The sequence below is a fragment of the Flavobacterium sp. NRK F7 genome (assembly GCF_024054195.1).
In the GTDB taxonomy this organism is placed as follows: domain Bacteria; phylum Bacteroidota; class Bacteroidia; order Flavobacteriales; family Flavobacteriaceae; genus Flavobacterium.
In genome coordinates this window covers 2,123,085-2,353,770 of record NZ_JAMXLB010000001.1, presented here as the reverse complement: position 1 = coordinate 2,353,770, position 230,686 = coordinate 2,123,085, and the positions used below count along the sequence as shown (strand labels likewise).

Annotated in this window: 218 protein-coding genes and 4 tRNA genes (1 of these 222 running past the window's edge); 139 read left to right on the top strand and 83 right to left on the bottom strand. The window is 31.0% G+C overall.

The annotated features are described in order from the left end of the window. The 15 genes from NHF47_RS10590 to NHF47_RS10520 all read left to right on the top strand — a co-directional run. A protein-coding gene (locus NHF47_RS10590) for a superoxide dismutase family protein (protein WP_252764891.1) crosses the window boundary here: on the top strand, positions 1–109 show its end. It extends 467 nt beyond the left edge of the window; 109 of the gene's 576 nt are visible here — the last part of the coding sequence; its start codon lies off the left edge, out of view; the stop codon is at positions 107–109. Positions 110–345: 236 nt separating this feature from the next. Next, positions 346–1,407: an efflux RND transporter periplasmic adaptor subunit gene (locus NHF47_RS10585; RefSeq protein ID WP_252764890.1), complete on the top strand. Its 1,062-nt coding sequence runs from the start codon at positions 346–348 to the stop codon at positions 1,405–1,407. 2 nt (positions 1,408–1,409) lie between these two features. Beyond that, the gene (locus tag NHF47_RS10580; RefSeq protein WP_252764889.1) at positions 1,410–4,496 is read left to right on the top strand and encodes an efflux RND transporter permease subunit; all 3,087 of its coding nucleotides are present in this window, start codon (positions 1,410–1,412) and stop codon (positions 4,494–4,496) included. A 3-nt stretch (positions 4,497–4,499) separates the two neighbouring features. Continuing rightward, positions 4,500–5,804 (top strand): TolC family protein, encoded by a 1,305-nt coding sequence (locus tag NHF47_RS10575; RefSeq protein ID WP_252764888.1) that lies wholly within the window; start codon positions 4,500–4,502, stop codon positions 5,802–5,804. Between the two features lie 192 nt (positions 5,805–5,996). Beyond that, a complete protein-coding gene (locus NHF47_RS10570; protein ID WP_252764887.1) occupies positions 5,997–6,860 on the top strand; it encodes a bestrophin family protein in 864 nt (287 codons plus the stop codon). A gap of 18 nt (positions 6,861–6,878) precedes the next feature. Next, positions 6,879–7,859 carry a S41 family peptidase gene (locus NHF47_RS10565; RefSeq protein ID WP_252764886.1) on the top strand — a complete coding sequence of 327 codons (981 nt, stop codon included), beginning with the start codon at positions 6,879–6,881 and terminating at the stop codon, positions 7,857–7,859. A 12-nt stretch (positions 7,860–7,871) separates the two neighbouring features. After that, positions 7,872–8,888 carry a proline iminopeptidase-family hydrolase gene (locus tag NHF47_RS10560; protein ID WP_252764885.1) on the top strand — a complete coding sequence of 339 codons (1,017 nt, stop codon included), beginning with the start codon at positions 7,872–7,874 and terminating at the stop codon, positions 8,886–8,888. Between the two features lie 140 nt (positions 8,889–9,028). After that, on the top strand, positions 9,029–11,458 hold the full coding sequence (pheT, locus tag NHF47_RS10555; RefSeq protein WP_252764884.1) for a phenylalanine--tRNA ligase subunit beta: 2,430 nt from the start codon (positions 9,029–9,031) through the stop codon (positions 11,456–11,458). A gap of 114 nt (positions 11,459–11,572) precedes the next feature. Beyond that, the gene (locus NHF47_RS10550) at positions 11,573–12,334 is read left to right on the top strand and encodes a Rossmann-like and DUF2520 domain-containing protein (protein ID WP_252764883.1); all 762 of its coding nucleotides are present in this window, start codon (positions 11,573–11,575) and stop codon (positions 12,332–12,334) included. Further along, positions 12,315–12,845, top strand: a complete 531-nt coding sequence (locus NHF47_RS10545; RefSeq protein WP_159777301.1) for an HAD family hydrolase — start codon at positions 12,315–12,317, stop codon at positions 12,843–12,845. The genes NHF47_RS10550 and NHF47_RS10545 overlap by 20 nt, the downstream gene beginning before the upstream one ends. 67 nt (positions 12,846–12,912) lie before the next feature. Beyond that, the gene (locus NHF47_RS10540; protein WP_252764882.1) at positions 12,913–13,860 is read left to right on the top strand and encodes a geranylgeranylglycerol-phosphate geranylgeranyltransferase; all 948 of its coding nucleotides are present in this window, start codon (positions 12,913–12,915) and stop codon (positions 13,858–13,860) included. Further along, positions 13,847–14,437 (top strand): Maf-like protein, encoded by a 591-nt coding sequence (locus NHF47_RS10535; RefSeq protein ID WP_252764881.1) that lies wholly within the window; start codon positions 13,847–13,849, stop codon positions 14,435–14,437. The genes NHF47_RS10540 and NHF47_RS10535 overlap by 14 nt, the downstream gene beginning before the upstream one ends. Then, the gene (locus tag NHF47_RS10530) at positions 14,421–14,957 is read left to right on the top strand and encodes a mechanosensitive ion channel family protein (protein ID WP_308219264.1); all 537 of its coding nucleotides are present in this window, start codon (positions 14,421–14,423) and stop codon (positions 14,955–14,957) included. Before NHF47_RS10535 ends, NHF47_RS10530 begins: the two co-directional genes overlap by 17 nt. Positions 14,958–15,052: 95 nt before the next feature. Beyond that, complete coding sequence (locus NHF47_RS10525) at positions 15,053–17,497, top strand: PIG-L family deacetylase (protein WP_252764880.1); 2,445 nt, start codon at positions 15,053–15,055, stop codon at positions 17,495–17,497. 112 nt (positions 17,498–17,609) lie between these two features. Beyond that, the gene (locus tag NHF47_RS10520) at positions 17,610–19,343 is read left to right on the top strand and encodes a sodium:solute symporter (protein WP_252764879.1); all 1,734 of its coding nucleotides are present in this window, start codon (positions 17,610–17,612) and stop codon (positions 19,341–19,343) included. A 9-nt stretch (positions 19,344–19,352) separates the two neighbouring features. Here NHF47_RS10520 and NHF47_RS10515 read toward each other — a convergent pair whose 3' ends face one another. Next, positions 19,353–20,225: an AraC family transcriptional regulator gene (locus tag NHF47_RS10515; protein ID WP_252764878.1), complete on the bottom strand. Its 873-nt coding sequence runs from the start codon at positions 20,223–20,225 to the stop codon at positions 19,353–19,355. A gap of 433 nt (positions 20,226–20,658) precedes the next feature. On the opposite strand from NHF47_RS10515, the gene NHF47_RS10510 reads away from it, so the two are divergent. Next, positions 20,659–21,054, top strand: a complete 396-nt coding sequence (locus NHF47_RS10510; protein WP_252764877.1) for a T9SS type A sorting domain-containing protein — start codon at positions 20,659–20,661, stop codon at positions 21,052–21,054. Between the two features lie 117 nt (positions 21,055–21,171). On the opposite strand, the gene NHF47_RS10505 is transcribed toward NHF47_RS10510, so the two are convergent. After that, positions 21,172–22,023 carry a DUF2911 domain-containing protein gene (locus tag NHF47_RS10505; protein WP_252764876.1) on the bottom strand — a complete coding sequence of 284 codons (852 nt, stop codon included), beginning with the start codon at positions 22,021–22,023 and terminating at the stop codon, positions 21,172–21,174. A 138-nt stretch (positions 22,024–22,161) separates the two neighbouring features. Here NHF47_RS10505 and NHF47_RS10500 point away from each other — a divergent pair, with 138 nt between their 5' ends. The 3 genes from NHF47_RS10500 to NHF47_RS10490 all read left to right on the top strand — a co-directional run bounded on the left by NHF47_RS10500 (position 22,162) and on the right by NHF47_RS10490 (position 24,786). Next, complete coding sequence (locus tag NHF47_RS10500) at positions 22,162–22,629, top strand: SRPBCC family protein (protein WP_252764875.1); 468 nt, start codon at positions 22,162–22,164, stop codon at positions 22,627–22,629. Between the two features lie 55 nt (positions 22,630–22,684). Further along, positions 22,685–23,383, top strand: coding sequence for an SDR family NAD(P)-dependent oxidoreductase (locus NHF47_RS10495; protein ID WP_252764874.1), 699 nt, complete (start codon positions 22,685–22,687; stop codon positions 23,381–23,383). Between the two features lie 116 nt (positions 23,384–23,499). After that, a complete protein-coding gene (locus NHF47_RS10490; protein ID WP_252764873.1) occupies positions 23,500–24,786 on the top strand; it encodes a deoxyribodipyrimidine photo-lyase in 1,287 nt (428 codons plus the stop codon). Here the strand turns inward: NHF47_RS10490 and NHF47_RS10485 are convergent. Continuing rightward, on the bottom strand, positions 24,783–25,439 hold the full coding sequence (locus NHF47_RS10485) for an HAD family phosphatase (RefSeq protein WP_252764872.1): 657 nt from the start codon (positions 25,437–25,439) through the stop codon (positions 24,783–24,785). The two genes, NHF47_RS10490 and NHF47_RS10485, sit on opposite strands and share 4 nt — an antisense overlap. Positions 25,440–25,538: 99 nt before the next feature. Between NHF47_RS10485 and NHF47_RS10480 the strand changes: the two genes are divergently transcribed. Genes NHF47_RS10480 through NHF47_RS10465 form a run of 4 tightly spaced genes read left to right on the top strand, consistent with a single transcriptional unit; the run spans position 25,539 to position 27,421 of the window. After that, the gene (locus NHF47_RS10480) at positions 25,539–26,081 is read left to right on the top strand and encodes an RNA polymerase sigma factor (RefSeq protein ID WP_252764871.1); all 543 of its coding nucleotides are present in this window, start codon (positions 25,539–25,541) and stop codon (positions 26,079–26,081) included. Between the two features lie 30 nt (positions 26,082–26,111). After that, positions 26,112–26,516, top strand: coding sequence for a hypothetical protein (locus tag NHF47_RS10475; protein WP_140996513.1), 405 nt, complete (start codon positions 26,112–26,114; stop codon positions 26,514–26,516). Between the two features lie 2 nt (positions 26,517–26,518). Further along, on the top strand, positions 26,519–26,962 hold the full coding sequence (locus tag NHF47_RS10470; protein WP_252764870.1) for a sensor of ECF-type sigma factor: 444 nt from the start codon (positions 26,519–26,521) through the stop codon (positions 26,960–26,962). Positions 26,963–27,016: 54 nt separating this feature from the next. Beyond that, positions 27,017–27,421, top strand: a complete 405-nt coding sequence (locus NHF47_RS10465) for a hypothetical protein (protein ID WP_252764869.1) — start codon at positions 27,017–27,019, stop codon at positions 27,419–27,421. Between the two features lie 11 nt (positions 27,422–27,432). On the opposite strand, the gene NHF47_RS10460 is transcribed toward NHF47_RS10465, so the two are convergent. Then, positions 27,433–28,494 (bottom strand): oxidoreductase, encoded by a 1,062-nt coding sequence (locus NHF47_RS10460; RefSeq protein ID WP_252764868.1) that lies wholly within the window; start codon positions 28,492–28,494, stop codon positions 27,433–27,435. A gap of 313 nt (positions 28,495–28,807) precedes the next feature. Between NHF47_RS10460 and hemN the strand changes: the two genes are divergently transcribed. After that, entirely contained in the window at positions 28,808–30,166 is a 1,359-nt protein-coding gene (gene hemN, locus NHF47_RS10455) for an oxygen-independent coproporphyrinogen III oxidase (protein ID WP_252764867.1), read from the top strand. 624 nt (positions 30,167–30,790) lie between these two features. On the opposite strand, the gene NHF47_RS10450 is transcribed toward hemN, so the two are convergent. The 8 genes from NHF47_RS10450 to NHF47_RS10415 form a co-directional block, all read right to left on the bottom strand. Beyond that, the gene (locus NHF47_RS10450; RefSeq protein ID WP_252766086.1) at positions 30,791–31,492 is read right to left on the bottom strand and encodes a sulfite exporter TauE/SafE family protein; all 702 of its coding nucleotides are present in this window, start codon (positions 31,490–31,492) and stop codon (positions 30,791–30,793) included. A 277-nt stretch (positions 31,493–31,769) separates the two neighbouring features. Next, entirely contained in the window at positions 31,770–32,216 is a 447-nt protein-coding gene (locus NHF47_RS10445; RefSeq protein WP_252764866.1) for a FixH family protein, read from the bottom strand. Positions 32,217–32,380: 164 nt separating this feature from the next. After that, entirely contained in the window at positions 32,381–33,799 is a 1,419-nt protein-coding gene (ccoG, locus tag NHF47_RS10440; RefSeq protein ID WP_252764865.1) for a cytochrome c oxidase accessory protein CcoG, read from the bottom strand. Between the two features lie 50 nt (positions 33,800–33,849). Continuing rightward, positions 33,850–34,812 carry a cbb3-type cytochrome c oxidase N-terminal domain-containing protein gene (locus NHF47_RS10435; protein WP_252764864.1) on the bottom strand — a complete coding sequence of 321 codons (963 nt, stop codon included), beginning with the start codon at positions 34,810–34,812 and terminating at the stop codon, positions 33,850–33,852. Between the two features lie 34 nt (positions 34,813–34,846). After that, the gene (locus tag NHF47_RS10430; protein WP_252764863.1) at positions 34,847–35,020 is read right to left on the bottom strand and encodes a CcoQ/FixQ family Cbb3-type cytochrome c oxidase assembly chaperone; all 174 of its coding nucleotides are present in this window, start codon (positions 35,018–35,020) and stop codon (positions 34,847–34,849) included. Positions 35,021–35,025: 5 nt separating this feature from the next. Continuing rightward, positions 35,026–37,224 carry a cytochrome-c oxidase, cbb3-type subunit I gene (gene ccoN / locus NHF47_RS10425; RefSeq protein WP_252764862.1) on the bottom strand — a complete coding sequence of 733 codons (2,199 nt, stop codon included), beginning with the start codon at positions 37,222–37,224 and terminating at the stop codon, positions 35,026–35,028. Between the two features lie 2 nt (positions 37,225–37,226). Then, positions 37,227–37,418 carry a cbb3-type cytochrome oxidase assembly protein CcoS gene (gene ccoS, locus NHF47_RS10420; RefSeq protein ID WP_252764861.1) on the bottom strand — a complete coding sequence of 64 codons (192 nt, stop codon included), beginning with the start codon at positions 37,416–37,418 and terminating at the stop codon, positions 37,227–37,229. A gap of 99 nt (positions 37,419–37,517) precedes the next feature. Continuing rightward, complete coding sequence (locus NHF47_RS10415; protein WP_252764860.1) at positions 37,518–39,899, bottom strand: heavy metal translocating P-type ATPase metal-binding domain-containing protein; 2,382 nt, start codon at positions 39,897–39,899, stop codon at positions 37,518–37,520. 103 nt (positions 39,900–40,002) lie between these two features. Here NHF47_RS10415 and NHF47_RS10410 point away from each other — a divergent pair, with 103 nt between their 5' ends. The 4 genes from NHF47_RS10410 to NHF47_RS10395 all read left to right on the top strand — a co-directional run bounded on the left by NHF47_RS10410 (position 40,003) and on the right by NHF47_RS10395 (position 44,430). Beyond that, on the top strand, positions 40,003–40,680 hold the full coding sequence (locus NHF47_RS10410; protein ID WP_252764859.1) for a Crp/Fnr family transcriptional regulator: 678 nt from the start codon (positions 40,003–40,005) through the stop codon (positions 40,678–40,680). Between the two features lie 57 nt (positions 40,681–40,737). Then, complete coding sequence (locus NHF47_RS10405) at positions 40,738–42,018, top strand: hypothetical protein (protein WP_252764858.1); 1,281 nt, start codon at positions 40,738–40,740, stop codon at positions 42,016–42,018. A gap of 86 nt (positions 42,019–42,104) precedes the next feature. Continuing rightward, entirely contained in the window at positions 42,105–43,319 is a 1,215-nt protein-coding gene (locus NHF47_RS10400; RefSeq protein ID WP_252764857.1) for an RsmB/NOP family class I SAM-dependent RNA methyltransferase, read from the top strand. Positions 43,320–43,323: 4 nt separating this feature from the next. Continuing rightward, on the top strand, positions 43,324–44,430 hold the full coding sequence (locus NHF47_RS10395) for an endonuclease (protein WP_252764856.1): 1,107 nt from the start codon (positions 43,324–43,326) through the stop codon (positions 44,428–44,430). A 62-nt stretch (positions 44,431–44,492) separates the two neighbouring features. Here NHF47_RS10395 and NHF47_RS10390 read toward each other — a convergent pair whose 3' ends face one another. Then, the gene (locus NHF47_RS10390; RefSeq protein WP_252764855.1) at positions 44,493–44,786 is read right to left on the bottom strand and encodes an antibiotic biosynthesis monooxygenase; all 294 of its coding nucleotides are present in this window, start codon (positions 44,784–44,786) and stop codon (positions 44,493–44,495) included. A 216-nt stretch (positions 44,787–45,002) separates the two neighbouring features. Continuing rightward, positions 45,003–45,782, bottom strand: coding sequence for a nucleoside triphosphate pyrophosphohydrolase (gene mazG, locus NHF47_RS10385; protein ID WP_252764854.1), 780 nt, complete (start codon positions 45,780–45,782; stop codon positions 45,003–45,005). Positions 45,783–45,973: 191 nt separating this feature from the next. Here mazG and NHF47_RS10380 point away from each other — a divergent pair, with 191 nt between their 5' ends. Genes NHF47_RS10380 through NHF47_RS10370 form a run of 3 tightly spaced genes read left to right on the top strand, consistent with a single transcriptional unit; the run spans position 45,974 to position 47,127 of the window. Next, positions 45,974–46,510 (top strand): DUF2975 domain-containing protein, encoded by a 537-nt coding sequence (locus NHF47_RS10380; protein ID WP_252764853.1) that lies wholly within the window; start codon positions 45,974–45,976, stop codon positions 46,508–46,510. Positions 46,511–46,512: 2 nt separating this feature from the next. After that, positions 46,513–46,716, top strand: a complete 204-nt coding sequence (locus tag NHF47_RS10375; RefSeq protein ID WP_130736122.1) for a helix-turn-helix transcriptional regulator — start codon at positions 46,513–46,515, stop codon at positions 46,714–46,716. Between the two features lie 45 nt (positions 46,717–46,761). Next, positions 46,762–47,127, top strand: a complete 366-nt coding sequence (locus tag NHF47_RS10370) for a VOC family protein (RefSeq protein ID WP_252764852.1) — start codon at positions 46,762–46,764, stop codon at positions 47,125–47,127. A gap of 46 nt (positions 47,128–47,173) precedes the next feature. Here the strand turns inward: NHF47_RS10370 and NHF47_RS10365 are convergent, their stop codons facing one another. Together NHF47_RS10365 and def are read right to left on the bottom strand one after the other, a co-directional pair. Then, positions 47,174–47,596, bottom strand: a complete 423-nt coding sequence (locus tag NHF47_RS10365) for a DUF5606 domain-containing protein (protein ID WP_252764851.1) — start codon at positions 47,594–47,596, stop codon at positions 47,174–47,176. Between the two features lie 103 nt (positions 47,597–47,699). Beyond that, positions 47,700–48,287 carry a peptide deformylase gene (def, locus tag NHF47_RS10360; protein ID WP_252764850.1) on the bottom strand — a complete coding sequence of 196 codons (588 nt, stop codon included), beginning with the start codon at positions 48,285–48,287 and terminating at the stop codon, positions 47,700–47,702. Between the two features lie 209 nt (positions 48,288–48,496). On the opposite strand from def, the gene NHF47_RS10355 reads away from it, so the two are divergent. The 10 genes from NHF47_RS10355 (at position 48,497) to NHF47_RS10310 (ending at position 57,847) form a co-directional block, all read left to right on the top strand. Continuing rightward, positions 48,497–49,171 (top strand): GNAT family N-acetyltransferase, encoded by a 675-nt coding sequence (locus tag NHF47_RS10355; protein ID WP_252764849.1) that lies wholly within the window; start codon positions 48,497–48,499, stop codon positions 49,169–49,171. A 15-nt stretch (positions 49,172–49,186) separates the two neighbouring features. Continuing rightward, complete coding sequence (locus NHF47_RS10350) at positions 49,187–50,404, top strand: argininosuccinate synthase (RefSeq protein ID WP_252764848.1); 1,218 nt, start codon at positions 49,187–49,189, stop codon at positions 50,402–50,404. Beyond that, positions 50,394–51,365, top strand: a complete 972-nt coding sequence (gene argC / locus NHF47_RS10345) for an N-acetyl-gamma-glutamyl-phosphate reductase (RefSeq protein WP_252764847.1) — start codon at positions 50,394–50,396, stop codon at positions 51,363–51,365. Before NHF47_RS10350 ends, argC begins: the two co-directional genes overlap by 11 nt. Positions 51,366–51,378: 13 nt before the next feature. After that, complete coding sequence (locus tag NHF47_RS10340) at positions 51,379–52,542, top strand: aspartate aminotransferase family protein (protein ID WP_252764846.1); 1,164 nt, start codon at positions 51,379–51,381, stop codon at positions 52,540–52,542. Further along, complete coding sequence (locus tag NHF47_RS10335) at positions 52,520–53,473, top strand: N-acetylornithine carbamoyltransferase (RefSeq protein WP_252764845.1); 954 nt, start codon at positions 52,520–52,522, stop codon at positions 53,471–53,473. The genes NHF47_RS10340 and NHF47_RS10335 overlap by 23 nt, the downstream gene beginning before the upstream one ends. Then, entirely contained in the window at positions 53,466–54,266 is an 801-nt protein-coding gene (argB, locus tag NHF47_RS10330) for an acetylglutamate kinase (protein ID WP_252764844.1), read from the top strand. The genes NHF47_RS10335 and argB overlap by 8 nt, the downstream gene beginning before the upstream one ends. After that, positions 54,241–55,326, top strand: a complete 1,086-nt coding sequence (locus NHF47_RS10325) for a M20 family metallo-hydrolase (protein WP_252764843.1) — start codon at positions 54,241–54,243, stop codon at positions 55,324–55,326. Before argB ends, NHF47_RS10325 begins: the two co-directional genes overlap by 26 nt. A gap of 1 nt (position 55,327) precedes the next feature. Beyond that, positions 55,328–56,638, top strand: coding sequence for an argininosuccinate lyase (gene argH / locus NHF47_RS10320; RefSeq protein WP_252764842.1), 1,311 nt, complete (start codon positions 55,328–55,330; stop codon positions 56,636–56,638). Positions 56,639–56,783: 145 nt separating this feature from the next. Then, a complete protein-coding gene (locus NHF47_RS10315; RefSeq protein WP_252764841.1) occupies positions 56,784–57,029 on the top strand; it encodes a hypothetical protein in 246 nt (81 codons plus the stop codon). Between the two features lie 14 nt (positions 57,030–57,043). Beyond that, a complete protein-coding gene (locus tag NHF47_RS10310) occupies positions 57,044–57,847 on the top strand; it encodes a glycosyltransferase family 1 protein (RefSeq protein ID WP_252764840.1) in 804 nt (267 codons plus the stop codon). A gap of 8 nt (positions 57,848–57,855) precedes the next feature. On the opposite strand, the gene NHF47_RS10305 is transcribed toward NHF47_RS10310, so the two are convergent. From NHF47_RS10305 to NHF47_RS10290, 4 genes are all read right to left on the bottom strand, one after another. Next, entirely contained in the window at positions 57,856–58,332 is a 477-nt protein-coding gene (locus NHF47_RS10305; protein WP_130736134.1) for an Lrp/AsnC family transcriptional regulator, read from the bottom strand. Between the two features lie 6 nt (positions 58,333–58,338). Beyond that, positions 58,339–58,752: a Holliday junction resolvase RuvX gene (gene ruvX / locus NHF47_RS10300; protein ID WP_252764839.1), complete on the bottom strand. Its 414-nt coding sequence runs from the start codon at positions 58,750–58,752 to the stop codon at positions 58,339–58,341. A 132-nt stretch (positions 58,753–58,884) separates the two neighbouring features. Beyond that, positions 58,885–60,363 (bottom strand): malate:quinone oxidoreductase, encoded by a 1,479-nt coding sequence (locus tag NHF47_RS10295; protein WP_252764838.1) that lies wholly within the window; start codon positions 60,361–60,363, stop codon positions 58,885–58,887. A 122-nt stretch (positions 60,364–60,485) separates the two neighbouring features. Next, the gene (locus NHF47_RS10290) at positions 60,486–61,097 is read right to left on the bottom strand and encodes a PAS domain-containing protein (protein WP_252764837.1); all 612 of its coding nucleotides are present in this window, start codon (positions 61,095–61,097) and stop codon (positions 60,486–60,488) included. A gap of 241 nt (positions 61,098–61,338) precedes the next feature. Here NHF47_RS10290 and NHF47_RS10285 point away from each other — a divergent pair, with 241 nt between their 5' ends. Beyond that, on the top strand, positions 61,339–62,154 hold the full coding sequence (locus NHF47_RS10285; protein WP_252764836.1) for a 2,3,4,5-tetrahydropyridine-2,6-dicarboxylate N-succinyltransferase: 816 nt from the start codon (positions 61,339–61,341) through the stop codon (positions 62,152–62,154). A gap of 144 nt (positions 62,155–62,298) precedes the next feature. Then, positions 62,299–64,170: an LTA synthase family protein gene (locus NHF47_RS10280; RefSeq protein WP_252764835.1), complete on the top strand. Its 1,872-nt coding sequence runs from the start codon at positions 62,299–62,301 to the stop codon at positions 64,168–64,170. On the opposite strand, the gene NHF47_RS10275 is transcribed toward NHF47_RS10280, so the two are convergent. Beyond that, on the bottom strand, positions 64,167–64,919 hold the full coding sequence (locus tag NHF47_RS10275) for a glycosyltransferase family 2 protein (protein WP_252764834.1): 753 nt from the start codon (positions 64,917–64,919) through the stop codon (positions 64,167–64,169). The genes NHF47_RS10280 and NHF47_RS10275 overlap by 4 nt on opposite strands. 93 nt (positions 64,920–65,012) lie before the next feature. Here NHF47_RS10275 and NHF47_RS10270 point away from each other — a divergent pair, with 93 nt between their 5' ends. Continuing rightward, positions 65,013–66,077 (top strand): glycosyltransferase family 9 protein, encoded by a 1,065-nt coding sequence (locus NHF47_RS10270; RefSeq protein ID WP_252764833.1) that lies wholly within the window; start codon positions 65,013–65,015, stop codon positions 66,075–66,077. Here NHF47_RS10270 and NHF47_RS10265 read toward each other — a convergent pair. Both NHF47_RS10265 and NHF47_RS10260 read right to left on the bottom strand, forming a co-directional pair. Beyond that, positions 66,074–66,889 carry a glycosyltransferase family 2 protein gene (locus NHF47_RS10265; RefSeq protein WP_252764832.1) on the bottom strand — a complete coding sequence of 272 codons (816 nt, stop codon included), beginning with the start codon at positions 66,887–66,889 and terminating at the stop codon, positions 66,074–66,076. The two genes, NHF47_RS10270 and NHF47_RS10265, sit on opposite strands and share 4 nt — an antisense overlap. Before the next feature lie 24 nt (positions 66,890–66,913). Continuing rightward, a complete protein-coding gene (locus NHF47_RS10260; protein WP_252764831.1) occupies positions 66,914–67,675 on the bottom strand; it encodes a lipopolysaccharide kinase InaA family protein in 762 nt (253 codons plus the stop codon). Positions 67,676–67,756: 81 nt separating this feature from the next. On the opposite strand from NHF47_RS10260, the gene NHF47_RS10255 reads away from it, so the two are divergent. Then, the gene (locus NHF47_RS10255; RefSeq protein ID WP_252764830.1) at positions 67,757–68,557 is read left to right on the top strand and encodes a glycosyltransferase family 2 protein; all 801 of its coding nucleotides are present in this window, start codon (positions 67,757–67,759) and stop codon (positions 68,555–68,557) included. Here NHF47_RS10255 and NHF47_RS10250 read toward each other — a convergent pair. Further along, complete coding sequence (locus NHF47_RS10250; protein ID WP_252764829.1) at positions 68,554–69,663, bottom strand: glycosyltransferase family 4 protein; 1,110 nt, start codon at positions 69,661–69,663, stop codon at positions 68,554–68,556. The genes NHF47_RS10255 and NHF47_RS10250 overlap by 4 nt on opposite strands. 189 nt (positions 69,664–69,852) lie before the next feature. Here NHF47_RS10250 and NHF47_RS10245 point away from each other — a divergent pair, with 189 nt between their 5' ends. Together NHF47_RS10245 and NHF47_RS10240 are read left to right on the top strand one after the other, a co-directional pair. Further along, positions 69,853–70,773: a glycosyltransferase family 2 protein gene (locus NHF47_RS10245; protein WP_252764828.1), complete on the top strand. Its 921-nt coding sequence runs from the start codon at positions 69,853–69,855 to the stop codon at positions 70,771–70,773. After that, positions 70,770–71,948, top strand: a complete 1,179-nt coding sequence (locus NHF47_RS10240; RefSeq protein ID WP_252764827.1) for a glycosyltransferase — start codon at positions 70,770–70,772, stop codon at positions 71,946–71,948. The genes NHF47_RS10245 and NHF47_RS10240 overlap by 4 nt, the downstream gene beginning before the upstream one ends. Here the strand turns inward: NHF47_RS10240 and NHF47_RS10235 are convergent. From NHF47_RS10235 to NHF47_RS10225, 3 genes are read right to left on the bottom strand one after another with little or no spacing between them, the layout of a single operon-like run. Further along, positions 71,932–73,080 (bottom strand): glycosyltransferase, encoded by a 1,149-nt coding sequence (locus NHF47_RS10235; protein WP_252764826.1) that lies wholly within the window; start codon positions 73,078–73,080, stop codon positions 71,932–71,934. The two genes, NHF47_RS10240 and NHF47_RS10235, sit on opposite strands and share 17 nt — an antisense overlap. Before the next feature lie 3 nt (positions 73,081–73,083). Then, positions 73,084–74,337: a glycosyltransferase gene (locus NHF47_RS10230; RefSeq protein WP_252764825.1), complete on the bottom strand. Its 1,254-nt coding sequence runs from the start codon at positions 74,335–74,337 to the stop codon at positions 73,084–73,086. Further along, on the bottom strand, positions 74,334–75,389 hold the full coding sequence (locus NHF47_RS10225) for a glycosyltransferase family 2 protein (RefSeq protein ID WP_252764824.1): 1,056 nt from the start codon (positions 75,387–75,389) through the stop codon (positions 74,334–74,336). The genes NHF47_RS10230 and NHF47_RS10225 overlap by 4 nt, the downstream gene beginning before the upstream one ends. 166 nt (positions 75,390–75,555) lie before the next feature. Between NHF47_RS10225 and NHF47_RS10220 the strand changes: the two genes are divergently transcribed. From NHF47_RS10220 to NHF47_RS10205, 4 genes are all read left to right on the top strand, one after another. After that, positions 75,556–76,116 (top strand): L-threonylcarbamoyladenylate synthase, encoded by a 561-nt coding sequence (locus NHF47_RS10220; protein ID WP_252764823.1) that lies wholly within the window; start codon positions 75,556–75,558, stop codon positions 76,114–76,116. Between the two features lie 75 nt (positions 76,117–76,191). Beyond that, a complete protein-coding gene (locus NHF47_RS10215; protein WP_252764822.1) occupies positions 76,192–77,610 on the top strand; it encodes a CCA tRNA nucleotidyltransferase in 1,419 nt (472 codons plus the stop codon). 47 nt (positions 77,611–77,657) lie between these two features. Continuing rightward, a complete protein-coding gene (locus NHF47_RS10210; protein WP_252764821.1) occupies positions 77,658–78,671 on the top strand; it encodes a heme A synthase in 1,014 nt (337 codons plus the stop codon). Positions 78,672–78,723: 52 nt separating this feature from the next. Next, on the top strand, positions 78,724–80,001 hold the full coding sequence (locus NHF47_RS10205) for a hypothetical protein (protein WP_252764820.1): 1,278 nt from the start codon (positions 78,724–78,726) through the stop codon (positions 79,999–80,001). Here NHF47_RS10205 and NHF47_RS10200 read toward each other — a convergent pair. The 10 genes from NHF47_RS10200 to NHF47_RS10155 form a co-directional block, all read right to left on the bottom strand. Beyond that, positions 79,998–80,753 (bottom strand): LytTR family DNA-binding domain-containing protein, encoded by a 756-nt coding sequence (locus tag NHF47_RS10200; RefSeq protein WP_252764819.1) that lies wholly within the window; start codon positions 80,751–80,753, stop codon positions 79,998–80,000. The genes NHF47_RS10205 and NHF47_RS10200 overlap by 4 nt on opposite strands. 11 nt (positions 80,754–80,764) lie before the next feature. Beyond that, positions 80,765–82,255 carry a glycosyltransferase family 39 protein gene (locus NHF47_RS10195; RefSeq protein ID WP_252764818.1) on the bottom strand — a complete coding sequence of 497 codons (1,491 nt, stop codon included), beginning with the start codon at positions 82,253–82,255 and terminating at the stop codon, positions 80,765–80,767. A 28-nt stretch (positions 82,256–82,283) separates the two neighbouring features. Next, entirely contained in the window at positions 82,284–82,652 is a 369-nt protein-coding gene (locus NHF47_RS10190) for a 2TM domain-containing protein (protein WP_252764817.1), read from the bottom strand. Position 82,653: 1 nt separating this feature from the next. Beyond that, on the bottom strand, positions 82,654–82,959 hold the full coding sequence (locus tag NHF47_RS10185) for a 2TM domain-containing protein (protein ID WP_252764816.1): 306 nt from the start codon (positions 82,957–82,959) through the stop codon (positions 82,654–82,656). 6 nt (positions 82,960–82,965) lie between these two features. Then, positions 82,966–83,268: a 2TM domain-containing protein gene (locus NHF47_RS10180; protein ID WP_252764815.1), complete on the bottom strand. Its 303-nt coding sequence runs from the start codon at positions 83,266–83,268 to the stop codon at positions 82,966–82,968. Between the two features lie 2 nt (positions 83,269–83,270). Beyond that, on the bottom strand, positions 83,271–83,594 hold the full coding sequence (locus NHF47_RS10175; protein WP_252764814.1) for a 2TM domain-containing protein: 324 nt from the start codon (positions 83,592–83,594) through the stop codon (positions 83,271–83,273). Between the two features lie 2 nt (positions 83,595–83,596). Beyond that, complete coding sequence (locus NHF47_RS10170; protein ID WP_252764813.1) at positions 83,597–84,931, bottom strand: 2TM domain-containing protein; 1,335 nt, start codon at positions 84,929–84,931, stop codon at positions 83,597–83,599. 6 nt (positions 84,932–84,937) lie between these two features. Beyond that, a complete protein-coding gene (locus NHF47_RS10165; protein WP_252764812.1) occupies positions 84,938–85,564 on the bottom strand; it encodes a hypothetical protein in 627 nt (208 codons plus the stop codon). A 390-nt stretch (positions 85,565–85,954) separates the two neighbouring features. Beyond that, positions 85,955–86,365, bottom strand: coding sequence for a DUF2141 domain-containing protein (locus NHF47_RS10160; protein ID WP_252764811.1), 411 nt, complete (start codon positions 86,363–86,365; stop codon positions 85,955–85,957). A gap of 78 nt (positions 86,366–86,443) precedes the next feature. Continuing rightward, on the bottom strand, positions 86,444–88,597 hold the full coding sequence (locus tag NHF47_RS10155) for a TonB-dependent receptor (protein ID WP_252764810.1): 2,154 nt from the start codon (positions 88,595–88,597) through the stop codon (positions 86,444–86,446). Between the two features lie 139 nt (positions 88,598–88,736). On the opposite strand from NHF47_RS10155, the gene NHF47_RS10150 reads away from it, so the two are divergent. The 5 genes from NHF47_RS10150 (at position 88,737) to NHF47_RS10130 (ending at position 93,184) form a co-directional block, all read left to right on the top strand. Then, the gene (locus NHF47_RS10150) at positions 88,737–89,651 is read left to right on the top strand and encodes a glutaminase (RefSeq protein ID WP_252764809.1); all 915 of its coding nucleotides are present in this window, start codon (positions 88,737–88,739) and stop codon (positions 89,649–89,651) included. Positions 89,652–89,735: 84 nt separating this feature from the next. After that, the gene (locus tag NHF47_RS10145; RefSeq protein WP_252764808.1) at positions 89,736–90,266 is read left to right on the top strand and encodes a plasmid pRiA4b ORF-3 family protein; all 531 of its coding nucleotides are present in this window, start codon (positions 89,736–89,738) and stop codon (positions 90,264–90,266) included. Positions 90,267–90,439: 173 nt separating this feature from the next. After that, entirely contained in the window at positions 90,440–90,718 is a 279-nt protein-coding gene (locus NHF47_RS10140; RefSeq protein ID WP_308219273.1) for a four helix bundle protein, read from the top strand. Between the two features lie 63 nt (positions 90,719–90,781). Beyond that, positions 90,782–91,840, top strand: a complete 1,059-nt coding sequence (locus tag NHF47_RS10135; RefSeq protein ID WP_252764807.1) for a nucleoid-associated protein — start codon at positions 90,782–90,784, stop codon at positions 91,838–91,840. 258 nt (positions 91,841–92,098) lie between these two features. Continuing rightward, the gene (locus NHF47_RS10130) at positions 92,099–93,184 is read left to right on the top strand and encodes a serine hydrolase (RefSeq protein ID WP_252764806.1); all 1,086 of its coding nucleotides are present in this window, start codon (positions 92,099–92,101) and stop codon (positions 93,182–93,184) included. A gap of 63 nt (positions 93,185–93,247) precedes the next feature. Here the strand turns inward: NHF47_RS10130 and glyA are convergent, their stop codons facing one another. Then, entirely contained in the window at positions 93,248–94,522 is a 1,275-nt protein-coding gene (gene glyA, locus NHF47_RS10125) for a serine hydroxymethyltransferase (RefSeq protein ID WP_252764805.1), read from the bottom strand. Positions 94,523–94,632: 110 nt separating this feature from the next. On the opposite strand from glyA, the gene fahA reads away from it, so the two are divergent. The 3 genes from fahA to NHF47_RS10110 all read left to right on the top strand — a co-directional run bounded on the left by fahA (position 94,633) and on the right by NHF47_RS10110 (position 98,144). Further along, positions 94,633–95,916 (top strand): fumarylacetoacetase, encoded by a 1,284-nt coding sequence (fahA, locus tag NHF47_RS10120; RefSeq protein ID WP_252764804.1) that lies wholly within the window; start codon positions 94,633–94,635, stop codon positions 95,914–95,916. Between the two features lie 81 nt (positions 95,917–95,997). Beyond that, positions 95,998–96,867 (top strand): nuclear transport factor 2 family protein, encoded by an 870-nt coding sequence (locus tag NHF47_RS10115; RefSeq protein ID WP_252764803.1) that lies wholly within the window; start codon positions 95,998–96,000, stop codon positions 96,865–96,867. A gap of 95 nt (positions 96,868–96,962) precedes the next feature. Further along, a complete protein-coding gene (locus NHF47_RS10110; RefSeq protein WP_252764802.1) occupies positions 96,963–98,144 on the top strand; it encodes a hypothetical protein in 1,182 nt (393 codons plus the stop codon). Between the two features lie 7 nt (positions 98,145–98,151). On the opposite strand, the gene NHF47_RS10105 is transcribed toward NHF47_RS10110, so the two are convergent. From NHF47_RS10105 to NHF47_RS10090, 4 genes are all read right to left on the bottom strand, one after another. Next, on the bottom strand, positions 98,152–99,312 hold the full coding sequence (locus tag NHF47_RS10105; RefSeq protein WP_252764801.1) for a lactonase family protein: 1,161 nt from the start codon (positions 99,310–99,312) through the stop codon (positions 98,152–98,154). Beyond that, complete coding sequence (gene ytxJ / locus NHF47_RS10100; RefSeq protein WP_252764800.1) at positions 99,309–99,707, bottom strand: bacillithiol system redox-active protein YtxJ; 399 nt, start codon at positions 99,705–99,707, stop codon at positions 99,309–99,311. Before ytxJ ends, NHF47_RS10105 begins: the two co-directional genes overlap by 4 nt. A gap of 70 nt (positions 99,708–99,777) precedes the next feature. Continuing rightward, a complete protein-coding gene (locus NHF47_RS10095; protein ID WP_252764799.1) occupies positions 99,778–100,380 on the bottom strand; it encodes an archaemetzincin in 603 nt (200 codons plus the stop codon). Beyond that, the gene (locus tag NHF47_RS10090; protein WP_252764798.1) at positions 100,344–100,700 is read right to left on the bottom strand and encodes a hypothetical protein; all 357 of its coding nucleotides are present in this window, start codon (positions 100,698–100,700) and stop codon (positions 100,344–100,346) included. Before NHF47_RS10090 ends, NHF47_RS10095 begins: the two co-directional genes overlap by 37 nt. 170 nt (positions 100,701–100,870) lie before the next feature. Between NHF47_RS10090 and clpB the strand changes: the two genes are divergently transcribed. Continuing rightward, positions 100,871–103,459: an ATP-dependent chaperone ClpB gene (gene clpB / locus NHF47_RS10085; RefSeq protein WP_252764797.1), complete on the top strand. Its 2,589-nt coding sequence runs from the start codon at positions 100,871–100,873 to the stop codon at positions 103,457–103,459. 143 nt (positions 103,460–103,602) lie between these two features. On the opposite strand, the gene NHF47_RS10080 is transcribed toward clpB, so the two are convergent. Next, entirely contained in the window at positions 103,603–103,917 is a 315-nt protein-coding gene (locus NHF47_RS10080; protein ID WP_252764796.1) for an HPF/RaiA family ribosome-associated protein, read from the bottom strand. A 214-nt stretch (positions 103,918–104,131) separates the two neighbouring features. On the opposite strand from NHF47_RS10080, the gene NHF47_RS10075 reads away from it, so the two are divergent. From NHF47_RS10075 to NHF47_RS10065, 3 genes are all read left to right on the top strand, one after another. Further along, the gene (locus NHF47_RS10075) at positions 104,132–104,713 is read left to right on the top strand and encodes a helix-turn-helix domain-containing protein (protein WP_252764795.1); all 582 of its coding nucleotides are present in this window, start codon (positions 104,132–104,134) and stop codon (positions 104,711–104,713) included. Between the two features lie 84 nt (positions 104,714–104,797). Beyond that, complete coding sequence (locus NHF47_RS10070) at positions 104,798–105,250, top strand: response regulator (protein WP_140999066.1); 453 nt, start codon at positions 104,798–104,800, stop codon at positions 105,248–105,250. A gap of 24 nt (positions 105,251–105,274) precedes the next feature. Beyond that, entirely contained in the window at positions 105,275–107,533 is a 2,259-nt protein-coding gene (locus NHF47_RS10065) for an ATP-binding protein (protein WP_252764794.1), read from the top strand. Here the strand turns inward: NHF47_RS10065 and NHF47_RS10060 are convergent. Continuing rightward, positions 107,530–108,084, bottom strand: a complete 555-nt coding sequence (locus NHF47_RS10060) for a biliverdin-producing heme oxygenase (protein ID WP_252764793.1) — start codon at positions 108,082–108,084, stop codon at positions 107,530–107,532. The genes NHF47_RS10065 and NHF47_RS10060 overlap by 4 nt on opposite strands. A gap of 366 nt (positions 108,085–108,450) precedes the next feature. On the opposite strand from NHF47_RS10060, the gene NHF47_RS10055 reads away from it, so the two are divergent. Both NHF47_RS10055 and NHF47_RS10050 read left to right on the top strand, forming a co-directional pair. Then, the gene (locus tag NHF47_RS10055; protein WP_252764792.1) at positions 108,451–108,939 is read left to right on the top strand and encodes a T9SS type A sorting domain-containing protein; all 489 of its coding nucleotides are present in this window, start codon (positions 108,451–108,453) and stop codon (positions 108,937–108,939) included. Between the two features lie 4 nt (positions 108,940–108,943). Then, the gene (locus NHF47_RS10050; protein ID WP_252764791.1) at positions 108,944–110,299 is read left to right on the top strand and encodes a hypothetical protein; all 1,356 of its coding nucleotides are present in this window, start codon (positions 108,944–108,946) and stop codon (positions 110,297–110,299) included. A gap of 92 nt (positions 110,300–110,391) precedes the next feature. On the opposite strand, the gene rho is transcribed toward NHF47_RS10050, so the two are convergent. Then, positions 110,392–112,116: a transcription termination factor Rho gene (gene rho, locus NHF47_RS10045; protein WP_252764790.1), complete on the bottom strand. Its 1,725-nt coding sequence runs from the start codon at positions 112,114–112,116 to the stop codon at positions 110,392–110,394. Between the two features lie 185 nt (positions 112,117–112,301). Between rho and NHF47_RS10040 the strand changes: the two genes are divergently transcribed. After that, complete coding sequence (locus tag NHF47_RS10040; protein WP_252764789.1) at positions 112,302–112,715, top strand: DUF4293 domain-containing protein; 414 nt, start codon at positions 112,302–112,304, stop codon at positions 112,713–112,715. 83 nt (positions 112,716–112,798) lie between these two features. Here the strand turns inward: NHF47_RS10040 and NHF47_RS10035 are convergent, their stop codons facing one another. Continuing rightward, positions 112,799–113,263, bottom strand: coding sequence for a hypothetical protein (locus NHF47_RS10035; RefSeq protein ID WP_252764788.1), 465 nt, complete (start codon positions 113,261–113,263; stop codon positions 112,799–112,801). A 121-nt stretch (positions 113,264–113,384) separates the two neighbouring features. Further along, positions 113,385–113,879 carry a metallophosphoesterase gene (locus NHF47_RS10030; RefSeq protein WP_252764787.1) on the bottom strand — a complete coding sequence of 165 codons (495 nt, stop codon included), beginning with the start codon at positions 113,877–113,879 and terminating at the stop codon, positions 113,385–113,387. 131 nt (positions 113,880–114,010) lie between these two features. On the opposite strand from NHF47_RS10030, the gene truA reads away from it, so the two are divergent. The 3 genes from truA to lpdA all read left to right on the top strand — a co-directional run bounded on the left by truA (position 114,011) and on the right by lpdA (position 118,051). Beyond that, a complete protein-coding gene (gene truA / locus NHF47_RS10025; protein ID WP_252764786.1) occupies positions 114,011–114,763 on the top strand; it encodes a tRNA pseudouridine(38-40) synthase TruA in 753 nt (250 codons plus the stop codon). Positions 114,764–114,788: 25 nt separating this feature from the next. Beyond that, a complete protein-coding gene (locus tag NHF47_RS10020) occupies positions 114,789–116,537 on the top strand; it encodes an ABC transporter ATP-binding protein (RefSeq protein WP_252764785.1) in 1,749 nt (582 codons plus the stop codon). A 125-nt stretch (positions 116,538–116,662) separates the two neighbouring features. Continuing rightward, positions 116,663–118,051 carry a dihydrolipoyl dehydrogenase gene (lpdA, locus tag NHF47_RS10015; protein WP_140999077.1) on the top strand — a complete coding sequence of 463 codons (1,389 nt, stop codon included), beginning with the start codon at positions 116,663–116,665 and terminating at the stop codon, positions 118,049–118,051. A 302-nt stretch (positions 118,052–118,353) separates the two neighbouring features. On the opposite strand, the gene NHF47_RS10010 is transcribed toward lpdA, so the two are convergent. Further along, positions 118,354–120,108, bottom strand: a complete 1,755-nt coding sequence (locus tag NHF47_RS10010; protein WP_252764784.1) for an MFS transporter — start codon at positions 120,106–120,108, stop codon at positions 118,354–118,356. Positions 120,109–120,500: 392 nt separating this feature from the next. On the opposite strand from NHF47_RS10010, the gene NHF47_RS10005 reads away from it, so the two are divergent. Then, complete coding sequence (locus NHF47_RS10005) at positions 120,501–121,016, top strand: hypothetical protein (RefSeq protein WP_252764783.1); 516 nt, start codon at positions 120,501–120,503, stop codon at positions 121,014–121,016. On the opposite strand, the gene NHF47_RS10000 is transcribed toward NHF47_RS10005, so the two are convergent. After that, positions 121,013–121,570: a Smr/MutS family protein gene (locus NHF47_RS10000; protein ID WP_252766085.1), complete on the bottom strand. Its 558-nt coding sequence runs from the start codon at positions 121,568–121,570 to the stop codon at positions 121,013–121,015. The genes NHF47_RS10005 and NHF47_RS10000 overlap by 4 nt on opposite strands. Further along, positions 121,560–121,748: a hypothetical protein gene (locus tag NHF47_RS09995; RefSeq protein WP_252764782.1), complete on the bottom strand. Its 189-nt coding sequence runs from the start codon at positions 121,746–121,748 to the stop codon at positions 121,560–121,562. Before NHF47_RS09995 ends, NHF47_RS10000 begins: the two co-directional genes overlap by 11 nt. A 93-nt stretch (positions 121,749–121,841) precedes the next feature. Between NHF47_RS09995 and NHF47_RS09990 the strand changes: the two genes are divergently transcribed. The 3 genes from NHF47_RS09990 to NHF47_RS09980 all read left to right on the top strand — a co-directional run bounded on the left by NHF47_RS09990 (position 121,842) and on the right by NHF47_RS09980 (position 123,367). After that, the gene (locus NHF47_RS09990) at positions 121,842–122,117 is read left to right on the top strand and encodes a DUF2752 domain-containing protein (protein WP_254005717.1); all 276 of its coding nucleotides are present in this window, start codon (positions 121,842–121,844) and stop codon (positions 122,115–122,117) included. 36 nt (positions 122,118–122,153) lie between these two features. Next, positions 122,154–122,477: a CCC motif membrane protein gene (locus NHF47_RS09985; RefSeq protein WP_252764781.1), complete on the top strand. Its 324-nt coding sequence runs from the start codon at positions 122,154–122,156 to the stop codon at positions 122,475–122,477. Between the two features lie 197 nt (positions 122,478–122,674). Further along, on the top strand, positions 122,675–123,367 hold the full coding sequence (locus NHF47_RS09980; RefSeq protein WP_252764780.1) for a hypothetical protein: 693 nt from the start codon (positions 122,675–122,677) through the stop codon (positions 123,365–123,367). A gap of 78 nt (positions 123,368–123,445) precedes the next feature. Here NHF47_RS09980 and NHF47_RS09975 read toward each other — a convergent pair whose 3' ends face one another. From NHF47_RS09975 to NHF47_RS09960, 4 genes are all read right to left on the bottom strand, one after another. Next, positions 123,446–124,912 carry a lipopolysaccharide biosynthesis protein gene (locus NHF47_RS09975; protein WP_252764779.1) on the bottom strand — a complete coding sequence of 489 codons (1,467 nt, stop codon included), beginning with the start codon at positions 124,910–124,912 and terminating at the stop codon, positions 123,446–123,448. Between the two features lie 7 nt (positions 124,913–124,919). Further along, complete coding sequence (locus NHF47_RS09970) at positions 124,920–126,236, bottom strand: glycosyltransferase family 4 protein (protein ID WP_252764778.1); 1,317 nt, start codon at positions 126,234–126,236, stop codon at positions 124,920–124,922. After that, a complete protein-coding gene (locus NHF47_RS09965; protein ID WP_252764777.1) occupies positions 126,217–128,625 on the bottom strand; it encodes a YfhO family protein in 2,409 nt (802 codons plus the stop codon). The genes NHF47_RS09970 and NHF47_RS09965 overlap by 20 nt, the downstream gene beginning before the upstream one ends. Positions 128,626–128,721: 96 nt before the next feature. Further along, the gene (locus tag NHF47_RS09960; protein WP_252764776.1) at positions 128,722–129,000 is read right to left on the bottom strand and encodes a DUF4834 family protein; all 279 of its coding nucleotides are present in this window, start codon (positions 128,998–129,000) and stop codon (positions 128,722–128,724) included. Positions 129,001–129,107: 107 nt separating this feature from the next. Between NHF47_RS09960 and NHF47_RS09955 the strand changes: the two genes are divergently transcribed. Together NHF47_RS09955 and NHF47_RS09950 are read left to right on the top strand one after the other, a co-directional pair. After that, a complete protein-coding gene (locus NHF47_RS09955) occupies positions 129,108–130,076 on the top strand; it encodes a transporter (protein WP_252764775.1) in 969 nt (322 codons plus the stop codon). Position 130,077: 1 nt separating this feature from the next. Beyond that, complete coding sequence (locus NHF47_RS09950) at positions 130,078–131,196, top strand: GNAT family N-acetyltransferase (RefSeq protein WP_252764774.1); 1,119 nt, start codon at positions 130,078–130,080, stop codon at positions 131,194–131,196. A gap of 55 nt (positions 131,197–131,251) precedes the next feature. Here the strand turns inward: NHF47_RS09950 and NHF47_RS09945 are convergent, their stop codons facing one another. The 3 genes from NHF47_RS09945 to NHF47_RS09935 are packed head-to-tail and all read right to left on the bottom strand — an operon-like array spanning position 131,252 to position 132,722. Then, entirely contained in the window at positions 131,252–131,563 is a 312-nt protein-coding gene (locus NHF47_RS09945; RefSeq protein WP_252764773.1) for a rhodanese-like domain-containing protein, read from the bottom strand. Between the two features lie 24 nt (positions 131,564–131,587). Further along, a complete protein-coding gene (locus NHF47_RS09940; protein ID WP_252764772.1) occupies positions 131,588–132,202 on the bottom strand; it encodes a thioredoxin family protein in 615 nt (204 codons plus the stop codon). Between the two features lies 1 nt (position 132,203). After that, positions 132,204–132,722, bottom strand: coding sequence for a TlpA family protein disulfide reductase (locus NHF47_RS09935; protein WP_252764771.1), 519 nt, complete (start codon positions 132,720–132,722; stop codon positions 132,204–132,206). Positions 132,723–132,844: 122 nt separating this feature from the next. Here NHF47_RS09935 and NHF47_RS09930 point away from each other — a divergent pair, with 122 nt between their 5' ends. The 17 genes from NHF47_RS09930 to NHF47_RS09850 all read left to right on the top strand — a co-directional run bounded on the left by NHF47_RS09930 (position 132,845) and on the right by NHF47_RS09850 (position 148,140). Then, positions 132,845–133,300 (top strand): MarR family winged helix-turn-helix transcriptional regulator, encoded by a 456-nt coding sequence (locus tag NHF47_RS09930; protein ID WP_252764770.1) that lies wholly within the window; start codon positions 132,845–132,847, stop codon positions 133,298–133,300. 1 nt (position 133,301) lies between these two features. Beyond that, the gene (locus tag NHF47_RS09925; protein WP_252764769.1) at positions 133,302–133,934 is read left to right on the top strand and encodes an NAD(P)H-dependent oxidoreductase; all 633 of its coding nucleotides are present in this window, start codon (positions 133,302–133,304) and stop codon (positions 133,932–133,934) included. A 24-nt stretch (positions 133,935–133,958) separates the two neighbouring features. Then, a complete protein-coding gene (locus NHF47_RS09920; RefSeq protein ID WP_252764768.1) occupies positions 133,959–134,525 on the top strand; it encodes a YceI family protein in 567 nt (188 codons plus the stop codon). A gap of 102 nt (positions 134,526–134,627) precedes the next feature. After that, positions 134,628–135,494: an AraC family transcriptional regulator gene (locus NHF47_RS09915; RefSeq protein WP_252764767.1), complete on the top strand. Its 867-nt coding sequence runs from the start codon at positions 134,628–134,630 to the stop codon at positions 135,492–135,494. Positions 135,495–135,572: 78 nt separating this feature from the next. Continuing rightward, on the top strand, positions 135,573–136,112 hold the full coding sequence (locus NHF47_RS09910) for a YbhB/YbcL family Raf kinase inhibitor-like protein (RefSeq protein ID WP_252764766.1): 540 nt from the start codon (positions 135,573–135,575) through the stop codon (positions 136,110–136,112). Between the two features lie 252 nt (positions 136,113–136,364). Then, on the top strand, positions 136,365–137,765 hold the full coding sequence (locus tag NHF47_RS09905; protein ID WP_252764765.1) for an anthranilate synthase component I family protein: 1,401 nt from the start codon (positions 136,365–136,367) through the stop codon (positions 137,763–137,765). Between the two features lie 76 nt (positions 137,766–137,841). Beyond that, entirely contained in the window at positions 137,842–138,405 is a 564-nt protein-coding gene (locus NHF47_RS09900) for an aminodeoxychorismate/anthranilate synthase component II (RefSeq protein ID WP_252764764.1), read from the top strand. A gap of 117 nt (positions 138,406–138,522) precedes the next feature. After that, the gene (gene trpD / locus NHF47_RS09895; RefSeq protein ID WP_252764763.1) at positions 138,523–139,515 is read left to right on the top strand and encodes an anthranilate phosphoribosyltransferase; all 993 of its coding nucleotides are present in this window, start codon (positions 138,523–138,525) and stop codon (positions 139,513–139,515) included. Positions 139,516–139,519: 4 nt separating this feature from the next. Beyond that, positions 139,520–140,314: an indole-3-glycerol phosphate synthase TrpC gene (gene trpC, locus NHF47_RS09890; RefSeq protein WP_252764762.1), complete on the top strand. Its 795-nt coding sequence runs from the start codon at positions 139,520–139,522 to the stop codon at positions 140,312–140,314. 16 nt (positions 140,315–140,330) lie between these two features. After that, positions 140,331–140,942, top strand: coding sequence for a phosphoribosylanthranilate isomerase (locus NHF47_RS09885; RefSeq protein WP_252764761.1), 612 nt, complete (start codon positions 140,331–140,333; stop codon positions 140,940–140,942). Beyond that, on the top strand, positions 140,926–142,119 hold the full coding sequence (gene trpB, locus NHF47_RS09880; protein WP_252764760.1) for a tryptophan synthase subunit beta: 1,194 nt from the start codon (positions 140,926–140,928) through the stop codon (positions 142,117–142,119). Before NHF47_RS09885 ends, trpB begins: the two co-directional genes overlap by 17 nt. Positions 142,120–142,174: 55 nt before the next feature. After that, the gene (gene trpA / locus NHF47_RS09875; RefSeq protein ID WP_252766083.1) at positions 142,175–142,936 is read left to right on the top strand and encodes a tryptophan synthase subunit alpha; all 762 of its coding nucleotides are present in this window, start codon (positions 142,175–142,177) and stop codon (positions 142,934–142,936) included. Positions 142,937–143,063: 127 nt separating this feature from the next. Next, entirely contained in the window at positions 143,064–143,681 is a 618-nt protein-coding gene (locus tag NHF47_RS09870) for a TetR/AcrR family transcriptional regulator (RefSeq protein WP_252764759.1), read from the top strand. 2 nt (positions 143,682–143,683) lie between these two features. Continuing rightward, on the top strand, positions 143,684–144,985 hold the full coding sequence (locus NHF47_RS09865; protein ID WP_252764758.1) for a TolC family protein: 1,302 nt from the start codon (positions 143,684–143,686) through the stop codon (positions 144,983–144,985). 9 nt (positions 144,986–144,994) lie between these two features. Next, on the top strand, positions 144,995–146,071 hold the full coding sequence (locus tag NHF47_RS09860; protein ID WP_252764757.1) for an HlyD family secretion protein: 1,077 nt from the start codon (positions 144,995–144,997) through the stop codon (positions 146,069–146,071). Position 146,072: 1 nt separating this feature from the next. Next, entirely contained in the window at positions 146,073–147,662 is a 1,590-nt protein-coding gene (locus tag NHF47_RS09855; RefSeq protein ID WP_252764756.1) for an MDR family MFS transporter, read from the top strand. A gap of 100 nt (positions 147,663–147,762) precedes the next feature. Continuing rightward, positions 147,763–148,140: a DUF2809 domain-containing protein gene (locus tag NHF47_RS09850; protein WP_252764755.1), complete on the top strand. Its 378-nt coding sequence runs from the start codon at positions 147,763–147,765 to the stop codon at positions 148,138–148,140. On the opposite strand, the gene yaaA is transcribed toward NHF47_RS09850, so the two are convergent. Next, complete coding sequence (yaaA, locus tag NHF47_RS09845; protein ID WP_252764754.1) at positions 148,123–148,881, bottom strand: peroxide stress protein YaaA; 759 nt, start codon at positions 148,879–148,881, stop codon at positions 148,123–148,125. The genes NHF47_RS09850 and yaaA overlap by 18 nt on opposite strands. A 131-nt stretch (positions 148,882–149,012) precedes the next feature. Here yaaA and NHF47_RS09840 point away from each other — a divergent pair, with 131 nt between their 5' ends. Then, positions 149,013–149,453: a type II secretion system protein GspG gene (locus NHF47_RS09840; RefSeq protein ID WP_252764753.1), complete on the top strand. Its 441-nt coding sequence runs from the start codon at positions 149,013–149,015 to the stop codon at positions 149,451–149,453. A gap of 32 nt (positions 149,454–149,485) precedes the next feature. On the opposite strand, the gene NHF47_RS09835 is transcribed toward NHF47_RS09840, so the two are convergent. Continuing rightward, the gene (locus tag NHF47_RS09835) at positions 149,486–150,529 is read right to left on the bottom strand and encodes an RluA family pseudouridine synthase (protein WP_252764752.1); all 1,044 of its coding nucleotides are present in this window, start codon (positions 150,527–150,529) and stop codon (positions 149,486–149,488) included. Further along, positions 150,530–151,153, bottom strand: coding sequence for a PASTA domain-containing protein (locus NHF47_RS09830; protein ID WP_252764751.1), 624 nt, complete (start codon positions 151,151–151,153; stop codon positions 150,530–150,532). Between the two features lie 89 nt (positions 151,154–151,242). Between NHF47_RS09830 and NHF47_RS09825 the strand changes: the two genes are divergently transcribed. The 7 genes from NHF47_RS09825 to NHF47_RS09795 all read left to right on the top strand — a co-directional run bounded on the left by NHF47_RS09825 (position 151,243) and on the right by NHF47_RS09795 (position 156,889). Continuing rightward, a complete protein-coding gene (locus tag NHF47_RS09825) occupies positions 151,243–152,214 on the top strand; it encodes a D-alanine--D-alanine ligase (RefSeq protein WP_252764750.1) in 972 nt (323 codons plus the stop codon). A 21-nt stretch (positions 152,215–152,235) separates the two neighbouring features. After that, complete coding sequence (locus NHF47_RS09820; protein ID WP_252764749.1) at positions 152,236–152,844, top strand: zinc-ribbon domain-containing protein; 609 nt, start codon at positions 152,236–152,238, stop codon at positions 152,842–152,844. A gap of 7 nt (positions 152,845–152,851) precedes the next feature. Beyond that, positions 152,852–153,319, top strand: coding sequence for a hypothetical protein (locus NHF47_RS09815; RefSeq protein ID WP_252764748.1), 468 nt, complete (start codon positions 152,852–152,854; stop codon positions 153,317–153,319). Next, positions 153,319–153,777, top strand: a complete 459-nt coding sequence (gene coaD, locus NHF47_RS09810; protein WP_252764747.1) for a pantetheine-phosphate adenylyltransferase — start codon at positions 153,319–153,321, stop codon at positions 153,775–153,777. The genes NHF47_RS09815 and coaD overlap by 1 nt, the downstream gene beginning before the upstream one ends. A 383-nt stretch (positions 153,778–154,160) precedes the next feature. Then, on the top strand, positions 154,161–155,696 hold the full coding sequence (locus NHF47_RS09805; protein ID WP_252764746.1) for a SulP family inorganic anion transporter: 1,536 nt from the start codon (positions 154,161–154,163) through the stop codon (positions 155,694–155,696). A gap of 131 nt (positions 155,697–155,827) precedes the next feature. Continuing rightward, positions 155,828–156,457 (top strand): T9SS type A sorting domain-containing protein, encoded by a 630-nt coding sequence (locus tag NHF47_RS09800; protein ID WP_252764745.1) that lies wholly within the window; start codon positions 155,828–155,830, stop codon positions 156,455–156,457. Positions 156,458–156,484: 27 nt separating this feature from the next. After that, the gene (locus tag NHF47_RS09795) at positions 156,485–156,889 is read left to right on the top strand and encodes a hypothetical protein (protein WP_252764744.1); all 405 of its coding nucleotides are present in this window, start codon (positions 156,485–156,487) and stop codon (positions 156,887–156,889) included. A gap of 1 nt (position 156,890) precedes the next feature. On the opposite strand, the gene NHF47_RS09790 is transcribed toward NHF47_RS09795, so the two are convergent. Next, the gene (locus NHF47_RS09790) at positions 156,891–157,526 is read right to left on the bottom strand and encodes a class I SAM-dependent methyltransferase (RefSeq protein WP_252764743.1); all 636 of its coding nucleotides are present in this window, start codon (positions 157,524–157,526) and stop codon (positions 156,891–156,893) included. 158 nt (positions 157,527–157,684) lie between these two features. Beyond that, positions 157,685–159,025 (bottom strand): DEAD/DEAH box helicase, encoded by a 1,341-nt coding sequence (locus NHF47_RS09785; RefSeq protein ID WP_252764742.1) that lies wholly within the window; start codon positions 159,023–159,025, stop codon positions 157,685–157,687. Positions 159,026–159,124: 99 nt separating this feature from the next. On the opposite strand from NHF47_RS09785, the gene NHF47_RS09780 reads away from it, so the two are divergent. Beyond that, positions 159,125–160,831 carry a M14 family zinc carboxypeptidase gene (locus NHF47_RS09780; protein ID WP_252764741.1) on the top strand — a complete coding sequence of 569 codons (1,707 nt, stop codon included), beginning with the start codon at positions 159,125–159,127 and terminating at the stop codon, positions 160,829–160,831. A 70-nt stretch (positions 160,832–160,901) separates the two neighbouring features. Here NHF47_RS09780 and NHF47_RS09775 read toward each other — a convergent pair whose 3' ends face one another. Together NHF47_RS09775 and NHF47_RS09770 are read right to left on the bottom strand one after the other, a co-directional pair. Continuing rightward, positions 160,902–161,348: a PA2169 family four-helix-bundle protein gene (locus NHF47_RS09775; RefSeq protein WP_252764740.1), complete on the bottom strand. Its 447-nt coding sequence runs from the start codon at positions 161,346–161,348 to the stop codon at positions 160,902–160,904. A gap of 116 nt (positions 161,349–161,464) precedes the next feature. Further along, positions 161,465–162,052 carry an NUDIX hydrolase gene (locus NHF47_RS09770; protein WP_252764739.1) on the bottom strand — a complete coding sequence of 196 codons (588 nt, stop codon included), beginning with the start codon at positions 162,050–162,052 and terminating at the stop codon, positions 161,465–161,467. A 7-nt stretch (positions 162,053–162,059) separates the two neighbouring features. Between NHF47_RS09770 and pyrE the strand changes: the two genes are divergently transcribed. The 3 genes from pyrE (at position 162,060) to NHF47_RS09755 (ending at position 163,931) form a co-directional block, all read left to right on the top strand. Beyond that, positions 162,060–162,707 carry an orotate phosphoribosyltransferase gene (pyrE, locus tag NHF47_RS09765; RefSeq protein WP_252764738.1) on the top strand — a complete coding sequence of 216 codons (648 nt, stop codon included), beginning with the start codon at positions 162,060–162,062 and terminating at the stop codon, positions 162,705–162,707. A 16-nt stretch (positions 162,708–162,723) separates the two neighbouring features. Continuing rightward, a complete protein-coding gene (locus tag NHF47_RS09760; protein WP_252764737.1) occupies positions 162,724–163,116 on the top strand; it encodes an SRPBCC family protein in 393 nt (130 codons plus the stop codon). An 80-nt stretch (positions 163,117–163,196) separates the two neighbouring features. Further along, on the top strand, positions 163,197–163,931 hold the full coding sequence (locus NHF47_RS09755; RefSeq protein WP_252764736.1) for a sulfite exporter TauE/SafE family protein: 735 nt from the start codon (positions 163,197–163,199) through the stop codon (positions 163,929–163,931). A gap of 37 nt (positions 163,932–163,968) precedes the next feature. Here NHF47_RS09755 and NHF47_RS09750 read toward each other — a convergent pair. The 4 genes from NHF47_RS09750 to NHF47_RS09735 all read right to left on the bottom strand — a co-directional run bounded on the left by NHF47_RS09750 (position 163,969) and on the right by NHF47_RS09735 (position 166,419). Continuing rightward, a tRNA-His gene (locus tag NHF47_RS09750) sits at positions 163,969–164,044 on the bottom strand. Between the two features lie 120 nt (positions 164,045–164,164). Next, entirely contained in the window at positions 164,165–164,881 is a 717-nt protein-coding gene (gene bshB1 / locus NHF47_RS09745) for a bacillithiol biosynthesis deacetylase BshB1 (RefSeq protein ID WP_252764735.1), read from the bottom strand. A 69-nt stretch (positions 164,882–164,950) separates the two neighbouring features. After that, the gene (locus tag NHF47_RS09740) at positions 164,951–165,994 is read right to left on the bottom strand and encodes an isochorismate synthase (protein WP_252764734.1); all 1,044 of its coding nucleotides are present in this window, start codon (positions 165,992–165,994) and stop codon (positions 164,951–164,953) included. Continuing rightward, on the bottom strand, positions 165,994–166,419 hold the full coding sequence (locus tag NHF47_RS09735; protein WP_254005716.1) for a hotdog fold thioesterase: 426 nt from the start codon (positions 166,417–166,419) through the stop codon (positions 165,994–165,996). The genes NHF47_RS09740 and NHF47_RS09735 overlap by 1 nt, the downstream gene beginning before the upstream one ends. A gap of 129 nt (positions 166,420–166,548) precedes the next feature. Here NHF47_RS09735 and NHF47_RS09730 point away from each other — a divergent pair, with 129 nt between their 5' ends. From NHF47_RS09730 to NHF47_RS09700, 7 genes are all read left to right on the top strand, one after another. Then, a complete protein-coding gene (locus NHF47_RS09730) occupies positions 166,549–168,102 on the top strand; it encodes a hypothetical protein (protein WP_252764733.1) in 1,554 nt (517 codons plus the stop codon). 118 nt (positions 168,103–168,220) lie between these two features. After that, complete coding sequence (locus NHF47_RS09725; RefSeq protein ID WP_252764732.1) at positions 168,221–168,856, top strand: DUF1579 domain-containing protein; 636 nt, start codon at positions 168,221–168,223, stop codon at positions 168,854–168,856. A gap of 122 nt (positions 168,857–168,978) precedes the next feature. Further along, positions 168,979–170,568 carry an endonuclease gene (locus NHF47_RS09720; RefSeq protein WP_252764731.1) on the top strand — a complete coding sequence of 530 codons (1,590 nt, stop codon included), beginning with the start codon at positions 168,979–168,981 and terminating at the stop codon, positions 170,566–170,568. Between the two features lie 179 nt (positions 170,569–170,747). Next, entirely contained in the window at positions 170,748–174,395 is a 3,648-nt protein-coding gene (purL, locus tag NHF47_RS09715; RefSeq protein ID WP_252764730.1) for a phosphoribosylformylglycinamidine synthase, read from the top strand. Between the two features lie 84 nt (positions 174,396–174,479). Further along, positions 174,480–175,196 (top strand): hypothetical protein, encoded by a 717-nt coding sequence (locus NHF47_RS09710; protein WP_252764729.1) that lies wholly within the window; start codon positions 174,480–174,482, stop codon positions 175,194–175,196. A gap of 223 nt (positions 175,197–175,419) precedes the next feature. Beyond that, positions 175,420–177,687, top strand: coding sequence for a S9 family peptidase (locus tag NHF47_RS09705; protein WP_252764728.1), 2,268 nt, complete (start codon positions 175,420–175,422; stop codon positions 177,685–177,687). Positions 177,688–177,776: 89 nt separating this feature from the next. Beyond that, on the top strand, positions 177,777–178,319 hold the full coding sequence (locus NHF47_RS09700) for an STM3941 family protein (RefSeq protein ID WP_252764727.1): 543 nt from the start codon (positions 177,777–177,779) through the stop codon (positions 178,317–178,319). A gap of 72 nt (positions 178,320–178,391) precedes the next feature. Here NHF47_RS09700 and NHF47_RS09695 read toward each other — a convergent pair whose 3' ends face one another. The 5 genes from NHF47_RS09695 to NHF47_RS09675 form a co-directional block, all read right to left on the bottom strand. After that, positions 178,392–178,778: a methylglyoxal synthase gene (locus NHF47_RS09695; protein ID WP_252764726.1), complete on the bottom strand. Its 387-nt coding sequence runs from the start codon at positions 178,776–178,778 to the stop codon at positions 178,392–178,394. Positions 178,779–178,817: 39 nt separating this feature from the next. Further along, complete coding sequence (locus tag NHF47_RS09690; protein ID WP_252764725.1) at positions 178,818–179,669, bottom strand: BadF/BadG/BcrA/BcrD ATPase family protein; 852 nt, start codon at positions 179,667–179,669, stop codon at positions 178,818–178,820. Positions 179,670–179,794: 125 nt separating this feature from the next. Continuing rightward, positions 179,795–180,805, bottom strand: a complete 1,011-nt coding sequence (gene gap / locus NHF47_RS09685) for a type I glyceraldehyde-3-phosphate dehydrogenase (RefSeq protein ID WP_252764724.1) — start codon at positions 180,803–180,805, stop codon at positions 179,795–179,797. Positions 180,806–180,857: 52 nt separating this feature from the next. Then, the gene (gene pfkA, locus NHF47_RS09680; RefSeq protein WP_140999141.1) at positions 180,858–181,844 is read right to left on the bottom strand and encodes a 6-phosphofructokinase; all 987 of its coding nucleotides are present in this window, start codon (positions 181,842–181,844) and stop codon (positions 180,858–180,860) included. A 135-nt stretch (positions 181,845–181,979) separates the two neighbouring features. Further along, positions 181,980–186,398, bottom strand: a complete 4,419-nt coding sequence (locus NHF47_RS09675; RefSeq protein WP_252764723.1) for a translocation/assembly module TamB domain-containing protein — start codon at positions 186,396–186,398, stop codon at positions 181,980–181,982. Between the two features lie 192 nt (positions 186,399–186,590). On the opposite strand from NHF47_RS09675, the gene tsaD reads away from it, so the two are divergent. The 9 genes from tsaD (at position 186,591) to NHF47_RS09630 (ending at position 195,522) form a co-directional block, all read left to right on the top strand. After that, positions 186,591–187,610 (top strand): tRNA (adenosine(37)-N6)-threonylcarbamoyltransferase complex transferase subunit TsaD, encoded by a 1,020-nt coding sequence (tsaD, locus tag NHF47_RS09670; RefSeq protein WP_252764722.1) that lies wholly within the window; start codon positions 186,591–186,593, stop codon positions 187,608–187,610. Between the two features lies 1 nt (position 187,611). Continuing rightward, positions 187,612–188,316: a 16S rRNA (uracil(1498)-N(3))-methyltransferase gene (locus tag NHF47_RS09665; RefSeq protein WP_252764721.1), complete on the top strand. Its 705-nt coding sequence runs from the start codon at positions 187,612–187,614 to the stop codon at positions 188,314–188,316. A 1-nt stretch (position 188,317) separates the two neighbouring features. Next, the gene (locus NHF47_RS09660; RefSeq protein WP_252764720.1) at positions 188,318–188,956 is read left to right on the top strand and encodes a DUF4159 domain-containing protein; all 639 of its coding nucleotides are present in this window, start codon (positions 188,318–188,320) and stop codon (positions 188,954–188,956) included. A gap of 180 nt (positions 188,957–189,136) precedes the next feature. Further along, positions 189,137–190,096, top strand: coding sequence for a zinc metalloprotease (locus tag NHF47_RS09655; protein WP_252764719.1), 960 nt, complete (start codon positions 189,137–189,139; stop codon positions 190,094–190,096). 229 nt (positions 190,097–190,325) lie between these two features. Then, on the top strand, positions 190,326–191,270 hold the full coding sequence (locus tag NHF47_RS09650) for a zinc metalloprotease (RefSeq protein ID WP_252764718.1): 945 nt from the start codon (positions 190,326–190,328) through the stop codon (positions 191,268–191,270). 395 nt (positions 191,271–191,665) lie between these two features. After that, complete coding sequence (locus NHF47_RS09645) at positions 191,666–192,616, top strand: zinc metalloprotease (protein ID WP_252764717.1); 951 nt, start codon at positions 191,666–191,668, stop codon at positions 192,614–192,616. Positions 192,617–192,680: 64 nt separating this feature from the next. After that, positions 192,681–193,769: an AI-2E family transporter gene (locus tag NHF47_RS09640; protein WP_252764716.1), complete on the top strand. Its 1,089-nt coding sequence runs from the start codon at positions 192,681–192,683 to the stop codon at positions 193,767–193,769. Then, positions 193,769–194,947 carry a class I SAM-dependent methyltransferase gene (locus NHF47_RS09635; RefSeq protein WP_252764715.1) on the top strand — a complete coding sequence of 393 codons (1,179 nt, stop codon included), beginning with the start codon at positions 193,769–193,771 and terminating at the stop codon, positions 194,945–194,947. Before NHF47_RS09640 ends, NHF47_RS09635 begins: the two co-directional genes overlap by 1 nt. 5 nt (positions 194,948–194,952) lie before the next feature. Then, positions 194,953–195,522 (top strand): hypothetical protein, encoded by a 570-nt coding sequence (locus NHF47_RS09630; protein WP_252764714.1) that lies wholly within the window; start codon positions 194,953–194,955, stop codon positions 195,520–195,522. A 53-nt stretch (positions 195,523–195,575) separates the two neighbouring features. Here the strand turns inward: NHF47_RS09630 and NHF47_RS09625 are convergent. The 3 genes from NHF47_RS09625 to NHF47_RS09615 form a co-directional block, all read right to left on the bottom strand. Beyond that, a tRNA-Arg gene (locus NHF47_RS09625) sits at positions 195,576–195,649 on the bottom strand. A 13-nt stretch (positions 195,650–195,662) separates the two neighbouring features. Further along, positions 195,663–195,737 (bottom strand) — tRNA-Pro (locus NHF47_RS09620). Positions 195,738–195,750: 13 nt separating this feature from the next. Beyond that, a tRNA-Ser gene (locus NHF47_RS09615) sits at positions 195,751–195,834 on the bottom strand. A gap of 264 nt (positions 195,835–196,098) precedes the next feature. Here NHF47_RS09615 and NHF47_RS09610 point away from each other — a divergent pair. Together NHF47_RS09610 and NHF47_RS09605 are read left to right on the top strand one after the other, a co-directional pair. Further along, entirely contained in the window at positions 196,099–197,277 is a 1,179-nt protein-coding gene (locus NHF47_RS09610; RefSeq protein ID WP_252766081.1) for an acetyl-CoA C-acyltransferase, read from the top strand. A 76-nt stretch (positions 197,278–197,353) separates the two neighbouring features. Next, on the top strand, positions 197,354–198,115 hold the full coding sequence (locus tag NHF47_RS09605) for a C40 family peptidase (protein ID WP_252764713.1): 762 nt from the start codon (positions 197,354–197,356) through the stop codon (positions 198,113–198,115). A 53-nt stretch (positions 198,116–198,168) separates the two neighbouring features. Here the strand turns inward: NHF47_RS09605 and NHF47_RS09600 are convergent, their stop codons facing one another. Together NHF47_RS09600 and gyrA are read right to left on the bottom strand one after the other, a co-directional pair. Beyond that, positions 198,169–199,275, bottom strand: coding sequence for a hypothetical protein (locus NHF47_RS09600; protein WP_252764712.1), 1,107 nt, complete (start codon positions 199,273–199,275; stop codon positions 198,169–198,171). Positions 199,276–199,342: 67 nt separating this feature from the next. After that, positions 199,343–201,886, bottom strand: coding sequence for a DNA gyrase subunit A (gene gyrA / locus NHF47_RS09595; RefSeq protein WP_252764711.1), 2,544 nt, complete (start codon positions 201,884–201,886; stop codon positions 199,343–199,345). A 250-nt stretch (positions 201,887–202,136) separates the two neighbouring features. Here gyrA and NHF47_RS09590 point away from each other — a divergent pair, with 250 nt between their 5' ends. The 4 genes from NHF47_RS09590 to NHF47_RS09575 all read left to right on the top strand — a co-directional run bounded on the left by NHF47_RS09590 (position 202,137) and on the right by NHF47_RS09575 (position 207,318). Next, positions 202,137–204,683: an ATP-dependent Clp protease ATP-binding subunit gene (locus NHF47_RS09590; RefSeq protein ID WP_252764710.1), complete on the top strand. Its 2,547-nt coding sequence runs from the start codon at positions 202,137–202,139 to the stop codon at positions 204,681–204,683. 71 nt (positions 204,684–204,754) lie between these two features. Next, positions 204,755–206,122, top strand: a complete 1,368-nt coding sequence (rimK, locus tag NHF47_RS09585; RefSeq protein ID WP_252764709.1) for a 30S ribosomal protein S6--L-glutamate ligase — start codon at positions 204,755–204,757, stop codon at positions 206,120–206,122. Between the two features lie 244 nt (positions 206,123–206,366). Continuing rightward, the gene (locus NHF47_RS09580; protein ID WP_252764708.1) at positions 206,367–206,942 is read left to right on the top strand and encodes a TMEM175 family protein; all 576 of its coding nucleotides are present in this window, start codon (positions 206,367–206,369) and stop codon (positions 206,940–206,942) included. A 10-nt stretch (positions 206,943–206,952) separates the two neighbouring features. Continuing rightward, positions 206,953–207,318, top strand: a complete 366-nt coding sequence (locus tag NHF47_RS09575) for a DUF1304 domain-containing protein (protein WP_252764707.1) — start codon at positions 206,953–206,955, stop codon at positions 207,316–207,318. 62 nt (positions 207,319–207,380) lie between these two features. On the opposite strand, the gene hutH is transcribed toward NHF47_RS09575, so the two are convergent. Then, the gene (hutH, locus tag NHF47_RS09570) at positions 207,381–208,886 is read right to left on the bottom strand and encodes a histidine ammonia-lyase (RefSeq protein ID WP_252764706.1); all 1,506 of its coding nucleotides are present in this window, start codon (positions 208,884–208,886) and stop codon (positions 207,381–207,383) included. Between the two features lie 380 nt (positions 208,887–209,266). On the opposite strand from hutH, the gene thrA reads away from it, so the two are divergent. The 6 genes from thrA to NHF47_RS09540 all read left to right on the top strand — a co-directional run bounded on the left by thrA (position 209,267) and on the right by NHF47_RS09540 (position 218,199). Continuing rightward, a complete protein-coding gene (thrA, locus tag NHF47_RS09565; protein ID WP_252764705.1) occupies positions 209,267–211,720 on the top strand; it encodes a bifunctional aspartate kinase/homoserine dehydrogenase I in 2,454 nt (817 codons plus the stop codon). Between the two features lie 10 nt (positions 211,721–211,730). After that, complete coding sequence (locus tag NHF47_RS09560) at positions 211,731–212,648, top strand: homoserine kinase (RefSeq protein WP_252764704.1); 918 nt, start codon at positions 211,731–211,733, stop codon at positions 212,646–212,648. Between the two features lie 25 nt (positions 212,649–212,673). After that, positions 212,674–213,963, top strand: a complete 1,290-nt coding sequence (gene thrC, locus NHF47_RS09555) for a threonine synthase (RefSeq protein ID WP_252764703.1) — start codon at positions 212,674–212,676, stop codon at positions 213,961–213,963. A gap of 137 nt (positions 213,964–214,100) precedes the next feature. Continuing rightward, complete coding sequence (locus NHF47_RS09550; RefSeq protein WP_252764702.1) at positions 214,101–214,961, top strand: L,D-transpeptidase; 861 nt, start codon at positions 214,101–214,103, stop codon at positions 214,959–214,961. Between the two features lie 120 nt (positions 214,962–215,081). Then, complete coding sequence (gcvT, locus tag NHF47_RS09545) at positions 215,082–216,164, top strand: glycine cleavage system aminomethyltransferase GcvT (RefSeq protein WP_252764701.1); 1,083 nt, start codon at positions 215,082–215,084, stop codon at positions 216,162–216,164. A gap of 1 nt (position 216,165) precedes the next feature. Further along, positions 216,166–218,199 (top strand): S41 family peptidase, encoded by a 2,034-nt coding sequence (locus tag NHF47_RS09540; protein WP_252764700.1) that lies wholly within the window; start codon positions 216,166–216,168, stop codon positions 218,197–218,199. Between the two features lie 16 nt (positions 218,200–218,215). Here the strand turns inward: NHF47_RS09540 and NHF47_RS09535 are convergent, their stop codons facing one another. Next, complete coding sequence (locus NHF47_RS09535; RefSeq protein ID WP_252764699.1) at positions 218,216–218,608, bottom strand: response regulator; 393 nt, start codon at positions 218,606–218,608, stop codon at positions 218,216–218,218. Beyond that, positions 218,605–221,445, bottom strand: coding sequence for a PAS domain S-box protein (locus tag NHF47_RS09530; RefSeq protein ID WP_252764698.1), 2,841 nt, complete (start codon positions 221,443–221,445; stop codon positions 218,605–218,607). Before NHF47_RS09530 ends, NHF47_RS09535 begins: the two co-directional genes overlap by 4 nt. A 201-nt stretch (positions 221,446–221,646) precedes the next feature. Here NHF47_RS09530 and NHF47_RS09525 point away from each other — a divergent pair, with 201 nt between their 5' ends. From NHF47_RS09525 to NHF47_RS09505, 5 genes are all read left to right on the top strand, one after another. Further along, complete coding sequence (locus NHF47_RS09525) at positions 221,647–222,366, top strand: YebC/PmpR family DNA-binding transcriptional regulator (RefSeq protein WP_252764697.1); 720 nt, start codon at positions 221,647–221,649, stop codon at positions 222,364–222,366. 135 nt (positions 222,367–222,501) lie between these two features. Beyond that, entirely contained in the window at positions 222,502–223,155 is a 654-nt protein-coding gene (locus tag NHF47_RS09520) for a TetR family transcriptional regulator C-terminal domain-containing protein (RefSeq protein ID WP_252764696.1), read from the top strand. 58 nt (positions 223,156–223,213) lie between these two features. Beyond that, positions 223,214–224,530, top strand: a complete 1,317-nt coding sequence (locus NHF47_RS09515) for an AarF/ABC1/UbiB kinase family protein (protein ID WP_252764695.1) — start codon at positions 223,214–223,216, stop codon at positions 224,528–224,530. Then, positions 224,520–224,954, top strand: a complete 435-nt coding sequence (locus NHF47_RS09510) for a hypothetical protein (protein ID WP_252764694.1) — start codon at positions 224,520–224,522, stop codon at positions 224,952–224,954. The genes NHF47_RS09515 and NHF47_RS09510 overlap by 11 nt, the downstream gene beginning before the upstream one ends. After that, positions 224,932–225,210, top strand: a complete 279-nt coding sequence (locus NHF47_RS09505; protein WP_252764693.1) for a TIGR03643 family protein — start codon at positions 224,932–224,934, stop codon at positions 225,208–225,210. The genes NHF47_RS09510 and NHF47_RS09505 overlap by 23 nt, the downstream gene beginning before the upstream one ends. On the opposite strand, the gene NHF47_RS09500 is transcribed toward NHF47_RS09505, so the two are convergent. Together NHF47_RS09500 and NHF47_RS09495 are read right to left on the bottom strand one after the other, a co-directional pair. After that, positions 225,211–225,783, bottom strand: a complete 573-nt coding sequence (locus tag NHF47_RS09500; RefSeq protein WP_252764692.1) for a dual specificity protein phosphatase family protein — start codon at positions 225,781–225,783, stop codon at positions 225,211–225,213. Position 225,784: 1 nt separating this feature from the next. Further along, complete coding sequence (locus NHF47_RS09495) at positions 225,785–227,725, bottom strand: LTA synthase family protein (RefSeq protein ID WP_252764691.1); 1,941 nt, start codon at positions 227,723–227,725, stop codon at positions 225,785–225,787. Between the two features lie 334 nt (positions 227,726–228,059). Between NHF47_RS09495 and NHF47_RS09490 the strand changes: the two genes are divergently transcribed. Both NHF47_RS09490 and NHF47_RS09485 read left to right on the top strand, forming a co-directional pair. Continuing rightward, positions 228,060–229,835 carry a long-chain fatty acid--CoA ligase gene (locus NHF47_RS09490; protein WP_252764690.1) on the top strand — a complete coding sequence of 592 codons (1,776 nt, stop codon included), beginning with the start codon at positions 228,060–228,062 and terminating at the stop codon, positions 229,833–229,835. 109 nt (positions 229,836–229,944) lie between these two features. Continuing rightward, on the top strand, positions 229,945–230,686 hold a 742-nt coding region (locus tag NHF47_RS09485), incomplete at its 3' end, for a DUF4382 domain-containing protein (RefSeq protein WP_252764689.1).

Here is a 230,686-nt window from a genome sequence, read left to right as displayed (position 1 = left end):
TGGTAAAGCCATTATTGTACATAAAGATGCAGACGATTTAAAATCACAACCAAGTGGAGCAGCTGGTGATCGTGTAGGATGTGGAGAAATTGTTTTAGAAAAAGAATAAGAAAGTTCCAGTTATAGTATTCTTTTAAACTATAACGTCTATATATATCCAAAACCTGTTCCAAAGCGAACAGGTTTTTTTTATTACTATTAACACAATTGTGAAAACCCTGTTAGAATAAAACAAAATTTCATGATTTTGTTTTATTTGTAGGTACAATTGTTAAATAAATGATAAGGATTACCAATTATAAAAAGTGAACAATTAGTTTTGTAGTTTAACATGTATTATAACTAATGAAGCTCAAAACACTACTTTTAACCTTACTTGCCTTATCCTTTGTGGGGCTTATTGCTTACCGAATTACAAGCAATGCTACAGCACAAGGAGATAAAAAACCGAATGTATCCACTAAATCTGTTCAAACTTTAAACGGATTTATAGTCCAAGAAAATGATTTTTCTAATATTATTTCCGTATCAGGTTCTATAGATGCCAACGAACAAGTGGAAATTCGTAGTGAAGTTTCAGGAATTGTGGAAAATATTTACTTTAAGGAAGGTGCTATTGTAACGAAAGGACAAACTTTATTTAAGGTAAATGACATTGAATTACGAGCACAATTGGCACAAGCCGTAACCAAAAGGAATTTAGCTGCAGAGAATGAAAGAAGAGCTAAACTACTTTTAGAAAAAGAAGCCATCAGTCAGGAAGAATATGATATTGCCAGCGCAGAGTTTAGAAGTTTGCAATCACAAACACAATTAATACAAGCTCAAATTGCAAAAACGGCTATTAAAGCCCCTTTTACAGGTAAAATAGGCTTGCGAAATATTTCACCTGGAACCTACCTCACTCCTACTACTGTAGTGACCAATTTAGTAAGTGCTAAGGAAGTAAAAATTACCTTTTCAATTCCAGAAAAATATGCTAGTGAAATTAAACTGAATCAAACCATTAATTTCACCGTTTCTGGTAACACAAAAATATATAATGCTACGGTTTATGCTATAGAACCTAGTGTAGATATAGCAACACGTACGCTTTTAGTTCGTGCCAAAGCTGATAATAAAAACAACGAACTGTTTCCAGGGACGTATGCCAATGTAAAAGTGCCACTGAATACGATTCCAAATGCGATATTAATCCCTACGGAAGCAATTATCCCAGTACAAAACGGAAAAAAAGTATTTATTAAAGAGAAAGGAAAAGCGAAAGAAGTACTTGTAGAAACAGGAACCCGTACCGAATCTTCGATTTTAGTAACTGATGGATTAAAAGCGGGTGATACGCTTATTACAAGCGGTATTATGAGTCTAAAATCAGATACACCAGTAACTATTAAAGTGACTAACTAAGTATGAGTTTATCTACCTTAAGTATAAAAAGACCCGTTCTTACTATCGTTTTAAACCTAGTAATTATCTTATTTGGTTACCTTGGCTATAAATTTTTAGGAGTAAGAGAATACCCTTCTATTGATCCTGCACAAATTTCGATTCGCACCAATTATACAGGTGCTAATGCCGATATTATTGAATCACAAATTACAGAACCTCTTGAAAAAGCAATCAATTCTATAGACGGTATTCGAAATATTACTTCTTCCAGTAATCAAGGAAGTAGTTCCATTACTATCGAATTTAACTTAGAAAAAGATTTAGAAGCAGCAGCTAACGATGTAAGAGATAAAGTATCACAAGCCATTAGAAGCTTACCCGAAGATATTGATTCCCAACCTATTGTTTCTAAAGCAGATGCCAATAGTGAAGCCATTATATCGATGACGGTTCAAAGTGAAACCCGAAATGCTTTAGAATTAAGCGATTATGCAGAGAATGTAATAAGCCAACGCTTAGAAACCATTCCTGGAGTTAGTGGGGTTCAAATTTGGGGACAAAAACGGTATGCGATGCGTTTATGGATTAATCCCTACCAATTAGCTTCGTACGGTCTTACCGTTGCAGATGTAAGAAAGGCGTTAAACGATCAAAATGTAGAATTACCTTCCGGAAAAATTACAGGAGACAATACAGAGCTTACTGTAAAAACGGTGGGTAATCTTACAACTGCTGAAGAGTTTAACAATATAATTATCAAAGCTGAGGGCGATAAAGTCATTCGATTAAGCGATATTGGTTCGGCAACATTAGGTCCAGAAAATATCGAAACCCAATTAACTCAATCTGGGAAACCTATGGTTGCCGTGGCAATTGTACCGTTACCGGGTGCCAATTATTTAGAAATTTCTGATGCTTTTTATACCGAATTCGAAAAACTAAAAAAAGATTTACCAAAAGATATTCAGTTGAATATCGCCATTGATACCACGACCTTTGTCAAACGTTCGGTTACCGAAGTCGCAGAAACCTTACTAATTTCAATTATACTCGTAATCTTAATTATCTATTTATTCTTTAGAAATTGGGCCATTGCGTTCCGACCTTTAATTGATATTCCCGTTTCTTTAATTGCTACTTTCTTCATCATGTGGCTATGTGGTTTCTCCATTAATGTTTTAACGCTTTTGGCTATTGTTTTGGCAACTGGTTTAGTAGTTGATGATGGTATCGTTGTAACCGAAAATATTTTTAAAAAAGTAGAAGAAGGTATGTCGCCTATTGAAGCGGCAATCAAAGGTTCAAATGAAATTTTCTTTGCTGTTATTTCGATTTCCATTACGTTAGCTGCTGTATTTTTACCCGTTATCTTTTTAGAAGGTTTTGTGGGACGATTGTTTCGCGAATTTGGAGTTGTAATTGGTGCAGCTGTATTAGTATCAGCCTTTGTTTCTCTGACTTTAACTCCTATGTTGAATGCGTATTTGATGAAAGGCGGCGAACAAAAAAGGACTAAATTCTATGAATTAACCGAACCATACTTTGAAAAATTAAATTCGGGCTATGCTACTTATTTAGAGCGATTTGTAAAACACAAATGGTGGAGTTTTGCTATTATAATTGTTTGTTTCGGTTTAATATTCTTATTTTTTAATATCCTACAAAAAGAAACGGCACCTTTAGATGATCGTAGTGGATTTGTCATGCGTATGTCTACTCCCGAAGGAGCAACTTATGAATATACCGATCGTTTTATGCAAGAGATGTCGCAATTAGTAGACGATTCTATTCCTGAAAAACGAGTAAGTCTAGTCATTTCTTCACCAGGTTTTGGAGGAGGTTCTGTAAATAGTGGTTTTATTCGAATATCGCTGAAAGACCCCAGTGAAAGAGACAAATCACAAATGGAAATTGCGGATGATTTAACCAAATGGACCAAACGCTACACGGATGCTCGTACTTCTGTTATTCAACAACCTACTATTTCCGTTAGTCGTAGAGGTGGTTTACCTATTCAATACATCATACAAGCGCAGAATTTCGAAAAGTTACAAGAAAAAATTCCTTTGTTTATGGAAGAAGCTGCCAAAGATGATACGTTTTCAATGGTAGATGTAAATCTGAAATTCAACAAACCAGAAATCAATGTTACCATAGATCGTGAAAAAGCCAAAAGTCTTGGAATTTCTGTCATTGATATCGCACAAACCTTACAATTATCACTTAGTGGACAACGTTTTGGTTACTTTACTAGAAATGGGAAACAATACCAAGTAATCGGACAGTTTTTACAAGAAGATAGAGCAACACCTTTAGATTTAACCTCTATTTTTATTCGAAATGATAAAGGAGAGTTAATACAAATGGATAATGTTGTTTCGGTTGAAGAACAAAGTAATCCACCACAATTGTATCATAATAACCGTTATATGTCGGCTACGGTAAGCGCTGGTTTAGCACCAGGAAAAAGTATTAATGACGGTATTGAAGCTATGGATGCGATTAAAGCGAAAGTCTTAGATGATACTTTTACCACTGATTTAGGTGGAGAATCGAGAGATTTTGTGGAAAGTAGTTCCAATACTTCTTTTGCTTTTGGATTAGCCTTATTATTGATATTCTTAATTTTAGCGGCTCAATTTGAAAGTTTTATTGATCCTTTCATTATTATTCTTACCGTACCCATGGCTATTGCAGGTGCCTTATTCTCGTTATGGTTATTTGGACAAACCTGGAATATTTTTAGTCAAATTGGAACCATTATGTTAATTGGATTGGTTACCAAAAATGGAATTTTGATTGTAGAATTTGCGAATCAATTACGTGAGCAAGGAAAATCCAAATATGATGCTATTATTGAAGCATCAGAATCTCGATTACGCCCTATTCTTATGACAAGTTTAGCCATTGCTTTAGGTGCTTTACCAATTGCCCTATCTTTAGGTGCAGCTTCTGCCAGCAGAATGGGAATGGGAGTAGTAATTGTAGGCGGAACTTTATTTTCACTGGTTCTAACATTATTTGTCATTCCAACCATTTATCTAGTATGGTCTAGACAGAAAAAACACCGTCCTGAATTTGATAATCTAGATGCTTTAGAAAAATAAATTATGCTACGAATCCCTTTCTATATCCTATTGTTTTTATTTAGTTATTCGCTTCAAGCGCAAGATATTTTAACGCTAGAAGAAGCCGTAACTTTGGCTTTAGAAAACAATTATGAAATCAAAATTGCAACAAACAATTCAAAAATTGATGTTACCAATAATAATTTAGCAAATGCTGGAATGTTACCTACATTAAGTGCGAATTTAAATAATAATAACAGTCAAACCAATACTACTCAAACGCAAGCAGATGGCTCCCAAAGAACACTTAATAATGCTAAAAATTTCAGTTTAACCTACGGTATTGGATTAGATTGGACGGTTTTTGATGGTTTGAGTATGTTTGCTAGAAAAGAACAATTAGCTACTTTAGAAGCTCAAGGAAAAGCAGAATTACAAGCTACTATCTTAAATCGAATCAGTGATGTCTATCTAACTTATTATGATTTAGTACAACAGCAACAAGTAATGGCTTCTATTGATAGTGCTATTGTCATTTCAAATGAAAGAGTGACTACCGCACAAAATCGATTTTCTATTGGTAAAGCTTCCAAATTAGAACTGTTAAATGCACAAGTTGATTTAAATACGGATAAAAGTTTGTTACTCAGTCAAAAAGAAATTTATAAAAACACTAAAATTAAATTAAACGAATTATTGGCAAGAGACTTACTAACCGATTTTCAAGTCATACAAGAAGTTAGCTTTGAAGACAATCTTACATATGATGAACTCAAAGAATTGGCAACCAAACAAAATCCGCAATTGCAAGCTCAAATTTTAAATAAAAAAGTAGCTGATTTAAACTTAAAACAAGTCAAAGGAAATCGTTATCCCACGGTTCGTATAACCTCTGGATATAATTTTACACGCTCTGAAGCTTCCTTAGGATTTATTACACAATCTTCCGGACAAGGTTTTGTGTATGGTGTTTCAGCTAGCGTACCAATTTTTAATGGCTTTTTACAAAATAAAAGAGAAAAAGTAGCGAAATATGAAGTTGAAAATGCGGCTTTTGTTTTGGACCAACAAAAATTAGCTTTAGAATCGCAAATGGCATCTTTTTATCAAAGTTATCAAACCAATTTAGAGCTTACTAAAATTGAAGAAGAAAATATAGCGATAGCGAAACAAAATTTAGAAATTACTTTAGCAAAATTTAAAATTGGAACAATCACCACGATTGAGGTTCGTACTGCCCAACAAAATTATATTGAAGCTTCGGTACGTTATGCAACAGCACAATACAATACCAAACTTTCAGAAATCAATTTAAAAGAATTAGCAGGAACTTTACCTCTGAAATGAATAACATAATCACATAAAATGGAATCGAGATGTCAGTTCGAGCACAGTCGAGAACAAAATAACAACTCAACACCAATTGGTGTTACCAAATAAATTATATCCTACACGTTATTTTTAAATAATACTTTTTAAATTGTACTAGAATTATCTATTTTTATCATTCAATTTCCAAATTTTAATTTCTAATTTCAAATGGTGCAATACAACCCGAAGGACTGGATTACTTTTATTTTTCGTTTTCATAAATCAGATACTTTTCGTCAGCTAATTCCCATGATGATTACAATAGGAATTTACTCTTATGTGGTTGCCTATTTAGAAATTGAGTATTGGCAACTTTCAGAACAAAGTCATGTTAAAAACATAACTATTATGCATGGCATGTTAGGCTTTGTGATTTCTTTATTGTTAGTTTTCAGAACCAATACCGCTTATGACCGTTGGTGGGAAGGAAGAAAACATTGGGGAGCCTTGGTTAATAATAGTAGAAATTTAGCTATAAAATTATCCGTTATTTTAAAAGAAGAACAAGACAAATCTTTTTTTAAGCGCATCATTCCAGCTTATGCTTCTGTATTGCAAAAGCATTTGTCAGATGAAGACACAGCAAAAATGTTATTTGATGGTATCGATTTAGAAATCGATCATCACAAACATCGTCCCAATCAAGTAGCCAAAATGCTATTCAGAAAAATACATGAATTGCATTTAAATGGTACAATTTCTGGTGATCAATTAATTATCATCAATAATGAAATTCAATCTTTCACTGATATTTGTGGTGCTTGTGAACGTATCAAAAACACCCCCATTCCCTACTCGTATAGTTCGTTTATTAAAAAATTCATATTCTTCTACATTATGACCTTGCCTTTTGGTTATGTATTTAATTTAGGATATTATGTAATACCGGTTGTGGTTTTTATATTTTATGTTTTGGCTAGTTTAGAACTCATCGCAGAAGAAATAGAAGATCCTTTTGGTAATGATGCAAATGATTTACCTACCGAAAAATTAGCGAGTAATATAAAAAAACATGTAGAAGAAATTTTATAGTTACATCATAAAAACTCAATGAAAAAAAAGATTCTAATAATCATAATTGTATTAACCTTTTTGTTGAGTTGCAAAAATAATGCTACGAAGAGTATTTCTCCTACAGCAAAAAAATATATTGATGAAGTAATAACTATATTAGAAAATAATTCTGTAAATAGAAATAAAACTGAATGGGAAAAATTTAAAAGAAAAATATATTCTAAAGCAAAAAATGCCATAGAAATTGAAGACACATATCCTTCTATTTTTTTGGCTATTAAAGAAATAAACGATAAACATAGTTATTTTGAGCCCATTAATAATGCTAATCGAATAGATAACGAAAAACCTTTACCTCTATTTAAAGATGAGCTTATCCCTAATGACATAGGATATATAAGAATTCCATATTGTATAGGAGACGAAAATCAAAATAAAGATTATATAGAAGCTATATTAGATAAAATTAAAAAACAAAATCATACAAATATAAAAGGTTGGATTGTCGATTTAAGAGATAATTTTGGTGGCAATATGTGGCCCATGCTATTAAGTGTCGAACCCATTCTTGGCAATGGTAAAGTTGGTTATTTTTTGAATAGTAATAGTCAGTATGAGTCATGGAAACTTTTTGAAGGCAAAGCATATCTAAATGATACTATAATAGCCACTCAAGAAAATGTATTTCAACTGAAAAATAATAATCCTTATGTAGCTGTTTTAATTAATAATCAAACAGCTAGTTCTGGTGAAGCAATTAGTATTGCTTTTAAAGGTAGGAATAAAACAAAGTTTTTTGGAGATACTACTTATGGTGTTTCAACAGGATGTAAATCCTATACTTTATCGGATGGATCAAGAATTAACTTAGCTATAAGTACTTTTATAGATCGTAATCATATTAAATATGGTAACTCAATAGCACCAGATGTAAAGTGTAAAGAAACTGAGACCGTAGAAAAGGCAATTGAATGGATTAATTTAATTAATGCAAATAACAAACAGATTATACCTTAAAAATAGATAATTATGAAAAATATAGTTGTAACTTTCATCCTAACTTTCATATTAATTGGCTGTAAAAACGAAAAAGTAGTTTTAGAAGAAGATACTGTTGTTAATTACTACCAAATCGATTCTACGGTTATTCAAGATGGTGGAATTAAAATGATTCCAATTGCAACAAAGGATACCCTTTTTCACGTTTGGACGAAACGCATTGGTAACAACCCAAAAACTAAAGTATTACTTTTAAATGGCGGTCCAGGATGTACACATGAATATTTTGAATGTTTCGAAAATTTTTTGCCTGCAGAAGGAATTGAATTTATCTATTATGATCAATTAGGCTGTGGTAATTCCGATAATCCAAAAGACACTACATTTTGGGATTTGCCAAGATATGTGGAAGAAGTGGAACAAGTTAGAAAAGCACTCAACCTAGACAAAGACAATTTTTATATTTTAGGACATTCTTGGGGAGGCATTTTAGCAATGGAATATGCATTGAAATATCAGCAAGAAATGAAAGGATTAATTATTTCCAACATGATGTCGAGTTGTCCTGAATATGGTAAGTATGCCGAAGAAGTATTGGCTTTACAAATGAAACCCGAAACACTTTATGAAATACAAAAAATTGAAGCTGAAAAAGACTTTTCCAATCCAAAATATATGGAATTATTGATTCCTAATTTTTATGAACAACACATTTTAAGATTACCTGCAAAAGATTGGCCAGAACCTGTTAATCGTTCTTTTACTAAGATGAATCAATCTTTGTATGTAACCATGCAAGGTCCAAGTGAATTTGGCATTTCAGGAAAATTAGAACGCTGGGACAGAACCAATGACTTAAAAAACATTACCATTCCAACTTTAGTAATTGGTGCTCAATTTGATACAATGGACCCAAAATTCATGCAAAAAATGGCAAATTTATTACCAAATGGAAAATACCTTTATTGTGAAAATGGAAGTCACATGGCCTTTTACGATGACCAACAAACCTATTTTAAAGGGTTGATTGCGTTTTTAAAAAAATAAAAGTAAACCTAAAATACTTTTAATCAATTTCTAAATAAAATGGATATGCTCTAATTTAAACTTTAGAATAATTAATATTCTTTTCACATTGGCACATTGACGAATTAATTTTATCTTTGCACCTTTAAAATCGATTCATAATGCGTATTTCATACAATTGGCTTAAACAATTCATAAAAATTGATTGGAAATCAGAAGAAACAGCTGCTTTACTAACTGATTTAGGATTAGAAGTAGAAGGTGTAGATAAATTTGAAAGTCTAAAAGGAGGGTTAGAAGGCATTGTCGTAGGCCATGTTCTTACTTGTGAACCACATCCAGATGCAGATAGATTAAAAGTTACAACTGTTGATTTAGGAGATGGAAATCCTCCAGTACAAATTGTTTGTGGTGCACCCAATGTTGCTGCGGGTCAAAAAGTTCCTGTGGCTACCATTGGCACAAAATTATATGATAAAGAAGGAAATGCCTTCGAAATAAAAAAAGGAAAAATTCGTGGTCAAGAAAGTCATGGAATGATTTGTGCAGAAGATGAATTAGGTTTAGGAGAAAGTCATGACGGTATTTTAATTTTAGATGCCAACTTAAAACCAGGTACTTTAGGTAAAACCGTTTTTAATATTGAAACTGATGAAGTATTTGAAATTGGGTTAACTCCTAATCGTGCCGATGCTATGAGTCATTTTGGTGTAGCTAGAGATTTGAAAGCTGGATTAGTACAAAAAGAAAAACATATTGAGTTAATTACGCCTTCCGTTAGCAATTTTAAAGTAGACAAACGTACCTTAAAAATAGACGTAACTGTTGAAAATGAAAAATTAGCACCTAGATATTGTGGCGTTACTATTTCTGGACTTAGTATTAAACCTTCTCCTGCTTGGCTTCAAAATAGATTAAAAGCGATTGGTTTAACTCCAAAAAATAATGTGGTAGATGTTACTAATTACGTGTTACATGAATTAGGTCAACCTTTACATGCTTTTGATGCCAATAAAATTAAGGGAAACAAAGTAATTGTAAAGACAGTTGCTGCTGGAACAAAATTTACTACTTTAGATGATGTTGAAAGAACTTTAGATGCGGACGATTTAATGATCTGTCATGCTGAAGGTCCGATGTGTATTGCTGGCGTTTTTGGAGGAAAAGATTCAGGAGTAACCGAAGATACTACCTCTATTTTCTTAGAAAGTGCATATTTCAATCCGGTTTCTGTTAGAAAAACAGCTAAAAGACATGCATTAAATACCGATGCTTCTTTTCGATTTGAGCGTGGTATTGATGCAACGATTACCGAATACGCTTTAAAAAGAGCTGCTTTATTAATTCAAGAAGTTGCTGGTGGAGAAATTACATCTGATATTGTGGATTTATATCCAAAGAAAATTGAAGATTTCCAAGTATTCTTAAATTTTGAAAAAGCTAAAAAAGTTATTGGTGAAGAATTATCTAAAGAAACGATAAAGAAAATTTTAGTTGCCTTAGATATTAAAATTAATAATGTTACTGAAGCAGGTATTGGTTTAGTAATTCCATCTTACAGAGTTGATGTACAAAGAGAAATTGATGTTATTGAAGAGATTTTAAGAGTATATGGTTACAACAACATCAATTTTACTGAAAAATTAAATGCTACAATTTCAAACTCTTCTCGTACGGAAGAATATAAAGTTCAAAATTTAGTAGCCAACCAGTTGTGTTCTCTTGGTTTTAACGAAATGATGGCCAATTCGTTAACTACACCCGATTATATCCAATTATCAAAAAATTTAAAAGAAGAATTTAATGTCGTGATGTTAAATCCATTGAGCAATGATTTATCAGCGATGAGACAATCCATGCTTTTTTCTGGTTTAGAAGCAATTTCTTTTAATATTAATAGAAAGAGAAGTGATTTAAAATTATATGAATTTGGTAAAACCTATCATAAATTACCTTCTGGATATGAAGAAAACAAACACTTAACCTTATTTTTAAGTGGAAATAGAGCTGAGGAAAATTGGACACAAAATCTACAAAAATCGGATTTCTTCTTATTCAAAGGCTACATCAATAGTGTGCTTTCAAGAATTGGATTAGATAGCAAAGTATCTAGTTTACCTGTAGAAAGTGATATTTTTGCTGAAGGATTAAGTTTAGCGGTTGGTAAGGAAATCATTGTAGAGTTTGGAACCATCAAAAAATCAATACTAAAACATTTTGATATCAAACAAGAAGTTTTATTTGCTGACTTTAATTGGGGTAAAATCCAAAAATACATTTCAAATAAAATTAAATTTACTGATATTCCTAAATATCCTGCTGTAAGACGTGATTTAGCCCTTTTATTGAATGAAAGCACTGCTTTTGAAGAGGTGTATAAAATTGCAAAGCAAACCGAAAAGAAATTATTAAAAGAGATTAATCTTTTCGATGTTTACCAAGGTAAAAACTTACCAGAAGGTAAAAAATCATATGCGGTTAGCTTTATTATTCAAGATGAAAGCAAAACCTTAAATGATAAAGAAATTGAAAAAATAATGAGTAAACTGCAAATGAATTTTGAAAATCAGTTAGGAGCAACACTACGCTAATATTCAATTTCATTTTTAAAATAAAAGAAACTTCAAAAGTTAATTTTGAAGTTTTTTTATTTTGCACCTATCTCTTATCCGTAATTTTTGATTTAAAAACACTAATTTAGCCTCATGTTAAAAGTAATTGTAATAGGCAGCGGTAATGTCGCACAGCACTTCATTAAAGTGTTTTTACAAACGAAAGAAGTTTCTTTGGTTCAGGCTTTTGCACGAAAAACGGAAAGTCTTTTCCATCTGTTACCAAAAGAACAAATCACAAACGATTATAAAGCTTTACTTGAAGCAGATATTTACCTAATTTCTGTTACAGATAATGCAATCTCTGAGGTTTCGAACCAACTTACTTTTACAAATAAATTGGTTGTTCATACTTCTGGAACTTCAAATATTGACGTTTTAAGTACTAAAAATCGAAAAGGTGTTTTTTATCCTTTACAAACTTTTTCCAAAGATAAAGCGGTAGACTTCTCTTCTATTCCAATTTGCCTGGAAGTTGAAAATAACCGCGATTATGAAACGTTAGAATTCCTTGCAAAAACCATTTCCAATAAGGTATATTCAATTGACTCAGTTCAACGAAGTACCTTACATGTTGCTGCCGTTTTTGTGAGTAATTTTGTGAACCATATGTATGTTATTGGAAATGATATTTGTCAGAAAAACGAAATTCCATTTGAAATTTTACAACCTCTCATTCAAGAAGTTGCAAATAAAATAACTGTTTTAGCACCTAAAGAGGCCCAAACCGGTCCTGCTTTACGAAACGATACTCAAACCATTGAAAAACATTTACAATTTTTAAAAGACTCCAATTATCAAGATATTTACCAACTTTTAACGCAATCTATACAACATGTCGCAAAAGAGCTATAAAGAATTAATGAACAACATAACCACATTCATCTTAGATGTAGATGGTGTACTTACCGATGGAACCATTCATGTAACACAAACTGGAGAAATGCTTCGCAATATGAATATTCGTGATGGATATGCTATGAAAGCTGCAGTAGAAAATGGATATACCGTTTGTATTATTTCTGGAGGAAGTAATGAAGGTGTTCGCGTTCGTTTACGAAATTTAGGCATTACCGATATTCATTTAGGGGTTTCCGATAAAGTAGAAACCTTTAAAGAGTTTATCGATATTTATAATATTCAACCCGAACAAGTATTATATATGGGTGATGATATTCCAGATTATCATGTAATGAAATTAGTGGGTTTACCTACTTGTCCTCAAAATGCAGTACCTGAAATAAAAGCTTTATCCAAATACATTTCTCATAAAGAGGGAGGAAAAGGATGCGTTCGAGATGTTATCGAACAAGTAATGAAAGTACAACATAAATGGATGGAACATTTTGATGCTAAATATGATTAATGTGTCGATTGTTTAATTTTGCTAATTCGTCAAATCACTTTTTACTTTTACTTTTTACTTAAAATAAATGAAATACCTTAAATTAATCCGTTACCAAAATTTATTGCTACTTGCCCTCATGCAAGTACTTTTTCGTTATACCTATTTAAAAGCAGCTACCTATACCAATTTAAGCCCGACGGGTAATTTTTTATCTTTAAGTCATTTGCAATTTGCCTTATTAGTTCTTTCTACAGTTTGTATTGCCGCTGCTGGTTATGTAATTAATAATATTTTAGATCAAGACAATGATGAAATTACCAAACCTCAAGATAGAATTGTAGGGAAAAGTGTATCGGAAAACTTAGCGTATAATATTTATGTGGGTTTAAACCTTATCGGTGTAGGTATTGGTTTTTATTTATCCAATGCTGTTGGTAAAAAAGGACTCTTTACCGTTTTCATTTTTATTGCGGCTTTACTCTATGTTTATTCCACCTTTTTGAAAAAAATTGTGGTGGTTAGTAATATTGTAGTCGCCTTCATTCTTTCTTTTAGTATCCTAATTTTGGGGATTTTTGATTTATTCCCTGCTACTTACGAAGGAAATTTGGTACAAATGAAAAATGCATTTGGAGTGCTGTTTGATTATGCTGTCTTTGCTTTTATTATTAATTTTATTAGAGAAATTGTAAAAGACATTGAAGACACCGATGGTGATTATGCAGTAGGAATCCAAACCATTCCTATTCTTTTAGGAAAATCAAGGACCTCAAAACTTGTTAGTATACTGATAATTGTACCCATTCTATTATTGCTTTACTATATTAACACCAACTTATTAGACTATAGTTACATACTTTTATATGGCTTACTTTTCATAGTGGGTCCACTACTCTATTGCATGATAAAATTGTGGAGTGGAAAAACAAAAGAAGAATTCAAACACATCAGTACTGTTTTAAAAATAGTTTTATTGTTTGGTATTTTGTCTATAGCTGTAATTACTTATTTTATTCAAAATGGACAAGGATAAATTACTACCTTATCATATTATTTTAGCTTCTGGTTCCCCAAGAAGACAGCAGTTTTTTAAAGACATGAATGTTCCTTTCCAAATTCAATTGAAAGAAATTGAAGAGGTGTATCCTGATACTTTAAAAGCACAAGCCATTACAAATTATCTAGCCGAATTAAAAGCAGCCGCCTTTGAAAATTTAAGTGCTAAAGATTTACTTATTACCAGTGATACGATTGTTTGGCATGAAGAAAAAGCTTTGGGAAAACCAAAAAGTGAAGAAGATGCCTTTCAAATGTTACAATCATTATCTGGAAAAACACATCAAGTAATTACTTCAGTTTGTTTTAAGACAAAAGAAAAATTAGAAACCATATATGAAGTGACTGAAGTTACCTTTAAAAATTTATCTGCAGCTGAAATTACCTATTATATCAAAAATTATAAGCCTTTTGACAAAGCGGGTTCTTATGGAATTCAAGAATGGATTGGCATTATCGGAATCACAAAAATAGAAGGGTCTTATACAAATGTGGTAGGCTTACCAGTTGAAAAAGTTTACACCAAATTATTGGAATATGCTGAAATACATTGACAATCCATATTTACACGAAGAAATACTAACTTTCATTACGATTTGTATCTTTTTTATTTTACGAATTGCTTCTTCTGAAATTGTACGAAAGTTTGCTAAAATTAATGAATCTTTAGAACACAGAACCAATCTTGTAATTAAGTACATCAACATTTTAATTGGATTATTGGCCATCATATCCATTGTGATTATTTGGGGTGTCAAACGAGAGCAAATTTTCTTATTCATTTCATCCTTATTTGCTGTTATTGGAGTTGCTTCTTTTGCGCAATGGTCCATATTAAGTAATATTTCTGCAGGAATCATCCTTTTCTTCTCTTATCCTTTTAAAATTGGTGACAAAATTAAAATACTAGATAAAGATTTTCCACTAGAAGGTGAAATTGAAGATATAAAAGCCTTTTATATTGTATTGAAGAATAATGATGACGAAAGAATTACCTATCCAAACAACCTATTAATGCAAAAAGGAATTTTATTAATTAAGCATACTTTTGAAGATCGAGAGTTTACCGACTAAATCATCTTATAAATTATTGTTAAAAAGGAAGCATTTCAATCTTCCTTTTTTAATTTTAGACTCAATTTCATTTTTGGAATAAAAAAACAAGAAAAATGACACGAAAAATTACGGTTATACTTTTATTAGTTACTTTATTGCTTCAAGCGCAAGCACCCAAAAAATTAAATTCCAACCAAATTTTTGAAGAAGTTGAAAAATTAAATTTCTTAGGAAAAGTATTATACGTTGCGGCACATCCTGATGATGAAAATACCCGTTTAATCACTTATTTTGCCAATCATTATCATGCTGAAACAGCCTATTTATCATTAACTCGTGGCGATGGTGGCCAAAATCTTATTGGACCTGAATTAAGAGAAAAACTAGGTGCTATTCGTACACAAGAATTATTAGCTGCACGAAATATCGATGGTGGCAATCAATTTTTTACACGTGCCAATGATTTTGGTTATTCTAAAGAACCAAATGAAACATTTTCCATTTGGAATAAAAAACAAGTCTTGGAAGATGTGGTTCAAGTTATGGAAACCTTTCAACCTGATATTGTTATCAATCGCTTCAATCACAGAACACCAGGTACTACTCACGGACATCATACAGCTTCAGCCATGTTAAGTTTAGAAGCGTATGATCAATTAAAAGTGAAACCTAAAAGAGTATTCTTCAATACCTCATGGTGGTTTTACGGAAGTGAAGAAGCGTTTGAAAAAGCAGACAAATCCAATTTAATAGGTTTTAATGCCAATGTGTATTATCCATTAAAAGGGAAAAGCAATCATGAAATTGCAGCTTTAAGTAGAAGTCAGCACCAATGTCAAGGTTTTGGTTCAACTGGTACAAGAGGTGATGAAACCGAATATTTAGAATTATTAAAAGGCGATTTACCAAGTAATCACAATATTTTTGCTGGAATAGATACTTCGTGGAAACGTATTAAAGGTGGTGAAGCCATAGGCAAAATCTTACTACCTATTCAAGAAAATTTCAATTTTAAAAATCCTGCCAGTCATATTCCAGACTTGGTAAAAGCGTATACTTTAATTCAAAAATTGGAAGATTCCCATTGGAAAACAGAAAAAACCAAACAAATTTTAAAAATTATTGAAGCTGCTAGTGGGTTCTATTTAGAAGCAATTACTTCAGTTGAAACCGCTACTAAAAATGAAAATATTACGATTACGATTGAAGCGATTAATCGTAGCAATGCCAATTTAAAATTAATCAGTTATAGTCTTTTAAATCAAGATAAAAAAGAGTACAAAAAAGAATTAACTAATAATGAAAAAGTCATCTTAGAAGAGAAGAATTTCACAATTCCTACTACAATAGAGTATTCCAATTTATTTTGGTTAAAAGAAAAACCAAGTGTTGGGATGTATCAAGTTAGTAATAAAGCCATTCGGATTTACCCTGAAGAAAAACTACAGTTTCCAATTGTTTTCACCGTTGAAGTAGAAGGCATTACCATTGATTTTGTGAAAAATATGGTGTATAAAATGAACGATCGCAAAAAAGGAGAAACCTATATACCTTTTACGGTTTTACCAGAAGTAACTTCAGAAATTGTAAATAAAGTTTCTATTTTTAATACCAATCAACCGAAAGAGATTGTAGTAAAATTAAAAGCCCATAAAAATAATAGTTTGGGTGTTGCTCAGCTACAAATTCCTGCAAATTGGACGGTGGAACCAAAAGAGATTCCGTTTGCAATAGCTACTAAAAATGAAGAACAAACTATTCGTTTTAAAGTGTATCCTCCAAAACAGGAAAGTAATGTTGATTTTATTGTAGGTATCAAAACAACTACAGAAAATCATCAATTCGAATGTGTTGAAATTCGTTATGACCATATTCCGAAGCAAACTATTTTACAAGCCTCTGAAGGAAAATTGGTAAAATTAGATATCGAAACCAAAGGGAAAAACATTGGTTATCTTTTAGGCGCTGGTGACGAAGTAGGTAAATATTTGGAAAACATTGGTTACAATATTACCTATATTAATCCAACCGAATTACAAGCCGCTACTTTAGCAAAATTTGATGCTGTTATTTTAGGAATTAGAGCATTTAATACCGTTGAAGACTTAAAATTTAAGCAAAAAGAATTATTTAAGTTTGTTGAAAATGGAGGTAATTTAATTGTACAATATAATACCACTAGTGGCTTACTTACCAAAGAAGTAGCACCTTATGAATTGTCTATCTCTAGAGATCGTGTAACCAATGAAAAAGCAATAGTTACTTTTTTAGATCCTAAAAACCCTATTTTAAATGTACCAAATAAAATAACGGCTAAAGATTTTGAAAATTGGGTACAAGAACAAGGTTTATACTATCCCGATAAATGGGACAAAGCTTTTACTCCTATACTTTCTTCGGCTGATGATGGAGAAGAACAAAAACAAGGTGCACTTTTAGTTGCAAAATATGGAAAAGGAAATTATATTTATACAGGCTTAAGTTTCTTTAGAGAGTTACCAGAAGGCGTTTCTGGTGCCTATCGTCTTTTGGCTAACCTAATCTCATTAGATAAATAAATCACTATGGAAAGAGAAAAAAACGAATGGAAAAGAAGTTATAATTATGTACTCATTTTAAATGCGATATATATTTTAATTTTCGTTTTAATAATGGAAATCTACTCATAATATGGAATATTTAGACTGGATTGTACTCTCTTGTACTTTATTGTTCATTGTGGTTTATGGAGCCTTAAAAACCAAAGGAAGCGCAAATGTTAAAGATTACCTATTAGACAATAACGAAACCCCTTGGTTTACAGTTGGTTTATCGGTAATGGCCACACAAGCAAGTGCTATTACCTTTTTATCTACACCAGGACAAGCCTATCATGATGGAATGGGATTTGTGCAATTTTACTTCGGACTTCCAATAGCGATGATTGTAATTGCTTACACTTTTATACCTATTTATCATAAATTAAAAGTGTATACTGCCTATGAATATTTAGAACAACGTTTTGATATCAGAACACGTACGCTAGCAGCTGTTCTGTTTTTAATTCAACGAGGTTTAGGAACGGGTATCACCATTTATGCTCCTTCTATTATTTTATCAGCTTTATTAGGGTGGAATTTAACCTTTTTAAATATTATCATTGGTGTTTTAGTGATTATTTATACCGTTACTGGCGGAACAAAAGCGGTTAACATCACCCAAAAGCAACAAATGTTTGTGATTATTTCTGGAATGTTTATTACGTTTTTTCTCATCATAAATTATTTACCTGAAGAAATTGATTTTGGAAATATTCTCCATGTGGCTGGTGCGAATGGAAAAATGGATATCCTCGATTTTTCGTACAATCCCAAAACAAGATATACTTTTTGGAGTGGTATTACAGGTGGTTTTTTCCTAATGTTATCTTACTTTGGTACAGATCAATCTCAAGTAGGACGTTATTTAACTGGAAAATCGGTGAAAGAAAGCCAAATGGGACTAATTATGAATGGTGTTTTAAAAGTACCGATGCAATTTTTTATTTTATTGACAGGTGTACTTGTTTTTGTTTTCTTCCAATTTAATGACGCTCCTTTGCATTTTAATCCCAATAATGTTACTAAAGTAAAAGCTTCTATCTATAAATCTGATTATGAAAAAATTGAAGATAAACTTCATGTGGTAAATGAAGAAAAGAAAGTTGTTAATAAAATTTATGTAGAACAATTACAACATAATGATTATGACAATCCAGCTTTAAGAAAACAAATGGTAGCACTTTCTTTGAAAGAAAAAGAACTAAGAGAAGACGCGAAAGAAATCATTAAAAAAGTGGATTCTGGTTCTGAAACGAATGATAAAGATTATGTTTTTCTTTATTTTATTTTGCATTATTTACCCAAAGGATTATTAGGGTTGTTACTAGCAGTTATTTTTAGTGCCGCTATGTCATCAAGTGCTTCTGGTTTGAATTCATTAGCAGCAACTACTGCAATAGATATTTATAAGAGAAATGTAGCCGATAAAAGTGATAAGCATTATGTAACAGCTACTCAGTATTTTACATTATTTTGGGGTGTGGTTGCTATTGGTTTTGCTTGTATTAGTTCACTATTTGAAAATTTAATTCAATTGGTAAATATAATTGGTTCCATTTTTTATGGAACCGTTTTAGGAATCTTTTTAGTAGGTTTCTACATTAAATATATTAAAGGCAATGCCATTTTTATAGGTGCCTGTTTAAGTCAAACCATCATCTTTATTATTTATTACTTTTATATTCATATACAACCAGAAGATGATAAATTAAGTTATTTGTGGCTGAATTTTATTGGAGTTGTTTTAACTCTAGTGCTATCCTACATTGCCCAGTTATTTTCTGATAAAGAAAACAAAACATTATATAAAGAAGAGCTTCAATAAAGCTCTTCTTTATTTTAATATATTTTTCAATTCGTTTCGATATTGCGAAGCACTTTTACCAGTATATTCTTTAAAAAGTTTGTTAAAGTGACTAAAATTATTAAAACCACTTTCAAAACAAATTTCGGTGATACTTATGGGTTTTTCGGCGAGTAATTTACAGGCATGAACCAGTCGATATTCATTTACAAAAGTTGTAAATGTCTTATTGGTAATCTTCTTAAAAAAACGACAAAAAGAAGGAACAGTCATACTGACTAAATCAGCTACTTGTTCTAAAGCTATAGGCTCAAAATAATGGTTTTTCACATAATTAAATACGAGATTTATTTTGTCATTATCTTGCATTTGTGTAACTATTGAAAATCCGTCAGCATTTAAAAAAATACTATCTTTTGAATGCGCTAAATCATTTAAAATTTTCAAAAAACTTAGCAATCGATCCAATGGATTCATTTTTTGCATCAATTCAATTTGGGAACCCACTCTATTTTTAGTTTCCTTCTCAAAAGCAATTCCAATTCGAGCTTGTTGCAATAAATTCTTAACCTTTTTCATTTCAACAATTCCAAAAAATCCTTCTCCTAAAAAATCAGGCTTCATTTGGATAACCGTTTCAATAGTATTTCCAGTTTCTTCATTCGTAAATCCACAATGTGGTAAATTACTTCCAATTAAGATTAAATCTCCATCCGTATAATACGAAAGATGACTTCCAATTTGCCTTTTACCAGAACCCCCATTAACATAGACCAATTCAATTTCGGGATGATAATGCCAAATATCAGATTTATTATTAGCTTTCTCTGTATAAGATGTATACGTAAAAGAACTTCCAAAAGAAGGAACAATCACTTCGAAAGATGGTGTAACGTTTTTCATAACTATAAAAGTAATTAAAAGCCGTTACTTTATATGCTAAATTATCATTTTTAACCTAAATCGTTTTCGTAAAAGAAAAAATAGTACAGTTTCAAAAAAAAGAAATCTGTATTTAAAAATTACAAATAATTTCTAAAAGAATGCTTTCTAAGCGTTTTCTAATTTTAATTATTGAAGTATTTCAAAAGTGTTATACAAACAGTAAAAATGAATACCACTAAATTTAAAACGCTCTTTTTTGGGAAACTAATAAAAAAAAGCATAAAAAATTACAGTATCAATATATACTAAATTAACTTATTAACACTAAATCGTTTTCGAAAAAGGTAATATAACATATAAATAAGAAAATACAGTAGTGTTAATAACGCAACAACTGCTCTAAATTTGCTTTATCGACAAACAAATAAGTATTAATTTAAAAACTACAATTATGAAAAGTCTTTTAAAATTATCTTTGGTATTCGCAGTAGTTTTATCTACTATGACTGTGCACGCAAATGATCTTGATTTTTTACTATATGTAAAAAATAAAAACGGGAAGCAAATTACTTTCTCTATAAATGCTATACAAGAAGCAACTATTACAATTTTAGATCAAGAAGGTCAAGAAATTTATGTTGAAAATGCAAAAGGAGAAAAAGGAATTAAAAAAACGTATAATTTAGAGCAATTCCCTGCTGGAAAATATATTCTAAAGGTAGAAAATAATCTAAAGAAAGTTTCTTATGAAATCCTAGTAACTGATGAAGATGCAACGCTATCCACTAAAGGCATTTCACAAACTTACAAAGTAACTATGAGTAGTGAGAAATTGGCTAGTAACTAATCATTAGAAATTAGTTCCATAAAAGAAAACTATATTTTGTTAAATAGTTAATTGAGATTTTAAACCAAAAAGCCGTTAGTTTCCTAACGGCTTTTTTATATTGTCTTAGGTTCTAATTTATTTAGACCATTCAGCTATACTATCTTTATTCATCTTTTCATAATCCGAATTACCTGCTTTTTTAGCTCCTTCTAAAGAGGCTTTAGCTGTAGTAATAGCACCTTTTTTATCTCCAGTTTTTGCCTGAATTAATGATTTTAATCTCAAATACCAAAATGGAGTATCTCTATCGCTTGGTGCCATCTCAATCGCTTTATTGACCCAAGTTAATGCTTTGTTCATATCGTTATTGGACTGATAATAATATTGTGCGGCAGCAAAATAATCAGCATATGAGGGTCCTGCTAAAGCTTTTTCAATACTTGCCATTGCCACTTCATTGGTAGGTACTGTAAAAGGCACAGATACGTAGGTTCTTTCCCACGCTAAATCTAAAGTAGCCGAATCATTTGTAATATTATTAATAGCTATCGTAAAAGATTCTATCGAACGCATTAATGTTTCAGGTTTTACACTTACTCGCAAAGCAACTTTTGATTCATCCCAATTTTCAGGTAATCCCCAATTATCAGTAGACGTATAAAAAATTACATCCCAACTATCAGCTTTTGGTGTGGTATATAAAGCATACTTTCCTTTCTTTAAATCTTTTCCATTTACCTTAATATCTTGATCAACTGAAAAAGTAGTATTGGCATTCGCTCCCGTTCTCCAGTTTTTTCCATAAGGAACTAAATCGCCATAAACGGTTCTCCCCTTAGCTCCTGGTCTTGAATAATCAATTTGAATATCAGCTAAACCAACCATTTGGTCTACCTTAGCAGCAGGACTCGCTTGTGGTGTTTTTACTTGTGCCTGAGTTGAAAGCATAGCCAGTGCTAACAATCCAGTAAAAAATAACTTTTTCATCTTTTATTTTATTATTTTGTGTTATAAATAAGGTTTGTACGAAATTACTAAAAATCGCAGAGCTATATGTTAAGCTATTCCTAAAATTAAAATTATTTTGTTTAATATTTTTGTATATTTGTTAAACAAAATAAATTTATGAAAATTTATACTTTACATTCTAAACAAAATTTGCCCATAACAATCGCTGAAGCATGGGAATTTCTATCTGATCCAAAAAATTTGAAAACTATAACTCCAGATTACATGGGATTTCATATCCTTTCTGGAGCGGATAAACCCATGTTTCCTGGACAAATTATCCAATATATTGTAACACCTGTACTCAACATTCCTACAAAATGGGTGACCGAAATTACGCATGTTCAAGACAAAAAATATTTTGTTGATGAACAACGTTTTGGCCCTTATTCGCTTTGGCATCATAAGCATTTTTTAAAAGAAATTCCTGGAGGTGTCGAAATGGAAGATATTATAGATTATAAAATTCCAATGGGAATCTTAGGGCAATTGCTACATCCTTTTATAGTGAAACCAAAATTAGATGAAATTTTTGAGTACCGAAGAAAGAAACTAATTGAACTTTTTGGTGATTATAAAGAATAAAAGCTTTTTTACAAAACAATTTAAACTAGTTGAAACTTTTAAAAAAAAATTTATAATGAAAAAAAATATAGTATTAATTGGAGGTTCGTATGGTATTGGTTATGCTTTATCCGAACTATTAAAAAGAGAACATAACGTTTATGTTGCTTCTCGAACAATTTCGAATTTAGATGCTTCTATCCATCATATTCCATTTGATGCGCATACACAAGAAATCAATTTAGAAATGTTACCCAATACTATTGATGGTTTTGTATTTTTACCTGGAAGTATCAATTTAAGACCTTTTAAAGGATTAAAGATAGAAACTTTTGAAGAAGATTTAAAAGTCAATTTTATCGATATGGTAAAAGTTCTTCAAAGTCTTTTACCAAAAATCACTGCTGCTCAACAGGCTAGTATCGTGCTTTTTAGTACGGTTGCAGTGGGAACTGGAATGCCATTTCACACGAGTGTAGCCGCAGCTAAAGGTGCTATTGAAGGTTTTGCTAAAGCTTTGGCTGCAGAGTATGCTCCCAAAGTAAGAGTCAATGTAATTGCGCCTTCCTTAACCGATACTCCATTAGCAGATAAATTTTTAAACAATGATGCCAAAAAGGAGAAAGCTGCGGAAAGACATCCCTTAAAAAAAATTGGTACTGCTAAAGATATTGCAGAAATGGCTGACTTTTTATTATCCGATAAAAGCAGTTGGATTACAGGACAAGTCTTTCATGTTGATGGAGGAATGTCAACCTTGTCGGTTAATGCCTAATTTAAAAAAATTAGAAATTTAATAATTTAAGGTTGTTTACTTTTGTTAGCATAATCCTTTCAAGCTCTTAATCCTTTAAACTCAAAAACTTTTTAAACCCTTAAACAAAACTTATAATGAATATATTTTGGTTCAGAAGAGATTTACGATTAAATGATAATGTAGGACTTTTTCACGCTTTACATGAAAAAGAAGAAGTACTCCCTATATTTATCTTTGATTCCACTATTCTAAACGAATTACCTAAGGAGGATGCTCGTGTGCAATTTATTCATGAACAATTAGAAAAGATCCAAAAACAATTGGAGAAAAAAGGAAAATCGCTAGCCGTTTTCTCAGGTGAACCTAAAAAAATATTTCAAAAATTAATTGAAGAAAATAAAATTAAAACTGTTTATACCAATCACGATTACGAACCTTATGCACGTAAAAGAGATAAGGAAGTATACCAACTATTTAAAGAAAATGACATCAGTTTCAAAACATCAAAAGATCAAGTTATATTTGAAAAAGAGGAAGTGGTTAAAGACGATGGCACACCTTATGTTGTGTATACACCTTATTCCAAAAAATGGAAAGAAAAACTACAAAAAACCAAACTTACACAGTATAAATCGGAAGATAAATTAGAGCAAATTGTAAAGCACAAGTATCCTTTTTTAAGTTTGGAAGACATTGGTTTTAAACCCACAAAAATTAAGCTTCCTGAGTATAATGTTTCGGAAAAATTAATGAATAATTATGAGGAAACTAGAAATTTTCCAGCTATTCATGGTACTTCTTTACTAGGTATTCATTTACGATTCGGTACTGTATCAATCAGAGAAATGGTACAAAAGGCACAAGCTGTAAAGAATGAAACTTTTTTGAAAGAGCTCATTTGGAGAGAGTTTTTCATGCAAATTTTATGGCATTTTCCCAAAACTACAACCGAAAGTTTTAAACCTAAATATGACGCTATTGAATGGAGAAATGACGAGAAACAATTCCAAAAATGGTGTGAGGGAAAAACGGGTTATCCTTTTGTTGATGCAGGTATGCGAGAATTAAACGCTACTGGCCATATGCACAATAGAGTGCGTATGATAGTCGCTAGTTTTTTATGCAAACACCTATTGATTGATTGGCGTTGGGGTGAAACCTACTTTGCCCAAAAATTATTAGATTATGAACAAGCAAGTAATATTGGCAATTGGCAATGGGCCGCTGGTTCAGGTGTAGATGCGGCACCCTATTTTCGAATTTTTAATCCTACCGAACAAATTAAGAAATTTGACAAAGACTTGAAATACATTAAAAAATGGATTCCAGAATTAGATACTTCAAAATATCCAGAACCTATCGTAGATCATAAAGAAGCACGTGAAAGATGCTTAAAAGTTTATAAAAAAGCGTTGGATTAACCTAATTTCTTAATAGTTTCAGCATTAATTTCACTAAAATCATGAATAATTTGATTGGCTAAAGACAAATCTTGATTTTTTGAATTAACACTCATATATCCTATACAATAAATACCCGCAGCATGAGAGGCTTGCACTCCATTGGTACTGTCTTCAATAACAATACAATTTTCTTTAGGATGTATAGATAAACTGGCAGCATGTTCAAAAATAGCAGGATGTGGTTTCGATTTTGGAAAATCTTCGCCCGAAACAATATGACTGAAATAAGCATGCAAGTTAAAACGATTGAAAACACGATTAATGGTACTTTTGGAAGCAGATGAAGCTACTATTAATTCAAAACCATTCGCATGTAAATCTTTTATCAAGTCTTCAACACCATCAATTAAATATAAGTCTGGTTTGGAATCAAAAGCATCATTGAAAAGATGTCTTTTTCGTAAAATTAAGTCTTCCACTTCTTGTTCTAATTGAAACAAATCTTTTACTTTTTGAAACACATTTCGAGTGGAATTCCCTGTAAAACTAGCATAAATTTCATCGGATACAGAAATATCTAACTCTTTAAAATGCTGGTGGTACGCATAATGGTGTACGGGTTCTGTGTCCACTATAACACCATCCATATCAAAAATAACCGTTTGAATCATTTCTAAAAATTTTGCACAAAAATACTATTAAAAAGATTTGTGACCAATGGATTAAACCTTTTTAATTATCTTTAGTCTTATCTACAAATAGAATAAAAATTGCAAGACGAAAAGGTATTCATTGAACGTTTATTACATCCGAAAACGCAACAAGAAGCGTTTCGGGAACTATTACAATTGTACCAAAAACCCTTGTACAATCACATTCGAAATATTGTTTTAAACCACGATGACACCGATGATGTTCTACAAAATACATTCTTAAAAATATTTCAAAACATAGCCAAATTTAAAGGGGAAAGCAAATTGTTTTCTTGGATTTATCGGATTGCTACCAATGAAGCTCTGACGCTTTTACAGCAAAAAGCAAAAAAATCGGGCATTAGTAATGAAGAAGTGCAGCAAAAAGAATTGAATAAACTCGAAAGTGATGTTTTTTTTGATGGTAATGAAATCCAACTCAAATTACAAAAAGCGATTGCACTATTACCCGAAAAACAGCAATTAGTGTTTAAAATGAAGTATTTTGAAGAATTAAAATATGAAGAAATTTCAGAAATTGTAGATACCTCTGTTGGTGCTTTAAAAGCCAGTTATCATTTAGCCGTGAAGAAAATAGAAGAATATTTAAAAACGAATTAAACCATTTAAAAAAAATAAAGTCTAATCCATATGAAAGATTTTAACTTAGATACACAACCCAAAATAAAAACGGGATTTCAAGTTCCGGAAAACTATTTTGAGCAATTTGAAGCCAAAATGATGGAACAATTGCCTCAAAAAGAAACCAAAGTAGTATCTTTATTTCATAAAAAACAAATTTGGATTTCCAGTATTGCAGCTGTCTTGTTAGTTATGATTGCGATTCCTGTTTATCAATCCATGTCAAAAGATACGACTATAGAAGCTACTACTTTAGAAAATTATTTAGTGAGTGAGTATTCTACCTATGATATTATAGATAAATTGAGTACCGAAGACATTAATGCTTTGGAAAACGATTTAACTTTAAATGAGGATGCAGTAGAATCGTATTTATTAGATACACAAAACATTGACTACTATTTAAATCAATAAGAATGAGAAAAAAATTAACCCTATTACTAATTTTAATAGTTAGTGTTTCATTTGCTCAAGGAGGAATGAAAGAGAAAAAAGAAAAAATCAAAGCTTTAAAAGTAGCTTATATTACTGAAAAGCTTGATTTAACAACCGAAGAAGCTCAAAAATTTTGGCCTGTTTATAATACTTTTGACGATAAACAATTTGAAATCAGACATAACAAAATGAAATCCATTGTCAATCAGTTTGAAAATGGAGGTTTTGAATCTTTATCCGATAAAGAAGCGTTGGATTTGATTACCAAAATGGAGGATTATGAAGATGAGATGCATGCTTTAAAGAAAAAGTATTTAAAAGACTTATTAAAAGTACTGCCTCCAAAGAAAGTTATTCGACTGAAAAAAGCGGAGGACGAATTCAATCGCAAATTATTACGAGAATTTAGAGGACGAAAAAATTAAAAAAAGCACCGAATGGTGCTTTTTTTTATCTTTATACAAAATTATTTTTTAATCTTGAAAACAAAACTAGTTCCATTTTTATTATTTATCACTTTAAGTTGCGCAAATTGCTTAGCACAAACTAAAAGTTGTGATACTATATATGATTCAAAAGAAATAAAAGCACATTATAAAAAAGGAGAATTAGAACTAAATAAATTTGTTATTAAACAGCTATTACCAATTATTGGACAATGTAAAGAAAATTCTAGTATTTCTTCTTTATTTATGTATCTAACGATAGATTCTAAAGGAAAAATTATAGACGTTAGATTTACAAGAGCTAAACTTAGCGAAACCTGTAAAGCTGAACTCAAAAAAGAACTTTTAACGATGGAAGGTTGGCAACCTGCTATACTAAATAATCAACCCGTTTGTAGTATCTATCTTTTACCAATTCATTGTTTAAAAAGACAATAAAATCGTATTTATTACTCCTTAAACTTCAATTCCACTACTCTATTTCTACCAGCTGCATAGGCTACCGAATCATTTTGAAAACGAAGGGTGTATAAATCTTTATCTTCCGCTAATTTTTTCCAAGTGGCTCCACTATCATTTGAAAAATGTACGCCTGTTCCTCCTACACAAACTAACGATTTTCCTTCACTTTTGGGTACAAATTGCACACAAGAAGCATATCCAAAACCCGTATTTTGTCCTACTAACTTCCAAGTTTTACCGCCATCTCGCGTCATCGCTTTATTGTCTACATTGGCTTCTTGTTTTTCATAATCTCCGCCTGCAATAAAACCAATTTTCTCGTCGTAAAAATCGGCTGTAAAAATACCGGTCATAGTTTTTCCTTGAACAATAGGTGTCTCATATACTTGCCAACTCATCCCTTTATCTTTACTCACAAAGCAACGGGCTTTTTTCCCTCCAGAAACAATAAATATCGAATTACCACGTAAAATAACATTGGTATTACTGGCTGCAAAAGCGGCTTCACCTTCCTCTACTTTTGGTAGTTTTTCACAAGGTACTTTTTGCCAAGAATTGCCACCATCATTCGTAATAATAATATTCAAACAATCGGAAACAGGGTCACCCATTGCAACACCAAAATGATCATCTAAAAATTGCATACTATCATAAAAAACTTTTTCATTTTTTTCTTGGTAGACCAATTTTACTATGGTTTTATCTTTATTAATTTTGTATAACAAACCAGGATTGGCAACACTCAACACAAAAACTGCTTCTTTCGTTTTAGCGATACTTCTAAATTCTGGATGCAAGGAATCTTTACTAATTCTTCCTCGAAATTTTTTATTGGTTTTCAAATCAATGGCGCCATATTTCCCATTGTTTCCTGCAAACCATAACTGATTGCTGTCTATTACGATGGCACGAATGCTAATTGAATCTTCATGAAGGGTATGAATCTCAATTTTGGAAAAAGCTGTTACTTCAAAATCTTGTTCAATCTGTTGCTGCTTACAGGATACTATCGTGATAAATAAACCGAAAAGGAGTATCGTTTTTTTCATTTTACAGTTTTAAGAACACGAATGTACAACTTATTTTTAATTATCAGAATTGTTCTTACCTTATCTGATTATGTTGGGTTGCCCTTTGTCCTGTTAGTATTATACTACCCATTCAATATGAAACTATTGGAAACTTCTCGACTCTTCCGAAACTCCAAAATATATGGACAAATAGCAAGAAATGAACTATCAATTCAACTTTAGACTTCCGACTTTTGACTTTCGACTTTTGACTTTTGACTTCCGACTTCCACATGATATTTATCATTTTTAGCCTGCATCAGTCTTTTTATTTTTGAATAAATTTTGTACCATGAGTTTGATTCAAAAATACAATGTTCCAGGACCTAGATACACCAGCTATCCTACTGTTCCTTATTGGGAAGAAAACTTATTTTCGGTTGACCAATGGAAAAAAGCATTACGGGAGTCTTTTGTACATTCGAATACTACTGAAGGAATTAGTTTATACATTCACTTACCTTTTTGTGAAAGTTTGTGTACTTTTTGTGGTTGTAACAAACGGATTACAAAAAGGCATGATGTAGAACATCCTTACATAAAAGCCGTTTTAAAAGAATGGGAATTGTATTGTGAAGTACTACCGCAACGTCCTCAAATTAAAGAGATTCACTTAGGTGGTGGAACACCTACTTTCTTCTCTCCTGAAAATCTAACTTTTTTACTTGATGGTTTATTTATTAATGCCGATAGAGCCGAAAATTATGAATTTAGCTTTGAAGGGCATCCGAATAATACTACGTATACCCATTTGCAAACTTTATATGATTTAGGCTTTAGACGTGTGAGTTTTGGAGTGCAAGATTATGCTGAAAAAGTTCAAAATGCTATTCATAGAAAACAATCTTTTCATAATGTTGCTAAAGTAACCTTTTGGGCAAGAGAAATTGGTTACACTTCCGTTGGACACGATTTGATATTTGGACTACCCTTTCAAACTTTAGACAATGTATTAGATACCATTGCGAAAACCAACTCCTTGCAACCAGACCGATTGGCTTTTTACAGTTATGCTCACGTACCTTGGATTAAAGGGAATGGTCAACGTGGTTTTAACGACCAAGACTTACCTAAAGATGACGTAAAAAGAGAATTGTATGAAAAAGGAAAATTAGAACTTTTGAGTCGCAACTATGTTGAAATAGGTATGGATCATTTTGCTTTAAAAAACGATAGTATGACCACCGCTTTTCAAAATGGAACCTTGCATCGCAATTTTATGGGATACACCGCTTCAAAGACAGAAGTTATGATTGGGCTAGGCGTTTCTTCTATTAGTGACTCCTGGAATGCTTTTGCACAAAATGAAAAAACGATAGAAACGTATTATGAAAAATTAGATAAGGACGAATTACCTGTTTTTAGAGGCCATCTTTTAAACCAAGAGGATTTAATTATTCGCAAACACATTTTAAATTTAATGTGCCAATTTCAAACGTCTTGGGAAAATAAAAAGGCATACTTTCCTGAAATTGAGCAGATTTTACCTCAACTTTCTGAAATGGAAAAGGATGGTTTACTTAATATTGATACCCAAACCCTAACGGTAACCGAAAAAGGAAAACCTTTTGTAAGGAATATTTGTATGGCATTCGACTTGCGATTGAAGCGAAAAGCACCTCAAACCCAATTGTTCTCTATGACGATTTAGATTTATTGATGATTCGATTGTTAGATAGTTCGATATTGGGAACATAGATTTAAGAAATTAAAACAATTTTAAAAAATAGTTTTATTATCTATAACTATTTATCAAACAATCTAAAAATGCAACTATCAAACCATCAAATAATCAAATAATCAAATAATCGAATCATCTAACACCTTATTCATTAGCTTAAACCCCTATTTTTAGGTCCTGAAGTGGTCGTTTTAGGTTTTTAACGCAAAATTTTACGTTGGGTAACCTAAACTTTTACGTCCAAGACCCAAAATTTTAGGTTAGGAACCTAAAATTTTACGTAGGCAGACGTAAAATTTTACCCCCATGGACGTAAAATTTTACCTCAAGAACCTAAAGTTTTATGTTTACCACCTAAAATTTTACGTAGGCAGACGTAAAATTTTAAGTTTTTAGTTTAAATACATCTTCCTAATGGTATCGTGTGAAAAGTCTTTTTAAGAAAAATAAAAACGATACTTCGTTATGAGACCCTTACAGGGTGACAAGATTGCGTGTAATTAATCACTTTTACAAAACAATCTTAAACTTTTAAACAATCTTAAACAACGTTAAACAACTTTAAACTTTTAAACAATCTTAAACCATTTCTACCTAATGACAATTGGCTTCCGCTTGTACAAAAAGACTAGTAGTACTTGGAGACACATAAGGAATATTTAAGCCTAAACCTCTTATTATAAATAAAACTCCAATACAAACTGCTAGAATTGGAATTGCTTTCTGGATGGTTTTTCTTATAGGATTTGTAATTAAATTGGAGAGCATAACCACCAAGCTCATCAAAGGAACGGTTCCTAAACCGTAGAGTACCATATAGAAAATACTATATTCTATATTAGGCATAGCCAATGCTCCAAAAAGTGCTACATATACCATTCCACAAGGTAAATATCCGTTTAGTAAACCAATCGTAAACAAAGACGAATAGGATTTCTTTTTAAACTGCTTTCCTAAGCTACTTTTTACTTTTGAAATGATCTTATAAACAGGTCTTGAAAAATTATATTGGGCTAAAGTTTTTTCTGGAAGGAGTGCAATGAAAATCATAAGTACACCTACAATAATCGATAATTGCTGTTGCATGCCTGCCAAGAAAAAACCTTTACCCAATACCCCAAAAACCAATCCTAAAGAACTATAAGCAAACAATCTGCCTAAATGATACACTAGAATTTGTATTGTTTTCTTTGCTTTATTATTACGATCTACAGGTAACATCATAGCAATAGGTCCGCACATGCCTATGCAGTGAAAACTACTGATTAAACCTAATAAGATAGCGGTGTAAAGCATTTTTTTGACTGTTTTCTGTTGTGAATTATATGTTATCTGTTTGTGTTTAAAAGTAGAAACGTGATTTTTAGCCCCGATTATAACGGCATCCTTTTCTTTTTGCTTTTCGACTGCGCTCAAAGTGACAAAAAGAAAAGATACAGTGAAAAGCGGGACGATTATTTTACCGAAGTACATTTGCTGTGCTTCTAAAAAAATAATAATGCTTTTGTATCGTTCAACTGTCAACTGTCAACTTTTGACTTTCGACTTTTGACTTTCGACTTTTGACTTTCGACTAATAATAAACCGACTGTTTGTTTCTATATAATACGCCATTGTATTCCCATTCTACTGTGATGTCCCAAAGACCGCCCACCAAATTACTTTTAGGTATGAGCAAATTTGAAGAAGACAATGAAATTTCCATTTCAGCATCTAATTTCTGGTTAGACGGTCTATATAAGGACACCTTTCCTGTAATGGCAGTGTAATCAAAATCTTTAGGAAAAGCTATTTGAATGCCTTCCGATTCTTTATCTATTCTAACTTTATCAACTAAGGCATTGGCGTTTGAAGCTCTATCAATATTACCTTGTACCTTTAATTCTTGTTGGTAATAATTTTCTGTTACCAATTCGTTATCGTATTTTGAATTGGATTGCACCTTGAACACAAAAAACAAGATGAATGTCATGAACAATCCGAAAGCAATTACAATTCCTGTTCCCCAATTTAGTTTCATATTTTTTAGTTTTAAGAGCAACGAAATAATCGTCTTCTCTATTATTATTTTATATCTGTCGTCAGTTCGAGTGGTTTTTACGTAATGAAATGGAGTAAAAAATGTATCGAGAACCCCAGTGTAAAAAACAAAACTTCTCGACTGCGCTCGAAGTGACAACTCTGTTAATTAAAAGACCTTGGTCCTAAGAAAGTAGTTGTAGTGGTTTCAATTAATTTTCCATCATTGTACACCCCAATTTTTACTTTCATTTTATCTTTTTTGACTTCACTTATAGGAATTTCTATAAACAAAGTCCCTTGAAACAAATCTTCTTTTTGAACTACGATGTGTTTGTTTCCTACCAATCGAATAACGCCTTTCGGTTTTTCTAGTTTAAATGAAACGTTGTCAAAATCTTTTACCGTTTTATTCACAATTTTATACGTAAAAACATTACTGATTACCTTACCTTTTTGTTCGTATAACTGTCCTGGTAATCGAAACACATTGGCTTCCACATCATTTCGCAAAAACAACAAACCAATTAAAATACCTATCAGAATGGTTAAAACGGCAATGTAACCTTTCATTCGGGGAGTGAGTTTGAACTTTTCCTTTTTTACAATTTCATCTTCACTTGCATAACGGATCAAACCTTTAGGTAAGCCTACTTTATCCATAATGGTATCACACTCGTCGATACAGGCCGTACAATTGATACATTCGAGTTGAGTTCCGTTACGAATATCAATCCCCGTTGGACATACTACAATACACTGTTTACAATCGATACAATCTCCTTTTCCTGAGGCAGCACGATCTTCTCTTTTATCCCATTTGGCTCTTCCTTTTTCACCTTCTCCTCTTACATGATCGTAAGCCACATTTATGGATTTGTTATCTAATAAGACACCTTGCATTCTTCCATATGGGCAAGCGATAATACACACTTGTTCTCTAAACCAGGCAAATACAAAATAAAACACGCCAGTAAAGATTAATAAAGCAATTAGAGTACTGATATTTTCTCTAGGACCTTCTTCAATGTATTCTAGTAATTTATCACTACCAATTAAATAGGCTAGAAAAACATTCGCAATAAGAAAAGAAATGATAAAGAATACCAACCATTTTGTAAGTCTTTTTCTAATTTTTTCTGCATTCCATTCTTGTTTGGCTAATCGCATTTGTGCCCCTCTATCACCATCAATCCAATATTCAATTCTTCGAAAAACCATTTCCATAAAAATGGTTTGCGGACAAAACCAACCACAAAATATGCGACCAAAAGCTACTGTAAATAAGGTTAATCCCACTACTCCAATAATCATCGATAAAACAAAAATATAGAAGTCTTGTGGCCAAAACGGAAACCCAAAAATGGAAAACTTTCGTTCTAAAACATTAAATAATAAAAACTGGTTGCCATTGATTTTTAAAAATGGTGCCGACAGTAAAAACACTAATAAAAAATAACTCAGTAATTTTCTTTTATCATAATATTTTCCAGAAGGTTTTTTAGGAAAAATAAAATTTCGTTTTCCTTCTTCGTTTATGGTAGCAATGCTATCTCTAAAACTTTCGTCTGGTAAATTAGACATAATGTTATTTATTTAGGTTAAATAGAAAATGATAATTCATTTCTAATTTACTATTCCGCCACGATAGAATCAGTAACTTTTGTTACCGCTTCAGTTAGTTCTTCCGTAGTATTTTCTACTGTATCATTAGCTGTTTTCTCTACCCAAAGCTCTCCTTCAGGTGCTTTTGCATTTACAGGATTTGAACCTTGTAGAGAAAGAATATAACTGGCTAATTTTTGAATATCGGTAGGTTTAATAACTTCTTTCCAAGGAGCCATTACACTATTTTTAGGACTTCCTTCAGAAATTACTTTAAAAATGTTTTGAATTCCTCCTCCATTAATCCAATAAGCATCGGTTAAGTTCGGACCGATATTTCCTTCTAAATTTTCTTTGTGACAAGAAGCACAATTATTATCCGTAAATATTTTCTTTCCCTCTGCAATACTCGCTGCATCTGTCATTAAAATTACATTTTCAAGATTTACTGGATCTGGAGCATTTTTCAAATATGCTTCATGTTCTTTTTGCGCTTCTAGCATCGCCATTTCATATTCTTCTTTTTGGGTATAATCGCCTACAATATGGAAACGCACTAAATATACTATGGCAAAAACAATGCAACCATAAAAAAGGTACACCCACCAAGGTGGTAATACATTATCTAGTTCTTTAATACCATCGTAATTATGATCTAACATTACGTCTGCTTCTTGCTCAATAGCTTTTGATCGCGTAAGTTTTTTCATCATATTTTTATAGAACGTACTTTCTTTAAATGGTAGGGATTGTGCTTCTTCCAATTGCTTTTTCTGTTCTTCATTTAATAATTGGTACGTCACTTTATCAACCGCACTAATTACGATTTCTATTGCTATTAAAAGAAATAGAAAAACAAATAAGAAAACAGCCACCATTGGATACTCCATAAAAGCGGGCTTTTCACCAGAATCTATAAAGTATTCCATACCTGCAAATACTGTTGCAAAGATTACTGGAACTCTAACATATGAAGGAATAATATTTTTCATAGGTATAATTTATTTATGTAATGTATCTATACTGTTATAATTTGTCCTTAAGAGGTAATTCACTCAACTCTTTGATTTTGTCTTTTTTATAGGTAAACACCCATATAAAAAGCACTAGAAAGAACGTAAAGAAAATACTTAAGGAAAGTATTGGGTAAATTTCTACACCCGCAATAGTTTCCAAATTATGCTTGATAAACTTTAACATACTTCTTATTTTTTAGGGTTATCTTCTTTTGTAATATCCGTGCCCAAGCGTTGCAAATAAGCAATCAAAGCGGTAATCTCTCTCTCTTTAACCGGTACAAAAGCAGCACCATTAGTTGCTTTTTGTTCGTCGAAGGATTTCTTGATATCTTCGTTTTTCATCAGATTTGCTTCAATTTTTGCAGCTTGTTCTTCCATAGTTTTATAAGCATTTTTCACTTCTTCATCCGTATAAGGAACTCCTAATTGTTGCATGACTTTCATTTTCTCTTGAGTTGTAGAAGTATCTAAAGTATTTCGGATTATCCATTTATAACCAGGCATAATAGAACCGGAAGAAGTACTTTGTGGATCCCATAAATGGTTAAAATGCCAATCGTCTGATCGTCCTCCGTTGTTTGGTTTACCAGAAACTCCTTCTCTTGCTAAATCTGGACCCGTACGTTTAGAACCCCATAAGAAAGGATGGTCATACACAAATTCTCCTGCTTTTGAATATTCCCCATACCGCACTACTTCAGAGCGGAAAGGTCGTACCATTTGAGAGTGACAATTATTACAGCCTTCTCTAATATAAATATCTCTACCTTCCAATTCTAAAGGAGTATAGGGTTTTACACTAGCGATAGTTGGTATATTAGATTTCACCATGATAGTAGGTACAATTTGTAAAATACCACCAATTAAAATGGCAATGGTTGCTAAAATGGTCAACTGAATGGGTTTTCTTTCTAACCAAGGGTGGAATTTCTCACCTTTTAATCTTCCAGAAGCAATTTTAGTTAAAGCTGGAGCTTCAGCTAATTCATCCTCCACTGGTTTTCCAGCCATTACAGTACGAGCTACATTATATACTAATACTAATAATCCAATTACAAATAAAGTTCCTCCAATAGCTCTCATTAAATACATGGGCATAATTTCAGTAACTGTTTCTAAGAAATTCCCATATTGTAAGGTTCCGTTTGGCTGAAACTGTTTCCACATTGAAGCTTGTGTAAAACCAGCAACATACATTGGTAATGCATATAAGATAATACCTAAAGTACCAATCCAAAAATGGAAATTAGCTAAAGTGGTAGAATATAATTTAGTTTTAGTCATTCTGGGAACCAACCAATAAATCATACCAAAAGTCATGAAACCATTCCATGCTAATGCACCTACGTGTACGTGAGCGACAATCCAATCGGTAAAGTGGGCAATGGCATTTACATTTTTAAGAGATAACATCGGTCCTTCAAAAGTTGCCATTCCATATCCTGTAATACCTACTACAAAGAATTTTAAAACAGGTTCGGTTCTTACTTTATCCCAAACTCCTCTTAAGGTTAATAAACCATTAATCATTCCTCCCCAAGAAGGAGCAATAAGCATTATAGAAAATACAACCCCTAAATTTTGTGCCCAGTCTGGTAAAGCTGTGTATAATAAATGGTGTGGACCCGCCCAGATATAAATAAAAATTAAGGACCAAAAGTGAATAATGGATAATCGATACGAATATACTGGTCTGTTGGCTGCTTTTGGTACAAAATAATACATCAATCCAAGGAAAGGTGTAGTTAAAAAGAAAGCCACTGCATTATGACCGTACCACCATTGCACTAAAGCATCTTGTACACCTGCATACACCGAATAACTTTTTAAAGCAGAAACAGGTAATTCTAGACTATTAAAGATGTGCAGTACTGCAACCGTTACAAAAGTGGCTATATAAAACCAAATCGCTACATATAAATGACGTTCTCTTCTTCTTAAAATCGTCATAATCATATTGATTCCAAAAACAACCCAAATAACAGCTATAGCAATATCTATAGGCCATTCTAATTCTGCATACTCTTTGGAAGTGGTATAACCTAAAGGTAATGTAATCGCTGCAGCAACAATAATTAACTGCCATCCCCAGAAATTAATATTACTTAATACATCGCTATACATTCTCGTTTTTAGTAAACGTTGCAACGAATAATACACTCCTGCAAAAATAGCGTTACCTACAAAGGCAAAAATAACTGCATTCGTGTGTAATGGTCTTAATCTTCCAAAACTTAACCATGAGATTCCATCGGTCATATTTGGAAAAAGAAACATAAAGGCAACTGTGAGACCAACGAGCATACCTACAACTCCAAACAAGATACTTGCATAAAGGAATTTCTTTACAATTTTGTTATCGTAATAAAATTGTTGCATTTCCATAATTAGATTGATTTTTGTTTTTCTACTTTTATTGTTTTACTTGGGCACTTTTTAATTTCATCGTCAAATAATATTCTGACTGATGGTGTATAATCGTCATCAAATTGTCCACTTTTTACGGCTCTGATAAAAGCGATTAAGAAGACAATAGCAACAACTATACTTACTGTGATTAAAATATAAATGACACTCATACCTTAAATTTATGTTAACAAAGTTAGGGGGACAGTTTTTCAAAAAATATGATATTTATCATGCTCCAGATTATTTTTGAAAGAACCAATTAAAAAGACTTATTTTCTATTTTTCCTAGCGTAATAATTACTCATTACCGTTACAAAACTGACTATCGTTATTGAGCTCAACGGCATAATAATAGCTGCAACCAAAGGAGATAAATTACCAGATATAGCAAAGGACAACCCTACTATATTATATAAAAGAGAAAGTCCAAAACTCATATAGATAGTTCGCATGGCATTCTTAGCGTATTGCAAATAATAGTGAATATTAGAAAACTCACACGCATCCATAATTGCATCACACGCTGGAGAAAATACATTTACATTTTCAGAAATGGCAATACCTATATTACTTTGTGCCAATGCGCCAGCATCATTCAAACCGTCTCCAACCATCATTACATATTTACCTTCGTTTTGAAGATTTTCTATGTATTGCAATTTTTGCTCAGGTCTCTGATTAAAAATGAGTTGGGTGTTTGCAGGTAACATTTTTTCTAAAATCGTTCTTTCCCCATCATTATCTCCTGATAAAATGGTTAACGAATAGCTTTCTGATAAGGATTCAAATAATTCTTCTAACCCTTTTCTATATTGATTATTAAATACAAAACTGCCTTTATATATACCATTAATCGCAATATGTACTTTTGTTTTCTTATGTGTATTTTCACTGATATGTTCTAAATAGTCTGAAGAGCCGAGTTTTACAATTTGATTGTTAAAAGTTGCTTCAATACCTTTACCAATTATTTCTTCAAAATGAGAAGGCACTACTTTTTCTACTTGAGGTAAAAAATCATACAACCTTCTACTTAAAGGATGATTAGAACCGCGTAATGTATTTTTTAAAAGTACAATTTCGTTTTCTTTCAAAGTATCACCTTCATACGTAATTGAAGTTTTTTTATTTGTTGTTATAGTACCTGTTTTATCAAAAACTACTGTATCTACTTTAGCCAATTGCTCTATAACAACTGCATTTTTTAAATACATTTTTTGCTTTCCCATAATTCGTAAAACATTACCCAATGTAAAGGGTGCTGTTAAAGCTAAGGCACAAGGACAAGCCACTATTAATATAGCTGTAAGTACATTAAAAGCAGTAGTAACATCAATAAATAACCAAAAAACAAAAACCGAAAAAGCAAATACTAAAAGTATAGGTGTAAAATAACGACTTACTTGATCTGTAATCGTTTTGTGTTTTTGTTGCATTCTCTTTTGGAATACATCATTACTCCACAGTTGCGTTAGATAACTTTGAGAAACCGTATACAATACTTCAATTTCGATATTATTACCATTTAACTTTCCTCCTGCAAAAACTTTATCACCCGATTTTTTTTCAATGGGTACCGCTTCACCCGTTACAAAACTATAATCGATAGCGGCTTTATCAGATATTAAAACCGCATCTACTGGTAATAATTCTTGATTTCGAATAAGTAATCGATCTCCTTTTTCAATATCATAAACTTGAATAGGTATTTCTGAACCATCTACATTAATTTTTGTAATGGCTATCGGAAAATAGGATTTATAATCACGTTCAAAAGAAAGAAAATTATACGTTTTCTGTTGAAATAATTTACCTAGCAACATAAAAAATACTAAACCTGTTAAGCTATCGAAAAAACCCTGTCCGAAATTAAAAACAATGTCAATGGTACTGCGCACAAACATGACTATAATCCCTAAAGCAATAGGAATATCGATGTTTAGTAATCTCGATTTTAAACTTTTATACGCAGAAACATAATAATCACTTGCTGAGTATAAAAAAGAAGGCAAAGAAAGAGCAAAAATCAACCAACGGAAAAAACCTCTGTATTGATTGATCCAATATTCTTCTACTTCAAAGTATTCTGGAAATGACAATAACATAATATTCCCAAAACAAAAAAAGGCAACGCCTAGTTTATATAGTAAACTTCTATCTACTTTTTTCTTGCCCAAATCAAAATTTTCTAAACTGATGTAGGGTTCGTAACCAATAGAACTTAAAAGATAGGTTATCTCTTTTAAAGAAGTTACTGATGTATCAAACGTAATGCGTACTTTTTTTTGAGGAAAATTAACTTGTGAACTCGTTATCCCTTCTTGTAGTTTTTGTAGATTTTCCAAAATCCAAATACACGAACTACAATGTATATGAGGAATGTAAAGTGAAACAATACTGGTGTTACCCTCTTGAAAGTCGAAGAGTTTACTACTAATTTTTTCATCATCTAAAAAGTCATATTTTCCTTTAATATCTTGTGGTGTTGCTCCTGGAGCCTTCTCAAAATCATAATAACAGGTCAAATCATTTTGACTGAAAATTTCGTAGACCGTTTTGCAACCATTACAACAAAATTTTTTTGCATCAAAATCAATTACTTCATTATCTACTATAGAATTACCACAATGGAAACATTTTTTTGCATCCATAATTTGCTCATTTTTACCTGTAACAAAGGTTGCAATTGGTTCTAATTTAAAATATGATATTTGTCATACTTTAAGTATATTTGAAAAAAAATTATCCCTAACTATGAGTAAGTGCGAACAATGTATCGTAAGACAATTTAGCTCTATTAAAGCACTAACAAAAGATCAGTTAGTTCAAATGGCAAATTGTAAAACTTCTTACACTATTAAAAAAGGTGAACCAATTTTCGAAGAAGGAGAAACCTTAAATGGTATATATTGTATTAAAGATGGTGTTTGTAAATTATCCAAATTAAGCTCTAATGGTAAGGATCAAATTGTGAAATTAGTTAAAGCTGGTGAACTTTTAGGACAACGCTCTATGATTAGTGAAGAATCGGCAAATCTCTCTGCTGTTGCATTAGAAGACATGGAAGTCTGTTTCGTACCAAAAACTGAAATATTGCAGTTTTTCAATCAAAATAATGATTTCTCCATGAATGTAATGAAAACTATTTGTGGCGATTTAAAAGAAGCTGATGATCACATGGTCGATATGGCTCAAAAAACCGTAAAACAACGTTTAGCAGAAACTTTGATTTATTTAGAAGATACTTTTGGTAAAAATGAAGATGGTAGCATTCGCATTCAACTTTCGAGAGAAGAATTAGCAGGAATGATTGGAACAGCTACAGAAAGTTGTATCCGATTATTATCAGAATTTAATAAAGCCAAAAGTATTGAATTACTTGGGAAAAAGATTTTTATTAAAGATAAAAAAGTACTACAAAAAATAAGCTAAATAATTTTTGGCACAATAATTGGTTTCTATTTCATGTAATATAAAACATGAATACTTATGAAAACGAATTTACTTACCGGAATATTTAGTTTTTTCTTAGCGATTGGTTCCTTTGCACAAGATAAAACAACTGTTACAGCAAACAGTAGCGATATAAGTGATAATTTAGACTTACGAGCAGTTGCAACTATATTTGGTGATGCTTCTGACTTAGAAGACTTTGAAAGAAGATTGAACGATCCAAAAGCTCAGATTTCTAACTTAGATTTAAATAATGATAATTATGTCGATTATTTACGTGTTATAGAATCTGTAGAAGGTTCGGCTCATATTATTGTCATTCAAGCCGTTTTAGATAAAGATATTTATCAAGATGTAGCCTCAATTGAAGTAGAGCGAGACAACAACAATAATGTTCAAGTACAAGTTGTAGGTGATGTGTATATGTATGGTGCAAATTATATTTACGAACCTGTTTATGTACACAGACCAATTATTTATACTACTTTTTGGGTTAGCAGTTACCGTCCTTATTGCTCAAGTTGGTATTGGAATTATTATCCTACCTACTATACCTACTGGAGACCATTCCCAATTTTTAGATATAGAAATCATATTGCTGTACACATTAATTTTGGTCACAGCTATCATTATGTAACTACTAGAAGATGTTCATATGCTTACAATGCCTATTATGGTAGAAGAGCAAATGGTTATGAAAGAAGATACCCAAACAGATCCTTCAGTCATAGAAATTCTGGATATAGCAATAGATATGAAATGGATCAAAACAGATCTATACGTACAAGAGTACCTGGTTCAAGAGAATTAGCATACAATAACAGAACGTCTAGTACAAGAGGAAACAGAACGAATTCAAGTGCTACAAGAAGTTATGATGCTACAAGAAGATCAAACGCAGAGACATCAACTAGAGGGAATGCTTCAACAAGAAATAATTCAAATGGAACTACACCTAGAAACTATTCATCAACAAGAGATAATACGCATTCTGGTAATTCTCCAAGAAGTTATTCCTCAAACAGAAGTACAAAATCAATAACCAATACTCCAAGAAATACTAATTCCTCAGTACGATCGAATTCAGGTGCAACTAGAAATTATGAACCCAATAGAAATTCAAGTTCTAGAACCAATACATCAAGAGGTGCATCTACAACTAGAAATAATGCTACTATGAATTCATCAAGAAGTTCTAATACTAACAGAGGGAATGCTACAACTAGAAGTGGTGGTAACTCTAGACAAAGTGGTAGTGCATCTGGAAGAGGAAATTCATCTGGAAGAGGAAATTCAAATCGTGGTGGTAGAGTATAACGTTTTTATATACTGTATAATAAAGCTGTCATTTATGGCAGCTTTTTTTGTTTAAATTACTATCTTTGCGGGCTGATTAAATAAAAATGAGATTACACAGAAATTTAGTTTTTACGGTTATTGATTCATTATTAGCTATTTTTAACGAAGGAGAATATGCTGATAAAGTAGTAGCTCGTGCCTTAAAAAAAGACAAACGTTGGGGAAGTAGCGATAGAAAGTTTGTAGCTGAAACCATTTATGAAATTGTTCGTTGGAAACGCTTATATGCTGAAATCGCAGAAGTGAAAGAACCTTATGATAGAGATAATGTTTGGAGAATTTTTGCTGTTTGGGCAGTATTAAGAGGAATCACACTTCCAGATTGGAAATATTTTGAAGGAACTCCTTCAAGAAAAATTAAAGGAAGATTTGATGAATTATCAAAAATCAGAAAATTCAAAGAATCTATTCCTGATTGGATGGATGAATTAGGCGTAAAAGAATTAGGCGAAGCAAAATGGTCCAAAGAATTAGAGGCTCAAAATAAACAAGCTGAAGTTATTCTTAGAGTCAATACTTTGAAGACCACCAAAGAAAAGTTAAAAGCTATCTTGATGGATTTGAACATTGAGACCTACGCTTCTAAAGATTATCCTGATGCTTTAATTTTGAAAGAAAGAGCCAATGTGTTCATGACAGATGTTTTTAAAGAAGGGTATTTTGAAGTTCAAGATGCTTCTTCTCAATTAGTGGCCTACTTTTTAGATGTTGCTCCAGGAATGCGTGTAGTAGACACCTGTGCTGGTGCTGGTGGAAAAACGTTACATTTAGCCTCTTTAATGCAAAACAAAGGTCAATTGATTGCTATGGATATTTACGAAAGTAAATTAAAACAATTAAAATTACGTGCCAAAAGAAACGGAGTACACAATGTAGAATTTCGAGTTATCGAATCTACCAAAGTGATTAAAAAACTGCATGAAAAAGCAGATCGCGTTTTAATTGATGCACCTTGTAGTGGTTTAGGCGTTTTAAAACGTAATCCTGATAGCAAATGGAAATTACAACCTGAATTTATTGATAATATTAAGCAAGTTCAAGCGGAAGTTTTACAAAACTATTCTAAAATTGTAAAACCTGGTGGAAAAATGGTATACGCTACTTGTTCTGTGTTACCATCAGAAAATGAAAAACAAGTACAACACTTTTTAACTACTGAAGCGGGTAAAGACTTTACCTTTGTAAAAGATCAAAAAGTTTTAGCTCACGAAAGTGGTTATGATGGATTTTATATGGCCCTATTAGAACGAAAACTATAAAAAAATGAAAAACAAATTAACTCTATTACTTTTACTTTTAAGTTGTGCAACATTTGCACAAGATGGTGCTCCAGCATCTCCATATTATGATAATATGGACTGGAATTTAACAGGAATGGCTTTAAAAAGTGCTCTTGCAACAAAAATTGCTACTACACACACCAATTATCTTACGTATTCTGAAGTTTGGAATGCCACTCAAGTAACGGATTTAGATCCAGCAAATTCAAATAATGTATTATTATTATATGGTTTTAGTTCAAATACTTGCCCATCTTCTCCAACTGACGATAAAGATCACCGAAGTCGTAATAAATTTTCAAATGGTGGTTCTTCATCATGCGAATGGAACAGAGAACATGTATATGCAAAATCATTAGGAACTCCTGGTTTAGATGATGGAGGAGCAAGTGATGCTGGTGAAGATGCGCATCATTTAAGAGCAAGTGATGTAGACCGAAACAATGATAGATCTAGTGAAAAATTTGCTGCAGGTTCTGGAAATTCTGGAGATATTACTGCATCAACGTGGTATCCTGGTGATGAATGGAAAGGTGATGTAGCGCGTATGATGATGTATATGTACCTGCGCTACGGTTCGCAATGTTTACCAATAAATGTAGGTGTTGGTAATCCTGTTGCAAATGATGCCGATATGATTGATCTATTTTTACAATGGAATGTAGAAGATCCTGTTTCTCAATATGAAGACAATAGAAATACCTACCATGGTAATACCGCAAACACATATGCTCAAGGGAATCGTAATCCATTTATAGATAACCCTTATTTAGCAACCGTGATTTGGGGTGGCCCAGCTGCTGAGAATAGATGGCCAACTATTTTCTTATCTTCTGAAAATTTTGATCTAGCTACTCTTGTAAATATATATCCAAACCCAACAAGCAACAACACTATTTTTGTATCCTCACCTACTTCTTTAAAAGAAATGGTGGTTTACAATATCAATGGGCAAATTGTACAAGAAATTAAAAATCCAAATACAATTTCTACTGAAACGTATCAAATAAACAATTTAAATAGTGGATTTTATATGGTAAAAGTAGCATCTGAAAATGCTACAATCACTAAAAAGATTATTGTAAATTAAATATTTCTATATAGGGCTATAAAAAGAGGTTTAATTTAAAAATTAAACCTCTTTTGTTTTTGTTAGAATCCAAAATCGTATTCTCTTTCTATTTTTGCAATTCTCACCTTGTAGTTTTTATACCATGTATTTCTCCCCTTTTCTTGAGCAACTAAATGATCGATATGGGTCTTCCAATTACGAATCGCTTCTAAACTTTCCCAATACGATACCGTTATACCAATTTCATTTCTAGCACTTTCAACACTTATAAATCCAGGCTGTAATCGCGCTAAAGTCTCCATTTTTTGAGCCATTTCAGCATAACCGTTGTCATTATCCGTTCTTATTGAAGTAAAAATTACTGCGTAATACATGGTGAAGTTAGAAGTTAGAAAATTACAAATATGTTTTAAATTATATCTCTTTTTAAAAATAAAATCAATCAAAAACTAAGTACTATAAACGCTTCGCTTCTTCCCAAAATACTAAGAGTATTTGAAAATCATAGATTTCCAATTCCTTATTTTGATAAACGCTTCGCTTCTTCCCAAAATACTAAGAGTATTTGAAAATCATAGATTTCCAATTCCTTATTTTGGTAAACGCTTCGCTTCTTCCCAAAATACATCCATTTCAGCTAAGGTCATGTCTGCTAATGATTTTCCTAATTCACCAGCTTTATTTTCTAAATATTGAAACCGTTGTATGAATTTTTTATTGGTTCGCTCCAATGCATCTTCAGGATTTACTTTTAAAAAACGAGCATAATTAATCATAGAAAATAAAACATCACCAAATTCTGCTTCTATTGTATCATGATTCCCCGATTGAATTTCATCTTGTAACTCTTGTAATTCTTCTTGTACTTTTTCCCAAACTTGATGTGGCTCTTCCCAATCAAAACCTACTCCTTTCACTTTATCTTGTATGCGACTCGCTTTTACCAATGCTGGCAAACTCTTTGGTACACCTTCTAAAACGGACTTTTTTCCTTCTTTTAATTTCAATTTTTCCCAATTGCGCTTCACTTCTTCTTCATCAGCAACAACCACTTCTCCATAAATATGCGGATGACGATCAATTAATTTATCGCAAATAGAATTGGCAACATCTGCAATATCAAAAGCATGGGTTTCACTTCCAATCTTTGCATAAAAAACAATATGCAATAATAAGTCGCCTAATTCTTTCTTTATTTCTTGTAAATCATTATCTAAAATAGCATCACCTAATTCATATGTCTCTTCTATAGTTAAATGACGTAGACTTTCTAAAGTTTGTTTTTTATCCCAAGGACATTTTTCTCTTAGATCATCCATGATATCTAATAATCTATTAAAGGCTTGTAATTGACTTTCTCTATTGTACATTGGTTTTTATTTAGAATTTCAAAATGAATACTGTAAAATTAGGTATTATTTTATGAAATGATGCTATCCTATCTCTGAATAATATTTTTTATTTGATAAATTTATTGAAAAAAATAAATTAATTATTTTTTATTGTTTTTCAATAAATTTTTATTTATTTTTGACAAATATTAATTGCTAATTAAATAATTATGTCAAAACAAAGTAACATCGTTTTTAAAATTCTGAGTATTGTTACTTGGATTATTTTTGTGGGTTTGTCTATTGAAGCAGGTGGTCTATTAGTTAATTTTTTCATCAGTATTTTCAAACCTGAGTGGATACAAAATTTATATCAAAAATTAGATTTAACGGTACTATACAACCAAAGTAAATTCTTATTTTTTGGTATCTATAGTTTTATCTTGTGTATTGCGATTCTAAAAGCTGTACTTTTTTATATGATAATTAAATTGACTTATAAAATCAATTTAGAAAAACCATTTAGCGCATTTGTTTTAAAACAAATTTCACGGATTAGTTATTACACATTTTCTATAGGTATTTTGAGTTTTATTGGACAACAAACCACTCAAAATGCAATGCATAAAGGGTTTGACATCACTCCTATCCATCCATTTTGGCCCGATAGTCAAGCATTTATTCTCATGGCAGGAATTATCTATATAATTGCGGTTATTTTTGCAAAAGGAATTGAACTACAAAATGAAAATGAATTAACTATATAAGTATGCCAATAGTTGTGAATCTTGATGTAATGATGGCAAAAAGAAAAATGTCATTGAACGAACTCTCAGAGAAAGTGGAATTAACACTCTCCAACCTTTCTATTTTAAAAACAGGTAAAGCCAAAGCCATTCGATTTAGTACTTTAGAAGCAATTTGTAAAGCTTTAGAATGTCAACCTGGTGATATTTTAGAATATATTGATTAATATTCTTTTTTAAAGTATCTTTATAATCCCTTTTAAAACATACTTATGAATCACCAAGCCAAATCCATACGCCCTTTTATTGGAGCCAAAAACTATGCTATTTCAAGACAGTTTTACTTAGATTTAGGTTTTAAAGAAAGTAGTATAGAACCAAATATGAGCTACTTCTATTCAGGTGAGTTTGGCTTTTATCTTCAAAATTACTATGCAAAAGATTGGATAGACAACACTATGGTTTTCATGGAAGTGGAAGATGTGTATGCTTTTTGGAATGAATTACAAGAACTTCGATTACCTGAAAAATATGTAGGGGTAAAAATTGTCCCCGTACGGGAACTTGCTTGGGGAAGAGAATGTTTTGTACATGACCCTTCAGGAATATTATGGCATTTTGGAAATTTTAATACCTAAAAAAGTCCTCATTTGAGGACTTTTTTAGTATGACATAATTTTAAAATTATTCTGCTTTTTCTTCTTTAGCTTCTTCTGTTAAAGCCTCAACAGAAACAAAACCTTTTGGTTGTAATATATTGTACCAATTTAAAATCTTTTTGATATCTGAAGTATACACTCTCTCTTCATCAAACTCTGGTAATACTTCACGAAAATAGGCCTTTAAAGTAGCATCGTCTTCTTTATGAGAAATAGTCGCACCATCATTTTCTTTTGTAGCAATTGCTTTAAAAACTTCTGATAAACGAACTTCTTCTGTATAGGTATACACTGCTATTTCAGATAACAAACTTACATTACTTCTCATACCAACAGTAATTCGCTTTCCGTCTAATAATGATTCAGCAACAAATCCAGTTCTTGTTTGTATTTTTAATTCGTATAAACCTGGTTTCCCAGAAATAGCTAATATTTTTTGAATACTCATGTTGTTTTAATTTTTTTAAAGATGGCAAATATATAATTTTAGTTTAAAGTTTAAAAGTTAAAAAGTCGAAAGTTACATGGGTTACCATTCGACTCTTCTCTCTTTATCTCCCTTTTACTTTGGCAAATTTCATTTTATAATCGGGTCTTGCTTTTCCTTCTAAAATATTATTTAGCTTTTTACCAATTAACTTCTTTTTTAAAGCCGATAAATGATCTGTAAATAAAATTCCTTCAATATGATCATACTCATGTTGAATAACACGTGCAATTAACCCTGAATAAACCTCTGTCTTTTTATTAAAATCTTCATCAAAATATTCAATTGTAATTGTTTCATGTCTAAAAACATCTTCTCTTACATCTGGAATACTTAAACAACCTTCATTAAATCCCCAAATATCTCCTTCTTCTTTAAGGATTTTAGCATTGATAAACGTTTTCTTAAATACTTTTAATTCTGCCGCCTCTTCTTTGGAAACCTCATCACTATCAGCAAATGGAGCTGTATCAACAATAAAAATTCGAATTGGCAAACCCACTTGTGGTGCTGCCAAACCTACTCCAGATGCATGATACATCGTTTCATACATATTACTTATTGTCTCTTTTAAATTAGGATACTCTGGTGTGATTGCCTCTCCTACTTTTCTTAAAACGGGTTCACCGTATCCGTATATTGATAATATCATTCTTTAGTACATTTTAATAAAGTGCAAAATTAAACAATTAAATTATATGTTATGCTAGATTTTTTACTACAAAAAAAGATAATTTATTTATAATAATTTATTAAAAAGATAAAATATCCAAATATAAGATTTTATAATATTATTTATCTTTATTTAACTAAATTTACAAATAATAAATCTATATTTGCCGCTTATTATTAATTTTAACTATGCAATTTACGATTGAACAAGCTTCAGAAAAGCATTTACATTATGCCGAAGCGATTTGCAATGAAATGGAAGCTTCTGCTAAAGTTAGAGGCACTGGTATTGCTAAGCGTTCACCTGAGTATCTTCAAAAAAAAATGATACAAGGCAATGCCATTATTGCTATAACAGAAACTGGCAATTGGGCTGGATTTTGTTATATAGAAGTGTGGAGTCACGAAAAATTTGTTGCTAATTCTGGTTTAATTGTCTCTCCTGAATTTCGGGAATTTGGCTTAGCCAAGAGAATAAAGCAAGCTATTTTTAAATTATCTAGAAGTAAATACCCTACTTCTAAAATCTTTGGTTTAACTACTGGTCTAGCAGTTATGAAAATTAATAGCGATTTAGGTTACGAACCAGTAACGTATTCTGAATTGACTCAAGATGAGGACTTTTGGAAAGGTTGCACTTCTTGTATCAATTATGAAATTTTAATAAGTAAAGATCGAAAAAACTGTATGTGTACAGCTATGATTTGGGATCCAGTAGAAAAAGAAAAAGACAAAAAATTAAAAATAGAACAAAAAGTTATCGCAAAAGAGCGATTAAGTAGAATGAAGAAAAAACATTCTTTACTGAAAATATTATCTATGAAATTTAAAAAAAAAAGTAAAACTTTTTTAAACCTTATTTAAAATCGAATTATAACAATGAAAAAGAAAATAGTTTTAGCATACAGTGGTGGTTTAGATACTTCTTTTTGTGCTGTTTATCTCTCTAAAAAACTAGATTATGAGGTACATGCAGTTACTGTTAATACAGGAGGGTTTTCACAAGAAGAAATCGATGCTATTGAAAAACGTGCTTATGAACTAGGTGTACATTCCTATACTTGTGTAGATGCAATGGAAGATTATTATGCAACTTGTGTAAAATATTTAATTTTTGGAAATGTACTAAAAAACAACACCTATCCTTTATCGGTTAGTGCAGAAAGAACCATTCAAGCAAAAACCATTGCAGAATATGCCATTCAACTTCAAGCAGAAGCAATAGCTCATGGAAGTACTGGTGCAGGCAATGATCAAGTTCGATTTGATGTAATTTTTAATATTCTTTGCCCTAATATTACTAGTATAACCCCAATACGCGATTTACAACTTTCTAGAGAAGCAGAAATTCAATTTTTACAAGAGAATGGTTTTGAAATTAATTTTGAAAAAGCGCTCTATTCTATTAATAAAGGTCTATGGGGAACTTCAGTTGGGGGAAAAGAAACACTTACTTCTCATGGCTATTTACCAGAACAGGCTTTCCCGTCTCAATTAAATACGGCAGTAGCTCCTTCTACAAATGTAACACTTCATTTTGAAAAGGGAGAAATAGTAGGTATTAATAATAAAGCATTTTCCAATCCTGTACAGGCCATTCAACATCTTGAAAATATTGCAGCTCCTTATGCAATTGGAAGAGATATACATGTGGGTGACACCATTGTAGGTATAAAAGGAAGAGTTGGTTTTGAAGCTGCTGCTGCCATTTTAATTTTAAAAGGACATCATCTTTTAGAAAAACACACCTTATCCAAATTTCAATTAAATCTGAAATCACAATTAGCAGACTGGTATGGAAGTTGGTTACATGAAGGTTTGTTTTTAGACCCAGCTATGAGAGATATCGAAACCTTCTTTGAAAGTACTCAAGATAAAGTAACTGGAAAAGTATTTATTACACTACTACCCTATCGCTATATTTTGAATGGAATTGAATCAGAAAATGATTTAATGAATGCTAAATTCGGTAGTTATGGTGAAATGAATTTAGGCTGGTCTGGAGAAGATGTAAAAGGGTATTCAAAAATTATAAGCAATTCTCTTTCTATTTATCATAAAGTGAATGCATCTCAAAAAAAAATCAATGCAAACTAAAATAAAAGTAGGAATTATAGGTGCTGCTGGTTATACAGGTGGCGAACTCATTCGATTATTACTCCATCATCCAAATGTACAAATTAACGCTGCTATCAGTAGAAGTAATACTGGTAAACCAGTTTATACTGTACATACGGATTTATTTGGTGAAACTGAATTATTGTTTATGAATGAATATATTAACTCAGACGTTTTATTTTTGTGCTTACCACACAAAGAAAGTAAAACTTGGCTAGAAGAACATATCGTTTCTGATACCACTAAAATCATTGATTTAGGAAACGATTTTAGATTAGATGGTAATTTCTCAAAAGGTGAATTTATTTACGGTTTATCAGAAACCAATTGGGAAAGCATACAAAAAACAAACTATGTAGCTAATCCTGGTTGTTTTGCAACAGCCATACAATTGGCATTATTACCATTGGCACAAGAAAAATTATTAAATAAAGTGTATACAACTGGTATAACGGGTGCAACGGGTGCAGGGCAACAATTACAACCTACCTCACATTTTAGTTGGAGAACCAATAATATTTCGCCTTATAAAACATTATCGCACCAACATGTACCTGAAATTTGTCAAACCTTAGAACATTTGAACCAACAAAAAGTTCATTTAGAATTTGTACCCTGGAGAGGTGATTTTACGAGAGGTATTTTCACCAGTTCTACAGTAGAAACGTATTTGTCTTTGGAATCGGTTTATGCGATTTATGAAACGTATTATAAAAACAATCCATTCGTATTTGTTTCTCGTAATACAATTGATTTAAAACAGGTCGTCAATACAAACAAATGTTTGATTCACATTGAAAAACAAGGAGAACAAGTGGTTATTCACTCTATTATAGACAATTTAATTAAAGGAGCTTCAGGTCAAGCTATTCAAAACATGAACATCATGATGGGTTGGGAACCAACTTTAGGCTTAAAACTAAAAGCATCCGCATTTTAAAAATACTCACATTATGAAACTATTTGATGTATATTCGTTATTTGATTTAAACTTCATTGAAGCTGAAGGCAGTTATTTATGGAATGATAGAAATGAAAAATATTTGGACCTATATGGTGGTCATGCTGTAATATCTATTGGTCATAGTCATCCAACCTATGTAAAAATGTTAACCCGACAATTACATAATATTGGTTTTTATTCTAATTCTGTACGCATACCTATTCAAGAAGAAGTAGCCAAACAATTAGGAAAATTAAGTGGCTATGGTGATTACGAATTTTTCATGTGCAATTCAGGAGCTGAAGCCAATGAAAATGCTTTAAAATTAGCTTCTTTTCATACTAATAAGAAAAAAGTAATTTGCTTTACAAAAGCGTTTCATGGAAGAACAGCAGCAGCTGTTGCCGCAACGGATAATAAAAAAATTATAGCTCCTATAAATGAAACGGATAATTTTATCTTTTTACCTTTTAATGAAATAGAAGTATTAGAAGATGCTTTTAAAAATAATGAGATTGCTGCTGTAATTATTGAAGGAATTCAAGGTGTGGGCGGTGTTCAAATACCTACTACTCCATTTTTACAAAAAATAAGAACGTTATGTGATCGTTATCGAGCATTACTTATTTTGGATGAAATTCAATCGGGTTATGGAAGAACGGGTAAATTCTTTGCACATCAACATGCTAATATTAAAGCAGATATCATTACGGTTGCTAAAGGTATGGGAAATGGGTTTCCTGTTGGTGGTGTAATTATTTCACCTGAAATTGAAGCCAAACATGGTTTGTTAGGAACTACTTTTGGAGGCAATTATTTAGCATGTGCAGCTTCAAAAGCCGTTTTAGAAGTGATGGAATCTGAAAAATTAATGGCAAATGCCAAGGAAATGGGCGATTATTTGTACCAACAGTTAAAAGAGGATGAAATTATCAAAGAAATCCGTTATCAAGGCCTCATGTTTGGTATTGAATTAAAAATGCCTTGTGCACCCTTTAGAAATCAATTGTTACAAGATTTTAGAATTCTAACTGGAAATGCATCTTGCCCAAACACACTTCGGATTTTACCCGCTTTGAACATTTCCAAAAAGGAATTAGATGTTTTCATCAGTGCTTTTAAAACCGTTTCTAAATTAAACATAAAAAAAAATGAACAAATTCTTTTCTGTTAACGATATAACAGATTTAAATACATTAGTAAAGGAAGCTATTGCATTAAAAAAAGCACCTTTACAAAACCAACATTTAGGAAAAGGAAAAACTATTGGTCTAGTTTTTTTAAATTCTAGTTTGCGTACGAGGTTGAGTACTCAAAAAGCGGCTCAAAATTTAGGGTTACACACCATTATATTAAACGCGAATCAAGAAGCATGGACTTGGGAATTTGAAGATGGTGCTATCATGAATGGAAATACTGTAGAACATGTTAAAGATGCAGCTAATGTATTAAGTCAATATTGCGATATTATTGGTATTCGTTGTTTTGCAGGTTTGACAAATAAAGAAGAAGATGTTTCAGAAAAAGTGTATTCCCTTTTCGAAAAATATGCTAAAGTTCCTGTAGTTTCTTTAGAGTCAGCTACTTTACACCCTTTTCAAAGTCTAGCGGATTGTATAACCATTGCGGAACATTTACCAGTAAATAAAAAGCCAAAAGTAGTATTAAGTTGGGCACCTCATATAAAACCTATTCCTCAAGCAGTTGCAAACTCTTTCTCTCAATGGATACAAGAAACTGATTATGAGTTAGTAATTACACATCCTGAAGGTTATGAATTAGATTCTCAATTTACGGATGGAGTTACTATTGAATACAATCAAGAAAAAGCACTTGAAAATGCCGATTTTGTATATGTAAAGAATTGGTCCTCTTTTAAAAACTATGGCAAGCTAATTCCTGTTGAAGAAGACTGGTTATTGACTAATGAAAAATTGAAAAGAAGCAACAATGCTAAAATAATGCATTGCTTACCTGTAAGAAGAAATGTGGAGATTAGTGATGAAGTATTGGATAGCGAAAATGCACTAATATACCAACAAGCTAATAACCGAACGTATGCGGCTCAAATTGTATTGCAAAAAATATTAGAAAATAATGAATAAAGAAAAGGTTTTAGTAATAAAAATTGGTGGTAATAGTATCGATAACCCAAAAGAATTAGTTGCTTTTTTGGAAACTATTGCTACTATTAAAACGCCTTTTATACTCGTTCATGGTGGTGGAAAACTAGCAACAGATTTAGCCGAAAAACTTAATATTTCTCAACAATTAATTGATGGAAGAAGAATTACTGATGCAGAAACCATTAAAATTGCAACTATGGTGTATGCAGGTTACATTAATAAAAATATTGTAGCAATACTGCAAAAAAACAATAAAAACAGTATTGGATTATCAGGTGCTGATGCCAATCTTATTCAAACTACAAAAAGAGTGCATCCTACCATAAATTATGGCTTCGTAGGCGATTTACATGCCACTAGTGTAAATATCGATTTTATAGAGAATCTATTGAATTTTGGTTTAACACCGGTGATAAATGCCATTACACATGATGGAAAAGGTCTGTTATTGAATACCAATGCCGATTCTATAGCCAATGCTTTAGCGGTAAGTTTAGCTAGCAAATATGAGGTTTCATTATTGTATTGTTTTGAAAAAAACGGGGTTTTATATGACCCCAGTAATGATGATTCCATTATACATGAATTGAATCATCAACAATTTGAAGAATTAAAACAGCAAGGAATTATTTCTAAAGGGATGCTACCCAAACTAGACAATTGCTTCCATGCTTTACAAAATGGAGTACAAACAATAGCCATCTTAAAAGCAACTCGTATTTTAGGCTTTTTAAACCACACAAATCATGAATACACAAGAATTATCAAATAATACCGTTACAGAATTATATGAAACAGCACTTTCATTACTGAAAAAATTAATAATCACACCTTCTTTCAGCAAAAGTGAAGATAAAACAGCTGCTATACTTGAAGATTTCTTTAAACTAAATGGAATACCAACGCAAAGAAGCATGAATAATGTTTGGGCCTTTAACAAACATTATAATCCTTCAAAACCTACTATTTTATTAAATTCTCATCATGATACAGTAAAACCTAATTCGGGTTATACCTTAAATCCTTTTGAACCTATTGAAAAAGAGGGTAAACTTTTTGGACTAGGTAGTAATGATGCTGGTGGACCTTTAGTAAGCTTAATTTGTACCTTTTTATATTTCTACGAAAAAGAAAATTTAAATTATAATTTAATTATTACTGCTACAGCGGAAGAGGAAATTTCTGGTGTAAACGGAGTCGAGTCTATTTATAAAAAATTAGGCCCTATTGATTTTGCCATTGTAGGCGAACCTACAGAAATGAATTTAGCTATAGCAGAAAAAGGATTGTTGGTTTTAGATTGCGAAGCTTCTGGAACCTCTTCTCATGCAGCACATCCAAATACGGACAATGCTATTTTAAATGCCATTCAAGATATTCATTGGTTTACCCAGTATAAATTTGATAAAATTTCTTCAATTTTGGGAGAAGTTAAAATGACACCTACTATTATTAATAGCGGTTCCCAACATAATGTGGTTCCCAATTCCTGTCATTTTACTGTAGATGTAAGAACCAACGAATGTTATTCTAATGAAGAAGTCTTTCAACTAATACAGAAAAAAGTAAAATCTAAAGTTACAGCTCGTTCTTTGCGATTGAACTCCTCTTCTATTCCATTAGAACATCCTTATGTTAAAGCAGGATTAGCTTTAGGAAGAACATATTACGGTTCGCCAACATCTTCTGATCAAGCCGTTATTCCTTGTCCGTCTTTAAAAATAGGTCCTGGTTTATCTACACGTTCTCATAGTAGTGACGAATTCATTTATTTGGATGAAATAAAAAACGCCATCCAAATTCATATTTCAATTTTAACTCAAATACTATAAGATGGCAACTAAAATTTGGCAGAAAAAAGAAACATCTAATGAACAACATGCAGCAATAGTTGAAAAATTTACGGTGGGCAAGGATGTAGTTTTTGATTATTTATTAGCGAAATATGATGTTCAAGGATCTTTAGCACATTGTGAAATGTTAAATTCAATAGGTTTATTAACCCATGAAGAATGGTTGGTTATCCAAAAAGAATTAAAAAATATTGCCATTGAAATTGAAAATGAAAATTTCGAAATAGAACCAGGAATTGAAGATGTGCATTCACAAGTGGAACATCTATTAATTCAACGAATTGGAGACATAGGTAAAAAAATACATAGCGGTCGTTCTAGAAACGATCAGGTTTTAACCGATTTAAAGCTCTATTATAAAGCAGAAATACAAGAAATTATACAACGTACTGAAGTTCTTTTTAACACCTTAATTGGATTAAGTAAACAACATAAAGATATCTTATTACCAGGATATACCCATTTGCAAATTGCGATGCCTTCTTCTTTCGGGCTTTGGTTTGGTGCTTATGCAGAAAGTTTAATTGACGATTTAGAATTGTTTTTAGCCGCCCATAACATCGTCAACAAAAACCCATTAGGTTCTGGTGCTGGATATGGTACATCCTTTCCATTAAACAGAAGCTTAACAACACAACTATTAGGCTTTAAAACCCTAAATGTTAATGCTGTATATGCACAAATGACTAGAGGAAAATCGGAGAAGGTTGTTGCAATGGCTCTCGCTGGAATGGCAAGTACAATCAGTAAATTTGCTTATGACACCTGTTTGTATTTGAATCAGAATTTTAATTTTATTTCTTTTCCAGATTCCTTAACTACTGGAAGCAGTATTATGCCTCATAAAAAAAATCCGGATGTTTTTGAAATTATGAGAGCTAAATGCAATCGTATTCAAGCAGTACCCAACGAATTAATTTTGGTTACCAATAACTTACCTTCTGGTTATCATAGAGATGTTCAGGTAACTAAAGAAATTTTGTTTCCGGCAATCTCATCCTTAAAAGAATGTTTGGAAATGTTAGACTTCATGTTGGCACATATTCAAATAAAACCCAACATTGTAGCCGATGAAAAGTACAAATACATGTTCAGTGTAGAGAATGTGAACCAACAAGTATTAGATGGTGTTCCTTTTAGAGATGCTTATAAAAACATCGGTTTAGCTATAGAAAATAATACATTTGAACCTACTTATAATGTGAAGCATTCACATGAAGGAAGTATTGGCAATTTATGCAATGAATTGATTGTGTCCCAATTTAGAGAAATACTAGGTAAGTTTAACTGATAAATAGGTAATTTCAATCTGCTAAACTTTTAAAACCTAAAAATACTTTCATAATAAAACGGTTTTGTAATTTTTGAATATCTAATGTTAGATAAATCCATCTGTTTATTCAAAAACAAATTCTATTTTTACGAAAACATTATTTATGAAAGTATTTTTAGAATCACATAATATTACTAATAAATTTGGAGGTTTTGGAACCTTTAATTATGAATTAATCCATGCACTTTCAGGTTTAGATACAACAGGTTTAGAAATTACTTTAAATTCTAAATATCCAGAACAATTAAAAAAGGAATTCAAAAATACATTCAATTATTCAAAATATAAGAGTTTTGAACGATATCCATTATTTCGAAAAAAAAGAAATATGATGTTTGGCATAGCTTGAATCAAAATACAAAAGTGGAACCATTCTTCAAACCTAAAAAATATATTTTAACCGTTCATGATGTTAATTTTATGGAAGAAATAGCAGCAGAGAATAAAAATCATGAAATAATTAAACGCTTTAAAAGTAAAATAGAAAGAGCTGATATAATTACCTATGTTTCAGAATATTCAAAAAATCAAACACACCACTATTTTAATGTAAAGAACAAACCAGAATATGTAATTTATAATGGTAATCCGTGTGAACAACTTCTCGATACCAACAATTTTTCTCCCACAAATCATCCTTTAAACCAACACTTTTTCTTTTCAATAGGTGATTTTCTAGCTCGAAAAAACTTCTTAGCATTGGTACAAATGATGGAAAAAATGGAGGATCACATCTTACTATTAGCTGGTAATGACGATAAAGTATATGGCGACAAAATAAGAGATTACATAAAAGATAAAAACTTAGAAAATAAAGTGTTTTTATTAGGGAAAATTAGTAATTCAGCAAAGCAATATTATTTAAAAAATTGTACTGCTTTTTTATTTCCTTCAATTCGAGAAGGTTTTGGATTACCACCAATAGAAGCCATGAAATTTGGCAAACCTGTTTTTTTATCAAATTTAACTTCTTTACCAGAAATTGGAGCTGACGTGGCTTTTTATTGGGAAAGTTTCAATCCTGATACGATGAAAGATTTCCTATTCTCTAAATTAGACTTGTTTTCAAAAAACCAAGCATTTTATACAGAAAAACTGAAAACAAGAGCCGATTTTTTTAGTTGGGAAAAAGCAGCAAAAGACTATTTAAGACTATATCGCGAATAAAAAACGTACTATTCTTTAATTCCAAAAGGATAAGCGGTTTCTTTTTTGCATTCGTTCATTACAATGCTGCTATGGTATTGACCAATATTAGGTATATTTGAAATAACATTCACAACAAAATCATTGTAGCTTCGAATATCATTGGCCACAATTTTTAGCATATAATCATAATTTCCTGACAAACTAATAACGTCTAAAACTTGAGGAATAGGTGTAATAATTCTTTCAAATTCGTCAAGAGCTTCTTTTGATTGTTCTTTTAAGGTAACGTTGCAATACACAACAATCTCTACTCCTATTTTAAAACGATCTAACAAAGCCACATATTTCTTGATTACGCCATTACGTTCCAAGTTCTTAATACGTTCGTAAGTAGGTGTAAACGAAAGCCCTATTTTTTCTCCAATATCTTTTACCGAAATGGTAGAATCATTCTGCAAAATTTCTAATATTAATTGGTCTTTAGCATCTAATTGGTCTCTCATTTTCAATTATCTTTTATAATGCAAATAATCTTGTAGCATAATCGTAGCTGCAATTTCATCAATTAAGGCTTTATTTTTGCGTTGGTTTTTCTTTAAACCACTATCTAACATGGTTTGAAAAGCCATTTTAGAAGTAAATCGTTCATCGACTCTATCCAAAAGCATTTGCGGAAATTCTTTTTGAAATAGAAGAATAAACTTTTCAATAATTACAGCACTTTCAGAAGGCGTTCCATCCATTTGTTTGGGTTCCCCAATAATAACTTTTTCAACTTTTTCTTTTGAAAAATAATCCTTTAAAAATACAAGTACCGTTTCTGAAGGAATGGTTGTTAACCCAGAAGCTATTAATTGCATTTCATCCGTAATGGCAATTCCTGTTCGTTTTAATCCGTAATCTATAGCAAGTATTCTAGCCATTGTTTTGTTTTAGTATACAAAGATAAGTAAAGAAGCTGTGATTTATCTTTTAAAAACGCAATAAAAAAAGGGCTTACAAGCAAAAAACTTCACTAAAAGAAGTAAATTACTAATAAGCCGTTTTTTTATATATTAGTTTACCAACTTCAATGTTGTACTTGTCATGGCTCTAATTTGAGTACACAACTCGTCATTATCATTTAACGATTCTCCAAAAGCAGGAATCATTTCTTTGAATTTATTTTGCCAATCAGCAGATTGGTATTTTTTAGCAAAGCATTTACTAATAACTTCAATCATAATAGAAACTGAAGTTGATGCACCAGGAGAAGCTCCTAATAAAACCGCTAAAGAACCATCATCATCATTTACTACTTCGGTACCAAACTCTAGTACACCTTTCCCATTTTTATCTTTCTTAATCACTTGAACTCTTTTTCCTGCCGTTTCCAAAACCCAATCTTCACTCTTTGCATTTGGAAAATAGTTTTTTAAAGCTTCCATTCGATCTTCTTGAGACTGCATAACTTGTTCAATCAAATATTTAGTCAAAGGAATATTATGAATTCCAGCAGAAAGCATGGGAACAATGTTATCCGTTTGAATGGATTTAATCAAATCGAGATACGAACCATTTTTTAAAAATTTAGTGGTAAAACCAGCATAAGGACCAAAAAGCAACTCTTGTTTGCCATCAATAATTCTGGTATCGATATGAGGTACTGACATCGGTGGCGAACCCACAGAAGCTTTTCCATATACTTTAGCTTTATGTTGTTTAATAATTTCAGGATTCATACAGCGTAACCATTGTCCGCTAATCGGAAAACCACCATAACCTTCACCTTCTTCAATATTTGCTTTTTCTAATAAGGGTAAAGAACCTCCTCCTGCACCAATGAAAACAAAAGGGGTTTTTATCTTTCTCGATTTTTTGGTATCTAAATTTCTAACCTTAATTCTCCAACTACCATCTTCTTGCTTTTTTAATTTTTCAACTTCTGTATCAAAATACAGTTCAATTCCGTCTTGATTCTTCAAATATTCAAATAATAATCGGGTCAAAGAACCAAAGTTAACATCCGTTCCTATAGGCATGTAAGTAGCGGCATGAACTTCATCTTTTGGTCTGTCGTGCATAACTAATGGCATCCATTCCTCTAAAACCTTTTCATCACTACTGAATAACATTCTTTTAAAAAGACTTTTTTGAACTAAAGCTTCATGTCTTTTTTTTAAGAAAGCTACATTTTCTTTACCCCAAACAAAGCTGATGTGTGGGATTGAATGAATAAAATCTTCAGGATTCTTAAGCACACCTTTTTGAACTAAATAACTCCAAAATTGTCTCGAAACTTCATAAGCTTCGGATATTTTTAAAGCTTTAGAAATATCAATACTTCCATCTTCTTTTTCAGGAGTATAATTCAATTCACAAAAAGCAGCATGTCCTGTTCCAGCATTATTCCAAGCATCACTACTCTCAGAGGCCGCTTCAGACAAGCGTTCGTATATTTCAATTTTACAATTAGGATCTAATTCTTTTAATAAAATCCCAAGCGTTGCGCTCATAATTCCAGCACCTATTAAAACTACATCTGGATTTTCCATCTAATTCTTCTTTATAAACTTATTCTTACCTAAAAAGCCATACAAAGATACGTAAAGTATAAAAAGGAAGAGTTAATTATAATGCAAAAATAGCGCCCTATTCTTAAGAAATACTTAATTTTTTACCTTGAAAAGAACCTACTAAAAAAGCTTTTTTCCTCTTCTGTCTTTTGATTGGAATGGTTCTCCATTTTTTCTTGATTGTATATCAACTCCAGTATGTATTGTACATAGGTTTTATTCTTTTCTTCCAAAAAACCAGTCAAATATTTTTCGCTATACTCCATACCACTTGCAGCTTCTATTTGCCATAATTTTTTATATAAAGGTTCAATGTGGTTGGTAATCACTTCTTGAGGCACTGCCCTTCTTCTAGCAAAGTAATTCACTATTTCGCCTGCTTCATTTTTAGAAATCTCAAAATCGGTAATTACCCAATAGTATCTTCCTGATTTGGCTAAATTTTTAACTATTGCATGAAAGTTTTCCCCATTTTTCAATTTTTCCCAAAGTACTTTAAAAATTACTTTTGGCATATCGGGATGTCTTATAATACTATGTGGTTGTCCCATTAATTCATAATCTTCATATCCACAGACATCCACAAAAACTTCATTGGCATATTCAATGGTTCCGAAGGCATCCGTTTTACTCATAATTACTTTGGTTTTATCCCAAGTTACTTCTTTGTCTACTAGTACAGGTTTGTTTACAATTTGATTTTGAAAATTCATATTTTATGGTTTTACAATTTATTTTTTTATTTATTCGTTAGCAAAACTAGATAAAGCTGAAGTTTAAAAAACTGATAAAAATCAGTTCCTACATTTTAAATAAGTGTATTTAATAGCCTTTACCACTTTTGGAAGAGATAAACAAAACTCACATATCGATTGAGAAACGACGAATATGTAACGGAAACAAATTATGATTTATAAAAAAACGAATTATCTTTGCCAAAAATAGATGTAAACCATGATACAATTACAAACTACCATAGAAAATGCTTGGGACAACCGTGCATTATTACAAGAAGAAAGTACACAAAAAGCCATAAGAGAAGTTATTGAATTGATAGATTCAGGTGTATTGCGTGTAGCACAACCCGTTGAAAACGGCTGGCAAGTAAATGAATGGGTTAAAAAAGCCGTAGTTTTATATTTTCCAATTCAGAAAATGGAAACTCTTGAAGCTGGAATTTTTGAATATCACGATAAAATGCCTTTAAAAAAAGGATATGCTGAAAAAGGAATTCGTGTAGTGCCTAATGCAGTTGCTCGTCATGGAGCCTATATTTCAAAAGGAGTAATATTAATGCCAAGTTATGTGAATATAGGAGCTTATGTAGATGAAGGTACTATGGTAGATACTTGGGCTACCGTAGGAAGTTGTGCCCAAATTGGTAAAGATGTACATTTGTCAGGTGGTGTGGGTATTGGTGGTGTATTAGAACCCTTACAAGCCGCTCCTGTAATTATTGAAGACGGAGCTTTTATTGGTTCTCGCTGCATCGTAGTAGAAGGGGTTCGCGTAGAAAAAGAAGCGGTTTTAGGAGCAAATGTTGTTTTAACAGCTTCCACAAAAATTATTGACGTAACTGGTTCAGAACCCAAAGAGTTTAAAGGAGTGGTTCCTGCTCGTTCAGTAGTTATTCCAGGAAGTTATACTAAAAAATTTGCTGCTGGCGACTATCAAGTTCCTTGTGCACTAATCATCGGACAAAGAAAACCATCAACCGACTTAAAAACCTCTTTAAATGAGGCTTTAAGAGAATACAATGTAGCCGTTTAAAATATAGTATACTACTCTACATATAAAAATCCAAATGTTGATTCATTTGGATTTTTTGTTATCCAAGGAAAATTTAATGTAAATACATCCTTAATAAATTGTAAATATTTATTCATTTTATAAATTTGTCGAAATTTATAAATAATGAAAAACTACTTTAAGAGTATTCTTCTCTTTTTCAAACGCTTTTTATTGGTTCTGTTTATCTATCAAATTTGTAGGTTTTTATTTTTATACTTTAATAAATCTGCTTTTAGTGGCTTACATCTGAAAGTATTTTTAGGAGGTATTCATTTTGATCTTTCTGCTATAGCTTATATTAATATCCTATTTGGTTTTTTACATCTATTTCCTGCAAAATTCATTTATAAAAAGGGATATCAAAATGGGTTAAAAATAGCTTTTTATACCGTTAACTTTATTTTTATTCTAACCAATTTTGTAGATTTTGAATACTATAAATTTACAGGAAGAAGAAGTACGTTCAGCATGATTACTGCCTCTGGTATGGAGAATGAAATTGGCGGATTAATGCTATCCTTTTTAAAAGAATTTTGGTATTTACCTCTACTGGGAGTTATTCTAGCAGTCGCATTTTGGAAAATATTACCTACTCTTACTTTTTCTACTATAAAAGAAAAAAATACTCTTGCAACTGTATTGAAACAAACTGGTCTTTTTATAATTGTTATGGGGTTATTATTGGTTTTAGGTCGAGGAGGCTTTCAACAAAAACCTTTAAAAGTAGTGGATGCCGTAAATTATGGGGCCATTAGTCATTCCGCTTTAGTTTTAAATACGCCATTTTGTATTTTAAAAACAATTGGAAAGAAAGAAACTTTAGAAGCGACTTCCTTTTATAATGATGCCGAATTACAAGCTATATTTAATCCTGTTTTAGAACTACAACCTGATGGTGAGGCCTTGAAACAAAATGTAATCATCCTTATTTTAGAAAGCTTTGGTCGCGAAAACCTACAAATTGGTCAAACTCCTTTTTTAGATTCTTTGATAACCAAATCCCTTTTCTTTGAAAATGGTTTCGCCAATGGTAAATTATCCATTGATGCTGTTCCTTCTACGTTATCTAGTATTCCAAGTTTAATGAATCATTCCTTAATTACTTCCAGTTACTCAATTAATGAAGTATACGGATTGCCAAAAATTTTAAAAGACAATAATTATTACACAGCCTTCTTTCATGGTGCATTCAACGGAAGTCAGAATTTTGATCAATATTGTAAGGTAGCAGGTTTTGATGCCTATTTCGGTAAAGATGAATACGAAGGACCTGAAGCTTTTGATGGTAACTGGGGAATTTATGACGAAGAATTTATGCAGTTTTTCTGCACTAAAATGAGTACTTTTAAAACGCCATTTTTCACTTCTCTATTTACAATTTCTTCTCACAACCCTTATAAAATACCAGAACGATATAAAGACAAATTCCCTAAAGGAAATACGAAAATTCAAGAAAGTATAGCATATACAGATTTTGCCTTAAAAAAGTTTTTTGAAAGTGCTAAAACACAACCATGGTACAAGAATACTTTATTTGTAATTACAGCTGATCATACTTCCTCTGAGCCAACAGCTGAAAAATTTAAAACGAATATTGGTAAATTTAGAATCCCAATTATGTTTTTCAATCCTGGTAATCCTAGCTTTGGAGGATTAAATTTTAGAAATTTTCAACAAATTGATATCATGCCATCGATACTTAGCTATTTAAAAATAAAGGCTAAGATGATTACCTTTGGCAAGCCATATCTGTCTGAAAAAGATTTTGTTGTTTATTATTTAGACAATATTTACCATTATTTAGATGGAGATTATTATATGGCATTTGATGGTAAAAAAGCAATTGGTTTATATAATTTTAAAGAAGATGAATTATTACAACATAATCTTTTAAATTCAAACCCAACAATTGCAACTAAAATGGAACAATTTATAAAAGCATACATTCAGGCTTTCAATCAAAGAATGATTGCAAATAAATTAACAATAAATTAATTTTTTGATTGTCGTTGTAACTTTAATAATTTAGCATATTTCATGTAGGAAAAAAAAGCTTGAATCATAGCAATAGTTAAGCCATCCAAACCATTAAATATCCCTTTCTTAAAGAAATAACAACGTATAAACGCAACTGTTCCGTTTAAAACTGGTTTCCAACTGTTAATTCTCTTTCCTTGATCAAATAATTGTTGAGCATGCCAAGTTGAATACTGGTTCTTTTTCGCTAAAATTTGATCAAATGAACTCCATCCATAATGCAAAATATGTACCGCTACTTTCTTTTCATTTGTTGCAATTATTTTTTGATGTACTTTAGCATTTGAAGGATGAGCCGTTTTTTTATTAAAAAAGCGAACTTTACTATCAGGATACCAACCCGAGAAATCAATTAATTCATTTGCTAAAAAATTTTTAACACGAAAAGAAAAAGCATCATAATCACCTGATAGATATTTTTTATCTAAAATAAACGCTTTTGCATCAGCATCTAGAAATTCATCTGCATCCAAATTTAAAATCCAATCATTTTTACAAAAAGGTAATCCATGGGTTCGTTGTGGCCCATCTCCTAAAAATGCTTGTGTAATAACCTTAGCTCCTTTAGCTTCTGCAATGGCTACGGTTTGATCAGTACTTAAGGAATCTACAATGATAACTTCATCACATACTTCAAATAGTGCATCAATACATTTACCAATGTTTTTTTCTTCATTAAAAGTAATTACTAAACCACTAATTGCCATAATTCATAAAATTTAAGCAAAAGTAACTAATTTATTTTTTCTTAGAGTTTCAAATTCTTACATAGTTATGTATTTTAGCACAAAAAATAAGCCATGAAATTTTTAATCATTCAACAAAAACGCATTGGAGATGTCTTAACTTCTTCTATTTTAGCTAATAATCTAAAAAAAGCGTATCCAAATGCTCAAGTAGATTATATGTGCTATGCTAACTGTGTTGATGTATTAAAAAATAATCCTAATATTAGCAACATCATTGTATTAGAAGAAAAAGTAAGAAAAAATTACTTTTCCTTATTTGAATTTATATTTAAAATTAGGTCTAAAAAATACGATGTAGTAATAGATGTATACAGTAAATTAGAAACCAATTTAATCACTCTTTTCTCAAAAGCGAAGAAGAAAATTTCATACAAAAAATGGTATTCTACAATCTTTTATAATTACAATATTGAAAGACAAACTCTAAAAGGAGAAAATCAATTAGGATTAGCTATAATTAATCGTATTGAATTACTAAAACCTATTATTTCAGAAGAAATAACCGACTATAAACCTAAAGTTTTTCTAACAAAAGAAGAAATAGAAAACGCTAAAAACTATATTGCTAACTTTCCTTTAAATAAAGAGCGGCCTAATTACATGATTGGAATTTTAGGAAGTGAATGGTACAAAACGTATCCTTATGAAAAAATGGCTGAATTGTTAGACTTTATTGTAGCACAAACTCAAGCTAATTTATTTTTCAATTATATTCCAAAACAAAAAGACGATGCTTTAGCAATTTATAATCTTTGTAAGGAAAACACTAGAAAAAATATCTTTTTTGATTTGTATGCCACTGATTTACGTTCTTTTCTAGGAATTTTATCACAGTGTGATGCGCTTATAGGAAATGAAGGTGGTGCTGTAAATATGTCTAAGGCATTAGAAATTCCAACTTTTTCTCTATTTTCTCCTAGTGTGAACAAAGAAGCATGGCAAATCTTTGAAGATGAAAAAAATGTTTCTATTCATTTAAAAGACTTAAAGCCAGAAATTTACGAAGAATTTGATGAGAAATATATTAAAGAAAATACGTTCAAATACTTCGAAGAATATCCAATTCAATTAATTAAAGAAAAATTAGCTCACTTTTTTAAAGCTATTGGTAATTAATAATATTGATCAATTCCTTTTTCGATTTTTATAACATTATACTTTTTATTGTAAGCTCTAATGGCATTATTGTTTTTCCAAGTTTCAGGAGATGCATAGCCTCTTTTGTGATCTAAATGAATGCAAATGGCACTATATCGAATTTGTTTGGCTAATATTCCATAATTAAAAAGACGTTCTCCTACTTCTCTATCTAAACCTCCATATAACATCTCTTCATTAAAACCATTAATAGCCAATAAATCTTCTTTAAAACAAGAAGTATTATGTCCATTAAACGTTTTTTTAGTTGGTGTAAGCCAATTCATTAATACGGCGAACCAATTCCATTTGGTTAGTTTAGATAGCTTAAAAGACTTTTTAAGTCCTTGTTTAGTAAGCCATCTAATGGAAAAAGCTTCTTGCTTCCGAATGTGAGAAGGATCAATCAATTTTGAGATTGACATGGGCAATTTGAAATAACCACCTGATAAGAAATATCCTTTTTCCTTACTTTTTAAATGTTGTGCTACAAAATCGTTTCGTGGAATACAATCTCCATCCGTAAAGATGAGATAATTCGTATGGGTTTGTAGAATGGCTTTATTCAGTATTTTACATTTTTGAAAGCCATCATCTTCATGCCAAACATGCAATATTGGATGTAAAAAAGAAGCTTTAAAAGAATCAATAACAACTTTAGTTGCTGATGAAGAACCATCATCGGCAATAATTAATTCAAAGTCTGGCTCTGTTTGAACGGAATATCCTAAAAGGACTTTTTCAAGCCATTCCTCTGAATTATAAGTAGTGATTATTACAGAAACTTTCATGAAAAGATTTATAAATTGAAAGTACTACTTTTTCCAGAATTTTAGTTTCTTTTTAATTCTTTTTTTACGATGAAAACGGTATTGAAAATCTGAGGTTAATTTCCATAAGGTTGTAAAAATCAAACTTTCATCTTCTCCTGTAATTTTAGCATACTCATTACTCATTGTAACAATCATCTCTTTTTTATGCGTAATTTTTGAAAGATTTTTCATTCTTGTTTGAAAATCGATATTTTTATGAAATTTCATACGATTTAAATCTACTAGAAAAAAAGAATAACTTCCATCCCTTTCTTTACGAATTAAAGTATTACCTGGAGAATGATCTAAAAATTCTACTCCTTCTCTGTGCATAAAAGAGGTAAAACGGATAAACTGTCTTATGATTTCTTCCCTATTTTCAAAATCTTCGTTTTGGACAATCGCCCTAAATTCAAAAACATTTTCTAGATGTTCACAAGCATAATAACTCTCCTTTAATCCTATTAAGTCAAATTTTTCATAAAAAGCAATTGGTTTTGGTGTACCAATTTGCAATTCAATTAATTTAGAAGCAAACTCATATGAACGTCTGGCTTTAGATTTTCTAAAATAACGATACGCAATTTTATTGATGAGATTCGGTTTTTTAAAAGATTTAATATTTACAACTTCAGTCTCTATTTTAAAAAGTTTAATCGTATTGCGCGAACCTGCTACAAAAATTGTTCCTTTTTTAGTGAAATTTTCAATACAATCTAGTATTTCAGAAGTATATTTTTGGTAAGCTTTAGAAATCGTTATCAAAGTTGTTATTTTTTCTCAAAAGTAGATATTGTGTTTAATAATTCCAATTAATTCAATATTTTTACCAAAAAAAAAATTGGAATGACTCCGTATCCTAAGTGTTCTTTAATAACTCCTACATACAATTGGCCCCAAGCATTAGAATTATTGCTTTTAAGCATTAAAAATCAAACCGTTTTACCAAACGAAGTTATTATTGCAGATGATGGTTCTAGGCATGAAACTACAGATCTTATTTCAAAATTTCAAAAAGACTTTCCAGTTCCTTTAATTCATATTTGGCATGAAGATAATGGCAATCAAAAGCCAAAAATTATGAATAAAGCTATTGCAAAAGCACAATATGACTATATTATTGAAATTGATGGTGATATTATAATGCATAAGGACTTTGTAAAAGATCATCTAAAAAATGCGAAAGAAGGTCAATACTTATTTGGTTCGAGAGTAAATATAAAAAAACAAATTTTAGATTCTATTTTTACTAATAAGACTATAATTTTCAACTTATTTTCTAAAGGAATTAAAAAAAGATTAAGAACACTAAGAATCCCATTTTTAATGCTTTTTGAGAAACAACATACACAAATCTCAAAAAAGTTAAGAGGCTGTAATATGTCTTTTTGGAAAAAAGATTTTATACAAATAAATGGTTTTAATGAAAGTTTGATTGGATGGGGAGTTGATGATTCAGAAATGATTCAAAGATTACATAATATTGGTATAGTTGGTAAAAGATTAAAACATTCAGGAATTGTCTTTCATATTTATCATCCTGAACAAGATAAAAGTCATATTGCTATAAATGATGCAATGGAAGATGAAGTTCGAGAGAAAAAGATAAAGTTTACAGAAAAAGGAATTAACCAATATTTAGATTAAGACACTTTTAATAGTTTTTCAAATTCAGTTTTAATTTGATTTGCAATATAAAACGCTGAAAATTTTGTTTTAACTATCTCAATATTGGTTTCTGAAAAATCTTTCTGTAATTTTTTATCATCCAATAATTCGACAATATTTTTGCCTAGCTTTTTTGCTTCTTTAATTTCAGCAGAAAAACCATTAATTCCATCCTGAATAATATCTGGAACGACTCCTACTTTTGTTGCTACTACTGGTGTACCAATTAACATGGCTTCCAAAAGCGAAGTTGGTCCACCTTCTCTTTGCGAAGTAAGTAAAAAAACATCAAATTGATTGTTCAAAGTGGAAGCGTTCTTTATTTTATTCATAAAAATAATATCTTTAAATACTTTCTTTTTAACAGCGTGTTCTTTGAGTTTATCCGTCTTTTTTGAAAACTCTCCTACTTGAACAAAAACAATATCATTTCTTTTATGAACGTGTTTAATTTCTGCTAAAACATCAATTAAAGTAAATAAATCCTTGGCATTGGTATGGTTTGCAATATTACCTACCAGTAATTTATTATCTGGAATATTGTAAAGCTTTCGTATATTAATATCACTTTTTAAATTCAAAATATCTAAAGAAACACAATCGTTAATAACAATTGTTTTTTCTTTCATTTTAGCATCAAGCGTTTTACCAAATGATTCTTCTACCATTTTAGAAACACATAAAATTGCATCAATTCTTTTACTATTGTATTTTATCTTACTCAAAAAACTACCGCTAACACCAACCCCTTTTTTTGAAAATACAAGTTTACCTTTAATTTTAAGAAAGAAATTGGTCAACAGAAAAAACATCAGTGAATCACTGGTATGCAATTGAATAATATCTGGATTTTCTTCTTTTGAAATTTTTGACAAATGCCTGTAATTACTAAAACTTTTCAACTTTTTTTCCTGAAAAGGAATAAAAGTAATCGCATTCTTTTGGCATTCTGATTCTAAAACAGAGTTTTTTAAGCCACAAACAATATTTTGAATTCCTAATGCGTTAAGCATAGGTAAAATGTATATAATTTGTTGTTCATTTCCTCCCCAGCCTTTAGCACCAGATATATGCAGTATTTTCATAAGAAGTAGTATAGAATTTAGCTCTTAATTTAACCATAAAATCAGTATTAAATTTTGAACTATATATGTATTGATAATAGCTATTCATAAAATTATTTGTTACTTTGCTAACAAATCATTTGACATTGTAAAACTAGATAAAAATATATAGAAATAAAACTATATATTTAACTTTACTTAAAAAAATAAATGTTGGATTTATCTATCATAATAATTAATTATAATACTAGTAACTACACTATTCAATGTGTAGAAAGCATTATTAAACATACTTCAACACATCTAATTTATAATATTATAATAGTTGATAACCATTCTAAATCTAATGATTACAATGCATTAAAAAACTATATAACTGAATTAAACAATCCTTCTATAAAACTTCTTAGAAACCATTTAAATACTGGTTTTGGCGGTGGAAACATGATAGGTTGCCAGTTTTCAGATGCTACCTATTATGCATTTGTAAATAATGATTCGTTATTACTAAATGATTGCTTTTCAATAATTATTGAAGCCATGAAAAGCCATGATAACTTCGGAATTTGCGGACCACAAAGTTTTAAAGAAGACGGTAGTTTGTTACCAACTCTAGATCATTTTTCATCTCCATTAAAAGAACTTTTTGGACGTTATTTCTTAGAAATTATAAATCCAAAAAAATATCCAAAAAGAAAATTAGAATATAAAACTCCTCAAAGAGGACAATTCGTATCTGGAAGTTTTATGGTTGTACGTTCTGAAGATTTCTGGAGTGTAGGTGGCTTTGATACCAATATATTTTTATATCAAGAAGAAACAGATTTATGCATTCGATTAGCAAAAATTAAAAAATATGCTTATTTAATTCCCAATGCTAAATTCATTCATTTTCATGGAGCAAGTACCCCAAAATCGATTGCGATTAAAACAGAATTAAAAATTTCACTCTTGTATGTGATTCGAAAACACTATGGTTACCTTAATTACCGAATTATATTATTATTCTTACAAATAAAATATTTTATAAAGAGTATTCGAAAACCAAAATATTGGCCTTTATTTAAAGTTCTTTTTAGAGGTGGAAGATTAAATGATTCTTTAAAACATAAACAAAACAACAAAGAATGATCTCGTTTAAACATCTTTTTTCTAAAAAAATAGATTTTGATTTAAACTCTTTAATAAATGGTGAAAGGTATGATGCATCTAAAAAAACAATTGTTTTTATATCGAATGCAATTCCTACTTATGATAAAGATTCTGGATCAAATAGACTTAAGGAAATTATTTTAGCCTATGTCCAACTTGGATATAATTGTTTTTTAACTTTTACATCATCTGAGAATGACAATAATTATATTGAGTTTTTTAAAAATGAAGAGGTAATCCTATTTTCTGAACTTAAAAATAAACAGACAACCCTTTCTTTTTTAAAAGCTATTCCAAAGGTTGATTTTATTTGGTTTTATGGACCAAACACTTTAAAAAGACATTTCCAATATGTTCATAAAACGATTCCTGAAGCAACCACCTTATATGACATGGTTGATATTCATTTTTTGCGTTACAAAAGAGCTATTGAACTAAACCCAAAAAGGATTTCCTTAAAGAAAAGATATAAAAAGTATTTCCATATTGAAACTGTAGTAGCCAAAAAAGTTGCATTAGTCATTACCATTTCTGAACAAGAAAAAGAATTTATGAGTACTTATATAGCGCCTCATAAAATGATGACAATCTCAAATATTCATTATCCAAAAATAAGTTTACATAAAACTTTACCTTTTGAAGAAAGAAAAAATATTCTCTTTATTGGTTCAACTCACACTCCCAATATTGATGCTTTATATTTTCTATTTGAAAAAATCATGCCTAAAGTATGGGAAAAATTACCTCAGATTGCAGTAGATGTAATTGGTAATTTAAATACCGAAATTAATGATATTGTGCATCCAAATTTTGTTTTTCACGGCTACATTCCTGATATAGAAACGTATTTTACATCCTCAAAATTTATGGTAGTCCCTTTACGCTATGGTGCTGGTGTAAAAGGCAAAATTGGACAGTCATTTGAATATTATCTTCCATTAATTACAACTGCAATTGGTGCTGAAGGCATGTTTTTAGAGCATGAAAAAAATGCATTAATAGCCTCTTCAGAAGAGGATTTTGCAAATGAAATCATTCGATTGTATAATGACAAAAATCTTTGGTTACAACTGCAAAGCCATTCTGAAGAAAGTTTAGCTCCATTTTCAAGAACGACTTTGCAAAAAACATTGCTATCTATTGATCAACTGTAAAGATGTGATCTAATTCTGTGTAGGTTGCTTCAATAGAATGATTGGCTATAAAAAAAGACTTTGAATCTTGTGCATGTTTCTCGTAAAAAGTCTTATCCTGAAGTAGTTGAGTTACATAGTTGGCAAATTGACTCGAATCGTTAGTCATTAAACAACCATTGTTCGTTTTGTTCAACAAACCGTCAATACCTCTTTCATTACAAACAACAGGTAAACCGTAGGAAAGCGCTTCCACCACTTTGATTTTCAGACCTGTTCCACTAAGCATGGGGCAAATAGCAATTTTCGAAACTTTATAAATACTATCTAAATCTTCAATAAATGCAATTTTAGTAATATTATCTCCGTCTGGGCAAAAAGAGACAACCCTTCCTACTACTACTATTTGTATGCTTTTATCTAATTTTGGGTACACTTCAGTAAAAAACCATTTGGCTGCTTTAATATTGTGTTCATTATTACTAGCAACATAGACGATATCATATTTCTTAGCTATTTCAGATGCATCAAAATGCGTTTTCAAGGTATGTGTTACAATTGAAACAGGTTGGTCTAAAAATTGGGAAAAAACATACTTTTCTTCATTAGAAATTACCAAGACTTCGTCGAATTTGTTTAAAAGACGCATTTCCGTTTCGAAGTATTTACCCAATTGAAAATCTTTAGTATGCTGAAATTGAGACGTTAAAAAATCATGGGTATCAATCACAAATTTTACATTTGGTTTTACTTCTTTAATATTATCTATTAAGTTAGCCCAATACGCATAGGATATCAAAATAAAATCATATTCCTTTTGCATTGCAATTTCTTCAAACAACTTTTCTTGACCAAACCTTCTTCTGTCAAACTCTTTTATTTTTTTAAAGATTTTTCGAGGTAAAGAGTACATAAAGAAATAACGCAATTGATTTTTCTTTCTAGATAGACTTTTTAATAAATACCCCTCTTTAATATATCTTTCATTTTTTAAATTAGAAATGTCTTCTTGTTGAAAGTTATCGGCATAAACCCCAACAAAATCAACTTCAATGGCACGTGATTTAAAATATTCTAAAAGCGCTAAAGCTCTCGCATTATTGCCTTGGTTTTTTAAAAGTGGGTTTTCTGGATAAAAATATAATAATCGCATAGTTTAATTTTGCTTTTCATTTAATTGAGTAATAAAGCGGAACCATTTCTCGAACACCGCTTCTTCTGTATATTTTTTTACGGATTCATGGCCCATGAATCCCATTTTTTTTCTCAATTCTGAGTTTTGAATGAGTTCTTCCAATTTGTGTTGCATTTCAGTAATATCATTGGCTAAAAAACCATTCTTTTCATTTTGAATTAATTCATTTACACCAGAACAAGATTGAAAACCAATTACTGGTAAACCAACAGCCATTGCTTCGGTTAAAGCTAAAGGAAAACCTTCATATTTACTAGGAAAAAGAAAAATGTCAGCCTCTTTTAATTTTTCTAGAGGTTCAGGAGTAAATCCTTTGAAAAAGATTCTATTTTCTAATTGCAATTGGGCGACTTGTTCTTCTAAAATTGCTAAATCGTTGCCCACACCCCAAAATTCTAAATTCCAATTAGGATATGTGGCTGCTATTTTTGAAAAAATATGAATGGCTACATCCTGCTGTTTGCAACTACTATTTAAAGAGGCTATATTAATTATTTTATAAACTTTTTTGGGTATTTCATGATGAACTATTGTATTGATATCCATTTGAATTACTGGATTTGGAATAGTCACAGCTTCACCACTAAATGTATCAGGAAGAAAAGCTTTATAACTATCAAATAAAACTTGGATGCCTGATAAATGAGCATACGCCTCTTGTAACAATCTCATTTCAATTTCAGAGCGATACCACAATAAATCCGTATAATCATAGTCGGGTCTTCCATTTACTGAATTTAGTATAGGAATTTGTATCTCATTTCCAAAAGTGATTTCTACTAGTGAACTTATAGACATGGTAATAATAACATTAGGCTTACTGTTATTTAAATAATTTTTCCAAAGTGTAGCTCTTTCTTTAAGATTATGAGTATAAATACCTTCAATGCCACCGTGTTTTTTTAATACTTTTTTATTATATATTTTATCTCGTTTCTTTTTCAGCTTGTAATACAGCCAAAAAAAAGGATTATAGCCTTTGTAATTGAAAAGAGTAATTATCTCTTCTTGAATAAATGTTGGATTAAATAGATTATCAATGGTAACTTTTGAATTTAAATAAAACATGGGTTTTCCAGAAATATTTTCGTCATTAGTAGCTACGATTACTTCGCAGTCTTTCTCAACTAAATTATTTGCTAAAAAACAAGCTATTTTTTCAGTTCCACCAGCACTATTCAAAAAATTTTTATGTTGGACAATTACAACTTTCATTTGGCAAAATTGGCATTAATTCGATTTCGTAAATACTTTCTATATTTCGAAATAGGGATGATATTAACCATTTTTAGTTGCGCTTTATAATTAAAAAAATGCAATTTCTCTTTAATTTTCAATAACAATACATGCTTTCTATAATATTTTTCAAATTTTTCAACATCATTTGCTTTCAAAAACTGAAGGAAAGGCTTACTTAGTTTTTTTATATCTGTATTTGATATAAATGGTGCTATATGAGTAATATAAAACTCTTTAATTAATACCTGTAGACTTTGTTTTTGATAGGTATCAAATGGCATCGCTAAAAACCTTAATTCAAAAGGTTCGTGTTCTAAAAATAAAGCCAGATGTAACGCTTTGGTTTGGTATAAATTGTTTTGAGTATAGAAATTTTCTAAAATTTCTAACCATTTTGGAATTTGATAGAGTACTTGCTCCTTGTTTTTGTTAATCGTAATATGGTTTTGATTTTCATGTTCTCTATAATTGTAAATACCTAAAGGATTTTTTGCAATTTTATCCGTTAAAGCTAATAATTGATGCGAAAACAAGCCATCTTCACAAGGTTGAATTTTTTCAGGGAAACGAATGGTAGGATGTTGTTTTAAAAAATCATGCTTCAAAAATTGAGCACAAGTAGGCAATGCGGAAACTTTGGTTAATTTACAATAATAGTCACCAACGATAACAATATTTGCGTCTTCGGCTTTTGCTACTTCACGAGAAGTACGAATAAATTCAGCATCAATAGTATCATCTGAATCCATAAAAAAAACATACTCTCCTACAGCAACAGAAAGTCCGTTATTTCTAGCTATTGATACTCCCGAATTTTGTTGCTCTATTAATTTTATGTTTTGATTTTGCTGTGCAAACTGTTTACAAATCGATAACGAATTATCTATAGATCCATCATCAACTAAAATAATTTCAATATCCTTATAGGTCTGATTTAATACGCTTTCAATAGCTTCAGAAATATATTTTTCAACATTATAAACAGGAATAATTACTGAAACTAAGATAGAAGGATTACTAAGATGCATTAGTTGTAAAATATTAAAGCATCAAATATAGATAAAAATTAACAATTGCTTTGCTTATAAATCTTGAATTTAAAGACCAGCTTTTACTATTAATGACACATTATAAGTATTTAATTAAATATATTTGCAAAAAAAATGATTTATATTTTCTATAAGTATCTATAAGATGAATACAGAAGTACACCAAGCATTTGAAGTTATTAAAAACGGAGGAATTATTCTCTATCCAACAGATACCGTTTGGGGAATCGGTTGTGATGCTACGAATGAAGAGGCTATCAAAAAAATATTTGCTTTAAAACAACGCGAAGAAAGCAAAAGCATGATTGTTTTAGTAAATGGTGAACGTATGATGCATCAAGTTTTTAATGAAATTCCAGAAGTAGCTTGGCAAATTTTAGACTTTTCTGAGAAACCAACCACCTTAATTCTTGATAAACCCAAAAACGTTGCTAAAAATATAGTTGCTGAAGACAATTCATTAGCTGTACGAATGGTTACCGAACCTTTTTGCTATAAATTAATGGAACGAATGAAAAAACCTTTGGTTTCTACTTCTGCCAATATATCTGGAATGCCAACACCACAATCTTTTAAAGAAATTTCTCCTGAAATTTTAAAAGGTGTCGACTATGTAGTAAATTTGCATCACGATAAAATTTGCAAGACTCCTTCGACCATTATAAAACTAGGTTTAGATAGCCAAGTTAAAATTATTAGGAAATAAATTAATATGCCAATTTATAATTAGTCAATGTGTCACTATAAATTGACTAATTTAAATATTGACTAATTTAAAAAAATGAATTACAAACAACATCTCGATCATAAAATATTTGAAATCGTTTCTAAAGCTGCGGCTGAACTCCAATTAGATTGTTATGTAATTGGCGGTTATGTAAGAGACATTTTATTAGAGCGAAATCATAAAAAAGATATTGATATTGTTGCTGTAGGCAGTGGTATTGATTTAGCATTGAAAGTATCCGAATTACTTCCAAACAATCCCAAAGTACAAGTTTTTAAAAACTATGGAACAGCCATGTTACGTTATAAAGATATGGATATTGAATTTGTAGGCGCTCGAAAAGAGTCCTATAACAGAGACAGTAGAAAACCAATAGTTGAGAACGGATCTTTAAAAGACGACCAAGAAAGACGAGATTTTACTATAAATGCACTAGCTTTTTCCTTAAATAAAACTAATTTTGGAGAATTATTGGATCCGTTTAATGGTGTGGCTGATTTAAAAAATAAAATTATTCGCACGCCTTTAGATTCTGATATTACCTATTCTGATGATCCCTTACGAATGCTAAGAGCCATTCGTTTCGCTACTCAGTTAGACTTTGAAATTGAGAAGGAATCCTTAGATGCAATTTCTCGTAATAAGGAACGTATAAAAATTATTTCTGGAGAACGTATTGTAGAAGAGTTCAATAAAATTCTTTCCACTGAAAAACCATCTATCGGATTTTTATTATTACATCAAACTGGGTTATTAGACATTATTTTACCAGAGTTGACGGCTTTAAATAGCGTTGAAGAAGTAGAAGGTCATACTCATAAAAACAATTTTTACCATACCTTAGAAGTAGTTGATAATATTTGTCCCAATACCGATGATGTATGGTTGCGATGGGCAGCTTTATTACACGATATAGGCAAAGCACCTACGAAAAGGTTCAATAAAAAACAAGGTTGGACCTTTCATGGTCATGAATTTTTAGGAGGAAAAATGGTAAAACGTATTTTTGAACGTTTACACATGCCTTTGAATCAAAAATTAAAATTTGTGCAAAAAATGGTTACTATGAGTTCAAGACCTATAGTATTAGCTCAAGATATAGTTACGGATTCGGCAGTGAGAAGATTGGTCTTTGATGCAGGTGAGGATGTAGAAAATCTAATGACCTTATGTGAAGCTGATATTACTACGAAAAATCCTAAAAAATTTAGCAAATATCATAACAATTTCAAGATTGTGCGTCAGAAAATCGTAGAAGTTGAAGAAAGAGATCACGTACGTAATTTTCAACCACCTATAACGGGTGAGGAAATCATGAGTTTGTTTGGTTTAAAGCCAGGAAGAGAAATTGGAACACTTAAAGAAGCTGTAAAAGAAGCCATTTTAGAGGGAGAAATTCCAAATGAATATGAAGAAGCTTTGGCATTTGTAATTCAAAAAGCAGAAAGAATGGGGTTGCAGAAAGTAGATTAAATGTAACTTAACTTATATTTTCATTCAAAACTGAATGTAATTAATTTATGAAAAAATATTTTTTACCAATAACTAAAATTGCGTTAGTACTTGTATATCTGGTAATTGTTGCAGGTGCTTTGGTACGTATGACAGGTTCTGGAATGGGTTGCCCTGATTGGCCAAAATGTTTTGGTTATTATATTCCACCCACAGAAGAGAGTGAATTATTGTTTACTCCTAACAGAGTTTACAAAAAGGGAATGGTAATTATAAAAGATGAAACACTTTTGGTTGCCAAAACAGATTTTACCACTACAGCAACTTTTTCAAATGACGATTGGGAAAAATATACCAAACATAATTATGCTATTTTTAACCCTTCACATACTTGGGTAGAATACATCAATCGCTTGTTTGGTGCTTTAGCAGGAATTGCTTGTTTTGCAAGCTTTATTGTTTCTTTTTGGTTTTGGAAAACTAATAAAAAATTAATACTCTATACTTTTACAATTTGCATTTTAATGGGATTTCAGGCTTGGCTGGGAAAAACAGTGGTAGATTCGGTCTTAAATCCAGTAAAAATTACAACACATATGTTGGTCGCATTTTTAATTGTCGGACTTCAATTGTATTTAATTTTTTATTTTCAGAAAAGTAAATCGAGGGCAGTAACATTCCATTCTAAATTTAAAAGGGCTTTAGTAATTACATTGGTTTTAACCATAATTCAAGTGGTTTTAGGAACCGCTGTTAGAGAACATATAGATACCCTTTCAGAAACTGGTTTACCAAAAGAAACTTGGTTACAAAGTCCTACTCTATCGTTCTATATTCACAGGAGTTTTTCTATTTTGGTTACTCTTGCTATTGCCTATTTAGTGTATTTAAATTCCAAATTAAAATTGGGTTATACTAAAATAAAATTTGTAATAGGTATTGTTCTATTTGAAATTTTATCAGGTATTGCGATGTATTATTTCCATTTCCCTTTCGGGTCACAAACCTTACATATAGTATTATCCTCCTTATTGTTTGGTTTTTTATTCTATTTGGTTTTAGAGAGTACTCAAAGAAAATAAATTTTGTAACTTTTTGTACATTGAATCGTTTTAAATGATAAACCGATTCCGTATGAAAAAGTACCAACTAACATTTATATTTCTTTTATTTATTCATATTCTACGTCCTTGTAGTATGTATAAAGTGACAAAGAATGGTGTCACAATTGTGGGTTGCAATGAAGATGCTTGGAGAATTACTCCGCACATTTGGTTTGAAATAGGGACAAATACTACTTTGGGTGCGGCATTTACAGGTTCCCGATACGATGGACAAAATGGATATGCTCCACAATCTGGAATGAATGAATATGGATTAGTTTTTTCACGACTAGCTTCTTACCATCCTAAAATTCAAACCTCAATATTCGATTCAAAATTACAAATTACTAATCCCACACAATATTTGAAAAATATTTTACATACGTGTAAAACAGTGGACGAAGTAAAAAATTACATTCAAAAATATGACCAAAGTTTTTTTTTAGAGGATGTATTCATTTACATTGAAAAATCAGGTAAATATATAATTGTGGAACCTTATACAATAATTACGGGTAACGATTGTCAATATGTGTTGTCCAACTTTTGTCCCTCAATTACATCTTCTGAAAAAGCTGAAAAATTAGAACGTTATAGAAATGGAGTTCATTTTTTAAAAAACAAATTAGAAACTGATTTGGATTTTTGCAAAAAAGTTTCCGATACTATGCATGTTTGTAGAGATAAAATTGGTGATGGAACTTTACTAACTTCCATTTGGAATACAAACGAAGGTATTGTCAACTTATATTTTTATCACAATTATAGTACAACCGTTCAATTTAATTTACAAGAAGAACTTTCAAAAGGAAATCATTCGTATCAAATCAATCAATTATTTCCAAAAAACAAAGAATTTGAAAGCTTAGAAGGATACAAAATTCCCCACAATACTAATAGCATTCGATTTATTCTACTTTCTTTTGGATTATTTTTTATTTGTAGTAGTTTTTATTTTTTATTCAGTTATTTTAAAAGAAGAAATCAAGTTGAATATAATTTTATAAAATTGATACTGTTCTTTTTTGGACTATTTTTATTTTATTATATGTATGTTTTAAACACTACAATCTCCATTTTTTACTTTCCTTCACCCTATCACCATAGTTCGAATACTTTTATTACAATGTCTTCCTATATTCCATATGTATTAGCTATAAGTATTCTCCCTTTTCTTTATATAAATTATAAATTAGCATTAAAAAAATCGTGGAATGTATTTACCTTTTCACTTTTTAGTTTGAACAATCTTATTTATCTCTTTTTAATTGCTTTTTTTACCTATTGGATGTTTTACTTTACCTATTAATTAATCCAAGTTTTAAAATCATTGACACGTTCTCGGGCTACAATAACCTCATCTTCTTTATAAGAAGGAAGTATGATTTTTAGTCGAGAATTGGTATGCATTTGAATTTCTTTAATTCCCTTTAAGGGTAAAATGAATTTTCTATTAATGCGAAAAAAATCTTTGGGATTTAAATCATTTTCTAATTGCTCCATAGTAGTGTCTAGTAGATAATCTCTATTGTCAAATGTATGTAAGTAAGTTCCTTTATTTTCGCTAAAAAAACATTCTACTTCTTGAATTGGAATTACTTTTATTTGTTGGCCAATTTTCACAGAAAAGCGCGATTTATAGTCTCTCTCCACTGGATTGACTAACATTCTCTTAATAGCTTCAAAGTCTAAACTCACGGCAGTATTGGTAGTTGATCTTGCTTTAAATTTGGTTACAGCCGTTTCTAAATCGTCTTCATCTATTGGTTTTAATAGATAATCAATACTATTTAATTTAAAAGCACGTAACGCATATTCATCGTAAGCAGTGGTAAAAATAACAGCACTTTTAATGTCTATTTGTTCAAAAATTTCAAAAGACAAACCATCTGATAATTGAATATCTAAGAAAATTAAATCGGGATGTGCGTTATTTTGGAACCAGTTAATAGATTCTTCCACAGAATGCAACATTTGATTGACTTCTAATCCTAGTTTTTCTACTTTACGCTGCAACAATCTTGCTGCTGGTTTTTCATCTTCTATTATAATAATGTTCATTTGCTCTTTTTTTAATCAAATACATGGCTTTCTAAGGTAGGCCAAATTTCTTTTATTGTTATTTTTGGTTGCTTACAAAGATACACCGGAATATTATTTTCCTCGTCTATCGCATATTGATGTTGAATTGTTTTTTGAAGTTGGTACGCTCCAAAAACTTTTTCAATTACTGGTTTTTCAATACCTAATGTTATTACAATTTCACCCGATGTTTTTCCAGGTCCCCATAACCAAAAACTACCATGACTACAAACGGGTTCGGGTAAATTATATTTTTCTCCTAAAATAGACAAAGCGCCAGCTTCTCCATAATTTTCAGCTAAAAGAATACACTTTTGTTTTTCTTCTTCAGATAATGAATGATACATAGAAGCAATGCATTTAACTTGCTCTTCCCAACCAAACATATCGGCATAATCACTTGTTAAAATATACCTTCCACTTTCTTGTGGTTCTAATTTTTCATAGGTTATATACTCTTGAATAGGTAAAATAGGTATCGATTTTGGAATAAAATAAAAGGACAATAATGAAATACAACCCACAATACTATACAAAATTATGTTCCTATTTACCGTTAACTTTTCTAATTTATAGGCTCCAAAAGCAAATACTACTGGATAGGCAGCATAAAAATAATATCCTTTAGATTTTAAAACCCACATTAGTAAAAATACGAGTATAAAAGTAAAACCAATAGTTTTGTAGTGTTGAATTGATTTATCAAAAAACAAAGCCCAAAGACCAATGAGAGCAAGAAGTAGCGTAAAGGGTGCGTGCAATTGATTTTTTACAAAATCAAATGTATCCAATTGCTCTAATTGTATTTCGTTTAACTTTTGAAAATGCTTTAGAATAGGAAAGTCATGCGATATTTGCCAAATGATATTAGGCAAAACAATTACCAAAGCAAGTAAGCCCGTTAGATAGAACCATTTATTTTGTATGATTTTTTTCCCTTGCGTAAGTAGTATGCTAACTAGAATACTTGCTAATAAAATAAGTATTGTGTATTTGTTCATAAAACCAATAGCTAACGCTAAACCTGTATAAAACAAATATTGATTTTGCTGTGTTTTTAAAAAACGAACTAAGAAATAAAAACTGATTGTCCAAAATAATTGATCAAAAGCAACCGGTTGAAACAACATATGATTTCTATAGAAAGCAATAAAAATTACTATTGAAAGTCCAGATAAAAAGACGGCTTTTTTCTTACCTCCTATTTCAATAGCTATCATACAGCATAAGACTAAAATACCAATTCCTGCTACTGTTGGGAATAATCGTGTTCCAAATAAAGAATACCCAAACAAAAAATGAGACAATTTACCTACAAGTGCTATAAAAGGAGGAAATTCCAAATACCCCCAATCAAGATGTTTACTCACTGAAAGATGTAGTAATTCATCTCTGTGGAATCCATAGTTTTGATTACCAAAACAATGAATTAGTAATTTAAAAAGGGACAATCCCAGAATAATGGGCCAATATTTTTTCATCCTTTATGGCGTTGTTTCAAATGCATACTTATTCCCATCTTTCGTCTTTCTCTTTTTCCATTAATTCTTTAATCTTTTTGGATTCCCAATCATTCCCCAGAATAAAATTAGGTAAAAAAACAGATAAAAAATGGGCTAACAAACCAATTCCCCAAAAGATTGCTGTAAAAAAATTGTGCCATTGAAAATAGCTTTCTCCTTCTTTTAAATTTTGAATGTTAACAATAACTATCATAATATTAATTACTACATACACTAGAGCATGAGTATAAAAACTCTTAATTCTTTTTACACGTCGTAATGCTTCCTGATATTTAATTTCTTCTGGAGTCGTTGGGTAAAAATCAATTTCTCCACTTCTATCCATTCTTCTTTGTATTCTATCTTGTAAGCTCATTTTATTCCAATTTATTGTTTTGTTCTTCTTCTTCTTGCATAAACTGCTGTATTTTTCTCTCTTCCCACGCTTTACCAAAAACCGGTAACGAATAAAAAACAACGATTCCATGAATCGCTAGACCAATACCCCAAATTAAAAGTTGCCAGTAAAACCAATAATCAAACCAAAAATCATTGGGATAAGTTATGATATTGATGATATATAAGGCTAAATTGATGATTACAAATGAAATTGCATGACCAAAAAATCCTTTTATATGCTCTACTCTTTTTTTGGCTTTATAATAGTGTATATCTTCTCTCATTTCCATTTATTGATATTTCGTATTTTCCTTTTTTTCTTCTTCCATAAACTGTTTGATCTTCTTTTCTTCCCATTCTTTATTAAAAAATGGAAAAAAATCAAAAGCTTTCATAGCTTGAAAAAAGACTCCTAATCCCCAACCTAGCATTGGATATAAAAACCATAAATGTTGAGGTGAATATCTTAAGTTAATAAAAGCTAGAACAGAAATAACCAAAATATAACTGATTAAATTTCCGTAAAAACCTTTAATTTCTTTTACCTTTTTTTGTGCTTTTTGATAGCGTTCAAATTCATTATTCTGTTGCATAACTACTTCCAATTTTGTTTTTTATTTTTTTCTTCTTCCATAAGTTGTTTTACCTTTTCCTCTTCCCATTGGGTTCCTAAAAAGCGTTCTCCTAAAAACAAACGAATCCCTTGTACTGCAATAACAAATGTCCAGCACCACATAAAAAACTCGTTAATGAATCGGATAGGAAAAAAATTAATGGGCACTCCAAAATACGTTTTCAAAACATAAACGATTACTCCAATGCAATAGATAAATAAATGGATATAAAAGTTTTTTATTTTTTGAACTTTTTCTCTAGCTATAGTTTCTAAAATTATTTTTGCGTCTTTTTCTCTTTCCATGATTATTTCCATTTTGCTTGTTCGTTCTCTTCTTTTTCTAAAATCTCACGAATTTTTTTCTCTTCCCAAGATTTGCCATAACCAAAGGTTTCCAACGCATGAAAAGTTACTCCCAATCCCCAACCTAGCATTGGGAACCAAAACCATTGAAAACCACTGGTTTTATAATTTATGAAAATTAAAACTGGAATAACACAGCAATACGAAATTAAATTGCCATAAAATCCTTTTAATTTTTCAACACGTTCTTTTGCTCTGGCATACGCCATTTTTTCAGAATATATATTTTTTGATTCCATAATGGTAACTTGTTTGGTTAAAATAGGTAAGAAAACTTTAAAATGAATGTCATTTTCTTCCACTAATACGTTTCTTTTGGTTAAAATAGCATATCGGTTCACAATGTTTTGTAGTCCAACACCTTTTCGGTCTTGTAAGACTTCTTTCTTTTGAATGTTATTACTAATGGTTAATTGGTTGTCTTCAATGGCAATGGTGATATGCAAAGGTTTTGATTCACTAACTACATTGTGTTTGATACAATTTTCTAATAATAACTGAAGTGATAACGGTACAACTTTAGCGTCTTCATTATTCAATTTATCAGGTAATTCATAAGTAATACTATTTTCAAATCGCATTTTTAACAGATTCATGTAGGTTTTGGCAAACTGTAACTCTTCATCTACCGAAACCAATTCTTTATCTCTTTGTTCTAAAACATAACGGTAAATTTTAGATAAGGAAGTGGTGAAGCGTTGTGCATTATCTGGATTTTCTTCTATCAACGAACTTAAAACATTCAAACTATTAAATAAAAAATGAGGATCTAACTGGTTTTTCAAACTCTCAAATTTTGCAGAAGCTGTGCCAGCAATGATTTTTTGCTCTTTTAATTTGTTTTCCTGATACGCCTTATAGAAATAAACCAAATGCACTATCAAGGTGACAAACACTGTTACAATCATAGCTACCAAATAATTGGAAGGCTTTTCTGTTTTAAAAAATTCATCAATTGTTTTATTTTCAAACCCTACCTCTTCTAACATTCGAAGTAAAAAAATGATGAATCCAGAAATAGCAAAAGATGCTAAAAAACCTACTACCAATCTTTTTAACTGAAATCTGTTTTTTTCAAAATGCTTATCTAATTGAATAAATACAAGAGCATTTGCAGTATATAAAACTACTGTATAAAGCATTGTAAAGATAAAATTCCACTTCAAGTTTTCTAATCCTGGTAATTTTTGATTGATTACAAAATTTATAATTTGCAACCCTAAAAAAATCACAACACCTAGTACAAATGCTTTTTTTATTTCTTTTAGATAAGTCATTTTCTATTATTTCTTACATTTAGCTAATTCTTCTTGCGCTCTATCTAATCCCCAAGTTGGATGAAATGGCGTTTCCGGTTTAAAGTTAGCAAAAAGTTCTATTGATTTTTCTAACTGTGCACACATTGGTTTAGTATCTTGTCCAAAATAGCTCGCCATACCTATTTCAAAAGAGGCTTTTTGGAATACTACTCTTGGGTTTTCAGGAGCAATCTGATACGCTTTATTATAGATATACATAACATCTCCTGATAATTTTTGACCGTTTACCATTGGGTCATATACTATCCAACCAGTGTGAATCATAGCTTGCATCACTAAAACTTCTGGATTATCTAAAGCTACTCTATTCATTTTATCTTGTGCTTTTTGAGCTTCTTCAAGCAACGCTTTTACTTTCACTTTATCATTCATGTAACGAAACGATTGTACGGTATTAATAAAAGCGATATAATAATTGGGTAACCAATTGGCCTCATCTACTGCTGCAATTCTTTCAAAAACAGCGATAGCTTCTGTAGGTTTATCATTTTTCCAAAGTTCTAAGGCTTGTTGCATGCCCTTTTCATATTGTGCTTGTGCGGTTACAACTGAAACAATAAAGAAAGTGATAAGGGTGATAATTCGTGTCATGATGTTTAATTTTAAATTGTTAATAATTGATAACTGTTCGTTTTTTTTAATTGTTATTGCTTTTTGATAGAACAAATTTCGGTCAGTTCCTTGTATTTTAAAATTGATACTTACCGAACTGTTGTTTTTTGAGGATGAATTGTATTTTTTAAAGAATTAGAAATTAGGAATTAGGGCGTTTAGAAACCCTTTTTGTTTTTTATTATTAGCTTTAAGCTTCTAAATAGTATCTTTTAGCATTACATCATTTGCTTTTAGTATTAAATTATTTACTTTTAGTTAATATTTATTTACTTTTAGTAATAAAAAATATACTTTAAGTATCAACATATTTACTTTTAGTTAATAATTATTTACTTTTAGTAAATAAACAATTGCTTTTTGCTGCTTTTAATCGATTGTAATGTGTAGGGTTGTATCTTCTTTTACAATAAATTTGGCATCTGTATATTTTGGAGGTCCAAAAGATCCTTTGGCATTATTCGAAGATGCATACGCTTCTTTTGGAATACCAAAGAAATTTTTATCCATCTCGTTATTGTTATTTTCATCATGATAAATGGAAACGGCATACTCCCCTTTTTCCAAATTTTTAAACATTACTTTAGCTTGGTTGTTTTTTATAGAAGCATCCAAACTCAGAAAAGTTACTTTTAAAAAAGAAGTTTCAGATGTATACAAGCCTACTTTTACTTTTCCCTTATTATTCTTAAAACCGGACATATTTACTTCCAGAGAATAGGTTTGTGCATTTAAATAACCGCACAGTAATAGACATGCTGCAATAATTGTTGTTTTCATATGGTATTTATTTATTTTATTTACTTTATTTTGATTTATTAAAGACTAAGTACTAGGTAGTAATCACTTAATACTGATTTACAAATTATTCAAATTATTGGTTTTCTTATTATCGCTAATTGTCCAAAAGAAACCTACAAAGAAGAATTGATTGGCTGGTTGAGTTACGGCTTGTCTTTGAAACTGACCATTACCATCTGGAGTATTTGCATATTGATATCCAAAAATATTATTCGCATTTAAGACATTGGTCACAGAAAAGAATAAAATCTTTTGTTGGGAAACTAAATACGCCCAACTCAAACTTAAGTTATTGAATGATTTAGTTTTTTCATTCATAAAATCAGTACTATTTGGATTGTTATAAGGTCTTCCAGAATTAAACGTATAAGTCGCACTTATTTGTGATTTTAATTGGTCAACCCAATATTTCGTAACTACTGAAAAGTTGTGATTGGCAATAAAACTGGGTGTTACTTCTTTTGAATAATTCTTATAATCTCTTTCCGAATCTATGTAGGAGTAGGAAATCCAGTAATCTAAATTTTTAATGGTTTTATTATCTCTCCAAAACAAATCAATTCCTTTGGCATATCCATAACCGTTATTGTTGTAATTGCTGTCATAAGTAGCCAAGTTTCCATCATATTTTACTAAATCGGCATATCGTTTATAATACGCTTCTGCACGCAACATTCTTTTGTCTTTGTTGTACATATAATTGAATATATAATGTTGGGTCTTCTCATAATCTAAGTTGGTATTGAACTTTAGATAGTCTTGATTTGCCGTTTGATTGAAATTACCATAAGCCATAGAAAACTGACTATTTTCGGCTACTTTATAAGCAAATGAAACTCGTGGTTCAATGGTATAATCTGAAATTAAATTACTTTTAGAAGAACGCAATCCTACATTCATGGCTACTTTTTTAGAGAAAAAGATTTCTGCTTCTGAAAACAAGGCAGTCATATTATTTTGGTATCCATAGTCAAAACGGTTCGATGCAGCTGGAGTAAAATTTTCATCGAAATTCGTATGGAAAACATCCCCTCCAAAGTTTAACTTTATTCTATTGGTAATCGTTTGACGAAATTTCAACTTATAATGTAACGCTCTTTCGTTATTTTTAAGTACATCATTGGCAAGATTCAATTCATTTTGGCCATAGCCAAAACCAAAACCGGTTTGTAATTGCAAATTATCATTTAAATAGCCTTTATAACTGGTATTAAAATAAAAGTTTCTATTTTGAATGGCAATACTTCTTTTAGCATCAAAATTGACCTCTTTTTGATTGATATCGAATGTCGTATAATCAAAAGCACCATATACTTTTAGTAATCCATTCTTAAACTTTCTACGATACACACTCTCGCCAGAATAGACTTGAACGGGTTTATTCCAATCTATTTTTTGAGGTACAAGTACTTGATACGGAGCAAAATTAAAATATCCTGCATTAAAGGTTAACGAACTCTTTTCCCATTTTTGGGTATTTCCTAAACCAACACCCAAAGACATAATTGAAATATCAGTCTGACTTTGTACCGGTTCATTGATCGTATTTAATAATAAAACACTTGATAATGCATTTCCATATTCGGCACTGTATCCTCCCGTTGAAAAAGTAACGCCATCAAACAAAAAAGGTGAAAAACGACTTCGTGTAGGTAAATTATTTGCCGTTGCGCCATAAGGTTGCGCCACACGAATACCATCTACAAATGTTTGGGTTTCATCACTTTCTCCACCTCTCACAAAAAGTCTTCCGCTTTCACCCACCGTTTGCGTACCTGGTAGTGTTTCTAAAGCGCCAATAATATTACCTACAGAACCTGCAGTAGTAACAATATCCAAAGGCTTTAAGGCTGTTGTTTTACTATTATCTCCTGCTTTAAATGTTCCAGCAGAAACCACTACAGCATCTAGGGTATTTACATTTTCTTTCAAAATATACTTTTTAGGCTGATAGTTTTCAATCGTAATTTTAAGAATTAGAGTTTCATAAGACAAAAAACTAATTTGAAGAATTTGTGCCCCTGATACCGTTGTTTCAAATTTAAAATTTCCTTTTTCATCTGAAATACCTCCATCATAAGTACCTTTAATAAAAATATTAGCACCATATATAGGTTGACCAAATTCATCTTGAACAGCACCTGTAATTTGAGTTTGTGAAAAACCGAATAAAGAAGTGAAGCATACTAAAAGTTGTAAAACCGTTTTCATTTTTAATTGTTGTTTAATTAATTTGATGAAGCAAAATTGAAGTATTGCTAACGGCTTTTCAATTTAATTCTACCCAACTGTAATTTTTCGTTACCGAATTGTAAGCAGAAACATTTTAGTACATTTACCAAAAAAAGAAATGGAATACCAGCAAATTATCAATTCAATATATAATGAAGTGCTTCTTTTGGAAAATAAGGGCACCGTTGCAGATTATATTCCGGAACTTGAAAAAGTAAATTCTAATAAATTTGGTATTGCCTTAATAGATAATCATCAAAACAACTATTCCATTGGCGATGCCAAAGAAAAATTTTCCATACAAAGTATTTCCAAAGTACTCACAACCGCGCTTATTTTTTCTAAAATAGGGAACGATTTGTGGCAACGTGTGGGTTTTGAACCCTCTGGGAATGCTTTTAATTCTTTAGTACAATTAGAATATGAAAATGGCATTCCTAGAAATCCCTTTATAAATGCAGGTGCACTGGTTATTGCAGATCTCATGTTATCTCATTTTGATAATCCTAAAGCTTATTTTTTAAACTTCATAAGAGAATTAGCCGAAAACGAAGCTATTGATTATAATGAAACGGTAGCTCAATCTGAGAAAGAACATGGCTTTCGCAATGCTGCATTGGTAAACTATATCAAATCTTTTCACAATATTACTAATGCTCCTGAAGATGTACTTGATTTCTATTTTTATCAGTGTTCGATTGAAATGACCTGTGAGGATTTAGCCAAAGTATTTCAATTGTTTTCTCATAATGGTATGATCCCCAAAAGTAAAACCAAGTTTTTAACAACCAGTCAGTGTAAAAGAATGAATGCCTTAATGCAAATGTGCGGTTTTTATGATCAAGCAGGAGAATTTACGTTTAAAGTGGGATTACCAGGTAAAAGTGGTGTTGGTGGCGGTGTTGTAGCCATTTACCCGAATCATTATACTGTAGCGGTTTGGAGTCCAAAATTGAATAAAAAAGGAAATTCTTATTATGGTTTAGAAACTTTAGAACGATTAACAACAATTACCGAAGCCTCAATATTTTAGAAATAATGTTATCAACAATACTAAAAACCTAAAGCAAAAATGGCAAATAATCCTTACTTTTGCGTTTCCTAAAATTTCAAGATTATGATTTATAAATTCCGAGCAATACTCGATGCAGAAGAAGATATTTTTAGAGATATTGCTATAGAAAAAGAAGCTACGTTAGAAGATTTACACAATGCATTAGTAAATGCTTTTGGCTTTGATGGTACTGAAATGGCTTCCTTTTATACATGTGATGAAAACTGGAATCAGGAAGATGAAATTCCTTTGTTTGATACGGGTGATGTTCCAGGAGAAATGCGAATCATGAATAATTTTATATTAGAAGATAACTTAGACCAACATCAAACTAAAATTATTTATGTATATGATTTCTTCAATATGTGGACTTTTCTTGTTGAGTTAGCAGCAATAGAAGAAAAAGTAGACGGTGAAACGTATCCTGCATTATTATATTCTCATGGCCAATTACCTTTAGATGCACCCGATAAAACATTTGAAGCAGATGATTTTGGTTCTGATTTTGAAGACGATTATGATGAAGACGATTTAGATATGTTTGATGGAGATGATAGTTTTGAAGATTTTGGTTTTGAGGAAAATTGGAATTAATTTTTAAGGTTTAAAATTGTTCATAGGGTTTAAGAATTTAAAGTTGTTCTAATGGCTACAATAAAAAGATTTGAAGATTTAGAAATTTGGATTGAAGCTAGAAGACTTTCTAAAGAAATTATTATAATTTCCAAAACTCTGATTTAAAAAATGATTTTAAATTAAATGCTCAAATTAAAAGTGCTTCTGGTTCAGTAATGGATAATATTGCAGAAGGTTTTGAGCGAAATGGAAATAGAGAATTTATCCAGTTTTTATCAATAGCAAAAGGTTCTGCTGGTGAAACTCGTTCTCAAATTTATAGACTTTTTGATAACGATTTCATAAATGAAAACAAAATGAATATTTTAGTTAATGATTATGAAAAGCTAAGTATTAAAATTCATAATTTCATTAGTTATCTTAATAAAAAAGAATTTAAAGGAACTAAATTTATTACTAATAATGGTTAAAGATAATACCACAATTTTAAACTAAATTAAACAATTTTAAACCATTATTAAACTTAAAAAAAAATGATAAACTTATTTAATACACATATAGAAAACCTTTCTGTTCACAGAGTAGGTAACAAAAGTAGAAATGAAAGCACCTTTTTGTCTGAAACCCCATACGGTTTGAATGATGAAATCATGCCTTTATTAAAGGAATATTTCTTTAAACCTTTTCGTGAAAAAGAAGAGAATTATTATCAATTTGCTCATGAAGTAGATTTAGAATACAATGAAATGTTCCAATTGGCTTCTCAAGTTTTTAATAATCCATCGGAAATTCATGAGGTTTCTAAAAAGATAACCCAACATCTTTTTGAACAATCCAATCATCCTCATATCAAAAATGGTGAAGTATATGTGACCTATTTTACGAATGTTTCCATCGATAATAATACAGTGGATGCAATAGGTGTTTTCAAAAGTGAAATTCAAACGGATTTCTTGCAATTTGAAGAAAATGGCAACAATTTGGAAATGATTTTACAACAAGGAATCAACTTAAACAAATTGGACAAAGGATGCCTTATTTTTAATTATAAAAAAGAAGAAGGTTATAAAATTTTAACCGTAGATAGTAATCGATATGATGCACGCTATTGGTTAGAGCATTTTTTATCGGTAGATGTTTTTCAGGATGAAAATTTTATTACCAAAAAATACTTGAAATTTTGTCAAGACTTTGCTAAAGATGTGGTTTTACCAGCCGAAGACAAACAACAAGAAGTTTTATTCATGAATAGAGCTGTAAATCATTTTGCTAAAAATGATGAGTTTGAAGAAACGGCTTTTTTAAATGAAGTGATGCAAAATCCGGAATTCATTCCTGAATTTAAAAATTATAAAGTAGACAAAGGAGCCAAATACAGTATTGAAGATGTTTCTAATTTTCCTATTGCCAATGCAGCTGTAACAGATGCTAGGAAAAAAATGAAAAACACCATCCAATTAGACACTAATATTCAAATTAAATTAGATTTTATTAATCCTGAAAGTGCCGAGAAGTTTGTTGAAAAAGGTTGGGATGAAGAAAAGCAAATGTATTATTATTTGGTTTATTTCAATAAAGAACAAAAAAGTTAAAAACAAATTAAAATCCTCAATCTAAGAATTGAGGATTTTTTTTATTAATTAATTTGACTCATCACTTTTACTAGTACAACACTAACCATTCATTTCTATGCTCCTAATAGTGTAAAAAATCACTTTAAAATTATTCGCATCAATAAAAAAGGAATTCTTAACCATTATCATGTTTCTTTTTTTTAAAGTTTTATATATTTGTCAGTACAAGTATTTCAATAGCACTACGAAAATAAAATAGTAGTCAAATAGTATAACATGAAAAAATTGTCTCCCATATTACCCATTGCTTTCCTACTAATTATGGTAAGCTGTAACCAATATAAAAACAATTATCAGTTAACTGAAAAAACAATTTATTCTGAAAGTGGTAATCTTCATATGTTAGATTCACTTTTAAATGACCTTTATAAAGAGGATAAAATAAATGGAACTGTTTTAGTTTTAAAAAACAATCATCCCGTTTTTGAAAAGTCGTATGGTTTTGCTACGGCAGATAAATCCAAACTATTAACTAAAGAATATCAATTTATCATTGGTTCCATTTATAAAGAATTTCCAGCAGTTGCCATCATGCAACTAGAAGAACAAAAGTTATTACAATTACAAAATCCGATATCTAAATACCTATCCAATTTACCTGAATGGGGAAATTCCATTACGATTCAGCAACTTTTACAATATACTAGTGGACTACCAACCATAAATTGGAACTTACTTTTTCAAAACAATGGTAATCCTACAGAAAAAGATGTTTATGAATACATTCAAAAAATTGATCATTTAGAATTTCAACCTGGTACTGATTATTTATACACCAATTGCAGTCCGTTGTTACTCATTAAAATTGTTGAAAAAATAACGAATAAAAAATTTGACAAATATCTAAATGACCGTATTTTAAAACCATATCATATTAATGGAATCGCTTTAAAAGATCAATTTCCATATAAGAACCCATCCTTAATGGCAATGCCATTTAATTATGACTATATTCCTGATAGTTTTAAATTATCTGTTAAAAATTTGTTGTTTGTAAGTAAAGCCAAATCATTAGGAGAATGGTTTTATAAATTGGATCGTTACCATATTATTTCTGAGAAATCCTATAAAATTTTAGCTAAAAAATTTAAAGCAGAGGATGATTTTCAAGCTCCATTAGGGAATGTTATCTATGATGATAAAGGAAATCTTTTGGAACACACCCATCATGGATCAAGTGGTAATTATGAATGCTTAGCAAGACATTTTATACAAGAAGAATTAACAATTATTATTCTGACGAATCAGAAAAAAAGAAATTTATACGAACTTTCGAATCTTATAAAAGAAGTTTTAAAATAATGCAATAAAAAAAGAAAGACTTTGAAAGAAGTCTTTCTTTTTTATTTAATCGAATTCTTTGGATTAAAAAACAAACATGGCTCTTTCTCCCATAAATTCATTTACTTCTTCTGCTACTTGTTCTAAAACAGCTTCATCAGTGAAATTAGTAATTACTTTATCAATTAAAGCTACGATTGTTTCCATATCTTCTTCAACCAAACCTCTAGTAGTTATTGCTGGTGTTCCAACACGTATTCCAGAAGTCACAAAAGGAGATTTATCATCAAAAGGAACCATATTTTTATTTACTGTAATTTCTGCTTTTACTAATGCATTTTCAGCTTCTTTACCCGTAATATTTTTATTTCGTAAATCAATTAACATCATGTGATTGTCTGTTCCACCAGAAATTAAATGATACCCTCTTTTAACAAATGCAGCTGCCATAGCTTGAGCATTTTTTTGAACTTGCATGGTATATCTAAAAAATTCATCCGTTAAAGCCTCTCCAAAAGCAACCGCTTTAGCAGCAATAATATGCATTAAGGGTCCTCCTTGATTTCCAGGAAATACAGCCATATCTAATACATGTGACATCATTCTGATTTCACCTTTAGGTGTTTTTAATCCCCATGGATTTTCAAAATCTTTGCCCATCATAATCATTCCTCCACGTGGTCCTCTCAGTGTTTTATGAGTGGTTGTAGTTACAATATGACAATGCGGAATTGGATCATTTAACAATCCCTTTGCTATTAATCCTGCAGGGTGTGAGATATCGGCTAAAAGGATTGCTCCTACACTATCTGCAATTTTTCTAAAACGCTCAAAATCCATATCTCTAGAATAAGCCGAAGCTCCAGCAATAATCATTTTTGGCTTTTCTGCAGAAGCAATTTCTTGAATTTTATCATAATTCAATCTGCCCGTTTCTTGTTCTACTCCATAAAATACTGGATTATATAATTTTCCAGAAAAATTTACTGGAGAACCATGTGTTAAATGGCCACCATGTGACAAATCAAACCCTAAAATCTTATCACCTGGCTGCAAACAAGCTGCAAAAACTGCAGTATTTGCTTGTGAACCGGAATGAGGCTGCACGTTTACATATTCAGCTCCAAAAAGAGCTTTTGCTCTATCGATGGCAATTTGTTCTACAATATCTACTACTTCACAGCCTCCATAGTAACGTTTACCAGGATAACCTTCAGCATATTTATTAGTTAATACAGATCCAGCTGCTTCCATTACTTGATCACTTACAAAGTTTTCTGAAGCAATTAGTTCAATCCCATGAATTTGTCTGTCTTGTTCCTCTAGAATAAGATCAAAAATTTGTTCGTCGCGTTGCATTTCTTAGTAATTCGTTAAAATTTATTCAAAATTACAAAAAAGGTTTGTTAAATTAGCAGTAAAGTTTATATTTGGTGTATAATTTTTCAACAAAAAACTAACAAATAATTATGCCAAATATAGCCAATGATCCTACTAGAAAATCTTGGATAGAAGTTCCAAAAAATAGTGACTTTCCTATTCAAAATATTCCTTTTGGGGTTTTTATCACTAAAGAAGATGTCATCACTATTGGGACTAGAATTGGAGATTCCGCAATTGACATGGGTGCTTTACAACAATTAGGATATTTTGAAGGTATTGACCTTACGGATGATATGTTCATGCAAGATACTTTAAACGATTTCATTTCAGACGGAAAAAAAACATGGCGATTGGTTAGAAACCGATTAGCTGAAATTTTTGATTCAGAAAATGCTATTTTAAGAGATAATGAAAAACACAAAGAAGTCGTCATTTTCGATGTAAAAGATATTGAAATGTTATTACCTGTACAAATTGGTGATTACACTGATTTTTATAGTTCAAAAGAACACGCTACTAATGTAGGTAAAATGTTTCGTGATCCAGAAAATGCTTTACTTCCAAACTGGCTTCATATTCCTGTAGGATATCATGGAAGAAGTTCAACGATTGTTCCTAGCGGTGTTTCAGTTAGAAGACCAAACGGACAAACACTTCCTGCTGGGGAAACTGAACCTGTTTTTGGACCATCAAAATTAGTTGATTTCGAATTAGAAACTGCCTTTATTACAACAGATGCGAACTTAATGGGAGAACCTATCCCTGTAGATCAAGCAGAAGAATACATTTTTGGAATGGTGTTGTTTAATGATTGGAGTGCACGTGATATTCAAAAATGGGAATATGTGCCTTTAGGTCCGTTTTTAGCCAAAAACTTCGCTTCTTCTATTTCTCCTTGGATTGTAACTATGGATGCATTAGAAGCTTTTAGAGTGAAAGGTCCTGAACAGTCACCTACTCCATTGCCATATTTACAACAATCGGGAAAAAATGCATTTGATATACATCTTGAAGTGGCTATCCAACCTGAAAATGGAGAAGAAACTGTAGTTTCAAAATCCAATTTCAAATACATGTATTGGTCTATGGCTCAACAATTAGCACATCATACAATCAATGGTTGCCGTATAAATTCTGGAGATATGATGGGAAGCGGAACGATTTCTGGACCTACACCTGATTCATTTGGTTCTATGCTGGAACTTACTTGGGGTGGAAAAAACCCTATTCAAATGAAAGATGGTAGCGAAAGAAAATTTATTAACGATAATGATACCGTAATCATTAGAGGATATTGTGAAAACAAAGACTTGCGAATTGGCTTTGGTGAATGCACTAGTAAACTACTTCCAGCAGTTGTTATTAAATAGTTTTTAACTTTTAATTGATATAAAATAAGGACAATTTGATTAAATTGTCCTTATTTTTTTGTCTACTCTAAATTCGAATTCATGAAACAAGTACTATTTATTTTTTATATCGGTTTTATCAATATGCTTTTTGCACAAAAGCCTTGTGAAACGAACCCAAAGTATGCTGAATTTGACTTTTGGATTGGAGACTGGACTGTCTACAATCAACAAAATACAATTGCTGGATTTAGTAAAATTTCTAAAATATTAGAAAATTGTGTTATTCTTGAAGAATGGACTTCTGCAAATACTTTAAAAAACGGAATGCATTACTCAGGAAAAAGCTACAATACTTTTGATAGTAGTTCAGGTGAATGGCAACAATGTTGGGTCGATAATGTAGGTGGAAGTACTGAATTTCTTCATGGAAAATATGAAAATAAAGCTTTGGTTTTTACCACAGATTCCTTTAAAAAAGATACTATAAACGATGCTAAAAGACGATTAACCTTTTTTAATTTAGAAAAGGACAAAGTAAGACAATTGGGAGAAATTTCTTTAGATGATGGAAAAAGTTGGACAACAGAATACGATTTAGAATATCGAAAAAACACTTCTCCAACGGAAACAGTTGTTACTGAAATGTTTGAAAAGCTTATGCACTCTTATAATATAGGTGATGTTGAAAATTTAACGAACTACTATTCTAAAAAAGGAATTATTAAAGGTTACAATACAGAAATAATAGGAAAAGAAAACATCCATAAATATTGGGTAGATTTAAAAGAAAAATTAGGCGGAACTTGGAATTTAAATTTAAAAAAAATTACAGCACATGAAAATTTGATCTGGGCACAAGGAATATCAATCATTACAGACTTAAAAAGGAATACTCATCAGGTAAATTTTACGCTTATTTTAATTCAAGAAAACAATTCTTGGAAAATATTTCAAGATACCTATTGGTAATTGGCATCCTTTTTGTTTTAAGAGAAAAAAAACAAAAAGATATCCACTAGGAGAAACCTCCTAAAAAATTTTATCTTTGCCTAAATGATTTATTTATGAGAAAAATTACTTTTATTATTTTATCACTTGTTCTTGTTAGTTGTGGGGTGAAACAAACCCAATCCATGTTGAGTAATGGAAATTATGATGGAGCTATTGAAAATGCTGTCAATTCTCTAAGAACAAACAAAACTGCAAAAGGAAAACAGGATTATGTGTATTTACTTGAAGAATCGTTTGCGAAAGCGAAAGCTCGTGATGAATCCAACTTAAATTTATTAATTAAAGAAAATAATCCAGCAAATTATGAGCGAATCTATAATTTGTACACCCAATTAAGAAACCGTCAAGAAAGAATTAAGCCATTACTTCCATTACCTCTATTGAAAGAAGGTAGAGACGCCATCTTCCCTATGGAAGACTATTCAGATGAAATAATCAGTAGTAAAAATAATTTATCGGGTTATTTGTATGCTAATGCAAAAAAATTAATGACTTCTAAAAATAAAATGGATTTTCGTCAAGCTTTTGATGATTTAAGCTATTTAGACCAATTGAATCCAAATTATCAAGACGTAAGAGCCTTAATGGATCAAGCACAATTAAAAGGTACTGATTTTGTTCATGTGTATACTAAAAACGAGACCAATCAAGTAATTCCTGCGCGTTTACAAGACGATTTATTGGATTTTAGCACTTATGGAATCAATGATAAATGGACGGTTTACCATAATAATCGTCAAAAAAACATCAATTACGATTATGGAATGATTGTAAATTTTAGAAATATTGCCATTTCTCCAGAACAAGTAAAAGAGAAACAGTTTATCAAAGAAAAACAAATTAAAGACGGTACCAAAACACTTTTAGATAATAATGGAAATGTGGTTAAGGATAGTTTAGGCAACCCAATTAAAGTGGATAATTTTAAAACCATTTCTGTAAGTATTTATGAGTTCACTCAATTTAAATCTTGTCAAGTAACTGCAAAAGTAGATTATATTGATTTTAGAAACAACCAATTAATTGATGCATTTCCTGTAACTAGCGAATTTGTTTTTGATTATATTTATGCCAATTACAATGGTGATAAAAGAGCTTGCGACGATAGCTATTATCAATATTTTGATCGCAGAGCAGTCCCTTTCCCTAGTAATGAACAAATGATTTACGATACTGGTGAAGACCTAAAAGCCAAATTAAAAGCAATTATAACTAACAATAAGTTTAGAAAATAATTACCCCTTAGAACTTACAAAAATAAACAGGTTTGTGAACATTAATTTTACTTGAAGTTTTTGTTAACAAACCTGTTTCTTTATCTCTACTATACACAACAATAGAATTAGAATCTTGATTCGCTACTAAAATAAAATCCTCATTTTTGGAAAGAATAAAGTTTCTTGGGCTCAATTCCGTTGGAATAGTTTGAATTTTTTCTAAAGAAGCTCCTTCATTAATTTTAAATGCAACCAGTTGATTATCTTCTCCTCTAAGAGAAACATACAAAAATTGATTCTCTTTATTTATTCTTACTTCTGCCGCAGAACCTAAGTTCGTTTTTTTGTCAGTCAAACTCTTTACTTCCATAAGCTGCAATTTATTGTCTGTATAATCCAAAACAGCAATTTCATTAGTTAACTCAAAAACGACATATATTTTATTTCCGTCTTTATTAAAAACAAGATGTCTTGGACCAGAACCAAATGGCATTTTTGTTGAAATTGTTTTTTCAGGAAGTAATAAAATTTGATTATTCGCTTCAATGTATGGAATTATATCAATGGTATCATTTCCCAAATCAGCTACAAATAGTTTATTTTCTGTAGGATGAAAAACAACACAATGAACATGTGCTTTTTCTTGTCTCTCTTTCGTGATACTATTTCCTTCATGTTGAATTACTTGAGGATAATTTTTAATTTCTCCTGAGGATGCAATAGGAAATGCTGCTAAATTTCCACCAGAATAATTTCCAACAACTAATGCATTCTCATTCGGAAAAAAAGTAAGTGTACAAGGATCATTTCCTAAAGTTGCAACAGTAGACAACTTTTGAAAAATTCTTTTTTCTTTATCATAGGAAAAGGTTTGCAATAACCCTCCTTTTTCACTCTGAATTTCACCAACCGCAGCAATAATCGTTTTTGCTTTGTTAGTGACAACAAATGAAGGATTGGGTATACTATCCAATACTACTTGTGTTTCTAATTCTTGAGTAACCGGATTAAAAGAAAGCAAGTTAATTCCTTGTGATAAAGAATCCGTATAGGTTCCAATCAAGTAATTCTCTACAACAGTAGTTACATCTTTCTTACTTCTTTTTTCCTCCTGTTTCTTCTCTTTTTGACAAGATAAACCTAAGCATAAAACGAAAAATAAACAAACTATGACTCTTTTTCTCATCCTACAAATTCCTTTAATTGAGATGCATCAATAGCATCATGTGAAGCGGTATAGACTACTTTTCCATTTTTAATCACTAAAATTTGAGGCGATTGATGCATTACCTCATAACGATTCGCAATGGCATTTGACACTTCTCTGTAATTTAATAAATCTAAAAGATACCACTCCATTTCAGTATCCGAAAAATGGTAGGCATCATCAAATTGCTTTAAAGCAAACCTGCTAATACTACATCGGGTACTATGTTTAAAAAGCACAATTGGCCTTTCAAAAGAAGCGTTATCAATTGCATCTAATGCTTCAATATGGGTTAAGTTATAAAACTTAGGCTCGCTATTCGATTCTTGATTTTCTTGGTTGGAAGAACCAAAAATTTTATTTAAAAAACTCATAATTTTACTTTTTTCAAAGGTACTGAAACTATTATTCTCTCACCAATGTTAAACGTAAACTTAAACAAAATTATTTTGCTAAAACCGTTCTTTGCTTCTCTAAAATAATAGCATCATCATCTAATTGGTGTATCTTCATAAAATGAATTAAACTATCCAAACGATCTACATCCTGAAATTTTAAATTCCAAGAAATTTTAGTCAAACATACGGAACATAAGGCATTTGGTCTTGAATCACCTTCTGCAAGATTGTTAACACCATTCATTAAACATTTTGCTTCAATACAATGCGCTAATGAAAACATATGACAAATTTCATGACTTGATGTTTTTATGATTCGTCTTAAACAAATCGGATAAGTGGATACATCCAATCCTCCTTCAGAATATCTTGAAATTGAGGAAACAGCAGTTCTTTTTTCATAACTAGCCAAACCAAATACAAAATTCCATTTTGGATTTGGATATAAATCTTTTGCGGTTAATGCCATTACAACTATGGCATCTTTAGGCATTTTTGATGGTAATAGTGTATTAATAATATAACTTGCATTTAGCTGATGATTACCAAAATGAGTTCTTTGCTCTTTAGAGGGAATTTCGGATTCAGAAATAGGTTGTAATTGAACCGTTTCTAAACCAAAAAAAAACGGATATATTCTATATTCCAATCTATAATTTTCTTTTCCCAAACTGTAAAACTTCCTATCGGTTGTATGTAAATCTTATTTCTTTTACTTGTTGGTGTACTTAAATTTTTACTAGTAAGATATTGTTGAAAAGTTTGTCCATTCTCATCATGAACACTTAACCAATCTCCTGATTGTGGCTCTGGCAAAGGTTCATTTAAAAGCTTCAATTCCTCATAATTAGGCAACTTAAAAGCTACTTTTTTCTTCGTTGTCTTCCCTTTTTTTGCATTAGAAAATCCTTCATTTTCATTACAAGAAAACAAAAATAAGAGTACTATTACGCTATAAAATAATTTCATACTTTTTAAATATTTTCTGACAAAACAACTTAAAAAAAGACATTTTGACTTGTTTTAGTTTTCATTTAGCTATAAAAACCAAACAAATAAGTCATTTTGACACAAATTCAATATTGGAATATAAATTGACTAAATTCAAGAAACGAAATAACACAAATAAAAATAAAAATATGAATTTTAATAATTATACAATCAAATCACAAGAAGCCATACAACAAGCGCAACAAATTGCGCAAGGTTTAGGGCATCAACAAATAGAAAACGAGCATCTTTTAAAAGGTATTTTAGAAGTAGATGAAAATGTTACTCCATTTTTACTTAAAAAGTTACATATAAACGTTGAACTTTTTAAAAAAGTATTAGATAGTACTATTCAAAGTTTTGCGAAAGTTTCTGGTGGAGAAATTATGCTTTCAAGAGATGCAGGTAACACACTCAACGAAGCTTCCATCATTGCTAAAAAAATGAATGATGAATTTGTATCGATTGAACATTTAATTTTAGCCATTTTTAAATCCAAAAGTAAGGTTGCTCAAATTTTAAAAGATCAAGGGGTGACAGAAAAAGGCTTAGAAAGTGCCATTTCGGAATTAAGAAAGGGAGAACGAGTAACTTCTGCTTCTGCTGAAGAAACCTATAATGCCTTAAATAAATACGCTAAAAATCTATGTGAATTAGCTAAAAATGGGAAACTAGATCCTGTTATTGGTAGAGATGAAGAAATCAGACGTGTATTACAAATTTTAACGCGTAGAACCAAAAATAATCCGATGTTAATTGGAGAACCAGGTGTCGGTAAAACAGCCATTGCAGAAGGTTTAGCACATCGAATTGTTGATGGTGATGTACCCGAAAATTTAAAAGACAAAATTATCTATTCTTTAGATATGGGAGCTTTAATTGCTGGAGCTAAATACAAAGGTGAATTTGAAGAACGTTTAAAATCGGTAGTTAAAGAAGTAACTTCTGCGGAAGGAGATATTGTTCTTTTTATTGATGAAATTCATACTCTAGTAGGAGCTGGCGGCGGTGAGGGTGCTATGGATGCAGCAAATATTTTAAAACCCGCTTTAGCACGTGGTGAATTAAGAGCAATTGGAGCAACAACTTTAGATGAATATCAAAAATATTTTGAAAAAGATAAAGCTTTGGAACGTCGTTTTCAAAAAGTAAATGTTGACGAACCTGATACAGAAAGTGCCATCTCGATTTTAAGAGGTATCAAAGAGAAATATGAAACCCATCATAAAGTTCGTATTAAAGATGATGCCATTATAGCTGCTGTAGAATTATCGCAACGTTATATCACAAATCGTTTCTTACCTGATAAAGCTATCGATTTAATGGATGAAGCGGCTTCTAAATTACGAATGGAAATTAATTCCAAACCCGAAGAATTGGATGTTTTAGATCGCAAAATCATGCAATTAGAAATTGAAATTGAAGCGATTAAAAGAGAAAATGATGAAAATAAGTTAAAATCTTTAGGCTTAGAATTAGCCAATTTAAAAGAAGAAAGAAATGAAATTTTTGCAAAATGGAAATCTGAAAAAGATGTGGTAGATGCTATTCAATCTATCAAGCAAGAGATTGAAGATTATAAAGGGGAAGCTGAACGTGCTGAAAGAGAGGGAGATTATGGAAAAGTAGCAGAAATTCGTTATGGAAAAATCAAAGATGCACAGGAAAAACTAGATGCTTTACAAATTCAACTGCAAGAAAATCAATCAGGAACTTCTTTAATTAAAGAAGAAGTGACTCATGAAGATATTGCGGAAGTTGTAGCAAAATGGACTGGAATACCTGTTACTAAAATGTTACAAAGCGACAAAGAAAAATTGCTACACTTAGAAGATGAATTACACAAACGTGTTGTAGGTCAAGAAGAAGCCATTGAAGCGATTAGTGATGCTGTGAGAAGAAGTCGTGCTGGTTTGCAAGACACTAAAAAACCTTTAGGTTCTTTCTTATTTTTAGGTACCACTGGTGTGGGAAAAACGGAATTAGCGAAAGCATTAGCCGAATATTTATTTAATGATGACAATGCAATTACTAGGATCGACATGAGTGAATACCAAGAGCGTCACAGTGTGAGTCGCTTAGTTGGTGCTCCTCCTGGGTATGTAGGGTATGATGAAGGCGGACAATTAACAGAAGCTGTGAGAAGAAAACCCTATTCAGTAGTTCTGTTAGACGAAATTGAAAAAGCACATCCAGATACCTTTAATATCTTACTACAAGTTTTAGACGAAGGGCGTCTAACAGATAATAAAGGGCGTTTGGCCGATTTTAAAAACACCATTATAATCATGACTTCAAACATGGGAAGTCATATTATACAAGAAAAGTTTGATAATCTAAAAGGCAATATTGAAGCAGCCACAGAAGCCGCTAAAGTTGAAGTTTTAGGCTTATTAAAACAAACCGTTAGACCGGAATTCATTAATAGAATTGATGAAATTGTGATGTTTACGCCTCTATCGGAAAATAACATTAAAGAAATCGTTAGCTTACAGTTAAAAAGTTTAACCAAAATGTTGTCGCATCAAAACATAACTTTAGATGCAACTCCAGAAGCTATTGATTATTTAGCTACTAAAGGATATGATGCAGAATTTGGAGCAAGACCCGTTAAAAGAGTCATCCAAAGAGAAGTTTTAAATCAATTATCTAAAGAAATATTATCAGGTAATGTAACAAACGATAGTATTATTTTATTAGATAGTTTTGATGGGAAATTAGTTTTTAGAAATCAATAAGAAAAAGAAATAAAGAATAGTTTTTAGTTAGATTGGTTAGTTAGTGAAAAGCACCTTACAAAATAAATGTAAGGTGCTTTTTTTATATGAAAAAACCCAACTACTTTTTAATAATTGGGTTTTATTTTGAAAATACATTCTAATTAATATTGTTGCATTTTTTCATAAGTACTTTTCAAAAGACGCTTCATTTTTCCAACAGCTCCAGAAAATGCTTTTTCAACAGTATCTGCTTGTTCTGTAACCACTAAAGGCTCTTTCTTAGCAATACGCACCTCAAAGACACATGTTTTGTCATTTTTACTGATTTTTTCACTATTCTCATCTTTAAAGTGAACTTCCACTCTCGTAATTTTGTCATCAAAATGAGCTAATTCTCTTTCAATTTCACTTGTATAGAATGAAACTAATCTTTCGTTTCCATCAATATTTTTGTCGGTATTAATTTGTACTTGCATAATGTAATAATTTATTTGTTTCCCTAAAATTACTATACTTTAAACGAGTTTCAAAGCATTTTAATAAAAGTTTAATAAAAAACTTATATGAATTCTAATATTAATTTTTGTAAGTAATTTTTTAATTTTTATTGCAAAAAAAATATAGTAAACATATATTAATTTTAATTATTTTAGCTAAAACAATTTACTCCTTTTTTATATAGACTAGAAGATGAAGATTTTTATTAAAAATATGGCCTGTGAAAGCTGTAAAGTAGTGGTCAAAGAGGCATTGGAAGAACTTAATCTTCATCCAGAAAAGGTAGAACTTGGCATGGCCGAAACAAAAGAGGATTTAGATTCTGAAACAAAAGAGAAGCTAAATCAAATAATTCAAAAAGTAGGTCTAGAAATTGTAGAAAGTAAAGGAGGTATTTTAATTGAAAAAATCAAACACTATTGCCAAGAATATGTAAACAATGGAGAGAAAATAAATTACAACCTATCTGAATATTTACAAAAAAAATTAGACAAAGACTATAATTATTTATCGAATGCTTTTTCTGAAGTAACTTCAACAACCATTATTATGTATGTTAATTTACTAAAAATGGAAAAAGCGAAAGAAATGATTTTGTTTGAGGAACATAATTTTACAGAAATCGCTACTAAACTTAACTTTAGCAATTTATCTACCTTTTCTGCTTTATTTAAAAAAATTACTGGTTTTACCCCATCCTACTTCAAAAAATTAAAAGAAAAAAGAAGAAAAGCCATTCAAAACCTTACTAAAGATTTAAAACATAAAAATTAATAAATTTCTGACTAATATTAAAAAATTTATTTCTGTAAATAGCTGTATATTTGCTTATAAAAAAAACAAATTTTAAATAAACAAATGAGTGAAATTAATATTTTTTACGCTGATGATGATGATGATGATTTAATGTTTTTTAATGATGCAGTTTCTGCATTGTCAAATAAAGCTGAAAAGTTAATCAATCTTTATATTCACAAAAATGGCGAATTACTTCTAGAAAGTATCAAAAAAAACAAGCAAAACAACAATGTTGTTTTTTTAGATTTAAACATGCCAAGAAAATCAGGGTTTCAATTTCTAGAAGAAATTAGAAATGAACCCGATTTAAAAACAATTCCTGTCATTATTTATTCTACTAGTGCAGATGATGATAATATTTCCTTAAGTCATAATTTAGGTGCCAACTTTTATGCTGTAAAACCCTATAATTTTCAAGATTTAATGAAAATGATTTCAAATGTAGCACTAATTAATTGGCAAAATCATCAAGCTGATTTTGAAAATTTTCTCTTTAATAAAATAGTCAATTAATTTTTTGCTTTCAATATTTTATAAATGATTTTTAAAGACATCGTTAATAAGGATATCGTTAATTTACTGAATTGTGAAGACGAACCTATACATATTCCTGGATTAATTCAGCCTCATGGTTTTTTAATAGCAGTTGATAGTACCACGCATATAATAACAGTTTGTAGTGAAAATATCAATCAATTCCTTACTATTTCTTACGAACAAGTGTTAGGTAAAAAAATAGAAGAATTGTTTAACGAGCCATTTTTAGTGGAACTAAATCTGTATCAATCTGAAAATACAAATCAAACGAAAGTCTTCAATTTCACTATAGACAAACAACTGTTCTCCATTAGTATGCACGCTTCTGTAGGTAAAGAAATTATTATTGAAGCAGAACTTACAGAGAATCAATTCTTCAACACGGATAACCTTTACAATTCTTCTAAGCAACTACTCAGCTACATCGAAGATAGTTTTACTTTAAAAGAATTAACGAATGCTGTCGCAGTTGCTATTAAGAAAATTACCAATTATGACCGCGTCATGGTGTATCGTTTTGATGCAGATTACAATGGAGAAGTTATCGCTGAAAGTAAAGAAGAACATTTAGAATCCTTTTTAGGATTACATTATCCTCACACAGATATTCCAGTTCAAGCTAGAGAATTGTACATTAAAAATCATTTACGAATAATTGGAGATGTAAATTATAAACCTGTCCCACTCTATACTTTTTCGGATAGTAATTTAGAAACTCTAGACATGAGTTTATCTGTATTGCGAAGCGTCTCTCCTATTCATATTCAATATTTGCACAATATGGGTGTTGGTGCTACACTAACCATTTCTTTATTACACAAAGGTAAATTATGGGGATTAATAACATGTCATCATTATTCACCAAAATATTTAAGCCAAGAAATACGAAATACAGTTAAATTACACGGCCATTTCATAACGTCTCAAATTGATGTACGCTTGTTGAATGAGGAGTATGAAATTGCTAGAAAAACAAACCAAGCTGTTGAAAATTTAATTTCGAAGCAATTGGATTTTGACAGAAGTTCTATTACTCAACTTTTTCAAGATGTTTCAATTATTGCGTTATGTAACAGCGCGGGGATTTCTGCTTTAATTGATGATCAAATATACACTTACGGAAATACCCCAAATCACCAAGATATTAAAAGATTAAGTATTTTTTTAAGTCATTATACAGAAAAAGATCATTTTTCAACAAATGCTCTTTCTAGAATTACAAAAGATTTGCCATTTATTTCTGATGAGTTTCCTGGTATCAATTATCATTTTATAGGAAACGATAATGATTGTATTATTTGGTATAGAAAACAAACCATAACAGATATTTATTGGGCAGGTGACCCAAAAAAATCTATTGAAAAAGACAAAAACGGTCTTTCTCCAAGAAAATCATTTGAAAAATTTACAGAGAGTGTTAAGGATAGTAGCAAACCTTGGTTAAAATCTGAACTTACAGCAAGTCATAATTTTTTCAATTTCTTCCAAATTCATTTACGCTCCATTTTATTAAATGAAGAAAAAGAAAATCAAAAAAAATTAAGCGAAATATTGAAAGAAACCAATGCAGAGCTTGAAAATATAAACTGGATAAGCACACATGACCTTCAAGAGCCACTCCGAAAAATAAGAATGATGGCCTCCATGCTCGTTGGTGATGACATCAAAGAATTACCAAAAGACGTCCAATTAAAAATTATAAAAATGCAAAATTCGGCTGAACGTATGCAGATACTAATCAGCGATATTCTAAAATATACTAAAACTACTGCACAACATTCTGATTTAGAAATTGTAGACTTGAATGTATTATTACAAGAAATAAAAGAAGAGGTTAAAGACCCCTTAGAAGATAATGAAGGAGAGCTATTAATTGGTGAACTACCAACTATTAAAGGAGTTGGATTTTTACTAAAACAATTGTTTACCAATATTATTTATAATTCATTGAAATTCAAATCTGAATTTAGAAAACCAATTATAAGTATAAGAGAGAACAAAACTTCAAAAGATAAGCATCAAAAATCTGGGAATTATTACAAAATTGAAATTGAAGATAATGGGATTGGCTTTGATAATGAATATCGTCAAAAAATATTCAAAATATTCTCAAGACTTAATGATAAAAATGAATATTTAGGTTCTGGAATTGGTTTGGCTTTATGCAAAAAAATAATGACTAAACATAATGGATTAATTGCTGCTGAAGGACAACCCGGTAAAGGAACAATTATTAAAATTTACTTTCCAAAAATTTAATTTTGTAACAACCAAATTCGTAAAGCTTCGAAGGTTTCTTTTGCCCCTAAAACCATTTCATCTTTATCTATGAACTCTTCTGAAGTAGCAATATATTGTTTGAAATTATTCCACATTTCATCAGTTGCTTCTCCATAGGAATTAAAATAAGAAACCTCTGAACAATCGTCTAAATTTAATTGTCTTTTTAAAAGATTCGCAATAATCTTTCCACCCAAAGTAGAACCTTCAATTACATATAAAACACCTAATGCATAGGATAGATTTGCAATTTTTGATGCAAAATTATTATGAATACCTTTTATCTCATAACCAATTGAATATAAATCATGCTTTAAATGATGTACATGCTTTCTACTTTTTATATCGGGCACAATCATTTCAGTAATTTCATTGTGCAATTTGATTTCAATTGATTCATAAAAATTATACAACTTTAATAATAATTCACCATAAGCATCTTTAGTTGCTATCTCTTTTAACTCTGCTATTAAAACTTTTTCAACACTACTGTGAAATAACTTTGTTTCTTCTTTTAATTGTACTAACAAGATATAATTTCTAAAATTAAAGTTCAAAAATACTTAAAAAAATAGCAAATAACCTCATTAAAAAAGGAATTGAAACGTTTTTTCTTATTCCTTTTTTTTAAAGGTATTTTCCCTTACAAAAACAGGTATTTCTACCTATAAATATCTTATTTAAATAAACTAGTTTTGAAAATAATTAACAAATGTTTATGAAATTTATTGAAAAGTACCGATTAGAAATTGCCTTAACTGCGCTGTATTTAACCATTATATTTGTAATTTTATTTATTTTTATTTAAAAATATTATTAAAATAATTTAATTATATCAATAATTTATGTTAATTTAACATAATATTTACTTTTTACTAACTATTAAAAATTTTCTTATGAAAAAAAACAAATTACTAACATTTCTTATTCTCGTAGGAACTTTAGGTATTTCTGACACCTTTGCACAGAGTTCAGTTCATAGTTCGGGTGGGAATTTTTCAGGAGCAACTGGATCTGTATCCTATTCTGTTGGACAAACAGTTTACACTACAAATACCGGTGCAACAGGATCAATTGCTCAAGGTGTACAACAACCATTCGAAATCACTGAAGTTTTATCAGCTGACACTTTTTCTGATTTAGTGAAAGAATTAAAAGTTTTTCCAAATCCAACTACAGAAAACCTAACCATTAGTCTAACAAGACTAAGTACCAATTCATTAGATTATGAAATTATTGATACTAATGGTAAGCTTTTTAAAGCTGAAAAAGGTATGGGAAATGAAACCAATATTGATGTATCATCTTTTCCCGCTGCCATCTATTTCTTAAAAATCAAAAATCAAAACCAAGAGATTAAAACTTATAAAATAATCAAAAAATAAACTTATGAAAAAATTATACACTTTATTAGCTACCTTATTAGTTACAGCAAGTATTTTTGCTCAAGCACCAGAAAAAATGAGCTATCAAGCCATTGTTAGAGACGCATCAGACGCATTAGTAGTTTCTACAACTGTTGGAATGCAAATTAGCATTTTACAAGGTTCTGCAGCAGGTACTGCAGTTTATGTTGAAACGCAAACTCCAACTACAAATGCAAATGGTCTAGTTAGTATTGAAGTAGGTTCTGGTAGTGTTGTTTCTGGTACTTTCAATACTATTGATTGGTCAAGCAATTCCTACTATATTAAAACAGATGTAGACCCAACAGGAGGAAGCACATATCCTATTAGCGGTACAAGCCAACTTCTAAGCGTTCCTTATGCTTTATTTGCAAAAAGCTCTGGAGGAGTTGCAAATTCTGCTGACTGGGCTGTAAATGGAAATAATATCAATAACACCAATACAGGAAGCGTAGTAGTTGGACCAAACGTAACCAATTCTAACTTAAACTTCTATGTAACCAATACAGGTTCGCCTAAAATGGCTATTGGTAACATGAATAATTTCAACAATGTAAATTCTGGAGAATTGCATTTTGCAGAAGACACAAATTATTCAGGCTCAGAATGTGGTATCAAATTCCAACATAATGGAAATTTAAATAATTTATATTTAATTGGTGGATGTCCAACTCCTGATACAATTGCGCGTTTCAACAGAAGTGGATTTACTAATATGAGAAGATTACGTTTAAGTAATGATTACAATAACAATACACCTAATCAATTATCTGTTGACGGAAATTCTGATTTTACTGGAGACATGACTATAACAGGAAACTTAACTGTAACTGGTAACATTGCAAAAGGTGGTGGTACTTTTAAAATTGATCACCCTTTAAATCCTAAAAATCAATATTTAATTCACAGTTTTGTAGAATCTCCAGATATGATGAATATTTATTCCGGAAACGCAACTACAGATACTAACGGATTTGTAACGGTTACATTACCAGCTTATTTTGAAGCGGCAAACAAAGATTTTAGATATCAATTAACTACTATTGGTACATTTGCTCAAGCTATTATTAAAGAAAAAGTAGCCGGAAATAAGTTTGTCATCCAAACAAGTACTCCTAATGTAGAAGTGAGCTGGCAAATAACTGCAGTAAGAGCAGATAAATTTGCAAATGAAAACAGAATTGTTCCAGAAAAAGAGAAAGAATTTAAAGGCACTTATTTACACCCAGAATTGTATGGTGCTAGTGTTGAGGAATCTGAAACCTATGCAAGAAACCAAAAAGCATTACAAACTTTAGAAGTTGAATCTAAAGCAGTTAAAAATTCAGACGGACAATAATAGAAATTAATAAAGCCACGAACACAATTAGTGACTTTATTAAGATAAAAAAAGGCTTTCAATCGAAAGCCTTTTTTATTTATAACACTATTTTATTCATTCATTGAAATCAAGAATTCTTCATTATTTTTAGTAGTCTTGATTCTCTTTTCCAAAAACTCCATCGCTTCAATAGGATTCATATCTGCTAGATACTTTCTTAAAATCCACATTCTGTGAATAGTAGTTTCATCTAATAATAAATCGTCTCTTCTTGTACTTGAAGAAACCAAATCTATTGCTGGGAAAATTCGTTTATTCGAAATTCTTCTATCTAACTGTAGTTCCATATTACCAGTTCCTTTAAACTCTTCAAAAATTACTTCATCCATTTTTGAACCTGTTTCCGTTAAAGCAGTAGCAATAATACTCAAAGAACCACCGTTTTCAACATTACGAGCCGCTCCAAAGAAACGCTTTGGTTTTTGAAGTGCATTAGCATCAACACCACCACTCAATACCTTACCAGAAGCTGGCTGAACAGTATTATAAGCTCTTGCTAAACGAGTAATTGAATCCAACAATATTACAACATCATGTCCACATTCTACTAACCTTTTTGCTTTTTCCAAAACAATATTAGCAATTTTCACATGTTCTTGTGGCTCTCTATCGAAAGTAGAGGCAACCACTTCCCCTTTTACACTTCTTTGCATATCTGTAACTTCCTCAGGACGCTCATCAATAAGCAATACAATCATGTATACTTCTGGATGGTTGGCCGCAATAGCATTAGCCACATCCTTCAACAACATGGTTTTACCAGTTTTAGGCTGTGCCACAATCATCCCTCTTTGTCCTTTACCAATAGGAGAAAATAAATCGATAATACGTGTAGAAATCGTACTTGATTTTTCTGCCAATTTAAATTTCTCTTTTGGAAATACTGGGGTTAAATGCTCAAAAGAAACCCTGTCTCTTACAACTTGTGGATCATGTCCATTAATTTTTAAAACGCGAACAAGTGGAAAATATTTCTCACCTTCTTTTGGAGGACGAACCACTCCTTTCACCGTATCACCCGTTTTTAATCCAAATAATCTAATCTGAGAAGTTGATAAATAAATATCATCAGGTGATGCTAAATAATTATAATCCGAAGAACGTAAAAAACCATATCCATCAGGCATCATTTCTAACACACCCTCACTTTCAATAATTCCATCAAACTCAAAATCTGGTTCTCTAAAATTATTTTTAGTATTTTGATTTTGTCCTTGATTTGGGTTCGGATTACCATTTGCTTTTTTATAAGCAGGATGATTAGGGTTATTCTGATTGGCTTTGTGATTCGGATTAGGGTTTGTATTTTTAATTGGAGCAGAAGACTTTACAGTAGCTTCTTCAGTAGGAATTTCTTTATTTTCATTTTTTTCTTCTAATGAAACTGGCTTGGTTTCATTTGAATTTGCTTTTTTTCCTTTTATAGGTTTAGAAACTTTTGATGCAGAAGCAACAACTTTTGGTTTTGGTTCTTCTGCTATAACATCTTCATTTTCAGAAACTGTTTTTTCTTTGAAAGGATTAGTAACAGGTACTTTTTTTTCAATTTTAGAAGGAACAACTCTAGCTCTCTTGGCTTTTACAGTATTTTCTTCAGCTTTAGCTACATTCGTTTCCTCTACTTTAATAGTTTCAGGATTAGCAGCTTGAACATCTAAAATTTGATAAATTAATTCGTCTTTTTTTAATGTTCTGTATTTTTTGACTTTGGCAATTTTAGCAATTTCCTGTAATTCAGAGAGTTTCATCTCTTTTAATACTTCAATATCAAACATGGATATATTATGAATAAATTATTTAAGATTTAGGTCAACAAAAAATATGAGATTTTTTTTTAGATTTACAAATCGTAGAATGAAGTACTTACGATTGTACCCTGCAATATTACGAATAAAATTGAATAAAACAATAGTTTTTTTAAAAAAGAAAATCTATTTTTGCCGTGCTAAGACGAATTATAATGTTACAAAGAATTCAAACTTTATATATGCTTATTAGCTGTATATTAACTGCAGCACTTCCCTTTATCTTTTTCTTATGGAAAGAAGTAGGGAATGCAACTCCAGTTTATTTTACAAGCTCACTCATATATATGTTATTATTTGGTTTCATTTCTTTAATAACTTTAATTAGTATCTTTAGTTTTAAAAAAAGACAAACGCAATTTGTATTAAACAGATTGTCAATCATATTTAACTTTATTTTACTAGGATTTTTTGTGTATCGAACACTAAGCTTATCCGGAGAAACGGAAGTTTCTGAGAAGGGTATTGGGATGATTCTTCCTGCCATTTCTATCGTTTTTCTTGTTCTAGCTAATAGAGCAATTAAAAAGGACGAAGATCTCGTAAAATCTGTGGATCGATTGCGATAAACCTAACATCTTAGTTTATTAGTGCGTTAAAAATCCGAATTGTAATGATTCGGATTTTTTTTATTATAATATCAATTTGTATATTAATACTTTTCACCAAGCGATGTTAGATACAAAAAATCACCTGCTTTAGTAAATACTAAAACAAAAAATTCTTTAGAATCTGAAACACCAATATTGTAAAACTCTTCGCCATCATCTTTTTTTATAATAGAAGCCTCATTAATATCAAAAGTGGGATACTCTCTCTTTAAATAATCTAATATTGGTTTATTTAAAGAATTAATAGCAATACTTTTTTCAATTGCTCTGATATTACCTTCTTTATCATAACTCACTAAATATTTCGTATTTCCTTTTAAAAATTCCACTTCATATCGTAATTGATCTCTAAACTTACCTCTATAAAATAAGGACCAACTCACATCTGTTGCTCCTTTAAACTCTTGTTCGAATTTTAATTCTAAAATTTTTGGCGCGTTGATTTGTTCTTGTGCAAATGTCATAAAAGACAGACACAAGACAAAAATTAAAACTATTTTTCTCATGATTATCTTTTTTTAAATTACACTATAAAGTTACAATTCTTAACTCTAAAAACAGGTGCAGTTAAAAAAAAATTAACACTAAAATTAATATTAATTATCTATTTTACAGCACTCTATCTATTTATTTTTTACCCAACTCAATCACTTCTAAGTTTTGAATAGCATCTCCATCAATTTCAAAGCGAAGCATGGTACGAACTTGATGAAAACCATGTTTTCCAACAGCTCCAGGATTCATATGTAACAATCCTAATTTTTTATCTGGCATAACTTTTAATATGTGAGAATGTCCACAAATAAAAATTTTAGGTGGGTTCTTTACTATTTCTTCTCGTACTTCCAAATTATATTTCCCTGGATAACCACCTATATGCGTTATCCAAACTGCTACTTTTTCACAAAAAAAACGATTGTGTAACGGAAATTCTTTTCTTGCATCCTGATTATCAATATTTCCAAAAACAGCTCGTAATGGCTTTTCTTTTTTAATGGTATCTGTTACAATTAAATCGCCTATATCACCCGCATGCCAAACTTCATCAGCTTGTCTTACGTATTTCATTATTTGATCGTCAATATAGCTATGGGTATCGGAAAGTAATAAAATCTTTGTCATAGCACAAAAATAATACAAATAGTTCCTACTGATTAATAATTTTAAAAGTTGTTAACAAACTTTGGGATTAAGAAAACTTAAATTAGGAAGGGAATTTTGTAACTTTGCCACTTTGTAAAAATAAACTAGAATTGAGATATTTTATCAAATTTGCTTATAACGGAAAAAATTATTTTGGTTTCCAAATTCAACCCGATGCCGTTTCTGTACAAGAAACACTAGACAAAGCACTTAGTTTACTTTTAAAAGAAAAAATTGAGATTGTTGGTGCAGGTAGAACTGATAGCGGTGTGCATGCAAAAGAAATGTTTGCTCATTTCGATTGCCAAAATGAATTGGATGCCAAACATTGGATCAAAAAATTAAACTCCTATTTACCGAAAGATATTGTAATTTTTGATTTAATACAAGTCAAAGAAGACGCTCACGCTCGTTTTGACGCTACAAGCAGAACGTATGAATACTACATCCATACTTTTAAAGATGTTTTCAATCAAGAGGGAAGTTGGTATTTTTCTAAAAAATTAGATGTACAAGCCATGAACAAAGCGTGTGAATTATTATTTCAACATACTGATTTTGAATGTTTTTCAAAAGTAAATACAGATGTTCACACTTTTAATTGTAAAATTACTGAAGCCTATTGGATTCAAAAGGATACTGAATTTATTTTTACCATTACAGCGGATCGGTTTTTACGAAATATGGTTCGTGCAATAGTTGGTACCATGATTAATATTGGATTAGGAAAAATAAGCTATCAAGAATTTAATGCTATTATTCTGAGTAAAAACAGAAGTAATGCTGGTTTTTCAGTTCCTGCACACGGATTGTATCTAGTAAAAATTGACTATCCTTATTTGGAAAGCCATACAAATAATTGATATTTATAATATAATTAAAAAATAAATGAGTGCTATTAAGCCAAAATCTTTAAAAAAAGTAATCCAATATGCAAAACCTTATCAAAGTAGGTTCAATTGGGTAATTGTTTGGGCTATTTTATTATCTATTTTTGCTGCAGCACGTCCTTACTTACTGAAGCAAACCGTTGATGATTATTTAAAAAATCACAATAAAGAAGGCCTTTTACTATATGTTATTATTATGGGAGTAGTTTTACTTTTAGAGGTACTCTCTCAATTTTTCTTTACCTATTGGGCCAACTGGTTAGGTCAGGACATTATCAAAGATATTCGAGATAAGTTATTCAAACACATAACTTCCTTTAAAATGAAATATTTTGACAATGAACCTGTAGGCAAGTTAGTCACTAGAACGGTTTCTGATATCGAATCTATTGCGAGTATTTTTAGTCAAGGGTTGTTTATGATTGTTAGTGATATTCTAAAAATGATTGTCATTTTAGGGATTATGATTTACATGAATTGGGAACTTACTATTATTGTTCTTTTGGCAATGCCAATATTAATTTACGCAACCAATATTTTCCAAAAGAAAATGAAAGTTGCCTTTAATGAAGTACGAAATGAGATTTCTAATCTAAATACATTTGTACAAGAACGATTGACTGGAATGAAAATTGTACAACTTTTCAATCGTGAAAAAATTGAATATGAAAAGTTTAAAGAAATTAACCAAAAACACAATAAAGCTTGGTTAAAAAATATTTTATATAACTCTATCTTCTTCCCTATAGCTGATTTCGTTTCTTCTCTAGCATTAGGTGCTATTGTTTGGTACGGTGGTTCCCAAATTTTAGATGGTGACACTAGTACTACTTTTGGTGATTTATTTACCTATACGATGCTAATTAATATGCTTTTCAACCCTTTACGACAAATTGCAGATAAATTCAATGTTATGCAAATGGGAATTGTCGCAGCAGATAGAGTATTCGAAATACTAGAAACGGATAGCCAAATTCAAGATAAAGGGGAAGTTATTGCCAACCGTTTTGAGGGCATCATTTCCTTTCAACAAGTTCGATTTAGTTATCTTAAAGGTGAAGAAGTTTTAAAAGGAATTAACTTAGAAATTCCAGCTGGAGCAACTGTAGCCATTGTAGGAAGTACTGGAGCTGGAAAATCGACTATTATTAATCTATTGAATCGATTTTATGAAATTGATTCTGGAAACATCTTAATTGACCATACCAATATTGATGACTACACTATTGAAAGTTTACGCAAACAAATTGCAGTAGTTTTACAGGATGTCTTCCTTTTTGCAGATACAATTTACAACAACATTACCTTGTACGATGAGTCCATTCTACGTGAGGATGTTATCTTGGCAGCACAAAAAATTGGTGTACACGATTTTATCATGAGTCTACCTAACGGATACGATTACAATGTTAAAGAACGCGGTGTGATGCTATCTTCGGGCCAACGTCAATTAATTGCTTTTTTAAGAGCGTATGTTAGTAACCCAAGTATCTTAATTTTAGATGAAGCCACTTCTTCTATTGATAGTTATTCAGAAGAATTAATTCAAAACGCAACTGAAAAAATAACAAAAGGAAGAACTTCAATTATCATTGCACATCGATTGGCAACTATTATGAAAGCCGATCGAATTATTGTAATGGATAAAGGTGAAATAGTAGAATCGGGTACACATACCGAACTACTAGCTTTAGAAAAAGGATATTACAAAAATTTATACGAATCGCAATTTTCAATTCAAGTATAATCTTTTAAAATAATTCCTTAAATTCGCAAACGATAATTATTAGAATTACTTTTTTACTATAAAAATCAAAAAATGACACGAGCATTTGCGACTGTATTTTAACAATAATAAATAAAAGCACAAAAATGAAATACGACATCATTGTTTTAGGAAGTGGCCCTGGTGGATATGTAACCGCAATTAGAGCTTCACAATTAGGTTTTAAAGTAGCCATTGTAGAAAAAGAAAACTTAGGTGGAATTTGTTTGAATTGGGGTTGTATACCAACAAAAGCCTTATTAAAATCGGCACAAGTTTTTGATTACCTTAAACATGCATCTGATTACGGATTAACCGTAAAAGAATTTGATAAAGATTTCAATGCCGTTGTAAAGCGTTCAAGAGATGTAGCAGAAGGAATGAGCAAAGGAGTTCAATTCTTAATGAAAAAAAATAAAATTGATGTTATTGATGGTTTTGGTAAAGTAAAACCTGGAAAAAAAGTAGAAGTTACAGATAAAGACAATAAAATAACAGAATATACTGCAGATCATATCATTATTGCTACAGGAGCGCGTTCAAGAGAATTACCTAACTTACCACAAGATGGTAAAAAAGTAATTGGTTACAGACAAGCCATGACCTTACCAGAACAACCACAAAAAATGATTGTTGTAGGTTCTGGTGCTATAGGCGTGGAATTTGCACATTTTTACAATGCAATGGGAACTGATGTAACTATCGTAGAGTTCATGCCTAATGTAGTTCCTGTTGAAGATGAAGATATCTCAAAACAATTTGAGCGTTCCATGAAAAAAGCGGGCATCAAAATCATGACAAATTCGTCAGTTGAAAGAATTGATACTGCTGGAAATGGAGTTAAAGCATTTGTAAAAACTGCAAAAGGAGAAGAAGTTTTAGAAGCGGATATTTTACTTTCTGCTGTTGGTATTAAAACCAATATTGAAAACATTGGTCTAGAAGAAGTTGGTATTGCAACTGATAGAGATAAAATTTTAGTAAATGATTTCTACCAAACAAATGTTCCGGGTTACTACGCTATTGGAGATGTTACTCCAGGACAAGCATTAGCACACGTAGCTTCAGCTGAAGGGATATTATGTGTTGAGAAAATTGCGGGTATGCATGTGGAAGCGTTAGATTATGGAAATATTCCAGGATGTACGTATGCTACTCCAGAAATTGCATCTGTTGGTTTAACCGAAAAAGCTGCTAAAGAAAAAGGATACGAAATAAAAGTTGGTAAATTCCCATTTTCAGCTTCAGGAAAAGCAAAAGCGGCTGGAACACCAGATGGTTTTGTAAAAGTTATCTTTGATGCAAAATATGGGGAATGGCTAGGTTGTCATATGATTGGAGCTGGAGTTACCGATATGATTGCAGAAGCTGTGGTAGCAAGAAAATTAGAAACCACAGGGCATGAAATCTTAAAAGCAGTTCATCCTCACCCAACCATGAGTGAAGCGGTTATGGAAGCTGTAGCTGACGCTTATGGTGAAGTTATCCACTTGTAAAAATAAAATTCATTTAAATACCAAAATCCGTTTACTTATAAACGGATTTTTTTATTAATTATAGAAAAGAATATACTCCATATTTTTATTAGGAGCACCAAAACATCTCATTCATAAGAAAAACCCACCCGCTATTCGTTCTATCTTTTCGTTTTTAATAAAAAAGAAAAGGATGTCACTTCTATCGGGGCTAAAAATGACGTTATGCTTTTCTAAACATCATTATAATTATTTATAAAGTCATAAAAAAACCGATTGTAACAAATCGGTTTTTTTATATTATTACTATTATTTTCAATTTATTAATGTGCGCCATCTACTTCAATGGCATCAACATCAATATTTTGCTTTTTCAAAATTCCTTTCACTAATATGGCAAATAAAGTTAAATAAGCAAAACAAATAACCGCAATAATGTAAGATTGATGAATTCCAATTAAATCGGATAACTTACCTTGTATAGGTGGAATAATACCACCTCCTAAAATCATCATAACTAAAAATGCAGATCCTTGGGAAGTATACTTTCCTAAACCAATAATAGATAAACTAAAAATTGACGGCCACATAATAGAACAAGCTAACCCACCAGCTAAAAAGGCGTAAATAGCAACAGTTCCTGTTGAAAACAAACCAATCAACATCGCTAAAATTCCAAAACTACCAAAAATGGTTAATGTTCTTGCAGGCTTATCTTTACTTAAAAAGAATGCGCCAATTTGAATAAATACACAGAAAATATAATAATACAATGGTTTCATATCTTTACCTGAAATTATATTTACTCCTAAAATTATTCCAAAAGCTAATAAAGGCACAATAACTAATGCCATTGTTTTTTTAGCACCTGTTAAATTAAATGCGCTTACGGCACCAGCCCAACGTCCAATCATCAAACTTCCCCAATACATTGAAATATAAGGTGCTATATCAGATGATTCTAGTCCTCCAAAATCTTTTAACTTCAATAATTCTCCTAAATTACTTCCAATAGCAACTTCAACACCAACATACGTGAATATAGCAAGCATTCCTAAAACCAATTGAGGATATTGCATTGCTCCCCATCCGTCAGCTTTCCTTTTCGCAGATGTATATGAAAACAAGATTCCTCCAATAACTACAAATAATGCTCCAAAAAGCCAGCCCATTCTGTATTTTTCAAGTGGTTCTTGTAACTGCTTTATTTCTTCTCTTTTTAATGTAATATCATTACTTTCTACACTCAAATTTTCACTTGTCTGCTTTTGTAAAACACTTATTTCAGATTGTAGTTTTTCAATCTTAACAGCTGATTCACTTTTATAACTTTGAAACACTGGAGTAAACATAGCTGCCAAGAGAATAGTCATAACAACGAGTGTTCTTAAAGCTTTATTGGATTTTTCAATTGGTTCTTCAGAAACACCAGAAGGTACCTTTTTAGAAAAATAGAATAATGCTGCAGCACCTACAAATAATAGCCCTACACAGATATATAAAATCACAACTTTATTCAATTCTAATAATTTAATTTGCTCATCAGTAATAGAAGCTGCTGTACCAAATAATGCAAGTGCAACAACTATTGGACCTATAGTAGTTCCAAAAGAGTTAATACCTCCACCTAAATTTACACGACTTGCACCTGTTTTTGGATCACCTAATAAAATTGCAAAAGGATTTGCCGCAGTTTGTTGTAAAGAAAAACCTAAAGCCACTATAAACAAACCTACAAGCATTCCAGCATATAAATTTGCTTCTACAGCAACAATCATAGCACCTGCTCCAAGTGCAGAGAATAATAACCCATAAACAATACTTTTTTTATAACCCCATTTTCCTACAATATCTTTACCAGAACTATTCCCTAAAGCAAATAATAATAATGCTCCAATATAGTAAGCTGTGTAGAAAGCAAAATCAACCAGCTGTGATTGAAATTGATCTAAAGAAAAATAACTTTTACAAAAGGGAATGAAAATACTATTACCTGCTGCAATAAATCCCCAAAAGAAAAACACAGTAATTAACGTGTATAAAGCAGGGTAGTTTGTTTTTGTTTGGTTTGTACTCATAATTAAATGTTGGTTAGATTGATCAATACTACTTTTTAATCATAAACGCTTCATCTTTTCAAATAATTGTTAAAATGATAAAATTGTAGTGAAATTTTTCATAAATATACATTTATATGAATTTCCTTCATGCATTTCCTATAATTAGTTATTAACGAAAACGATTTCTTAAACTCATTTTTATCAAATTATTAAAAAATTACAACGATTTCGATTGTTAATAACTTTGAATGTTTAAATTAATAAAGCATAATTTAGAAATTATAACTGCAAAACTTAAAATTGATTATTAATAACAAAGAATTTAAAAATTCGTTAAATATGTGGTCCAAAATAAAATATTAAACTTATTTTTGTTTGAAATATACGCAGCGTTTATTAAGCTATCTCTTATGAAAAAAATTTTGCTTATTGTTTTTAGCTTCTTTTTGTTTTCTTCTTGTGATGATGGAGAATTAACTTTAGAATCTTTTAATTTTGAAAATCAAACCATTCAAAAATGTACCGATAACTATTTATTGTTTAAAACAAAAAATGATGAATTATTACTTTTAAATGTACCTGAAGGGGTTTACAACACCCTTTTCGCTTCTTCCCCAACAAATGGTACACCTAGAGAAGCAACCATTGGAGGAACTAATGAAATTTTTTATAGAAAATATTCGGGCAATGTTTCGAATGCTACCGTATGTGCATTAGTACCTGTTTCCTCACCTACAGTTAGCAAAGAATGGATCGCAACTGGTGGTAAAATTTTGGTAGAAACCAACGAAGTGTTTGATACCAATGATGTATTAGTAAAGTATTCTCACAATATCACTTTTCAAAATGTAAATTTTGCTAGCGTGGATAATTCTTTTAGTTTTGAAAGTTATATTTTTGGAAATCACGAAATTAATGTGAATTAACGTACATTCTGTTTAATATACACTTCAGTAGCACCAAATCCATACTTTTGGAAACTAGCTTCTTGAAAACTTACTTGTTCGTAACGGTTTAACATAAACTCAAGTTCCGACTTTAAGACTCCTTCTCCTACTCCATGGATAAATACTAATTTTTGCATTCGGTTTCGAATAGCAAAATCCAGTTGCCCTTTGGCAGTATCCATTTGAATATTTAATATTTCGTAATTAGAAAGCCCCTTAGTAGAAGGAACTAACTTTTCAATATGTAAATCTACTTCCAAAACGAAATCTTCTTTTCTTGATTTTTTTTCTTTTACAAAAGATCGCTTTACAGGTTCTTTTTTTTCCGATAATACTTGGTTCACACTTTTTGAAGAAAATAAACCTTTTAAAGATTCTTTGTTTACTTTAACCAATTCATCTGGTTTAAATTGCATCACAAAATCGTCATTAGTAGTTACTGTAATTTCAGTAGCACTCACTTTGGTAACAACACCATCAATAGCATCATCTAATACAGATACTTTGTCCCCTATTTCAAAACTATGATTCATCTTCATTATTTTCCGTATCATTTTTACTAGGAATCTTTTTCATAATTCGAAACAATCCTATAAAGAAAAGTGCAAATGCAATAAACATTATCCATTTATTAGGCTCTGGTTTTGACTGTTCATAAATTGCATAAATCCCTAACCCAAAAAGTAAGATTGTATAAATTAAACTTTTCATTCTAAATCTTTTTTCAAATATAAAAAACTAAAATTGACAGGCTGTTTTTTTTACAATATAATTTTTGTAAACTTGTAAAAAAAAGTCATACATATGGAAGAATACATGCTGCCTTGCCTAAGCAAATCTCTTTTTGGGGTGGAATGTCTTGGTTGTGGTACCCAAAGAGCTTTGGCATTACTTTTTCAAGGAGATTTTATAGGAGCATTTAAAATGTATCCTGCAATATATACCACACTTCTTTTCTTTATGTTTCTCTTGATTCATTTAATAGATAAATCAAGAAATTATAGTAAAATTGTAATTACATTAGCTATCATGAATGCATTCATTATGGTTATTGCCTACTACTATAAACATTTTTATTAATCGTAACAAAATCAATCTAACAAATAAATTAAAATTATGGAAAATCAAAAATTACCTAATGCTACTGCTGTCTTAATTCTGGGAATTCTTTCAATCTTAACCTGTTGTTGTTACGGGGTAATTGGATTAGTACTCGGTATTATAGGGTTAGTTATTTCGAAAAAAGATCTCTTAATGTACAAAGAGAATCCTTCATTATATTCAAATTATAGTAATTTAAACATTGGTAGAATTTTATGTATCATTGGAATTGTATTAAGTGCTATATATGTAGTGTACATGATTTTCTTATTCTCAACTTTAGGTATGGATGGTATCCAACAAATGCAAGAAGAAATGATGAGAAAATACGGTGCCTAATCACTGAATTATTGTAATAAAAAAATCCAGCTATTAAGCTGGATTTTTTTATTACAGTTATCAAACTAATAATCAACGAATTAAAAAAATATTTCACCAACTTTTATTTTTTGGCACGCAAATTGGTTATACCTAATCAAGCAACACGTTTTTAAAATAAAAACAAAGTTGAGAGTTTAACCTTAAATTGATGTGTTATGAAAAAAATTACTCAAGTATTAGTTATCGCAGTTTTAACTTTAGGTTTACATACGGCAAAAGCATCGGATAAAAAGGTTTTTGATGATGCAATTGAAAGAGCTTATCCACCTGTAGATTATAGATTTGCAGATCCGATAGTATTCATGGAAAGAGGAATCGAATTTTATATCTTCCCAAATGGTGAATTTGATTTTAATACGGTTCAAACCACAGCACCAAATAGAAGATCAAACAGTGTAAATAGAACGTATGGGGCACCAGGTACAAGAGGGTATTCAAATACTTACTATGGTACTTCTGGTACAAAAATTGAACACGATTATATGGGAAGAGTTAGACGAGTTGGTAATGTTTTTATTAACTATGATGCAAGAGGAAGAGTAAAAAGAGTTGGTTCTGTTTATATGAATTATAACAGTTTTGCTCTAACTCAAGTAGGTGGTTTACGAATCATTTATGATCGAAGAGGTAGAATTGTGAATATCATTGGAGTAGTTAACAGTTATAGCGGACATTATACCTATACTACTAACAACAATCACTATCAAGCTGACAACCATTATGAATACCAATCAGGTTCTGGTTACAGTAACGATGACGATGAAGAAGACTACTACTACTATCGCCAAGATGGTACAAAAGCAAAAATGGCTGCAGATGATATAAAAGCAGTAGATAAAAAGAAATAAAAATTTCGTAATATAGTTTTGATTGGTTTAGTTTGTTTGTTAAAAAGTCCTGCCGAACAGTAATGTGAAGCAGGATTTTTATTTTTTAACTATTTTATATAAAAATTTTTCTAAAATAAGATTAATATCAGTAGAAAGAGAAAAATAATACGACAAGCCCATGTAGAAAGAAGTAATCAAAACTGATTTTAAAAAGATATTGAGAATTGGATGAAAACCAAAATCCCAAAAATAAAATGTCAAAAATGTCACAATTAAAATACCTAATGATTTGAGTGTATTCCATGAAAAAGGAAATAACTTCATCTTGAGTACCACAAAAAATAATTTAGATAAACTGTACAATGTAATAGACAATAAAGTAGCAAATGCAGTTCCTTTTAATCCATACAAAGGAATAAAAATCATATTCAATCCAATGGTCACCAGTAGTAATAAAACCCCTAAAAAAAGAACCGTTTTGTAATAGGGTGAATTAAAAATTATCGCATTATTATTTCCTAAAATGAGGTCAAAATATTTGGATAACCCAATAGTAAAAACCACAAAAATTCCTTCCGAATATTCCTGAGGTAACAATACATACAACTCATTAATATTGCATAAAATTCCAATGAAAATTAAACCTCCAATGATTTGCAGTGTAATAGATGTTTTTTGATACAAATCATTAAGTGCCTCATACTTATTTTCGCTCATTAATTTAGCGGTAATTGGGTAGGTTATTTGATGCATCGCTCTACTTGGAACAGCAATAACTGTCGCTATAAATATGGCAACCGAATAATAGGCTATGTTTTCAATCTTTACATAATTGTTCAACATGAATTTATCGATTTCCAAAAATAAATTGGCAATTCCTCCAGTTAGAATAATGAACAAACTATAAACCACTATGGCCTTTGCATTTGTTGGAATACTTAAAGAAAATATAGGAAAACGCACTTTAAATGCAAACCATTTCATGAATAACATAGCAAATAAATAAATGCCCATTAATGCATATACAAACTCTTCTGGGGTAATCCAATTAAAATAGACTGCAAACAAAGTTATACTTACTAAAATACGCAATACTACTTCTTTGATGAAATTTCCTAAAACCGATTGTAAATGGACTTTTACCCAAGCATAAAAAATCTCAAAATATCCCATAGACAGTCCTATCACTGGAATTTGCCAAACATAATCGTATACAATTGCATTCTCTTTCGATAACATTGCTGCTATTTGATGGTAACCAAAATAGGCTACTAAAGATAAAGGAATAACCAATAATAAGGGTAAGAATAAAACAAAGGTTAAGAACTTCGATTTTTCTTCCTCTGTTTCGTAATCATTGAAATATTTCACTAAAGTATTGTGCACTCCAAAAGCCATTAAAGGCATTAAAATATTAGCTGAAGATAAAATATAACCTACCAATCCATAGTATGTATCGCCTAAAAATTGCACATACATATATAAGGTATTGATTGCTCCAATTGCAAAACCTATATAGGTAATCACCGTATTCTTAATGGATTGATTGATAACTATTCCCATTTTTAAATTAGAAATTAGAAATTAGGAGCTTGGAAAGTCTTTCAGTTAAACTTTTTCTACTGTACTGTTGCAAACCAACAGGGTGAGATTTTAAATTATGCTCTAAATACATCCAAAAATAACTTAAAATTTGATTTTTTAAAGCTTCTTTTTCGTGATAATTAAAAAACGTACCTGTATTAGTTGCCTTAATAATTTTCTCAACATCAGTTTCTGTTGGACCTATAGCTAAAATTGGACGTTCCGATACCATATATTCAAATAGCTTTCCTGGTATAATGCATTTGGTTTCCTTAGAATCAATTTCAATCAGTAATAAAACTTGGGAACAACGTTGTTCTTGCAAGGCTTCCGCATGAGAAACATAACCCAAATTATTTACAAATGGAGCCAACTTATATTTCTGAATACTTTCTAACACTTCACTACTAACTGCTCCTATTAATTTTAGTTCGAAATGTGTGGCAAAACTTTCATTTTCTTGTGTTAATTCGGATAGTACTTGCCATAAAATTTGGGGATTTCGTTCAGAAAGAAAAGAACCTATGTGCGCCAAAGTAAATTTTACATCTAAAGGTTTTTTATTTATTTGTTCCACATCATAGCCATTGGTAATCACTTCAATAGGACGATTAGTAAGCAGTTCAAATTCTTTCTTTGTCGTTTCTGAAGTTACAATAATGGCATCACAAGAATGTAAGACTTCTTTTTCTAGAAACTTATGCTTTTTGGCTGCCCAAGAACTTAACTTTAATTGTTTGTGATAACCAATTGTGGTCCATGGATCACGAAAATCGGTAATCCAATTGATATTTATTTCTTTCTTTAATTGTAAACCAATAAGATGTAAACTATGTGGTGGCCCAGTCGTAATAACCGTATCGATTTGATGTTTTTTAAGATAGTCTTTTAAATAACGAACCGATGATTTTACCCAAAAAACTCGAGCATCTGGTATAAATAAATTACCTCTAACCCAAAGCATCATTTTTTCAAGTACCGACTGCTGCTTCTGATTGGAAATAATTCCAGAACTTATTTTTTTAGCTTTCTTTTTGGAAAAAATAGAAGCCAAACCATAAGGTTCAAAAATACTTTTTTTTATGATAATCGTCTCTTCTGAAACTTCACTTAGCAGTTTTTCATCAAGCAAAGGATAGGTTGGGTTTTCTGGAATATAAACGTGAGGTTCAATTCCAAAATCTGGCAAATACTTGACAAATTTTAACCAACGTTGCACTCCTGGCCCACCTGCTGGAGGCCAATAATAAGAAACAATGAGTATTTTTTTTATGGGTGTAATATTATTTTTTCTTTGTTTCAAAATAAACGCCTCCTAAGAGTAATAAAAAGATAAGGATAGCACTTGTTAACGCTATTTTACTTCCTGTTTGCACTACTTGGGGTTCAAACTTAAATTCAATGGTGTGCTTACCAGCAGGAATAGACAAACCTCTTAAGACATAATCTACATTATATATTTCCGTTTCTTTACCATCAATAGTAGCTTTCCAACCGTTTTCATAATACATTTCAGAAAATACTCCAAAACCATTTTTTGAGTTATTGGAGGTATATTTTAAATAATTAGGACGATAGGTTCGCAATGTGATTGAAGCTGTTGAATCTTTTTCAATATTTCCTTTGAAACTATTTTCCAAAGAATTCATTACTACTACATTCTTAGTATCTAAACTATCCAATACTTTCATTTCTTCATCTGCAGAATTAACCAAATCTATTTTTTCTACAAACCATGCATTTCCATTTGCTGCTGGGTTGATTAAAGCTACTGGTTTGCCGTCTTCTCCATTTTGAATGATATATTTCACATTCAGCATATTCAAAACACCAACATTATTTTTAGCGATTTGGTAATCAAATAATTGTTGCATTCTTCTTGGTTTTGCTGCATGATAACCACCAATAGATTTATGAAAATACGAACTTCTAGCACTACTCATTTGTCCGTTTACTTCAAAAACTCTAAAATGTGTGGTATCTTGTAGGATCTTTAAATCTGCTTCAGTAGGCTGAAAAGGTTCATCCATCTCTCTAGCAAAAACAAAGTCTTCTTTGTTTACATAATTTTTATCAATAGGAACTAAATCTACACAAAACAATAATCCAATTAAAATAACGGCTCTTATTTCTTTTAAGCTTCCTTTATTATGTAAAAATAGAATGGCAAATGCAACTAATACAAAGCCCATAGAACGTAAGATATCTTTTGTGAATAACGACATTCTATCTTTTCTTAATGCACTCATAAATTCTGGACCATAATTTTGAGCATAATAGCCATCATTACCTCCAGCAAAATCAAAAGTGCCTTTGAATACAAATAAAAGAGTTAAAAGTCCAAAAACAATGGCACCGCTTTTCCAAAGAGCATTCCATTGTTCATTTTTATCTTCAATTTTGAAAAAACGAGAAAAACCGAGTATAGCCAAAACCGGAACACACAGTTCTAATAGGACTTGTATCGAAGAAACGGCTCTAAACTTATTATACATTGGAACAAAATCTATAAAAAAGTCTGTCAAAAAAGAGAAATTTTTACCCCAAGACAAAAACAAAGAAAGTAATGCTCCAGTTATTAAGGCATATTTTAATTTTCTATTATCAACAACAAAGATGGCCAGTACAAAAAAGAAAAATACCACAATCCCAATATAAGCAGGTGCAGCAACAATAGGCTGATCACCCCAGTAGGTTGGCATTTGTTGTACAATTTCTACAGCTTCATGTGGAGGAACACCTTGTTGGGTGATAAAGCTGTACATTTCTGAATCTACACCCAAATCTTCATGATTGGATCCTCCAAAAAGTCTTGGAGCTAATAAATTTAAACTTTCCGCTTTTCCGTAGCTATATTCCGTTATGTAATCGTAACTCATAGCATTAGAATTCACTTTAGGAGCTCCATTTTCATCAAATGTAAGCTCACTTTTATTTCGAGTTGAAAAAGCTGCATATTCTGAAGTAGCTAATAAATTAGTTGCATTTGCACCTACAGCCAATACTCCAGCGATAACAAAAACACCAAGAACTTTTCCTAACTCTTTATAAGCTTTATCTTTTATGAATTGATATACATAAAAAGTACTTACCACTAAAAGAAGTAACAATAAATAATAGGTCATCTGAAAGTGGTTGGCTTGAATCTCCAAAGCTGCAGCAAATAGTGTTAGCAAACCACCAACAATATATTTTTTTTGGTATACCAATAGTACACCTGCTAAAACCAGTGGCATATAAGCAATGGCATGTGCTTTGGCATTATGTCCTACACCAAGGATAATAATCAAATAGGTTGAAAAACCAAAGGCTAAAGCACCAAAAAAGGCTTTTAAAGGATCAATTTTTAAAACGGATAGCAAAATATAAAAACCAATAAAATACAAGAATAAATAATCTGCTGGACGAGGTAAAAATCGTAAAACTGAATCTAGTTTTTTAATATAATTATGAGGATAATTGGCCCCTAACTGATAGGTTGGCATACCACCAAAAGCACTATTCGTCCAGTAAGGTTCTTCATTATTTTCCTTTCTAAAATCATTTTGCTCTTTGGCCATACCCGTATATTGAACGATATCGGATTGGTATATTTTTTTACCTTCTAAAACGGGATAAAAATAGATTACAGCGACTAAAATAAAACCAATTATGGCTAAAAAATGAGGAATGAAAGGTTGCAGTTTTTTCATTGGTATAATTATATCTAAATAAAACGCTAAGGTAAATAAAAAAAGGATATTGCAACAATATCCTTTCTAGCAACAAATATTGCCTTTAATTTTTTTTTAATCTATTTCTTCAAAATCGACATACTCACCTACTTTCTTTTTCTCTCTTGGCATTTGCTTCGTATCTGTATTTTGAGAAGATGTATTTTGATTCGAGTAAGAACCTTGTTGTCCAAATTGCTGATTCATTTGATCTTGCATTTTTTGTTGCAATTTGTTCACTGCTGTACGCATCAATATAGGTGCAAAAATGCGGAACAAAAATTTAAATAAATAATAAAATAATATTATTAAAGCTAACGTTCTTAGTAAACCTGGGAATGATGCTGTTTCCATTCTAATTTAATTTAAAATTCAAAATTACACTTATTAGTAGATAAAAGCATAGTAATGTTTCTTAAAATTATTATAAAAATACTATTTTTGACCTAAATATTAGCACCATGAAATATACTAAAGGACTATTCGTATTCTTTTTCTTTGTTTACCAAGTTCATTATGCCCAATTTACAGATGAGATTAATTCCAACCGCCCTGGAAAATCGATGATGGCATTTTCAGTTGGAAAATCTATTATTCAAGTAGAAACAGGATTAAATTACCAAAATGAGGATCATGCGGGTTTAAAATATGATGCCAATGGCTTTATTGCCGAACTTGATTTTAGATGGGGCTTATTTTTTGAAGAATTAGAGTTCGTAGCTGAATTGCAATATCAAAACGACAAATACACCTCTCTTTTTGAAAGTAAAAACAGATCTGCTTTAAAGAAAACCTTGGTTGGTGCAAAATATTTAATCTATGATCCTTTTAAAAATTACGAAGTAAAACCGAATTTGTATAGTTGGAAAGCCAATCATAAATTCAACTGGAGACAATTTGTCCCTGCTGTAGCTGCTTATGCGGGTGTCAACATTAACTTTTCAGATAATCCTTTCAATTATGCACCTTCTTATGTAAATGAAAATACGATTAGCCCAAAAGTGATGTTAATTGCTCAAAATCATTTTGGTTCGCGTTGGGTTTTTGTAACCAACATTATGTATGATAAAATTGCTTCCAAATTTGCTTCTATTAACTATGTGATTACATTGACAAGAGGTTTTAACGAAAAATGGTCAGGTTTTATTGAAAATCAAGGTTATAATGGGGATTATTATTCAGATGGAGTTTTCCGATTAGGGGCCGCTTATTTAATTAACAATCGAATGCAAGTGGATGCTTCTATTGGTAAGAATATTAAAGATAGCCCATCCTTATTTAACGCTGGTGTTGGTTTTTCTTGGAGGTTTGATGCCAATTATGAGGAAGTAAAAATTGAAAAAGACAAAGGCAGTAAAATGGATCAAAAAATGAAGAAAAAAGCAGAAAAAGAGAAGAAAAAACGTAAAGACGAGGTTGAAATAGAATAAAATGATTACAGTAAAAAAAGTAAGTACAAAAAAAGAGTTAAAAGAATATGTTCTATTTTCTTTTGAGCTATTTAAAGACAATCCCAATTGGATACCTCCTATTATAGCTGAAGAATTAGAGACTTTTGATAAAAGAAAGAATCCAGCTTTCCATTCAGCAGAAGCCCATTTTTATGTAGCGTATAAAGAGGGTAAAATTGCAGGTAAAATAGCGGCTATAATTAATTGGGATGAAGTAAATATCTTAAAAAAGAGTAAAGTTCGTTTCGGATGGTTTGATGTAATTGACGATATTGAAGTTACCAAAGCTTTACTAGAAAAAGTATATGAATTAGGAAGACAGCATCACTTAGAGATGGTAGAAGGACCTATTGGTTTTTCCAATTTAGATAAAGTAGGTGTTTTAGTGAAAGGTTTTGAAGAAATGGGAAATATGGTTACTTGGTATAGTATGCCTTATTACAAAGATCATTTTGAACAATTAGGATTAGTTAAAGAAAAGGAATATGTAGAAAGTAGTTTTTCCTTTACCAATATTGATCCTGCTCCATTTATGAAAATCAGTAAATTAATACAAGAAAGATATCATTTAAGAGCCATCAATTTTACAAAAACGAAAGATATCATGCCTTATGTGGATGAAATGTTTGATTTGTTTAATGAAACCTACGCTAAATTACAATCCTTTGTTGCTATAAATCAGATTCAAAAAGAATATTTCAAGAAAAAATATATCAGTTTTATTAATCCGGAATATATAAAATTCATATTGGATAAAGACGATAAAATGGTGGCATTTGCTATTGTTATGCCTGGTTTTAGTGATGCTCTTAAAAAAGCCAAAGGAAAACTATTCCCTTTTGGTTTTTATCATTTACTTCAAGCAAGAAAACATTCTAAAGAGGCTGTTTTTTATTTAATTGGAGTTACACCAGAGTATCAGAGCAAAGGAATTACAGCGATTATTTTTGAAGAATATTATAAAATTTTCAAAGCTAAAGGTATTCATACCTGTGTGAGAACTCCAGAATTAGAAGAAAATAATGCGGTACACAATCTTTGGAAACATTTCGATTCTAAAATAACCAAGCGAAGAAGAACCTACAGTAAAAAATTATAAAAAATAAAAAGAGTTATCTACTAGATAACTCTTTTTATTTAAGGTCCTATTGAAATTATTCTGTATCTATTGGGCCTTCCCATTCTGTTATACCGCCTACTAAATTGTAAGCATTAGCAAAACCCAATTCTCTCATTATATTACAAGCATTAGCGCTTCTCGATCCAGCTGCACAATACACATAATAGTTTTTAGTTTTATCCAATTCTTCTAAAGCATAGATAAAACCTTGACCTTTGAAAATATCAATATTCATTGCATTTGCAATTTTTCCTCTGTTATACTCCTCTTCGGTTCTAACATCGAGAATGATTCCTTTTTCATCAGTTAAAAACTGACTCCACCATTGTTGTTGCTCTAAATTCATATATCATAATTTGCTCCAAAAATACTATGCTTTTATAGAACATCCAATAGCTTTGGTAACTTTTACTGAAACTTCTTTATTTTTTAATAAGGCATCAACCGCATTTTCAACATATTTAACCTTAACAGCTTCTTCATCAGCGTGATTATCATCAATTGCACCAATGTATTTTACAATATTTCCTTCTTTTGTTTTTTGTAAAACATATACATGAGGTGTTTTTGTTGCACCATATTGAGGATAAATTTTTTGTCCTTCATCAAACAAATACGGAAAAGTAAACCCTTTTTCTTTGGCCCTAACCTTCATTAATTCAAAACTATCTTTCTCTTGAACCGCAGGATTATTCGGATTAATCGCAATTACTGGATAGCCTAATTTTTTATATTTTTTGTCTAACGCAATAATTCTATCTTCATACGCTACGGCATACGGACAATGATTGCAGGTAAAAATTACAATATAACCTTTTACATCTTTATAGTCACTTAAAGATACCATTTTATCGTCTACGTTTTTCAGCTTAAAATCTGTTGCTTTATCACCTACTTCATATCCTGAAGTTTCATTATCACTAAGGGTAAATGCACTAATTAGTACAAATAAAAAAACACCAAAAACAATTTTAAAAACTTTCATATTATTCATTTATTTTAATTAAAACCTCTTTTTCAAGTTCATCATAGGTAAAGGATTGCTCATAAAAACTATAGGAATCGTTTTTATAGATAATCGTTGCCGGTATGGCACCACTCCATGTCTCATTCACTTTCTCAATCCATGAATTCGCATCAGGATCATCTAAATGTATCACTTCAGATTGTAATTGCTTTCTTTTAATGTAAGGAATTAAATTAGAGAGCACCTTTTTAGGAAAATCTAAACTCACTAAAATAACTTTTACTTTATCTTTTGCATACTGTTTCCCAATATTCTCAAAATGTGGTAATTCTTTAATGCATGGTGCACACCAAGTTGCCCAAAAATTAATCACATAAATGGTATCGTTTTTCTTTTTCAAAAAAGATTCTAATCCCTCATAATTGTACGATTCTACCTGAATCTCATCCTGATTGTAAATTGTAATAGGCTCTTTTGGAGTTTGTCCAAATAAGATTACACTACAAAAACAACATGCTAAATACATTAATTTCTTCATAACAAGTTAAAAGTAATCATTAAACGAGAGGCTACTATAAATTTAATAAAAATTTAACACACATTTGTATATACAAATAATAAAAACACATACATTTGTACCTACAAATTTTGTAATTACAAATGAGAATAGAAGACGAAATAAAAAGTACAGTTGCATTAAGTATTGCAAAAAAAGTAATCTTAAATTTAGCCTTTACCAAAAATTATGTAGGTGATAAATTTAATGAAATTTTAAAGCCTTTTGAAATTTCTGGGGAACAATATAATGTATTACGAATTCTAAGAGGACAAAAAGGAAAACCTATTAATATGCAAGACATTCAAGATCGAATGGTTACCAAAAACAGTAACACTACTCGATTAATTGATAAATTACTATTGAAAAAAATGGTAGAACGAAATGTTTGCCCAGAAAACAGAAGAAAAATAGAAATATTGATTACTCAAACTGGATTAGACACCTTAGCGGAATTAGATCCTTTAATTGAAAATCATGAAAATGGAATAACGAGTAATCTCACAAATCCCGAACTAGAACAATTAAATAATTTATTAGAGAAAATAAGAGAAAATTAATATGAGTACATTTATAGAAAATCAAAAATGGAGATATGCAACAAAAAAATTTGATGCTACCAAAAAAATCGCAACTAAAGATCTAGAAACACTTAAAGAAGCCATTCAATTGAGCACTTCTTCTTATGGATTACAACCTTATAAGGTTTTAATTATTGAAAATCCTGAATTAAGAGCAAAATTACAACCAGCTTCTTGGGGTCAAACCCAAATTGTAGATGCTTCTCACCTATTAGTATTTGCTAATAGTGTTGATGTTACTGAAAATGAAATCGACAATTACATGGCTAATATAGCTAACACTAGAGGATTACAAATTGAAGATTTAAAACCTTATAGTGATTTCATGAAATCCAAATTAATCCCTTTACCTGCTGAAAATAAAGCCATTTGGACTTCAAAACAAACCTATTTAGCACTTGGTAATCTTCTTAATGCAGCAGCGGAATTAAAAATTGATGTCACTCCAATGGAAGGATTTGAACCAGAAAAATACAATGAAATTTTAGGCTTAAATGCATTAGGATTGAACGCTTCTTTAGTAGCTACTTTAGGCTATCGACATGAAGAAGATGCTACACAACATTATGCAAAAGTGCGTAAACCAAACGAAGAATTATTTATTACACTATAATTATTAAATCAAATTAAAAAAACAATGAAAAATTTTAAAACAATTGCGGTTGCATTCCTAACTTTAGTTTCATTTGCTGTGAATGCACAAACTACAAAAAAAGTTAATGTAGAGAAAAGTAAGATTGAGTGGATTGGTAAAAAAGTTACTGGTCAACACAATGGTACCATTAACTTAAAAGACGGTGCTTTAGTATTCAAAGGAAAAAAATTAGCGGGTGGTAACTTCACTGTAGACATGACTTCTATCAATACAACCGATTTAGAAGGCGGAATGAAAGGTAAATTAGACGGACATTTAAAATCTGAAGATTTCTTTGGAGTTGAAAGTCACCCTACATCAACATTAGTTTTCAAAACAATTGCTGATAAAGGTAACAATGTATACACCGTAACTGCTGATTTAGAAATCAAAGGAAAAACAAATCCTATCGTTTTTGATATAACTGTTAATAAAGATACTGCGACAGCTAAATTAATTGTAGATAGAACAAAATATGACATTAAATATGGTTCTGGTTCCTTTTTTGATAATTTAGGTGACAAAACCATTTATGATGACTTTGAATTGAATGTAACTTTGAGTTTCTAATTCACAAACTATGAAAAAGAAAAAGCCCAAAATATTTTGGGCTTTTTCTTTGACCTTTTAAAAACATTTTCTTTTTGTAATTTTAACTTCTAAATGGAAGTAATGAGCAAAATAGAATTACCTAATTATTTTACCCAAAACAATCAAGTTCCTGATGTATATGTGCATTCCTTTTCAAGTGAAGCTCATTCACATAAATCTAAGGTACAATTAAATGCTAATTTAATTAGTTTTTTAACAGAAGGTTCCAAAGAATTGTATTACGAAAATGATTCAAAAATAGTTACCAATAAAGACTTTGTAATTGCAAAGTCTGGGAATTGTTTAATGTCTGAAAACTTATCGGAAGATAAAAAGTATGTTAGTTTATTGTTTTTCTTTTCAGATAGTTTTATAACTCATTTTAAAGAAAAATATCACATAGAGAATATAACAAAACAGAGCAATCCTGAAATGGAAAGCAAATTTAAAATCTTCTCCTATGATGCATTTATTTCTAACTTTGTAAATTCATTACAGCAATTAATACAATCAGAAATATCCTTAACTGAAGACTTTTTCACCCTCAAATTAGAAGAAATTCTTTTTTATTTGACACAAAAAAACGGTAGCGAAATTATATCTTTTTTAGATAATACTACTTTACTAAAACACCATATTCGCTTAAAAAATATAGTTGAAAATAATATTTTTTCAAAATTAACCTTAGAAGAACTTGCCTTTTTATCACATATGAGTCTTTCCACTTTTAAAAGAGAATTTAAAAAACTGTATGGTTCCTCTCCTAGTAAATGGATACAAGAAAAAAGACTTGAAAAATCGGCAGAAATGTTACGCAATAAAAAAGAACGTCCCATAGATGTCTATGCAAGTATTGGATACGAAAGTCTATCAAGTTTTACACAATCATTCAAACATAAATTTGGCATCACTCCCAAACAATACCAATTACAAAAAATGAACCTATAGCAACATTTTTTGAACAAATAGAACAATTATTTCCATTATAGTATACTTAATTTTGATTTATAACAAAATATTTAAATTATGAAGAAAATAATTGTAACCCTATTTTTAATTAGCACTTTTTTCACTTATGCACAGACATTTACTCTAGAAAGCAAAGAAATTGGTGGACAATCAACAAAAAAACAAGAGTTTAATGGATTTGGTTGCACTGGAGAAAATGTTTCTCCGCAATTATCATGGAAAAATGCTCCAAAAGGAACTAAAAGCTTTGCCATAACCATGTATGATCCTGATGCTCCAACCGGAAGTGGTTTTTGGCATTGGATTGTTTTTGATATTCCAAATTCGGTAAATGAATTAGTTAGCAATACAGGAAATTTAAGTTTAAACTTAACTCCAAAAGGAGCTATTCAAAGTAAAACGAGTTATGGAGTCCAAGGTTATGGAGGTCCATGCCCACCAGAAAAACATGGAATACATACTTACATTATTACCATTCATGCTTTAAAAACTGATAAATTAGGCTTAGACCAAAATACGAATGCAGAAATTGTGGGGTATTATTTGTGGCAAAACACCATAGAAAAAGCTTCAATTGTTATGTATTATCAAAGATAATTTCAAACGCATCCAAACAAGTAAGATAATTTCTAAACTTTTATTTGGTTTTAAAAAAAATATTTTAATACATTTGTACCAATCAATAAAAAGATGCAAACAATTTTAAATAATACTTGGTGGTGGAACAACTTACGTCAGACGTCGTGAGAGAATCCTCCTATAGTATAATTTAAACCAAAATACATAGAAAAGGCTTGTCAATCACGACAAGCCTTTTTTTTTATTATAAAATTTAAATGAATGTAAACCATGAAAACGTACCCACTTAAAACGCATTTTAAACAAATTCTGGCAGACACTATAACACCAGTAAGTGTGTATTTGAAAATAAGAGATCGATTTCCAAATAGTATTCTACTTGAAAGTAGTGATTATCATGGGAATGACAATAGCTTTTCCTATGTCTGTTTTAATCCTATTGCTTCTATAAAAATAGAGAATCAAAAAATTGAAACACAATTCCCTGATGGGTATTCCGAAATTATTCCTATAGATGAATCTGTACAAGTCGCCCATGAAATGGAACAATTTTGTAAAAGATTCATTACTGAAGAAACGAATTTTAAGTTTATTACTCAAGGTTTATTCGGATATATCGCTTACGATGCCATACCATATTTTGAAAGTATTAAAATCGAAACTAAATCTTTAGAAAATAAAATTCCAGAAATTTATTATGCGGTTTACCAAAATATAATTGCAATTAACCATTTTAAAAATGAGGCTTATATTTTTTGTCATTCTTATAGTAATGATACTAACATTGCTGAAATCGAACAACTATTACAAGCTAAAAATTTTGCTTCTTTTTCCTTTACCAAATCAGGAACCGTAATTTCAAATTTAACCGATTCCGATTTTAAAGAATATGTTACCAAAGCTAAAAAACATTGTCAACGAGGTGATGTATTTCAATTGGTTTTATCCAGAAGATTTTCACAGGCTTTTAAAGGAGACGAGTTTAACGTATATCGCGCTTTGAGAAGTATAAATCCTTCCCCGTATTTATTTTATTTCGATTATGGAAATTTCAAAATTTTTGGTTCTTCTCCAGAGGCTCAATTGGTTATTAAAAATAATTTAGCAGAAATTCATCCCATTGCTGGAACATTTAAACGCACAGGAAATGATGAAAAAGATGCTCAATTAGCCAAAAAATTAACTGAAGACACTAAAGAAAATAGCGAACATGTGATGTTGGTAGACCTAGCTCGCAATGATTTGAGTAGAAGCTGTGAAGAAGTTACAGTAGAAAAATATAAAGAAGTACAATTTTTTTCTCATGTGATTCATTTGGTTTCCAAAGTAACTGGAAAACTAAAACCCAATCATCCTTTTATGGAATTAGTAGCAAAAACTTTTCCAGCAGGAACTTTAAGTGGTGCACCAAAATACAAAGCGATGGAATTAATCGAATCTATCGAAAAAACAAACAGAAGTTTTTATGGTGGCGCAATCGGATTCATGGATTTTAAAGGTAATTTCAATCATGCTATTATGATACGAAGTTTCTTAAGTAAAAACCACACTTTGTACTTTCAAGCTGGTGCTGGTATTGTTTCAGATTCTTTGGAAGAAAATGAAACTCAAGAAGTGTATAATAAATTAAATGCCTTACAAAAAGCGTTGGATTTAGCTGAAAATATATAATAATTAAAAAATTAAGATTAAAAGTGTTGCTCAAGTTTTCAAACTTTTAATCCTTTAAACGTTTAATACCTACCATATGAAAATAGTAGTAATCGACAATTATGATAGCTTCACTTATAATTTAGTACATTATTTGGAAGACTTACACGCAGAAGTTACCGTATTCAGAAATGATGAATTTGAACTGGAAGAACTAGAATCATTCGATAAAATTGTATTGTCTCCAGGTCCTGGCATTCCAGAAGAAGCTGGTCTTTTAAAAGCAGTGATTAAAAAATATGCTCCTACAAAAAGTATCTTTGGAGTTTGTTTAGGTTTACAAGCCATTGGTGAAGTTTTTGGAGGTAAACTGATTAATTTAGACAAAGTATATCATGGTGTAGCTACTCAAGTTACACAAATAGAAGATGATTTCATTTTTCAAGATTTACCCAAAATTACTGAAGTGGGTCGTTACCATTCTTGGGTTGTGGCCAATGAAAATTTACCAGAAGAGTTGATTATTACTTCCATTGATGAAAACGGGCAAATTATGTCTATGAAACATAAAACCTATGATGTAAGAGGCGTTCAATATCATCCTGAAAGTGTATTAACGCCAAATGGTAAAAAAATTCTTGAAAATTGGTTGAAGAATTAAGCTATATAAGGCTGCTCAAGAAACGCTTATTTGATTGTTTCAAGAGCAGTTGAAAACCTTTAGAATTAAATATACTGTTTTATAAAATTTATTCAAGTATCCCTCACAAAACCAACTATGAAAACAATATTAAATCGATTAATCAATCACGAAATACTTTCAAAAGCAGAAGCTAAAGAGGTATTAGTTAATATATCCGCTGGTAATTATAATGCCAGTCAAATTGCCTCGTTTTTAACCGTTTACATGATGCGAAGCATTACTATTGAAGAATTATCAGGGTTTAGAGAAGCTTTGTTAGAATTGTGTATTCCTGTTGATTTTTCTGCTTACAACACGATTGACTTATGTGGGACAGGTGGTGATGGTAAAGATACGTTCAATATTTCAACTTTAGCCTCTTTTATTGTTGCTGGTGCAGGAATTAAAGTAGCCAAACATGGGAACTATGGTGTTTCTTCTATTTCTGGTTCAAGTAACGTCATGGAGAAAATGGGTGTAAAATTTACAAATGATATCGCTTTTTTAACTCAATCTATCGAAGAAACCAACATCGCTATACTTCATGCCCCTTTATTTCACCCAGCCATGAAAAATGTAGGACCTATTCGTAAAGAATTAGGTGTAAAAACCTTCTTTAACATGTTAGGCCCCATGGTAAATCCATCTTTTCCAAAAAACCAAATGGTAGGGGTTTTTAGTTTAGAATTAGCTCGAATGTATGCTTATTTGTACCAAAACACAACTACTAATTATAGCATTCTTCATGGATTAAGTGGTTTTGATGAAGTTTCTTTAACGGATGAAGTTAAGATTATAACCAATACTTCAGAAAATATTGTAAAACCAAAAGATTTTCAATTACCCACAATTGAATTAGAAAAAATAAAAGGTGGAAATACAACAGATGAAGCCGCACAAATATTCTATGATGTAATTTCTGGAAAAGGTTCAGAAGAACAAAATAACGTTGTTTGCGTAAATGCAGCAATTGCCATACAAACCGTTAACAAAAATAGCTTTGCTGACGCATTTTCGCAAGCGCAAGAAAGCTTAGATAGTGGGAAAGCTTTTGAAAAATTAAAAAGACTAATTGAAATAAGTAAATAAAACCATGAATATCCTTGATAAAATTATCCTCGATAAAAAAAGAGAAGTAGTACTGAAAAAAAGCATTATTCCTATAACTCAATTGGAAACTTCTGTTCTGTTTAACGAACGTACGTATTCGATGTCCAAATTACTTAAAAACAGCTTATCAGGGATTATATCAGAACACAAACGTCGTTCTCCATCGAAATCAGAGATTAATAATACCCATACAGTTGAAGAAGTTGTTGTTGGATATCAAAATGCTGGTGCTTGTGGAATTTCTGTCTTAACTGATGGCAAGTATTTTGGTGGTAGTTTAGATGATTTGTTATTAGCAAAAGCTTCCGTAACGATTCCTTTATTACGAAAAGAATTTATTGTCGATGAATATCAAATTATTGAAGCTAAAGCGTATGGAGCTGATACTATTTTATTAATTGCTGCTGTTTTAACAAGAGAAGAAATAAAACAATTATCGGAATTGGCACAAAGTTTAGCATTAGAAGTATTGTTAGAAGTACATAATCGCGAAGAATTAGAAAAAGCAATTATGCCCAGTTTAGACATGGTTGGTGTAAACAATCGAAACTTAAAAACATTTGAAGTAAGTTTAGATTATAGTAAAGAATTAGCATCCTTAATTCCAGATAACTTTGTAAAAGTTTCAGAAAGTGGCATTAGTTCCATAGAAGCGGTTAAAGAACTACAACAATACGGTTATCAAGGCTTTTTAATGGGCGAACATTTTATGAAAACCAATAACCCAGGAGCTACTGCAAAAGAATTTATAAATACAATTACAAATGGTAGACATTAAATTAAAAATATGTGGAATGAAATATCCTGAGAATATTCAAGATATTAGCACTTTACATCCAGACTATTTAGGGTTTATTTTTTGGGAAAAATCCCAACGAAAATTTGATACCAATGAAATTTTAGAAGTACCTAGCCCTATTAAAAAAGTGGCTGTATTTGTAGACGAAGAGGAAGAAAAAATAAAGAGTATTGTTGATTACTATACTTTTGATGTTGTTCAACTACACGGTTCAGAAACTCCAGAGTTTTGTGAAGTAATAAAATCGTATGGTGTTGATGTTATCAAGGCCTTTTCTGTTGATGAAAATTTTGATTTTAAACAACTTACGACTTACGAACCTCATATCGATTACTTTCTCTTTGATACTAAAGGAAAACTTCCAGGTGGCAATGGTATTTCATTTGATTGGGATTTGCTTTCGCAATATACCTTAGAAAAACCCTTTTTTTTAAGTGGAGGAATTGGCCTAACCAGCGTCGATGCTATAAAATCTTTTCTAAGTACAGAAAATGCAAAATATTGTCATGGAATAGATGTAAACAGTCGCTTCGAAAAAAAGAAAGGATTTAAAAATTATTCAAAACTAAAACGATTAAAAAGAAGATTATATGAAAACGAAATATAGTGTAAATGAATTGGGGTTTTATGGAAAATTTGGTGGTGCATTTATTCCAGAAATGTTGTACCCAAATGTGGAAGAACTGAAAGAAAACTATTTAAAAATAATGGCAGAACCCTCCTTTCAGGAAGAATTCAACCATTTATTACAACAATATGTAGGAAGGCCTACTCCACTTTATTTTGCAAAAAGACTCTCCGAAAAATACCATACAAAAATTTACTTAAAAAGAGAAGATTTATGCCATACTGGTGCTCATAAAGTAAACAATACCATTGGTCAAATCCTAATGGCTAAAAGATTAGGTAAGAAAAGAATTATTGCTGAAACTGGTGCTGGCCAACATGGAGTGGCTACTGCCACAGTATGTGCTCTTATGGGATTGGAATGTATCGTTTACATGGGAGAAATTGATATTCAAAGACAAGCTCCCAATGTAGCCCGTATGAAAATGTTAGGTGCTATAGTTCGACCAGCAACTTCTGGTTCAAAAACATTAAAAGACGCAACTAACGAAGCAATTAGAGACTGGATCAACAATCCTGTAGATACGTTTTACATTATTGGATCTGTAGTTGGGCCACATCCTTATCCAGACATGGTAGCTCGTTTTCAAAGTGTCATTTCGAAAGAAATCAAAAACCAACTTCAAGATCAAGAAGGTAAAGAAAATCCAGATTATGTGATTGCCTGTGTAGGTGGAGGTAGTAATGCTGCTGGAGCCTTTTTTGAATTTTTAGAAAATGAATCCGTACAATTAATAGCTGTTGAAGCGGCAGGCCATGGAGTTGATTCTGGTGAAAGTGCAGCTACTTCTGTTTTAGGTAAAATTGGAATTATACATGGAAGTAAAACACTTTTAATGCAAACAGAAGACGGTCAAATCACCGAACCATATTCTATTTCAGCTGGTTTAGATTATCCTGGTGTTGGTCCGTTACATGCGCATTTACATGACTCTAACAGAGCAGAGTTTATTGCCATAACTGATGCTGATGCTATGGAAGCAGGATTAGCTTTATCGAAAATGGAAGGTATTATTCCAGCCATTGAATCGGCACATGCTTTTGCTGTATTAAACAAAAAAAACTTTCAACCCGATGACATTGTGGTGATAAACCTTTCTGGAAGAGGAGACAAAGATCTAAATACCTATATCGATTATTTTAATTTAAGTGATTAATTGTTAGCTAAACCTTTTAAACAATTAACCCTTAAACTTTTAAACCAAAAATATGATGAACAGAATAAACCAAAGTTTACAACAAAATAAAAAATTACTTTCTATATATTTTACAGCAGGATATCCTAAACTAAATGATACTGTTTCTATTATTCAAGAATTACAACAAAATGGTGTGGATATGATTGAAATTGGTTTGCCCTTTTCCGATCCTTTAGCAGACGGACCAACAATTCAAGAAAGTTCAACGCAGGCCATTGCAAATGGAATGACCACTTCCCTACTTTTTGAACAATTAAAAGACATTCGTAAAACGGTCCAAATTCCATTACTAATTATGGGTTATTTCAATCCTATGATGCAATTTGGCATGGAAAAATTTTGTCAAAAATGTCACCAAATAGGAATTGACGGACTCATTATCCCCGATTTACCCTTATATGTCTATGAAAATGAATATAAAAATTTATTCGAAAAATACAACCTAAAAAATATCTTTTTAATAACACCACAAACTTCCAAGGAAAGAATCTTGCAAATAGATTCCATTTCAGATAGTTTCATTTACATGGTTAGTTCTGCTTCGGTAACAGGCAGTCAAAGTGGATTTAGGGAAGAACAAATCCATTACTTTAAACATATTGAAAGTTTACAGTTGAATAACCCCCAAATTGTTGGTTTTGGTATAAAAGATACTACCACTTTTACTCAAGCAACTACACATCAAAAAGGTGCTATTATCGGTAGCGCATTTATAACGTTTTTAGCTCAAAATCCTATTTCTAATATTAAAGATTTTGTGAAGAGCCTAAAATAAACCAATACTATACATTCAAAAAGTTATCATTACCTAAAAAAATGTTAATTTTTTGTTAAAGAGAATTTAAACAAACGTTTAATTTAAACAATTGTTTAAATTTGTATCGGATTTAAAATTTTATGAAATGACAGAATACAATCCGAAGCAAATAGAAATCATTTCAATAACTGAAAAATTATTTGCCGAAAAAGGGTTTGATGGTACTTCTATTAGAGAAATTGCGAAAGCTGCAGACATCAATGTGGCTATGGTTTCCTATTATTTTGGTTCTAAAGAAAAATTACTAGATGCTATTATTTTATATCGTCTTTCTTCCTTTCGTTTAATGCTGGAAAATCTACAAGCTGAAAACATTACACCAAAAGAAAAGGTTGGCAAATTTGTAGCTATTTATATTAAACGTATTTATGAAAATAGAGATATCTATCAAATTCTACATTACGAAATAGTCAATCAAAACAGAACGAGCAATTTTCCTGCTTTCTCAGAAATCAAAAAAAACAATTTAAAACTTTTAGAAGACATCATCCAAGAAGGACAAAATGAAGGTGTTTTTAAACAAAATTGCAAATCGGTATTAATTCCTCCTATTGTAATTGGAGCTTTCTTCCAGATTTATAATAATAAAAAGTTTTATCAAGAATTAATTGGTCTAGAAGATGAAATTTCTTTTGAAAACTACATCTTAAATGAATTTACCAATGATATGTCAAATATAATTTTAGGAATGTTAATTCAATAAATATGAATAATAAGAATCTACTTGTACTCTATTTTGTACTCCTACTAACCCCTTTTCTGCAAGCGCAAAATGCGAAATCACTTTCCTTAGAAGAAGCTATTCGTATGGGTGTTTCCCAAAGTAATCAAGCTATTTTGGCAGACACTAAAGTGAAAACCTCGGAATGGGAATTGAAAACCGTAAAAAACAATCAATTGCCAAACTTATCTGTTTCTGGACAATATTTCAGATTAACGCAAGCTAAAATTAAAGGCAATTTAGCACCTCAATCGGGCGGAAATGGTTTAGATATTAATCAATTGATGATTGGTCAAGCTACAGCTACGATACCTGTTTTCAATGGCTTTAAAATTCAAAATGGTATTGAAGCTGCAAAAAGCATCAATAAAGCAGAAATTAGTCACGCTCAACATACAAAAGAACAAGTGGCTTTAGCAGTTACTCAATTATACTATGGATTATACAAAACCAATCAAATGATTCAATTAACCGAAGATTTTCTAAAAACAGCACAGCAACGTGTGCTTGATTTTCAAGCAATGGAAGACAATGGTTTACTAGCCCATAATGATTTATTAAAAGCGCAATTGCAAGAATCTAATATTCAATTGTCATTGGCTACAGCCAAAAAAAATTATTCTGTTTTAAACTATCAATTGGCCAATCTTTTGCAACTACCAGAAGGAACCGTTATCGAAATTCCTGAAAACAGTGTTGAAAAAACAACTGATATTGTTACCGAAACTACAACTGAGAGAAAAGATTTAGAAGCCTTACAATATCAAGAAGAAGCCTTAAAAAGCAATATTAAAATTGCGAAAGGGAATTATTTACCATCTATCAACTTGATTGGTGGTTATATTGCACTAGATGTTAAAAATGCTTTTACAATTACCAATGCAATGAATTTTGGAGCTGGTATTTCGTATGATTTCTCTTCTCTATTTAAAAATAAAAAGGAAGTTGAAAAAGCAAAAAGCAAGACCTTAGAAACAACCCAACAAATTGCCATTCTTACCGATAAAATTAAGGAAGAAATTCAAGAAGCTAATGCTAATTATGAATTAGCAGTTCAGCAAAAAGAGGTGTATTTAAAAGCACAAGAACAAGCAACCGAAAATTATCGTATTGTAAAAGATAAATATGATAATGGTTTATCAACCACGAATGATTTATTAGAAGCCGATGTAGATCAAATTCAAGCTAAAATAAATTACGCTATTGCTACTTCAGATATTCAAGAAAAATATTATGAATTATTATACCAACAAGGAAAATTAACCCAATCATTCAACATTAACTAAGAGATACTGATGGAAAAAAAGAAGACAAATAAGAAATTCACCCTAATATTAATTGTAATTGTGGTATTAGGTCTTAGCTATGGTGGTTACAAATACTTCCATTCCTTAGCACATGAAACTACAGATGATGCTCAAATTCAACAAAACATGAACCCTATTATACCAAGAGTTTCAGGTTATGTTAAAAAAGTATATGTTACGGATAACCAATTTGTAAAAAAAGGAGATACCCTTTTTGTTATTGATCCTCAAGATTATTTGGTAAAAGAAAAAGAAGCACAAGCCGCTTTACTTATTGCACAAAACAGTCTTGAAGTTTCTAAAGCAGATACGGGTGGCGCTTTAGCAAATGTTTCCGTTTCTAATGCGAATTCAAAATCAACTGAAAATGCTATTGAAGCGGCAAAAACCAAATTATGGAGAGCTACAAATGATTTTGAGCGTTATGAAAATTTATATAACAATAAATCGATTACAAAACAACAATACGAACAGGCTTTAGCTGCTAAACAAGAAGCTGAAACCAATTTAAAAGTGGTTCAAGAACAAAGAAATGCAAGCAACTATTTAAAAAATGCTGCCATCTCTCGTTCCAATGTATCTAACAAACAAGTGGAAGTAGCTGCTGCAAATATTATGAAAGCCAAAGCGGTTTATGAAGCAGCTCAGTTGAATCTTTCCTATTGTTACGTAATTGCTCCAGCAGACGGTCAATTATCTGCTGTAAGTATCCAAAACGGACAATTGGTACAACCTGGACAATTATTATTTTATTTGATTGATAACCAAAATCCATGGGTTATTGCTAACTTCAAAGAAACGCAATTGAATCAAATGCAATTAGGACAAAAGGTTGAAATCATTGCAGATGCTTTCCCTAAGGAAAAATTTGAAGGTAAAATTACTTCATTTTCTCCAGCAACAGGATCTCGTTTTTCTTTATTACCTCCAGATAATGCTTCAGGAAACTTTGTAAAAACAGTTCAGCGTGTACCTGTTAAAATTGAATTAGAATCTAAAAATAACGAAGCATTGAAATTATTACGCTCAGGTATGAACGTAGAAGTAGATGTATATCTAAAATAAGATGAGTGCACCCACTGTTCATGATGAAAGTTTAGTTCAATATGGTTTTAATAGAGTTATTATTACTATTACAGCCGTATTATGTGCTTTACTGGAAATTGTAGATACGACCATTGTGAATGTAGCTCTGAACGACATGAAAGGTAGTCTTGGAGCTAGTTTAACAGATGTAGCTTGGGTAATTACAGCTTATGCAATTGCGAATGTAATTATTATACCAATGACAAGTTGGTTGTCGCAACAATTTGGTAGACGCAATTATTTTGCCGCTTCTATCCTTATATTTACCGTTGCTTCTTTCCTTTGCGGAAATGCATCGGGAATTTGGGAACTGGTACTGTTTCGATTCATTCAAGGTTTAGGTGGTGGAGCTTTGTTAGTAACTTCACAAACCATTATAACCGAAAGTTATCCTGAAGAAAAAAGAGGAATGGCTCAGGCTATTTACGGATTAGGAATTATTGTTGGCCCAACTTTAGGACCGCCTTTAGGAGGATATATAGTTGATAATTACTCTTGGCCTTATATTTTCTACATTAATGTTCCTATTGGTATCATTGCTACTTTATTAACATTGCGCTATGTGAAAAGCCCAAAATATGGTGAAAAACTAAGTAAAAAACAGGTTGATTGGTGGGGAATTGTTACTTTGGCAACTTTCATAGGCTCGTTGCAATTTGTTTTAGAACACGGTCAACAAGACGATTGGTTTAATGATACTACCATTTTAGCATTAAGTATTATTAGTTTCTTAGGTTTATTCTTTTTTATATGGAGAGAACTCACTTACGAATTCCCAATTGTTAATTTAAGGGTTCTAAAGGACATGAATTTAAAAGTGGGAACAGTTTTAAGTTTTGTATTGGGTTTTGGAATCTATGGATCTACCTTTATTATCCCAATTTATACTCAATCGATATTAGGATGGACAGCAACAGATGCAGGTTTATTATTAATTCCTAGTTCCTTAATGACTGCTTTTTCCATGCCTTTTATTGGTAAACTATTACAAAAAGGAGTCCCACAAAATTACCTTATTGCATTAGGTTTTCTATTTTTCTTTGTGTTTACTTTTTGGATGTATAAATTAATTACTCCCGATACTAGTAGTGAAGCTATGTTTTGGCCGTTAATTTTTAGAGGTTTAGGTTTAGGATTACTTTTTGTACCCATTACCACCTTATCACTATCCAGCTTGAAAGGAAAAAGTATTGGTGAAGGTGCCGCTTTTACAGGAATGTTACGTCAATTAGGAGGTTCTTTTGGTATTGCAATCATTACTACTTTAATTTCGCGTTATGGTCAAAATCATAGAATGAATTTAGTCTCAAAATTAGATGTAACCAAATTAGAAGTTCAAAATAGAATTCAGCAATTGCAACAAGGCTTTATGGCAAAAGGATATTCTTTTAATGAAGCGCTAAGCAAGGCCCATAAAGTTTTAGATTTAAGTGTAACCAAACAAAGTACGATTCTCGCTTATATGGATGTGTTTATGTTTTTAGGAGTGCTCTTTTTAATTTGTGTCCCTATAATATTAGTGATTAAGAAAAGTAAATCTACGGTTGATGTGAGTGAAGCCTTGCATTAATGTTTTTAAAATCATAAAAAAAGTCCAAGTAAACTCTTGGACTTTTTTATTTCTAATGGTTTGCATTCTGTATCTTTGATTGTATATTCGAATCGCTAGTATGTTTCAGTTTAAAAAACACTACTTTATAGCTACTATCCTACTCTTTTTAATTGAAGTAGGTATTGCGCTTTATATACACGATGACTTCATTCGTCCTTATATAGGTGATGTACTCGTGGTACTATTACTTTATTGTTGCATGCAATCCTTTTTTACATTCTCTGTAAAAGCAACTGCTATATTTGTATTACTATTTTCCTTTACTATCGAATTCCTACAGTATATCCACATTGTTGAGAAATTAAGTCTACAAAAGTATGCAATAGCACGAACGGTTTTGGGAACTTCTTTCTCTTGGATTGATTTACTTTGTTATACTATAGGTGTTATCCTTATACTATTAATTGAAAAAAGAGGATTACCTCGTAAAAACTAATTTATTCCCTTTGCTTAAATTGGCATCAAAAGCATAACCCTCATAATTGAATTTTTTCAAATCTTCAATCGTTTCCGCTTTAGTATCAATAATATAACGCACCATTAAACCTCTTGCTTTTTTCGCAAAAAAACTTATCATTTTTAATTTACCATCTTTGTAATCCTTAAATTCTGGAGTAATTACAGGCACTTTTAAGGCTTTGGTATCCACTGCACTAAAATATTCGTTGCTGGCTAAATTAAGAAACAGTTCTCCTTTATTCAATTCTTTATTTAAAGCATCTGTAATTGGTTTTTTCCAAAATTCATACAGATTTTTCTTGCTTCCAATTGGTAAAGAAGTTCCCATTTCTAATCGATACGGTTGGATTAAATCCAATGGCTTTAAAACGCCATATAACCCAGAAAGAATGCGCAATTTATCTTGTAAAACTTCTAATTGATCTACTGGAATGGTATAGGCATCCAAACCTACATATACATCACCATTAAAAGCATAAACCGCTGGGCGCGCATTTTCAGGTGTAAAAGGCGTTTGCCACTCTTGATTGCGTTGCCAATTTAATTCAGCCAACTTTTCAGAGATAGACATTAAATCCATCAACTGTTTTGGTTTCTTCTTTTTAAGGGTTTTATGAATGGTTTCCGATTTGGATAAAAAATCAGATTGGGTAAATTGATTGGTAGGCAATTTGGTTTCAAAATCTAAGGACTTTGCAGGTGAAATAACAATTTTCATAGTATGCTTTTATTGTTTTTCAAATGTACGAAAAAGAGTAAGTTTTGGTTTACTATTGCTATCAAAAATAATTATGATTATATTCGTTTTATGGATAAAGTCTTTACTATATTTGAATAATACACCACTTTATGTTTTTATTAGAACTCATTATAGACTGCATACTTCTGGCTTTAGATATTAAATTTTTAAGAGAATATAAAAAGAAAAAAAAGACAGGTCTTCCAGTACTCCCAAGTATAAAAATTTATATCGCAACAATAAGTATTGCATTATTTTTTATAACAGGTTATTCTATTTATCGAATAATTATAGGTTCAAAAAAAGAGGCTATGGAAAAAATGCATACTGTTGAAAACGCATTAAATAAAGAAAAAGAAAGCTTTGGTAAATATCCTGAAAAATTAAATAGCATTATCCGAAATAATCCTTTAAAGAAAGATATTATTTTAGATTATTGGGGAAATGAGTATTTTTACCGCACCTCCAATAATGCTACTTCCTACCAACTCATATCCAAAGGAAAAGTCGGTCTTCTAAATACGGATGATGATATAATCACTAAAAACTAAAAAAGGATTAACAATTTGCTAATCCTTTTTTCTTACTCTTCTTCCGTATAACTTTGTGCTTTACTATACACTCTCCATTTTTCAATACAATCTACCATATCTTGTGGAATAGCTGTATTAAAACGTAAAAATTCTTTCGTAATAGGATGTTCAAAGCCTAAGGTTTTAGCATGTAAAGCTTGTCTTGGTAATATTTTAAAACAATTGTCTACAAATTGCTTGTATTTGGTAAATGTAGTTCCTTTTAAAATCACATTACCTCCATAACGTTCGTCATTAAATAAAGTGTGTCCAATGTGTTTCATGTGCACTCTTATTTGATGCGTTCTTCCTGTTTCTAATCGGCAGGAAATTAAAGTGACATACCCAAAACGTTCCAAAACTTTAAAGTGCGTTACGGCTGGTTTTCCTCTTTCGCCATCAGGATATACTGCCATTTGCATTCTATTGGAAACGTGTCTATCAATATTTCCTTCAATAGTACCTTCTTCTTCTTGAATGTCTCCCCAAACTAAGGCTACATATTCTCTTTCTGATGTTTTAGCAGCAAATTGTTTGGTTAAATAATCCATAGCCAACTCGGTTTTAGCAACCACTAATAAGCCCGAAGTATCTTTATCAATTCGGTGTACCAAACCAGGACGTTCTGAACTGTTCATGGGCAAATTATCAAAATGATAGGCCAAAGCATTCACTAACGTTCCGGAATAATTGCCATGACCAGGATGCACCACCATTCCAGCAGGTTTGTTGATAACAATTAATTGATCGTCTTCATAAACTATATCTAAAGGAATGTTTTCACCTTTTAAAAGGTGTTCATAAGGTGGGTGTTCTAGCATTACACGCACTACATCGTCTGGTTTGACTTTATAATTGGATTTAACAGGAATGTCATTCACAAAAATAGCACCCGAATCGGCTGCTTTTTGGATTTTGCTTCTTGTCGTATTTTCTAGAGCATTCATTAAGAACTTATCAATTCGTAAGGCTTGTTGCCCTTTAGCAATTACAAAACGATGATGCTCGTGTAAATCGTCTTCCAAATCATCGTTTGAAACGGTATAATCTGTCATTTATTCTCCTTCTTTAAATTCTTCTGGTAACTGATTTTCTTCTGATTCTAAAATGATATCGGAAGCATCAAAAACCTCTTTCCCATCTCCTAAAATAAAATCCACAACAGAATTTTTCTTTACTTTATCTCCTACTTTTAGTGTTTTACCATTTTGAGTTAATCCTAAAACCACATCCTTTGCCATGTTTTTCTTATAGGTAATTTTCCCTTCTTTTAATCCTAATGATTTTAAATTAGCACTAATTTGACGGTAGGTTTTCTCATAGAAATCGGGTAATTTAATATCAGTAAAACCACCTGAGTTCAATTTAACATAGATTTTTCTTCCATCTTTTACTGTAGTTCCCGCTTTCGGGCTTTGTTCTACTATTGAAAAAGGGGGCATGTCTTTTCTAAAATCAACGGTATCTAATAATAACAATTCTAAACCTATCTCTTTTAATTTTTCATCCGCAATAGTCACTTGCATTTTAGACAAATCGGGTACTGGTATTTCCTCTCCATGATTGGTTTTAAAATCTAAAAATGTAAGTAATGCAAAACCTAAAACGATAATAATACCAAAGGCTATGGCTAACTGAATAAAAAATGTTTTACTGGTTAAGAATTTTTTAATGCTCATAAAATTGAATTTTGACAAAGATATAAAATAGAAAAGATTTAGAGTTATAAATAAATAATGTAATTTTGTTTACTTATTAACGGAATTATATGAAAAATGTTGCCATCATCATGGGCGGTTATTCTAGTGAATACAAAATCTCTCTTACTAGCGGTAATGTCGTTTATCAAAATTTAAACCCCTCCAAATATAAGGGTTATCGCATACATATTTTAAAAGACAAATGGGTGTATGTTGCTGATGATGCAAGTGAGTATCCAATCGATAAAAGTGATTTTTCGGTTACAGTTAATGGTTCCAAAGTGATTTTTGATGTGGTATTCAATGCTATTCATGGTACACCTGGAGAAGATGGTTTACTACAAGCCTATTTTGAATTATTACAGCTTCCACAAACTTCCTGTGATTATTATCAAGCGGCCTTGACTTTTAATAAAAGAGACACCCTTTCGGTTTTAAAACCTTATGGCATTAAAACAGCTACTTCTCATTATCTAAATTTAGGGGATGACATTCCTGTAGATACCATTTTAGAAAAAGTAGGTTTGCCTTGTTTTGTAAAACCAAATAAATCGGGTTCCAGTTTTGGTATTACCAAAGTACATGCTAAAGCTGATTTTTTACCCGCAATCGAAACGGCTTTTAAAGAAGACAATGAAGTGATTATTGAAAGCTTTTTAGACGGAACTGAAGTTTCAGTAGGGGTGATTAGTTATAAAGGAGAAACTAAAGTATTACCCATTACCGAAATTGTTTCTGAAAATGACTTTTTTGATTATGAAGCCAAATATTTAGGTAAATCTCAAGAAATTACGCCAGCCCGATTATCCAAAGGAGTACAGGAAAAAGTTGAAGCGGTTGCAAAAAAAGCATATGAAGTATTGAAAATGAAAGGTTTTTCTCGTAGCGAATTTATCTTAGTCAATGGAGAACCACATATGTTAGAAATGAATACGGTACCTGGTTTAACCAATGAAAGTATTTTACCTCAACAAGCTCGTGAAGCAGGAATATCTCTAGCGGAACTTTTTGAAAATGCCATTGAAGAAGTAGTACAATAGAACCAACTTTAATTTTTTTATATGATTTTTTACGGAACCAGAGCCAAAAACATCCACAACGGACAAATCAAAAATGTAAAATGTCCTAACTGTGACAACGAAACTTCCATGACCTATAGCGTATACGGTAAATATGCTCATGTGTATTGGATTCCTTTCTTTCCAATTAGTAAAATTGGCGTAACAGAATGTAATACTTGTAAACGCACCTTTGAGGTGAAAGAGTTACCAGAAGCGATTCAAAATAAATATGAAAATGAAAAAGAAAAAGCAGGTGTAAAAACGCCGGTTTGGTTCTTTAGTGGTATTTTTATTATTGCAGCTTTAACACTAATGGGAATGTATTTTTCCTACCAAAATGACACAGACAATGCCGAGTTTATTGTTAATCCAACTAAAGGTGATGTGTATCATGTAAATGGAGATGCTGGCTACTATTCTACTCTTAAAATTGAAAAAGTAACTAAAGACAGTATTTATGTTTTTGTAAACCAATTACAAACCAACAGAAAATCGGATTTAGATAATATTGATAAAGACGAAAATTACATTGATATCTATAATTTTTCAAAACAAGACATCAAAAAAATGTTTGATGAAAAAGAAATTTTCGATATCGAAAGAAAATAAATAAATCATGAAAAAAATAGTAGTATTTCTGATGTTTTTTGTGCACCTCGGTTTTGCTCAAGACGCCATCATTCCAAAAGACCAAATGAATTCTATTCGTTATGAATACAATTGGAAAGAAGAAGCTTTTCTAATTATTAATTATCGTTATCCGCAAGACTATTGTCCATACGAAAATTATGAAGAATTGGATAAAACCTTTACTTGGTTAACCGAAAAAGTATATGGTAAAATTGATCTCACAAACATCAGAAATATTTACGTTTACGAAGATAAATTAGCGGCAAAACCTATTCTAGATTTTACGACACATTATGATGATGTTGGTCATTATTTTCTAAAAAACTTTTTTGATAAAAAAGGCAATTGTATTGGTTTACTAATTATCAATAGCGATGGAGCCTATAAATATATTATTGGAGATTATTCTAGTAAAGATATTATCAATATTACAGAAGCATTAAAAATAAAATAATGAAAAGAGCTATTTTCCCAGGATCGTTTGATCCTATTACAAATGGTCATTATGACATCATTAAAAGAGGCGTTTCCTTGTTTGATGAAGTTATTGTAGCTATTGGTGTAAATGCTGAAAAAAAATACATGTTCACTTTAGAAGAACGTAAAAAATTTATTGAAGAAACCTTCAAAGACGAACCTAAAGTAAAAGTAATTACTTATCAAGGATTGACTATCGATTTATGTAAAAAAGAAAATGCCGATTTCATTTTGAGAGGACTTCGCAATCCAGCCGATTTCGAATTTGAAAAAGCAATCGCGCATACTAATAGAAGTTTGTCCAGAATTGAAACCGTATTCTTATTAACAGCTGCACGTACTTCCTATATTTCATCGAGTATTGTTCGTGATGTGTTACGAAATGGTGGGGATATCACCCGATTGGTTCCAGAAGCGGTAATGGCTAATAAATAATTAAATTAGTTTTACTATAAATCAAGTTTGGTTTAAACATAACTTAATTAGGCTTACTACGAATTAAGTTATGTTTAAGCATAACTAAATTAGGCTTACTACGATTTAAGTTTGGTTTAAATATAACTTAATTTGGTTTAAATATAACTTAATTTGGTTTACTATAAATCAAGTTTGGTTTAAGCGTAATTTAATTCTGTTTAATACGAATCGAATTAGGCTTAATAATAATTACGTTTTACTTAATCATAATTCAATTTGGTTTAATAGTAATTCCATTTGGCTTAATCTAAATTGAATTTGGTGTAAACTCAAAAAAAGGGTTAGGTTTCTTTCTTTTGAAGTACTACTTTTGCATTTTTATTCTAAAAGCCAAAATTAGCATGCAAAAAGTACTCAATTTATTCGATTTCAAACAAAAAGTAGACTATAAAACGGAAGTTTTAGCGGGTTTAACGGTAGCCATGACCATGATTCCCGAATCGTTATCTTTTGCAATACTAGCAGGCTTTCCTCCTCTTGTAGGTTTATATGGTGCTTTTATTATGGGAATCATAACTGCCATTTTTGGAGGTAGACCAGGTTTAATTTCGGGTGGTGCTGGTGCAACCGTAATTGTATTGATTGCTTTAATGAAAACCCACGGTTTAGAATATGTTTTTGGTGCGGTTGCTATTGCTGGTGTTATACAAATCATCGTTGGGATACTAAAATTAGGAAAATTCATCCGTTTAGTACCGCAACCTGTAATGTATGGTTTTGTAAATGGGTTAGCTGTTATCATCTTTCTTTCACAGTTAGAGCAGTTTAAAACTTTGGTAAACGGACAATCGGAATGGTTGAGAGGTACTCCTTTATTCATAATGGCTGGATTAGTAGCTTTAACGATTGCCATTATCTTACTTTTTCCAAAAATCACAAAAGCTATTCCGGCTTCTTTAGTTGCTATTCTAATTGTTTTTGGAGTTGTATTACTCTTTAATATCGATACCAAACAAGTGGTGGACATTGCTTCTGTAAGTGGTAGTTTACCACCTTTTCATATACCTCAAATCCCTTTCACATTTGAAACCTTACAAATTATTCTTCCTTATGGTTTAATTATGGCTGCAGTAGGTTTAACAGAAGGCCTTCTAACGTTAAATTTGGTAGATGAAATTACTGGTACTAAAGGAAACAGTAATAGAGAATGTTTGGCACAAGGTACTGCGAATATTGCCAATGGTTTTTTCTTTGGCATGGGCGGTTGTCCTATGATTGCACAAACATTGGTCAACTTATCTTCGGGTTCAAGAGCAAGATTATCTGGAATTATTGCCGCATTAACTATTTTAGCAATCATTTTAGTGGGTGCTCCTGTAATCGAATTATTACCTATGGCTGCTTTAACCGGAGTAATGATTATGGTTGCCATTGGAACATTTGAATGGGCCAGTTTTAAAGCCTTTACCAAAATGCCAAAACCCGATATTTTTGTCATGTTGGTTGTAACCTTAATTACCATATTCTTACATAACTTAGCTTTAGCGGTTTTAATCGGGGTGATTATTTCTGCTTTAGTATTTGCTTGGGAAAGTGCCAAACGCATTCGCGCTCGTAAATATGTAGATGAAGCGGGTGTGAAACATTATGAGTTGTACGGACCTTTATTTTTTGGTTCTACTACCGCTTTTGCTGAAAAATTTGATGTTCAAAATGACCCAACAGAAGTGATTATCGATTTTGCTGAAAGTAGAATTACCGATATGAGTGCAATTGATGCGGTAAATAAAATAACAGAGCGATATGCAGCTGTTGGCAAAACCGTTCATTTAAAACATTTAAGTAACGACTGCGTGGAATTACTTAAAAATGCAGCCGCGATAATTGATGTTAATATTTTGGAAGACCCAACGTATAAAGTGGTTCCTGGAAAATAAATTAGTTGTACCTTTTTTTCATTACATACTAAATTAGTAAAGGAATCAACAGAAATAAAGAAAATAGACTTTATCAAGCATTTGTACTTCATTTTGGTTACATTTGATTTTCTTTTTTTAATAGGTACATTATGAGAAAAAACATACTCCTTTTATCTTTTTTTATTGCAACTCTTACTTCCTTTAGTCAAAACATTTTAATTACTGATTTAACTACTAGGAATATGACTGGAGGAATTAATGTAAATGTTAAAACAGTTTCTGGAACTGGTTCTGGTTATTTAAGCAACAGTTATACTATTAATGGAAATATAATCGATTTAGATGTTTGTTATTGGTTTGATGATACATTACCCATACTCTATTTTGATAATGATTTTTTTATTCCAATTACCACAGAAGGAAATTACACCATCAACGTTCGCATCATTCTTTCAAGTTCTCAAGTTACTTGTGATTATTATGCTAATACTGATAATCAAACCACATCTGAAACGTATTTGTCTGCAGCTCCTTTTGAAAGTAATAAAATCCAATTTTTACTTTTTCCAAATCCTACAAATGGAAAATTAGAGTATACTATTAAGGACGCAATTATCAATCAAATTACAGTTTTTGATTGTGTAGGGAGTTTAGTAAAAGAAATAAATAGGGTATCAAAAAATCATATCGATTTGAGCGAATTAAATGACGGTGTATATTTTCTAAAAATCCAAACTGATTCGGGAATTCTAAATGATAAAGTAATCATTCGAAAATAATTTTAAAATGATTGAAACAACGCTATTATGGTAAATATAAAAAAGCAAATCTCATTCTTATTTATTTTGATTTGGCTTTTTTCATTAATAGTTACGCTTTATACACTTTTGAGTTTTACTTTTATAGCGGGTTTCATTTCTTTTTTCAAGATTACTGGAGAAGTCATTTTTTCAAATGTAATTACTTGTATCCTCTTATTAATTTATTCCAAGGAATTATGCTTTGGTTATCATTCGAATTCAAAAAAACAAAATGGATTAAGTTTGTTGTTTTACGGATTTTTAATTACAGCTGTACTATTACTCCAATATCCTTTTCTATTTTCATTGATAGGAGATTTTCAAATGAATCCATGGGAAGTTTCAATTAGTGTCATTTTAATTATTACTACCTATTTGGGTTTATTAATAAATCGAATGCTAAAAATCTAATTTATTTTTCAAAAACTATAATCTTGTCTCTTATTTCCACTTTTTTGAATGGTACTTTCTTTTGTAACCAATGTAACGTAGCTTCTTGGTAGAGGAACACATGTGTTAAATCATTTTTGTAATACCAATCTTCAAAAGGGGTTTGATTGCGATAAACTTCGGTTTTACAATACAATTTACCATGAGGCAATAACAAGGAATGAAGCAATTCAAATTCTAGCAAAGGGTGATGAAAATGCTCCATCACTTCACAACAGGAAATAAAATCATATTGTTGTGTGAGTCTTTCTGGAATATTTTCAAAAAAAAGATCATAATTTACTACCGAATAGCCTTTTTCAGTGAGCAGTTTTGCAATAACGGGTCCTGTTCCCGAACCAAAATCCAAACCTTTATGTGCTGTTGTAAAATCCGTTATAATTGCTTCAACTATCGGCCTTACAAAATTTTGGTATCCCAAATCATTCACATCATTTTCGTGTTGTTCGTAATGTTGTTTTTCTGTTTCTCTATCAAAATAAGTATGTTTGGGTCTGAAAATACCGTCACACTGACTGCATTTATAAAACAGATGCTTGGGTTTGGTACAAAAAACCGTAGCCGTTGCATGACATAAAGGACAGGTTTCAAGTTTCAATTTAAATAGGGTTATTTTGATAAATTATTATTTTGGTTTAAGAGTTCTCGATACACGTCACTTCGAGTGCGAAGCGTATCGAGAAGTTTACTCCATTACATTTCATAAAAACACTCGAACTGACGTATGCAAAAGTAGAATAATACACTTCCTCTTTCCTACTCTCTTTTCACAACAGATCGTGCCACTTCAATTTTGTACTTCTTCCCTTTTATTTTTTGGTCTTTTATTTTCAATAAAGTTGGTTGAACCTTATTAGAACGTATGGCAGCAAAAGAGATAAAATCTTTCACTTCAATTAAACCAATATCTTCTTTACCCAAATTTGCTTTTTGAGATAAAAAACCAACGATATCTACTTTATTCAATTTATTCTTCTTACCACCACTTATATATAACGTTTGAAAAAGAGGTGCATCTGGTAACTTTTTCGCTTTGGACACCTCCAAAACAAAACCGTCATAATCAAAATAGTCTACTTTTTTCTCGGCTTCAGTAACCAAAACATAAGCCGTTCCGGTAGCCAACATACGAGCAGTTCTCCCATTTCTATGGATAAAATCTTCTTCCTTTACTGGCAAATGATAATGAATCACGTGTTTCATTTCTGGAATATCCAAACCACGAGCTCCTAAATCGGTAGTTATTAAATACGAAACACTTTTATTTCGAAACTGAATTAAAGCCCTTTCACGTTCGTCTTGATTTAAACCACCATGATAGAAAGTCGCAATAATCCCTTTTTGGGTTAACCAATCATACACCCTCTCTACTGCTTCTCTATGATTGCAAAAAATAATTGCTGCTTCCGATTGTAAGGAGCAAATTAATTGGAAGAGGGTTTCCACTTTATCTTTAGAAGGCGATACAACGATACGAGTAGCTAAATTCTCATTTGTTTTTTCTTCTTCCGTAAAATCGAGTACGGTTGGATAATTTACTCCTGTGAACTTTGGTATTTCTACCGCAGCAGTTGCAGACACTAATATACGCTTGTTAATTTTGGGCAATCGTTTGATGATATAAGACATCTCTTCATGAAAGCCTAATTGCAACGATTTATCAAATTCATCTAACACAAAGGTTAGTATGTTCTTCGTATCAAAACTTTCTCTATCAAGATGATCGGCAATTCTTCCTGGTGTACCAATGAGTAGTGCAGGTGGCGTACTCAAGTTTTTCAATTCGGTTTCAAACGAATGTCCGCCATAACAAACATTGGCTTTAAAAGCAGTATTCATTTTTTTCCAAACCTGTTCGATTTGCAATCCTAATTCACGAGAAGGGACTAAAATTAAAGCTTGTACTCCTTTTTTATCAACTTCTAACATTTGATAGATTGGTAGTAAAAAAGCCAATGTTTTACCAGAGCCTGTTGGAGATAATAACAATACATTAGGATCATTCAAGATAGCCATTTGAGCCACTTCTTGCATGGAATTTAACTCTTGAATTCCTAAATTCAAAAGTAGCGTATCAGATAAAGAATTGTAATTCATTTGGCAAAGATAGTTTTAGAATTTTGAATTACGAATTTTGATGGGTATTTAATAGCTGTTTCTTTTTTTATTACATTTGAGAAAACTAAAACAACCTACATGAAAAAACTAACACTACTCCTACTATTTTCCACTTTTGTTTTTTCCCAAGATTTAAAAACCCCTTTTGAAAAAGGAAACGGAAACCAATCTACCACTTATGAAGACTGTATTGCTTATTATACACAATTAGCCAATCAGTTTCAAACCATTCAAATGGATGCCATGGGTTTAACCGATGCTGGAGAACCTTTGCACATAATCACTTTTTCAGAAAATAAAAATTTCGATTACAGTCAGAATAAAGGCGTTATTTTAATTAACAACGGCATTCATCCAGGAGAACCAGATGGAATTGATGCCACCATGCTATTATTTCGTGATTTGGCTACAGCCAAAATAAAAGTTCCTAAAAACACAATTATTGTAGCCATTCCCATTTATAATATTGGCGGAAGTTTAAATAGAAACTCGCATTCAAGAGCCAATCAAAACGGTCCGGAAGCATACGGTTTTAGAGGAAATGCTAGAAATTTTGATTTGAATAGAGATTTTATCAAATCAGATTCTAGAAATTCTAGAAGTTTTCAGGAAATTTTTCACGAAGTAAACCCCGATATGTTTATAGACAATCATGTTTCTAACGGTGCCGATTACCAATACACTTTTACCTGTATCGCTACACAACATCAACGTTTAGGGGGAAAACTAGGAGAGTTTTACAAAAATGAAATGCATCCAGAAATCATGAAAGATTTAAAAAAGAAAAAGATAGAAAGTACTCCCTATGTAAATATTCATGGCGACACACCAGATGGCGGTTTTTCTCAATTTATGGATTCACCAAGATATGCTACAGGCTATACCACACTGTTCAATGCGCTAGGCTCTGTTCCAGAAACCCATATGTTAAAACCTTACAAAGATCGTGTTGCAGTCACTTATGAGTACATGGTAAGTACTATCAATTATGTAGACAAAAACTTTTTAAAGATTAAGAAATTAAAAACTGAAAATCTTAAAAATTATACGGTAGGCATGAAATATCCTTTACAATGGGAATTGGATTCTTCTAAGGTTACCAAAATGGAGTTTAAAGGTTATCAAGGCAATTATAAAACCAGTGAAGTAACTGGTAAAAACAGGTTGTATTATGATAGAAAACAACCGTTTACTAAAAAAATTAACTTTTATAACGATTATAAAGCGACTAAGGAAACTACCATTCCTTCCTATTATGTAGTTCCAAAATCGCAATGGCCCATTTTAGAGTTATTGAAATTAAACGAAATTGAAATGCGTTCCATTGAAAATGATACTACTATTTTGGTCGAAAGTTATACAATTGCATCTTATGAAACAGCCAAAAGACCTTATGAAGGACATTATGGTCATTATAATACTGTGGCAACTAAAAGTTCTGAAAAGAGGTTATTTAAAAAAGGTGATTTTTTAATTAAGACCCAACAAAAAGGAGTTAAATACCTATTAGAAACATTAGAACCCGAAGCAGTTGACAGTTATTTCAATTGGAATTTCTTTGATGCCATTTTACAACAAAAAGAATATTTTTCTGCTTATGTATTTGAAGATTTAGCCAAAGAATTATTGGATAAAAGTACCAAGTTAAAAGCCGAATTTGATGCTAAAAAAATGATGGATAAGGATTTTGCTGCAAGTGGAGAAGCACAATTAGACTGGATTTACAGAAATTCCGAATATTATGAAAAAGCACATTTGCAATATCCAATCTATAGAATTAAGTAAATTGTATTTTAAAAAATAAAAAAAGGCTTGCAAATGCAAGCCTTTTTTAATGGATAGTTGTGTTTGTAATTTATATAGAAATGTTTTTATACGCTTTAATCTTAGCCATTGCTTTTTCAATCGATAATAATTGAGCAGAAATAATCGCAAATAATTCTGGAGTTAAACTTTTTTCTTTTAATGCATCTTTAAATTTTTCTTGAGCTGCATTTTCTCCAGTTAAACACGCCTCAATAATGGCTTCATTATCATGACCTGTTACCATCGATTTAAAATCAATCCATGCTCTGTGAATAGCGCCTAACGGACCATCAGTAGCATCTGTAGATTTACCTAATCGGTTTACTTCATCTTGTAATTGCACCACCATTAAAGAACGGTCTCTGGCAATTCCTAAAAATTCTGTTTTCAATTTACTGTCTTCACAGTTTTCAGCAGCATTGGTATAACCTACTCTACCGTCTTCTAAAAATGAAATTAATTCGTTTAAAATTTCGATGTTTTTTTTCGTTTCCATGTCAATTGTTTTTTAATGTTTATACAAATTTCTAAAAAACAACACAGAAACGTCTTACACTATTTTAATGAAAGTTTACAAAATATGAATATGAGGATATAAAAAGTTTAAATAGCTTATTTTTCAAACAGCAATTTGATGTTTTCATAGGAATTTTCTAATAGCTTCGGAATTTCATTTGGGGAAACCCAAACTACTTTTTCAATTCCTTCGTCTTCTTGACCTTGAGGCATCCCTTTAAAAGTAGATTTCATTTCGTACCAATAGGTTTGTTTGAGTTTATATCGACCATTCCTTTTAAATACATGATACGTTTTTTGAAGTTTCTTAGAAATTGATAAACCTGAAACCCCTGTTTCTTCTTCTACCTCTCTCATGGCGGTTTCTTCCATCGTTTCATTTTTTTCGGTTCCTCCTTTTGGTAAATCCCATTTTCCGTTCCTGTAGATAAACAAAACGTTCCCTTCCTCATTATAAACCAAACCACCTCCTGCTTTAACTACAGGTATTTTTGCTTTCAAAGTTTTCATTATCAGCTTTTCATCGGGATGATATAAAAAGGCATTTTCAATTTTATTTTGAAAAAGTTTTATGATGAGCTTTTTAATATCAATGCTTTCTAACAAAAAAATTTTAAAATTTGTCTCTTTTTGAACTTCATTTGTCAAAAAAAGTGCCTTATCGTTTACAAAAACTTTATACATTTGCAATATGATTTTTAATACCAACACAGCCGAAAAAACTGCCGAATTGCTTTTACAAATAAACGCAATTAAATTAAATTCTAAAAATCCTTTTACATGGGCTTCAGGATGGCAATCCCCTATTTATTGTGACAACAGAATAATCCTCTCATTTCCAGCAATTAGAAATTTTATTAGAGATGAATTTGCCAAAAATATTGAAGAAAAATTTGGTAAACCCGATGTTATTGCAGGGGTAGCAACAGGCGCCATTGGTGTAGGAATATTGGTTGCAGAAGCTTTAGGCCTCCCTTTTGTTTATGTTCGACCAGAGCCTAAAAAACACGGAAGACAAAATCAAGTGGAAGGTTTCTTAGAAAAAGGACAAAATGTAGTCGTAGTTGAAGATTTAATCAGTACGGGAGGAAGTAGTTTACAAGCAGTTGAAGCGCTTCGTAATGAAGGTGCTAATATTAAAGGAATGGCTGCTATTTTCACCTATGGATTTGATCTTTCTGTAGCGCGTTTTAAAGAAGCTAATGTAACTTTATATACATTAAGCAATTATGAAAACTTAATTCATGAAGCCGTAAACCGAAAATATGTTGATCAAGAAGAAATCGCTACCTTACAAGAATGGAGAAAAAATCCAGCAAGCTGGAATGCAAATAGTTAAAATAAAATAGGAAATAATGAACTTAGAGAGTACAAAAGTAGTAGTAGAAAAATCGGCCGAATATATCTTTAATGCCTTGACTGACGTTAAAAATTTTGAAAAGTTAATGCCAGAAAACATTGCAAAATTTGAAGTAATTGATGAAAATTGTTTTGAATTTGGATTGAAAGGAATGCCCGAAATTAAATTAGTAAAAAAAGAAGCTATACCTCATTCTAAAATTATTTTAGGAGCGGCATCAAGCAAATTACCTTTTACATTAACAGGAAATTTGAATGCATTGGATGCAAATAAAACAGAAGTACAGTTATTTTTTGAAGGAGATTTTAATCCAATGATGGCTATGATGGTAAAAGGTCCTATTAGTAAATTTATTGAGACCCTTTCACAAAACATGCATAAATTATAATGGTGCATTTAATAAAGACACCTTAAAAAACTCCTACTAGTTAGGAGTTTTTTTTTATTTATATTTGAAAAAAAGAAGCAATGTTTGATCGAATCAGTTATCTCTTTTTGTTTTTTGCACTACTAGCAGAGATTATTGGAACCATAGGTGGTTTTGGTTCTTCCGTGTTTTTTGTACCGCTATCCAGTTTTTTCTTCGATTTTCAAACTGTATTAGGTTTAACTGCTATTTTTCACTTATCAAGTAATATCAGTAAAATGGCACTTTTCCGAAAAGGTTTGGACAAAAAATTATTGTTATACATTGGGTTACCATCTGTTCTTTTTGTAATTGTAGGAGGTATCTTATCCAGCTATCTAGATTCCTATATCTTAAAAATCATTTTAGCTATTTTTTTAATAATTTTTAGTTTACTGTTTCTAATAAAAAAAGAATTAGTCATTAAACCGGAACCAAAACAATCGATTACTGGAGGTGCTTTATCTGGTTTTACAGCTGGCTTATTAGGAACTGGTGGAGCTATTAGAGGGATTACAATGGCCGCTTTTAATTTAGAAAAAACCGTTTTCATTGCCACTTCAGCAGCTATTGATTTTGCTATTGATTTTACCCGAACTATTGTTTATTTCAAAAACGGGTTTATTCACCAACACGATTTAATATATGTTCCTTTTTTACTTGTAATTGGATTGATTGGTACTTATATTGGAAAATACATTTTACAATTTATCCCGCAAGAACGATTCAAACAAACATCTTTAGTTTTAATCTTGCTTATTGGAATAGTAATGGTAATTCAAATTGTTATAAACTAAAAAAAGTGTTGAAATACTTCAACACTTTTGCAATTTAGGGTGAAAGACGGGTCTCGAACCCGCGACCTTCGGAACCACAATCCGACGCTCTAACCAACTGAGCTACAATCACCGTTTGTTACACTTTTGAAACCTAAACTATTCTTATTTTGAATTTGAGAATAAGCCTAGCCTCATTTGCGAGTGCAAATATAGTAGTTTCCATAAATCTGACAAAGATTTTTTAAACTTTTTTATATTAAATCTCCTAAACTATTGACTGCCAAATATCTTTCTACCGTAAATCCTTCTGCATATTCAACACCTATGAGTCTTCCAAGGTCTTGCGCTCTATATTTTATCGAATCTAAAAAGTTTTTTGAGGTAATTGGCGTAACAGGTTCTTTGGAATTAGGATCATAAAATTGGGTGCCATAAGCTAACACACTTTCCATTTTAGTATCTATAAATCCTGTAATATCCACTGCAAAATCAGGTTCTATATTTTTCCATTGGATATAATGATATACCACTTTGGGTCTCCAAGCTTTTTGAATAACTCCTTCTAGTTGTGTTTCAATCTTAATTAAACCCGACAAAAAGCAAGCATCGCTTACTAATTTACTCCCTTTTCCATGATCAATATGTCTATCTTCGATAGCATTACACAAAATAATTTCTGGTTGGTATTTACGAATCATCTTTATGATTTCCAATTGATGAAATTCATCATTCACAAAAAAACCATCTCTAAAACCTAAATTTTCTCGTACCGAAACTCCTAAAATCTTTGCCGCTTCTTGTGCTTCTCTGTCTCTAATTTCTGCTGAACCTCTAGTGCCTAATTCGCCTCGGGTTAAATCGATAATTCCTACTTTTTTTCCAAGTGAAATTTCTTTAGCAATAGTTCCAGAACAACCTAATTCTACGTCATCAGGATGTGCCCCAAAAGCCAATATATCTAATTTCATATTCTATATTTCTATATTTCTATATTTCTATATTTCAATTATATTATAGTGAAGTAAAAAACTACACTTTTAACTTTTAACTTTTAACTTAATTATCCTTTGAATAGTACCTAATTTATTTTCAGTCTCTACAAATTCTTTTTCTGGAATGCTATCTTTAGTAATACCACAACCCACATAAAAATGAATCTCATTTTCTTCAATTTCTGCACATCTTAAATTTACAAATAAATTGCTTTTTTTACTTTTCCATTCTCCTAAAAAACCAGCATAAAACTTTCTGTCATACTTTTCATTTGCCAAAATAAATGATAACGCGGGTTCTTTTGGTAAACCACAAACTGCTGGAGTAGGATGTAAAACTTTCACCGCCTCAATCGCCATTTGCGAATTCTTTAATTGGGCATCAATAGTTGTTTTAATATGTGCCAAACGACCTGCTTGAACGGTGAATGGTAAAGACACATTGATTTTTTCCACTAAGGGTTCTAAATTAGTAATAATATAGTCGGTAACAAATCGTTGTTCTTGCTTTTCTTTCTCTTCCCAATTTAAATTTTCTTGATACAGATGGGTTCCAGCCAAAGCTACGGTTTGCAATTCATTTCCGTTAATCTGAACTAATTGTTCTGGTGAAGCGCCCATCCACATTCCAATTTTTGGATGAAAGAAAAGATAACGAAAAGCCGAAACATAGCTTGAAACTAAATGCAAATAAGAACTTATAAAATCAACATCTACTTCATAAGATACTTTTCTAGAAAGTACCACTTTTGAAAATTCATGTTGGTTGATACTTTGTACTGCTTGCTCAACTAATCTTTCAAAATAACTATTTTCACTTAGAGGAAAAGATCCCATTTCAGCATTTTCTGCATCTAAAAACAAAGGTTGAATTTCACATGTATAGGCTTCACTTTTTTCGTAAGGAATAACGAAAGAATGCTTCGACATAAATGCAGTAAATACAAACCCATCTTGATTTTCAAAAGAATGCAAAACAGCATCTTTTTGAAAATAAGCATGCAATATCGAATGATTTGGATTGGCAAAAAGCACAAAAGGTTTTTTTTCCTGATAACTACTTTTTACTCTATTAATAATTTCTTGCATTACATCTTTCTTCTTGGTAAAACCATATTGGTTAGTTTACACAACGAAATTAAGGCCTCTTTTTCATCTACAATCTTTATTTCCCATAAATGAATACTTCGTCCTTTGTGAATTATTCTTGCAGTTGCAAATACAGTACCTTCTCTCTTACTCTTTAAGTGATTCGCACTAATTTCAATGCCTCGCACTTCAAATTTTTCTGGATCGATAAACATAATAGAAGCAGCACTACCTACACTTTCTGCTAGTGCAACTGAAGCTCCACCATGCAATAATCCCATAGGTTGGTGTACTCTTGGGTTAACTGGCATTTTAGCTTTTAAAAAATCTTCACCAGCATCTATATATTCTATTTCTAAAGTTTGCATTAATGTGTTTTGAGATAATTTTGTACAAACTTTAAGTATTTCTTCTTTATTAAACATAATATGTAATTTCTACAAAAATACGAATTTATCCTTTTTTGAGTAGCATAAGAAAACAAGATTAATTTCGTTATTGTTTTAAAAATAGTACATTTACAAATCAAAAAAAATGCTAATATCTTCGATTCGATGAAAAACTATTCTTATCTATTCATTGTATTATTTGTGACTTTATTTTCTTGTAGAAATGATTTTGATTTTGAACCGAGTGTAGGAAATCTTTCATTCTCAAAAGACACAGTGTATTTAGATACTGTTTTTACCAATATTGGTTCTAGTACATACACACTAAAAGTATATAATAATAGTAATAAAAATATTTCAATTCCAAAAATACAACTAGGAAAAGGCGAAAATTCCAATTATCGATTGATGGTTGATGGTTTGCCTGGAAAAATATTTGAAAATGTAGAGTTATTAGCCAATGATAGTTTATATGTTTTTGTAGCTGTTACTTCAGATGTAGCTGATGCAAACCCTTCCGATTTTTTATATACTGATCAAATTCAATTTGGAACGGATAGTAATTTCCAAAAAGTGGAATTGGTTACGCTAATTCAAGATGCTTATTTTATCTATCCTGAAAGAACACAAAATCCTGATAACACGTATACCTATGAAAATATTAGTTTAGGTATGGATGAAGAAGGAAACCCGATTACGATTAAAGCTAGTATTTTAACTGAGACCGATCCAATTAATGGAGATGAATTACATTGGACAAATACAAAACCTTACGTTATATATGGTTATGCCGTTGTACCCAATACAAAAACACTTGTCGTTGATGCAGGTGCACGTATTCATTTTCATGCTGAATCTGGATTAATAATAGCCGATGATGCCTCATTACAAGTTAATGGCACTTTATCCACAACGGAAAGTTTAGAAAATGAAGTTACTTTTGAAGGAGATCGTTTAGAACCCGAATTCTCAGAAATTCCTGGACAATGGGGAACAATTTGGTTTACTTTAGGAAGTATTAACAATTCAATAGACTACGCAACCATAAAAAATGCTACTGTTGGTATATTGGTAACAGGTAATGAAGGATTCGAAAACCTAAGCTTGAACAATGTTCAAATTTATAATTGTAGCAATGTTGGTCTTTTAGCACGTACGGGTTATATTTCTGGAAACAATATGATTACAAACAATTGTGGAGAAGCAGGAATTGCTTGTACATTTGGCGGAAACTATCAATTTACACATTGTACTTTTGGGAATTATTGGCCTTCACCAAGCCAAAGTGCAGTCTATATCGATGATTATAATGGTACTCCAGAATTTGCTTTAGACAATGCAACTTTTACAAATTGTATTCTATATGGTTCCAATAATTATGCATTAGTATTTGAAAAAGAAGGAATAGATGCTAACTTCAATTATCAATTCAATAATTGTTTGATTCGATTTAACGATACAAACAATCAGTTTACCAATAATCCATTATACCAATTTTCAGGTTCTAGATATGATGCCTGTTTAATTGCTACTAGTTCATCTAGCAATAATCCCAAGTTTATAGAACCAAACGAAAATAATCTAATGATTGATGAAAATTCGGCAGCCATAAATAAAGGGCAAAATCTTAGTCCAAATTTTAATGATATTTTAGGACAAATTAGACCTACACCACCTAATTCTAATCCTGATATAGGTGCTTATCAATTCAATAATTAATAAAATTTTTCTTAATAATTAATCAATTTATCGATTTTTTAAATAAATTGTTAAACATATGTTAATTGTAATCTTTTTTTTAGTATATTTGGTTAAAGAACCCTAAATAACTATCATTATGAGAGCAATTTTACCACTATTACTTATCTTTTCATGCCTGTATTCTTGCAAAGATATTACACCTAAAGCAGATGGGGAATACAATTTAGAAATACCCGAAGTTATTGTACAAAATGAATTGCCACCTGATTCTGCAACTGTAAGTAAAGCATGGGAAAAACACATGACTCCTACTAAAACTCATGAAATCATGGCTAATGACAATGGTGTTTGGGAAGAAGAATTAACCATTTGGGCTACCCGTAAAAGCGAACCTGTAAAAGCTACTTTCAGAGTTGAAAATAAAATGATTTTAGGGGGTAGATATCAAGAATCTACACATAAAGGAATTATGATGGGTGTTCCTTTTGAAGGTAAAAGCACTTTGGCTTATGACAATACAAGTCAAGAATACATTTCTACTTGGATAGATAATATGGGAACAGGTATTCTAGTAATGAAAGGCCACTTTAATAGTGATACTAAATCCATCAATTTAGAAGGTAAAACGGTTGATCCATTAACTCGAAAAGAGAAAAAAATAAAAGAAATCTTTACCTATATAGATAAAAACACCCAAAAAATGGAAATGTTTGATACTGACTATGATGGAAAAGAATTCAAAAGTATGGAAGCGATTTTAAAAAGAAAATAGAAATTAAACTATTTTTCAATATTAAGAAATTATTAATAAGTCTGTTAATAAATTAATAATACGTTAATTTTAGATTTGTTTTTTGTATTTAGATTTGCTAAATAACTAACACACAACAAACAATGAAAAAATTTAACGTATTATTTTTTGCAATTTTTATTGCATTCCTTTCTTATGCCCAAGCACCAAGTGGCTATTATTCTTCAGCAACTGGTTCGGGTTACACTTTAAAAACGCAATTATACAATATCATTAAAAATCACACCGATAGAGGTTACAGTGGTCTTTGGACAACTTACAGTACTTCTGATAGAGACCATCAAAATGAGAATGACAATACTATTTTTGACTTATACTCTGAAATTCAAAACGGTAAAGACCCATACAACTATAGTTATGGAACCAATCAATGTGGCACTTACTCAGGTGAAGGTAGTTGCTACAATAGAGAGCATATGATTCCACAATCGGTTTTTAATTCATCTTCTCCTATGGTTTCAGACGCTCATTTTATTACTCCTACAGATGGATATGTAAATGGAATTCGTTCAAATTATCCACACGGAAAAGTGGCTACGGCTTCAAGAACAACTAGAAACGGCAGTAAATTAGGCACAAGTGCTGTATCAGGCTACACTGGTACTGTTTTTGAACCAGTTGATGCTTTCAAAGGTGATATTGCTAGAATGTATTTTTATTTTGCCACTCGTTATGAAAATACGGTATCCAATTATAATTATGCTATGTTCAATAGAACAAGTAATCAAGTTTTTACAACAGCTTTTCTAAATATGCTGTTAGCATGGCATGCACAAGACCCAGTTAGCGCAAGAGAAATAGAAAGAAACAATGCTATTTATGCAAGACAAGGTAATAGAAATCCTTTTATTGATAATCCTAACTATGTAAATGCAATTTGGGGTGGTACATCAGGAGGTTCAACTGGTGGTGGTTCAACTGGTGGAGGAAGCACTACTACTAGAAGTGATTTGTATTTATCTGAATATATCGAAGGCTCCTCAAATAATAAAGCCTTAGAAATCAAAAATGAAACGGGAACATCAAAAAGTTTATCAAGCTATTCGTTAAAAAAACAAACGAATGGTGCTGGTTCATGGAGTTCTGCTTTAACGCTATCTGGAACTTTGGCTAATAATGGAAAATTTGTTATTGTAAACAGTTCTATTTCATCTACTTGTTACAGTACTTCAAATGCCAATTTATCTACTAGTTCAACTGTACTAACTTTTAATGGAAACGATGCGGTAGGTTTATTTAAAAATGGAGTGCTAATTGATATTATTGGTAATTTTAATGGTGGTTCAGCCAATTTCGCAGCAGATGTAACATTAAGAAGAAAAGCGACAGCGACAGCTCCTAAAACCTCTTACAGTAGTTCAGATTGGGATGTTTATACTACCAATACTTGTGGTGGTTTGGGAAATAGAATGTCAGAAGAAATAGCTGAAAAGGAAGATGTAATCGATATTAAAGCCTATCCAAACCCTAATAAAGGTACTTTTACCATCGATTTTAATACCAATAATGCGGTGTTTTTAGTTGAAATTTATTCCACTTTAGGCCAAAAAATTTATCAAAAATCGGTTGAAAAACAAAATCAATTACAAATCGACAATCTTCAAAAAGGAATTTATTACGTAACGATTTCGAATGTAGATACACATAAAATGTTACGTATTATTGTAGAATAATTTTTAGTTGAAATAAGTTCAAAACCTATCATTAACAGATGATAGGTTTTTTTGTTATTAAGTTGGTAAAATTATACTTTGAACTTCAATTTTTTTAAAATAAATTTGCAACATCAACAACAACTCCTGAGGTGAACCCAACATAGTAGGAACACCAAAGAATAAAACAATACAACACAATGATTCATTTCTTCGGAAACGAAAGTAACACTGTTTTTGCGGTACAAACGCAAAACGAACTTTCGGCAGAAAACATTTCAAAATTAAATTGGCTTTTTGGCAACACCAATAAAATAGAAAAATCCGTACTTGCGGATTTTTTTGTTGGACCAAGAGCAACTATGATTACACCTTGGAGTACCAATGCGGTAGAAATTACTCAAAATATGGGTATTAATGGTATTCTACGAATTGAAGAATTTCAAAAAGTTAATGCAGACTTTACCGAATTTGATCCCATGTTATCTCAAAAATATGAGGGTTTAAATCAAACTATTTATACTATCAACATTCAACCAGACCCTATTTTAGAAATTGAGGATATTGCACGATACAATCAAACGGAAGGTTTGGCTTTAAATGATGAAGAAATTGAATATTTAAATAACTTATCCCTAAAAATTGGTAGAAAATTAACCGATTCGGAAGTATTTGCCTTTTCTCAAGCTAATTCGGAACATTGTCGTCATAAAATTTTTAACGGTACCTTTATTATTGATGGATTGGAAAAAGAAACGTCTTTATTCAAATTAATCAAAAAAACTTCTGCTGAAAATCCAAATGATATTGTTTCCGCATATAAAGATAATGTTGCTTTTATTAAAGGACCAATAACAGAACAATTTGCTCCTAAATCGGCAGACAAACCTGATTTTTATGAGAAAAAAGAGTTTGAATCGGTACTTTCTTTAAAAGCCGAAACCCATAATTTCCCTACCACTGTAGAGCCTTTCAATGGTGCAGCTACAGGGTCAGGTGGAGAAATTCGTGACCGATTGGCAGGTGGCCAAGGTTCAATTCCTTTAGCAGGAACAGCTGTTTATATGACATCTTATTCACGTTTAACCAATAACAGAAGTTATGAAAACGGAATGCCTGAGAGAAAATGGTTGTATCAAACGCCAATGGATATTTTGATTAAAGCTTCTAATGGAGCATCTGACTTTGGTAATAAATTTGGCCAACCTTTAATTACTGGTTCTATTTTAACGTTTGAACATGAAGAAGAAGCACGCAAATTAGGTTATGATAAAGTCATTATGCAAGCGGGTGGAATTGGTTATGGTAAACTCGATCAAGCTATTAAAAAGAAACCGCAAACCGGTGATAAAATTGTCATACTAGGAGGCGAAAATTATAGAATTGGAATGGGTGGTGCAGCTGTTTCTTCAGCAGACACAGGTGCGTTTAGTTCTGGAATTGAATTAAATGCCATTCAACGTTCTAATCCTGAAATGCAAAAAAGAGCGGCCAATGCCATTCGAGGTTTAGTAGAAAGTGACAACAACCCTATTGTTTCCATTCATGATCATGGTGCTGGTGGTCACTTAAATTGCTTGTCTGAATTAGTAGAAGAAACGGGCGGTTTAATCGATTTAGACCAATTGCCAGTTGGAGATCCTACCCTATCAGCTAAAGAAATTATTGGTAATGAATCCCAGGAAAGAATGGGATTGGTTATTGGGAAAGAAAATATTGAAACTTTGGAACGCATTGCGGAAAGAGAACGTGCTCCAATGTATCAAGTAGGTGATGTAACCGGTGATCATCGTTTTACTTTCGAAAGTAAAACGACAGGTGCCAAACCGATGGACTATGCTTTAGAGGATTTCTTCGGAAGTTCACCTAAAACCATCATGACCGATTCCACTGTAAAAAGAAACTATACTGAAATCGTTTATTCGCAAGATAACATACCAACTTACCTTGAAGAAATCTTAAAGTTAGAAGCAGTTGCGTGTAAAGATTGGTTAACCAATAAAGTAGATCGTTGTGTGGGTGGAAAAGTAGCTAAACAACAATGTGCAGGCCCCTTACAATTACCCCTAAATAATGTAGGTGTAATGGCCTTAGATTACAAAGGTAAAGAAGGTATTGCAACCTCTATTGGTCACGCTCCTATTGCTGCTATTATTGATCCAAAAGCTGGAAGCAGAAATGCCATTGCGGAAGCCTTGTCTAACATCGTTTTTGCACCTTTAAAAGACAATTTACAAAGTGTGTCTTTATCTGCCAATTGGATGTGGCCTTGTAAAAATGAGGGTGAAGATGCGCGTTTATATGAAGCTGTGGAAGCGTGTTCGCAATTTGCAATCGAATTAGGAATTAATATCCCAACGGGTAAAGATTCGCTTTCGATGAAACAAAAATATCCAAATGATGAAGTTATTGCTCCTGGAACCGTTATTATTTCTGCTGTAGGGAATTGTAACGATATTACTAAAGTAGTAGAACCTGTTTTTCAAAAAGATAAAGGTTCGGTATATTATATTAATTTATCACAAGATACTTTTAAATTAGGGGGTAGTTCCTTCGCTCAAACACAAAATAAAATTGGATCTGAAACACCAACCATTATAGATAGTAGTTTTTTCAAGAAAGCATTCAATGCCATTCAAGAAGCTATTAAAGCCGATACCATTGCTGCGGGTCATGATATTGGAAGTGGTGGTTTGATTACGACTTTATTAGAAATGTGTTTTGCTGATATTCATTTGGGAGCCAACTTAAATTTGAGTTCGTTAAACGAAAAAGACTTAGTAAAAGTATTGTTCTCAGAAAATATTGGAATTGTTTTACAGGCTAATGAAGATACTGCTTTCGAAAAAGCAATGGAAGGTATCGAAATTTTTAAATTAGGAAAAGTTTCTAACAGCGGAATTTTAGAACTTGGACATCTGACTTTCGATATCAACAAATATAGAGAAATGTGGTTTGAAACCTCTTTCCTACTCGATCAAAAACAAACTAAAAATGGAAAATCGTTAGAACGTTTTGAAAACTTTGCAAATCAACCTTTACAGTATGCTTTTCCAAATCACTTTACTGGTTTAGCTCCTGTCATTTCTGGAGGAACAAGACCAAAAGCAGCGGTTATTCGTGAAAAAGGAAGTAATTCGGAACGTGAAATGGCAAATGCGATGTATTTAGCAGGTTTTGATGTAAAAGACGTACACATGACCGATTTAATTTCGGGACGTGAAACCTTAGAAGACATTCAATTTATTGGTGCTGTAGGAGGCTTTTCAAATTCTGACGTTTTAGGAAGTGCTAAAGGTTGGGCCGGAGCCTTTTTATACAATGAAAAAGCCAATACCGCTTTAAAGAACTTCTTTAAACGTGAAGACACTTTATCGGTGGGTATTTGTAATGGTTGCCAATTAATGATGGAATTAGAATTAATTCATCCAGAGCATGAAGTACATGGTAAAATGCTACACAATGAATCGCACAAACACGAAAGTGGTTTTACTTCTGTAACCATACAAGAAAATAATTCGGTGATGTTAAAAACTTTAGCTGGTAGTACGCTAGGTGTTTGGATTTCACATGGAGAAGGAAAATTCAATTTACCCTATAATGAAGACCAATATAATATTGTAGCTAAATATGGTTACGAAGGCTATCCTGCTAATCCAAATGGTTCTGATTACAATGCAGCGATGTTGTGTGACAATACAGGAAGACATTTAGTAATGATGCCACATATTGAACGTTCAACTTTCCCTTGGAACTGGGCACATTATCCAAAAGACAGAAACGATCAAGTTTCTCCATGGATAGAAGCTTTTGTAAATGCAAGAGAATGGATTGAAAAAAGAAAATAAATAAAATGAAAGGCGAATCAAAAGATTCGCTTTTTTATCTTTATCATATTTTTAATATAATAAAAATTTATATAAACTAGGAAAATGAAAACTCCTCAAGACCATATTGAATTTTATAAAGAACAAGAGCAAATTTTTACTAATGGTTTAGTATACTGTCAAAACCTAACTGAGGATAAACTTTATCTTTCTATATTTAATATTGAACAAATATTTATTTGTAATTTAATGATTGGTCTGATTGAATGGAGAATAAATCAAAATCCCAAATTACAGCTAATAAAAGCAATAACCCATTTTGAAAAAGAATTATCTAAATTAAAAGAACTGGAAGATTATAAAAAATTTCAGAATCCATTTTTAATAATTACTGCTAATTATTTTGCTTATCTATGTAATCAAGAGTGTAATTTAGATATAAATCCATTAGTAACAAAAGATGAACACTATAATATTGAATATTATTTATTCAATTCGATATCTAAATCATCTAATTTTAAGCCTGAAATTGAAACAAGTTTTTATAAAATTAATAAGAGTAAAAAACACAAATTAGTATTCGATTCGTATACAAATTATTTTCAAATTTTAGAAGCTTTTGAGAATAATGAAAATCTAAATAATAAAATAGAAATAGCTGAATCACTTTTCACAAAAAGAGCTAATAATTCATATTATTCCAATTGTCATAAAATTGATGGAGGGTATTTAAACAATAATCTAGTAATTGATTTTAGATTAGCCGTAATTTTAAAAAAAATAGATTACAAGGGCAATTCTATTCATAAATGGAATTGGTAAAACATTTTTAAACAAGAGAACCTATTTATGTTAATAAACCCAATAGACCTAAAACTTATTTATCAAATTTAAATCAATATTTAAAACGAACATGTAACATTTTTTGTTAAATCTTGTCTTATGAATAAAGAGGATTATTTCTAGAGTATCTTCTTTATACATCATCAATCACTATCAAAAGAAATCAAAAATAAATGATTTTCTATAACTAAAACGTTAAGACATGAAAACAAAAAATCTAATTATTTTACTACTTATGAGTATTACCACACAAGCCCAACAATTTGTTGGAGATTGGAAAGGAACACTAGATGTGCAAGGAATGAAACTAGAAGTTATTTTTCATATGGCACAAAAAGACAACAATTACACGACCACTATGGATGTACCTATGCAAGGTGCTTCTGGAGTACCAATTGATAAAACCGAAGTTAACAACAATCATATTACTTTAAAAGCAGCCTCTTTAGGCATTGAATTTAAAGGGGAATTAAAAAATAAAGAAATTGTAGGGGAATTTCACCAAGCCGGTATGAATTTACCGTTAACACTAACTTCTTTTGAAAGTAAACTACCTGGAAACACTGATTTACCTTCGTCTAAGGAAGAATTAGAACAATTAAAATCCTACGACAAAGGCAATTATAAATATTCCGTATCAGATTATTTTGCGAGACCAAAAGCTTCTGGTTTCCAATTATCTCCAAACGGTAAATACATGTCGTATCGTGAAAAAGACGAGAACAACAAACGTCATATTTACGTAAAAGAATTGGCTACTGGAAAAGTACAAAGAGCCATTGAAGAAAAAGAAGAATTGGTTCGTGGTTATGGTTGGATCAATGACGAACGCTTATTTTTTGCAATGGATAAAGGTGGTGATGAAAATTATCATGTGTATGCGGTAAACTTAGACGGTAGCAACTTAAAAGACCTCACCCCTTTTGATGGAGTTCAAGCAAGTATTCAAAATATTTTAAAAGAACAAAAAGATTATATTATTGTTTTGATGAACAAAAACAACAAACAAGTTTTTGAGCCTTTCAAATTGAATATTGTTACAGGAGCATTAGAGCAATTGTATAAAAATGAAGATATTGCCAATCCAATTCAAGGGTATGAATTTGACAAAGATGGAAATCTTAGAGGGTATAGCAAATTAGTAAATGGTGTACAAAACCAATTGTATTACAAAGACAATAAAACAGGAGAATTCAAATTACACACTACTACAAATTGGGACGACACCTTTGGAATTATCAGCTTCAATTATGCTTCAAAAAACAAAGATGAAGCGTATGTACTTACCAATTTAGATAGCGACAAGACGCGTATTGTTTTATATGATTTGGCAACCAAAAAAATAATTAAAGAGGTATTTTCTAATCCTACATTTGATGTAAGCGGTTTGAACTTATCTCGTAAAAGAAATTATGAAATTGATAATTTTTCGTATGAAGGAGAAAAAAACGAGATAATTCCAGTAAGTAAATTATACAAAGAAATATATGGCTTAATGGAAAAAGAGTTTCCAAATAAAGAAGCCTATATAGTGGATAAAGATGATAATGAAACACAATTTTTAGTTATTGTTCAAAGTGATAAATTATATGGTACGTATTATCAATACGATGCTAAAACTAAAAAATTCAAACTTTTATACGATTTAATGCCACAGCTTAAAGAAGCAGATATGGCAGAAATGAGACCTATCAAATTTACCAGTAGAGATGGAAAAACGATTTATGGCTACATTACCTTACCTAAAGAAGCTTTACAAGGAAAAAAAGTACCATTAATTGTAAATCCACATGGTGGTCCGCAAGGAGTAAGAGATTCTTGGGGTTTTAATCCAGAGACCCAATTATTTGCAAGTCGTGGTTATGCTACTTTACAAGTAAACTTTAGAATTTCTGGTGGTTATGGAAAAGACTTTTTACGTGCAGGTTTCAAGCAAATTGGTAGACAATTAATGGACGATGTAGAAGATGGCGTAGCTTATGCAATTAAAGAAGGTTGGGTAGACAAAGATAAAATTGCTATTTATGGTGGTAGTCATGGTGGTTATGCAACCTTAATGGGATTAGTAAAAACACCCGATTTATATGCTTGCGGTGTAAACTATGTTGGAGTTTCTAACATTTTTACTTTCTTCGATTCGTTCCCAGAATATTGGAAACCTTATAAAGAAATCGTAAAAGAAATTTGGTATGACTTAGAAGACCCAAAAGAAGCCGCTATTGCTAAAGAAGTATCTCCAGTTTTCCAAATTGACAAAATTAAAAAACCTTTATTTGTGATTCAAGGTGCGAATGACCCTCGTGTGAATATTGCAGAATCGGATCAAATTGTAACGGGTTTAAGAGCCAAAGGTTTTGAAGTGCCTTATATGGTAAAATATGATGAAGGTCACGGATTTCATAAGGAAGAAAATTCGATTGATATGTATGAAGCTACTTTAGGGTTTTTAGCTAAAAACTTGAAAAAATAAGTAATAAATAACTTGATACAACAAGAGGCAATTTCCAAAAAAGAAATTGCCTCTTGTTATAAAATTAATTTATCTTTATAAATAAAAAAATGGAGCAAAAAACAGAAATCCCATTAAGCAAAAAGAAAATGCTTTTATCGTTAGCAGGTAGCCTTTTATTTGTACTCTTAGGTGTATGGTTTATACTCAAACCGCATCAATTGAGTCATGGCCCTTTAAGTAATCCTATTTTAGTTACAATTGTAGGCGTAGTAAGTATTCTGTTTTTTGGTGCTGTTGCTATTGTTATACTCAAAAAAATGAAAGGAAATCCCATTGGTTTAACCCTATCCTCAGAAGGTATAATAGATAATTCGAGCGGTGTTTCAAGTGGACTAATTCTTTGGGACGATATAGTTGACATTACTACTACCACAGTAGTAAACCAAAAATTTGTATTAATTCTAACGAAAAACCCTGAAAGCTATATTAATAGGCAAACGCAAATTTTGAAGAAAAAAACCATGCAAATGAACTATAAATCGTATGGTTCTCCTATTTGCATTTCTGCGAATGCGTTACAAATCAATTTTGAGGATTTACACCAAATGGTTTTGGAATATTTTTCTAAATACAAAACGGTTGCGCTTTAAACACAGTCAAATAATCGAACAACTATAAATTGGAAAATCCTCATAAGGATTAATTTCCTATTACAACCTAATTTATTTCAGTTCATCCAAACCATACAGCAATAATTGTGCTGTGGCTTCATTTGTAGCCAATGGCACGTTATGCACATCACAAATCCGAATAAGCATCGAAATATCGGGTTCGTGAGGATGACTCGAATTTGGGTCTTTAAAGAACAAAACCATTTTCGTTTTTCCTTCAGCCACTCTAGCTGCAATTTGTGCATCACCTCCTAACGGTCCAGAAAGCATTTTTTTAACTTTTATACCAATAGTTGCTACCCTTCCACCTGTTGTTCCAGTGGCAATTATAGAAATATTTTCAGCTTGTAAAATGGCTTTATTTTTATTTACAAACTGAACCATATCTGCTTTTTTTCCATCATGTGCGATAATCGCAATTTCAAATTTCTTTGTCATAGGAGCAAATATAAAAAATCCCGAAGAATCGGGATTGTATTATTTATTTAATATATGATAGGCGATTAGTCCATCAATTGGTCTTCGAAGAATATTACCCACTTGAATATCATATTGTTGTAATTTTTCACTCAATTCTTCTCTTAGATAAAAAGCAATCGAACCTACAAAATGAACGGGAACATCTTTATAGTTTTCAAATTGCATGATATAATTTTCAATAAAAGCTTCTAGTTCTTCTTTGATATATTTTTTACAAAAATCATTGTCTTTATGCTTGATTAAAAATTTGGCAAACGTAGCTAAATACGCATTTGGATTCGGCTCTTTGTACAATTTGTTCTTGATAAAATCAGGATCTACATTAAAGGTTTTTTCAAAATCTTTTGCCATATCCTGAGGCATTTTATTGAAATAATATCCTCTGATTAAATGTCTGCCAAAACGATTACCACTACAATCATCCATAGCAATATAACCTAAAGATTGCACTTTTTGATGCAACACTTTTCCATCAAAATAACTACAATTAGAACCCGTACCTAATATACAAACTATGGCTTTTTCATTTTTAGGAGTGGTGGCATAAACCGCAGCATACGTATCTTCATGAACCGTAACTTTTGCATTTGCAAAATATTCTTCAAATACAGATGCTAAAAAATTTTTCATTCTATCGGTTCCACATCCAGCACCATAAAAATAGAGATTCGATGCTTTTGCTTTATTATGAGAAATATCAAATTTATCTTCTAAACGAGCAATAATTTCTTCTTTGCTCAATACTTCAGGATTTAATCCTAAAGATTGGGTAGTAAAAATAACTTTTCCGTTATCGTCTATAGCTATCCAATCGGCTTTAGTGGAGCCACTATCTACAAGTAATTTCATTTTTGTTTTGGTTAGTATGGTTGGTTAAAAATCCAAATACAACTATTTGGTGATTAATAGTAGCGCTACAATGAGATAAAAAATCCTGCACTACAAAAAGGAAATGCAGGATTTTTATAATACTATTATTTTACAGACATAACGTGTACTGATAAATCTAATAATTTAGAAGAATATCCATATTCATTATCGTACCAAGAAACCAATTTAAAGAAAGTAGAGTTTAAACCTATTCCTGCTTTAGCATCCACAACCGATGTTCTAGTATCACCCACAAAATCTTGTGAAACTACATCATCTTCTGTATATCCTAAAATTCCTTTCATTGAAGTTTCAGAAGCATTTTTAAGTACATTCAAAATTTCTTCATAAGTCGTTTCTTTCGCTAATTTAACTGTTAAATCTACAACTGAAACATCCACTGTAGGCACACGGAAAGACATTCCTGTAAGCTTTCCATTCAAAGCTGGAATTACTTTCCCAACCGCTTTCGCAGCACCAGTAGAAGAAGGAATAATATTTACAGAAGCAGCACGACCACCTCTCCAGTCTTTTCTAGAGGGACCATCTGCAACCATTTGTGTTGCTGTTGAAGCATGAACTGTAGTCATTAATCCTTCTACGATTCCAAAATTATCATGAATTACTTTAGCCAAAGGAGCCAAACAGTTTGTAGTACAAGAAGCGTTGGAAACAATAGTATCTGTAGCTTTTACTTCGGTATGGTTTACTCCCATCACAAACATAGGAGCATCAGCAGAAGGAGCTGAAATGACTACTTTTTTAGCACCACCATCTATATGCGCTTGTGCGGTTTCTAAAGTGGTAAAAATACCAGTACACTCAGCCACAACATCAACGTCTACCTTTGCATCATCCCATTGAATTAATTTTGGATCTCTTTCAGCTGTAACACGAATAAATTTATCGTTTACATATAATTGACCGTCTTTAACTTCAACTTTTCCATTAAAACGACCATGAACTGAGTCATATTTTAACAAATAAGCTAAATGCTCTACATCTAACAAATCGTTAATGGCTACAACTTCTATATTATCTCTATTAAATGATTCTCTAAAAACAATTCTACCGATTCTTCCGAATCCATTAATTCCTAATTTTACTTTTGACATTTTTTACTCTTAATTTTAATACGTTATTTTTTGGTTTAATTTGTTGCTAATATTAAGTAGACATAATATCCGAAACGCGAAGTAGTTCTTTATCTATTTCAGTATGCCCTTTAATAGCTTGTTCTAAAGGTGTTAATGCCACTTTATCATTAAGTAATCCTACCATGAAGTTTGACTTTCCTTCTAAAATAGATTCTACTGCTTTTACTCCTAATCTTGAAGCTAAAACACGATCAAAACAAGAAGGAGAACCTCCTCTTTGCATGTGACCTAAAACCGATACCCTAACATCATACTCGGGCATGTTTTCTTCCACATAATCTTTTAATTCAAAAACAGTTTTACCTATTTTATCACCTTCAGCAACCACTACGATACTAGAAGATTTTCCAGATTCTTTACTTCTTTTTAAAGATTCTAATAATCGATCTAATCCTAAATCTTCTTCTGGAATTAAAATTTCTTCCGCTCCAGCACCAATTCCTGAATTTAAAGCGATATGACCCGCATCTCTTCCCATTACTTCCACAAAAAATAATCGGTTATGCGAAATAGCAGTATCTCTAATTTTATCAATAACTTCTACCACTGTATTTAAAGCCGTATCATATCCTAAGGTATGACTCGTACCAAAAATATCGTTATCAATGGTTCCTGGAATTCCCATTACTGGAAATCCATATTCTTTATTAAATACTTCCGCTCCCGTGAAAGAACCATCTCCTCCAATTACTACTAAAGCTTCTACTCCTGCATTTTTTAAATTTTCATAGGCTTTTTTTCTGCCTTCCACAGTCATGAATTCTTTTGATCGAGCCGACTTTAAAATGGTTCCCCCTTTATTAACGATGTTGTTCACAGAACGAGGTCCCATTTCTTTAAAATCACCTTCAATCATTCCTTGGTATCCTCTATAAATACCAATACATTCTACATTATGATAAGCACAAGTTCTTACCACTGAACGAATAGCAGCATTCATTCCTGGAGAATCTCCACCAGAAGTAAGCACACCTATTTTCTTAATATTTGGCAACATTATTTTTATTATTTATCGTAAATTTAAAAAAGGAAAATGGAATATTTGGCTATTTTTATCAAATATTAAATTTTATACTAAAATTCAATCGTTTTCGTTAATAACTTTTTGTTTTTTAATATAAAAATTGAAGAATTACTCTATTTCAGGAACATTTTCTAATTCCTTATTTTTTTCTTTTTCTTCTTCTATTTCTTTGTTTTTTCTAATATAGTAATACTTATCCCATAATTCTTCAGAATCAGGTATATCGTCATTAGAAGATGAAGTAGCATTTTTATCTTTATTTTTCGTGAATATTTTTCGAAACATTTCTCCGAATGTATCAAAATCTAAGGAATAACTAAGTCCTAAACCTTGTGTATAGCCAATCCCTTCACCTATATTATAATTAATATCGTTTTCTCTATTGAATACTCTAGCTCTCAAAGAACCATCTTCATTTAATTGTAGTTGTACTTCTACATCTCCTACTAATACAGATTCCGTTACACCACCAACTGGAACTCCGACTTTTCCATTAATCGAAATTTTGTCGTTAATTTGAGTACTTAATGTTAATCCTACACGACCTGAAATTTGATTGATTCTATCTGCTTGGTCATAATTCACACCCACTTGCAATTTAGAATCCTCATCGGAAATAATATCATTAAATAACGAACTGGCTTTTTCAAATAAAGATCCATAAGCAACACTTCCTGCATTTTCTGGAGTAGTAAAGGAGCCAAATGCTAATAACGCAAAAGCTTGATTTTGACGCACATCTTTATTCTGTAAACGATAATCAATTTCACTTTTAAAAACACTACTCACCGTTGGAAAATTGATATTAAAATCGGGTTCTGGATTACTTAAACTACCATTTATAACAATTGAAACTTCTGTAGGTAATTTTCGATTTGTATTAAAAGAAGAACTCTCAATTAAAACAGATGGATTTGCCTGTGTTTTGTAAATCGCTTCCAAATTTAAAATTGCGCCAAGTGGGTCACCTTCCCAGCGAATCGTACTCCCTTTTTTAACCACAAACTTTTTATCAATTAAACCCGCTTTTTTGAAATTATATTCTCCTTCTTGTACTTGAAAATCACCATACATCAAAAACTTTCCTAAGGTATTAATTTCCATTCGCATCGAACCATAACCATTGCCTTTCATAGAATGTCCCGACTCACGATCTAAAATTACCTCAATCCAAGCATCAGTATCAATATCAAAATCCAGACTCAGTTCTAAACCATTATATTTATTATTCCCAAGGATATTTTTTTTATTGGAACGCAAATCTTCTTCTTTAATAAACGTATAATAAGGCTTTTTACCTACATCTTCAGCATCTCGAACAGGAATTTTAATGGAAGTTCCTTTTTCCGATTCTCCGGTTACTGTAACTAATAAGGATTCTATTCTTCCACTAATTCTTGCAGATCCATTTAAAAAAGCGGTACCATAATAATACGCATCTTCAGAGTCTTTCGTATTTAAAGCTAAGAGGTTATTTGTACGCACTTCTAAATCCAATTCCCAATCTGAAAATTTATCATGTTTTACAGAACCTCTTAACACACCTTTCGTATCAAATTGCGTATCGGTAATGACAATATTTCGAAAAAGAAACTCTTTTTCAGTTATATCGACAATTGCGTTCTTCTCAAAGTCATAATCCACATTTAAATAAGGTGCTTTTAAACCCGCATCATTCAAATACAAACGACCATCTACTTCAGGATCTGTAACCAATCCTCTAATGGTTGCACTACCTGTTGCATCGCCACGCACATCTGTAATTACATTTCCTATTAAAGAACCAAAAGGAGCCAAATCGAAGCGACTAAAAATAGCTTCCATATCCAATGTGGATTGATTGTTTCGATACTTTAAGGTTCCGTTTAGATTAAATCGCTCAGTTCCTTTCTGAACAATGTAAGAATCAATATCAAATTCATTAAACGCATCATTCCCTTCCACTAATAAATACATATCTCCAACAGGATAGGTGTTTATTTTTAAACTATCAATATGAACATTAGAAAGCGGCTTATAGTAATTTTTATCTTGTTGAAATTTAATAAAACCATTCAATTTTCCATCTAACGAAATACTATCTAAAGAAGGTGTGACTTTGTCTAAATCAACATCATTAAAGGTTAAATTGAAGTCTTTATAGGTAGAATCTTTCATTTCCCCATAAAAATCCATGTTCTGATTGTTATGCGATAATCTGATTTTTTGAAATTTAAAATCTTTGAATTTTTTATCAAAAATAATCTTATTATCGTTATTCTCTTCTTCATTAATAAACCATAAATAATCTTTGAAATTAACTTCCGATTTCTTGAAACCAATTACTGATTGCTTATTTTCGTCAATAGTATGATAAATATTTAATGAAAAATTATCTTCTAATTTAGTACCTCCTTTAAATTCGGAACGAACAAAAAGGGTATCGTTCATGGTTAAATTAATCAAATTAAAATCTGATATTTTATAATTTTTCGTACGAATGGAATCCATTTCAATGTAGGTATTATATAACGGATTCTTATTGTCGATATCAATTTTTATCTTTTTAAAATAATTACCAAAAGCCAAAACACTTGGTGAAGAAAAATCAAATTCAAATTTTCCTAAATCGGCATTAATTTTACCTTTAATTTTGGTGTTTTCAGAAATGGACACTTCAGGCACAAAAATATCTACGATTTTATTATAAATAGTAAAATTAAAATCTAAAAATTGTCCTTTTTGAAGCTTGTTTGGAGAATAATTGGCATACAAACTACCAACTGCATTTTCTACAATTTTTCTTACTTCATTAATTTTGAATTTACCTACTACTTTTCCACTAATAATATCATTTGAATTAATGGTAATGGTTCGTACACGGTCTTTATCAAAACTTGAATTCAATTGAAAATCTTCAAAATAATAATTATCTCTATCATTTTGATACGATACATTTTCAACTTGAAGTTCACCTTCTAAATCATCTAAGGTATTTCCTTTCGCTAAAAATTCAACTTTCCCTTTAAAAATAGAAGTGGAATCAATTTTAGAAAATTGTAATGCATGTAAATCAGCATAATCCACATTGGCTTTAAAGTTATAATTCTTTACTTTGGAACTTAAATCGACCAAGCCATCAAAATCCATACGTAAATTAGGATCATTACTATTGAAATACCCTTTAAAATAAGGCATTTTCATTTTACCATCCACAGTAATATTTGTGTAATTATAGTGATTGTAATAAAACTGACTTACTTTTCCTTTTACATTTGTATTTAGATATTTTTCATTAAATCCTTGTCCTTCAACGTCTAAATTAAGGGTTACTTTACCAATTTCTGACTCATTAATAAAGGTTCCTAAATTAAAATCATTTAAAGTGACATTTCCTTGATAAGTTGCATTGTCGATGTTAGATAAATCTTGGATGGATAAATTGGTTATAATGGTTCCTAAAACCGAATTGATAGTTACATCTGAGTTGATATAATCTGAAGTTAATTCTACATCACCTACCAAATTTACATTTCCTAACTTAACTAGAGAAGACGGCAAACTATTTCCTAAAATATTAGGTAAAATAGCTGTTAAATTGTAATAATTGGAATTAATTTTTTTAAATTCACCTTTAATATAGAAAGATTCTTCTCTATTGAATAAGTTTTTAAATTGAACGGTTCCAGATATATTCGAATCATTACTGTCTCGAAGATGTAAATTTTGAGTGGTAAAATTATTTAAAGTCCCAATTAGATGGGTATCAATATCAAAAACATTATCCTTACCAAATTCATTATAAAAATAATTTAAATCATTTGAAGCAATCATCGCTTCATCCATCTGAACATCAAAAATTACTTTATTATTAAAATCAGCAAAATCAGTGCGTTTATATCTTAGTTCTACTTTCCCTTTTAAAGAAGATTCTTCAGTAAGCAGGGTTAACTGTTCTAATAAAATATTCTTTTTAGTATAGGTGAATGCTGCGGTTAAATTTTTCACAAAAAGTCCTCGATGATCTTTAAAACTTAAGGTTTCAATAAAAGTAGTCACATCGGCACCTTTAATAAAAAAATCTTTGATATTTCCATTTAACTCAGTAAAATTTAAAATTTTTGGTTGTTGTAAATTTTCATTTACATAGGTTAATTTACTATTCACTAAAGTCAATTCTGTAGCTTTCATTCTAAATTTACCAGTTGAAGGCTTGCCATCATCGAAGGATTCAATAAACTTATCTATATTGGTAAAATTTTCACCTTTGTATTGCTTTAAATTAAAAGTGAGTCCATCCAAAATCGCATCACCTAAATACGGATGCCCATTATTGTATAATTCTTTTACACTTAAAAGGGAAGTATTTAATCTTTTAATAAAAAAGAGGGTGTCTTTATGATGGTCTCTTACCAGTATCCCTTTTAGTTTTACAGAACCAAAAGCGGTTAATGTTACCTTGTCAATAGATATATCAGTATCAAATTCTTTGTTCACCTGATTTGTAGCATATCTACCTAAAGCAGTTTGCACAAATGGTAAAGACAAAAGTACCCCAGATACTAATATAAAAATCAGTAAAAACAGAATTGTTCTGAGGAATATTTTTTTAAATTTTTTGATACTATAAATTGTTTAAATTTGTCACGAAAAAGAAAAACTATGGAATAATCTACAAAAATAATCATTTTTGTAAGATAATTACAATTGACCTTATGCAAATTTCATGCCCTTTTTAAGATGAAAAAAAACATATATACACTTGCTATTGAAAGTTCTTGTGATGATACTTCAGCTGCTATACTTTGCAACGATAAAGTACTCTCTAATATTGTAGCTAGACAAGCTATTCATGAAGAATATGGTGGCGTCGTTCCTGAACTAGCTTCTAGAGCGCATCAAAAAAACATTGTTCCTGTTGTTGATGTAGCCTTAAAAAAAGCAAACATTACTAAAAATGATTTGGATTGTATCGCTTTCACACAAGGTCCTGGACTTATGGGGTCTTTATTAGTTGGTGGTTCCTTTGCTAAATCAATGAGTATGGCATTACATATTCCTCTCATTGCAGTGAACCATATGAAAGCACATATTCTAGCACATTTCATTGACGAGGAAAATTTTGACAAACCTACTTTTCCATTTATTGCTCTTACTATAAGTGGTGGTCATACGCAAATAGTTCAAGTAAATAGTTTTTTCGATTTAAAAATTATTGGAGAAACCACAGATGATGCAGTTGGTGAAGCTTTTGATAAATCCGCAAAAATATTAGGTTTACCTTACCCAGGAGGGCCATTAATTGATAAATATGCCCAAGAAGGAAATCCCAAAGCTTTTACATTTACTAAACCCAAAGTAGATGGCTTAGATTTTAGTTTTAGTGGTTTAAAAACTCAAATTCTATATTTTATTCAAAAAAATCAAGCCGAAAACCCTAATTTTATTGAAGAAAATAGAAATGATATCTGTGCTTCAATCCAACACACAATTATCACTATTTTAATAGACAAACTGAAATTAGCAGTACAACAAACGGGAATAAAGCAAATTGCTATTGGAGGAGGTGTATCAGCGAATAGTGGTATTCGTAAAACTTTAAAAGAAACAGAAAGTAAATGGGGATGGAAAACCTATATTCCAAAATTCGAATATACAACTGATAATGCTGCCATGATTGGAATTGTAGGATATTATAACTATCTTGAAAATAATTTTGATACCAATGACATTGTTTCTAAAGCGCGAATAGAATTCTAATATGCAATTATTTTATAATCCTGACATAAAAAGTGGTGACACTCTATTTACTTTTGACAAAGAAGAAAGTAAACATATTGTGAAAGTTCTAAGAAAAAAAGAAGGTGATTTTATTCAGCTATCTAATGGGAACGGGTATCTTTTTAAAGGTGAAATCACCCTTGCATCAGATAAAAAGTGTCAAATCGCAATAAAGGAAGTACAATTTTTTGAAGCCAAAAAATATAAACTTCATATTGCTGTAGCTCCAACTAAAATGAACGATCGCTATGAGTGGTTTTTGGAAAAAGCTACCGAAATAGGCATCGATGAGATAACTCCCATTATCTGTGATCACTCGGAACGAAAAGTTTTTAAAACAGATAGAGCTGAAAAAATAATTCAAGCTGCTATGAAACAGTCCTTACAATATTATTTACCAACAATACACGAACCTATTCGTTTTACTGACTTCTTATCGCAAAACCATCCACAATTAAAGTGTATTGCACATTGCGAAGAACAAGATAGAAAAGCATTTAAAGATGTTGTGGTTGGTAATGAAAATATTTTAATTTTAATTGGACCTGAGGGTGATTTTTCAACACATGAAATCGATCTAGCCATATCTAAAAATTTTATTCCAGTAACCTTAGGAAATACTAGATTACGAACAGAAACTGCTGCTGTAGCGGCTTGCCATACTGTAGCATTAATAAACGAATAATATGAATCGATATTTATTTATAGTACTTCTTCTTTTTAATTTAAGCTCCGCTCAAGAAATAGCAGTTTTAAAGTATTCTGGCGGTGGGGATTGGTATGCAAACCCTACCGCTTTACCAAATTTAGTTCAGTTTTGCAATCAAAACATCAATACAAAAATTACACCTAAAATCGCTACGGTTGAAGCTAACAGTTCTGAAATTTTTTCTTTCCCTTTTATACATATGACAGGACATGGTAATGTTATTTTTTCGCCTAATGAAATTGAAAATTTAAGAGACTACCTTATTTCTGGTGGCTTCCTTCATATCGATGACAATTATGGTATGGATGAATATATCCGAAAAGAAATCAACAAACTTTTTCCACAAAAAGCTTTAGAAGAAATCCCTATTTCACATGCTATTTTTCAAGGTCCTTACTCTTTTCCAAATGGATTACCTAAAATTCATGAACACGATAATAAAAAACCGCAAGCCTTTGGTATTTTTATTGAAAATCGATTAGTACTTCTATATACTTACGAATGCGATTTAGGTGATGGTTGGGAAAATCCTGAAATTCATAATGACCCTAAAGAAGTAAGAGAAAAAGCACTAAAAATGGGTGCTAACATTATTAATTACGCATTCAAACACTAAAACCTTTAAAACATACTCAAAAGTTTAATAGTATCATTGCGGATTTTGCAATTATATAGAAATCTTTTTTAGAAAACAATATCCCAATCTCAAATATTTTTGAAAAACGAAACTTTTTTTGACATAATATTGTGCTGTTATAAAAATAACATAACCTTAACACTTAACAAACAAATAATTATGAAAAAAATCGTTGTATTAGCGTCTGTGCTAATTTTAGGTTTTTCTTGTCAAAATGAAGACAAGAACGTTGATGGAGAAGCAACTTCTAAAGAACTTGCAGCTGCTGCCCACAGAGGATGTGCTTCTGAAGAAGTTTTACAAAGACAACTTAATGAGGATCCAGGATTAGCTCAAAGAATGAAAGAGATAGAATTACAAACAGCTGAAGCTATTTCTCAAGGAAGAATCGTAAATGGAGTATTAGAAATCCCAGTTGTAGTAAACGTTTTATACAGAACTTCTGCTGAAAACATTTCTCAATCTCAAATTCAATCTCAAATTGATGTATTAAACAAAGATTTTAATGCTCAAAATTCAGATTTCAACACTGCAAATAATCCTTATTCAAGTGTACGTGCGAATGTAGGAATTCGTTTTGTTTTAGATGCGATTTACAGAAAATCAACTACTAAAACTTCATGGGGAACTAATGATGCTTGTAAAAAAACAGCTAATGGTGGTATGGCTCCAACTTCACCAACTACTAAATTAAATCTTTGGGTTGCAACAATTGGTGGTGGAATTTTAGGATATGCACAATTCCCTGGTGGATCTTCTTCTACAGATGGTGTTGTTATTGATTCAAAATATTTTGGTACAACTGGTACAGCAACATATCCATTCAACTTAGGTAGAACAGCTACTCACGAAGTGGGACACTGGATGAATTTACGTCATATTTGGGGTGATGCAACTTGTGGCTCTGATTTAGTTTCTGACACACCTACACATAATACTGCAAATTACGGAGTTCCTGCTGTGGGCCATAGATCAACTTGTTCAGGAACACCACTTGAGATGTACATGAACTATATGGATTACACTGATGACAGAGGAATGTATATGTTCTCCAATGGTCAAAAAAGCAGAATGTTAGCTATCTTTAATGTTGGTGGTTCTAGAGCTTCTTTCAGATAAAAATAAAATAAAAATGTATTTAAAAGCCATCAAATATTTGATGGCTTTTTTTTATTTAATCTAATTAAATAAAAAATTTCACAGTTAAAAAACACATTACTTCGATAAAATAATAAATTATTAATTTTTATAAAAAAAATTAACATTATTTTTTATTTTAATTATTTTTTTTTCTAAAATTGTCACATTAACACAAACAATTTATTAACAACAATTAATTAAATCAATTATGAAAAAAGTTTTTTTATCAATGTGTGCAATGATGCTTCTGTTTTCTTGTAATAACGAAGATAAATCTGTAGAAGAAACAACAGAAAGCGCAATTGCACATCGTGGTTGTGCAACTGATGAAGTACTACAAAGACAATTAAAAGAAGACCCTGGGCTAGCACAAAGAATGAAAGAAATTGAACTAGAAACCAAACAATTTATTAGCGAAGGGAGAATTGTCAATGGTGTATTAGAAATTCCAGTAGTATTTAATGTTTTATACAGAACATCTGCGGAAAATATCTCACAATCTCAACTACAATCTCAAATTGATGTATTAAACAATGACTTCAGAGGTTCAAACTCTGATTATAACTCAAGCAACCCATACAATAGCGTTAGAGGAGCAATCAATGTTCGTTTTGTATTAGATAAAGTTGTAAGAAAACAAACCACTAAAACTTCATGGGGTACCAACGACGCAATGAAAAGAACATCTTCTGGCGGTATTGCTCCAACTTCTCCAACAACTAAACTAAACTATTGGGTTTGTACTATTGGAGGAGGAATTCTTGGATATGCACAATTCCCTGGTGGTTCCTCTTCTACCGATGGAGTAGTTATTGACTCAAAATATACCGGAACCAATGGAACTGCTACATATCCATTCAACAAAGGCAGAACTGCAACTCATGAAGTGGGTCACTGGATGAATTTACGTCACATTTGGGGTGATGCTACTTGTGGTACAGATTATGTATCTGACACACCAACTCATAATGCACCTAACTACGGAGTTCCTTCAACAGGCCACAGAAGTACTTGCTCAGGAACACCTTTAGAAATGTATATGAATTATATGGATTACACAGACGACAGAGGAATGTATATGTTCTCAAAAGGTCAAGTATCTAGAATGGCCGCTATATTTAGCAGTACTGGATCTAGAAGATCATTTAGATAGTCATAATTTTAAACTATTACATCACTTACAAAAGCCCTTAACTTTAAGGGCTTTTTTTATTAGTAATTGTAATCAAAACCATCAAAGCCAAACTACACCTAAATAAAATGAATAAAAAACCGTACTATTTTTCCTAAAAAATCATTTTTAAAACAAAAAAAATTACTCTAAAAAAAACTACCAAATAAACTTTTTTTAGCTTTTTATTAACTTTTTATTAAAATTACAGAATTCGTAAAAGCCTTTAAAAATAAGGAGTTTAATTACATATAATTACTCTTATTAACAGTTTTTACAAATAATATGTAAAAATTTTATACAAAAAAATAACATTATTAATATTTAATGTTATATAATTGCAATGTAAATATATTAACAACCAAACAATTTACATTATGAAAAAAATTTTTTTAACAGTTACAGCAGCTATGCTTTTATTTTCTTGTAATAACGAAGATAACTCGGTAACAGAAACACCAGAAGCTTCAGTAACAGCTCACAGAGGTTGTGCATCTGATGAAGTTTTACAATGGCAATTAAAAGAAGATCCAGGATTAGCTCAAAGAATGAAAGACATTGAGATTAAAACTGCTGAAATGATTAGTCAAGGTAGAATCGTAAATGGCGTTATGGAAATACCTGTTGTATTTAATGTATTGTATCGTACATCTGCTGAAAATATTTCTACAGCTCAGTTACAATCACAAATTGATGTATTAAATAAAGATTTTAATGCACAAAATTCTGATTTCAATACTGCAAACAACCCATACTCAAGTGTACGCGCTAATGTTGGAATTCGTTTTGTATTAGACGCAATTAACAGAAAATCAACATCTAAATCATCTTGGGGAACAAGAGACGCTATGAAAAAATCTAAAAGAGGTGGTATAGATCCAACTTCTCCAACTACTAAATTAAACATTTGGGTATGTACTATTGGAGGTGGAATTTTAGGTTATGCACAATTTCCCGGTGGTTCATCTGCAACTGATGGAGTTGTGTTAGATTCTAAATACACTGGAACAACTGGAACTGCAACATATCCATTCAACTTAGGTAGAACTGCAACTCATGAAGTAGGTCACTGGATGAACTTACGTCACATTTGGGGAGATGCAACTTGTGGTTCTGATTTAGTAGCAGATACCCCAACTCATAATACAGCTAACTACGGAGTGCCTCCAGTAGGTCATAGATCTACATGTTCTGGTACACCATTAGAAATGTATATGAATTATATGGATTATACAGATGATAGAGGAATGTATATGTTCTCAAATGATCAAAAAAGCAGAATGTTAGCTATCTTTAACGTAGGAGGTTCAAGAGCTTCTTTCAGATAAGAAAGAAAAATATTTTATTTTAAAACTCGCTAGTAATTAGCGAGTTTTTTTTTATTTTTGGTTCATGACATCAAAAGAACTTTCTATTGGATTATTACGTACTATTTTTATACTTATTGGTGTAAGCATTGTTGTTTTTCTTTTATATAAAATAGCCACTGTAATCGTTTATTTAATTATAGCTGTAGTCTTTTCTTTAATAGCCAATCCTTTAGTTCAATTTCTAAAAAGCAAATTAAAATTTGGAAATACACTAGCCGTAATTACAACATTACTTTTTTTTCTTTTGCTCATCATTTGCTTTATCTTATTATTCGTTCCTCTAATTTTATCTCAAGGCGAGAATCTTTCATTATTAGATATCAATTCCCTGGAAACTAGTTTTAATGATATGACTACCAATATAAGCGTGTATTTAGAATCACACCATATCAATCTAAAACAACTATTTGATTCATCGTCCTTATCTTCAAAAATTAATTTCAATTTTATTCCTGACATTTTTAATGGAATTATAAACACTGTAGGTAATTTTGGAATGGGACTTGCCTCTGTCCTCTTCATTTCATTCTTTTTATTAAAAGAAAAAGAGCAAGCCTTTCGAATTTTTAAATTTGTACTTCCCAGAAATCATAAATTAAAAATCCTGGCTTCTATGGAGAAAATTCAACATTTGCTTTCTCGCTATTTTATAGGTTTGTTATTGCAATTGTTCATTATATTGATACTCTACCTTATTATATTTTTAATTTTTGGTGTTCAAAATGCTTTTATAATTGCCTTATTGTGTGCAGTCTTAAACATTATACCTTATTTAGGTCCGCTTTTAGGTATGATTGTAGCCTCACTACTAATAATGATTAGTGGTATTGGTGCTGATTTTATTCACACTACTTTGCCTAACACCTTATATGTAATTTGTGGAATGTTAGTAGTACAGTTAATAGATAATAATTTAAGTCAGCCTATCATTTTTTCAAAAAGCACTAAATCACATCCATTAGAAATTTTCTTAATTATCATTTGCGCTGGAATTTTATTTGGTATTACTGGTATGATAATAGCTGTTCCTACTTATACCGCTTTAAAAGTAATTGGAAAAGAATTTTTACCCGAAAATAGAATCATAAAGGCCCTAACTAAAGATATTTAATGAATCCTTTAGAAATCTTATTAAACGAAGATATTCAAAATTTTATCAATACTAATTTAGATAAAGATACCAATCAATTAGCGTTACAAAAAAACAATTTTGATGTCGATTACATTCGTATCATCAATCAAATTGTAGCCAAACAGAAAGCGAAATTCAAGTTACCTACTTGGTTTACAACTTCAAAAATCTTATATCCTTCTAAAATTTCCATTGAGCAGACCTCTTCTGAAAAAACGGCGGAATACAAAGCTTCCCTTATTTCTGGAGAAAGTTTAATTGATTTATCTGGTGGATTTGGAGTGGATGATTATTATTTTTCCAAAACCTTTAGAGAAGTGATTCATTGTGAAATCAATACTGAATTATCTCAAATTGTAAGCCATAATTTCAAGCAATTGCAAATCGAAAATTGTACGTGTCACATTGGTGAAAGTAGCGTTATATTAGAAAAATTAAACCGTAAATTCAGTTGGATATACGTAGATCCTTCACGAAGAAATGATTCCAAAGGAAAAGTTTTTTTATTAAACGATTGCGAACCCAATGTTCCTTTATTGTTACCAAAATATTTCAATTATTCCAATCACATTTTAATCAAAACCGCACCTTTATTAGACATTCAATCTGCTTTAACAGAATTAGATTTCGTAAAAAAAATACATATTATAGCACTTGAAAATGAAGTAAAAGAATTGCTTTGGGAAATTGAAAAAGGGCATACAGGAGAAATCCTTGTAAACGCAGTAAACCTTGAAAAAAACGATACTAGTATTATTACAACCTCTTTAAATAAAAGCTATAGAGCTACATATTCCCTTCCAAAAAACTATTTATATGAGCCTAATGCTGCTATTTTAAAATCAGGTAATTTCAATGCAATTTCACAACTATTTGAAATCGATAAACTACACCAACATTCACATCTGTATACCTCTGATGAAAAAAAAGTATTCCCAGGAAGAAGTTTTTTAATTAATGCAATTGTTCCCTTTCAAAAAAAAGAAATCAAAACCCATTTAGAAAATCAAAAAATGAATATTACCACTCGAAATTTCCCAATTAAAGTAGATGAAATAAGAAAAAAATACAAAATTAAAGAAGGTGGCTCAGTTTTTGCTTTTTTTACCACAGATATTCAAAATAATAAAATAGTTTTGCTTTGTTCTAAAATTTAAAACCAATGAAAAGACTTCTCTACATTTTTTTATGCCTGCCACTACTCCATTTCAGTCAAAAAAAAGACTGCATTTATGATTTTGAAGAAAAAACAGATTCTACTTATATTAAAGCTACGAATGAAAAATTAATGTATGAGAAAGTGTTTGGTAATTCTAAAGAGTTTATCCAATTCAAATTGATTAATAACAATGGTGTACCTACTTTGAGTTTTCAATTTATTCAAAAAAGCCAAGATTTTATCCCAGTTACTTGTTTTAATAACAAATCAAAGATTATTTTACAATTAGAAGATGGTAAAATTGTTAGTCTAATTAGTGGTATTGATGAAGTTTGTTCCAACCTTACCTATATTGATTCTGAAAAAAGCAATATTAGACTTCTAAATGGTTATTTTTTATTTACCAAACCGAATTACGAATCTTTAAAAAAATCCCGAATAACAGTAATGCGTGTTCATTTTGCAGGAGAATCAAAAGATTATATTATTTCAGATGAACTACAATCTGAAATTTTAAATCAAACTCTAAAACCCAGTCGTTATTTTATCGAAAATTTAGAGTGTATTGAATAAAAAATTCAAATGATATACAAACAAAAAAGCCTAGCAATTGCTAGGCTTTTTTGTGATCCCGTCAGGATTCGAACCTGAGACCTACTGCTTAGAAGGCAGTTGCTCTATCCAGCTGAGCTACGAGACCATTATTTTTTCAGTCGGGGTGGCAGGATTCGAACCTGCGACCTCCTGCTCCCAAAGCAGGCGCGATAACCGGGCTACGCTACACCCCGAAAACAAAAAAAGCGGAGAGACAGGGACTCGAACCCTGGCATCGGTTACCCGATGACAGATTAGCAATCTGCTCCGTTACCACTCCGGCACCTCTCCAATAATCTTACAAAGAACTGACCTTTTTTGCGGTTGCAAATGTATACCTTCCTATCTTAATTTACAACATTTATTCGTTTTTTTTTGTGTTTTTTTTACATTTTTTTTAAAAACAACTAAAATTCAAATAGATACAAAAAAAATATTTTTTTAAACAAGATTGATATTTCTCACAAAGGTGATTTTTTTACAACTCAAAATTATAAAAAATGCAATTTTTATCAATAAAAATAGTAAATTCGCAATTCAATTAAAAAAAACCATATCATGAAAAAAGTTGTTATAGTTGCTGCAGTAAGAACCCCAATTGGAAGCTTTATGGGTGCCTTATCTTCTGTACCAGCTACAAAATTAGGAGCAACTGCAATAAAAGGAGCTTTAAATAAAATTAATTTAGATCCAAAAGAGGTGGATGAAGTATTAATGGGAAATGTGGTTCAGGCTGGAAATGGACAAGCACCTGCTAGACAAGCTGCTATTTATGCTGGCATTCCAGATTCTGTTCCTTGTACAACGGTTAATAAAGTTTGTGCTAGTGGGATGAAAGCAGTAATGCAAGGTGCACAAGCGATAATGTGTGGTGATGCTGAAGTAGTTGTTGCAGGTGGAATGGAAAACATGAGCTTAATTCCGCATTATGTACACATGAGAAATGGTGTGAAATTTGGACCAACTACCTTAGTAGATGGCATGCAAAAAGACGGTCTTACTGATGCGTATGATAATAATGCTATGGGTGTATGTGCCGATTTATGTGCAACGGAACATAATATTTCTAGAGAAGCGCAAGATCAGTTTGCTATTCAATCGTACCAAAGATCTGCTGCTGCTTGGGATGCTGGTAAATTTAATGCTGAAATTGTTCCTGTTGAAGTTCCTCAAAGACGTGGTGATGCAATAATCGTTTCAAAAGATGAAGAATACACCAATGTCAAATTAGATAAAATCCCTAGTTTATCGGCAGTTTTTACAAAAGAAGGTACTGTTACTGCTGCTAACGCCTCAACTATTAATGATGGTGCTGCTGCATTAATTTTAATGAGTGAAGAAAAAGCAAACGCTTTAGGATTGAAATCTCTTGCTTATATTAAATCGTATGCAGATGCTGCTCAAGAACCTAAATGGTTTACTACTGCTCCAGCAAAAGCGCTTCCTATTGCTTTAGACAAAGCTGGTATAACTATTGACGCAATTGACTATTTTGAATTTAACGAAGCCTTTTCTGTGGTTGGTTTAGCCAATGCTAAAATTTTAGGTTTAAAAGAAGATAAAATAAATGTAAACGGTGGAGCGGTGTCTTTAGGTCATCCATTAGGGTGTTCTGGAGCTCGAATCATTGTTACTTTAATCAATGTATTAGAACAGAACAATGCAAAATTAGGAGCCGCTGCAATTTGTAATGGTGGTGGTGGTGCTTCTGCTATTGTAATTGAAAGAGCCTAAATTTAAATTATGAATTATGAGTTAGGAATTGTAGTTTTGTCTAACTCATAATTTATTTCATTTCACTAGCAAGTCAATGTTTGGAATTTGTAATCTAGCTATTATCCCTCTTCGATCAGAACCCTCAGACAGAAGCGAACAAGTTTCTCAACTTCTTTTTGGAGACCATTTTGAAATTATAGAAAAAATAGATAAATGGGTAAAAATAGAGGCTGCTTTTGACAACTATATAGGTTGGATTGACAATAAACAATTTCAAACTATAAGCGAAAAACAGTTTCATTCTATTGAACAATCACCTATGGTTTTAAACGGTGATTTAATAGAATACATTTCTACTCCAAAAAACCAATTAATGCCAATTCCTTTAGGCAGTTGTCTTTCTTTTTTAGATAATGAACAGATTAATACTGAAAATTATTCTTTTGAAGGAATTAAAATTTGTGGGGTTAAAGACAAATCCAATTTAGTAAAAACTGCATTCATGTATTTAAACGCTCCCTATTTATGGGGTGGAAAAACGCCATTTGGTATTGATTGTTCTGGCTTTACCCAGATGGTTTATAAATTAAATGGATACAAAATATTAAGAGATGCTTCAGAACAAGCAACTCAAGGTGAAGCATTAAGCTTTATTGAAGAAAGCGAACCAGGAGATTTAGCGTTTTTTGATAATGAAGAAGGAAATATTATCCATGTAGGCATCATGATGGATGACAATTACATTATTCACGCTTCAGGAAAAGTACGAATAGATAGACTGGATCACTTAGGAATTTACAATGCTGAAACCAATAGACACACGCATAAATTAAGAGTCATTAAAAAAATCATATAAACAAAAAAGGTCTCAAATTGAGACCTTTTTTATAATAATTGAAATTGTAACTCTTAATTAATTGTTGCCGCTTTATCTTTCATATCTAGAATTTCATAAGCAGAACGCAACAATATCTTTGTATTGCTATCAGATGGTTTTAATTGATATGCTTTTTCAAGATAGGGTAAAGAAGCTTTAAACGTTTTCTTTCTCTTCTCCATTAATTCATCATATTTAGCAATATTCGCCACATTCTTATTAATTTCATCCACTAATTTACTATCGTCTTTTAAAAAGTCATACCCTAATGTAAAATTCAATTGGAATTCTGTTTCAATTAAGTCAGCATCGTTAGGATTCAAAGGTTTAGCCTCTTCTAATGCTTTCTTAGTTTTTTGATAATCTTTATTTTGGAAAGCTAATCTCGCAATCATCTTGTAAACATCAGGTTTCTTAACTGACATTTTCATATCTCTAGGATTGTCAGCAACACCTAATTGAACTTGTCTATCTCTATCTTCTTTACTAGGATATAAAATCTCTTCTGAGCTTGTTTTTGGTACTGCGTAATAATTATACCCATTCTTCAAATAATCACTCTCTTTCAAATCTTCGTAAAACTTTTCCGCTAAAAGGTAATCTTGAGCTTGTACAGCTAATTCTGCCGAATTATTAAGCGCAATACCTTCATTTTTTGGATCAAAAACATATAAATTGTGAAACATTAATGATGCTTCTCTGTAACTAGACTCTTTAAACAACTTAGTAGCAGCACCATATAAAAAATCTCTAAATTCGTCTTTTTCTTTTTTCAAATCATCAGAAAGCATTTTTTTTCCTGATTTTTCTTCGAAAGAGATTGTTTTATCTAAGACAGCTCCGTATTCAGCTAAAAAATCAGGATTCATCAATTTAGTCTTATCTGCTATAGTAGCATTAACTCCTTTTGATTCATATTCTAAAGCAGGATAAATGGTTTTGAACAATTTGGCATACACTTTATCTGATTCAGAAGCTGCATTTGAATTTAATTTATCAGATGCTTCTTTGTATTCTTTTAATTCTTCAGTCGTAAGCGTCTCTTTTCCATACAGCTTTTTTAGCGTTTTTAATTCTTCTTTTTGGCTAAAGGCAGTCATTGAAATTAAGGCAGTTAAGCCTAAAAATAATTGTTTCATTTTTCTAATTCTTTTTTATAGTTTATTTTTATTATAAAGCCCAAAATTTCTTTTGGGCTTTATTTATTTATTCATTTGTTTCAGTTGAATCAAATTCCGTACCAGAATTTTCAGCTTCGTCAATTTCTGAGTCAATTTCGGCTTCATCTTCTCTTAAAACCTTAGTTACAGCTGCAATGGAATCATTCCCTTTTAAATTAATTAGTCGAACTCCTTGTGTGGCTCTTCCCATAACTCTCAAGTCAGAAATTTCCATTCGTATGGTTAATCCTGATTTATTAATTATCATTAAATCATCTTCATCGGTCACCGCATTAATAGCAATAAGAGCTCCCGTTTTTTCAGTAATATTTAAAGTCTTAACTCCTTTACCTCCTCGGTTGGTAATTCTATAAACATCTTCTCCATCATCGTCAACTAACTTAGTACGCTTCCCATAACCATTTTCGGTCACAACTAAAATTTGTGAATCATTAATATGACTTTGATCAATAGACACCATACCTATTACTTCATCTTTATCATCTGCTAAAGTAATTCCTCTTACTCCAGAAGCTGTTCTTCCCATTGGTCTTGTTTTGCTTTCTTCAAAACGCACTAACTTACCTGATTTAACAGCAATTAATACCTGACTATTTCCAGTAGTTAATTTTGCTTCTAATAATTCATCATCTTCTTTAATGGTTATTGCATTGATACCATTTTGACGCGGTCTTGAATATTGTTCTAAAGGTGTTTTCTTAACTTGTCCTTTTTTGGTAGCCATAATGACAAAATGACTGTTAATGTACTCCTCATCTTTTAAATCTTGAGTACAAATGAAAGCTTTAACTTTATCATCTGGTTCAATATTGATTAGATTTTGAATCGCTCTACCTTTACTTGCTTTGGTTCCTTCTGGAATTTCAAAAACACGCATCCAGTAACATTTTCCTTTTTGAGTGAAATACATTAAATATTGATGATTCGTCGCTACAAATAAATGCTCTAAGAAATCTTGATCTCTCGTAGCAGCACTTTTTTGTCCAACACCACCTCTATTTTGAGTTTTATATTCCGTTAAAGAAGTTCGCTTGATGTATCCAGCATGTGAAATTGTAACTACAACTTGTTCATCAGCAATTAAATCTTCAATACTTACATCGCCTCCAGAATATTCAATTTTCGAACGTCTCTCATCACCATATTTCTCTTTCATTTCTATCAATTCGGTCTTAATAAGCTCCATTCTCAAGTCTTTACTTGCTAATAATTCTTTTAAACCATTAATTAACTTCATGATTTCTTCATATTCCGCTCTTAATTTATCTTGTTCCAGACCCGTTAACTGACGTAAACGCATCTCTACAATAGCGCGGGCTTGAATTTCTGTTAATTTGAAGCGATCAATTAATTTCGTTCTTGCTTCTTCTCCGTCTTTAGATGCACGAATTAATGCAATTACTTCATCAATATTATCAGACGCTATAATTAACCCTTCTAATATATGTGCTCTTTCTTCAGCTTTTCTTAATTCATATTGCGCTCTTCTAACAACAACTTCATGGCGATGCTCCACAAAATGATGAATCAAATCTTTAAGATTCAACATTTCAGGCCTTCCGTTAACCAAAGCAATATTATTTACACTAAACGAGGATTGTAGTTGGGTATATTTATATAATGTATTTAATACTACATTTGGAACCGCGTCTCTTTTTAGTTCATAAACAATACGCATACCATTTCTATCGGATTCATCACGAATGGCAGAAATTCCTTCTATTTTCTTTTCATTTACCAAATCAGCAGTTTTTTTAATCATATCTGCTTTATTCACTTGGTAAGGAATCTCAGTTACAATAATGGCTTCCCTATTATTAGATTCTTCAAAACCTGCTTTGGCACGCATAACGATTCGCCCTCTACCTGTTTTAAAAGCCTCTCGTACACCTTCATAACCATATATAATTCCTCCTGTTGGAAAATCTGGTGCTTTAACGTACTGCATCAATTCATCAATTTCAATATCGTTATTGTCGATATAGGCTAATGTACCGTCAATAACTTCTGAAATATTGTGTGGAGGCATATTTGTTGCCATACCTACAGCGATTCCAGATGCTCCGTTAATTAATAAGGTAGGAACTTTTGTGGGTAAAACTTTTGGTTCTTCTAAAGAGTCATCAAAATTCAATTGAAAGTCAACAGTTTCTTTTTCAATATCTGCCAACATGTCTTCTGAAATTTTACGCATTCTAGCTTCAGTATAACGCATTGCAGCTGGACTGTCTCCATCAACAGAACCAAAGTTACCTTGCCCATCAACCATTAAATAACGTAAACTCCATTCTTGAGCCATACGCACCATAGCGTCATATACAGATGTATCTCCATGAGGGTGGTACTTACCTAATACTTCTCCAACAATTCTTGCAGATTTTTTATAAGCACTATTTGATCTAATTCCTAATTCATGCATACCAAATAAAACTCTTCGATGTACCGGTTTTAAACCGTCTCTAACATCAGGAAGTGCCCTTGATACAATAACCGACATTGAATAATCAATGTAGGCTGATTTCATTTCATCTTCAATGTTAATAGGAATTAATTTTTCTCCTTCAGACATAAACATTTATATTAAAATTATATTTTTCTTTAACGTGCCAATATACAGCTTTTTCTCATCTTTAACTTTGATTTGAAAGATAAATTTAAACGATTTATTAACAATGAATTCTTAAAAAAACATGTCAAAAGACCTGACAAGAATTTTTTTTTGTCATTTTTTTTTTTCAATTAGCTATAGATTCTATAAAAGGCATATTTTTTGCTTATTACCTGATATCTTAGTATATTTACATTACAATTTCTAACATATGGACGATAATTTTTCACCAAGAGTTAAAGATGTTATTTCTTTCAGTAAAGAAGAAGCCTTACGATTAGGGCACGACTTTATTGGAACAGAACATCTTATTCTTGGACTACTTAGAGAAGGACAAGGAAAAGCAATGGCTATCTTAAATAATCTTGCCGTAGATTTTGATTATCTAAGAAAAAAAGTTGAAGTATTAAGTCCCGCTAGTTCTGTATCGAATCAAAATAATGATAAAAAAAACCTTCATTTAACCAGACAAGCAGAAAGAGCCTTAAAGACTACTTTTTTAGAAGCCAAGCTTTACAATAGTGCAACTATTAGTACAGCACATTTGTTGTTGTGCATTTTACGCAATGAAAATGACCCAACAACGAAGTTATTAAACAAATTAAAACTAGATTACGAATTGATTAAAGATCAATATACAGCTATGATAACAAACGAAAACGAATATTCAGAAGACCTTCCAAAAGCCGAATTCAATGATGAATCTGGGCAAGAGGATGGTTCTAGAGATAGTGGTTTTAATAACCCTACTTCTGGAAACAAAACAAATAAAAAATCGAAAACACCCGTTTTAGATAATTTTGGTCGCGACCTTACAGAAATGGCAGAAGAAGGGAAATTAGATCCTGTTGTAGGCCGAGAAAAAGAAATTGAACGAGTTTCACAAATTTTAAGCCGAAGAAAGAAAAACAACCCACTATTAATAGGTGAGCCTGGTGTAGGAAAATCTGCGATTGCAGAAGGACTAGCTTTGCGAATTGTAAAGAAAAAAGTTTCTCGTATTCTTTTCAATAAAAGAGTAGTAACTCTTGATTTAGCAAGTCTTGTTGCTGGCACTAAATACAGAGGGCAGTTTGAAGAACGCATGAAAGCGGTCATGAATGAATTAGAAAAGAATGACGATATCATCCTATTTATTGATGAAATTCATACAATTGTGGGAGCAGGTGGTGCTACAGGTTCATTAGACGCTTCCAACATGTTCAAACCCGCATTAGCTAGAGGTGAAATACAATGTGTAGGAGCTACAACTTTAGATGAATACCGTCAGTATATAGAAAAAGATGGTGCTTTAGAAAGACGTTTTCAAAAAGTAATTGTGGAACCAACCTCTGTGGAAGAAACAATCACTATTTTGAATAATATTAAAGGTAAATACGAAGACCATCATAATGTAACCTATACAAATGAAGCTGTTGAAGCTTGTGTTAAATTAACGAACCGCTATATGACGGATCGTTTTTTACCAGACAAAGCTATTGATGCTTTAGACGAAGCTGGTTCGCGAGTTCATATCGTAAATATTGATGTTCCTAAACAAATTCTTGAGTTAGAAAAACAATTAGAAGATGTAAGAGAATTGAAAAACACCGTTGTTAAAAAACAAAAATACGAGGAAGCAGCAAAGTTAAGAGATGATGAAAAACGAATTGAAAAAGAATTAGCCATTGCTCAAGAACAATGGGAAGAAGATGCTAAAAACAATCGTGTTACTGTAACAGAAGACAATGTAGCTGATGTAGTTTCTATGATGACTGGAATTCCTGTAAATAGAATTGCACAAACGGAAAGTAATAAACTAGCAAAACTTCCTGAATTAATAAAAGGTAAAGTAATTGGCCAAAATGATGCTGTTGAAAAAATAGCAAAAGCCATTCAAAGAAATAGAGCGGGATTAAAAGATCCAAATAAACCAATTGGTTCCTTTATCTTTTTAGGTCAAACAGGTGTGGGTAAAACCCAATTAGCCAAAGTGCTGGCCAAAGAACTTTTTGATTCTGAAGATGCTTTAATTCGTATTGACATGAGTGAATATATGGAGAAATTTGCTATTTCAAGATTAGTAGGTGCTCCTCCAGGATATGTAGGTTATGAAGAAGGCGGTCAATTGACTGAAAAAGTGAGAAGAAAACCATACTGTGTTGTTCTTTTAGATGAAATTGAAAAAGCACATCCAGACGTATTTAATATGATGCTTCAAGTTTTAGATGATGGTCATTTAACGGATAGTTTAGGCCGAAAAATCGACTTTAGGAACACTATCATCATAATGACTTCAAATGTGGGTGCGCGTCAATTAAAAGATTTTGGACAAGGAGTAGGTTTTGGTACTTCTGCAAAAACACTCCAAGCGGATGAGCATTCGAAAGGAATCATTGAAAACGCTTTGAAGAAAGCTTTTGCACCTGAATTCTTAAACCGTATTGACGATGTAATTGTATTCAATGCTTTAGAAAAAGCAGATATTGATTTAATTATTGATATTGAAATGGATAAATTATATCTAAGAATTAAAGACCTAGGCTATGATTTACAATTATCAGAAAAAGCGAAAGATTACATTGCTGAAAAAGGTTTTGATAAGCAATTTGGGGCTAGACCCTTAAAGAGAGCGATTCAAAAATATGTTGAAGATGCATTAGCAGAAGAAATCATTACTTCGAAGATACATGAAGGAGATCAAATTTTTATGGATTTAGACGAGTCGAGTAACGAGTTAACCATTAAAATTAAGAAATCAGAAAAACCTACTAAATAGTAGGTTTTTTTTCGCTTCAAAAAATTGTATATCAAAAAAAAATACTACTTTAGAAATAAATTAAAAATAGAATGCAAGACAAAGTAATTGTTGGTAGTGAAGAATGGTGCTCCTTCCCTACTTTAGGAATTCCTACGATTAAAGCAAGAGTCGATTCAGGAGCTAAAACTTCTGCTCTACATGCTACCAACTTAAAAACCTTTCAAAAAGATGGTGTTGATTGGGTAAAATTTGACATTAATCCTATCCAAAATAATGCTAAAACAATTATTCATTGTGAGGCGGAATTAGTCGATCAAAGAATCGTTAAAAGTTCTAGTGGTTACCGTGAAAGAAGATTTGTTATTAAAACCATTTTAGAAATTGGAGGTAAGAAATGGGAAGTAGAACTTACTTTAACCAATAGAGATTCAATGGGATTTCGAATGCTATTGGGAAGAGAAGCTATGTCTGGAAGAATATTAGTAGATCCTGAAAAAAAATATGTTTTAGGTCAGCCTTCCAATGAAAAATTAAAAGAATTCTATTTTGATAATTCCAAAGAAAAACAAGGTTTACGCATTGGTCTTTTAGCTAGTAATCCAGAACTTTACAGCAATAGAAGAATTATGGAAGCAGGTGAATTAAGAGGTCATGAAATGCACTTTTTAAATCTGAAATATTGCTATATGAAATTGGATGCCGACAATCCCGAAATTCATTATAGAGGTGGAAAAATTCTAAATAATTTCGATGCTGTAATTCCAAGAATTAGACCCAGTATGACCTATTACGGTTGTGCTTTAACACGCCAATTTGAAGCCTTAAAAGTATTTGCTTTAAACAATGCTGCAGCTATAACACAATCTAGAGATAAGTTATTTTCCTTACAATTACTCCTTAATAATGGTGTAGATATCCCAACAACTGGTTTTGCAAATTCACCTTTAGACACAGACGATTTAATTAAAATGGTAGGTGGTTCTCCATTGATTGTTAAGCTATTAGAAGGTACACAAGGAAAAGGAGTGGTTTTAGCAGAAACTAAAAAGGCAGCAGAATCGGTAATTAATGCTTTCAAAAGTTTAAATGCCAATATTTTAGTACAAGAGTTTATTAAAGAAGCAAATGGTAAGGATTTGCGCTTGTTTGTTGTAGATGGTAAAGTCGTAGCAGCTATGCAAAGAGAAGCTGCTCCAGGTGAATTTAGAGCTAATATTCATATGGGCGGTTCTGCTTCAGTTGTAAAAGTAACCCCAGAAGAAAAGAAAATTGCCATTAAAGCGGCTAAAGCAATGGATTTAAAAGTAGCAGGTGTTGATATTATCCGCTCTAGTAAAGGTCCTTTATTATTAGAAGTCAATTCCTCTCCGGGTTTAGAAGGCATTGAAGGTGCGACAAATAAAGATATTGCTGGAGAAATGATTAAGGCTATTGAAAAAAATTTTAAATGGAAATAATTTCTATATTCATGATTTAAAATTTATTACCAGTAGCATTTCTTACCAATTTATGATTAGAAAACTAAAACCTATATTTTACCTTATCTTACTTTCGGTCCTTATTGGGATTGTAGGCGCTATTTTAAAAATAGTAGGTTTCCCAATGATAAGTATATTATTTTTTATTTTGGTAATCCCAATACTAATAGTAGCTTTTTTATATTTAGTGGTTGAAATAATAAAGATTTTAATAAATAAATAAATGAAAAAAAACAGACTTGAAGCCTTTAGTGATGGTGTTTTAGCCATTATCATTACGATAATGGTTTTAGAATTAAAAGCTCCTGAAGGTTTTGAAATTAGCGATTTAAAACCTTTAGCTCCTAAATTCTTAAGCTATGTTTTGAGTTTTATCTATTTAGCCATTTATTGGAACAATCACCATCATTTGATGCACACCGTTACTAAAATTACTTCAGGTATATTATGGGCCAATATGAATTTATTATTTTGGCTGTCACTCATTCCATTTACCACTTCATGGCTAGGAGAACACATCACAGAATGTGACCCCATGTCATTATATGGTTTTAATCTCTTGATGGCGGGTATATCCTATTGGATATTAACCAATAGAATCATTGCTGCAGATGGAAATGATTCCCTCTTATTAAGAGCAATTGGAAAAGATTTCAAAGGTAAAATTTCTGTAATACTCTATCTAATTGCTTTACTATCCTTACAATTTATATATGGGTTAGCGCCTTTTATCTTTGTAATTGTAGCCATCATGTGGATTATTCCTGATACTAGAATCGAAAAATCAATAGAACACTAAAACATAAAAAATGAATATACTTTCTCAAATAATAATTGTTATTGTAGCTTTATTACACACTTATTTCTTATGGTTGGAAATGTTTGCATGGACTACCAAAGCACCAAAAGTATTTAGAAACTTCCCGAAAGAGTTATTCCCCAAAACCAAAACATTAGCAGCTAATCAAGGCTTATACAATGGCTTTTTAGTGGCTGGATTGGTTTGGTCCTTATTCGTTTCAGATGTTACTTGGAGTAAAAATATTGCTATTTTCTTTTTAAGTTGTGTTTTAATTGCTGGCATATATGGTGCCTATTCTGCAAGTAAAAGAATTTTTTACGTACAAGGAATTCCTGCCCTTCTTGGATTAGCAAGTATTCTTCTATTACATTAAAAATAAAAAGAAAAGCGTAACTTAAAAATTACGCTTTTCTTTTTATTATGAAATTAGATAAACTATAATACTTCGTGTTCTACTTGAAAACTTTGTAAAAAAGCTATGGTTTTTTCAATATCATAATGTAAAATTCTGTCTTCTTCTACTGAAGGTACTTCTTCACGATACGATTTTAGAAACATTTCTATAAAATCACTTGATTTTAATGGTCTTCTAAACTCAATAGCTTGTGAAGCATTTAACAATTCAATTGCTAAAATTCGCTCTAAATTATCTACTATTCGCAAAGTTTTAGTAGCAGCGTTTGCTCCCATACTTACATGATCTTCCTGTCCATTACTAGACACAATACTATCGACACTTGCAGGTGTTGCTAATTGCTTATTTTGACTTACAATACTTGCTGCCGTATATTGGGGAATCATAAAACCAGAATTCAATCCTGGATCGCTTACTAAAAACGCTGGTAATTCTCTTAAACCTGAAATTAATTGATACGTTCTTCTTTCAGAAATACTACCAAATTCAGCTAACGCAATGCCTAAAAAATCAAGCGCCAAAGCTAAAGGTTGCCCATGAAAATTACCTCCAGAAACTATCATATCTTCTGAAACAAAAATATTGGGGTTATCCGTTACCGAATTAATTTCCGTACGAAACACTCTTTTTACATAATCAATAGTATCCTTACTGGCTCCATGCACTTGTGGTATACATCTAAAAGAATAGGGATCTTGTACATGTTTTTTCTCTTGTGCTATTATTTCACTTCCTTCCAATAGATCTCTCATTCGTTCAGCAGTTTGAACCTGACCTTTATGAGGTCTTACCAAATGAATTAAATCCGTAAAAGGTTCTATTCTACCATCAAATCCTTCTAAAGATACAGCACTAATTACGTCTGCTAAATAAGAAAGCTTACAAGACTTAATTAGAATATAAACACCATAAGCACTCATAAACTGGGTACCATTTAATAATGCCAAACCTTCTTTTGATTTTAATGTAATAGGTTCCCAACCCATCTTTTCTAAGACTTTATTCGCAGGTTGTCTAAAACCATTATAATAGACTTCCCCTTCTCCTAAAAGCGGTAGCGATAAATGTGCTAATGGCGCTAAATCTCCACTTGCACCTAACGACCCTTGATTATAAATTACGGGTAAAATACCATTATTGTAAAAGTCAATCAAACGCTCAACTGTTTCTAGTTGCACCCCAGAATGACCATAACTTAAAGATTGAATCTTTAATAACAACATTATTTTAACAATATCTTGTGGTACTTCTTCTCCTGTTCCACAAGCATGGGATTTTACCAAGTTTTCTTGCAACTTTGATAAATTTTCACTTGAAATTTTTACATTACATAAAGAACCAAAACCTGTATTAATTCCATAAATAGGTTTTTCATTAGATTTTAATTTATCATCTAAATACATTCTGCATTTTACAATATTAGCTCTTGCTTCTTCAGATAATTCTAATTTTAAGTCTTGTATAACAATGCTTTCTATTTGGTCAATTGAAAGTAAATCAGAACTTATATAATGTATTGTCTCCATTTTTTGCATTTAAAAGTCCAAAATTCTGCAAACAATTGTTAAAAAACAACATTTTTAACTACTATTTTATTATCATATTGATAATCATTATATACCAAATTTATTAATATTGTTTTTTAGTGATTTTTATGAGGACTAAAATAAAGTATTCGCAAAAATGGTTTCTTAATTTTTTTAGCAAAGAAATAGTATTTATATTTGAAACTATGTTACATAGCGAAAAAACATATACTAATTCTATCACAACCGGCACTACGGTTGGCACTATTGCTATGACAACTATTACCCCTTAGGGGTATAATCAATTACATATAATCCCATATTATATATTTTTCGTTCGAAAGATAAAATTCTAAGTATACATATTTAAGCAAACAATCATGAATGTATTAAAATTTGGTGGTACATCAGTTGCCAATGACCAAAACATTAAAAAAGTAATTGAAATTATTTCAAAGAAAGCAAAAGAAAATAACAATAATTTAGCGATAGTAGTTTCTGCATTTAGTGGCATAACCGACTTATTACTTTTAGCTTCAAATACAGCCGCTACAAAAGAGGAGCAATATAAAATTCTATTGCAACAAATTCAAAATAAACATTATGAAGTAGTTGAAAATCTCATTGAAGAAAATAAAAAAGAAGAAGTAAATAACTTATTAAAAGCAGAGTTCACTCAATTGCAAACCTTATTAGATGGCTGTTTTTTATTAGGTGAGTTAACTCCTAAAACGTTAGACCGAATTTTAAGTTTTGGTGAATTATTATCTTCACAAATTATTGCAGTTGCCCTTCAAACAGCAATTCCTAAAACGGAATTTAAAGATAGTAGAGAAGTACTAAAAACGAATGCTATTTTTGGAAAAGCTACAGTAGATTTTAAAATTACTAATGAACTGATCAATGCTTTTTTTCAAAAAAAACAAGCAACAATTCTTGTTTTTCCTGGATTTATTGCATCCTCTACAAATGGGAACACTACTACTTTAGGTCGTGGTGGATCAGATTATACAGCAGCAATCTTAGCCGCGGCTTTACAAGCTTCTACTTTAGAAATATGGACTGATGTTAATGGAATGTATACGGCAAATCCAAAAATTGTAAAACAAGCCCAACCTATTGCCACAATTACCTATCAAGAAGCAATGGAATTATCTCATTTTGGCGCCAAAGTATTGTATCCACCAACAATCCAACCTGTTTTGGATTTAAATATTCCTATCTGGATCAAAAACACGTTTGAACCTGATGCGCTTGGTACCTTAATTTCAAATCAATCCAAATCGAATGGAAATCCTATAAAAGGAATTTCTCATATCGAATCAATTGCATTAATAACTCTTGAAGGTTCTGGCATGATTGGCGTTACAGGATCTTCCAAACGCTTATTTGAAACACTCTCAAATCACAATATTAATGTCATTTTCATTACACAAGCTTCTTCAGAACACTCGATCTGTATTGGTATTCAAAATCAAGATGCTGAACTTGCAAAACAAGCAATTGATGCAACTTTTGAAATTGAAATTGCACAACATAAAATTAATGCTTGTATCGTAGAAGAAGATTTATGTATCGTGGCTCTCATTGGGGAAAACATGAAAAACCATCAAGGCTTAAGTGGCAAAATGTTTAGTACTTTAGGCAAAAACAATGTAAACATTCGTGCTATAGCTCAAGGTGCTTCTGAAAGAAACATATCGGTTGTTATCGAAAAAAAAGACGTTCGAAAAGCTTTAAACACCTTACACGAACGCTTCTTTGAAGACAACACAAAACAATTGAATCTTTTTGTAATGGGGGTTGGTAATGTGGGTGAGAAATTTATCGATCAAGTTTACCAGCAAAAGAAATTCTTAAAAGAGAATTTAAAACTAAATGTGCGTGTTATTGCTTTGTCAAATTCAAGAAAAATGTTTTTCGATTCGGAAGGAATTCCTCTAAAAGAATGGAAAACTTGTTTAAATCAAGGTGAAGATGCAAATATGAAACTCTTTATTGAAAAGGTAAAAGCATTCAATTACAGAAATAGTATTTTTGTTGATATAACGGCTAATAGTGAGGTAGCAACTATTTATGACCAATTTTTGAAAGAAAATATTGCGGTAGTAACTTGTAACAAAATTGCTGCTGCATCGGAATATGAAAATTACAAAAATTTAAAAAAATTATCCCGTAAATACAATGCACCATTTCTTTTTGAAACCAATGTTGGTGCAGGTTTACCAATTATTGATACCTTAAAACATCTTATTGTTTCAGGTGATAAAGTTCATAAAATTCAAGCTGTTTTATCAGGAAGTTTAAATTTTATTTTTAATAATTTTAGTGAAACCTATTCCTTCCATGATGTAGTTAAAGAAGCGGGAGTACAAGGTTTTACAGAACCAGATCCAAAAATTGATTTGAGTGGAATTGATGTAGCTCGAAAAATACTTATTTTAATTAGAGAAAGTGGTTATGAAATGGAAATTGAGGATATTCAAAACAATTCCTTTCTCCCCGAAGAATGTATGAATACCACAACTAATGAAGCATTCTTTGAATCTTTAGTAAAGCATAATTCTCATTTTGAAAATTTATTGGCTCAAGCCAAAGAAAAAAACAGCCGACTTAAATTTGTAGCTTCGTTCGAAAAGGGTAAAGCTAGTGTAGGCTTAGAATTTATTCCATCTGATAGTCCGTTTTATAATTTAGAAGGCAAAGATAATATTGTTCAATTTTACACCGATCGATATGTAGACCAACCTCTCTTAATTAAAGGTGCTGGTGCTGGTGCTGCAGTAACCGCTTCTGGAATTTTTGCAGATGTCATTCGAATTGGTAACTTTTAAAAATGAACTTATGGAAGTACGTGTATTTTGTCCTGCAACAATCGCCAACTTAAATTGTGGTTTTGATGTAATGGGTTTGTGTTTAGAAAATATTGGAGATGAAATGATATTTCGAAAAACCACTACAAAAGGTATACAAATTACGGAAATAATTGGAGCAGATTTACCTTATGAAACGTCAAAAAATGTAGCTGGTGTAGCTGCTCTAGCGGTAATTGAAAACAGAGACATAGATTTTGGAATAGCAATAGAAATTCACAAAAATATAAAAGCAGGAAGCGGCATTGGTAGCTCCTCTGCCAGTGCAGCTGGTGCTGTTTTTGGTGTAAATGAATTATTAGGAAGGCCTTTTTCTAAAACTGAATTAATACCTTTTGCCATGAAAGGTGAAGCCTTAGCTAGTGGTAGTGAACATGCAGACAATGTAGCTCCTTGTTTATTAGGTGGTTTTACCTTAGTGAGAGGTTACCATCCTTTAGACGTTATTAAAATCACCAGCCCTGAAAAAATGTATGCCGTCGTATTACATCCACATATAGAAGTTAAAACGGTGGATGCCAGAGCAGTATTAGAAGCTACCATTCCTTTTCATAAAGCCATTACACAATGGGGAAATTTAGGAGGTTTAATTGCGGGGTTATATACTCAAGATTATGCCTTAATTAGTCGTTCATTACAAGATGTAGTTGTGGAACCCTTTAGAAAACATTTAATTCCGCATTTTGAAAAAGTAAAAGAGATAGCACTAGAAGAAGGGGCTTTAGGATCTGGTATTTCAGGTGCTGGACCTTCCATTTTTGCCTTATGTAAAGGGAAAGAAATAGCAGAAACAGTTGCTCAAGCGATGAAAGCGGAATACTCCAAAACACAAATACCCTTTGATATTTACCTTTCAAAGGTAAATGATAAAGGAGTTACACTATTATAAATTTAAAAAGCAATATCTATCTATCATGCAATACTATAGTTTAAATAATAAAGAACATTTAGTTTCTTTCCAAGAAGCAGTTACCAATGGTTTAGCTCCAGATAAAGGGCTTTATTTTCCAAATGAAATCCCAAAATTAGAAACTTCTTTCTTTAATTCTATCGAAAGTCTTTCTCATGAAGAAATTGCTTTTAAAACAATACAACCCTATATTGGAAATGAAATTCCTGAAAAAGAATTAAAAAAGATTATATCAGAAACTTTGTCATTTGAATTTCCTTTAGTACAACTAGAAAGCAATGTCTTTTCACTAGAATTATTTCATGGTCCAACTATGGCTTTTAAAGATGTTGGTGCCCGATTTATGTCACGTTGCTTAGGCTACTTTAATAAAGACAAGGATACTAACAATACTGTGCTAGTAGCGACTTCTGGTGATACAGGTGGTGCTGTAGCTAGTGGTTTTTTAGGTGTCAAAGGTGTGGAGGTAGTCATCCTCTACCCTTCAAAAAAAGTAAGTGATATCCAAGAAAGACAACTAACTACCTTAGGTCAGAATATAACAGCTTTGGAAGTTGATGGCGTTTTTGATGATTGCCAAGATATGGTTAAAAGAGCCTTTTTAGATCCAGATTTGAAACATAAAAACCTCACTTCAGCCAATTCAATTAATATTGCACGTTGGTTACCACAAATGTTTTATTTCTTTTTTGCCTACAAAGAATTAAAAAAATACAACAAACCCATTATTACGTCTTGTCCTAGTGGCAATTTTGGAAATATCTGTGCGGGTATTTTAGCCAAAAAAATGGGATTACCTATACACCATTTTGTAGCTACTACTAATGCAAATGATACGGTTCCCAGGTTTTTAAAAAATGGTGTTTACCAACCCAAACCATCTGTAGCCACGATTTCAAATGCAATGGACGTAGGAAATCCAAGTAATTTCGTTAGAATTCAAGAAATGTATGCTAATGATTTAAAGGCCTTTGAAAAAGATTTCTCCTCTTATTCGTATTCCGATAAAGAAACTAAAGAAATCATGCAATCGATTTATTCCAATTCAAATTATATTGCTGAACCACATGGAGCTGTTGGCTATTTGGGTTTACAAAGAGAATTAGCATTACAACCTGAAAGTATTGGTTTCTTTTTAGAAACGGCGCATCCAATAAAATTTTTAGATATAGTAGAACCTACTTTATCGATTACATTAGAAATACCAAAACAGATACAAACCGTTTTAAATAAAAACAAGAAAAGTATTCCGATAAAAGAATACGATGATTTAAAAGAGTTTCTTTTGAAATAAGATTTAAGCAATTCTGATAATTGTATAAATTTTATTCAAAATATTATAAAGCAATAGGCTAGTATTTTTTTCAATTTTACCAAATGTTAAAAACAATACTTTTTGTGTTTTCAGAAGTATTGAAAAAATGAATTACTATGAAACGAATTACTGGCTTATTATTTATATTCTTTATTGCATTTACATCGTGTAATAAAGAAAATACAACGGAACAACCTACATTTAAAAGAGCGTTACCCGAAAGATCAAAACCTAAAAATTACACTTATTCCTATTTGAATACAAAAGAAATGAATTTAGATTCATTAGGAACTAAGGAAATAGACATTCTTTTAGCCGTTAACAGGATGGATGAAACATATCTTAAAAAAACAGATTCTATATTAGTTCCAACAGATTTAACAGGTGATTTGGAATTTTATTTACCTTTCCCTTTTGAAGTAAAAGCATTGGATTCTATTAAAAAAATAATCTTTTTTTCGTATCCAAGTGAAAGTTTTGCGACTTATGAATATGGTATTTTAACACATGTAGGTCCTACAAACATGGGTAAAGAAACAGCAATAACACCGACAGGATTATTCTTTACCAATTGGAAAGCGGAAGAAACAACCAGTACGGTAAATGACGAATGGCTATTAAAGTGGAACTTCAATGTAGCTAACAATTTAGGAGTTGGTTTTCACCAATATGAATTACCAGGATTTCCTGCTTCACATTCGTGTATGCGTTTAAGAGAAAAAGATGCTAAAATGCTTTTTGATTTTGCAGAGCAATGGGTATTAGAAAATGATGATAAAGTAAAAATTAAAGGCACTCCTGTTATTGTATTTGGAAAATATGATTTCCATGCACCAAAACCTTGGTTAGCTTTAAAAAATGACCCAGACGCTCTAAAAATAACAGAGGAAGAATTAGAAACGATTCTTACACCTCATTTAGAAGATATTAAAAAAGAAGAAAAAATAAGAGATGAGTATCAAGCCCAACAAGGCTAAAATTGCAAAAGAAAAAGAAAAATTTAACTACTGATCTCTACAATGTCTGGCAAATATATGTTTGTCAGACATTTTTATATCAAGTAAATTTAATTAATTTAGCACCACAAAATTTAAACGATGAAAAACACAGCTTTATCTCACATTCACGAAAGTTTAGGAGCAAAAATGGTACCTTTTGCAGGATTCAATATGCCTGTTCAATATGAAGGTGTAAATATAGAACACGAAACGGTTAGAAATGCAGTAGGCGTTTTTGATGTTTCGCACATGGGAGAATTTTTATTAACGGGTAAAAATGCTTTAGCCTTAATTCAAAAAGTAACCTCTAATGATGCTTCAGTTTTAGAAATTGGAAGAGCTCAATATTCTTGTTTACCAAACAATGAAGGAGGAATTGTAGATGATTTGATTGTATATCGAATTAAAGAAGAACAATATTTACTTGTGGTAAATGCTTCTAACATTGAAAAAGATTGGGAATGGATTTCCGTTCATAATGATTTAGATGTTGAAATGAAAAATCTTTCAGATGACTATTCTTTACTTGCTATTCAAGGACCGAAAGCTGTAGAAGCCATGCAACCTTTAAGTTCTATCGATTTAGCAGCGATTAAATACTATCATTTTGAAGTAGCTGATTTTGCCGGTTTTGAACATGTGATTATTTCTGCTACTGGATATACAGGATCTGGTGGTTTTGAAATTTATTGTAAAAATGACCAAGTAGAACAAATTTGGAATAAAGTATTTGAAGCAGGTGCCGCTTTTGGTATTAAACCCATTGGATTAGCTGCTAGAGACACTTTACGCTTAGAAATGGGATTCTGTCTCTATGGAAATGATATTAATGATACTACTTCTCCTTTAGAGGCAGGATTAGGATGGATTACTAAATTTACGAAAGAGTTTACCAACTCGGAAAATCTTAAAAAACAAAAAGAAGAAGGCGTTACTCGCAAATTAGTTGCATTTGAAATGGTTGAAAGAGGTATTCCAAGACATGATTATGAAATTGCAGATGCCAATGGAAATGTTGTGGGAATCGTAACTTCTGGAACTCAATCACCTTCTTTAGGAATTGCTATTGGTTTAGGTTATGTACCAACGGCTTTATCTGGTATCGATTCAGAGATATTCATTCGTATTCGCAATAAAGATGTAAAAGCAAAAGTGGTAAAATTGCCATTTTACAAGAAATAACATGAAAATAAAGGCCTATTTTTTTTTACTTACTCTCAATTTTATTTTTTCCCAAAGTAAACAAGAAAATTGTGCCACTATTTCTAAAATAAATGCATTAATTCAAGGCTATCATTACCAACCTAAATTGGTTGATGATAGTCTTTCTTCTTATGTTTTTAAAACTATTATCGAGAAACTAGATCGAGAAAAAAATGTCTTTTTACAATCGGAATATGATATATTAACAAAACATCAATATCAAATCGATAATTACATTACAAATCAAGATTGTTCTTTTTTGGATGAAATTGCTAAGTATTACAAAAAAGGTTTAGAAAGAAAATTAAAAAACATTGAAATTTTAGAAACTGAAAATATTGGATTAAATACCAATGACACCTTATTTTTTACAAAAAACGAAAACAGTTTTTACAATGATGAAAAAGGTATTAAAAAAATTCTGAAAAAATTAATTACTTATGAAGCTTTGAAAAATATTGCTTTTATGAGTAAAAATAAGGATTCATTACAGCAGCATTTTGTAACATTATCCAATACAGAAAAATTAAAAACATTTGATACTTTTAAATGTAGAATTAAGAATCAATTACGGGATGAAAATTCTTTTCAAGAGGAAATTAAAACTATTTTTTTTAAATCATTTTGCAATTACTTTGATCCGCATACCGATTACTTTTCCTATGACGAAAAATCAAATTTCTTGTCTAGTGTAAATGCTGTAAACAGTTCGTTTGGAATTCTCTTTGACGCAAATGAGAACGATGAAGTTTTTGTAAGCGATATTATTCCAGGAAGCTCCGCATTTGAAAATGAAAAGATTGAAGCAGGAGATCAAGTATTAAAAATTAAATACAAAGAGGAAGAACACCCTGTGAGTTGTAGCTCTATTGATCTTATTTCAAACCTCATTTATTCAGATAATTATAAAGAATTAGAATTTACATTTAGAAAAAAGAATGGGGAAACTTTCAATGTCCTTCTTGAAAAGAAAATCATGAAAGCGTTTGAAAATTCAGCTTATAGTTATGTATTACATTTAAAAAATAATTTTGGTTATATTAAAATCCCTAGTTTTTATTCTTCAGACTATGGTTTAAACACCTTATCTAATGATGTTGCCAAAGAAATTATCAAACTCAAAATAGATAATGTAAAAGGTCTTATCATCGATTTACAATACAATGGTGGAGGGAATGTAGACGAAGCAATTAAACTCGCTGGATTATTTATTGATTCTGGTCCAATTACCATTGCAGTAGATAATGAAAAAAATCAAACGGTCTTAAAAGATTACAATAAAGGGGTACTTTTTAATGAACCTATTATATTACTGGTAAATGGATTTTCTGCTTCAGCAAGTGAACTTTTTGCCAATGCTTTACAAGATTATAAGAGAGCCCTAATTTTAGGCAATCCTTCTTATGGAAAAGCAACTATGCAAAGTATTGTACCTATTGAAGACACTGAATGGAATAAGGATTTTGTTAATTTAACCGTCCAAAAATTTTATAGAATTACGGGCAAAAGTCATCAAGCCACTGGAATAATTCCTGACATTGAAGTTCCCAATTTATTTGAGCAAGTTGTGTCTCGTGAAAAAGAGTTTAAAACGGTTCTTCTTAATGATGAAATTAAAACTCAATCACGATACAAAATATACAATAATGATTTTTCTTACATTGTAAAGGAGAGTAAAGAAAGAATTATACAAAGTGCTTATTTTAATGCTATAAACGACATTAATAAAGATATCGATTCTTATCTTATAAATAAAAAAGAAAAAATGATTCCTCTTACTTTTGATGGGGTTTTTGATGATATTAATGAATCTTCTTTTATATTTGAAAAAGTGACCACCTTGTATAAAGAAAAGTTTCCTTTCACTATAGCAAAAAACTCGTATGATTTAAAAAAAGCATCATTAGAAAGTAGTTTCTTAGAACAATTTTCAGAAAAACAAAAAGAAGAAATCCAGTCAAGTGCTCTTATTTCTGAAGCTTTAACCATTTTAGATCGTCTTATTGAAAAATGAGACACTTCGGTTTTTATTATATCGCTATTTGTAATAAATCATCATATGAAATCGGCTTTGTTAAATAACCATTAATATTAGGATTGCTATCTACTTTTTCTTTGTCTTCAAATGCTATAGATGAACTAGACATAAAAATTTTGATATTTTTTTGATTCTCTTTTTTTAGAAAAGCTTCAATTTCCGACATAAATTCCCATCCATCCATACGCGGCATTTCAATATCCAGAAGAATAATATCTGGTAACAACGTATTCTCGTTTACTTCATTTTTAAGAGCATTAGAAGCTTCTTCTCCATTTGAAAATGTTTTTACCTCATCAAATAAATCTGATTTGGCAATTAGCTTTTGAATAACAAATTTATAGATGGCATCATCATCAATTATCCATATTGATTTTTTTTTCATAGAATATAGATTTTAAAAGTCGTTCCTTCGTCTAGCTTACTTTCTACAGTAATAGTTCCTCCCATGGCTTCCACTTGATTTTTCGTAATAAACAAACCAATTCCTTTTGAATCTGTATATTTACTAAAAGTCTTATACATCCCAAAGATTTTGTCTTTATTTTTTACTAAATCAATTCCAATTCCATTATCTGAAATTTCAACTACTTTAAACTCATTTTCTAGATAATATCTTATGGTAATAGTTGGCTTACGGTTTGGATGACTATATCGAATAGCATTGGAAAGTATGTTATAAAGAATACTTTCCATATAGGCTGAATTATAATTTACTTCAATATGCGGATTAATTTCATGTATTACACTTACATTTTTCTCTTTAATTAGAGGAGCCAATAATTGTAAAGCTGCTTCTATATAATTTAAAAGATTAATTTTTTCAATAGTCAAACTAATATTCGTTTGAATATTAACCACTTCATTTAAATTAATCATCGTTTCATTTAAGGAACCAGAAACGGTTTTTAACATTCCTAACATTTCTTCTTTTTCCTTTTCATCTTCAGTAATCTCAATTAATCCAATTAAAGAACTTATATTACTGGTATGTGATCTTAAATTATGAGAAACAATATAAGAAAAGTTTAAAAGACGTTTATTTTGTTCAGAAACCAAATTAAAAGAATTGTGTAATTCTTTTTCAATCTCTTTCGTTTTAGTTATATTAATCATAATTCCTCTTAAACTAACTACTTTACCATCCTCAACCACCACATTAATAATGTCACGTAACCAAACTACCGAACCATCTTTAGCAATCATTCGATACTCAAAATCATGATCTAAATTATTTTTTGTTTGCTCGGTACAAAAATGGATGACGCTAGCTCTATCTTCTTCGTAGATATGATTTTTCCAAAAATCTTTTTCCGATAACCATTCTTCATCTGTGTACCCTAAAATATGCTCAACTTTTTTACTAATGAAAGTAAATTCAAAAGTAGCAGCATCACATTCCCAAACAATTCCATCAATTGTATTAATTAAAGAAGCAATACGTTGCTGTGAATTTAATATAATTTGTTCGTTAGACTTTCTATCTGTAATATCTTCAGTAGATACAATAATTCTATTTAGAGAGTCTTCATAACCCCGAATTACATTCCATCTTAAATCGATATATCTTAATTCTCCATTAGCATTTTTAATTATTGTGTCTAGTACAAATTGTTTCTTGTTTTGAGTAATGGCTATTAATTGGTTTTTAAAATCGGCAAAAGCTCTTTTATTAAACAAAGCGGGTTTATAAGAAATAAGTTCTTGAATCGTCTTTACTTGATATAAGTTTAAACACGCTTGATTTACATTATTCAATCGAATTAACGAATAAGCCTCTTCTACCACTTTTTTGTTCTTTTCTAAATAGTTATTCACAAAATCGACATCTTTTCCTAATAATTCTAAATTTTGCAAATACTTTTTTACTTGCGAAAAATTTTCTTCTCTTAAGGGTAAAGGTGAATCTTCGAAAAGACTTTTAAAGTGGTTTTCGCTCTTTTTTATTAATTCTTCCGTTTCTTTTTTAAGGGTTATGTCTTCAACAATCGAAATTAATGTAAAAGTATTTGAATCGTTATCTATTAATAAAGGAGTTACGGTTAGATTCACCCAAACAATTTTTCCTTCATTATCAAAATATCTTTTTTCAAGAGAATATTGTTTGATTATTCTTTTATTTACTTTCTCAAGTAATTCTAGATCTTTAGGTAAGTCATCTGGATGCGTTATTTCTTGAAAGCTCTTTTCTTTCATTTCGCTTTCGGTATACCCCACTATTTTGCAGAACTTATCATTAATTTCAATAAACCTTCCCGTTGCTCCATCAACATTTGCAATCCCTAAAGCAGCTTGTTCAAAAATAGTCTTAAATCGCAATTCACTACTTACTAATTTATTGGCTTGTTCTTTTACCAATTGCTCCAATTGCTCCGGTTTTTTCAATAATAAAATAATAAAAAAAGTAAACGTTAATGCCAGTAAAATACCAAATATAATTTTCAACAAAAACCGGTAAAACAACATTTTTGCTTTCTTATCAAGAATATATAAATTCCAATCACCATCTGGAACAAAACTACTTACATAATTGTCTTTTTTGAAAGAAACTGTTTGAGGTAAAAAATAGACTTCTTCTGAGGTCTTTGGGTTTATCTTAGATAATTGAAAACTGAAGTTCTGACTATTAATCGAATTAATTCCTGAGGTCTCAAGAAGGGTTTCCATCTTAATGATTACAGCTGAAAAACCCCAAAATTTATCTTTTATATATACAGGAAGCCTTCCTACAATACCTTGGCCTCCTTGTTTAAGCTCAAAAGGTCCAGCAAAATACATTTTTTGCGTTTCAATTGACTTTAAAGCTTCTTCTTGTAGATAATCTGATTTTAATATATCCAATCCCGTTGCTTTTTCATTACCCGCTAAAGGATAGGTATATTTAATAATTCCATTGGGAACCATTTGAACCGCATTAATACTGCTATTAGATGCTAATAGCTTTCTTCCTATTACATCAAAATCCTTAGGAATTCCATTATCATCAATTGTTAAAGCTAAAGTTAATGTGGTAGTATAGCAATTTTTGAGGGTTTGATCAATATTTTGAGTAATCGCATGCAATGTATTTGTCATTTCTACTCGTCTATTCTCTTTATCGATTTTATATTGTTGAAAAGCGATATAGGTAAAAATAAGAGATAAACTAATAAAAACGATTAACCCAGAAGCTCTTGGCCTTCTAAAAAACCAATTGATTAAATTGTAAATATTTTTACCCATTCATTTTTTGTTTATAGGAATTATTTCGCAATAGTATAAAATTATTTAAAAAAAATGGATTATTTGCATTTAATCTATTATTGAATTAGAATTACCTTCTTTTAAATTATCTTAAAAATACCTAAACTAGCTTTATTTTTTAACTTATTTTGATATTGACTGTAAAAAAATTATTTTTGCTGCGATTAAAACAATTTAGAAATGGGAAGAGCATTTGAATTTAGAAAAGCACGTAAAATGAAACGTTGGTCAGCAATGGCTAAAACGTTCACACGAATCGGAAAAGATATAGTTATTGCTGTAAAAGAAGGTGGTCCAAATCCTGAAACGAATGCTAGACTAAGAGCTGTAATACAAAATGCTAAGGCTGCAAATATGCCTAAAGATAATGTAGAACGTGCTATCAAAAAAGCATCTGATAAAGATACTGCTAACTATAAAGAAGTATTGTTTGAAGGCTATGCACCACATGGTATTGCCATTTTAATTGAAACAGCAACAGATAACAACAATAGAACTGTAGCAAATATTAGAAGTTATTTCAATAAATGTAATGGGACTATGGGTACTCAAGGTTCTGTTGAATTTATGTTTGACCATACTTGTAATTTTAGAATACCTGCAGAAGGTCAAGATGTAGAAGAACTAGAACTAGAAATGATTGATTTTGGGGTGGAAGAAATTTTTGCAGATGAAGATGGAATTGTTATGTATGCTCCTTTTGAAAGCTTTGGTGCTATCCAAAAAGAATTAGAAAATAGAGGTTTAGAAATTTTATCTTCTGGTTTTGAACGTATTCCTCAAGTTACAAAGGAACTCAACCCTGAACAAGTTGCCGATGTTGAAAAATTATTAGAAAAGATTGAAGAAGATGATGATGTAATGAATGTATATCATACGATGCAAGAAACTATGGAATAATTTTTTTTATTTATAATTTAAAAGCTCAGATTGGAATCTGAGCTTTTTTTATACCATTAAAAATTATATTTTGTTTAACTATTTTTAAAATATACTTAAACAATTATTTCGTATCTTTGAGATAAAATATAAGTAATGGCAAAGAAATTAAATCTCACCAAAGAACGAATTCTTTCTGAATACTCAAAATTTGTATTAACTGAAGGTAAAAAGCCTAATTCTATTTATCAGTTCTGCCAACATCTTAAAGTAGACGAAAGTGAATTTTATCGTTTTTTTACAAACTTTGAACAACTAGAGTCTACTGTTTTTACAACTTTTTTTGAATCTACTGTAGCACTTCTTGAAAATAGCGAAGAATATGTAAATTATAATGCTAAAACAAGATTATTAAGTTTCTATTTTACTTTTTTCGAACAAATGACTGCCAATAGAAGTTTTGTGTTGCATTTGCTTCAAGAAGATAAAAACCAATTAAAAAATCTTAGAAAATTAAATACTCTTAGAATTCAATTTAAAGGTTTTGTAGATAGATTAGAAATAGAAACATTAAAAATACCACAAGAAACTATTGAAAAAATCCAACAAAAAAGTATTTCAGAATTGGCTTGGATTCAATTTTTAATGACTTTAAAGTTTTGGATAGACGACACCTCTCCTTCTTTTGAGAAAACGGATGTATTCATTGAAAAATCAATCCATGCCAGTTTTGACCTTATTGATATGACGCCATTGAAAAATATTATTGATTTCGGAAAATTTCTTTGGAAAGAAAAAGTCTCGATGTAACAACATCTTTTATTTCACTCGTTTAATACTTTTTTAAACGTATCTCAAAATCCTATTTATGAAATCTATTGATAGTATCCCAACTTCCAAAATACAACGTGCCTCAAAATTAATTCAGACCGGAGCAAAAGTAGGCGTGAATTATTTAAAATATTATGGTGACAAACTAACGAAAACAGAAGAAGAAGCTAAAGAAAATTTAAACCTCTCTAATGCAGAAGATATTTATGACAGCTTAAAACAAATGAAAGGAAGTGCTTTAAAAGTGGCACAAATGCTCAGCATGGAAAAAAGTATTTTACCAAGAGCTTATGTAGAAAAGTTTTCATTATCTCAATTTTCTGTACCACCTCTTTCTGCTCCACTAGTCTTAAAAACATTCAAAAAATATTTTGGTAAAAATCCAAACGAAATTTTTGATGAATTTAATTTAGAAGCGATTAATGCTGCCAGTATAGGGCAAGTACACCAAGCCATATTAGAAGATAAAAAATTAGCCGTAAAGATTCAATATCCTGGTGTTGCAGAAAGTATTTCTTCCGACCTAGCTTTAGTTAAACCCATTGCTATCAAAATGTTTAATATTAAAGGAAAAGATTCAGATAAGTATTTCAAAGAAGTGGAAGAAAAACTTATTGAAGAAACCGATTATATTAACGAAGTAACTCAGAGTAAAGAAATAGCAACAGCATGTAACCATTTACCCAATATTCAATTTCCAAATTATTATGAGCAATGGTCATCGGAAAGAATTATTACTATGGATTGGATGATTGGCAAGCATTTATCTGAATTTACAGCTACTAATACCAATATGGAATTAGCAAATACTATTGGACAAGCCTTATGGGATTTTTATATGTACCAAATTCACATACTTAGAAAAGTACATGCCGATCCTCATCCAGGAAATTTTTTGGTATCTGAAGAAGGAAAATTAATTGTTCTCGATTTTGGATGTATGAAAGCGGTTCCTAATGATTTTTATATTCCATATTTTGAATTGGCAAAAAAAGAAAATATTGATAATCCAGTGGTCTTTGAAGAAAAGCTATATCAACTTGAAATTTTAAAACCAGAAGATACTGCAAAAGAGAAAAAATTCTTTTCTGAACTTTTCCATGAAATGTTGAGTCTCTTTACACAGCCGTTTCATCAAGAAACATTTGACTTTGCTGATGAAAGATTTTTTGGCCAAATTGCCGAATTAGGAGAACGTTATTCTAAAAGTACTGAAATAAGAAATATGAATGGAAACAGAGGATCTAAACATTTTATATACATCAATAGAACTTTTTTTGGCCTATATAATTTAATGCATGACATAAAAGCGAGTGCCATTCGAATTAATAATTTTAAGAATTATGTTGTTTAATACCACCTATGTAGATAATGCTATCACAAGAGAAATCAATACCTTATTAGGTAAACCTTACTCTTTTTTAAAAGCAATACAATTAAAAGGAACTGGTTCGCATCGAATGATGATTGAGGAAGTGAGTCCTCATTTCAGGAATGTGTTAAATGCTAATTCGGATATTAATTATGCAAATATTGAACTAAGACCCAAAGGTATTATTTTGCATATTAATAAAGGTTTACAAAATTACTCATGGATCATTCCTTATTTCAAACTTGCACTTTTTCAATCCGAAACTTTAAGTATTCATGCTGATGGGATGTTTATCAAATTTAGAAACAATCAATATGTAAGAAAAAACTACAGTTTTTTAGCAAAAATAGTACGCTTAAAAGAACACTATATTCAGTCCGATTATGGCAAAACATCTAACTCCTGAACAAATCGATCGTATCATAGAAATGGCATGGGAAGACCGTACTCCTTTTGAAGCCATACAATTCCAGTTTGGTATAACCGAAATGGAAACCAAAGCATTAATGCGCAGGGAATTAAAACGTTCCAGCTATGAACTATGGAGAAAAAGAGTCACCTCTCGTAAAACCAAACATCAAAAATTAAGAAATTTTGAAGAAGGAAGATTTAAATGCACCCGACAAAGACAAATCTCAAATAACAAAATCGCAAAAAGATAATTACTTTACACTATCTTTTCTTCTTGTATAATTGTATAAGTAATCTCCTTTGGGCTTCCCTAAATCAAAAGAGCTCCATTTGGTTAAAAAACGAGTACTTTGTCTGGCTTCATTTGGATCCATACCTTCGTATTCAATTCGATAAATAGCAGAATACATTTCCGCTCTACCTACTCCATGATAACAATGAATTAAAACAGGATAGTTATCTGGGTCATCCATAATTTCAAAAAACATCTTTAAGTTATGCTCCTGTGGTACTTGGTCCGAACCATTATTAAAATATTGAACACCATCTAGTTTCGCTATGGCCTCTTTTTCAGCTGTTAGTTCTTCAGGTATTTCTGGATTATTTACATCGTCTCCTGTACCTGGAAAACGTAAATCAACCACACTTTTAATATGATGTTCTTTAATATATTTTGGTAATTCGTCAGGTGGAATAACGCCACTTTTATATACTTTGCCTTCAGTAATCGTTTCAAAATTATGATTAATATGCATATCATAATAGTATTTTCCCCCAAAAATGGCAGCTACTACAATTACTATAATTAGTATTTTCTTTTTCATTTTATTTTTGCGTTGTAAGGTTTTTATCTAAGATTCGATCAAAATAATCTTGAATAAATGCTTTACATTGTAATTCAAGACTATTCATAGTTTCATTTCTTTGATTGATAAGGTTGTTAGATAAAGTTACATCTTCAACCTTATAGAAACCAATAGCATTAGTTCCATCAAACAAACAAATATATCCATCTTTCATAAAATAGTAAATATTAGAATTAAAATTAATTAAATAAGGTTCAATATCGTTTTCCGAGGTTAAAAGACTTCTACCCCAACTTCTAAAAGGTTTATCATAACCTATCATATCCATCAAAGTAGGATAAATATCTATATGTTGTGCGATTTCATTACTTTCTCCTACTAAATCGCTATTGGGTTTATAAATTAAAATAGGAATTGCATTTCGATTCATAATATTATCATAAAAATGCTCTTTATAACTTACTTGGTTACAATGATCTGCAGTAATTATAAAAATAGTATTTGAAAACCAAGGTTCTTTCTTAGCCGATTCGAAAAATTTTTTAAAAGCATAATCGGTGTATCCAACACATTGATGCATTTGCACATTCCCTTTTGGAAACTTTCCTTCAAATTTTTTAGGAATAACATACGGTTCATGAGAAGTAACTGTAAAAACAGTACCAAAGAAAGGTTGCTGTTTCTTACTTAAAGTAGCATTCATAAATTGTAAAAAAGGTTCGTCCCAAATTCCCCAAGAACCATCAAAATCAGCATCATTACCATATTCAGTTTTACCATAATAATGATCAAAACCAAGAATATTACTGTATCCTAAAAAACCCATAGAACCGTTTGGTGCCCCATGAAAAAAGGAAGTGTCATATCCTTTACTATTCAAACAAGAAACCATCGATTCAATTTTCTGTTGTGCAAAAGGAGAAGATGTAAAAGCATCTTTAAACGAAGGTATTCCAGAAATAATGGAAGACATGCCATGAATAGATTTATAACCGTTTGAATATGCATTGGTAAAAATCATACTATGTTTTGCCAAAGAATCTAAGAAAGGCGTATAACTTACATAATCCTTAATTCCTGCATTTTTATTAAAAGCACCAATATATTCTCTCCCCATGCTTTCAGTAATTATGAGAACAATGTTAGGTTTAGAAGGTGAATTAGAATGATAGAATTTAATTGGCTTAAAATTTTCTTCAATCACATTTTGAGCAATGTTAAAGTCTTGTTTTTTGAACGATTTAACTCTAATGGTTCGCAAAAAAGTAAAAGGAGAGTTTAATACTAAATCGGCTTGCTTTATTTTCTTAACATGTCGGTTGGCATCCACTAAATTAATAGGACGCGTACTTTTTTTAAAGTCTCCACGAATACCTCCAACACATAATGTTGTAATAATTAAAACCCCAATTATTGATTTCACAATGTATTTCACTTTTGAATCTTCTCTAAGATTATGCTTAATCTTAACTTTTTTATAGAAGAAAATCCATAATGACGCTATTAGAACATAAAGTATAAAAACATGCCAATACGTAATTAAAAACCTAAAAAGCATACTCACTTTTCCTTCTTCATGTTTAATAATGTCCCATGCCGCCAATGTTAATCTTGAAAAATTATACTTATAATAAATAAAGTCAATAAAATTTAAAGCGTAAAAAACAAGATTTGTGATAAAGTAAAGCCAAAATAAAAAGTTTTGGTAGCCCGCTTTTGTATTCACAAAAAAAGGAAAGATAGATAGTAAAATGAAAAGTCCGTTTATATATAAAATTGCTGTTGTATCAAATGCTAAACCATGATAGGCAATTTTTAAAAATTCCCCAATTGAATCTACTTCGACAATGTTTGCATTATAAATATAAAATAAAATTCGGGCAATAAAGTAAAATAAATAAACTAATCCTACACGATACAATAAAACTTTATATTCTTCTAATCTAAAAAATGACCTCATTAAAATGGAATGTAAATTGACTACAAAAATAATAATATATAACGAAGTTACTTACAATTTAACTTTGTATTTAAAATTTGAAAACAATTTGCTAAACAAAATTAAAAAATTAGTGTTATTGATATTTTACAAAAAAGATGCCTTTTTTTCATTAAAAGGAGCTTTTTTTAGTTTTTTATTTTATAAACCTATTAAAAAATAAAATCATAAAAATATATTATGCATGCATAATATATTAACTATCAAATAATTAATTAAATTAATTAACATATTCATAAATAATTGGTTAATTAATAATAATTTTATAATTTGCATACTATTAAAATATAAATTTATGTCTACCATTACCCGCTTGTTTGATTTCCCATATCATCAATTAGAAAAATATAATTTATCGGATGCCCTTGTAACAAAATATGGCGAAGAATGGATTAAAACTTCAACTCAAGACTATTTAGATAAAGCAAATGCTATTTCTAGAGCATTACTTCGTTTAGGAGTTCAAAAAAATGATAAAATTGCTATTATTTCTTCTAATAATAGAACCGAATGGCATATTTGTGATATCGGGGTTTTACAAACCGGCGCACAAAATGTTCCTATTTATCCAACCATTACTTCTGAGGATTACGAATATATTTTAAACCATTCGGGTTCCTCTTACTGCTTCGTTTCAGATGAAGAGGTCTTTGAAAAAGTTATGGCTATAAAAAATAATGTTGCTACTTTGAAAGAAATTTACTCGTTCAATACTATTTCTGGATGTAAAAACTGGAATGAATTATTGGAACTTGGTAAAGACACTTCAAATCAAGATGTAGTAGAAGATAGAAAAAACAATGTTGAAACTACTGATCTAGCTACGATTATATATACATCAGGAACTACAGGAAGACCTAAAGGCGTAATGTTATCACATCAAAATATCGTTTCGGATGTTTTATTAAGCTCTTCTAGAGTCCCCTTACATTCAGGAAATTCAATAGCATTAAGCTTCTTACCTATCTGTCATATTTTTGAAAGAATGCTTACTTATTTATACCAACATCATGGTATATCTATCTATTTTGCTGAAAGTATTGAAAAAATAAGCGATAATTTAAAAGAGGTAAAGCCTCATGTAATGTCTGTTGTTCCTAGACTTCTTGAAAAAGTATATGATAAAATATATGCCAAAGGAGCTGATCTGACTGGTATTAAGAAAAAACTTTTCTTTTGGGCTTTAGACTTAGGAATGGATTATAAGCCTTATGGAGAAAATGGATTCTTTTATGAATTTAAATTAAAAATTGCTAGAAAACTTATTTTCTCAAAATGGCAAGAAGGTTTAGGAGGTCGCTTAGAATTATTAGTTTGTGGTAGTGCCGCTTTACAGACGCGTTTATCTAAAGTTTTTTGTGCCGCAAACATTCCTGTTATGGAAGGATATGGTTTAACCGAAACCTCACCAGTAATATCTGTTAATGATATGAGAAATAATGGTTTTAGAATTGGAACCGTAGGAAAAGTATTAGAAGGTGTTGAAGTTAAAATTGCAGAAGACGGTGAAATTTTATGCAAAGGACCAAATGTAATGATGGGATACTATAAGGATGAAGAAAAAACAAATGAAGTATTAGAAAATGGTTATTTCCATACGGGAGATATAGGAGAAGTAGATCAAGATGGCTTTTTAAAAATTACGGACCGCAAGAAAGAAATGTTTAAAACATCAGGTGGAAAATATGTAGCTCCTCAAATTTTAGAGAATGCTTTTAAACAATCGCGATTCATCGAACAAATTATGGTTATTGGTGAAGGAGAAAAAATGCCTGCTGCTTTTATTCAACCTAATTTTGAATTCATTAAAGATTGGGCGAATAGAAAAAATATTTCTATTGGTTCTACAGACAAAGAAATTGCTTCTAACGAAAATGTGATTCAAAGAATACAAGAAGAAATCGATCATGCTAATGAAAAATTTGGAAATTGGGAAAAAGTAAAACGTTTCGAATTAACTCCAGATGTATGGTCTATTGAAGGGGGGCATTTAACACCCACTATGAAATTAAAGAGAAAGATTATTATTGAAAAATATAAAGATCTGTATACTAAGATTTACGGAAATTAATTTTTTTCATTCCTTCTTAAAATTATATAAATATTGATAAAAATACTGTAAAACAATTTGTTGCAAATTAATTGAACTTTGTATCATTAACATTTAAAAACAAATTGCAATGAAAAAGATTTTTTTATTATTTACAGCGGTGGCAGCATTATTTTTAACATCTTGTAACGACGACGATTCGAGTGCAAATGCACAATATAGCTACAAAGTAAGAATGACAGATGCTCCTGCACCTTACGATGCTGTATATATTGATGTAAGAGGAGTTGAAGTAATCGGTTCCAATGGAGCTACAATGACATTAGATACAGAAGCACAAGTTTATAACTTATTAGATTTATCTAATGGTGTAAGTATAGAAATAGCTTCTGACATAGTAGAAACTCCAAATGTAAATCAAGTACGATTAATATTAGGTACAAATAATTCAGTAGTTGTTGATGGGCAAACCTATCCTTTGAGTACACCTAGTGCACAACAATCAGGTTTAAAAATCAATGTAAATCAACAATTAGAAGCAAATGTAGCGAACATATTATTAATTGATTTTGATGCACATCAATCTGTTGTTGAAGAAGGAAATGGAACTTACTCATTAAAACCTGTTTTAAGAATGGTTGAGTCAGACATTCAAGGTTCGATAAGTGGTTCTTTATCTGTTACAGCTGTTAATGCAACCATTACGGCCGAATCAAATACAGGTGCAACCTATACAACAGTAGTAAATGAAAATGGTGCTTTTCAATTGGTAGGATTAAGTGCTGGTACATATACAGTTACAATAACTCCTGAATCGCCCTTATTACCTGAAATTATTACAAATGTTCAAGTTACTGCTGGCTCAGAAACTG

What these genes read in the sequence shown, in the direction of transcription:
- clpB (WP_252764797.1), top strand. Translation starts at nt 100,871, where the DNA reads ATGAATTTTAATAATTATACAATCAAATCACAAGAAGCCATACAACAA.
- NHF47_RS10110 (WP_252764802.1), top strand. Translation starts at nt 96,963, where the DNA reads ATGAGAAAAATTACTTTTATTATTTTATCACTTGTTCTTGTTAGTTGT.
- NHF47_RS09920 (WP_252764768.1), top strand. Translation starts at nt 133,959, where the DNA reads ATGAAAAATTTTAAAACAATTGCGGTTGCATTCCTAACTTTAGTTTCA.
- NHF47_RS09590 (WP_252764710.1), top strand. Translation starts at nt 202,137, where the DNA reads ATGGACGATAATTTTTCACCAAGAGTTAAAGATGTTATTTCTTTCAGT.
- trpA (WP_252766083.1), top strand. Translation starts at nt 142,175, where the DNA reads ATGAACAGAATAAACCAAAGTTTACAACAAAATAAAAAATTACTTTCT.
- NHF47_RS10135 (WP_252764807.1), top strand. Translation starts at nt 90,782, where the DNA reads ATGATAAACTTATTTAATACACATATAGAAAACCTTTCTGTTCACAGA.
- NHF47_RS10195 (WP_252764818.1), bottom strand. Translation starts at nt 82,255, where the DNA reads ATGAAAAAATATTGGCCCATTATTCTGGGATTGTCCCTTTTTAAATTA.
- NHF47_RS09915 (WP_252764767.1), top strand. Translation starts at nt 134,628, where the DNA reads ATGAGCAAAATAGAATTACCTAATTATTTTACCCAAAACAATCAAGTT.
- NHF47_RS09755 (WP_252764736.1), top strand. Translation starts at nt 163,197, where the DNA reads ATGTTTGATCGAATCAGTTATCTCTTTTTGTTTTTTGCACTACTAGCA.
- NHF47_RS09740 (WP_252764734.1), bottom strand. Translation starts at nt 165,994, where the DNA reads ATGCAAGAAATTATTAATAGAGTAAAAAGTAGTTATCAGGAAAAAAAA.
- NHF47_RS10275 (WP_252764834.1), bottom strand. Translation starts at nt 64,919, where the DNA reads ATGGCAATTAGTGGTTTAGTAATTACTTTTAATGAAGAAAAAAACATT.
- NHF47_RS09925 (WP_252764769.1), top strand. Translation starts at nt 133,302, where the DNA reads ATGAGTACATTTATAGAAAATCAAAAATGGAGATATGCAACAAAAAAA.
- NHF47_RS10050 (WP_252764791.1), top strand. Translation starts at nt 108,944, where the DNA reads ATGAAAAAATTATACACTTTATTAGCTACCTTATTAGTTACAGCAAGT.
- NHF47_RS09735 (WP_254005716.1), bottom strand. Translation starts at nt 166,419, where the DNA reads ATGTTTAATAAAGAAGAAATACTTAAAGTTTGTACAAAATTATCTCAA.
- NHF47_RS10570 (WP_252764887.1), top strand. Translation starts at nt 5,997, where the DNA reads ATGGTGCAATACAACCCGAAGGACTGGATTACTTTTATTTTTCGTTTT.
- NHF47_RS09505 (WP_252764693.1), top strand. Translation starts at nt 224,932, where the DNA reads ATGGCAAAACATCTAACTCCTGAACAAATCGATCGTATCATAGAAATG.
- NHF47_RS10525 (WP_252764880.1), top strand. Translation starts at nt 15,053, where the DNA reads ATGACACGAAAAATTACGGTTATACTTTTATTAGTTACTTTATTGCTT.
- NHF47_RS09725 (WP_252764732.1), top strand. Translation starts at nt 168,221, where the DNA reads ATGAGAGCAATTTTACCACTATTACTTATCTTTTCATGCCTGTATTCT.
- NHF47_RS10035 (WP_252764788.1), bottom strand. Translation starts at nt 113,263, where the DNA reads ATGAGAAAAATAGTTTTAATTTTTGTCTTGTGTCTGTCTTTTATGACA.
- NHF47_RS10255 (WP_252764830.1), top strand. Translation starts at nt 67,757, where the DNA reads ATGACTCCGTATCCTAAGTGTTCTTTAATAACTCCTACATACAATTGG.
- NHF47_RS10560 (WP_252764885.1), top strand. Translation starts at nt 7,872, where the DNA reads ATGAAAAATATAGTTGTAACTTTCATCCTAACTTTCATATTAATTGGC.
- NHF47_RS09855 (WP_252764756.1), top strand. Translation starts at nt 146,073, where the DNA reads ATGAGTGCACCCACTGTTCATGATGAAAGTTTAGTTCAATATGGTTTT.
- NHF47_RS09630 (WP_252764714.1), top strand. Translation starts at nt 194,953, where the DNA reads ATGAAAAGACTTCTCTACATTTTTTTATGCCTGCCACTACTCCATTTC.
- NHF47_RS09860 (WP_252764757.1), top strand. Translation starts at nt 144,995, where the DNA reads ATGGAAAAAAAGAAGACAAATAAGAAATTCACCCTAATATTAATTGTA.
- NHF47_RS09795 (WP_252764744.1), top strand. Translation starts at nt 156,485, where the DNA reads ATGGTAAATATAAAAAAGCAAATCTCATTCTTATTTATTTTGATTTGG.
- NHF47_RS10210 (WP_252764821.1), top strand. Translation starts at nt 77,658, where the DNA reads ATGAAAAAATATTTTTTACCAATAACTAAAATTGCGTTAGTACTTGTA.
- NHF47_RS09785 (WP_252764742.1), bottom strand. Translation starts at nt 159,025, where the DNA reads ATGAATTACAATTCTTTATCTGATACGCTACTTTTGAATTTAGGAATT.
- NHF47_RS10105 (WP_252764801.1), bottom strand. Translation starts at nt 99,312, where the DNA reads ATGAGAAAAAGAGTCATAGTTTGTTTATTTTTCGTTTTATGCTTAGGT.
- NHF47_RS09990 (WP_254005717.1), top strand. Translation starts at nt 121,842, where the DNA reads ATGGAAGAATACATGCTGCCTTGCCTAAGCAAATCTCTTTTTGGGGTG.
- NHF47_RS10220 (WP_252764823.1), top strand. Translation starts at nt 75,556, where the DNA reads ATGAATACAGAAGTACACCAAGCATTTGAAGTTATTAAAAACGGAGGA.
- NHF47_RS09540 (WP_252764700.1), top strand. Translation starts at nt 216,166, where the DNA reads ATGAAAATAAAGGCCTATTTTTTTTTACTTACTCTCAATTTTATTTTT.
- NHF47_RS10240 (WP_252764827.1), top strand. Translation starts at nt 70,770, where the DNA reads ATGATCTCGTTTAAACATCTTTTTTCTAAAAAAATAGATTTTGATTTA.
- NHF47_RS10115 (WP_252764803.1), top strand. Translation starts at nt 95,998, where the DNA reads ATGAAACAAGTACTATTTATTTTTTATATCGGTTTTATCAATATGCTT.
- NHF47_RS09805 (WP_252764746.1), top strand. Translation starts at nt 154,161, where the DNA reads ATGCAAAAAGTACTCAATTTATTCGATTTCAAACAAAAAGTAGACTAT.
- NHF47_RS10040 (WP_252764789.1), top strand. Translation starts at nt 112,302, where the DNA reads ATGTTACAAAGAATTCAAACTTTATATATGCTTATTAGCTGTATATTA.
- NHF47_RS10235 (WP_252764826.1), bottom strand. Translation starts at nt 73,080, where the DNA reads ATGCGATTATTATATTTTTATCCAGAAAACCCACTTTTAAAAAACCAA.
- NHF47_RS09730 (WP_252764733.1), top strand. Translation starts at nt 166,549, where the DNA reads ATGAAAAACTATTCTTATCTATTCATTGTATTATTTGTGACTTTATTT.
- NHF47_RS09700 (WP_252764727.1), top strand. Translation starts at nt 177,777, where the DNA reads ATGGAGCAAAAAACAGAAATCCCATTAAGCAAAAAGAAAATGCTTTTA.
- NHF47_RS09995 (WP_252764782.1), bottom strand. Translation starts at nt 121,748, where the DNA reads ATGAAAAGTTTAATTTATACAATCTTACTTTTTGGGTTAGGGATTTAT.
- NHF47_RS10400 (WP_252764857.1), top strand. Translation starts at nt 42,105, where the DNA reads ATGAGATTACACAGAAATTTAGTTTTTACGGTTATTGATTCATTATTA.
- NHF47_RS10470 (WP_252764870.1), top strand. Translation starts at nt 26,519, where the DNA reads ATGAGAAAAAAATTAACCCTATTACTAATTTTAATAGTTAGTGTTTCA.
- NHF47_RS10000 (WP_252766085.1), bottom strand. Translation starts at nt 121,570, where the DNA reads ATGAATCATAGTTTTGAAATAGGGGACAAAGTATCTGTATTAGATGAT.
- NHF47_RS10270 (WP_252764833.1), top strand. Translation starts at nt 65,013, where the DNA reads ATGAAATTTTTAATCATTCAACAAAAACGCATTGGAGATGTCTTAACT.
- NHF47_RS10155 (WP_252764810.1), bottom strand. Translation starts at nt 88,597, where the DNA reads ATGAAAACGGTTTTACAACTTTTAGTATGCTTCACTTCTTTATTCGGT.
- NHF47_RS09655 (WP_252764719.1), top strand. Translation starts at nt 189,137, where the DNA reads ATGAAAAAAATCGTTGTATTAGCGTCTGTGCTAATTTTAGGTTTTTCT.
- lpdA (WP_140999077.1), top strand. Translation starts at nt 116,663, where the DNA reads ATGAAATACGACATCATTGTTTTAGGAAGTGGCCCTGGTGGATATGTA.
- NHF47_RS10500 (WP_252764875.1), top strand. Translation starts at nt 22,162, where the DNA reads ATGAAAATTTATACTTTACATTCTAAACAAAATTTGCCCATAACAATC.
- NHF47_RS10515 (WP_252764878.1), bottom strand. Translation starts at nt 20,225, where the DNA reads ATGAAAAACGTTACACCATCTTTCGAAGTGATTGTTCCTTCTTTTGGA.
- argB (WP_252764844.1), top strand. Translation starts at nt 53,466, where the DNA reads ATGAATAAAGAAAAGGTTTTAGTAATAAAAATTGGTGGTAATAGTATC.
- ccoG (WP_252764865.1), bottom strand. Translation starts at nt 33,799, where the DNA reads ATGTCTAATTTACCAGACGAAAGTTTTAGAGATAGCATTGCTACCATA.
- NHF47_RS10170 (WP_252764813.1), bottom strand. Translation starts at nt 84,931, where the DNA reads ATGACTTATCTAAAAGAAATAAAAAAAGCATTTGTACTAGGTGTTGTG.
- NHF47_RS10150 (WP_252764809.1), top strand. Translation starts at nt 88,737, where the DNA reads ATGGAATACCAGCAAATTATCAATTCAATATATAATGAAGTGCTTCTT.
- NHF47_RS09550 (WP_252764702.1), top strand. Translation starts at nt 214,101, where the DNA reads ATGAAACGAATTACTGGCTTATTATTTATATTCTTTATTGCATTTACA.
- NHF47_RS10075 (WP_252764795.1), top strand. Translation starts at nt 104,132, where the DNA reads ATGAAGATTTTTATTAAAAATATGGCCTGTGAAAGCTGTAAAGTAGTG.
- NHF47_RS09835 (WP_252764752.1), bottom strand. Translation starts at nt 150,529, where the DNA reads ATGACAGATTATACCGTTTCAAACGATGATTTGGAAGACGATTTACAC.
- NHF47_RS09840 (WP_252764753.1), top strand. Translation starts at nt 149,013, where the DNA reads ATGTTTTTATTAGAACTCATTATAGACTGCATACTTCTGGCTTTAGAT.
- thrA (WP_252764705.1), top strand. Translation starts at nt 209,267, where the DNA reads ATGAATGTATTAAAATTTGGTGGTACATCAGTTGCCAATGACCAAAAC.
- NHF47_RS09935 (WP_252764771.1), bottom strand. Translation starts at nt 132,722, where the DNA reads ATGAAGAAATTAATGTATTTAGCATGTTGTTTTTGTAGTGTAATCTTA.
- NHF47_RS10370 (WP_252764852.1), top strand. Translation starts at nt 46,762, where the DNA reads ATGAATCACCAAGCCAAATCCATACGCCCTTTTATTGGAGCCAAAAAC.
- NHF47_RS09820 (WP_252764749.1), top strand. Translation starts at nt 152,236, where the DNA reads ATGATTTTTTACGGAACCAGAGCCAAAAACATCCACAACGGACAAATC.
- rho (WP_252764790.1), bottom strand. Translation starts at nt 112,116, where the DNA reads ATGTTTGATATTGAAGTATTAAAAGAGATGAAACTCTCTGAATTACAG.
- NHF47_RS10130 (WP_252764806.1), top strand. Translation starts at nt 92,099, where the DNA reads ATGAAAAAATTGTCTCCCATATTACCCATTGCTTTCCTACTAATTATG.
- NHF47_RS10070 (WP_140999066.1), top strand. Translation starts at nt 104,798, where the DNA reads ATGAGTGAAATTAATATTTTTTACGCTGATGATGATGATGATGATTTA.
- NHF47_RS10250 (WP_252764829.1), bottom strand. Translation starts at nt 69,663, where the DNA reads ATGAAAATACTGCATATATCTGGTGCTAAAGGCTGGGGAGGAAATGAA.
- NHF47_RS10380 (WP_252764853.1), top strand. Translation starts at nt 45,974, where the DNA reads ATGTCAAAACAAAGTAACATCGTTTTTAAAATTCTGAGTATTGTTACT.
- fahA (WP_252764804.1), top strand. Translation starts at nt 94,633, where the DNA reads ATGCCAAATATAGCCAATGATCCTACTAGAAAATCTTGGATAGAAGTT.
- NHF47_RS09690 (WP_252764725.1), bottom strand. Translation starts at nt 179,669, where the DNA reads ATGAAATTACTTGTAGATAGTGGCTCCACTAAAGCCGATTGGATAGCT.
- NHF47_RS10325 (WP_252764843.1), top strand. Translation starts at nt 54,241, where the DNA reads ATGAATACACAAGAATTATCAAATAATACCGTTACAGAATTATATGAA.
- NHF47_RS10405 (WP_252764858.1), top strand. Translation starts at nt 40,738, where the DNA reads ATGAAAACGAATTTACTTACCGGAATATTTAGTTTTTTCTTAGCGATT.
- NHF47_RS10395 (WP_252764856.1), top strand. Translation starts at nt 43,324, where the DNA reads ATGAAAAACAAATTAACTCTATTACTTTTACTTTTAAGTTGTGCAACA.
- NHF47_RS09660 (WP_252764720.1), top strand. Translation starts at nt 188,318, where the DNA reads ATGAATCGATATTTATTTATAGTACTTCTTCTTTTTAATTTAAGCTCC.
- NHF47_RS10280 (WP_252764835.1), top strand. Translation starts at nt 62,299, where the DNA reads ATGAAAAACTACTTTAAGAGTATTCTTCTCTTTTTCAAACGCTTTTTA.
- NHF47_RS10540 (WP_252764882.1), top strand. Translation starts at nt 12,913, where the DNA reads ATGAAATACCTTAAATTAATCCGTTACCAAAATTTATTGCTACTTGCC.
- NHF47_RS09960 (WP_252764776.1), bottom strand. Translation starts at nt 129,000, where the DNA reads ATGGAAACAGCATCATTCCCAGGTTTACTAAGAACGTTAGCTTTAATA.
- NHF47_RS10305 (WP_130736134.1), bottom strand. Translation starts at nt 58,332, where the DNA reads ATGAGAGACCAATTAGATGCTAAAGACCAATTAATATTAGAAATTTTG.
- pfkA (WP_140999141.1), bottom strand. Translation starts at nt 181,844, where the DNA reads ATGTTGCCAAATATTAAGAAAATAGGTGTGCTTACTTCTGGTGGAGAT.
- NHF47_RS09900 (WP_252764764.1), top strand. Translation starts at nt 137,842, where the DNA reads ATGAAAATAGTAGTAATCGACAATTATGATAGCTTCACTTATAATTTA.
- NHF47_RS10475 (WP_140996513.1), top strand. Translation starts at nt 26,112, where the DNA reads ATGAAAGATTTTAACTTAGATACACAACCCAAAATAAAAACGGGATTT.
- NHF47_RS10295 (WP_252764838.1), bottom strand. Translation starts at nt 60,363, where the DNA reads ATGGAAAATCCAGATGTAGTTTTAATAGGTGCTGGAATTATGAGCGCA.
- NHF47_RS10180 (WP_252764815.1), bottom strand. Translation starts at nt 83,268, where the DNA reads ATGCAACAGAATAATGAATTTGAACGCTATCAAAAAGCACAAAAAAAG.
- NHF47_RS09985 (WP_252764781.1), top strand. Translation starts at nt 122,154, where the DNA reads ATGGAAAATCAAAAATTACCTAATGCTACTGCTGTCTTAATTCTGGGA.
- NHF47_RS09495 (WP_252764691.1), bottom strand. Translation starts at nt 227,725, where the DNA reads ATGAGGTCATTTTTTAGATTAGAAGAATATAAAGTTTTATTGTATCGT.
- NHF47_RS09830 (WP_252764751.1), bottom strand. Translation starts at nt 151,153, where the DNA reads ATGAGCATTAAAAAATTCTTAACCAGTAAAACATTTTTTATTCAGTTA.
- NHF47_RS10575 (WP_252764888.1), top strand. Translation starts at nt 4,500, where the DNA reads ATGCTACGAATCCCTTTCTATATCCTATTGTTTTTATTTAGTTATTCG.
- NHF47_RS09645 (WP_252764717.1), top strand. Translation starts at nt 191,666, where the DNA reads ATGAAAAAAATTTTTTTAACAGTTACAGCAGCTATGCTTTTATTTTCT.
- NHF47_RS09520 (WP_252764696.1), top strand. Translation starts at nt 222,502, where the DNA reads ATGGCAAAGAAATTAAATCTCACCAAAGAACGAATTCTTTCTGAATAC.
- glyA (WP_252764805.1), bottom strand. Translation starts at nt 94,522, where the DNA reads ATGCAACGCGACGAACAAATTTTTGATCTTATTCTAGAGGAACAAGAC.
- gyrA (WP_252764711.1), bottom strand. Translation starts at nt 201,886, where the DNA reads ATGTCTGAAGGAGAAAAATTAATTCCTATTAACATTGAAGATGAAATG.
- NHF47_RS10580 (WP_252764889.1), top strand. Translation starts at nt 1,410, where the DNA reads ATGAGTTTATCTACCTTAAGTATAAAAAGACCCGTTCTTACTATCGTT.
- NHF47_RS10285 (WP_252764836.1), top strand. Translation starts at nt 61,339, where the DNA reads ATGATACAATTACAAACTACCATAGAAAATGCTTGGGACAACCGTGCA.
- NHF47_RS09535 (WP_252764699.1), bottom strand. Translation starts at nt 218,608, where the DNA reads ATGAAAAAAAAATCAATATGGATAATTGATGATGATGCCATCTATAAA.
- NHF47_RS10350 (WP_252764848.1), top strand. Translation starts at nt 49,187, where the DNA reads ATGAAAAAGAAAATAGTTTTAGCATACAGTGGTGGTTTAGATACTTCT.
- NHF47_RS10290 (WP_252764837.1), bottom strand. Translation starts at nt 61,097, where the DNA reads ATGAATTTTCAAAATCAAATTGTAAACAAACCTGTACTAGTAGACAAA.
- NHF47_RS09950 (WP_252764774.1), top strand. Translation starts at nt 130,078, where the DNA reads ATGATTACAGTAAAAAAAGTAAGTACAAAAAAAGAGTTAAAAGAATAT.
- NHF47_RS09930 (WP_252764770.1), top strand. Translation starts at nt 132,845, where the DNA reads ATGAGAATAGAAGACGAAATAAAAAGTACAGTTGCATTAAGTATTGCA.
- NHF47_RS09975 (WP_252764779.1), bottom strand. Translation starts at nt 124,912, where the DNA reads ATGGGAATAGTTATCAATCAATCCATTAAGAATACGGTGATTACCTAT.
- NHF47_RS09815 (WP_252764748.1), top strand. Translation starts at nt 152,852, where the DNA reads ATGAAAAAAATAGTAGTATTTCTGATGTTTTTTGTGCACCTCGGTTTT.
- thrC (WP_252764703.1), top strand. Translation starts at nt 212,674, where the DNA reads ATGCAATACTATAGTTTAAATAATAAAGAACATTTAGTTTCTTTCCAA.
- NHF47_RS09885 (WP_252764761.1), top strand. Translation starts at nt 140,331, where the DNA reads ATGAAATATCCTGAGAATATTCAAGATATTAGCACTTTACATCCAGAC.
- NHF47_RS10340 (WP_252764846.1), top strand. Translation starts at nt 51,379, where the DNA reads ATGAAACTATTTGATGTATATTCGTTATTTGATTTAAACTTCATTGAA.
- NHF47_RS10375 (WP_130736122.1), top strand. Translation starts at nt 46,513, where the DNA reads ATGCCAATAGTTGTGAATCTTGATGTAATGATGGCAAAAAGAAAAATG.
- NHF47_RS09575 (WP_252764707.1), top strand. Translation starts at nt 206,953, where the DNA reads ATGAATATACTTTCTCAAATAATAATTGTTATTGTAGCTTTATTACAC.
- NHF47_RS09780 (WP_252764741.1), top strand. Translation starts at nt 159,125, where the DNA reads ATGAAAAAACTAACACTACTCCTACTATTTTCCACTTTTGTTTTTTCC.
- NHF47_RS09560 (WP_252764704.1), top strand. Translation starts at nt 211,731, where the DNA reads ATGGAAGTACGTGTATTTTGTCCTGCAACAATCGCCAACTTAAATTGT.
- NHF47_RS09980 (WP_252764780.1), top strand. Translation starts at nt 122,675, where the DNA reads ATGAAAAAAATTACTCAAGTATTAGTTATCGCAGTTTTAACTTTAGGT.
- NHF47_RS09635 (WP_252764715.1), top strand. Translation starts at nt 193,769, where the DNA reads ATGAATCCTTTAGAAATCTTATTAAACGAAGATATTCAAAATTTTATC.
- ccoN (WP_252764862.1), bottom strand. Translation starts at nt 37,224, where the DNA reads ATGGAAATGCAACAATTTTATTACGATAACAAAATTGTAAAGAAATTC.
- NHF47_RS10430 (WP_252764863.1), bottom strand. Translation starts at nt 35,020, where the DNA reads ATGTTAAAGTTTATCAAGCATAATTTGGAAACTATTGCGGGTGTAGAA.
- def (WP_252764850.1), bottom strand. Translation starts at nt 48,287, where the DNA reads ATGATATTATCAATATACGGATACGGTGAACCCGTTTTAAGAAAAGTA.
- NHF47_RS10520 (WP_252764879.1), top strand. Translation starts at nt 17,610, where the DNA reads ATGGAATATTTAGACTGGATTGTACTCTCTTGTACTTTATTGTTCATT.
- NHF47_RS09580 (WP_252764708.1), top strand. Translation starts at nt 206,367, where the DNA reads ATGAAAAAAAACAGACTTGAAGCCTTTAGTGATGGTGTTTTAGCCATT.
- NHF47_RS09775 (WP_252764740.1), bottom strand. Translation starts at nt 161,348, where the DNA reads ATGGAAACGAAAAAAAACATCGAAATTTTAAACGAATTAATTTCATTT.
- NHF47_RS10080 (WP_252764796.1), bottom strand. Translation starts at nt 103,917, where the DNA reads ATGCAAGTACAAATTAATACCGACAAAAATATTGATGGAAACGAAAGA.
- NHF47_RS10190 (WP_252764817.1), bottom strand. Translation starts at nt 82,652, where the DNA reads ATGAGCTTACAAGATAGAATACAAAGAAGAATGGATAGAAGTGGAGAA.
- NHF47_RS10365 (WP_252764851.1), bottom strand. Translation starts at nt 47,596, where the DNA reads ATGAGTATTCAAAAAATATTAGCTATTTCTGGGAAACCAGGTTTATAC.
- pyrE (WP_252764738.1), top strand. Translation starts at nt 162,060, where the DNA reads ATGATTTTTAATACCAACACAGCCGAAAAAACTGCCGAATTGCTTTTA.
- NHF47_RS10550 (WP_252764883.1), top strand. Translation starts at nt 11,573, where the DNA reads ATGTTAAAAGTAATTGTAATAGGCAGCGGTAATGTCGCACAGCACTTC.
- NHF47_RS10265 (WP_252764832.1), bottom strand. Translation starts at nt 66,889, where the DNA reads ATGAAAGTTTCTGTAATAATCACTACTTATAATTCAGAGGAATGGCTT.
- NHF47_RS10410 (WP_252764859.1), top strand. Translation starts at nt 40,003, where the DNA reads ATGAGTAAGTGCGAACAATGTATCGTAAGACAATTTAGCTCTATTAAA.
- NHF47_RS10030 (WP_252764787.1), bottom strand. Translation starts at nt 113,879, where the DNA reads ATGACAAAGATTTTATTACTTTCCGATACCCATAGCTATATTGACGAT.
- yaaA (WP_252764754.1), bottom strand. Translation starts at nt 148,881, where the DNA reads ATGAAAATTGTTATTTCACCTGCAAAGTCCTTAGATTTTGAAACCAAA.
- NHF47_RS10090 (WP_252764798.1), bottom strand. Translation starts at nt 100,700, where the DNA reads ATGAAATTATTTTATAGCGTAATAGTACTCTTATTTTTGTTTTCTTGT.
- NHF47_RS10530 (WP_308219264.1), top strand. Translation starts at nt 14,421, where the DNA reads ATGCTGAAATACATTGACAATCCATATTTACACGAAGAAATACTAACT.
- NHF47_RS10145 (WP_252764808.1), top strand. Translation starts at nt 89,736, where the DNA reads ATGATTTATAAATTCCGAGCAATACTCGATGCAGAAGAAGATATTTTT.
- NHF47_RS09650 (WP_252764718.1), top strand. Translation starts at nt 190,326, where the DNA reads ATGAAAAAAGTTTTTTTATCAATGTGTGCAATGATGCTTCTGTTTTCT.
- NHF47_RS10200 (WP_252764819.1), bottom strand. Translation starts at nt 80,753, where the DNA reads ATGAACATTATTATAATAGAAGATGAAAAACCAGCAGCAAGATTGTTG.
- NHF47_RS09510 (WP_252764694.1), top strand. Translation starts at nt 224,520, where the DNA reads ATGTTGTTTAATACCACCTATGTAGATAATGCTATCACAAGAGAAATC.
- ccoS (WP_252764861.1), bottom strand. Translation starts at nt 37,418, where the DNA reads ATGAGTGTCATTTATATTTTAATCACAGTAAGTATAGTTGTTGCTATT.
- NHF47_RS09600 (WP_252764712.1), bottom strand. Translation starts at nt 199,275, where the DNA reads ATGAAACAATTATTTTTAGGCTTAACTGCCTTAATTTCAATGACTGCC.
- NHF47_RS10460 (WP_252764868.1), bottom strand. Translation starts at nt 28,494, where the DNA reads ATGAAAAAAACGATACTCCTTTTCGGTTTATTTATCACGATAGTATCC.
- NHF47_RS10585 (WP_252764890.1), top strand. Translation starts at nt 346, where the DNA reads ATGAAGCTCAAAACACTACTTTTAACCTTACTTGCCTTATCCTTTGTG.
- NHF47_RS10415 (WP_252764860.1), bottom strand. Translation starts at nt 39,899, where the DNA reads ATGGATGCAAAAAAATGTTTCCATTGTGGTAATTCTATAGTAGATAAT.
- NHF47_RS09865 (WP_252764758.1), top strand. Translation starts at nt 143,684, where the DNA reads ATGAATAATAAGAATCTACTTGTACTCTATTTTGTACTCCTACTAACC.
- pheT (WP_252764884.1), top strand. Translation starts at nt 9,029, where the DNA reads ATGCGTATTTCATACAATTGGCTTAAACAATTCATAAAAATTGATTGG.
- NHF47_RS09955 (WP_252764775.1), top strand. Translation starts at nt 129,108, where the DNA reads ATGAAATATACTAAAGGACTATTCGTATTCTTTTTCTTTGTTTACCAA.
- NHF47_RS10335 (WP_252764845.1), top strand. Translation starts at nt 52,520, where the DNA reads ATGAACAAATTCTTTTCTGTTAACGATATAACAGATTTAAATACATTA.
- NHF47_RS10495 (WP_252764874.1), top strand. Translation starts at nt 22,685, where the DNA reads ATGAAAAAAAATATAGTATTAATTGGAGGTTCGTATGGTATTGGTTAT.
- NHF47_RS09705 (WP_252764728.1), top strand. Translation starts at nt 175,420, where the DNA reads ATGAAAACAAAAAATCTAATTATTTTACTACTTATGAGTATTACCACA.
- NHF47_RS09770 (WP_252764739.1), bottom strand. Translation starts at nt 162,052, where the DNA reads ATGTATAAAGTTTTTGTAAACGATAAGGCACTTTTTTTGACAAATGAA.
- NHF47_RS10205 (WP_252764820.1), top strand. Translation starts at nt 78,724, where the DNA reads ATGAAAAAGTACCAACTAACATTTATATTTCTTTTATTTATTCATATT.
- trpD (WP_252764763.1), top strand. Translation starts at nt 138,523, where the DNA reads ATGAAAACAATATTAAATCGATTAATCAATCACGAAATACTTTCAAAA.
- mazG (WP_252764854.1), bottom strand. Translation starts at nt 45,782, where the DNA reads ATGTACAATAGAGAAAGTCAATTACAAGCCTTTAATAGATTATTAGAT.
- NHF47_RS09905 (WP_252764765.1), top strand. Translation starts at nt 136,365, where the DNA reads ATGAAAACGTACCCACTTAAAACGCATTTTAAACAAATTCTGGCAGAC.
- NHF47_RS09605 (WP_252764713.1), top strand. Translation starts at nt 197,354, where the DNA reads ATGTTTGGAATTTGTAATCTAGCTATTATCCCTCTTCGATCAGAACCC.
- NHF47_RS09940 (WP_252764772.1), bottom strand. Translation starts at nt 132,202, where the DNA reads ATGAAAGTTTTTAAAATTGTTTTTGGTGTTTTTTTATTTGTACTAATT.
- NHF47_RS09965 (WP_252764777.1), bottom strand. Translation starts at nt 128,625, where the DNA reads ATGAAAAAACTGCAACCTTTCATTCCTCATTTTTTAGCCATAATTGGT.
- argH (WP_252764842.1), top strand. Translation starts at nt 55,328, where the DNA reads ATGGCAACTAAAATTTGGCAGAAAAAAGAAACATCTAATGAACAACAT.
- NHF47_RS09870 (WP_252764759.1), top strand. Translation starts at nt 143,064, where the DNA reads ATGACAGAATACAATCCGAAGCAAATAGAAATCATTTCAATAACTGAA.
- gap (WP_252764724.1), bottom strand. Translation starts at nt 180,805, where the DNA reads ATGTCAAAAGTAAAATTAGGAATTAATGGATTCGGAAGAATCGGTAGA.
- argC (WP_252764847.1), top strand. Translation starts at nt 50,394, where the DNA reads ATGCAAACTAAAATAAAAGTAGGAATTATAGGTGCTGCTGGTTATACA.
- NHF47_RS09530 (WP_252764698.1), bottom strand. Translation starts at nt 221,445, where the DNA reads ATGGGTAAAAATATTTACAATTTAATCAATTGGTTTTTTAGAAGGCCA.
- NHF47_RS09490 (WP_252764690.1), top strand. Translation starts at nt 228,060, where the DNA reads ATGTCTACCATTACCCGCTTGTTTGATTTCCCATATCATCAATTAGAA.
- trpB (WP_252764760.1), top strand. Translation starts at nt 140,926, where the DNA reads ATGAAAACGAAATATAGTGTAAATGAATTGGGGTTTTATGGAAAATTT.
- hutH (WP_252764706.1), bottom strand. Translation starts at nt 208,886, where the DNA reads ATGGAGACAATACATTATATAAGTTCTGATTTACTTTCAATTGACCAA.
- NHF47_RS09945 (WP_252764773.1), bottom strand. Translation starts at nt 131,563, where the DNA reads ATGAATTTAGAGCAACAACAATGGTGGAGTCAGTTTTTAACTGATGAA.
- rimK (WP_252764709.1), top strand. Translation starts at nt 204,755, where the DNA reads ATGCAAGACAAAGTAATTGTTGGTAGTGAAGAATGGTGCTCCTTCCCT.
- gcvT (WP_252764701.1), top strand. Translation starts at nt 215,082, where the DNA reads ATGAAAAACACAGCTTTATCTCACATTCACGAAAGTTTAGGAGCAAAA.
- NHF47_RS10490 (WP_252764873.1), top strand. Translation starts at nt 23,500, where the DNA reads ATGAATATATTTTGGTTCAGAAGAGATTTACGATTAAATGATAATGTA.
- NHF47_RS10230 (WP_252764825.1), bottom strand. Translation starts at nt 74,337, where the DNA reads ATGAAAGTTGTAATTGTCCAACATAAAAATTTTTTGAATAGTGCTGGT.
- NHF47_RS10055 (WP_252764792.1), top strand. Translation starts at nt 108,451, where the DNA reads ATGAAAAAAAACAAATTACTAACATTTCTTATTCTCGTAGGAACTTTA.
- NHF47_RS09825 (WP_252764750.1), top strand. Translation starts at nt 151,243, where the DNA reads ATGAAAAATGTTGCCATCATCATGGGCGGTTATTCTAGTGAATACAAA.
- hemN (WP_252764867.1), top strand. Translation starts at nt 28,808, where the DNA reads ATGAGTTTGATTCAAAAATACAATGTTCCAGGACCTAGATACACCAGC.
- NHF47_RS10005 (WP_252764783.1), top strand. Translation starts at nt 120,501, where the DNA reads ATGAAAAAAATTTTGCTTATTGTTTTTAGCTTCTTTTTGTTTTCTTCT.
- NHF47_RS10565 (WP_252764886.1), top strand. Translation starts at nt 6,879, where the DNA reads ATGAAAAAAAAGATTCTAATAATCATAATTGTATTAACCTTTTTGTTG.
- NHF47_RS10315 (WP_252764841.1), top strand. Translation starts at nt 56,784, where the DNA reads ATGAAAGTATTTTTAGAATCACATAATATTACTAATAAATTTGGAGGT.
- NHF47_RS09640 (WP_252764716.1), top strand. Translation starts at nt 192,681, where the DNA reads ATGACATCAAAAGAACTTTCTATTGGATTATTACGTACTATTTTTATA.
- NHF47_RS09800 (WP_252764745.1), top strand. Translation starts at nt 155,828, where the DNA reads ATGAGAAAAAACATACTCCTTTTATCTTTTTTTATTGCAACTCTTACT.
- NHF47_RS09760 (WP_252764737.1), top strand. Translation starts at nt 162,724, where the DNA reads ATGAACTTAGAGAGTACAAAAGTAGTAGTAGAAAAATCGGCCGAATAT.
- NHF47_RS09515 (WP_252764695.1), top strand. Translation starts at nt 223,214, where the DNA reads ATGAAATCTATTGATAGTATCCCAACTTCCAAAATACAACGTGCCTCA.
- NHF47_RS09850 (WP_252764755.1), top strand. Translation starts at nt 147,763, where the DNA reads ATGTTTCAGTTTAAAAAACACTACTTTATAGCTACTATCCTACTCTTT.
- NHF47_RS10355 (WP_252764849.1), top strand. Translation starts at nt 48,497, where the DNA reads ATGCAATTTACGATTGAACAAGCTTCAGAAAAGCATTTACATTATGCC.
- trpC (WP_252764762.1), top strand. Translation starts at nt 139,520, where the DNA reads ATGAATATCCTTGATAAAATTATCCTCGATAAAAAAAGAGAAGTAGTA.
- NHF47_RS09710 (WP_252764729.1), top strand. Translation starts at nt 174,480, where the DNA reads ATGAAAACTCCTCAAGACCATATTGAATTTTATAAAGAACAAGAGCAA.
- ruvX (WP_252764839.1), bottom strand. Translation starts at nt 58,752, where the DNA reads ATGGCTAGAATACTTGCTATAGATTACGGATTAAAACGAACAGGAATT.
- NHF47_RS10445 (WP_252764866.1), bottom strand. Translation starts at nt 32,216, where the DNA reads ATGAAACTAAATTGGGGAACAGGAATTGTAATTGCTTTCGGATTGTTC.
- NHF47_RS10165 (WP_252764812.1), bottom strand. Translation starts at nt 85,564, where the DNA reads ATGACACGAATTATCACCCTTATCACTTTCTTTATTGTTTCAGTTGTA.
- NHF47_RS10245 (WP_252764828.1), top strand. Translation starts at nt 69,853, where the DNA reads ATGTTGGATTTATCTATCATAATAATTAATTATAATACTAGTAACTAC.
- NHF47_RS10160 (WP_252764811.1), bottom strand. Translation starts at nt 86,365, where the DNA reads ATGAAAACAACAATTATTGCAGCATGTCTATTACTGTGCGGTTATTTA.
- NHF47_RS09910 (WP_252764766.1), top strand. Translation starts at nt 135,573, where the DNA reads ATGAAGAAAATAATTGTAACCCTATTTTTAATTAGCACTTTTTTCACT.
- NHF47_RS09500 (WP_252764692.1), bottom strand. Translation starts at nt 225,783, where the DNA reads ATGAAAAAGAAAATACTAATTATAGTAATTGTAGTAGCTGCCATTTTT.
- NHF47_RS10175 (WP_252764814.1), bottom strand. Translation starts at nt 83,594, where the DNA reads ATGGAAAGAGAAAAAGACGCAAAAATAATTTTAGAAACTATAGCTAGA.
- NHF47_RS10450 (WP_252766086.1), bottom strand. Translation starts at nt 31,492, where the DNA reads ATGCTTTACACCGCTATCTTATTAGGTTTAATCAGTAGTTTTCACTGC.
- NHF47_RS10215 (WP_252764822.1), top strand. Translation starts at nt 76,192, where the DNA reads ATGAATTACAAACAACATCTCGATCATAAAATATTTGAAATCGTTTCT.
- NHF47_RS10545 (WP_159777301.1), top strand. Translation starts at nt 12,315, where the DNA reads ATGTCGCAAAAGAGCTATAAAGAATTAATGAACAACATAACCACATTC.
- NHF47_RS10390 (WP_252764855.1), bottom strand. Translation starts at nt 44,786, where the DNA reads ATGTATTACGCAGTAATTTTTACTTCAATAAGAACGGATAATGACAAC.
- NHF47_RS10010 (WP_252764784.1), bottom strand. Translation starts at nt 120,108, where the DNA reads ATGAGTACAAACCAAACAAAAACAAACTACCCTGCTTTATACACGTTA.
- coaD (WP_252764747.1), top strand. Translation starts at nt 153,319, where the DNA reads ATGAAAAGAGCTATTTTCCCAGGATCGTTTGATCCTATTACAAATGGT.
- ytxJ (WP_252764800.1), bottom strand. Translation starts at nt 99,707, where the DNA reads ATGAGTTTTTTAAATAAAATTTTTGGTTCTTCCAACCAAGAAAATCAA.
- NHF47_RS09665 (WP_252764721.1), top strand. Translation starts at nt 187,612, where the DNA reads ATGCAATTATTTTATAATCCTGACATAAAAAGTGGTGACACTCTATTT.
- NHF47_RS10505 (WP_252764876.1), bottom strand. Translation starts at nt 22,023, where the DNA reads ATGAAAAAGTTATTTTTTACTGGATTGTTAGCACTGGCTATGCTTTCA.
- NHF47_RS10225 (WP_252764824.1), bottom strand. Translation starts at nt 75,389, where the DNA reads ATGCATCTTAGTAATCCTTCTATCTTAGTTTCAGTAATTATTCCTGTT.
- NHF47_RS10185 (WP_252764816.1), bottom strand. Translation starts at nt 82,959, where the DNA reads ATGAGAGAAGATATACACTATTATAAAGCCAAAAAAAGAGTAGAGCAT.
- NHF47_RS09720 (WP_252764731.1), top strand. Translation starts at nt 168,979, where the DNA reads ATGAAAAAATTTAACGTATTATTTTTTGCAATTTTTATTGCATTCCTT.
- NHF47_RS10510 (WP_252764877.1), top strand. Translation starts at nt 20,659, where the DNA reads ATGAAAAGTCTTTTAAAATTATCTTTGGTATTCGCAGTAGTTTTATCT.
- NHF47_RS09525 (WP_252764697.1), top strand. Translation starts at nt 221,647, where the DNA reads ATGGGAAGAGCATTTGAATTTAGAAAAGCACGTAAAATGAAACGTTGG.
- NHF47_RS10535 (WP_252764881.1), top strand. Translation starts at nt 13,847, where the DNA reads ATGGACAAGGATAAATTACTACCTTATCATATTATTTTAGCTTCTGGT.
- bshB1 (WP_252764735.1), bottom strand. Translation starts at nt 164,881, where the DNA reads ATGAAATTAGATATATTGGCTTTTGGGGCACATCCTGATGACGTAGAA.
- NHF47_RS10435 (WP_252764864.1), bottom strand. Translation starts at nt 34,812, where the DNA reads ATGAAAAATATTATTCCTTCATATGTTAGAGTTCCAGTAATCTTTGCA.
- purL (WP_252764730.1), top strand. Translation starts at nt 170,748, where the DNA reads ATGATTCATTTCTTCGGAAACGAAAGTAACACTGTTTTTGCGGTACAA.
- NHF47_RS10020 (WP_252764785.1), top strand. Translation starts at nt 114,789, where the DNA reads ATGAGTGCTATTAAGCCAAAATCTTTAAAAAAAGTAATCCAATATGCA.
- tsaD (WP_252764722.1), top strand. Translation starts at nt 186,591, where the DNA reads ATGAAAAAAAACATATATACACTTGCTATTGAAAGTTCTTGTGATGAT.
- NHF47_RS10065 (WP_252764794.1), top strand. Translation starts at nt 105,275, where the DNA reads ATGATTTTTAAAGACATCGTTAATAAGGATATCGTTAATTTACTGAAT.
- NHF47_RS09695 (WP_252764726.1), bottom strand. Translation starts at nt 178,778, where the DNA reads ATGACAAAGAAATTTGAAATTGCGATTATCGCACATGATGGAAAAAAA.
- NHF47_RS10485 (WP_252764872.1), bottom strand. Translation starts at nt 25,439, where the DNA reads ATGATTCAAACGGTTATTTTTGATATGGATGGTGTTATAGTGGACACA.